General features: G+C 72.8%; 165 protein-coding genes and 1 pseudogene. 82 read left to right on the top strand and 84 right to left on the bottom strand.

The genetic code is table 11. The features are described 5' to 3' along the window. Positions 1-244 (bottom strand): annotated as a pseudogene (locus tag AB0K18_RS32755) (hypothetical protein); the annotation flags it as partial. Positions 245-346: 102 nt separating this feature from the next. On the opposite strand from AB0K18_RS32755, the gene AB0K18_RS32750 reads away from it, so the two are divergent. The 8 genes from AB0K18_RS32750 (at position 347) to ptsP (ending at position 7,076) form a co-directional block, all read left to right on the top strand. Continuing rightward, positions 347-1,108, top strand: coding sequence for a DeoR/GlpR family DNA-binding transcription regulator (locus AB0K18_RS32750; protein WP_364922094.1), 762 nt, complete (start codon positions 347-349; stop codon positions 1,106-1,108). Next, a complete protein-coding gene (gene pfkB, locus AB0K18_RS32745) occupies positions 1,105-2,082 on the top strand; it encodes a 1-phosphofructokinase (protein ID WP_364922091.1) in 978 nt (325 codons plus the stop codon). Before AB0K18_RS32750 ends, pfkB begins: the two co-directional genes overlap by 4 nt. Positions 2,083-2,114: 32 nt before the next feature. Further along, positions 2,115-3,215, top strand: coding sequence for a PTS mannitol transporter subunit IICB (locus AB0K18_RS32740; RefSeq protein WP_364922088.1), 1,101 nt, complete (start codon positions 2,115-2,117; stop codon positions 3,213-3,215). A 3-nt stretch (positions 3,216-3,218) separates the two neighbouring features. Beyond that, positions 3,219-3,527 (top strand): PTS lactose transporter subunit IIB, encoded by a 309-nt coding sequence (locus AB0K18_RS32735; protein WP_364922085.1) that lies wholly within the window; start codon positions 3,219-3,221, stop codon positions 3,525-3,527. Then, positions 3,520-3,945, top strand: a complete 426-nt coding sequence (locus AB0K18_RS32730; RefSeq protein WP_364922083.1) for a PTS sugar transporter subunit IIA — start codon at positions 3,520-3,522, stop codon at positions 3,943-3,945. Before AB0K18_RS32735 ends, AB0K18_RS32730 begins: the two co-directional genes overlap by 8 nt. Then, positions 3,942-4,946 carry a zinc-dependent dehydrogenase gene (locus tag AB0K18_RS32725; protein ID WP_364922080.1) on the top strand — a complete coding sequence of 335 codons (1,005 nt, stop codon included), beginning with the start codon at positions 3,942-3,944 and terminating at the stop codon, positions 4,944-4,946. Before AB0K18_RS32730 ends, AB0K18_RS32725 begins: the two co-directional genes overlap by 4 nt. A gap of 11 nt (positions 4,947-4,957) precedes the next feature. After that, positions 4,958-5,239, top strand: coding sequence for an HPr family phosphocarrier protein (locus AB0K18_RS32720; protein ID WP_364922077.1), 282 nt, complete (start codon positions 4,958-4,960; stop codon positions 5,237-5,239). Positions 5,240-5,468: 229 nt separating this feature from the next. Continuing rightward, the gene (ptsP, locus tag AB0K18_RS32715; protein ID WP_364922075.1) at positions 5,469-7,076 is read left to right on the top strand and encodes a phosphoenolpyruvate--protein phosphotransferase; all 1,608 of its coding nucleotides are present in this window, start codon (positions 5,469-5,471) and stop codon (positions 7,074-7,076) included. Positions 7,077-7,170: 94 nt separating this feature from the next. On the opposite strand, the gene AB0K18_RS32710 is transcribed toward ptsP, so the two are convergent. The 3 genes from AB0K18_RS32710 to AB0K18_RS32700 form a co-directional block, all read right to left on the bottom strand. Further along, entirely contained in the window at positions 7,171-7,497 is a 327-nt protein-coding gene (locus AB0K18_RS32710; protein WP_364922072.1) for a hypothetical protein, read from the bottom strand. Beyond that, complete coding sequence (locus AB0K18_RS32705) at positions 7,494-7,925, bottom strand: type II toxin-antitoxin system PemK/MazF family toxin (protein ID WP_364922069.1); 432 nt, start codon at positions 7,923-7,925, stop codon at positions 7,494-7,496. Before AB0K18_RS32705 ends, AB0K18_RS32710 begins: the two co-directional genes overlap by 4 nt. 122 nt (positions 7,926-8,047) lie before the next feature. Next, a complete protein-coding gene (locus tag AB0K18_RS32700) occupies positions 8,048-8,854 on the bottom strand; it encodes an AraC family transcriptional regulator (RefSeq protein ID WP_364922066.1) in 807 nt (268 codons plus the stop codon). 348 nt (positions 8,855-9,202) lie between these two features. Between AB0K18_RS32700 and AB0K18_RS32695 the strand changes: the two genes are divergently transcribed. Continuing rightward, on the top strand, positions 9,203-9,556 hold the full coding sequence (locus tag AB0K18_RS32695) for a VOC family protein (RefSeq protein WP_364922063.1): 354 nt from the start codon (positions 9,203-9,205) through the stop codon (positions 9,554-9,556). Here the strand turns inward: AB0K18_RS32695 and AB0K18_RS32690 are convergent. Further along, positions 9,553-10,638 carry an epoxide hydrolase family protein gene (locus tag AB0K18_RS32690; RefSeq protein ID WP_364922060.1) on the bottom strand — a complete coding sequence of 362 codons (1,086 nt, stop codon included), beginning with the start codon at positions 10,636-10,638 and terminating at the stop codon, positions 9,553-9,555. The genes AB0K18_RS32695 and AB0K18_RS32690 overlap by 4 nt on opposite strands. Before the next feature lie 137 nt (positions 10,639-10,775). Here AB0K18_RS32690 and AB0K18_RS32685 point away from each other — a divergent pair, with 137 nt between their 5' ends. Then, entirely contained in the window at positions 10,776-11,576 is an 801-nt protein-coding gene (locus AB0K18_RS32685; RefSeq protein ID WP_364922057.1) for an acyl-CoA thioesterase domain-containing protein, read from the top strand. Between the two features lie 202 nt (positions 11,577-11,778). On the opposite strand, the gene gndA is transcribed toward AB0K18_RS32685, so the two are convergent. Both gndA and AB0K18_RS32675 read right to left on the bottom strand, forming a co-directional pair. After that, positions 11,779-13,203 (bottom strand): NADP-dependent phosphogluconate dehydrogenase, encoded by a 1,425-nt coding sequence (gndA, locus tag AB0K18_RS32680; protein WP_345403296.1) that lies wholly within the window; start codon positions 13,201-13,203, stop codon positions 11,779-11,781. 62 nt (positions 13,204-13,265) lie between these two features. Next, a complete protein-coding gene (locus tag AB0K18_RS32675; protein WP_364922054.1) occupies positions 13,266-13,958 on the bottom strand; it encodes an HAD family hydrolase in 693 nt (230 codons plus the stop codon). 23 nt (positions 13,959-13,981) lie between these two features. On the opposite strand from AB0K18_RS32675, the gene AB0K18_RS32670 reads away from it, so the two are divergent. Continuing rightward, a complete protein-coding gene (locus AB0K18_RS32670; RefSeq protein WP_364922051.1) occupies positions 13,982-14,623 on the top strand; it encodes an SDR family oxidoreductase in 642 nt (213 codons plus the stop codon). An 8-nt stretch (positions 14,624-14,631) separates the two neighbouring features. Here the strand turns inward: AB0K18_RS32670 and AB0K18_RS32665 are convergent, their stop codons facing one another. Together AB0K18_RS32665 and AB0K18_RS32660 are read right to left on the bottom strand one after the other, a co-directional pair. Next, positions 14,632-15,972, bottom strand: coding sequence for a 6-phospho-beta-glucosidase (locus AB0K18_RS32665; protein ID WP_364922048.1), 1,341 nt, complete (start codon positions 15,970-15,972; stop codon positions 14,632-14,634). A gap of 10 nt (positions 15,973-15,982) precedes the next feature. Beyond that, the gene (locus AB0K18_RS32660; RefSeq protein ID WP_345403288.1) at positions 15,983-16,741 is read right to left on the bottom strand and encodes a DeoR/GlpR family DNA-binding transcription regulator; all 759 of its coding nucleotides are present in this window, start codon (positions 16,739-16,741) and stop codon (positions 15,983-15,985) included. 131 nt (positions 16,742-16,872) lie between these two features. On the opposite strand from AB0K18_RS32660, the gene AB0K18_RS32655 reads away from it, so the two are divergent. The 10 genes from AB0K18_RS32655 (at position 16,873) to AB0K18_RS32610 (ending at position 29,600) form a co-directional block, all read left to right on the top strand. Continuing rightward, positions 16,873-18,099, top strand: coding sequence for a PfkB family carbohydrate kinase (locus AB0K18_RS32655; protein ID WP_364922044.1), 1,227 nt, complete (start codon positions 16,873-16,875; stop codon positions 18,097-18,099). Between the two features lie 3 nt (positions 18,100-18,102). Next, positions 18,103-19,500, top strand: a complete 1,398-nt coding sequence (locus AB0K18_RS32650; protein ID WP_364922041.1) for an extracellular solute-binding protein — start codon at positions 18,103-18,105, stop codon at positions 19,498-19,500. Then, complete coding sequence (locus AB0K18_RS32645) at positions 19,497-20,375, top strand: sugar ABC transporter permease (RefSeq protein ID WP_364922038.1); 879 nt, start codon at positions 19,497-19,499, stop codon at positions 20,373-20,375. Before AB0K18_RS32650 ends, AB0K18_RS32645 begins: the two co-directional genes overlap by 4 nt. Continuing rightward, positions 20,372-21,172 (top strand): carbohydrate ABC transporter permease, encoded by an 801-nt coding sequence (locus tag AB0K18_RS32640; RefSeq protein ID WP_364383660.1) that lies wholly within the window; start codon positions 20,372-20,374, stop codon positions 21,170-21,172. Before AB0K18_RS32645 ends, AB0K18_RS32640 begins: the two co-directional genes overlap by 4 nt. A 15-nt stretch (positions 21,173-21,187) precedes the next feature. After that, positions 21,188-23,914: a sugar-binding protein gene (locus AB0K18_RS32635; protein WP_364922034.1), complete on the top strand. Its 2,727-nt coding sequence runs from the start codon at positions 21,188-21,190 to the stop codon at positions 23,912-23,914. Positions 23,915-24,041: 127 nt separating this feature from the next. Next, entirely contained in the window at positions 24,042-24,968 is a 927-nt protein-coding gene (locus tag AB0K18_RS32630; RefSeq protein ID WP_364922031.1) for a zinc metalloprotease, read from the top strand. 99 nt (positions 24,969-25,067) lie between these two features. Then, the gene (locus AB0K18_RS32625) at positions 25,068-26,324 is read left to right on the top strand and encodes an FAD-dependent oxidoreductase (protein WP_364922028.1); all 1,257 of its coding nucleotides are present in this window, start codon (positions 25,068-25,070) and stop codon (positions 26,322-26,324) included. Between the two features lie 102 nt (positions 26,325-26,426). Next, a complete protein-coding gene (locus AB0K18_RS32620; protein WP_364922025.1) occupies positions 26,427-27,131 on the top strand; it encodes a DUF3152 domain-containing protein in 705 nt (234 codons plus the stop codon). Positions 27,132-27,468: 337 nt separating this feature from the next. Further along, a complete protein-coding gene (locus tag AB0K18_RS32615) occupies positions 27,469-28,590 on the top strand; it encodes an MBL fold metallo-hydrolase (protein ID WP_364922022.1) in 1,122 nt (373 codons plus the stop codon). A 38-nt stretch (positions 28,591-28,628) separates the two neighbouring features. After that, the gene (locus AB0K18_RS32610; protein WP_364922019.1) at positions 28,629-29,600 is read left to right on the top strand and encodes a pirin family protein; all 972 of its coding nucleotides are present in this window, start codon (positions 28,629-28,631) and stop codon (positions 29,598-29,600) included. Positions 29,601-29,622: 22 nt separating this feature from the next. On the opposite strand, the gene AB0K18_RS32605 is transcribed toward AB0K18_RS32610, so the two are convergent. The 5 genes from AB0K18_RS32605 to AB0K18_RS32585 form a co-directional block, all read right to left on the bottom strand. Beyond that, positions 29,623-30,576 (bottom strand): ABC transporter permease, encoded by a 954-nt coding sequence (locus AB0K18_RS32605; protein ID WP_364922016.1) that lies wholly within the window; start codon positions 30,574-30,576, stop codon positions 29,623-29,625. Next, positions 30,573-31,544, bottom strand: coding sequence for an ABC transporter permease (locus AB0K18_RS32600; protein ID WP_364922014.1), 972 nt, complete (start codon positions 31,542-31,544; stop codon positions 30,573-30,575). The genes AB0K18_RS32605 and AB0K18_RS32600 overlap by 4 nt, the downstream gene beginning before the upstream one ends. After that, complete coding sequence (locus AB0K18_RS32595; protein WP_364922012.1) at positions 31,537-33,057, bottom strand: sugar ABC transporter ATP-binding protein; 1,521 nt, start codon at positions 33,055-33,057, stop codon at positions 31,537-31,539. The genes AB0K18_RS32600 and AB0K18_RS32595 overlap by 8 nt, the downstream gene beginning before the upstream one ends. Position 33,058: 1 nt before the next feature. Further along, a complete protein-coding gene (locus AB0K18_RS32590) occupies positions 33,059-34,126 on the bottom strand; it encodes an ABC transporter substrate-binding protein (protein WP_364922009.1) in 1,068 nt (355 codons plus the stop codon). 95 nt (positions 34,127-34,221) lie between these two features. Beyond that, positions 34,222-36,747 carry a PA14 domain-containing protein gene (locus AB0K18_RS32585; protein WP_364922006.1) on the bottom strand — a complete coding sequence of 842 codons (2,526 nt, stop codon included), beginning with the start codon at positions 36,745-36,747 and terminating at the stop codon, positions 34,222-34,224. Between the two features lie 165 nt (positions 36,748-36,912). Between AB0K18_RS32585 and AB0K18_RS32580 the strand changes: the two genes are divergently transcribed. Together AB0K18_RS32580 and AB0K18_RS32575 are read left to right on the top strand one after the other, a co-directional pair. Then, on the top strand, positions 36,913-37,713 hold the full coding sequence (locus AB0K18_RS32580) for a DeoR/GlpR family DNA-binding transcription regulator (protein ID WP_345403237.1): 801 nt from the start codon (positions 36,913-36,915) through the stop codon (positions 37,711-37,713). A gap of 77 nt (positions 37,714-37,790) precedes the next feature. After that, positions 37,791-39,281 carry a sugar ABC transporter ATP-binding protein gene (locus AB0K18_RS32575; protein WP_364922004.1) on the top strand — a complete coding sequence of 497 codons (1,491 nt, stop codon included), beginning with the start codon at positions 37,791-37,793 and terminating at the stop codon, positions 39,279-39,281. A gap of 26 nt (positions 39,282-39,307) precedes the next feature. Here AB0K18_RS32575 and AB0K18_RS32570 read toward each other — a convergent pair whose 3' ends face one another. The 6 genes from AB0K18_RS32570 to AB0K18_RS32545 form a co-directional block, all read right to left on the bottom strand. Next, positions 39,308-40,297 carry a hypothetical protein gene (locus AB0K18_RS32570; RefSeq protein WP_364922002.1) on the bottom strand — a complete coding sequence of 330 codons (990 nt, stop codon included), beginning with the start codon at positions 40,295-40,297 and terminating at the stop codon, positions 39,308-39,310. A 112-nt stretch (positions 40,298-40,409) separates the two neighbouring features. After that, positions 40,410-42,077: a serine/threonine-protein kinase gene (locus tag AB0K18_RS32565; protein ID WP_364921999.1), complete on the bottom strand. Its 1,668-nt coding sequence runs from the start codon at positions 42,075-42,077 to the stop codon at positions 40,410-40,412. Positions 42,078-42,341: 264 nt separating this feature from the next. Further along, a complete protein-coding gene (locus AB0K18_RS32560) occupies positions 42,342-43,733 on the bottom strand; it encodes a DJ-1/PfpI family protein (RefSeq protein WP_364921996.1) in 1,392 nt (463 codons plus the stop codon). A gap of 111 nt (positions 43,734-43,844) precedes the next feature. Continuing rightward, a complete protein-coding gene (locus tag AB0K18_RS32555; RefSeq protein ID WP_364921994.1) occupies positions 43,845-44,927 on the bottom strand; it encodes an FAD-dependent oxidoreductase in 1,083 nt (360 codons plus the stop codon). 408 nt (positions 44,928-45,335) lie between these two features. Next, complete coding sequence (locus AB0K18_RS32550; RefSeq protein WP_364921991.1) at positions 45,336-46,358, bottom strand: substrate-binding domain-containing protein; 1,023 nt, start codon at positions 46,356-46,358, stop codon at positions 45,336-45,338. Next, the gene (locus tag AB0K18_RS32545; protein ID WP_364921988.1) at positions 46,342-48,789 is read right to left on the bottom strand and encodes a glycoside hydrolase family 3 N-terminal domain-containing protein; all 2,448 of its coding nucleotides are present in this window, start codon (positions 48,787-48,789) and stop codon (positions 46,342-46,344) included. Before AB0K18_RS32545 ends, AB0K18_RS32550 begins: the two co-directional genes overlap by 17 nt. Positions 48,790-49,200: 411 nt before the next feature. On the opposite strand from AB0K18_RS32545, the gene AB0K18_RS32540 reads away from it, so the two are divergent. From AB0K18_RS32540 to AB0K18_RS32530, 3 genes are read left to right on the top strand one after another with little or no spacing between them, the layout of a single operon-like run. Then, complete coding sequence (locus tag AB0K18_RS32540; protein ID WP_364921985.1) at positions 49,201-50,523, top strand: extracellular solute-binding protein; 1,323 nt, start codon at positions 49,201-49,203, stop codon at positions 50,521-50,523. Between the two features lie 8 nt (positions 50,524-50,531). Then, positions 50,532-51,431, top strand: coding sequence for a sugar ABC transporter permease (locus AB0K18_RS32535; RefSeq protein WP_355423005.1), 900 nt, complete (start codon positions 50,532-50,534; stop codon positions 51,429-51,431). 3 nt (positions 51,432-51,434) lie between these two features. Continuing rightward, a complete protein-coding gene (locus tag AB0K18_RS32530; protein ID WP_364384855.1) occupies positions 51,435-52,334 on the top strand; it encodes a carbohydrate ABC transporter permease in 900 nt (299 codons plus the stop codon). On the opposite strand, the gene AB0K18_RS32525 is transcribed toward AB0K18_RS32530, so the two are convergent. Next, a complete protein-coding gene (locus tag AB0K18_RS32525; RefSeq protein WP_364921982.1) occupies positions 52,312-53,088 on the bottom strand; it encodes an aminoglycoside phosphotransferase family protein in 777 nt (258 codons plus the stop codon). The two genes, AB0K18_RS32530 and AB0K18_RS32525, sit on opposite strands and share 23 nt — an antisense overlap. 81 nt (positions 53,089-53,169) lie before the next feature. Here AB0K18_RS32525 and AB0K18_RS32520 point away from each other — a divergent pair, with 81 nt between their 5' ends. Next, complete coding sequence (locus AB0K18_RS32520) at positions 53,170-53,883, top strand: response regulator transcription factor (RefSeq protein ID WP_364921980.1); 714 nt, start codon at positions 53,170-53,172, stop codon at positions 53,881-53,883. A gap of 59 nt (positions 53,884-53,942) precedes the next feature. Next, on the top strand, positions 53,943-55,502 hold the full coding sequence (locus tag AB0K18_RS32515) for an ATP-binding protein (RefSeq protein ID WP_364921977.1): 1,560 nt from the start codon (positions 53,943-53,945) through the stop codon (positions 55,500-55,502). On the opposite strand, the gene AB0K18_RS32510 is transcribed toward AB0K18_RS32515, so the two are convergent. Further along, positions 55,457-56,095 carry a DNA alkylation repair protein gene (locus tag AB0K18_RS32510; RefSeq protein WP_364922102.1) on the bottom strand — a complete coding sequence of 213 codons (639 nt, stop codon included), beginning with the start codon at positions 56,093-56,095 and terminating at the stop codon, positions 55,457-55,459. The genes AB0K18_RS32515 and AB0K18_RS32510 overlap by 46 nt on opposite strands. A gap of 145 nt (positions 56,096-56,240) precedes the next feature. On the opposite strand from AB0K18_RS32510, the gene AB0K18_RS32505 reads away from it, so the two are divergent. From AB0K18_RS32505 to AB0K18_RS32495, 3 genes are read left to right on the top strand one after another with little or no spacing between them, the layout of a single operon-like run. Continuing rightward, positions 56,241-57,137, top strand: a complete 897-nt coding sequence (locus tag AB0K18_RS32505) for a polyphosphate polymerase domain-containing protein (RefSeq protein WP_364921975.1) — start codon at positions 56,241-56,243, stop codon at positions 57,135-57,137. A gap of 6 nt (positions 57,138-57,143) precedes the next feature. Then, complete coding sequence (locus AB0K18_RS32500; RefSeq protein WP_355423023.1) at positions 57,144-57,821, top strand: DUF4956 domain-containing protein; 678 nt, start codon at positions 57,144-57,146, stop codon at positions 57,819-57,821. Positions 57,822-57,831: 10 nt separating this feature from the next. After that, positions 57,832-59,409, top strand: coding sequence for a CotH kinase family protein (locus AB0K18_RS32495; protein WP_364921972.1), 1,578 nt, complete (start codon positions 57,832-57,834; stop codon positions 59,407-59,409). A 74-nt stretch (positions 59,410-59,483) separates the two neighbouring features. Here AB0K18_RS32495 and AB0K18_RS32490 read toward each other — a convergent pair whose 3' ends face one another. Both AB0K18_RS32490 and AB0K18_RS32485 read right to left on the bottom strand, forming a co-directional pair. Next, complete coding sequence (locus AB0K18_RS32490; RefSeq protein ID WP_364921969.1) at positions 59,484-60,314, bottom strand: hypothetical protein; 831 nt, start codon at positions 60,312-60,314, stop codon at positions 59,484-59,486. A gap of 2 nt (positions 60,315-60,316) precedes the next feature. Beyond that, the gene (locus AB0K18_RS32485; RefSeq protein WP_364921967.1) at positions 60,317-61,081 is read right to left on the bottom strand and encodes a hypothetical protein; all 765 of its coding nucleotides are present in this window, start codon (positions 61,079-61,081) and stop codon (positions 60,317-60,319) included. Positions 61,082-61,775: 694 nt separating this feature from the next. Here AB0K18_RS32485 and AB0K18_RS32480 point away from each other — a divergent pair. After that, on the top strand, positions 61,776-62,120 hold the full coding sequence (locus AB0K18_RS32480) for a hypothetical protein (RefSeq protein ID WP_364921965.1): 345 nt from the start codon (positions 61,776-61,778) through the stop codon (positions 62,118-62,120). A gap of 61 nt (positions 62,121-62,181) precedes the next feature. Here the strand turns inward: AB0K18_RS32480 and AB0K18_RS32475 are convergent, their stop codons facing one another. Further along, positions 62,182-62,820, bottom strand: a complete 639-nt coding sequence (locus AB0K18_RS32475; RefSeq protein ID WP_364922099.1) for an Lrp/AsnC family transcriptional regulator — start codon at positions 62,818-62,820, stop codon at positions 62,182-62,184. A gap of 110 nt (positions 62,821-62,930) precedes the next feature. Here AB0K18_RS32475 and AB0K18_RS32470 point away from each other — a divergent pair, with 110 nt between their 5' ends. The 10 genes from AB0K18_RS32470 (at position 62,931) to menC (ending at position 73,923) form a co-directional block, all read left to right on the top strand. Beyond that, positions 62,931-64,514 (top strand): ABC transporter substrate-binding protein, encoded by a 1,584-nt coding sequence (locus AB0K18_RS32470; RefSeq protein WP_364921962.1) that lies wholly within the window; start codon positions 62,931-62,933, stop codon positions 64,512-64,514. A 12-nt stretch (positions 64,515-64,526) separates the two neighbouring features. Then, positions 64,527-65,627 carry an ABC transporter permease gene (locus tag AB0K18_RS32465; protein WP_364921959.1) on the top strand — a complete coding sequence of 367 codons (1,101 nt, stop codon included), beginning with the start codon at positions 64,527-64,529 and terminating at the stop codon, positions 65,625-65,627. After that, entirely contained in the window at positions 65,624-66,502 is an 879-nt protein-coding gene (locus tag AB0K18_RS32460) for an ABC transporter permease (protein ID WP_355423046.1), read from the top strand. The genes AB0K18_RS32465 and AB0K18_RS32460 overlap by 4 nt, the downstream gene beginning before the upstream one ends. Then, complete coding sequence (locus AB0K18_RS32455; RefSeq protein WP_364921956.1) at positions 66,499-67,272, top strand: ABC transporter ATP-binding protein; 774 nt, start codon at positions 66,499-66,501, stop codon at positions 67,270-67,272. The genes AB0K18_RS32460 and AB0K18_RS32455 overlap by 4 nt, the downstream gene beginning before the upstream one ends. 2 nt (positions 67,273-67,274) lie before the next feature. Beyond that, a complete protein-coding gene (locus tag AB0K18_RS32450; RefSeq protein WP_364921953.1) occupies positions 67,275-68,177 on the top strand; it encodes an ABC transporter ATP-binding protein in 903 nt (300 codons plus the stop codon). 95 nt (positions 68,178-68,272) lie between these two features. Next, complete coding sequence (locus tag AB0K18_RS32445) at positions 68,273-69,307, top strand: M24 family metallopeptidase (protein ID WP_364921950.1); 1,035 nt, start codon at positions 68,273-68,275, stop codon at positions 69,305-69,307. 392 nt (positions 69,308-69,699) lie between these two features. Next, complete coding sequence (locus tag AB0K18_RS32440; protein ID WP_364921947.1) at positions 69,700-71,283, top strand: Na+/H+ antiporter; 1,584 nt, start codon at positions 69,700-69,702, stop codon at positions 71,281-71,283. A 53-nt stretch (positions 71,284-71,336) separates the two neighbouring features. Beyond that, positions 71,337-71,918, top strand: coding sequence for an acyclic terpene utilization AtuA family protein (locus AB0K18_RS32435; protein WP_364921945.1), 582 nt, complete (start codon positions 71,337-71,339; stop codon positions 71,916-71,918). Between the two features lie 122 nt (positions 71,919-72,040). Continuing rightward, positions 72,041-72,826, top strand: coding sequence for a GNAT family N-acetyltransferase (locus tag AB0K18_RS32430; protein WP_364921943.1), 786 nt, complete (start codon positions 72,041-72,043; stop codon positions 72,824-72,826). Further along, complete coding sequence (gene menC / locus AB0K18_RS32425) at positions 72,823-73,923, top strand: o-succinylbenzoate synthase (protein ID WP_364921940.1); 1,101 nt, start codon at positions 72,823-72,825, stop codon at positions 73,921-73,923. The genes AB0K18_RS32430 and menC overlap by 4 nt, the downstream gene beginning before the upstream one ends. Here menC and AB0K18_RS32420 read toward each other — a convergent pair. The 7 genes from AB0K18_RS32420 to AB0K18_RS32390 form a co-directional block, all read right to left on the bottom strand. After that, entirely contained in the window at positions 73,913-74,578 is a 666-nt protein-coding gene (locus AB0K18_RS32420) for an ATP-binding cassette domain-containing protein (protein WP_364921937.1), read from the bottom strand. The genes menC and AB0K18_RS32420 overlap by 11 nt on opposite strands. After that, positions 74,575-76,401, bottom strand: a complete 1,827-nt coding sequence (locus tag AB0K18_RS32415; RefSeq protein ID WP_364921934.1) for a dipeptide/oligopeptide/nickel ABC transporter permease/ATP-binding protein — start codon at positions 76,399-76,401, stop codon at positions 74,575-74,577. The genes AB0K18_RS32420 and AB0K18_RS32415 overlap by 4 nt, the downstream gene beginning before the upstream one ends. Then, positions 76,398-77,339: an ABC transporter permease gene (locus AB0K18_RS32410; protein ID WP_364921931.1), complete on the bottom strand. Its 942-nt coding sequence runs from the start codon at positions 77,337-77,339 to the stop codon at positions 76,398-76,400. The genes AB0K18_RS32415 and AB0K18_RS32410 overlap by 4 nt, the downstream gene beginning before the upstream one ends. After that, positions 77,339-78,910 (bottom strand): ABC transporter substrate-binding protein, encoded by a 1,572-nt coding sequence (locus AB0K18_RS32405; protein ID WP_364921928.1) that lies wholly within the window; start codon positions 78,908-78,910, stop codon positions 77,339-77,341. The genes AB0K18_RS32410 and AB0K18_RS32405 overlap by 1 nt, the downstream gene beginning before the upstream one ends. Before the next feature lie 91 nt (positions 78,911-79,001). Then, complete coding sequence (locus AB0K18_RS32400) at positions 79,002-80,627, bottom strand: helix-turn-helix domain-containing protein (RefSeq protein WP_364921925.1); 1,626 nt, start codon at positions 80,625-80,627, stop codon at positions 79,002-79,004. 14 nt (positions 80,628-80,641) lie between these two features. Continuing rightward, entirely contained in the window at positions 80,642-81,970 is a 1,329-nt protein-coding gene (locus AB0K18_RS32395) for a serine hydrolase domain-containing protein (protein ID WP_364921922.1), read from the bottom strand. Continuing rightward, positions 81,931-83,811 carry a S9 family peptidase gene (locus AB0K18_RS32390; RefSeq protein ID WP_364921920.1) on the bottom strand — a complete coding sequence of 627 codons (1,881 nt, stop codon included), beginning with the start codon at positions 83,809-83,811 and terminating at the stop codon, positions 81,931-81,933. Before AB0K18_RS32390 ends, AB0K18_RS32395 begins: the two co-directional genes overlap by 40 nt. Positions 83,812-84,019: 208 nt before the next feature. Here AB0K18_RS32390 and AB0K18_RS32385 point away from each other — a divergent pair, with 208 nt between their 5' ends. Next, positions 84,020-85,315 carry a UDP-glucose/GDP-mannose dehydrogenase family protein gene (locus tag AB0K18_RS32385; protein ID WP_364921917.1) on the top strand — a complete coding sequence of 432 codons (1,296 nt, stop codon included), beginning with the start codon at positions 84,020-84,022 and terminating at the stop codon, positions 85,313-85,315. A 230-nt stretch (positions 85,316-85,545) separates the two neighbouring features. Further along, positions 85,546-86,715: an elongation factor Tu gene (tuf, locus tag AB0K18_RS32380; protein ID WP_364921915.1), complete on the top strand. Its 1,170-nt coding sequence runs from the start codon at positions 85,546-85,548 to the stop codon at positions 86,713-86,715. 152 nt (positions 86,716-86,867) lie between these two features. Here tuf and AB0K18_RS32375 read toward each other — a convergent pair whose 3' ends face one another. The 6 genes from AB0K18_RS32375 to AB0K18_RS32350 form a co-directional block, all read right to left on the bottom strand. Beyond that, positions 86,868-89,666, bottom strand: coding sequence for a glycoside hydrolase family 2 TIM barrel-domain containing protein (locus AB0K18_RS32375; protein ID WP_364921912.1), 2,799 nt, complete (start codon positions 89,664-89,666; stop codon positions 86,868-86,870). 71 nt (positions 89,667-89,737) lie between these two features. Then, the gene (locus AB0K18_RS32370; RefSeq protein ID WP_364921910.1) at positions 89,738-91,117 is read right to left on the bottom strand and encodes an amidohydrolase; all 1,380 of its coding nucleotides are present in this window, start codon (positions 91,115-91,117) and stop codon (positions 89,738-89,740) included. Positions 91,118-91,198: 81 nt separating this feature from the next. After that, positions 91,199-92,344, bottom strand: coding sequence for an amidohydrolase family protein (locus tag AB0K18_RS32365; protein WP_364921907.1), 1,146 nt, complete (start codon positions 92,342-92,344; stop codon positions 91,199-91,201). 117 nt (positions 92,345-92,461) lie between these two features. After that, positions 92,462-95,854: a phosphodiester glycosidase family protein gene (locus tag AB0K18_RS32360; RefSeq protein ID WP_364921904.1), complete on the bottom strand. Its 3,393-nt coding sequence runs from the start codon at positions 95,852-95,854 to the stop codon at positions 92,462-92,464. 63 nt (positions 95,855-95,917) lie between these two features. Continuing rightward, positions 95,918-98,014 carry a hypothetical protein gene (locus tag AB0K18_RS32355; RefSeq protein WP_364921901.1) on the bottom strand — a complete coding sequence of 699 codons (2,097 nt, stop codon included), beginning with the start codon at positions 98,012-98,014 and terminating at the stop codon, positions 95,918-95,920. Positions 98,015-98,081: 67 nt separating this feature from the next. Then, on the bottom strand, positions 98,082-100,475 hold the full coding sequence (locus tag AB0K18_RS32350; protein WP_364921898.1) for a hypothetical protein: 2,394 nt from the start codon (positions 100,473-100,475) through the stop codon (positions 98,082-98,084). A 173-nt stretch (positions 100,476-100,648) separates the two neighbouring features. On the opposite strand from AB0K18_RS32350, the gene pulA reads away from it, so the two are divergent. The 3 genes from pulA (at position 100,649) to AB0K18_RS32335 (ending at position 105,239) form a co-directional block, all read left to right on the top strand. Next, positions 100,649-103,291, top strand: a complete 2,643-nt coding sequence (gene pulA / locus AB0K18_RS32345; protein ID WP_364921896.1) for a pullulanase-type alpha-1,6-glucosidase — start codon at positions 100,649-100,651, stop codon at positions 103,289-103,291. Between the two features lie 202 nt (positions 103,292-103,493). Then, positions 103,494-104,081, top strand: a complete 588-nt coding sequence (locus AB0K18_RS32340; protein WP_364921893.1) for a hypothetical protein — start codon at positions 103,494-103,496, stop codon at positions 104,079-104,081. A 435-nt stretch (positions 104,082-104,516) separates the two neighbouring features. Beyond that, on the top strand, positions 104,517-105,239 hold the full coding sequence (locus tag AB0K18_RS32335) for a VIT1/CCC1 transporter family protein (RefSeq protein ID WP_364921890.1): 723 nt from the start codon (positions 104,517-104,519) through the stop codon (positions 105,237-105,239). 84 nt (positions 105,240-105,323) lie between these two features. On the opposite strand, the gene AB0K18_RS32330 is transcribed toward AB0K18_RS32335, so the two are convergent. From AB0K18_RS32330 to pgi, 4 genes are all read right to left on the bottom strand, one after another. After that, a complete protein-coding gene (locus tag AB0K18_RS32330; protein WP_364921887.1) occupies positions 105,324-105,929 on the bottom strand; it encodes a LysE family translocator in 606 nt (201 codons plus the stop codon). A gap of 422 nt (positions 105,930-106,351) precedes the next feature. After that, positions 106,352-106,711, bottom strand: a complete 360-nt coding sequence (locus tag AB0K18_RS32325) for a spore germination protein GerW family protein (RefSeq protein ID WP_364921885.1) — start codon at positions 106,709-106,711, stop codon at positions 106,352-106,354. 139 nt (positions 106,712-106,850) lie between these two features. Then, positions 106,851-108,296: a glucose-6-phosphate dehydrogenase gene (gene zwf / locus AB0K18_RS32320; RefSeq protein ID WP_364921883.1), complete on the bottom strand. Its 1,446-nt coding sequence runs from the start codon at positions 108,294-108,296 to the stop codon at positions 106,851-106,853. A 1-nt stretch (position 108,297) separates the two neighbouring features. Next, positions 108,298-109,929, bottom strand: a complete 1,632-nt coding sequence (gene pgi, locus AB0K18_RS32315) for a glucose-6-phosphate isomerase (protein ID WP_364921881.1) — start codon at positions 109,927-109,929, stop codon at positions 108,298-108,300. 182 nt (positions 109,930-110,111) lie between these two features. Here pgi and AB0K18_RS32310 point away from each other — a divergent pair, with 182 nt between their 5' ends. Together AB0K18_RS32310 and AB0K18_RS32305 are read left to right on the top strand one after the other, a co-directional pair. Then, positions 110,112-112,415, top strand: a complete 2,304-nt coding sequence (locus tag AB0K18_RS32310; RefSeq protein ID WP_364921879.1) for a phosphoketolase family protein — start codon at positions 110,112-110,114, stop codon at positions 112,413-112,415. After that, positions 112,391-113,599 (top strand): acetate kinase, encoded by a 1,209-nt coding sequence (locus AB0K18_RS32305; RefSeq protein ID WP_364921876.1) that lies wholly within the window; start codon positions 112,391-112,393, stop codon positions 113,597-113,599. Before AB0K18_RS32310 ends, AB0K18_RS32305 begins: the two co-directional genes overlap by 25 nt. Positions 113,600-113,734: 135 nt before the next feature. Here AB0K18_RS32305 and AB0K18_RS32300 read toward each other — a convergent pair whose 3' ends face one another. The 3 genes from AB0K18_RS32300 to AB0K18_RS32290 form a co-directional block, all read right to left on the bottom strand. Beyond that, positions 113,735-114,772, bottom strand: a complete 1,038-nt coding sequence (locus tag AB0K18_RS32300) for a PAS domain-containing protein (RefSeq protein ID WP_364921874.1) — start codon at positions 114,770-114,772, stop codon at positions 113,735-113,737. Between the two features lie 67 nt (positions 114,773-114,839). Then, a complete protein-coding gene (locus AB0K18_RS32295) occupies positions 114,840-115,373 on the bottom strand; it encodes an ATP-binding protein (RefSeq protein WP_364921871.1) in 534 nt (177 codons plus the stop codon). A gap of 94 nt (positions 115,374-115,467) precedes the next feature. Continuing rightward, positions 115,468-116,112: a response regulator transcription factor gene (locus tag AB0K18_RS32290; RefSeq protein WP_364921868.1), complete on the bottom strand. Its 645-nt coding sequence runs from the start codon at positions 116,110-116,112 to the stop codon at positions 115,468-115,470. Between the two features lie 226 nt (positions 116,113-116,338). Between AB0K18_RS32290 and AB0K18_RS32285 the strand changes: the two genes are divergently transcribed. The 4 genes from AB0K18_RS32285 to AB0K18_RS32270 are packed head-to-tail and all read left to right on the top strand — an operon-like array spanning position 116,339 to position 120,479. Continuing rightward, the gene (locus AB0K18_RS32285; protein WP_345403049.1) at positions 116,339-116,821 is read left to right on the top strand and encodes a cation:proton antiporter regulatory subunit; all 483 of its coding nucleotides are present in this window, start codon (positions 116,339-116,341) and stop codon (positions 116,819-116,821) included. Positions 116,822-116,829: 8 nt separating this feature from the next. Then, the gene (locus AB0K18_RS32280; RefSeq protein WP_355427468.1) at positions 116,830-117,993 is read left to right on the top strand and encodes a cation:proton antiporter; all 1,164 of its coding nucleotides are present in this window, start codon (positions 116,830-116,832) and stop codon (positions 117,991-117,993) included. A gap of 28 nt (positions 117,994-118,021) precedes the next feature. Next, complete coding sequence (locus AB0K18_RS32275; protein ID WP_364921865.1) at positions 118,022-118,624, top strand: pentapeptide repeat-containing protein; 603 nt, start codon at positions 118,022-118,024, stop codon at positions 118,622-118,624. A 4-nt stretch (positions 118,625-118,628) separates the two neighbouring features. Beyond that, positions 118,629-120,479, top strand: coding sequence for a hypothetical protein (locus AB0K18_RS32270; protein ID WP_364921863.1), 1,851 nt, complete (start codon positions 118,629-118,631; stop codon positions 120,477-120,479). A 41-nt stretch (positions 120,480-120,520) separates the two neighbouring features. Here AB0K18_RS32270 and AB0K18_RS32265 read toward each other — a convergent pair whose 3' ends face one another. The 3 genes from AB0K18_RS32265 to AB0K18_RS32255 form a co-directional block, all read right to left on the bottom strand. Further along, on the bottom strand, positions 120,521-121,519 hold the full coding sequence (locus tag AB0K18_RS32265) for a hypothetical protein (RefSeq protein ID WP_364921861.1): 999 nt from the start codon (positions 121,517-121,519) through the stop codon (positions 120,521-120,523). Next, positions 121,509-122,168: a copper resistance protein CopC gene (locus tag AB0K18_RS32260; RefSeq protein WP_364921858.1), complete on the bottom strand. Its 660-nt coding sequence runs from the start codon at positions 122,166-122,168 to the stop codon at positions 121,509-121,511. Before AB0K18_RS32260 ends, AB0K18_RS32265 begins: the two co-directional genes overlap by 11 nt. 91 nt (positions 122,169-122,259) lie before the next feature. Continuing rightward, positions 122,260-122,811, bottom strand: coding sequence for an MFS transporter (locus tag AB0K18_RS32255; protein WP_364921855.1), 552 nt, complete (start codon positions 122,809-122,811; stop codon positions 122,260-122,262). A gap of 248 nt (positions 122,812-123,059) precedes the next feature. Here AB0K18_RS32255 and AB0K18_RS32250 point away from each other — a divergent pair, with 248 nt between their 5' ends. Then, entirely contained in the window at positions 123,060-123,386 is a 327-nt protein-coding gene (locus AB0K18_RS32250; RefSeq protein ID WP_364921852.1) for a hypothetical protein, read from the top strand. On the opposite strand, the gene AB0K18_RS32245 is transcribed toward AB0K18_RS32250, so the two are convergent. The 6 genes from AB0K18_RS32245 to AB0K18_RS32220 form a co-directional block, all read right to left on the bottom strand. Continuing rightward, entirely contained in the window at positions 123,376-124,413 is a 1,038-nt protein-coding gene (locus AB0K18_RS32245) for an acyl-CoA desaturase (RefSeq protein WP_364921849.1), read from the bottom strand. The genes AB0K18_RS32250 and AB0K18_RS32245 overlap by 11 nt on opposite strands. A 214-nt stretch (positions 124,414-124,627) precedes the next feature. Beyond that, positions 124,628-125,761 carry an FAD-dependent monooxygenase gene (locus AB0K18_RS32240; protein ID WP_364921847.1) on the bottom strand — a complete coding sequence of 378 codons (1,134 nt, stop codon included), beginning with the start codon at positions 125,759-125,761 and terminating at the stop codon, positions 124,628-124,630. Between the two features lie 27 nt (positions 125,762-125,788). After that, the gene (locus AB0K18_RS32235; RefSeq protein WP_364921844.1) at positions 125,789-127,396 is read right to left on the bottom strand and encodes an MFS transporter; all 1,608 of its coding nucleotides are present in this window, start codon (positions 127,394-127,396) and stop codon (positions 125,789-125,791) included. Positions 127,397-127,535: 139 nt separating this feature from the next. Next, positions 127,536-128,936 (bottom strand): FAD-binding oxidoreductase, encoded by a 1,401-nt coding sequence (locus AB0K18_RS32230; RefSeq protein ID WP_364921841.1) that lies wholly within the window; start codon positions 128,934-128,936, stop codon positions 127,536-127,538. A gap of 66 nt (positions 128,937-129,002) precedes the next feature. Next, positions 129,003-129,290: a hypothetical protein gene (locus AB0K18_RS32225; protein ID WP_364921838.1), complete on the bottom strand. Its 288-nt coding sequence runs from the start codon at positions 129,288-129,290 to the stop codon at positions 129,003-129,005. Between the two features lie 69 nt (positions 129,291-129,359). After that, positions 129,360-130,256, bottom strand: coding sequence for a hypothetical protein (locus AB0K18_RS32220; protein ID WP_364921836.1), 897 nt, complete (start codon positions 130,254-130,256; stop codon positions 129,360-129,362). Positions 130,257-130,499: 243 nt separating this feature from the next. On the opposite strand from AB0K18_RS32220, the gene AB0K18_RS32215 reads away from it, so the two are divergent. Continuing rightward, positions 130,500-132,209, top strand: coding sequence for an exo-alpha-sialidase (locus AB0K18_RS32215; RefSeq protein ID WP_364921833.1), 1,710 nt, complete (start codon positions 130,500-130,502; stop codon positions 132,207-132,209). Positions 132,210-132,299: 90 nt separating this feature from the next. Here the strand turns inward: AB0K18_RS32215 and AB0K18_RS32210 are convergent, their stop codons facing one another. The 3 genes from AB0K18_RS32210 to AB0K18_RS32200 form a co-directional block, all read right to left on the bottom strand. After that, positions 132,300-133,388, bottom strand: a complete 1,089-nt coding sequence (locus AB0K18_RS32210; protein WP_364921830.1) for a PRC and DUF2382 domain-containing protein — start codon at positions 133,386-133,388, stop codon at positions 132,300-132,302. A 120-nt stretch (positions 133,389-133,508) separates the two neighbouring features. Further along, complete coding sequence (locus tag AB0K18_RS32205; protein ID WP_364921827.1) at positions 133,509-134,132, bottom strand: hypothetical protein; 624 nt, start codon at positions 134,130-134,132, stop codon at positions 133,509-133,511. Between the two features lie 204 nt (positions 134,133-134,336). Then, positions 134,337-134,888, bottom strand: a complete 552-nt coding sequence (locus tag AB0K18_RS32200) for a DUF4142 domain-containing protein (RefSeq protein WP_364921825.1) — start codon at positions 134,886-134,888, stop codon at positions 134,337-134,339. A 209-nt stretch (positions 134,889-135,097) separates the two neighbouring features. Between AB0K18_RS32200 and AB0K18_RS32195 the strand changes: the two genes are divergently transcribed. Then, positions 135,098-136,318, top strand: coding sequence for an alpha/beta fold hydrolase (locus AB0K18_RS32195; protein WP_364921822.1), 1,221 nt, complete (start codon positions 135,098-135,100; stop codon positions 136,316-136,318). 3 nt (positions 136,319-136,321) lie between these two features. Here AB0K18_RS32195 and AB0K18_RS32190 read toward each other — a convergent pair whose 3' ends face one another. After that, a complete protein-coding gene (locus AB0K18_RS32190; RefSeq protein ID WP_364921820.1) occupies positions 136,322-136,597 on the bottom strand; it encodes a hypothetical protein in 276 nt (91 codons plus the stop codon). Positions 136,598-136,712: 115 nt separating this feature from the next. Between AB0K18_RS32190 and AB0K18_RS32185 the strand changes: the two genes are divergently transcribed. Beyond that, positions 136,713-137,693 carry an acetylxylan esterase gene (locus tag AB0K18_RS32185; protein ID WP_364921818.1) on the top strand — a complete coding sequence of 327 codons (981 nt, stop codon included), beginning with the start codon at positions 136,713-136,715 and terminating at the stop codon, positions 137,691-137,693. A 57-nt stretch (positions 137,694-137,750) separates the two neighbouring features. Here the strand turns inward: AB0K18_RS32185 and AB0K18_RS32180 are convergent, their stop codons facing one another. Beyond that, entirely contained in the window at positions 137,751-138,038 is a 288-nt protein-coding gene (locus tag AB0K18_RS32180) for a Fe-S cluster assembly protein HesB (RefSeq protein WP_364377092.1), read from the bottom strand. Positions 138,039-138,157: 119 nt separating this feature from the next. On the opposite strand from AB0K18_RS32180, the gene AB0K18_RS32175 reads away from it, so the two are divergent. Next, on the top strand, positions 138,158-139,360 hold the full coding sequence (locus AB0K18_RS32175; protein WP_364921815.1) for a methyltransferase domain-containing protein: 1,203 nt from the start codon (positions 138,158-138,160) through the stop codon (positions 139,358-139,360). Between the two features lie 46 nt (positions 139,361-139,406). Here the strand turns inward: AB0K18_RS32175 and AB0K18_RS32170 are convergent, their stop codons facing one another. The 3 genes from AB0K18_RS32170 to AB0K18_RS32160 all read right to left on the bottom strand — a co-directional run bounded on the left by AB0K18_RS32170 (position 139,407) and on the right by AB0K18_RS32160 (position 145,166). Next, entirely contained in the window at positions 139,407-139,868 is a 462-nt protein-coding gene (locus tag AB0K18_RS32170) for a pyridoxamine 5'-phosphate oxidase family protein (RefSeq protein ID WP_364921812.1), read from the bottom strand. A gap of 53 nt (positions 139,869-139,921) precedes the next feature. Beyond that, positions 139,922-144,055: a hypothetical protein gene (locus AB0K18_RS32165; RefSeq protein WP_364921809.1), complete on the bottom strand. Its 4,134-nt coding sequence runs from the start codon at positions 144,053-144,055 to the stop codon at positions 139,922-139,924. A 79-nt stretch (positions 144,056-144,134) separates the two neighbouring features. Continuing rightward, a complete protein-coding gene (locus AB0K18_RS32160) occupies positions 144,135-145,166 on the bottom strand; it encodes an NAD(P)-dependent alcohol dehydrogenase (RefSeq protein ID WP_364922096.1) in 1,032 nt (343 codons plus the stop codon). An 80-nt stretch (positions 145,167-145,246) separates the two neighbouring features. Between AB0K18_RS32160 and AB0K18_RS32155 the strand changes: the two genes are divergently transcribed. Continuing rightward, entirely contained in the window at positions 145,247-145,897 is a 651-nt protein-coding gene (locus AB0K18_RS32155) for a helix-turn-helix domain-containing protein (protein WP_364921806.1), read from the top strand. Positions 145,898-145,982: 85 nt separating this feature from the next. Further along, the gene (locus AB0K18_RS32150; RefSeq protein ID WP_364921803.1) at positions 145,983-146,744 is read left to right on the top strand and encodes an SDR family oxidoreductase; all 762 of its coding nucleotides are present in this window, start codon (positions 145,983-145,985) and stop codon (positions 146,742-146,744) included. 61 nt (positions 146,745-146,805) lie between these two features. On the opposite strand, the gene AB0K18_RS32145 is transcribed toward AB0K18_RS32150, so the two are convergent. Genes AB0K18_RS32145 through AB0K18_RS32110 form a run of 8 tightly spaced genes read right to left on the bottom strand, consistent with a single transcriptional unit; the run spans position 146,806 to position 155,400 of the window. Further along, entirely contained in the window at positions 146,806-148,224 is a 1,419-nt protein-coding gene (locus tag AB0K18_RS32145; protein ID WP_364921801.1) for an aldehyde dehydrogenase family protein, read from the bottom strand. A gap of 28 nt (positions 148,225-148,252) precedes the next feature. Next, complete coding sequence (locus AB0K18_RS32140) at positions 148,253-149,251, bottom strand: P1 family peptidase (protein WP_364921798.1); 999 nt, start codon at positions 149,249-149,251, stop codon at positions 148,253-148,255. Beyond that, positions 149,251-150,435, bottom strand: coding sequence for a M20 family metallopeptidase (locus tag AB0K18_RS32135; RefSeq protein WP_364921795.1), 1,185 nt, complete (start codon positions 150,433-150,435; stop codon positions 149,251-149,253). Before AB0K18_RS32135 ends, AB0K18_RS32140 begins: the two co-directional genes overlap by 1 nt. Beyond that, positions 150,426-151,217, bottom strand: a complete 792-nt coding sequence (locus AB0K18_RS32130; protein ID WP_364921792.1) for an ATP-binding cassette domain-containing protein — start codon at positions 151,215-151,217, stop codon at positions 150,426-150,428. The genes AB0K18_RS32135 and AB0K18_RS32130 overlap by 10 nt, the downstream gene beginning before the upstream one ends. Before the next feature lie 11 nt (positions 151,218-151,228). Then, positions 151,229-152,146, bottom strand: coding sequence for an ABC transporter ATP-binding protein (locus AB0K18_RS32125; protein ID WP_364921789.1), 918 nt, complete (start codon positions 152,144-152,146; stop codon positions 151,229-151,231). Continuing rightward, on the bottom strand, positions 152,133-152,966 hold the full coding sequence (locus tag AB0K18_RS32120) for an ABC transporter permease (RefSeq protein ID WP_364921786.1): 834 nt from the start codon (positions 152,964-152,966) through the stop codon (positions 152,133-152,135). The genes AB0K18_RS32125 and AB0K18_RS32120 overlap by 14 nt, the downstream gene beginning before the upstream one ends. Beyond that, positions 152,963-153,901, bottom strand: a complete 939-nt coding sequence (locus tag AB0K18_RS32115) for an ABC transporter permease (RefSeq protein WP_364921783.1) — start codon at positions 153,899-153,901, stop codon at positions 152,963-152,965. Before AB0K18_RS32115 ends, AB0K18_RS32120 begins: the two co-directional genes overlap by 4 nt. After that, positions 153,898-155,400, bottom strand: coding sequence for an ABC transporter substrate-binding protein (locus AB0K18_RS32110; RefSeq protein WP_364921781.1), 1,503 nt, complete (start codon positions 155,398-155,400; stop codon positions 153,898-153,900). Before AB0K18_RS32110 ends, AB0K18_RS32115 begins: the two co-directional genes overlap by 4 nt. An 88-nt stretch (positions 155,401-155,488) precedes the next feature. Between AB0K18_RS32110 and AB0K18_RS32105 the strand changes: the two genes are divergently transcribed. The 8 genes from AB0K18_RS32105 (at position 155,489) to AB0K18_RS32070 (ending at position 162,995) form a co-directional block, all read left to right on the top strand. Beyond that, entirely contained in the window at positions 155,489-156,280 is a 792-nt protein-coding gene (locus AB0K18_RS32105; protein ID WP_364921778.1) for a FadR/GntR family transcriptional regulator, read from the top strand. A gap of 29 nt (positions 156,281-156,309) precedes the next feature. Next, a complete protein-coding gene (locus AB0K18_RS32100; protein ID WP_364921775.1) occupies positions 156,310-157,275 on the top strand; it encodes an adenylate/guanylate cyclase domain-containing protein in 966 nt (321 codons plus the stop codon). Positions 157,276-157,347: 72 nt separating this feature from the next. Continuing rightward, complete coding sequence (locus AB0K18_RS32095) at positions 157,348-157,830, top strand: SigE family RNA polymerase sigma factor (RefSeq protein ID WP_364921773.1); 483 nt, start codon at positions 157,348-157,350, stop codon at positions 157,828-157,830. Continuing rightward, on the top strand, positions 157,827-158,870 hold the full coding sequence (locus tag AB0K18_RS32090) for a hypothetical protein (RefSeq protein WP_364921770.1): 1,044 nt from the start codon (positions 157,827-157,829) through the stop codon (positions 158,868-158,870). The genes AB0K18_RS32095 and AB0K18_RS32090 overlap by 4 nt, the downstream gene beginning before the upstream one ends. A 49-nt stretch (positions 158,871-158,919) precedes the next feature. Further along, positions 158,920-159,675, top strand: coding sequence for an aminotransferase class IV (locus AB0K18_RS32085; protein ID WP_364921767.1), 756 nt, complete (start codon positions 158,920-158,922; stop codon positions 159,673-159,675). Between the two features lie 29 nt (positions 159,676-159,704). Then, positions 159,705-160,682, top strand: a complete 978-nt coding sequence (locus AB0K18_RS32080) for an LLM class flavin-dependent oxidoreductase (protein ID WP_364921764.1) — start codon at positions 159,705-159,707, stop codon at positions 160,680-160,682. Between the two features lie 44 nt (positions 160,683-160,726). Beyond that, positions 160,727-162,247, top strand: coding sequence for an acyl-CoA synthetase (locus AB0K18_RS32075; RefSeq protein WP_364921761.1), 1,521 nt, complete (start codon positions 160,727-160,729; stop codon positions 162,245-162,247). A 109-nt stretch (positions 162,248-162,356) separates the two neighbouring features. Next, positions 162,357-162,995, top strand: coding sequence for an SAM-dependent methyltransferase (locus AB0K18_RS32070; protein ID WP_364921758.1), 639 nt, complete (start codon positions 162,357-162,359; stop codon positions 162,993-162,995). Here AB0K18_RS32070 and AB0K18_RS32065 read toward each other — a convergent pair. The 5 genes from AB0K18_RS32065 to AB0K18_RS32045 all read right to left on the bottom strand — a co-directional run bounded on the left by AB0K18_RS32065 (position 162,992) and on the right by AB0K18_RS32045 (position 168,980). After that, positions 162,992-164,527, bottom strand: a complete 1,536-nt coding sequence (locus AB0K18_RS32065) for a benzoate-CoA ligase family protein (protein ID WP_364921755.1) — start codon at positions 164,525-164,527, stop codon at positions 162,992-162,994. The genes AB0K18_RS32070 and AB0K18_RS32065 overlap by 4 nt on opposite strands. A gap of 87 nt (positions 164,528-164,614) precedes the next feature. Further along, the gene (boxB, locus tag AB0K18_RS32060; RefSeq protein ID WP_364921752.1) at positions 164,615-166,024 is read right to left on the bottom strand and encodes a benzoyl-CoA 2,3-epoxidase subunit BoxB; all 1,410 of its coding nucleotides are present in this window, start codon (positions 166,022-166,024) and stop codon (positions 164,615-164,617) included. Between the two features lie 15 nt (positions 166,025-166,039). Beyond that, the gene (gene boxC, locus AB0K18_RS32055) at positions 166,040-167,605 is read right to left on the bottom strand and encodes a 2,3-epoxybenzoyl-CoA dihydrolase (protein WP_364921749.1); all 1,566 of its coding nucleotides are present in this window, start codon (positions 167,603-167,605) and stop codon (positions 166,040-166,042) included. 27 nt (positions 167,606-167,632) lie between these two features. Further along, a complete protein-coding gene (locus tag AB0K18_RS32050; protein ID WP_364921746.1) occupies positions 167,633-168,001 on the bottom strand; it encodes a hypothetical protein in 369 nt (122 codons plus the stop codon). Between the two features lie 37 nt (positions 168,002-168,038). Beyond that, on the bottom strand, positions 168,039-168,980 hold the full coding sequence (locus AB0K18_RS32045; protein ID WP_364921744.1) for a LysR substrate-binding domain-containing protein: 942 nt from the start codon (positions 168,978-168,980) through the stop codon (positions 168,039-168,041). A gap of 90 nt (positions 168,981-169,070) precedes the next feature. Between AB0K18_RS32045 and AB0K18_RS32040 the strand changes: the two genes are divergently transcribed. After that, entirely contained in the window at positions 169,071-170,300 is a 1,230-nt protein-coding gene (locus tag AB0K18_RS32040) for an MFS transporter (RefSeq protein WP_364921741.1), read from the top strand. Positions 170,301-170,618: 318 nt separating this feature from the next. Here the strand turns inward: AB0K18_RS32040 and AB0K18_RS32035 are convergent, their stop codons facing one another. The 6 genes from AB0K18_RS32035 to AB0K18_RS32010 form a co-directional block, all read right to left on the bottom strand. Further along, positions 170,619-171,407: an aldo/keto reductase gene (locus AB0K18_RS32035; RefSeq protein ID WP_364921739.1), complete on the bottom strand. Its 789-nt coding sequence runs from the start codon at positions 171,405-171,407 to the stop codon at positions 170,619-170,621. 64 nt (positions 171,408-171,471) lie between these two features. Further along, positions 171,472-172,116 (bottom strand): response regulator transcription factor, encoded by a 645-nt coding sequence (locus AB0K18_RS32030; protein ID WP_364921737.1) that lies wholly within the window; start codon positions 172,114-172,116, stop codon positions 171,472-171,474. Then, complete coding sequence (locus AB0K18_RS32025; protein ID WP_364921735.1) at positions 172,107-173,258, bottom strand: histidine kinase; 1,152 nt, start codon at positions 173,256-173,258, stop codon at positions 172,107-172,109. Before AB0K18_RS32025 ends, AB0K18_RS32030 begins: the two co-directional genes overlap by 10 nt. A 35-nt stretch (positions 173,259-173,293) precedes the next feature. Further along, a complete protein-coding gene (locus AB0K18_RS32020; protein ID WP_364921733.1) occupies positions 173,294-174,133 on the bottom strand; it encodes an ABC transporter permease in 840 nt (279 codons plus the stop codon). Further along, on the bottom strand, positions 174,130-175,035 hold the full coding sequence (locus tag AB0K18_RS32015; RefSeq protein ID WP_364921730.1) for an ATP-binding cassette domain-containing protein: 906 nt from the start codon (positions 175,033-175,035) through the stop codon (positions 174,130-174,132). Before AB0K18_RS32015 ends, AB0K18_RS32020 begins: the two co-directional genes overlap by 4 nt. 82 nt (positions 175,036-175,117) lie before the next feature. After that, positions 175,118-178,000 carry a response regulator gene (locus AB0K18_RS32010; RefSeq protein ID WP_364921727.1) on the bottom strand — a complete coding sequence of 961 codons (2,883 nt, stop codon included), beginning with the start codon at positions 177,998-178,000 and terminating at the stop codon, positions 175,118-175,120. 155 nt (positions 178,001-178,155) lie between these two features. Here AB0K18_RS32010 and AB0K18_RS32005 point away from each other — a divergent pair, with 155 nt between their 5' ends. From AB0K18_RS32005 to AB0K18_RS31975, 7 genes are all read left to right on the top strand, one after another. After that, positions 178,156-178,842, top strand: coding sequence for a response regulator (locus AB0K18_RS32005; RefSeq protein ID WP_364921725.1), 687 nt, complete (start codon positions 178,156-178,158; stop codon positions 178,840-178,842). 26 nt (positions 178,843-178,868) lie between these two features. Next, on the top strand, positions 178,869-179,669 hold the full coding sequence (locus AB0K18_RS32000; RefSeq protein ID WP_364921722.1) for a glutamate ABC transporter substrate-binding protein: 801 nt from the start codon (positions 178,869-178,871) through the stop codon (positions 179,667-179,669). A gap of 82 nt (positions 179,670-179,751) precedes the next feature. Further along, on the top strand, positions 179,752-180,495 hold the full coding sequence (locus tag AB0K18_RS31995) for an amino acid ABC transporter ATP-binding protein (RefSeq protein WP_364921720.1): 744 nt from the start codon (positions 179,752-179,754) through the stop codon (positions 180,493-180,495). Positions 180,496-180,504: 9 nt separating this feature from the next. Beyond that, positions 180,505-181,344, top strand: a complete 840-nt coding sequence (locus tag AB0K18_RS31990) for a glutamate ABC transporter substrate-binding protein (RefSeq protein ID WP_364921718.1) — start codon at positions 180,505-180,507, stop codon at positions 181,342-181,344. Positions 181,345-181,350: 6 nt separating this feature from the next. Continuing rightward, positions 181,351-182,019 carry an amino acid ABC transporter permease gene (locus AB0K18_RS31985; RefSeq protein WP_364572277.1) on the top strand — a complete coding sequence of 223 codons (669 nt, stop codon included), beginning with the start codon at positions 181,351-181,353 and terminating at the stop codon, positions 182,017-182,019. Beyond that, positions 182,016-182,825 carry an amino acid ABC transporter permease gene (locus AB0K18_RS31980; protein ID WP_364921715.1) on the top strand — a complete coding sequence of 270 codons (810 nt, stop codon included), beginning with the start codon at positions 182,016-182,018 and terminating at the stop codon, positions 182,823-182,825. The genes AB0K18_RS31985 and AB0K18_RS31980 overlap by 4 nt, the downstream gene beginning before the upstream one ends. A 70-nt stretch (positions 182,826-182,895) precedes the next feature. Beyond that, positions 182,896-184,257 carry an amidase gene (locus AB0K18_RS31975; protein WP_364921712.1) on the top strand — a complete coding sequence of 454 codons (1,362 nt, stop codon included), beginning with the start codon at positions 182,896-182,898 and terminating at the stop codon, positions 184,255-184,257. A gap of 11 nt (positions 184,258-184,268) precedes the next feature. On the opposite strand, the gene AB0K18_RS31970 is transcribed toward AB0K18_RS31975, so the two are convergent. Beyond that, positions 184,269-186,365 carry an AAA family ATPase gene (locus AB0K18_RS31970; protein WP_364921710.1) on the bottom strand — a complete coding sequence of 699 codons (2,097 nt, stop codon included), beginning with the start codon at positions 186,363-186,365 and terminating at the stop codon, positions 184,269-184,271. Between the two features lie 405 nt (positions 186,366-186,770). Between AB0K18_RS31970 and AB0K18_RS31965 the strand changes: the two genes are divergently transcribed. The 3 genes from AB0K18_RS31965 to AB0K18_RS31955 are packed head-to-tail and all read left to right on the top strand — an operon-like array spanning position 186,771 to position 189,945. Next, positions 186,771-187,847: a dihydrodipicolinate reductase gene (locus AB0K18_RS31965; protein ID WP_364921707.1), complete on the top strand. Its 1,077-nt coding sequence runs from the start codon at positions 186,771-186,773 to the stop codon at positions 187,845-187,847. Next, positions 187,844-188,362, top strand: a complete 519-nt coding sequence (locus AB0K18_RS31960; RefSeq protein ID WP_364921704.1) for a carboxymuconolactone decarboxylase family protein — start codon at positions 187,844-187,846, stop codon at positions 188,360-188,362. Before AB0K18_RS31965 ends, AB0K18_RS31960 begins: the two co-directional genes overlap by 4 nt. Then, positions 188,359-189,945 (top strand): GMC oxidoreductase, encoded by a 1,587-nt coding sequence (locus AB0K18_RS31955; RefSeq protein WP_364921701.1) that lies wholly within the window; start codon positions 188,359-188,361, stop codon positions 189,943-189,945. The genes AB0K18_RS31960 and AB0K18_RS31955 overlap by 4 nt, the downstream gene beginning before the upstream one ends. A gap of 8 nt (positions 189,946-189,953) precedes the next feature. Here AB0K18_RS31955 and AB0K18_RS31950 read toward each other — a convergent pair whose 3' ends face one another. Together AB0K18_RS31950 and AB0K18_RS31945 are read right to left on the bottom strand one after the other, a co-directional pair. Beyond that, positions 189,954-190,169: a hypothetical protein gene (locus AB0K18_RS31950; RefSeq protein WP_364921699.1), complete on the bottom strand. Its 216-nt coding sequence runs from the start codon at positions 190,167-190,169 to the stop codon at positions 189,954-189,956. A 225-nt stretch (positions 190,170-190,394) separates the two neighbouring features. After that, positions 190,395-190,736, bottom strand: coding sequence for an SDR family oxidoreductase (locus AB0K18_RS31945; RefSeq protein WP_364921696.1), 342 nt, complete (start codon positions 190,734-190,736; stop codon positions 190,395-190,397). A 242-nt stretch (positions 190,737-190,978) separates the two neighbouring features. Between AB0K18_RS31945 and AB0K18_RS31940 the strand changes: the two genes are divergently transcribed. From AB0K18_RS31940 to AB0K18_RS31930, 3 genes are all read left to right on the top strand, one after another. After that, on the top strand, positions 190,979-192,400 hold the full coding sequence (locus AB0K18_RS31940) for a tetratricopeptide repeat protein (protein ID WP_364921694.1): 1,422 nt from the start codon (positions 190,979-190,981) through the stop codon (positions 192,398-192,400). A gap of 10 nt (positions 192,401-192,410) precedes the next feature. Then, positions 192,411-193,235, top strand: a complete 825-nt coding sequence (locus AB0K18_RS31935) for a PIG-L family deacetylase (protein WP_364921692.1) — start codon at positions 192,411-192,413, stop codon at positions 193,233-193,235. 157 nt (positions 193,236-193,392) lie between these two features. After that, positions 193,393-194,814, top strand: a complete 1,422-nt coding sequence (locus AB0K18_RS31930; RefSeq protein WP_364921690.1) for a PQQ-dependent sugar dehydrogenase — start codon at positions 193,393-193,395, stop codon at positions 194,812-194,814. Positions 194,815-194,968: the final 154 nt, after the last annotated feature.

Below are 194,968 nucleotides of genomic sequence, written 5' to 3'. Positions count from 1 at the left end.
GGGCCCGGGTGAGCGCGCCCCCATGTTTGCTTTTCTTTTTTTCTTTCTTCGTGAGGGGGGCGGTGGGATTGTGGGTGGGCGCGTTGCGCACCGCGACGAACGTGCCGGCCTGGCGGTCGAAGACCACCCACGCGGCGGTCGTGCCCGCGGGCACGCGGGGTGCCGCGGCGGCCTGGGCGGGCGACGCGAGCGCCAGCGTGAGGCTGCCGGCGAGGAGCAGGGGTGCCAGGGGCTTGGTACGCATTCGCCTATAACTACCAGATTCCGGTGGTGGGCCCTTGACCCGCCAACGAAAGCGGGTATAAACACAGAGGAAACCAACTCGAAACGGCGGTGAATCAACATCATGTACGCCGAGGAGCGGCAGCAGGAGATCCTGCGACGTGCGCGGGCCGCGGGCCGCGTCGACGTGGTGACGCTGGCCGCCGAGCTCGACGTGACCACCGAGACGATCCGCCGCGACCTGACGTCGCTGGAGCGGGCCGGCGTGCTGCGCCGCGTGCACGGGGGCGCGATCCCCGTGGAGCGGCTCGGCTTCGAGCCCGCGCTCGCCACCCGCGACGAGGTCATGACGGCCGAGAAGGAACGCATCGCCAAGGCCGCGCTGGCCGAGCTGCCCGAGGACGGCTCGATCATCATCGACGCGGGCACCACCACGGGCCGCCTGGTGAAGGTGCTGCCCGCCGACCGGGAGCTGACGGTGGTGGTCAACTCACCGCCGCTGGCGACCGCGCTGGCCGCCCGCGCCAACCTGCACGTGATCATGCTGGGCGGCCGGTTGCGCGGCAAGACGCTGGCCACCGTGGACGACTGGGCGCTGACCCCGCTGGCCACGCTCAACGTGGACGTCGCGTTCATGGCGACCAACGGCTGCTCGCTGACCCGCGGGCTGACCACCCCCGACCCCGCGGAGGCCGCGATCAAGCGTGCGATGGTGAAGGCCGCGCAGCGCAGCGTGCTGCTCGCCGACCACACCAAGTTCGGCAACACCTACCTGGCCACGTTCGCCGACCTGAGCGAGATCGACGTGGTGATCACCGACACCGGGCTGGACGTGACGCAGGCCGCCGACGTGGCGGCCGCCGGTCCGGAGGTGATCAGGGCGTGATCCTCACCCTGACGCTCAACCCCAGCCTCGATCGCACGATCGAGATCTCCTCGCTCGACAGGGGCGCGGTCATCCGCGCCGCCGCGGCCCGCCTCGACCCCGGCGGCAAGGGGGTCAACGTCTCGCGCGCGCTGCTGGCCAACGCGGTGGCGAGCCGGGCGGTGGTGCCGTACGGCGGCGACGAGGGCAGGCAGCTCGTCCGCCTGCTGGCCGCCGAGGGCCTCGACATGGTGACCGTACCGGTGGCCGGCGCGACCAGGTCCAACGTCACGCTCGCCGAGCCCGACGGCACCGTCACCAAGGTCAACGAGCCGGGCACGGCGCTGTCGCCCGCCGAGCTCGACACGATCGCCGAGGCCGTGCTGGACGCCGCGCACTCCGGCGGCCAGGGCACCGACTGGGTGGTCGCCTCCGGCAGCCTGCCGCCCGAGGTGCCCGCCGACGTCTACGCGCTGCTGTGCCGGCGCTTCGCCGGGGCCGGCATCAACGTCGCGGTCGACACCAGCGGGCCCGCGCTGTCGTGCGCGCTGCCCGCCGCACCCACGCTGGTCAAGCCCAACCTGGAGGAGCTGTCGGCGGCCACCGGCCTGCCGATCAGGCGGCTCGGCGACGTGGTCGCGGCCGCGGGCGAGCTGCGTGCGGCGGGGGCCCGTACGGTGCTGGCCAGCCTCGGCGCCGACGGCGCCGTCCTCGTCGAGGAGTCCGGCGTCTGGTACGGCGAGGCGCCCGCCGCCGTGCCGCGCAGCTCGGTCGGCGCCGGCGACGCCATGCTCGCGGGCTTCCTCGCCGCGGGCGGCACCGGCCCCGACGCACTCACGCAGGCGCTGGCCTGGGGAGCCGCCGCCGTCCAGCAGCCCGGCAGCCGCATGCCGGGCCCCGCCCACATCGACCTCAGCGCCGTCACCGTGTGCCGGCCCGACCCCGACCGTCCGCTCTCCACCGCTGTCCCCGCGGCACTCCCGCAACCCGGCTGATCTCCTGCTCATCCTCCAAAGGAGCACGTCCCATGGCCGACACCTACACTCCCCCGGTCACCGGAACCGGGGTCAAGGCCACCATCCAGCGCATCGGCGGCCATCTGGCCGGCATGATCATGCCGAACATCGGCGCGTTCATCGCCTGGGGTCTGATCACCGCGCTCTTCATCCCCACGGGCTGGCTGCCGAACGAGTCGCTCGCGCAGATGGTCGACCCGATCATCCGCATCCTGCTCCCGGTCCTCATCGCCTACACCGGCGGCCGGATGGTGCACGGTCAACGCGGAGCCGTCGTCGGTGCGGTCGCGGTGATGGGCGTCGTGGTGGGCACGGAGTCGCCGATGTTCCTCGGCGCCATGATCATCGGGCCGCTCACCGCGCTGATCCTGAAATATGTGGACAAGTTCACGGAGCAGCGGACCAAGGCCGGCTTCGAGATGCTGGTCGACAACTTCTCCGCCGGCATCGTCGGCGGCGCGATGGCCATCGTCGGCTACTACGCCATCGGCCCGATCGTGCAGGCCGTCACCACCGGCGCCGGCAACGCCGTCGAGTGGCTGATCACCAACAACCTGCTGCCGATCGCCTCGGTGCTGATCGAGCCGGCCAAGGTGCTGTTCCTCAACAACGCCATCAACCACGGCGTGCTCAGCCCGCTCGGCGTCGCCGAGGCCGCGGAGAGCGGCAAGTCGATCCTGTTCATGCTGGAGTCGAACCCCGGCCCCGGCCTCGGCCTGCTGCTGGCCTTCCTGCTCTTCGGCCCGCGCGCCATGCGGCCCACCACCCCCGCCGCCATGATCATCCACTTCTTCGGCGGCATTCACGAGATCTACTTCCCGTACGTGCTCATGAAGCCCCGCCTCATCCTGGCCGTCATCGCGGGCGGCGCGGCCGGCGTGTTCACCTTCATGATCACCGGCGCCGGGCTGGTCGCCACCCCGTCGCCCGGCAGCATCTTCGCCTACCTCGCGGTCACCCCCAAGGGCGGCTGGCTCGCCTCCAGCCTGGGGATCCTCGTGGCGACCGGCGTCTCGTTCGCCATCGCCGCCATCCTGCTCGGCTTCGGCAGGGGCGAGAAGGCCCAGCCAGAAGAGGCCGAGACCGCGGAAACCACCCAGAAGGAGAGCTGAGCCATGGCCGGCATCGACAGCAAGGACATCCACAAGATCATCGTGGCCTGCGACGCGGGCATGGGCAGCAGCGTCATGCTCGCCTCCACGCTCAAGAAGCAGCTCAAGGACACGGGCGTGACCGTCGAGCACACCCCCGTCAACGACATCCCGGACGACGCCGACGTCATCGTCTGCCACTCCGGCCTGGCGGCCCGTGCCAAGGCCGCCGCCCCGGGTAAGGTGCTGATCCCGTTCCAGATCTTCCTCGGCGACCCGGCGGTGACCCGGCTGGTGAACACCATCAAGAACGGCGGCACGGTCGATGCGTGACGACCTGCTCGACCCCCGGGCCGTCCTGCTGCACGAGAGCGCCCCAGACCGCACCGCGGCCATCCGCCGGTGCGGGCGGGCGCTGGTCGAGGTGGGGGCCGTCGAGGAGCCGTACGTGGAGGCGATGCTCGAACGCGAGCGGACGATCTCCACCTACGTCGGCGAGGGCGTCGCCATCCCCCACGGCACCGCCGCATCCAAGGGCACCGTCAAGCGCGACGCCATCTGCGTGGTGCGCTTCCCGGACGGCGTCGACTGGGACGGCGAGCAGGTGACGCTCTGCGTGGGCATCGCGGCCAAGGACGACGGGCACGTGCCGCTGCTGGCGGCGCTGGCCGACATTCTGCTCGACCCGGAAAGGGCGCGGGCGTTGCGGGAGGCCACCGAGGTCTCCCAGGTATTGAAGGAGCTCACATGAAGGTCGCGCGTTTCCACGCGCCAGGTGACATCCGGATCGAGGAGGCGCCCGAGCCGGTCGCCGGTCCGGGCGAGCTGAAGATCCGGGTACGCAACTGCTCCACGTGCGGCACCGACAACAAGATCTTCAAGTTCGGCCACCACCACATCGTGCCGCCGCGCGTGATGGGCCACGAGATCGCCGGCGAGGTCGTCGGCACCGGCGCCCGCGTGCAGGTGATCGCCGCCATCCCGTGCGGCACCTGCGGCGAGTGCCGGCGCGGGCGGCTCACCGTGTGCCCCAACCAGGAGTCGATGGGCTACCACTACGACGGCGGCTTCGCCGAGTACATGATCGTGCCGGCCAAGGTGCTCGCCGTGGACGGCGTCAACGCCATCCCCGACGGGGTGGGGTTCGCCGAGGCGTCGGTGGCCGAGCCGCTCGCGTGCGTGCTGAACGGGCAGGAGCTGGCCCGCGTCGGGCCCGGCGACGACGTCGTCGTGATGGGCGCGGGTCCCATCGGCTGCCTGCATGTGCGCCTGGCGCGGGCGCGCGGCGCCTCCCGGGTGTTCCTGGTGGACGTCAACGCCGAGCGCCTCGCCATGGCGGCCGAGCTCGTACGCCCCGACGCCGCCATCGACACCGACCCCGTCGAGCAGGTGCTGAAGCTGACCGGCGGACGCGGCGCGGACGTCGTCATCACCGCCGCCGCCTCGGGCGCCGCCCAGGAGCAGGCGGTGCGGATGGCGGCCAGGCAGGGGCGCATCAGCTTCTTCGGCGGGCTGCCCAAGGACAACCCGATCATCTCCCTCGACTCCAACCTGGTCCACTACCGCGAGCTGACCATCGTCGGCGCCAACGGCTCCAGCCCCGCGCACAACGCCCAGGCGCTGCAGCTGGTCGCCGAGGGGTCGGTGGTGGTGTCCGACCTGATCACGCACCGGCTGCCGCTGCCGCGCGTGCTGGACGGCATCGACCTGGTCAGCAGGGGCGAGGCCATCAAGGTCACCATCGAGCCCTAGGAGGGTCTGCCATGGCACAACGTACGGTGGTCGTGGCCTCGGCCAGCGGCCTGCACGCCCGGCCCGCCAAGCTGTTCGTGCAGGCGGCGGTGAAGGCCGGGGTGCCGGTGACGATCCGCGCCGGGGACAAGGCCGTGCCGGCCAAGAGCATGCTGGGCGTGCTGTCGCTGGGGGCGGTCCAGGGCACGGAGGTCACGCTGGAGGCCGACGGGCCGGGGGCCGAGGAGGCGCTCGACGCGCTGGCGGCCCTGCTGTCCCGCGACCTCGACTCGGAAGAGGCCCTCGATGCCTGACACCCCACCGCTCCCCGGCTCCCCCACCACCGAACCGACCACCCCCGTCCCCGCCGGCGGATCGACGACCTCCGCATCCGCCGGCTCCGGCCCGGCCCCCTCCGGCCCGGCCCCCTCCGGACCCGCCCCCTCCGGACCCGCCACCTCCGGACCAGCGGCCGCTGAGCCGGCCGACGCCGGGCCGATGGGCGGTATGGGCGGTTCCTCCCCCGCCCCTGGGAACGGTCCGATGAACGGCGAGTCGTGGGAGGGGAGCGCGGGGCGGATCGCCGGGCTGGGGGTCAGTCAGGGGCGGGCGGCCGGGCCGGTGCTCCGGATGGCGGGACCGCCCGCGTTGCCCGCGCCACGGGCCGTCGGCGACCCCGGCGCGGAGGTGGCCGCGGTCGGCGAGGCGCTGGAGTCGGTGGCCGCGGACCTGAACAGGCGGGCGGCGGAGGCGGGCGGCGAGGCGGCCGGGATCCTGGAGGCCCTCGCCATGATCGCCGGCGACCCGATGCTGCGCGAGGACGCCGAGGCCAGGGCCGGGTTTGGCGTGGACGCCGCCCACGCCCTCGACGCCGCCTTCGCCCAGCACCGCGAGGCCCTGGCCGCGCTCGGCGGCTACCTCGCAGAACGCGCCGCCGACCTCGACGACCTCAAGCACCGGGCCATCGCGTCCGTGCTCGGGCTGCCCATGCCGGGCCTGCCCGACCCCGGCCACCCGTACGTGCTGGCCGCCGACGACCTCTCCCCCGCCGACACCGCCGGCCTGAGCGACGACGTGCTGGCCCTGGTCACCGAGCGCGGCGGCCCCACCAGCCACACCGCGATCCTGGCCCGCGCCCGCGGCCTGCCCGCCGTGGTGGCCTGCAAGGGCGTCATGGACCTGGACGACGGCACCGTCATCGGCGTCGACGGCACCACCGGCGAGATCGCCGTCGGCCTCACCGGCGCGCAGGCGGCCGCCGTCGCGGGGGAAGAGCGGGCGCGCAGGGCCAGGCTCGCCGCCGGCACCGGGCCGGGCAGGACCGCCGACGGCCACCCCGTCAAGCTGCTGCTCAACATCGGCTCCGCCGCCGACCTGCGGCCGGGCTCGGAGGGGGTCGGGCTGTTCAGGACGGAGTTCCTGTTCCTCGACCGCAAGCAGGCGCCGTCGTACGAGGAGCAGGTGGCGGCGTACGCCGACGTTTTCGCGCGGACGGGCAGCGTCATCGTGCGCACCCTCGACGCGGGCACCGACAAGCCGCTGCCCTTCCTCGGCCTCCCGCACGAGGAGAACCCGGCGCTCGGCGTACGCGGGCTGCGCGTGGACCGGCTGCTGCCCGACGTCCTCGGCACCCAGCTCGACGCCATCGCCGAGGCCGCCCGCCGCACCGGCACCGAGCCCTGGGTGATGGCGCCCATGGTCACCACCATGGCGGAGGCCAGCGCCTTCGCCCGCCAGGCCAAGGCCAAGGGCATCGCCAAGGTGGGCGTCATGATCGAGGTGCCGGCGGCGGCGCTGCGGGCGTCCCGGCTGCTGCAGGAGGTCGACTTCCTCAGCATCGGCACCAACGACCTCGCCCAGTACACCTTCGCCGCCGACCGCCAGCACTCCGCCCTCGCCGACCTCCTCGACCCGCGCCAGCCCGCCCTGCTGGAGCTGATCGGGATGTGCGCGAGGGCCGGCCGCGAAGCCGGCAAGCCGGTCGGGGTCTGCGGCGAGGCCGCCGGCGACCCCCTCCTCGCTCCCCTGCTGGTGGGCCTGGGGGTGACCAGCCTGTCGATGGCCCCCGTCTGCGTCCCCGCCGTCCGGGAAGCCCTGTCCGCCCTGACGCTGGCGGACTGCCGGGAACGTGCCGAAGCAGCCCTGGAGTAAGACGACGACCCAACGGCCCGACCCGGCTTCTCCAGGCCGGGCCGGGCCCACGGCCACGTCGTGAACTCCCGTGGGGGGAGTCCACAACTGGACCTCAGGCAGAGGGACGTTCGTGGTTCATCGGGAGGAACCGCTCGGTGGCGGCCATCCAGGCCGCGAACGCCACGCATCCGGTCTCGAACGCCACCAGCCGCCCGTCCCACGCATCGCCGGGACGCTCGGCCTTGGCCGCCGAACGCAGCAGGGCGAGCCCGCCGGCCAGATTCGCCAGCCCCCACACCAGGTTCACCCCGGGACCGGAACGCCGGCCGGCGAGCGGGGTGAGATGGCGGCGCCCGGTGACGGCCGTGGCCAGGTGGGGAGCGCTGTTGCTCACCAGCAGCCCGGCCACGAACGAACGGGCCCGGGGCGGGAACCTCACGATCCCACTTTCCAGCCGTGCAGCTTCATGAGCCGGGCCGCGACCCTGGCGAACCGCTCACCGTCCAGCACCGCGCCCTCCCGGCGGATGTCGTCCTCGTCGAGCTCGAACACCCGGTCAAGACGTACGTAGGACGCCCGGTCGTCGCGCCCCCACGTGCCCAGCTCCAGCCAGTCGGGCCCGTCGTCGCCCTTGCTGGACAGCATCATGCCGAGCAACCGCCGCCCGGTACGCCCCACGACCAGCAACGGCCGATCCTTACCCCGGGACGGGTCCTCCTCGTACGGCACCCACGCCCACACGATCTCCCCCGGATCGGCCAGGCCGTCGAGGTCGGGAGAGTAGGCCAGGGTGGCGGTCCCGCGCAGGGAGTGAATCTCACGTACGGCACCACGGGCGGGGCGGGGGTCCTCACCTAGATCACGCATTGAGGGAGCTTACGACCCACCCCCACAGAAAATCCACTCACCCCGGCCGGACGCCGTCGACGACGCCACACCGGACGGGTGACGAGCGGACACCCAAGACCGTTGAGGTGTGGCGGACGTCGTCAGGACGGGCGATGAGTGGTGAGGAGGTGGCGTAAGGCTGTCGGGGTGTGGCCGACGTGGTGGCGGATGGTCCTGGTGAGGTGGGCCTGGTCGGCGAAGCCCAGGTCCGCCGCCAGCGCGGCCAGGCTCGGAGCGCCTTCTTCCAGGCGGTCGAGGGCGCGGCCGACCCGCACGCGGTTGCGGTAGTGGGTCAGGGAGACGCCAAGTTCGCGGGTGAAGGCCCGGCTCAGCTGGTATGGGGACACGCCCAGGTGGGCGGCCAGCGAGGTGAGGGTGGCGGTTTCCGGGATGTCGGCGGAGAAGGCCTCGCGGGCGGCGTCGACGATGCCGGCCGTGTTGCTCTTCCGGGCCGTGTCGCGGGAGCCGGGCGGGGTGAGGGCGGTGCGGAGGAGGAGCGTCATGGTCTCGGGCAGCGCGAAGGCGGTGTCGCCGTCGTGGGCCGCCCGGAGGAGGCGGCGGTGGGCCAGGTCGAGGCGGGCGTCCACGTAGAACGCCGGCGCCGTCAGCGCCGTTGCCTTGGCGGTGGGCGTGGCGGAGCGGGTGTGGCGGCCGGTGCCGTCGTGGAGCGGCATCGCGGCGGTGAGCGTACGCCACAGGCCGGGTGAAAGTGACAGGGACGTGCACACGTCGCCGCCGGCCGGGTGGGCGAAGCGTTCCTCCTCGCCGGGCACCCCGATGTACGCCATCGTCGGGTCGCTGATGACGGCCCGCCCGCGCGTCATCCGCCGGAACACGCCTCGACGCACCAGCACCACGTGGTAACGGTCACTCACCTCCGGGGCCGACCAGCCCCGGTGGTCGGCCACGCAGGTAACGGCATCGAGCCGGAACCCGGGCCCGGAGGCCAGACACGCTGAGGAAAGCATGCGCGAAACGCTAGCCACCGCCTCCGACAATTCCCGCCGGACGTTCCCACGCCGGCACACCGCCGAGGGATCGTCCAGGACCGCACAACGACGGGTAGCCACGAAGCGGCGTGGTCCGTACGCGAGGGCCAGGCGACACACGGCACCCTAGGGGGTGAGGCGGGTGGCGCGATCGCCGGCCCTGCCAACGCGGGTGGTGCGTGGGTCGTGTTGAAGGTGGAAGCGAAGGGGTGGTGGGGCGCAAGGATGTTCAAGACCCCCGACGCGTCGACCGGCACGATGAATCCCATGACAGCGAATCTTTCTTCCATCGTGTTCGACTGCGCCGACCCGGTCGCCCTGGCGGGCTTCTACGCCAAGGCGACCGGCTGGACGCGGACGGACGGTGACGCGGACTTCGTGACGCTCGAGGGTGGGCCCGTGCCCGTGTCGTTCCAGCGGGTCGAGGGGTACCGGGGGCCGGGATGGCCGGACGGTGGCAAGCACGTGCATCTCGATCTCACCGTGCCCGACGTCGAGGCCGCCAAGAAGGAGCTGGCGGCGCTGGGCGCGGTCGTGCCGGAGTTCCAGCCGGGCGGTGACGGGTGGACGGTGCTGGTCGACCCCGAGGGGCACCCGTTCTGCGTCATGGCCGCCGGTTAGGACAGGGAGGCGAAGAACGCCCTAAGGTCGTCGGCCAGCAGGTCGGGGGCCTGGAGGGCGGCGTAGTGGCCGCCCCGGCCGAACTCCGACCAGTGCGCCACGTTGTGCACCTGCTCCGCGTAGCGCCGCACGGTCGTGTCGCCGGGGAAGACGGCGATGCCGGTCGGCGTCGGATCGGGCGCGGCGGGCGGCGCCCAGTCGGGCATGCTCTCCTTGTACAGGCGGCCGGCCGAGCCCGCCGTGCCGGTGAACCAGTAGAGGGCGACGTTGGTGAGGATGTCGTCGGGGTCGAGCCCGCCGGCGTCCTCACCCCATGAGGCGAACGCGTCCAGGTTCCAGGCGAGCAGCCCGGCGGGCGAGTCGGTGAGGGCGTAGGAGAGGGTCTGGGGCCTGGTGCCCTGGATGACGGCGTACCCGGAGACCTTCTCCCACTCCCGCACCCCGGCGGCGCGCTCCTGCTCGGCCTCCGTGAGGCCGGCGCCGTCGTCGGTGGGGAAGGCGGTCACGGACGCGTTGAGGTGCACGCCGACGACCCGGCCGGGGGCGGCGCGGCCGACGGCGGCGGAGATGAGCGAGCCGAAGTCGCCGCCCTGCACGCCGTACCGGTCGTAGCCGAGGCGGTCCATCAGCGTGACCCAGGCGGCGGCGACGCGGCGCACGCCCCAGCCGGGCTCGCGGGTGGGCCCGGAGAAGGTGAAGCCGGGGATGGACGGGATGACGAGGTGGAAGTCGCGGCTGAGCGGGCCGGCGAGGTGCGAGAAGTCGGCGAACGAGCTGGGCCAGCCGTGGGTGAGCAGCAGCGCGGGCGCGTCGGCCCGGTCGCTGCGCACGTGCACGAAGTGCACGCGCTGGCCGTCGATCTCGGTCGTGTACTGGGGCAGCTTGTTGAGCCTGGCCTCGTGGGCGCGCCAGGAGTAGCCGTCCTTCCAGTACGCGGCCAGCTCCCGCACCGCCTCGGGCGGCACGCCGTAGGTCCAGCCGGCCTCGTCGAGCGCGTCGGGCCAGCGGGTCCTGGCGAGCCGTTCGCGCAGGTCGTCTAGCTTGTCCTGGGACATGTCGATGACGTGGTCGTCGATGAGCATGGCTGGGACGGTAGGCGGCGCTCCGGTCAGTTCCCGGCCGCAATGGCGGCGCCGAGGGGCACGCACGCAACCCTGCTCTAGAATCTCATTCTGTGTCGTCAGAGTCAGCGTTTTTCACGCTTAAGCGGGACGAGTTCGTGCCCGCTCCGCACGCCCGTGGCCCCTGGTCCCCCGACATGCTGCACGGCCGCCTGCTCGGTGGCCTCGCCGCCCGCGCGCTCGAACAGCACCACGCCCAGCCCGGGCTGCGTTTCGCCCGACTGACCGTCGATCTGTTCCGCAACAGCCCGATGTTGCCGGTCACCGTGGAGACGTCCCTGATCAGGGACGGCCGCAGGATCCGCGTGGCGGACGCGACGATCTCCACCGTCCAGGGCGTCATCGCGCGGGCGAGCGCGGTGCTCCTGCGGGAGGGCGAGCAGCCCGACGGCGAGCGCTCGCTCGTCACGCCCGCCTGGGACGAGCCGCCGCCCTCGGGCCCGCCCGCCGAGGCGGGCGGACCCTGGACGCCGCCGTTCGACCTGTGGCGGGTGACGCCATGGGGCGCCCCCGGGCCGGGCCGGGTGTGGCTGCGCGAGAAGTTTCCGCTGGTGGACGACGAGCCGCTGACCCCGATCGTACGAGCCGCGCTGGCCGCCGACTTCGCCAGCCCGATCAGCAACGCCCAGGCCGACGGCCTGCGGTTCATCAACGCCGACTACACGCTGACGCTGGCCAGGCCGCCGGAGGGCGAGATCGTCGGCATGGAGGGCACCGGCCACCTCAGCGCCGACGGCGTCGCGACCGGCCAGGTGACCGTGCACGACACCGCGGGGCCGATCGGCTTCTGCGTGGTGACGGCCCTCGCCAACGGCTCCGCCATGGCGGCACAGGCCGCCCGCACCCGCACCACGGAGAGCACAAGGCCAGGAGCGCCGCCACGGCCCACCCAGGCATAGCACCAGGAACGCCGCCACGGCCCAGCCAGGCATAGCGCCAGGAACGCCGCCACGGCCCACCCAGGCATAGCGCCAGGAGCGTCGCAGAAAAGGCGCGGCGCCGGCGGCACGACACCGCCCCCGGCCTGCGCACCTGGCTCAAGCCAGGAAGAAAGGCCCTGGAGGCCGGCTTCAGTGCGGACCGGACGCGCGGGTCGGAGGGCTACGCCGGACGTTCCGTGCGGTCGCCGGACCAGTCGGTGTGGAAGGTGCCCTCCTTGTCCACCCGGTGGTAGGTGTGCGCGCCGAAGAAGTCGCGCAGTCCCTGCACCAGCGCCGCCGGGAGGCGGTCGCGGCGCAGCCCGTCGTAGTAGGCCAGGGCCGAGGAGAAGCCGGGCGTCGGCACGCCGATCTGCACGGCCGTGGTGACGACGCGCCGCCACGACTCCTGCGCCGCCTCCAGCGCCCCGGCGAACGTCGGGTCGGCCAGCAGCGTCGGCAGGTTCGGGTTCGCGTCGTACGCCGCCCTGATCCGGTCGAGGAACTTGGCCCTGATGATGCAGCCGCCCCGCCAGATGGTGGCCATGGCGCCGAGGTCGAGGTCCCAGCCGTACTCCTTGGAGGCCGCGGCCATCTGGTCGAAGCCCTGGGCGTAGGCGACGATCTTGGAGGCGTACAGGGCCTGGCGGACGTCCTCGATCAGCTCGCGCCCGCCGACGCCGGACAGGTTCGGCCCGTGCAGCGACCTGGCCGCGGCGCGCTGCTCGGGGTGGCCGGACAGGGCGCGGGCGAACGTCGCCTCCGCGATGCCCGTCACCGGCACGCCGAGGTCGAGCGCGCTCTGCACGGTCCAGCGGCCGGTGCCCTTCTGCTCGGCCTGGTCGACCACGACGTCCACGAACGGCTTGCCGGTCTCGGCGTCGACCTGGTCGAGCACCTCGGCGGTGATCTCGATCAGGTAGGAGTCGAGGTCGCCCCTGTTCCACTCCCTGAACACCTCGGCCAGCTCGGCCGGGGTGGCGCCCAGTGCCTGGCGCAGCAGGTCGTAGGACTCGGCGATGAGCTGCATGTCAGAGTATTCGATGCCGTTGTGCACCATCTTGACGAAGTGCCCGGCGCCGTCGGGGCCGACGTGCACCGAACACGGCACGCCGTCCACCTTGGCCGAGATGTCCTGCAGGATCGGGCCGAGCGCCTCCCACGACTCCTTCGACCCGCCCGGCATGATGCTCGGGCCGAGCAGCGCGCCCTCCTCGCCGCCGGAGATGCCGGTGCCGACGAAGTGCAGGCCGCGCTCGCGCAGCGCGGCCTCGCGGCGGCGGGTGTCCTCGAAGTGGGCGTTGCCGCCGTCGACGATCATGTCGCCCGGCTCCATCAGCTCGGCGAGCTGTTCGATCACCGCGTCGGTGCCGGCGCCCGCCTTCACCATGATGATCGCGCGCCGTGGCCGCTTCAGCGAGGCCACGAAATCGGCCATCTGCTCCGACGGCACGAACGTGCCCTCGGAGCCGAACTCCTTCACCAGCTGCTCGGTGCGGCTGTGGGACCGGTTGTGCACGGCCACGGTGTAGCCGTGCCTGGCCAGGTTCCTCGCCAGGTTGCGCCCCATGGTCGCCAGGCCGGTGACGCCGATGTCTGCCAAGTCCATTAGTCAGCTCCTCTGTGGGGAATACGCATGCTCCAGCTCGGAGGTTCGCGGGGATATTCCCATCAGTCACTCTGGCGTACGCCGAGCTCGTCGAGCCGGTCCAGCATGTCCGCCGGGTCGGCGTACACCCGGAAAGCCCCCGCGCGCTCCAGCTCGTCCCTGCCATACCCGCCGGACAGCACCCCGATGCCCAGCGCGCCGGCCCGGCGGGCGGCGAGCAGGTCCCAGACGCTGTCGCCCACCACCATGGCATGCGCGGGCTCGACGCGGGCCAGCGCCGCACCGGCGAGGAACAGGTCGGGGTCGGGCTTTGCGCGCCGCACCAGGTCACGGGTGACCATCGGCGTGTTCTCCGGCAGACCGAGCAGACCGAGCGCGAGCCGCGCCGTACGGGCGTAGCCGCTGGTGCAGATGGCCCACGGCACGCCCCGCGCGCTCAGCTCGGCCAGCAGCTCCGCCGAGCCGGGCAGCGGCCTGACGGAGTGGGCCTGCTGCTCGTACGCCTCGGCGTGGTGGGTCTGCAGCTCGTCGATCTGCTCCTTGGTCAGCCGGAGCCCGGTCTCGCGCAGCAGCGCGCTGACGAACAACCCGCCGCTCATGCCGATGCGGCGGTGGATCCGCCACACCGACAGGTCGATGCCCATGCCGGACAGCGCCTGCCGCCAGGCCACCACGTGCTGGTAGACGCTGTCGATCAGGGTGCCGTCGAGGTCGAAGAGGAACGCCGGCGTGGGCGCCTGCGGGAAGTCACGCATGCGTCCATGACACCATGGCCGACATGCGGATCATCATCGCGGGTGGACACGGGAAGATCGCGTTGCGGCTGGCGGAGCGGCTGAAGTCGGGGGCCGTCGGGCTGGTGCGCAACCCGGCGCACGTCGCCGACGTCGAGGCGACCGGCGCGCAGGCCGTCGTGTGCGACCTGGAGCGGGCGAGCGCCGACGAGGTCACCCGGATCGTGGAGGGGGCCGACGCCGTGGTGTTCGCGGCGGGGGCGGGCCCCGGCAGTGGCGCGGCGCGCAAGGACACCGTGGACCGGGCCGCCTCCGTGCTGCTCGCCGACGCGGCCGAGCGGGCCGGGGTGCGGCGGTTCATCCAGATCTCCAGCATGGGGGCGGGTAAGCCGCCCGCGCCTGGGCGTGACGAGGTGTGGGCCGCGTACATCACGGCCAAGACGGAGGCGGAGGAGGACCTGCGCCGCCGCGACCTCGACTGGACGATCCTGCGGCCCGGCCGCCTCACCGACGAGCCCGGCACGGGCCTGGTCCGGCTGGAGCCCGAGGTGCCGCCCGGCGCGGTGCCGCGCGACGACGTGGCCGCCGTCATCGTCGCCCTGCTGGCCAACCCGGGCACCGCCCGCCAGACCCTCGAACTCGTCTCGGGTGACACCCCGATCATCGACTTCGTCGCGACGGAATGAGACAGCGGTCAGCCGGGGAAGACGGCGGCGAGTTCGGGGATGCGGGCGCGGTAGCCGTCGAGCAGGCGGTGCGCGGTCGGTACGGAGTCGACCAGCGGATGCAGGGCGAACGCCGCCACCGCGAGGCGTGACGATCCCGTCATGGCGGCCTCGATGGCGGTCTGCTCCACCTCCTTGACCTGCTGCATCAGCCCGAGGAACCGCCCGGGCAGCGGCCGGGTGGCGAGCGGCCGGACGCCGGAGCCGTCGACCGCGCAGGGGATCTCGACGACGGCGTCATCGGGCAGCCCGGGCACGGCGGCGCCGTTGCGCACGTTGAGGATCATGGTGGCGGGCTCGCCCCTGGCGATGGCGGCCATGAGGGCGAGCGCGATGCCCTCGTAACCACCGGCCTCCAGGTCCTCGGCGGAGCGCTCGCCGGCGTCGGTGGCCTCGCGCGCCTCCGCCATGTACGACTCGTCCCGCTCCTTGCGGGCCCGCCGCCAGGCGTCGAACGCGTCGCCGGGCCGCTCGCGCACGGCGGCGTAGAAGCGGCCCTGCTGCTCCAGCAGCGCCTCTCCCCTGGTGGTCCCGGCGCCGGCGGCGACGGCCTGCCGCGCGAAGTAGTAGTAGTACAGGTATTCGTTGGGCAGCGCGCCCAGCACCCGGACCCAGTCGGCGCCGAGCAGCCTGGCCTCCTCGACCTGGTGCAGCGCGGCGTCGTCGGCCAGCAGCGAGGGCAGCACGTCGCGGCCGTCGTGCACGAGGCCGCGCAGCCAGCCGAGGTGGTTGAGCCCCACGTAGTCGGGCGAGACGCGGGCGGGGTCGAGCCCGAGCGCGGCGGCGGCCCGCCTGATGAGCCCGATGGGCGAGTCGCAGATGCCGATGACGCGGTCGCCGAGCACGCTGCGCATGGCCTCGGTGATCATGCCGGCGGGGTTGGTGAAGTTGATGACCCAGGCGCGGGGCGCGCGGGCGGCGACGCGTTCGGCCACGCGGACGGCGACGGGCACGGTGCGCAGCCCGTACGCGATGCCGCCTGGCCCGGTGGTCTCCTGGCCGACGAGCCCCAGCTCCAGCGCCACCCGCTCGTCGGCGGTGCGCCCGGCCAGGCCGCCCACGCGGATGGCGGAGAAGACGAAGCCGGCTCCGGTGAGCGCGTCGTCGAGGTCGGTGGTGACGCGCACCACGGGCGGGTCGTCGTGGCCCGCGGCCATGCCGCGCAGCACGTGGGAGATGGCCTCGAGCCGTTCGGGCGAGACGTCGTAGAGCACCACCTCCTCCACCCGGGGTTTGGCGGTGTCGCGCAGGAGCGCGCCGTAGACGAGGGGGACGCGGAAGCCCCCGCCGCCGAGTACGGCCAGTCTCATCCTCAGCCTCTCACGTGAGCAGCACTTCGGCGCCGGCGGCGGCGCAGGCGCGCAGCGTCGCCTCGTCGGCGCCTTCGTTCGTGACCAGCACGTCGACGTCCTCGGGACCGCACACGCGCAGCGCGCCGGTGCCGGGGAACTTGTGCCGGTCGGCCAGCAGCACCACCTGCCCGGCCGCGGCGATCATGGCCCGTTTCAGCGGCACCTCGGCGAGCGTGGTGTCGACGAGCTGCCCGTCGGGGCGTACACCGCTGGCTCCGAGGAACACCCGGTCGGCGACGACCTGGGCGAGCGCCGCCTCGGTCAGCACGCCGACGAGCGAGTGGTAAGGCCGCCGCACCATGCCGCCGAGCAGCAGCAGCTCCACGGCGGAGTCGGTGCGCAGCGCGTCGAGCACGGCCAGGCTGGAGGTCACCACGGTGACGCGGCGGCCGCGCAGCCTGCGGGCCAGCCGCATGGTGGTGGTGCCGATGTCGAGCAGGACGACGTCGCCGTCGCCGACCAGCTCGGCCGCGCGGGCGGCCACGGCCTCCTTGTCCTGCTCGTCGGTGGCCGCGACCTCGGAGAACGGCCGGTCGGCGTCGGCGTCTACAGTGGCCAGGGCGCCGCCCCTGACGCGCCGCAGGGTGCCGTCGCGGTCGAGCACCTCGAGGTCCCTGCGGATGGTGGACGGGCTCACACCGAGCTGACTGGCGAGATCACGCACGCTCGTGGCGCCCGAGCTGCGGACGCGGCGCATGATCTCGGCATGCCGGAGGCGCTGGAGCACGGCCGGAGTCTAACATTCAAATTCGCGCACGAGTAAGCAACTTGCGCCAAACAATTGCGCAAGCACTTGCAGAGCGCGAGCAAACGTGCAAGATTGCGCAGAACCTGGTGTGTCGAGGAGGACTTATTCCCGTGTCTGTCCAGGCGTACGACCCTCTCGCCGGCGAGCGGACCCCCGAAGGCCCGCAGTTCGATGTCTTCCTGGCCGGCACCGTCTTCCTCGACATCATCTTCACCGGCCTGCCCGCCATGCCGGCCGCCGGCACGGAGATCTGGGCCGAGGGCATGGGCTCCTGCCCCGGCGGCATCGCCAACCTGGCCATCGCGACGAGCCGGCTCGGGCTGCGCACGTCACTGGCGGCGGCGTTCGGCGACGACGACTACGGCGACTTCTGCTGGCGCACGCTGGAGGAGCAGGAGTCGGTCGACCTGTCGCGCTCGCGGCGTTTCGAGCACTGGCACTCGCCGGTGACGGTGTCGATGGCGGTGCACCGCGACCGCAGCATGGTGACCCACGGCCATCCCTCGCCGATGCCGGCCAACGAGATGATCGGCAAGCCGCCGCGCTCGCGCGCGGTGATCGCCACGCTCTCCCCCGACGAACCGCTCGGCTCGCCCGACGCCGCCTGCAACTGGGCCGATCTGGCCTCCCGCGAGGGCGCGCTGATCTTCGCCGACGTGGGCTGGGACCCGTCGGGCGCGTGGTCGCGCTCGCTGCTCGACCAGCTCGAGTTCTGCCACGCGTTCATGCCGAACGCGACCGAGGCGATGGCCTACACCGGCACCGAGACCCCGCGCGACGCCCTCTACGTGCTCGCCGACAAGGTGCCGCTGGCCGTGGTGACCGACGGCGCCAACGGGGCGATGGCGATCGACTCCTCGACGGGTGAGGAGGCGTTCGTGCCGGCGCCCCGGGTGACGGCGCTCGACCCGACGGGCGCGGGCGACGTGTTCGGCGCCGCGCTCGTGCTGGGCACGCTGTGCCGCTGGCCGCTGAACGACCGGCTGGCGTTCTCGGGGCTGTGCGCGGGGCTCGCGGTGCAGCAGTTCGGCGGCTCGCTGGCGGCGCCGGGCTGGGGCGACATCGCCGACTGGTGGCACGAGGTGCGCGAGACGGCCCCGTACGGCGGCGCGTACGGCAGCTCGCTGGCCCGCCGCTACGCCTTCCTCGACCGGCTGGTGCCCACCGACCCGGTGGGCGCGGTGCGCCGGGCTGCTGCGACCATCGCCAGGTACGCCGACGTGGGCATGACACCCGGCATGGCACCCCCCGCTTCCGGGCAGCGGCCGGAAGCGCCGCAATCCCCGCCCGAGGATGACGCCCCGGACACTCCTCGCGCACCTGTTCATAAGGAGTAACGCATGACCGCCCCGACGCGACGACCGCGCGGCCCGAGAGCATTCGCCCTGCTCGCCGCCGGCGCCCTGACCCTCACCGGGGTCCTGACCGGGTGCGCGCCCGGCTCCTCCGCCCCGCCCTCCTCCCCCTCGGCCCAGCCGTCCGCCTCGGCGGTGCGCACCGATGCCGCCTCGCTCGGCGAGGTCACGCTGACCGTGTGGGACCAGGAGGTCCGCGGCGGCCAGGCGGCCCAGATGGAGCAGCTCAACAAGGCGTTCCAGGCGAAATACCCCAACATCAAGCTCAACCGGGTCTCCCGCTCGTTCGACGACCTCAACACCACGCTGCGCCTGGCGCTGAGCGGCAACGAGCCGCCCGACGTGGTGGAGGCCAACAACGGCCGCTCGTCGATGGGCGCGTTCGTCAAGGCGGGGCAGCTGCTGCCGCTCGACGCGTACGCCGAGGCGTACGGGTGGAAGCAGCGCTACCCGGAGTCGGTGCTGAAGTACTCGCGCTACAGCGCCGACGGCAAGGTGTTCGGCGAGGGCAACCTGTACGGCCTGCCGCAGGTCGGCGAGGTCGTCGGCATCTTCTACAACAAGGCCAAGCTCGACAAGCTGGGCGTCGAGCCGCCGGCGACGTGGGCCGACTTCGAGTCGGCGCTGGCCGCGGCGAAGGCGGGCGGCGAGGTGCCGCTGCAGTTCGGCAACCTCGACAAGTGGCCCGCCGTGCACGTGTTCGGCACCGTGCAGGGCCGCGAGGTGCCGAAGGACCAGATCGGCACGCTGGCGTTCGGCAAGAAGGGCGCGTCCTGGACCTCGCCGGAGAACGTCAAGGCCGCCGAGCACCTGGTGAGCTGGGTGGACAAGGGCTACTTCGCCAAGGGCTTCAACGGGCAGGGCTACGACGCGTCCTGGCAGGCGTTCGGCAAGGGCCAGGGCGTGTTCCTGATCGCCGGCACCTGGCTGCTCGCCGACCTGGACAAGGCGCTCGGCTCCGACCTGGGCTTCATGCTGCCGCCCGGCGCGGCGGCGGACGCGGCCCCGGTGGCGACGGGCGGCACGGGGCTGCCCTTCGCGGTGACCGCGAAGAGCCCGCACCCCGACGCGGCGGCGGCGTACATCGACTTCATCACCAACGCCGACGCCATGAAGGTGCTCACCGAGACCGGTAACCTGCCGGTCGCCGACACCTCCGCGCAGAGCGTGAAGGAGGGGCCGCAGAAGGACGTCTTCACCGCGTTCGGCACGGCCACCGAGAAGGACGGGCTGGTGCCGTACCTCGACTACGCCACCCCCACCTTCGCCGACACGCTGGGCGCGGCGCTGCAGGACCTGCTCGCGAAGAAGGCCACGCCGCAGGAGTTCCTGCAGACGCTGGAGAAGGACTACACGGCGTTCACCGAGAGCAACGGAGGATGACCAGTCCGCCCGGAGAGCCCCGCCGCGTCGCCTACCTTTACATCCTGCCCGCCTTCGCGGTCTATGCGGCGTTCCTGCTCTGGCCGATCGGGCGGGCCGTGCAGTTCTCCCTCTACGACTGGGACGGGCTGAGCGTCGGCACGTGGGCGGGGCCGGACAACTACCTCGCGATCGTGGCCGACGAGGGGCTGCGCGGGGCGTTCGGGCACGCGCTGGTGCTCATCGTCTTCTACTCGGTGTTCCCGCTGGTCATCGGGCTGGCGCTGGCCGCGATCCTCAACCACGCCAAGGTGCGCGGGCTCGCTTTCTTCCGCACGGTGGTGTTCCTGCCGCAGGTCATCGCGATGGTCGTGGTGGCGGTGGCCTGGCGGCGGGTGTACGCCCCCGACGGCTCGCTCAACTCCCTGCTGAGCGCGCTCGGGCTGGACGGGCTGACCCGCGGCTGGCTGGGCGACTACACCTTCGCGCTGCCGGCCGTCGGCGTGGTGGGCACCTGGTTCGAGACGGGCCTGGTGACGGTGCTGCTGCTGGCCGGGATGAGCCGGGTGCCCGCCGACCTGTACGAGGCGGCCCGCCTCGACGGCGCGGGCGCGGTGCGCGAGTTCTTCTCCGTCACGCTGCCGTCGGTGCGCGCGGAGATCGCGGTCGCACTGACGCTGACGATGATCGCCGCGCTGCGCACGTTCGACCTGGTGTACGTCACCACCCGCGGCGGCCCAGGCGAGTCCACCTCGGTGCCGTCGTACGAGGTCTACCACCGGGCCTTCGGCCTGGGCCAGGTCGGGTCGGCGGCGGCCATCGGGGTCACGCTGACCGTGCTGATCTTCATCGTGTCGTTCGGCGTGAACCGGTTCGCGGACAGGAGGCTGACGTGATCTCGCGCGGTGAACGGGTGGCGAACTACGTCATCCTGTCGGTGTTCGCCGCGTTCGCGCTCTACCCGATCGTGGTGATCCTGTCGGCCGCGCTCGGCCCCGCCGACAGCGGCGACACCTCCGGCCTGGCGAACTTCGCGGCGGCCTGGGACATCGGCCACTTCGGCTCGTACCTGCGCACCAGCCTCGCGGTGTCGGCGTTCACGGTGGTGGTGAGCGTGGTCCTGTCGATCATGAGCGGCTACGCCTTCGGCACCATGCGCTTCCGCGGCAGGACGGCGCTGTTCTACCTGTTCATGCTGGGCATCATGATGCCGAGCGAGGCGGTGGCGGTGCCGCTCTACTTCGACCTGCGCTCGCTGGGGCTCATCGACACGTTCTGGTCGATCACGCTGCCGCAGGTCGCGATGTCGGTGGCGTTCGGGACGTTCTGGATGCGGGCCTACTTCCTGGCCTCCAACCGGGCGATCGTCGAGGCCGCGCGCATCGACGGGGCGTCGAGCTGGCGGGTGCTGTGGCAGGTGCTGCTGCCGCCCGCCAGGCCCGCGATCGTCACGCTGACGCTGCTGGTGTTCATGTGGACGTGGAACGAGTTCCTCATCCCGCTGATCATGGTGACCAGCGAGTCGCTGCGTACGGCGCCGCTCGGGCTGGCCTTCTTCCAGGGGCAGTACACCTCCGGCTTCACGCTGCTCGCGGCCGGGTCGGTCATCGTCGCGACGCCCGTCGTCATCTTCTACCTGTTCCTCCAGCGCCACTTCGTCCGCGGGCTGCTTCAGGGGGCGGTCCGCGAGTAACCCCCCGGAGGTTCGATGCCCATCAACGTATCCGCCGCGCGGCGGAGCGCGGCTCCGCTGGCCGCCGCCGCGCTCGTCCTCGGTCTTCTTCCCGCCCTGCCGGCGAGTGCCCTGCCGGCAAGCGCGCTGCCGGCGAGCGCCGCGCCGGCTCCCGTCGATCTCGACGCGCTGTTCGTCGGCGCGCATCCCGACGACGAGTCGGGCACGCTGTCCACGCTCGGCCAGTGGAACGAGGACCACGGCGTGCGCGCCGGCGTGGTGACCGTGACCAGGGGCGAGGGCGGCGGCAACGCCGTCGGCCCCGAGGAGGGGCCCGCGCTCGGCCTGCTGCGCGAGTCGGAGGAGCGCGCGGCCGTCGGCAAGGCGGGCGTGCGCGAGGTGTTCAACCTCGACGACGTCGACTTCTACTACACGGTGAGCGCGCCGCTGACCGACCAGGTGTGGGGCGGCGACACGCTGGAGAAGGTGGTCAGGGTCGTCCGCCAGACCCGGCCGGAGATCATCCTCACCATGGATCCAGCTCCGACGCCGGGCAACCACGGCAACCACCAGGAGGCGGCCAGGCTGGCGATCGCGGCGTTCTACGCGGCGGCCGACCCGAAGGCGTTCCCCGACCAGATCAAGAAGGAGGGGCTGCGGCCGTTCGCACCCGCGCGGCTGTTCACCAGCGGGGCGCGCGGCACCGGGCAGGCCGGGCCGTCGTGCTCCTCGACGTACAAGCCGAACAATCCCGCGCAGAACGTGTTCGGCGTCTGGAGCGGGCGCACCTCGCCCAGCAGGGGCAGGACGTGGGCCGCCGTCGAGCGTGAGGCGCAGCGTACGTACGCCTCGCAGGGCTGGGCCGGCTTCCCCGACGTGCCGTCCGACCCCGCGCAGCTCGGCTGCGACTTCTTCACCCAGGTGGACGCGCGGGTGCCGTTCCCCGAGCCGGGCAGCCCGGCCGCCGCCGCGCCCACCAACATCCTCGACGGCGCGCTGACCAGGGCCGAGGGCGGCGTGCCGCTCGGCACGCGGTTCGCCCTGCGCACGGGTGAGTTCGACGTGCGGCCGGGGGCGGCGTTCACGGTGGAGGCCGAGGTGAGCGCGCCGCCGAAGGAGGAGCTCGGCCGCTCCAAGGTGGCGCTGCGGGTGCCCGACGGCTGGCAGGTGAGCGGCTCCGGCGACCTCGGCAGGCTGCGGGCCGGACGCTCCGGCAAGGCCGCGTTCAAGGTGACGCCTCCCGCGCAGGCCGCGCCAGGCCGGGTGCGCCTGGCCGCCGCCCTCACCACCGAGCGCGGCGGCGGCTACACCGACCGGCAGGTCGAGGTGAGCCCGCCGGTACGCGCGGCGCAGCAACCGCTCCCCCAGGTCGCCCAGTACGAGAAGTGGACGGCCGAGGTGGGCGTGCCGCAGCTCGGCGGCATCGTCCCGTCCGTGCTCACGCTCCCGTCCGGCGGCGGCCGCGAGGTGGGCGTGGTCGTCACCAACGTGAGCGGGGAGACGCGCTCCGGCACCGTACGGCTCGACCTGCCCGACGGGTTCACCGCCGAGCAGACCGAGGCGCCCTTCGAGGATCTCGCCGCGGGCGAGTCGACGACGGTGCCGTTCAAGGTGACCAACTCCGACCCGTCGCTGAAGACGTCCAACGAGGGCGGCGACTACGCGTACACGATCACCACGACCATCGACGGCGGCGGCTCCACCACTGCCAGGCCCGCGCTCGAACTCGTGCCCGCCACCACGGTGCCGCAGGCCGAGACCGCGCCGGCGGTGGACGGCGCCGAGGGCGACGGCGAGTACACCGGCGACCCGATCGACATCTCCCGCCTGTGGGAGGGCAGCGCGTGCACGTCGGCGGCCGACTGCTCTGGCACGGCCCGGGTCGCCTGGCACGGCGACACGCTCTACCTGCTGGTGCACGTGAAGGACGACGTGCTCGGCACCCCGCTCGCCGCCTCCGACTGCAAGCGGCACTGGCGTACCGACGCGGTGGAGGTCACCCTCGACCCGCGCGGCACGTCCGAGAACACCTCCACCACCTTCAAGACCGCGGTCCTGCCGGTCACCGCCGAGGGGCCGCCGTGCTTCCTGCGCGACGCCGACAACCGCCAGGGCCCCGGTGAGGAGACCGCGCCCGGCATGAAGGTGGCGTCCACGACGGGCGACGGCGAGTACACGGTGGAGCTGTCCATCCCGATGGAGGTGCTGCCGGGCGCGGTCGATCCCGGGCACCTGGGGCTGAACATCCTCGTGTACGACTCCGACACCCAGGACAAGACCGGCCAGACCCGGATCGGCTGGTCCACGTGGGGTGGGGTGCAGGGTGACCCGTACCGGTGGGGCGTGGCCACGCTGCCCGGCTACCAGCCGCCCGCTGACCGGCCCACGACGCCGCCGGACCCGGTGATCCCCGACACGGCGCTGTCCTCCCTGGACTCGCCGCAGACGCTGGAGCAGGCGGTGCGCGTGCACGTGCCGCCCGCGGGCGCGCCGGCCGCCTCCCCGGCCGCGCGGGTGCTGACCGCCTCTGCCGGGCGCGACGCCGTACGGGTGCGGCTGCAGGCCGGCGGGCCCGGCAAGGCGCACCTGTTCGTCCGTGACGCCGAGGGCACGGCCGGCAGCAAGGTCGTGACCGTCTCCCGCAAGGGCGTCACCACCGTCACCGTGCCGGTGACCCGCGCCCCGGGCAAGGGCGCGAACGTCCTGGCCGGATGGGAGGACCGCGGCGGCGGCACGGCCGCCTCGTCGGTCACGGTGCGCTGAGCGCAAGGGGGACGAAAGGCTCCTGTCATCACTCAGAGTGATTGTTCGACTACATTCTGGGTAGATGTGCAGGAGCCAACCGTCCCCCCGCGCGGCTCTGCGCCGCGCGCACCGAAAGGGAACCCCCGTGCCCGACACCGACCGTTGCGCCACCATGCCCGTCCATCGCCGCCTGCTCGCCTCCTCGCCCCGCTACGCGCTGGCGCTGGCCGCGATCGAGAACGAGACGTTCGCCAGGAAGACCGCCAGGGCCGCCGGCCGGGACGAGGTCGTCACCATCCCCGTGGTGGTGCACGTCGTCCACCGCACCCCCGAGCAGGACATCGGCCAGGAGCAGATCGACAGCCAGCTCAAGGTGCTGAACGCCGACTTCCGCAAGGCCAACCCCGACGTGAGCAAGGTGCCGCAGGTGTGGCGCAACGTCGTGGCCGACGCCCGGCTGGAGTTCCGGCTGGCCTCGACCGGGCCCGACGGCGAGCCCACCTCCGGCGTCGTCCGCGTCTCCACCGACACCGCCGGGTTCAGCACCGACGACAGGGTCAAGTTCAGCGCGCAGGGCGGCTCCGACGCCTGGCCCGCCGACCGCTACCTGAATGTCTGGGTGTGCGAGCTGACCGACGCGCTCGGGTACGCCGCCTTCCCCGGCGGGCCGCCCGAGCTCGACGGGGTGGTCATCCGGCACAGCGCGTTCGGCACCACCGGGACGGCGGCCGCCCCGTACGACGGGGGCAGGACCGCCACCCACGAGGTCGGCCACTGGCTGAACCTGCGCCACATCTGGGGCGACGACGGCGACGGCTGCTCGGGCAGCGACTTCGTCGACGACACCCCCAACCAGGCGGGCCCCAACCGCGGCTCCCCCTCCTTCCCGGCCGTGAGCTGCGGCAACGCGCCGAACGGCGACATGTTCATGAACTACATGGACTACGTCGAGGACGCCGCCATGTACATGTTCACCCTCGGCCAGGCCGAGCGCATGGACGCAGCCCTGGCCGGCCCCCGCTCATCGTTCCTGACGCCACAACTGCGGCAGAGCATGCGCGCCCCCGTATAGACCCCGGCGTGGTCCCCGGCGTGGTCCCCAGCCTGGACACCGGCCTGGACACCGGCCCGGTCATCGGCCCTGCTCACCCCGGCTGCGAACATGGGGAGCATGCGTGTTGTGGTGATCGGAAGCGGCATCGTGGGGGCCGGTGCGGCCTACCACCTGAGCCGCAGGGGCGCGGCCGTGACCGTCGTGGACGGCGGCTACCCGGGCGAGGCGACGCAGGCGGGGGCCGGCATCGTCTGCCCGTGGGTGGACCACCCCGAGGACGACGACTGGTACCGCCTGACCCGCGAGGGCGCCCGCCACTACCCCGGCCTGGTGGAGGAGCTCGGTGAGGACATCGGCTACGCCAAGGTGGGCGCGCTGCTGGTGGCCGAGGACCCGGTGGACCTGGAGCCGGTGCGGGCGCTGCTGCGCCGCCGCTACGCCGGTGCCCCCGAGATGGGCGAGGTCGTGGACGTGGCGACCCCCGCCGAGCTGTTCCCGCCGCTGTCCGACACGCTGAGCGCGCTGCTGGTGCCGGGCGCGGCCCGGGTGGACGGCCGTTCGGTGCGCGACGCCCTGCTCGGGGCGGCGGTGGCGAGAGGCGCCGAAGTCCGTACGGGCACCGCCACCCTCACGCAGGACGGCCACGTCCTCCTCCATCCCGCCGGCCACCCGGAGACCTCGGCGTCCACCCCTCCCCCGCCCGCCCCCGCCCTCTCCGGAACGACCCCCGCCGGGACCGGCTCCTCCGCAGCGGCCCCGGCCGGGGAGGCGTCGTGGCGGCAGGCGGCGCCGCTGCACCCTGGAGCGACGGCGATGCCCGGCATCCAGCAAGAACCCATGGGTGAGGGGCTGCCGCTCGAGGCGGACGCGGTGATCGTGGCGGCCGGGGCGTGGACGGGTGAGGTGTGCCGGCCGCTGGGCGTCGAACTGCCGGTCTTCCCCCGCCGGGGCCAGATCCTGCACGCCACGCTGGAGGGCGTGGACACCGCGTGGTGGCCGATCATCCTGCCCCGCCTGGGGCCGTACCTGCTGGGCTTCCCCGACTCGCGGGTGGTGGTCGGCGCGACCGTCGAGGACGTCGGGTTCGCGCCGCGCGTGACCGTGGGCGGGCTCGACGAGGTGATCGAGGCGGGGCTGCGGGTGGCGCCGGGGCTGGCCAGCGCGACGGTCTCGGAGACGCGGGTCGGCCTGCGCCCGGTCTACGCTCCGGGCTCCGCCCTCATCGGGCCGGTGACGGATCGCGTGGTGGTGGCGACGGGGCTCAGCGCGTACGGGCTGACGGCGGGCCCGTTCACCGGCGAGCTCGCCGCCGCGCTGGCACTCGGGGAGCGGCCGCCCATCGACCTCACCCCGTACCGGCCGCCCACCGGCTGAATTCGGGCACCGAGCGCGATAAGCCACCCTGGCCGTCAAGTGCGACAAGCGGCAACGTAAGATCGGATACCTCCCCACCGGTGACGTCGTGGGGAGGCCGCCTTGCCGCTGCTCGCACTGCTCCTGCTGCTGCTCGTGGCACTGACCGGCTGCGCGGATCCGGAGGCCACCGCGCCCCCCTCCCCCTCGATCACACCTCCGCCCCCGCCTGCCCCCAAGCCGCTGGCGCCCCGCCACCGCGAGGACGCGCCCGAGCAGGAGGAGGTACGGGTCCCGGACGCCGCCTCGGGCCGCTACGCGATCGTCCCAGGCTCGGCCCCCGCCAGGCCCGGCCGTGGCGCGGCGGTGCGGTACCTGGTGGAGGTGGAGCGCGGACTGCCGTTCGAGCCGCGCGCGTTCGCCGCCGAGGTGCACAGGACGCTCAACGACGTACGCGGCTGGGCCCGCTTCCGCCGTGTGGACCACGGCCCCGTACGGGTGCGCGTCGCGCTGTCCAGCCCGCGCACGACCGTCCGCCAGTGCCTGCCGCTGCGCACCGGCGGCGAACTGTCCTGCTGGAACGGCCGCCGCTCGGTCATCAACGCCCTGCGCTGGGCGAAGGGCGTCCCGCAGTACGACGGCGACCTGGTGTCGTACCGGCACTACCTGATCAACCACGAGGTCGGCCACGCCCTCGGGCACGACCACCGCCACTGTCCATCCCCCGGCCGCCTGGCCCCCGTCATGGTCCAGCAGTCGAAGTCCCTCGGCCGCTGCCGTCCGAACCCGTGGCCCCACCCTCACCGAGGCCGCGACCAACGCCGCTGACGCGCACGAGACCCACACGGACCTACACGGACCCGCACGGACCCACACGGACCCACGCGGACCCACGCGGACCCACGCGGTGGGGGTGGCCTTCCGGGGGTCCGGGGCGACCGATAGGTTTCCTTCAACCGGACGAGGTCGCCGCTTCGGTGACGGGGCCCGGCATCGCCGCGCACGCCGCCCCACGCGGGCGCGCCCGGCGGTGGCCGGATCCGGTCAACGCCGGGCGAGCGATCACGCCCGTCTGACCTATCGCGATATATCGTAGAAGTGGAACACCGGGGAGTCCCGTTCGCACCGATCGGGACGTGAAAGATCTTCCAGGGGAGTGTGAGCGATGGCAGGGATGCGGACGGCACGGCGGATCCTCGCGGGCGGCGCGGTCCTGGCCGCGGCTGGTTGGGCGCTGCGCGAGGTTCCCGCCGAGCTGGGCATGCGGCCGCTGCGGTCGGGGCCCGACCGGGTGGCGCGGATCAGGCGCTCGGCGCAGTTCAGGGACGGCGCGTTCGTCAACCCGATGCCCGAGGCGGCGACCGTGCCGTCAGGACCGCCCGTCAGCATGCTCGGCGAGTTCGCCCAGGACCGCGAGCAGCGGCACCCGGCAGGTCCCATCCCGCTGCGCGTCCCGCCGGCCGACGCGCCGCCCGCCGGCGGCGTGCGCGCGGTCTGGTACGGCCACGCCTCCACGCTGGTGGAGATCGAGGGCAGGCGGGTGCTGTTCGACCCGGTGTGGAGCCGCCGGGTCTCCCCCACGCGGTTCGTCGGCCCCAAGCGGCACCACCCGGTGCCGGTGGAGCTGAACGAGCTGCCCGAGGTGGACGCGATCGCCATCTCCCACGACCACTACGACCACCTCGACATGGCGACCGTGCTCAGGCTCAACAGGACGCAGAAGGCGCCGTTCATCGTGCCGCTGGGCATCGGGGCGCACCTGGAGCGGTGGGGCGTGGCGGCGTACCGGATCATCGAGCTGGACTGGGACGAGGAGGCCGAGGTGGCGGGGCTGCGCTTCGTCGCCACGGCGGCCCGCCACTTCTCCGGCCGCACCCTGAGCCGCAACGACACGCTGTGGGGCTCCTGGGTGGTGGCCGGGCCCACCAAGCGGGTGTTCTACGCGGGTGACTCCGGCTACTTCGAGGGCTACCGGGGCATCGGGAGCAAGCACGGCCCGTTCGACCTGACGCTGATGCCGGTCGGCGCCTACAGCCCGGCCTGGCCGGACATCCACATGAACCCGGAAGAGGCCGTCAACGCCCACCTCGACCTGGGCGGAAAGCTGCTGCTGCCGGTGCACTGGGCCACGTTCACGCTCGCCCTGCACCCCTGGGCGGAGCCGGTGGACCGGCTGTGGCGCGAGGCCAAGGCCCGCGACGTCCGCATCGCGGTCCCGCGTCCCGGCGAGGCCGTGGACGCCTCCGCCGCCCCCACGGTCGAGGGCTGGTGGGAGATGCTCACCTGAGTGGCCGCCCGCCGAGCGCCACGACGTAGAGTTCGGGCGTGAGCAACCTGGAACGGGACCCCCGCGAGATCCGCTGCACCGCCGGCCCGGCCGGCGGGCCCGGCGCCGAGGCAGAACGTGCGGCGGCCGTCCCTGCGCCTGACGCGCCGGATGAGCGGGAGGTCCTGCCCGGGCGGGAGGTGCCGCTGGGCGGGCCCCGGGCGATGACGGTCAGCAGGACCCTGCCGGGCGTGCACCGCCGCATGATCGGCGCGTGGTGCTTCGTCGACGCCTACGGGCCGCAGCTCGCCACCATGCGGGTGCCGCCCCACCCGCACACCGGCCTGCAGACCGTGAGCTGGCTGGTCGAGGGCGAGGTGCTGCACCGCGACAGCCTGGGCACGCTGCAGGAGGTCCGGCCGGGACAGCTCAACCTCATGACGGCCGGTCGCGGCATCTCCCACTCGGAGGAGTCGCCGCAGACCGTGCTGCACGGCGTCCAGCTGTGGGTGGCGCTGCCCGGCGAGCACCGCCACACCGCGCCCGCCTTCGAGCACCACCCCGAGCTGCCCGTGCTGGACGGCACCGGTCACCGGGCCCGCGTCCTCATGGGCACGCTCGGCGGGGTGACCTCGCCCGCCACCGCCTACACCCCGCTCGTGGGGGCCGAGCTGGCGATCGACGGCGCCGCCGAGGTGCCGCTTGAGCCGGGCTTCGAGCACGGGCTGCTGCTGCTCGACGGCGAGGTGGCCGAGGTGGAGCGGGGCCCGCTGGTGTACGTGCCGCCGGGTCGCACGTCCATCCGCCTGTCGGGCCGCGGCCGGGTGCTGCTCATCGGCGGCGAGCCGTTCGGCGAGGAGATCGTCATGTGGTGGAACTTCGTCGGCCGCTCCCACGAGGAGGTGGCCGCGTACCGCAAGGAGTGGATGGACGGCGGGGGCTTCGGCGCCGTCGAGGGCTTCGACGGCGCGCCCCTGCCCGCGCCGGTCCTCCCCGGCACCCGGCTCAAGCCCCGCGGCCGCGTCCGCTGACCGCCCCCGACCAGGTGAGGGGTCAGGTGAGGCGCTGGGCCTTGCTGAGCAGGCGCTGGGCCACCACCACCAGAGCCAGGAAGAGGCCGCTGACCACCTGCTGGAACGCCGACGTCAGGTTCCCCACCTGGTTGATGAGGCTCTGGATGACGCCCAGCAGCAGCACCCCTGCCACGGAGCCGGTGATGCCGCCGGCGCCGCCGGTCAGCAGGGTGCCGCCGATCACGACTGCCGCGATGGCGTCGAGTTCGAGGCCGATGCCGAGGATGGTGACGCCGGAGGAGAGCCGGGCGGCGTTGAGCGCGCCGGCCAGCCCGGCCAGCAGGCCGGACATGACGTACACGTACACCTTCGTCCGCACGACCGGCACGCCCATCAGGGCCGCCGCCTGCTCGTTGCCGCCGATGGCGTAGACGTTCTGGCCGAAGCCGGTGCGCTGCAGCAGCACCATGGCGAGCAGCGCGAGGGCGGCGGTGAGGTAGACGGGGTAGGACAGGCCGAGGAGCTCGCCCTGCCCGAGCGTGGCGAAGGCGCGGTCCTTGACCAGGTACGTGGTGGCGCCCTCGTCGGAGATGGCCAGCATCAGCCCGCGCACGCCGAGCAGCCCGGCGAGCGTCACGATGAACGGCGCCATCCCGGTACGCGCGATGACCAGCCCCTGCAGCAGCCCGACGACCCCGCACACGGCGAGCGGCAGCAGCAGCGCCACGATCAGGCCGTACTGGGAGCCGTAGGCGGCCAGCACGCCGCCGAGGACGAACAGCGACCCGACGGACAGGTCGATGCCGCCGCTGATGATCACGAACGTCATCCCGACGGCGATGATCGCGAGGAACGACGAGGAGACGACCACGCTGGCGGCGTTGGCGGTGGTGGCGAAGGAGTCGAAGGCCAGGCTGCCCACGACGACCAGCAGGCCGAGCACCATGACGGCGCCGTGCTGCTGGAGCAGCCTGCTCACCTGTTCGCGGTTCATCGGGTCCCCCGCTTCCTGGTGGCGTAGACGGCGGCCAGGATGATGACCGCCTGGACCATCTGGGTCCATGACTGCGGGAGGTTGTGCTTGATCAGCGTGGCGGCCAGGAGCTGCATGAGCAGCGCGCCCATGACCGTGCTGAGCACCCTGATCCGGCCGCCGGTCAGCGGCGTGCCGCCGACGACGACGGCGGTGATCGCCGACAGCTCGATGAACAGGCCGAGCGAGGTGGGGTCGCTGGCCTGCAGCCGGGCCGTGGCCAGCACGCCGGCCAGGGCGGCGAGCAGGCCGGAGATCACGTACACGATCAGCAGCACCCGCTTGACGGGCAGGCCGGACAGCTCGCTGGCCGAGCGGTTGCCGCCGATGGCGACGACCTGCCGGCCGAACGTGGTGCGCCGCACCACGAACAGCACGATCACGGTGAGCGCCGCCGCGATGAGCACGATGACCGGGATGCCGGCCACGGAGCTGCTGCCGAGCGCGATGAGGTCGGGGTTGCGGAACTCGACGAGCTGCGGCACCAGCACGTTGGCCAGGCCCCGCACGCCGACCAGCAGCGCGAGCGTGGCGACGATGGGCTGCACGCCGACGTACGCGACCAGCGCCCCGCCCGCCGCGCCCACGACGGCGCCGCCGATGACGGCCACGATGACCGCGGGCAGCCAGCCGTAGCCGAGGTAGAGCACGGTCAGCGCGGCGGCCAGCGCCATCACGGACCCGACCGACAGGTCGATGCCCTGGGTGCCGATGACCAGCGCCATGCCGAGCGAGACGATCACGATGGGGGTGACCTGGACGAGCTGGGTGCGGAAGTTGGAGGCGTCGAGGAAGTGCGGGGTGAACAGCACGTTGAACAGCAGCAGCACGAGGACGGCCGCGTACACGCCGTAGTCCTGCACCCACGCGTACACCTGGGGTTTGAGCACGGCGACCCGGGCGCTCCCCCTGGAGGTCAGCTCAGCCATCGGCCTGCTCCGCGATCGTCGCCATGATCCTCTCCTCGGTCACCTCGTCGCCGGACAGCTCGCCCACGACCGTGCCCTCGCGCAGCACGAGGATCCGGTCGGCGCCCTCGACGAGCTCCTCCAGGTCGGAGGAGATGAGCAGCACGCCGAGCCCTTCCCGGGCCAGCTCGTCGATCAGCGCCTGCACCTCGGCCTTGGCGCCGACGTCGATGCCGCGGGTGGGCTCGTCCAGCAGCAGCACCTTGGGCCGGACGGCGAGCCAGCGGGCCAGCAGCACCTTCTGCTGGTTGCCGCCGGACAGCTCGGAGACGAGCTGGTGCTGCGAGGCGGCCTTGATCCTCAGCCTCCGCATGAAGATCTCGACCACCCGGTCGATCTTCGCCTCGGACACCACGCCGGCCCGGCCGAGCGCGGGCAGGGCGGCCAGGGCGATGTTCTCGCGGACGGACAGCGTCGGGATGATGCCCTCGGCCTTGCGGTCCTCGGGCAGCAGGCTGACGCCGGCCTTGATGGCGGCGGCGGTGGAGCCGACGCGCAGCGGCGCCCCGGCCACGAGCACCTGACCGCCGTCGAGCGGCAGCGCGCCGACGATGGCCTTGGCGGTCTCGGTACGTCCCGCGCCGAGCAGGCCGCCGAGCCCGACGACCTCGCCGGGCTCGACGCTGACGTTCACCCCGTCGAGCACGTGCCTGCGGGTCAGGCCGCGGGCCTCGACCACGGGCGCGTCCGCGCCGGAGCCGTGCCGGTCGCGGCTGAAGCGGGTCATGCCCTGGGCGCGGACCTCGTCGAGGTCGCGGCCCAGCATGAGGGAGATGAGCTTCAGCCGGTCGAGCGCGGCCAGCGGCCCGGTGTGCGCGATCCGGCCGTCGCGCAGCACGGTGACCTGGTCGCACACCTGGTAGAGCTCGTCGAGGCGGTGGCTGACGTACATGACGGCGATGCCGCTGTCGCGCAGCCGCCTGATCACGCCGAACAGCGTCTCGACCTCGCGCGGCTCCAGGGAGGAGGTGGGCTCGTCCATGATGACGACGCGGGCGTCCACGGAGACGGCGCGGGCCAGGGCCACCATCTGCTGGGCGCCGACGCCGAGCGTGCGCAGCGGGCGGCGGACGTCGGTCTCGACGCCGTAGCCGGCCAGCACGCGCTCGGCCTCGCCGTACATGGCGGCGGCGTCGATGACGCCGAACCTGCCGCGCGGCTCGCGGCCCAGCAGCAGGTTGCGGGCCACCGACATCATGGGGACGAGGTTGACCTCCTGGTAGATGGTGGAGATGCCGGCCCGCTGCGCCTCCATGGGGCTGCCGAAGGCGGCGGGGCCGCCCTGGTAGCGCAGCTCACCCTCGTCGGGGCGGTAGACGCCGGTGAACACCTTGATCAACGTGGACTTACCGGCGCCGTTCTCGCCGACGAGGGCGTGCACCTCGCCAGGACGCAGGGCGAGGGACACGCCGTCGAGCGCGAGGACGCCGGGGAAGCGTTTGCTGACGGCGCGGGCCTCGAGAACCGCTTCCAACTCAGTACGCCTCTCCGAGGGAGTCCTCGGCGTTGGTGGTGTCGTAGTCACGATCGGAGATGATCACCTTGTCGGGGATGGCCTCGCCGTCGAGGAACTTCTGCGCGGTCTCGAAGGCCAGCGGCCCGAAGCGCGGGTTGGACTCGATGACCGCGTGCAGCCAGCCGTCCACGATGCCCTGGACGGCGCTGCGGGTGCCGTCGACCGAGACGATCTTGATGTCGCCCGGCTCCTTGCCCGCGCCCTTGAGCGCGGTGACCGCGCCGAGCGCCATCTCGTCGTTCTCGGCGTAGATACCGTTGATGTCGGGGTTTGACTGGATGAGCTGCTCGGTGACCTGCTGGCCCTTCTCGCGGGCGAACTCGCCGGTCTGCTCGAACGAGATCGTGATGTCCGGCGCCTTCTCCTTGACGCGGTCCTTGAAGCCGTTGGTGCGCTCGGTGGTGACGTTGTTGCCGGGGGCGCCGAGCAGGATGGCGACCTTGCCCTTGCCGCCGAGCGCGTCGATCATCCGGTCGGCGGCGCGCTTGCCCTGCTCGTAGAAGTCGGAGCCGATGAAGGTCAGGTAGTCGCTGCACGGCTTGGCGTTGATCTTGCGGTCGACCGTGATGATGGGGATCTTCTTGGCCGCGGCCTGCTGGAGCACCGGCTCCCAGCCGTCGGAGTTGAGCGGCGCGATGACCAGAAGCTGCACGCCCTGGGCGATGAGCTGCTGCACGTCGGTGATCTGCTTGGAGAACTGCGACTGGGCGTTGGTCACCTTGAGGTCGCCGATGCCCAGCTCGGCCGCCTCGTCCCTGATCGACTTGGTCTCCGCGATGCGGAACGGGTTGGCCTCCTTCTCCGACTGGGAGAAGCCCACCGTGGCCGTCTTGAGGTCGAACGTCGTGCCGCCGAACTGCTCCAGCGTGCAGGTCGGGCCGGCCGTGCCCGCAGGCGTCTGGACGACCTGCCGCCCAGCGGTACCGGTGGGGGCGGGCGCGCCCTGCGGCTCCTCCGCCTTGGCGCAGGCCGTCGCGGTGAGGAGGACGGCCAGGGTCAGGGCGGCCGTCCGGAGATGGGGGGTCATCGCGGTTCCCTTCTTATCAGGTCCTGCCGGTGCGCGCCCCGGCCCTCGCGAGCTCTCGCGGGCCCTCGCCGGCAGGGCCGGGGCGCGGCGGTGGTTCAGTCGCAGGTGGGGTTGATCGCGCTCGTCAGGGCCTTGTGGGCGTCGTGGAGGCGCTTGACGTCGGGCTTGGTGATCGCCCTGTCGTACGTCATGAGGCCGTTGATCTCGGTCTCGACGTCCGTCGTCTGGGTGTAGACGGCGGCGCTGAGCTGCTCGCAGGCGTGCAGCCGCGCCAGCTCCTCGACCATTCCCACGTAGCGGTTCGTGAGGGCCTCGGGGTCGGGCTCGACCGCGTAGCCCCAGCCGCCGCCCGACCAGGTGTGGCCGACGAGCGGCAGGGCCAGGCCGCCGTACTCGCCGATCACGGTGGCGCGGACGCCCTCGGGCTTGCCGGGGTTGCCGGGGCCCGGGTAGATGTGGAAGTCCTTGACGTCGCCGTTGCCGCCGTCCACGGCGCCGCAGCAGTTGACGCCGCTCATGTTGTTCACCAGGCGGGTCGGGTCCCAGCTCTTGACCAGGTCGGCGATGCGGGCCTGGTCGTACTGGCCCCAGCCCTCGTTGAACGGCACCCACATGACGATCGACGGGCTGCTCCTGTGCTGGTCGATCATGGCGCGCAGCTCGGTCTCGAACTGCTGCCTGTCGTCGGTCTTGAAGGCCGACGGCATGTCCTGCCAGACCAGCAGGCCGAGCTTGTCGGCGTAGTGGTACCAGCGGTCGGGCTCGACCTTGACGTGCTTGCGCACCGCATTGAAGCCGAGCGCCTTGGTCTGCTCCAGGTCGTACCGCAGGGCCTGGTCGGTGGGCGCGGTGTAGATGCCGTCCGGCCAGAAGCCCTGGTCGAGCGGGCCGATCTGGAAGACCGGCTCGCCGTTGAGCAGCATCCGGTTGCCGGACAGGGTGATCTCGCGCATCCCGAAGTACGACTCGACCTTGTCGCCCTTGAGCCTGACCTCCAGGTCGTACAGGTGCGGGCTCTCCGGCGACCAGAGCTTGGGCCTGCGCACGGGGACGCGCAGCTTCTTGCCGGTCTTGCCGTGGGCGGTGCCGATGACACGGCGGCCGTCCCTGACGATCACGGTGGCGGCGCCCGGGGTGCCGTGCACGGTCACGTCCACGGCCTGGCCGCGCACGTCGGGGGTGGTGTCGACGCGGTCGATGCGGTCCCTGCCGACCGGCTCGATCCAGACGGTCTGCCAGATGCCGGACACCGGGGTGTACCAGATGTTGCCGGCTTCGAGCCGCTGCTTGCCGACGGGCTGCGCGCCGCGGTCGGTCGGGTCGTACACGCCGACGACGAGCTCCTGCGGCCCCTTGCGCTTGAGCGCGCCGGTGACGTCCACGCTGATGCGGTCGTAGCCGCCCTTGTGGGTGGTGACGCGCTCGCCGTTGACGTAGACGGCGGCGTCCCAGTCGACGGCGTCGAGGTGCAGCATCAGCCGCTCGCCGCTCCAGGAGCGCGGCACCTCGAACGTGCGCCGGTACCACATGCGCTCCTCGTGCCGGCCGATGCCGGACAGCTGCGACTCGACCGGGTACGGCACGGTGATCCGCTCGGGCAGGGTGCGGCCGATCGGCGCGGCCTCGCCCTCCTTGGCCGTGGCGAACTGCCAGACGCCGTTGAGGCTGCGCCAGCGGTCGCGGACGAGCTGCGGCCTCGGGTACTCGGGCAGCGGGTGGTTCCTGTCGACCTCGTCGGTCCAGCGGGTCTTGAGCACGTACGTGGACAGGTTGACCACGCTCGCGAACGGATAGGCGGCCAGCGGGGTGCCGTCGGCGTAGGTGATGCCGCCGCTGCCGTCGTAGGAGGTGCGCACGGTGCCGCCGGCCTTGGCCGGGACCGGGTACTTGAGCGTGAGCTCCAAGGTCTGCGGGCTCTTCTGCTCGACCGAGGTGACGGGCCAGGCGGCGGCGCCGACGGTCAGCGCGAGCTTCTCCGCCGCGCCGGCGGGCAGCGGGGCGAGGGGCCGCGGGTAGGTGAGCGTCACGACGTCGCCGGTGGTGTTGAGCCGGGCGTCGTACGGGCCGTCCGGCTGGAAGTCGGCCGGGACGGTGAGCGCCTCGGTGGGCACGATGGCCTTCGGCTGGCTCGGGCTCTGCCAGCGCAGGCGCAGGTTGGCGCCGCCGTAGTGCTCGAAGTACTCGACCTTGATGTCGTACTCGCGGCCGGCTTCGAGGGCGATCGGGGTGCCGGTCTGCTCGATGTCCCAGTCGTCCACCCAGTGATCGATGATCACCTGACCGTCCACCCAGAGGCGGAACCCGTTGTCACCGATGATCGAGAAGGTGTAGGTCTCGGAGAACTCCGGGGTGATCTGGCCGGTCCAGCGGACCGAGACGTCGTCCTCCCTGCCGGTCAGCAGCTGGAAGACGGGGTTGAGGTCCGTCAGCTCCAGCTTCGGGTCGATGATGCTCGCCTTGAGCTCGGCGAAGTCGAACGTCCCCGCCCCTGAGGCGAGGTAGTAGTCGCCGCGCAGCCCGTTCCGCTCGGGAAGGGCCGCCGTTCCGGCGGAGGCGGGTGCCGGCAGCTGCCATAACACGGACATCAGTACGGCCAGCAGCAACGCGAGGCGCTTACGCACGGGGAGTGTCCTTTCGGAAGGCGCCGATCAGGTTCGGACAGCTTTTGACCCTGACACGCTCCAAAGTAAGCACCGCCGGACCGAGGCGGTCAAGATTTCCGATCAAATTCGTTCTCGTTCGGTCAGAGGTGAACTCATGTTGGCCTGTCGACTATGATCGGCCCCGTGAGCGACACGCAGAGCGACGGGCGCAGACCTGTGTTCGCCGCTGAACGCCGGCAGCGCATCCTCGAGCTGGTGCGTGCCAACGGCGCCGTGTCGCTGCGCGAGCTGGCCCAGGCCGTCCACTCCTCCGAGGTCACCGTCCGCCGCGACCTGCGCGCGCTCGAGTCCGAGGGCCTGCTCAACCGCCACCACGGCGGCGCCACGCTGCCCGGCGAGCTGTCCCGCGAGGCCGGCTACGCGCACAAGGTGTCACTGGAGTCGGCCGAGAAGGCCGCCATCGCCGACCTCGCCGCCGCGCTCGTCGAGGACGGCGACGCCATCGTGGTCGGGCCGGGCACCACCACGCAGGAGTTCGCCCGCCGCCTGACCAGGCACTCCGAGCTGGCCGTGGTGACCAGTTCACTGCTGGTCGCGCAGGTGCTGGCCGGCTCGCCGCGCGTCGAGGTGATGCTGACCGGCGGCACCCTGCGCGGCTCCATCCTGGCCCTGGTCGGCAGCGCGGCCGAGCACTCGCTGGCCGGGCTGCGGGTGCGCAGGGCGTTCATCTCGGGCAACGGCCTGACCGCCGAGCGCGGGCTGTCCACGCCCAACATGCAGGTCGCGGGCGTCGACCGGGCCCTGGCCGCCGCCGCCGAGGAGGTCGTGGTGCTGGCCGACCACACGAAGGTCGGCGTCGACACCATGGTGCAGACCGTCCCGCCCGATCGCATCGACCACCTGGTCACCGACGACTCCGCACCCCGCGACGTGCTCGACGAGCTGAGCGCGCGCGGCGTCCGGCTGCACGTCGCCCAGTTCTGATCGGCGCACTGATCGAATGTGACAAGCCCGTTACTATATTGTTTCCTTCCTCGACCACCATCGAGGCGGAGGCAACCGTGCTGCAGGTGGCTGGCGTTCTCAAGGCGTTCCAGGGTGTCACCGCCCTCGACCACGTCACCCTGTCCGTACGCGCCGGCGAGGTGCACGCCCTCATCGGCGGCAACGGCGCGGGCAAGTCCACCCTGGTGAAAGTGCTCTCCGGCGTCTACCCGCCCGACGCGGGCGAGCTGCGCTTCCTCGGCGAGCCGGTGCGCTTCACCGGGCCCGCCGACGCCAGGAAGGCCGGCATCGCCACCGTCCACCAGGAGACCAACCTCGTCCCCACCATGAGCGTGGCCCGCAACCTGCTGCTCGGCAGGGAGCCGCGCGGGCGGCTCGGGCTGATCGACTCCGCCGCCGTGCACGCCAGGGCCGCGGAGGTGCTGGCGGCGTACGGGCTGGAGGTGGACGTCCGCCGCCCGCTCGGCTCGCTCGGCGAGGGCGCGCGGCAGATCGTCGCGCTCGCGCGGGCCGCCTCCGCCGACGCCCGCCTGGTCATCATGGACGAGCCCACCACCGCGCTCGACCACGGCGAGCTGGAGGTGCTGTTCGGCGCGGTGACCCGGCTGCGCGAGCAGGGCCGCTCGGTCATCTACGTCACCCACCGCCTCGAGGAGCTCTACGGCATCTGCGACCGGGTCACCGTGCTGCGCGACGGCCGGGTCGTGCACACCGGGCCGCTGGCCGGGCTCGACCGGCTGCGGCTGGTCTCGCTCATGCTGGGCCGCCCCTTCCACCCCGCCGCGCCGCCCCTGCCCGCCGGCGAGCCCGACCCGCCCGGTGACGCGCCCGTCCTGGAGGCCAAGGGCCTGACCAGGCACCACATGCTCGACGGGGTGTCGCTCGCCATGCGGGCCGGCGAGGTCGTCGGGCTCGGCGGGCTGCTCGGCGCCGGACGCAGCGAGACGGCCCGCGCCATCGCCGGAGTGCTGCCGGTGGACGCCGGTCAGCTCACCGTCGCGGGCGCGCCGGTGCGCAAGTGGTCGATCAGGAGCGCCGTACGCGCCGGGATCGGCCTGGTGCCGGAGAACCGCAGGACCGAGGGCATCGTGCCCACCCTGTCGGTGCGCGACAACATCGCTCTGGCCGCGCTCCCCCGCCTGTCGCGGGCCGGCATCGTGTCCGACGCGCAGGTGGACAACATCGTCGCGACCTTCATGCGGCGGCTCGGCATCAAGGCCGTCTCCCCCCGCCAGCCGGCCGGCGAGCTGTCCGGCGGCAACCAGCAGAAGGTGCTGCTGGCCAGGTGGCTGGCCATGCACCCCAAGGTGCTGCTGCTCGACGAGCCCACCAGGGGCGTCGACGTCGCCACCAAGGTCGAGATGCAGGCCCTGCTGGACGAGCTGGCCGTGGACGGCCTGGCCATCCTGCTCATCTCCTCCGATGTGAGCGAGCTGGTGGAGAACTGCGACAGCGTCGTCGTGCTGCGCGACGGGGCCATCACCGAGCAGCTCAACGGGCCCGAGGTCACCGAGGACCGCCTGCTCGCCGCCCTCGCCAAGGACTAGTAGGCCGGAGACCAGTAGGCCAGGGACTAGTAGACCGAGACGTGCGGGTGGTCGTAGTGGTTGGCCGTCGTGCCGCCGCGGTCCGACATCACCCGCCACGCGCCCGTCCTGGCGTGCCAGATGCGCTGGCGGTAGATGACGTACATGATGCCGAGCCGCTTCGCGTTCTTGATCACCCAGGCGGCGATCTCGTCGCCGCGCTTCAGCTCCTCCCCTGACGGCATCGCGCCGCCGCGGCTCAGCATGAAGTCGCAGGCCCGCCCGAGCGGATGCTCGCCGCCGTCCCGGATCGGCCGGTAACACCCGATCCCGTACGGCACCTCGAACCGCTCCTGGATGAGCTGCCTGACCAGCCGCATCCTGGGCGTGATGTTGTCGGGTCCGTCCGGCAGCTGCGGCACCCACGTGCCGTCGGGACGCCGCACCCCCGGCGCCGTGTAGAGCAGGTCGATCCTGTCCTTGACCTTCTCGATCTGCTTCTCGGCCTTCTTCTTGCGCCGCTCCAGCGCGCCGACCGTGCGCTTCAGCTCCTCGGCCCTGGCCGCCGCCTCCTCCTCGGCCCGCGCGCGATCGTCCCTGACCTGGGCGTGGCCGCGCAGCCTGGCGTCCTGGCCGTCGATGAGGTGCTGGGAGAGCGCCATCCTGTTCAGCAGCCGCGCGGGGTCGCCGCCGCTCTGCCCGCTGACGAGGATGGCGAGCGGTCCCGGCGTGCCGCCCATGTACTCCGCCGTCGCGATGGCCCGCAGCTCCGTCGAGTGGCGGTCGTAGGTCTCCTGCGCCTCGGCCAGCCGCTCGCCCGCCTTCTTCGCCTCCTTGTCCGCCTTCTGCTGGGCGAGGCGGGAGGCGTAGTAGTCGGTGATGAGCTTGTCGGCGTCCTTCTGCATCGTGGCCAGCTCCTTCTTGAGCTGCTTGGCCGTCGGCTTGGGCGCCGCGTGCGCGGGGGCCGCGGTGACCAGCAGCAGCTGGGCGAGGACGATGCAGAGCACGGACGTACGGACGGGGGAGGCTTCCGCCACGCTTCTCCTTACCCCTGGCCACAGGGCAGGTTCCGGGCATGAGCTGTTCAGGCCGGGGGTCGCCCTCCATTCGACGCACGATAGTAGAGGATCAAGCCTCCCCACCCGCAAGTCACGAAATTTCGTGATCACGGCCTTTTCGTACTCTGCGCAGCACGATGTGCCGTCCGAGCAGCACCGAGCCCGGCACCACCACGAACCCCAGCAGGCCGGTGCCCAGCCCGAGCCCGATGTCGGCGTCCACGAGCCGGTCGCCGCCGCTGAGCACCGGCAGGCCGAGCGAGACGCTCACCGAGACCGACAGCAGCGGCTCCCGTTCGCGGGGCGGGTCCGGCTGGTTCGTCGCGGGCGGCGGCTCCTGGTCGCCCGGCGGGTCGGGCGGGTCATCCGCCGGAGGCGGCGGGGTCGGCCGGACGGTGGTCGGCGCCGCGGTCGTCGTGGGCCTCCTGGTGGGGCCGCTCGTCACGGTCGGCCTGCGGGCTGGCTCCCTGGTGGGCCTCGTGGTCGTGGGACGCTGCGTGGGCCTGGAAGCCGTACTGGTCGGCTGGGCGGTCGGCCTGCTCGCCCGGGGAGGGGCGCTCTCCGCCGGGCGGCCCGCGAACGTGACCGGCGGCGTCACCACGGCGGGCGGGCTGGAGGCGGGCGTCGGCTCCGTGGTCGGCCCCGTCGTCGGGGTCGTCGTCGGGGTGGCGGCCGGCTCCGGCGGCTCAGGCGAGGAGGGGGCGGGCGTGACCGGCGGGGCCACGCTGGGCGGCGGCACGGCGACGCTGCGCGGCTCGGGCGCGTCGCCCAGGATCGCGAACGCCGACACCACCGCGGCGGCCGTCGCCACCACCAGGCCACCGGTCATGGCGAGCTTCCCGGCCGGCGACAGCGCGTTGTGGAACAGGCTCGTGCCCGTGCCGGGCTCGGGGGCGGGCGGCGAGTTCGGCAGCAGCCCGGCCAGCGGCACGGCCAGTAACGCCAGGGTCGCGCGGCCACGGGCCTCCCAGTCGTCCCCGTACGCGGTGCGCGCCGTCTCCTCCAGCTCCTCCAGGAACGACAGCGCCGACTCCGGCCGCCGCGCCGGCTCCTTGGCCAGGCCGTGCTCGATCAGCGGGCGCAGCGGCGCCTCGATGTCGTCGATCGGCGGCGGCAGGTGCTGGTGCTGGTAGGCGAGGGCGGCGATGTTCTCGCCGTGGAAGGCGCGGTGGCCGGTCAGGCACTCATAGAAGACGAGGGTGGCGGCGTAGACGTCGGTGGCGGGCCCGGCCGGGGCCTCGTCCCACTGCTCGGGCGCCATGTACGACGGCGTGCCCGCCGGCGCGGCCGTCTCCCCGACCTTGGCCGCCACGCCGAAGTCGACGAGCTTGCTGTCGCCGTCCTCGGTGATCATCACGTTCTCGGGCTTGAAGTCACGATGCACGACGCCGCGCCGGTGCGCCTCCGCCAGGCCGAGCAGCGAGCCCTTCAGCACCGTCAGCGCCGCCTGCGGGCCCGTCGCGCCCTCGCCGGCCAGCAGCCGCCGCAGCGTGAGACCGTCGACCAGCTCCATCACGATGGCCGCGTCGTCGTCGCCCTCGACGTAGTCGAGCACGCGCGCGGTGTGCGGGCTGTCGATCTCCTGGATGAGCAGCGCCTCTTCCCTGAACCGCGCCACGAACGCCGCATCGTCGCGCAGCGGCTCGGCGAGGTGTTTGATCGCGACCTGTACGCCGTCGGAGTCTCGGACGGCGAGCATCACGCGGCCGGTCCCGCCGTGGCCCAGTTCCCGGATCTCCGTGTAGCCGGGAACCTCCATGGAGCCCTCCTGACCGGATAAAGATCCTTATAGGGGGACGCTAACCTGACGTCACCGGACGTGTCGACCCCCTTCGCCACAGTGATCGGATCGGTATGGACACTATGCCGCGTAGTAGCCAGCGGACCCCTCGGCGGACGGCACCGGACCCCTCGCGCGCCGAACCTTCTGTGCGCCGGGCCCCCTTGCGCGCCGGCTCTCCTGCGGCTCGGCGAACACCCTCGCGTAGTAGGTCGTGATCGCGCAGGAGTGCATGCGGACGCTTCAGGTGCGCAGGCGGCGGACCACCGCGCCCGTGCCCGAAGCGAGGGCCGCCCCCAGCAGGACGAGGAGGGCGAAGACCAGCGTCTCGCGCCACGGCCAGGCGCCGCCGCGCAGCTCGACGTCCATCACCGGGTACTCCAGCGTCTTGGCGGCGAAGCGGGCGGTCGGCACGTCGTAGGTGCGCGCGATGTCCCGGATCACCGCGTCGAAGGCGAACTCGTCGGTCGTGTGGACGTACTCCGCCCTTCCCGTGCCGGCGGCCTGGGTGCGGGCGGCCTCGTGACCCGGGACGAGGAGCCGGTCGAGGTCGCCGGACGCGGCGGCGAGGGTCCTGCGGGGGACGAAGGTCAGGCCGTGCTCGGAGCGGATGGGGCCGTCGCCGACCGCGATCGTGTGCCCGACCACGGACTGCTCGGTGTAGGAGTTGAACACCGACGCCAGCTCCAGCTCCCCGGCGCCCTCGACGAGCTGGACGCCGATGGCCGACGGGCGGGTCTGGTAGGAGGAGTTGAGCGGGGCCACCAGGTCCGCCAGGTCCAGCCCCTGGACGGGCATGCGCGCGGGCGCTCCCGGCGAGTAGTGCCGCCAGTGCACGGCGCCGGCCGCCTGGCGGGCCGTGTCCATGCCGGCCAGGCGTTCGACGATGCGCAGGGCGCCGTCGATGGCCGACAGCACGCCCGCCGCGGTGATCACGTCGCCGTCGTCCACGTACCGCACGCCGCTCTGCCACTTCACCGCCGGGAAGTCCGCACGCAGGCCGCGCATGCGCAGCCAGTGCGAGGTGGCGGGGCGGCCGTCCAGCAGGCCGCTGCGGGCCAGCGCGCGGGCGCCGTTGCAGACGCTGACGGTCAGCGCGCCGGCCGCCGACTGCTGCCTGAGCCAGGCGTTGACGGCGGCGAGCTCGGCGGGGTCCGGCTTCTCCATGGCGGGGACGAGCACGGCGTCGAGCGTGTCGCCGCGCCCGGTGAGGAGCTGCCGTAGCTCCTCGAACGTCAGGTCGGGGACGAGGTCCAGCCCGCCGGTCAGGTTGATCAGCCGGGGGCCCGCGGAGACGACGTAGGTGTTGAAGCGGCCGGTGCTCGCCAGCACCTCGTACGGGCCGAGCAGGTCGGCGGCGTTGGTGCCGTTGCCGCCGGTGAGGAAGGCGACGGTGGGCTTGGCCGGGTCGTGGGGCTTGGCGGCGGGCTCGGCGGAGACGGCGTCGGGGCGTGCGCGGTAGATGTCGCCGAACCTGCCGATCGTGCTGGCCGCCGACACCCCGCCCGGCACCAGCAGCGCGACCAGGACGACGGCCGCCGTTCTGACCCATGTGCCCCGGACGGTGAACCGGCGCCTACGGACGTTCTCGTCGCGCCGCCCGCCGCGCGTGTCCCTCGGCGCATTCCCACGCATGCTCGCCCCTCTTCCCGGCGCATATGAGCCTCACCGGGATGGTGTTCGACCAGCGCTTCGGGGACAAGGACATGAACCGGTCATCCAGCGGACATCTCCGCTGGCACGGCCTCATGCAGCCGGAAGCGCGGAGGAGGCGGCGGGGGTGGTGGTGAGGAGGCGGTGGACTTCGCGGGCGGCCATGCGGCCCGCGCGGTTGGCGCCGATCGTGCTGGCCGAGGGGCCGTAGCCGGCCAGCTGCACCCTGGGGTCGCGGACGACCCGCGTGCCGTCGACGCGGATGCCGCCGCCCGGCTCCCGCAGGCGCAGGGGTGCGAGGTGGTCGAGCGCCGAGCGGAACCCGGTGGCCCAGACGATGGTGTCGCAGGCCAGGAACGTGCCGTCGTCCCACTCCACGCCGTTCTCCGTGATACGGCGGAACATCGGCCGCCGGTGCAGAGCCCCCTTGGCCAGCGCCTCACGGACGATCGTGCTGTAGGTGAGCCCGGTCACGGCGACGACGCTCTGCGGCGGCAGCCCGGCGCGTACGCGGTCCTCCACCATGGCGACGGCCTCGCGCCTGGCGTCCTCGCCGAAGCCGTCGTCACGGAAGACGGGTGGCCGCCGCGTCACCCACGCGGTCGCGGCGGCCACCCCCGCGATCTCCGACAGCACGTGCGCCGCCGACGTCCCGCCGCCCACCACGACCACCTGCCGCCCCGCGAACTCCGCCGGCCCCCGATAGTCGGCGTAGTGCAGCCGGCGGCCGGCGAACGTGGCGGCCCCCGGGTAGTACGGCCAGTAGGGACGGGTCCACGTACCGGTCGCGTTGACCAGCGCGGCGCCGGACCACTCCCCCGCGTCCGTCGCGACGAGCAACCGCCCCTTGGCGCCCTCGCGCACGGACGTGACCCGCACAGGACGCACGACGTGCAGCCCGGCCGCCCGCTCGTAGGCGTCGAAGTACGCGGGCACGACCTCGGCGGCGGGCCGCACCTCGCCGCCGTCCGCGGGCTTGGGGTGGCCCGGCAGGTCGAAGATGCCGTGCACCTTGTCCATCGTCAGCGACGGCGACCGGTGCCGCCACGCCCCGCCGGGCCCGTCCTCGGCGTCGAGCACGACGGCCTCGACCCCGAACCGCCGCAGGAAGTACGCACTGGACAGGCCGGCCTGTCCAGCCCCGATGACGACGACCGCACTCTCCTCCACGCTCACCCTCAACCACCCCCGCTCCGCCCCTCTTCCCGCCGCTCGCGAAATCCCGAAACGCTTTCGCCAGGCACGCCCTGGCCGCGAACCCACGAACGGTGTGGCCAGGGCAAGAGCCACCAGGTCAGAAGACCCGAGGCGGGGTAGGAGGAAGCCCCGAAGGACCGAAACTTTTCGGCAGAAGAGTCAGAGGTGCCTCTGCCAGGAAAGCCAGGGGCGGTCTCGTCAAGGAGCGGAGGCGAACCACCGCCGCCCGGCACCCGCCGAGATCGGCGTCTGGTAGCGGGAGGCAATCCGGGACAAACTCCCACAACCCCACCTCTGGCCCGCCGAAAACCGGGGAGAGGATCCGGGACGAACATCCGCCGCCCCGCCTCTCCCCGACGAAAAGCCGGGGAGAGGTGGGGCGGTGGGTCAGGAGCGGTGGGGGACGGGGGCGGTGGAGCCGCGGACCACGAGCTCGGTGGCCAGCTCCACGTGGTGGGAGTCCACGCGTTCGCCTTCCGCCAGCCGCAGGGCCGTACGGAGGGCCGCCTGGCCCATCTCGCGCAGCGGCTGCCGGATGGTGGTCAGCGGCGGCGAGGTGACCTTGGCGATCTGGGTGTCGTCGAAACCGACGATGCTCAGATCCTCCGGGATGCGCAGCCCGCGCTCCCGCGCCGCCTCCATGATGCCGACGGCCATCTCGTCGCTGCCGGCGAAGATGGCGGTCGGCGCGTGGGGCAGGTCGAGCACGGCGGCTCCGCCCTCGACGCCGTCCTGGTAGTGGAAGTGGCTGGAGCGCACGTAGCCGGGCAGCACGGGCGCCCCCTCAGCCTCCATGGCGGCCCGGTAGCCGTGCAGCCGCGCCTGGTTGCACGCGGCGGTGGCGGGCCCGCCGACGTAGGCGATGCGCCGGTGGCCGAGCGAGAGCAGGTGCTGGGTGGCGGCCAGCCCGCCGGCGAAGTTGGTGGAGCCGATGCTGGTCACCCGGGTGCGCGGCAGGTTGAGCGGGTCGATGAGGACGAGCGGCAGCCGCGCCCGGTTGAGCGCGGCGGGCTGCCCGGCGGTCAGCTCGCTGGTGACGGCGATCAGCGCGCGCCGCCCCGCGGCGACGAGGCCGCGCGCCCAGGCGGTGGTGCGGGCCTGGCCGCCCCTGATGCTGACCACGATGCCGACCCCTGCCTCGGCCCCGGCCTCGACGGCGCCCTGGATGATCTCCGTGGAGTAGGCGTTGAGGTCGGTGTCGAACTGCACCTCGACGGTGCCGAGCCCGGCCTGCTCGCGGCGCGGCGCCGGGGCGACGTAGTCATGCTGCTGCAGCAGCGACTGCACGAGCGAGCGGGTGGCCGGGGAGACGTCGCTGCGGCCGTTGAGCACCTTGGAGACGGTCGCGACCGACACCCCTGCGGACGCCGCGACCGTCGCGAGCGTGGCACGTCTAGGACTGGGCGGCATCTGCACCCCCTTGCCGGGGCTGCCCGGCGGCCGCGCCGGCGCTCACCTCCGCGGGTGTGACGAGCCGGCGGTCGTGGCCGACGTGGCGGGCCCGGCCGGTCAATCGTACGACGGCGCGGCACGGCAGGTCGGCGGCCGACGTGCCGGCGAGCACCTCGATGTCGCCTGGTTCGACGACGCGGCGCAGGTCGCGCCCGGTGAAGGCGGTGCGGTCGGCGTGTATGCGGAAGGTGACGTCGGCGCTTTCGCCGGGTTCGAGCGGCACTCTGGCGTAGCCGGTGAGCTGCAGGACGGGTCTGGTGACCTGGGCGACGAGGTCGTTGAGGTAGAGCTGGACGACCTCCTCGCCGGCCCGCCCGCCGGTGTTGCGCACGGTGACGGTGGCGGTGAACTCGCCGTCGGTGGGCACCTCGGTGGCGCTGAGCCGCAGGCCGGACACCTCGAAGGTGGTGTAGGAGGCGCCGTGGCCGAAGGGGAACAGCGGGGCCGGGTCGAGGTTGCTGATGCCGTGGCTGTCGGTGCCGAGCGGCGGCTGAAGGTAGGTGCCGGGCTGGCCGCCCGGTACGCGCGGGATCTGCACGGGCAGCCGCCCGGTGGGCTGGACGCGTCCTGACAGCACGCCGGCGATGGCGGCGCCGCCCTCCTCGCCGGGCATGAACGCCTGGACGAGCGCGGCGGCGCCGTCGCGGATCTCGCCCAGCGCGTACGGCCGTCCGGAGACCACGACGACGATCACGGGCGTGCCGGTGGCGGCCAGCTCGGCGAGCAGGTCGGCCTGTACGCCGGGCAGCCGCAGGTCCTCGGCGTCGCAGCCCTCGCCGGAGGTGCCCTGCCCGAACAGCCCGGCCAGGTCGCCGACCACGGCCACGCACACGTCGGCGTCGCGGGCGGCTTCGACGGCGGCGGCGAAGCCGGAGCGGTCGTCGCCGCGCACCTCGCAGCCCTTCTCGTAGCGCAGCTCGGCGCCGGGCAGCTCGGCGGTGAGCGCGTCGAGCACGCTGGGCGCCTCGATGCCGAGCCCGAGCCCGGGGTGCCGGGGCAGCACGTGGTTGGGGAAGGCGTAGCAGCCCATGAACGTGCGGGGGTCGTGGGCGGCGGGCCCGACGACGGCGACGCGGCGCGGCGCGGCGCGGCCCTCACCGAGCAGCGGCAGCGCGGTGCCGGCGTCGAGCAGGATGATCGAGCGCTCGGCCAGCTCTCTGGCGAGTGCGCGGTTGGCGGGCGAATCGAGGTCGACGTCCGCGGCGCCGGCGACGGACTGCTCGGGCGTCCACCCGGGGTCGAGCAGCCCGAGCTCGACCTTCTGGGTGAGCAGGCGGCGCACGGCCCGGTCGATGAGCTCCTCGTCCAGCTCGCCGCGGCGTACCCGGCCGGCGAGGTCCTGGCCGAAGCCGAGGGTGTCGGGCAGCTCGACGTCGATGCCGGCGGTGAGCGCCTGCACGCCGGCCTCGCCGGTGTCGGCGGCGACGCGGTGCATGGTGGTCAGGAACGGGACCGCCCAGTAGTCGGAGACGACGGTGCCGGTGAAGCCCCAGTCGTCGCGCAGCACCTCGGTGAGCAGCCACGGGTCGGCGCCGGCGGGGACGCCGTCGACGTCGGAGTAGGAGTTCATCACCGAGCGGGCGCCGCCGAGCGCGATCGCGGTCTCGAAGGTCGGCAGGATCATGTCGAGCAGCTCGCGCCTGCCCATCGGCACGGGCCCGTGGTTGCGCGCGGCGCGGGAGGCGGAGTAGCCGGCGAAGTGTTTGAGCGTGGCGATGATCCCGGCGTTCTCCAGCCCGCGTACGTAGGCGGCGCCGAGCGTCGCGACCAGGTACGGGTCCTCGCCCATGGTCTCCTCGACCCGCCCCCACCGGTAGTCGCGCACGACGTCGAGCACCGGCGAGAGCCCCTGGTGCACGCCGACGGCCCGCATGTCGCGGCCGATGGCGGCGGCCATGCGCTCGACCAGGCCGGGGTCGAACGTGGCGGCCCAGGCGATGGCGGCCGGATAGACGGTGGCGCCGTAGGCGGTGAAGCCGGTCAGGCACTCCTCGTGGACGATGGCGGGGATGCCGAGCCGGGAGCGTCCGATCACGATCCGCTGCTGGCGGACGACCTCGGCCGCGCCTTCTTCCGGCGTGACGGGGACGCTGCCGTGGACGCGGGTCAGGTGGCCGAGCCCGTGGCGGGCGGCCTCCTCCAGCGGGATGGTGCCGGAGGCGGCGAAGACGTCCTGCATGGGGGCCACGTTGAGCGGCTCCGCGCCCGGCTCCGGCTCCTCGGCCTGGCTCATGTCGTTGCCGACCCACCTGCTGCCGAGCTGGCCTATCTTCTCCTCCAGGGTCAGCTCGGCAAGGAGGGCTTCGACTCGGTCGGCCACGGCGAGCGCCGGGTCCTGCCACGGGCGCAGCGCCCGGTTCGCCGTGGGGGTCCGATCTAGAGCCGTCATGTACTGCGCTCCTTAAAGAGGTGCGGTCTTTTCGTAACTTTTCGAAGACGTTTCGCCAGCGGTGCCGACCTCGGCGCGTGACCGTCGCTGTCCCAGACCTCCAGCTAAGAGCACGCGCGGTAGTACCTTACACGCGCCTCATCAGAACGCCAGATGTTTGTCTGATCGACAACCTCTTGACACCACTATTCCCGAAACCTAGATTGGCGACCCCCGCGGTCATGTCGAAAATGTTTCGATGAGCTGACACTAGGAGGAGTGGAAGAGTGGCACTAGGGTGCCAATCCACGACCGCCGGCCATCGCATCCGATGATCAACGAGCCGCGACCCCCAGCCCGCGGCACTCACGTACGGAGATCAGCGTGGAGTCCAGGACTACCTCTCGCCGCAACTTTCTCAGCCTCGTCTCCATGGGCGTCCCCCTAGGAGCAGCACTTGCCGCCTGCGGCGGCACGGGTCCCACCCAGACGGGTGCCGGTGGCGCACCCGGTGAGTCCGCCGCCACCGGTGGTGGCGGCGCCAACAGCGCCACGTACTGGTACCTGTCGACGCAGCCGCAGGAGGGAGTGCGCACCAGGACGATCGAACGGCACAACAAGGCCAACGCCAACGGGACGATCACCGGCACGACGTTCCAGAACGACGCCTTCAAGACCAAGATCAAGACGGCCATCGGCGCCGGTCAGGCCCCCACCCTCATCTGGGGCTGGGGTGGCGGCACCCTGCGCAGCTACGTGCAGGCCGGCCAGGTGGACGACCTGACCGACTGGTTCGAGCAGAACCCGGCCGTCAAGGACAAGTTGTTCCCGTCCTCCTTCGGTGCCGCGACCATCGACGGCAAGATCTACGCGATGCCGTGCGAGACCCTCCAGCCGATCGTCCTCTACTACGACAAGCGGGCCTTCGACAAGATCGGCGCGCAGCCGCCCCAGACCTGGGGCGACATCCTCGACCTGGTGCCCAAGTTCAACGCCAAGGGCATCGCGCCGTTCTCGCTGGGCGGCCAGTCCCGCTGGACGAACATGATGTGGCTGGAGTTCCTCTTCGACCGCATCGGCGGCCCCGAGGTCTTCCAGGCCGTGTTCGACGGCGAGAAGGACGCCTGGTCCAACCCGGTCGCCATCCAGGCGCTGGGCGAGATGCAGAAGCTGATCAAGGCCGACGGCTTCGTCAAGGGCTTCTCCTCCATCACCGCCGACTCCAACGCCGACCAGGCCCTGCTCTACACCGGCAAGGCCGCCATGATGCTGCACGGCGGCTGGACGTACGGCAGCATGAAGGCCGACGGCGGCGACTTCGTCTCCGGCGGCAACCTGGGCTACATGAACTTCCCGCCGGTCGACGGCGGCAAGGGCGACCCCGGCAACACCGTGGGCAACCCCGGCCAGTACATCTCCATCTCCTCCAAGGCCACGCCCGAGCAGAAGGAGATCGCCAAGAAGTTCTTCGCCGGTGCGCTGATCGACGACACCGCGGTCAAGGAGTGGGTCGGCACGGGCGCCGTCCCGATCATCAAGGGCGCGGACAAGGAGTTCGCGAACTCCGAGGACAAGGACTTCCTGGGCTTCGTCTACAACATCGCGGTCAACGCCAAGACCTTCGGCCAGTCCTGGGACCAGGCGCTCAGCCCGACGGCCGCCGAGGTGCTGCTGGACAACATCGCCAAGCTGTTCCAGATGTCCATCTCGCCCGAGCAGTTCGCCACGAACATGAACGCGGTCATCGGCAAGTGAGCGCCGTCATGACCACCGCCAGGCCCGCCCGCAGGGCGGGCCGTGGCGGCTCCATCAAATGGATGACCATTCCGGCGCTGGTGTTCTTCGTCGGGTTCGCCCTCATCCCGCTGGTAGGGGTGCTCGCCCTCAGCTTCGCGCAGTGGGACGGGCTCGGAGAGATCGGTATCGCCGGGTTCAGTAACTGGAGCGCCATCCTCGCCGATCCCGGCCTGCCGCACGCGCTGTGGATCACCTTCCTCGTCATGGCCGTCTCGTGGGCGGTGCAGACGCCCGCGAGCATCCTGATGGGGGCCTTCCTGGCCGGGCAGCAGAAGTACCGCGCGGTCCTGTCGGTGGTGTTCTTCATCCCGCTGCTGCTCAGCTCCGCCGCGCTGGCGATCACCTACAAGGCGCTGCTCGACCCGAACTTCGGTCTCGGCGCCGGGCTGAACATCCCGTTCCTGGTCCAGGACTGGCTGGGTGAGCCGGTGCTGGCCTTCGGCGTGGTGATCTTCGTGGTGTCGTGGCAGTACATCCCGTTCCACTCGCTGATCTACCAGGGCGGCATCCGGCAGATCCCGCGCTCGATGTACGAGGCCGCCGAGCTCGACGGCGCGGGCCGGGTGCGCAGGTTCTTCAGCATCACGCTGCCGCAGCTCAAGTACACGATCATCACGTCGTCCACGCTGATGGTCGTCGGGTCGCTGACCCTCTTCGACCTGATCTTCGTGCTGACCGCCGGCGGCCCCGGCGACGCCACCCGGGTGCTCGCGCTCGACATGTACAAGCGCGGTTTCCAGGCCAACCTCATGGGTCCGGCCAGCGTGATCGCGGTCATCCTCGTCCTCGTCGGCCTCGGCCTGTCGCTGCTCCTGCGCCGGCTCGGCGGCCGAGACCAAAGCCACAGCCAGCTTGAAGGGGCCTGACGCATGACGACCGCCCCCACCAGGGCTCCCCAGCGCGACACCATCTCCGCCGGCCCTTCGCACCGCCGCAAGGTCGGCCGCAGCCAGGAGCGCCCCAACTGGATGGCCGGCGTGACCAGCGTCATCTGGCTGGTCATCGTCGCCGTGCCGATCTACTGGATCGTCATCACCAGCTTCAAGTCGCAGTCGAACTACTACCAGGAGAACCCGTTCGCCCCGCCGGGAGAGCCGACGCTGGCGAACTACCGCCTGGTCATCGAGTCCGACTTCATCCAGTACTTCATCAACAGCGTGATCGCGACCCTCGGCGCCGTGGTGCCGGCCGTGCTGGTCAGCTTCATGGCGGCGTACGCCATCGTGCGCGGCGGCAGGAGCAGGTCGCTGCGCTGGACGAACTCGCTGTTCCTGATGGGCCTCGCGATCCCGCTGCAGGCCGTGGTGATCCCGATCTACCTGATCATCATCCAGCTCGGCCTGTACGACTCGCTGATGGCGCTGATCCTGCCGTCGATCGCGTTCGCGATCCCGCTGTCGGTGCTCGTCCTGTCGAACTTCATCAGGGACGTGCCCAAGGAGTTGTTCGACTCCATGCGGATCGACGGCGCCTCCGAGACCGAGATGCTCTGGAAGCTGGCCTTCCCGCTCACCCGCCCCGCCGTGGTGACGGTGACGATCTACAACGCGCTGCAGATCTGGAACGGCTTCCTGCTGCCTCTGGTGCTCACCCAGAGCCCCGACAAGCGCACGCTGCCGCTGGCGCTCTGGTCGTTCCAGGGCCAGTACAGCATCAACGTGCCCGCGGTGCTCGCCTCCGTCGTGCTCACCACGCTGCCCATCCTGGTGCTGTACGTGGTGGGCCGCCGCCAGCTCCTTGCCGGTCTCACCGCGGGGTTCGGCAAGTGAGCCGGCCGGCGTGCCGCCTCAGGTGCGCCATGTCCGTCTCGTAGAAGCGGTCGTCCCCGCGGGCGACGTGGCCGGCGAAGGCCGCGTCGCCCGCGGCGGCCCGCTCCCGCATGAACCGCACCAGGTGCTCCAGCCTGGTCACCGCCGTGCCGGGCAGCGCCGCTAGGTCGTCGCCGCCGAACCCGTACGCGGCCGCGAACAGCCCGAGCCGCCGCGCCTGCTCCGCCACCGGCAGCCCTTCGGTGTGCCGCGGGTCGTTCAGCGGCACGAACCGGTAGGCGGCGTAGGCGACGTCCCACAGGCGCGGCCCCGGGTGCGCGGTGTCGAAGTCGATGAACGCGACCGGCGCGCCGTCCCTGAACACACAGTTGTACGTGGCCACGTCGCCGTGGCAGATCACCTCGGCCGGCTCGACCGGCGGGAGGTACCAGGTGGCGCCGGGCGGCGGCACGAAGCCGGCGGTGGCGTCGTGGTAGCGGCGCAGCAGCCGGGCCGCGCCGGCCAGCGCCTCGTCCGTACGCGCCCACGGCGGCAGCGGGTAGCCGGCCGTCTCCCCCGGCACGAAGCCGAGCACCTCGCGCCCCTGCTCGTCCACGCCATGGACTCTCGGCGCGCCGGTGAAGCCGCGTGCGGCGAGGTGGCGCAGCAGCGCGTGTACGGCCGGGGTCCACGGGCCGGTGGGGCGGCGTACGGTCCCGGCCACCTTCACCACGTGGTTGACGCCCCCGCCTGTCAAGATCTCCTCGTCCGGCACCCCTCCCTTCTACCGGTCGGGCCGCTCACCGCACCACTCGTTTTATGACCGGCTTCTCGGCGGCGCGATAGAACAAAGCGCATGGACCCGGCACCGGTGGTACTCGTCGTGGACGACGAGCGCAACATCCGCGAGCTGCTGCTCGACGCCCTGGAGCTCAACGGCTTCCGTGTCCGCACGGCCGCGTCGGGCTCCCAGGCGCTGCGGAGCGTCGGCAGGGAGCGGCCCGACCTCATCCTGCTCGACGTGATGCTGCCCGATCTCGACGGCTTCGCGGTGGCGCAGCGGCTGCGGCCGGACGGCGGCGGGCCGCCGGTGCTGTTCCTGACCGCGCGCGACACGGTCGCCGACCGCATCGCGGGGCTGACGGCGGGCGGCGACGACTACGTGACGAAGCCGTTCAGCCTTGAGGAGGTGGTGCTGCGCATCCGCGCCATCCTGCGCCGTACGGGCGCGCGCGAGACGCCCTGCGACGACGGCCTGCTCCGCTACGCCGACCTGGAGCTGGACGAGGAGACCCACGCCGTACGCCGCTCCGGCCGGCACGTCCACCTGTCGCCGACGGAGTTCGCGCTGCTGCGTTACCTGATGATCAACGCCGAGCGGGTGGTGAGCAAGTCGCAGATCCTCGACCGCGTGTGGTGCCACGGCTTCGGCACCGACAGCCGCATCGTGGAGTCGTACATCAGCTACCTCCGCCGCAAGATCGACGCCGAGGGGCGGCCGCTGATCCACACGCTGCGCGGTGTGGGCTACTCCCTGCGCGACCAGACCCTGCTGGACCGCGCCCGATGACGCGGCGGAAACCCGGCAGACCGACGGCCCCAACCCTCTCAGGAGAGCGACCGGGCCCGATGACGGGTCGTTCCCTTCCCCGTGCGCGGGCGTGGCCGCTGCGGCACCGGTTGCTCGCGGCGCTGCTCGCGTTGTCGGCGGCGGCGCTGGCGGTGTTCGCGGCGGCCGGGGTGCTGCTGCTCGACCGCTCGCTGCTGGCGCGCGTGGACACCCAGCTCACCGGGTTCGCCGCGACGTTCCGCCAGGGTCCGCCGCCGCCGGGCGCTCCCGTGCCACCGCCCCGGCCGCGGGGCGAGGTGGAGCTGCCCACCCTGTTCCGGGTCACCGTGTTCACCGGGTCGGGCGCGGTCGTACGGCGGCTGCCCGGCGACGGCGACGGCCCCGACGTGTCGGCCGCCCTGCTCGCCCACCCGCCGCGCGGCCCCTTCACCGTGCCCGACATGGCGGGCGGCGCCGAATGGCGGACCATGTTCGTGCGCCTGCCCGACGGCAACAGGGCCGCCGTCTCGCTCTCCCTGGAGTCCAACCGCAGCACCGTACGCCAGCTCCTGCTCATCGAGGCGGCGGCAGGCGTCCTCGTGCTGGTGCTGCTGGGCGCGGTGGCGCTGGTCGTGGTCCGCCTCGGCCTGCGCCCGCTCACCCGCATGGAACGCACGGCCACCGCCATCGCGGCGGGCGAGCTGGACCGGCGGGTCTCCGACAGCGACCCGCGCACCGAGACGGGCCGCCTGGGCCGGGCGCTGAACGTCATGCTGGGCCGCCTGGGCGAGGCCCTGCACCAGCGCGAACACTCGGAGCAGCGCCTGCGCCGCTTCCTCGCCGACGCCTCGCACGAGCTGCGCACCCCCCTCACCTCCATCAGGGGGTACGCCGAGCTGTACCGGCACGGCCGGCCCGGCCCCGATCCCGTCGTGGCCCGCATCCTCGGCCGCATCGAGGCGGAGGCCGAGCGGATGGGCGTCCTGGTGGAGGACCTGCTGCTGCTCGCCCGCCTGGACGAGGAGCGCGCCCTGGACCTGACGGAGGTGGACCTGCACGTCATCGCGGCCGACGTGGTGCACGGGGCGCGGGCCCGCGACCCCGGCCGTGCGGTGGAGCTGGTCCTGGGCGACCACCCGGTACGGGTGACCGGCGACGAGCACCGCCTGCACCGCGTCCTCGCCAACCTGGTCGGCAACGCCCTCACCCACACCCCGGAGGGCACCACCGTCCAGGTCCTGCTCGGCAACCGGGATCCCGGCGACCACGGCCGCGACGACGTGCAGGGGCCGGACGCCGGCGATCGCCCTGGGGCGGCGGTCACCTGGGCGGGGGCCGGGGAGGTGCGGGGGCCGGTGGTCGTGGTCGAGGTGCGCGACGACGGGCCGGGGATCGACCCCGGCCACCTGCCGCACGTCTTCGACCGCTTCTACCGCGCCGACTCCGCCCGCTCCCGCGAGAGCGGCAGCACCGGCCTGGGGCTCGCCATCGCGGCGGCGCTGGTGGCCGCGCACGACGGCCGCATCGAGGCGCGCAGCGCGCCGGACCACGGCACCGCGTTCCGCGTCCTGCTGCCCGTGGAGGGCCCGCCGGGTCAGCCCGAGCGGCGCACCATCTCCTCGATCCAGACGGGCGCGTAAGGGGACGTGCAGCCCGGCGAGGTCGGGTAGTCCTTCAGCACCTCCAGGCGCTCCCCGATGGCGACGGCGCGGGCGCGGTGCCCGGGGTGGTCGATGCCGATCTGGGCCAGGCAGTGGTTCATCGCCCACTGGAGGCGTTCGTGGGCGTCCTTCATCTCCGCCTCGATGACGTCCAGCAGCCCCGCCAGGTCGAGACCCTCGGGCTTCCTGGACACCCGTTCGACGGTCAGCGCCCAGCCCGCGCTCGCCACCACCGGGTCGGGGTCGGCGAACCACGTCACCCGCAGCCCCTCGGCGTGCGAGCTCTTCTTCACCACGTAGTTGACCAGCCAGTCCTGCACCTTGGGCGTGCGGGACTCGCGCAGCATGCGGTCCAGCTCGTCCGCCTCGAACGCCTTCGGCCGGCAGACCAGCAGCGCCAGCAGCCGCGCCGCGCTGTCACCCGTCTCCCACAGCGCGCGGGCGAGGTCCTGCCGCGTCTTGAGCCGCTTGGCGATCGCGCGCAGCTTGCCCAGGTTCACGGCGTGGTCGTCGCCGTGCCGCTCGTTCACCTCGCGGATCTTCGGGTCCGCGAGTGCGGCCAGCTCGGCCATCACCTCTGCCAGCTCGCCGGCCAGTGTCCCGGTCGTCGCCGTCTCGGCCACGTCCACCTCCCTGTCGGACTTCAGCGTAAGCGGGAGTTCACACACTATTCCCAGCTTGTTGCGGTCACATATGGACGGACACGAAAGGAGAGACATGCTGCGCAGATTCCGCAGGCGTACCATCTCCGCAGGTCAGCCCGCCGCCCCACACTCTCCCCCAGGCGAGGCGGGGCACGCCCTGCGCGCTCCCAGCAGGCTGCACGCGTTCAACCGGTACGAGATCAAGTACCTGGTCGACGCCGCCACGGCCGGCGAGCTGCGGGCCGAGATGGAGCGCCTGCTCGACCGCGACGAGCACAGCGGCGAGAACGGCTACGGCATCTGGAGCGTCTACTACGACACCCGGGGCCTGCGCTTCTACTGGGAGAAGATCGAGGGCCTGAAGTTCCGCAGGAAGCTGCGGATCCGCCACTACGGCGACCGGTTCCAGGTCACCGGCGACACCCCGGTCTTCGTGGAGATCAAGCAGCGGGTCAACCGGGTCACGCAGAAGCGGCGGGTGCGGCTGCCGTACCGGGACGCCGTCGCGCTGTGCGACGGGCGCGCGATGGTCGCGCACGAGCCGTCCGAGCGGGCCTTCCTGGACGAGGTGCTCGACCTGGTCTGCCGCCTCGACCTGCGGGCGACCGCGATGACCGGCTACCAGCGGCACGCGTACGTCGGCCGCGGCGCCGACGTGGGCCTGCGGGTGACGTTCGACCAGCGGGTACGCGGGCGTGACAGGGACTTCCACCTGGGCGCCGACGCCGAGAACCGGTTCATCGTCCCGCCCGGCAAAGTGATCATGGAGGTCAAGGCCGACGAGCGGGTGCCGTACTGGCTGACCGACCTCACGGCCGAGCGGAACCTCCAGGTGGTCCGGGTCTCCAAGTACTGCCAGAGCGTGGAGGCGTACGGACGGGCGCCCCGCTCCCTGTTCCACATCCCCGGCCACGACCTGGACCCCTTCAACGGCCGCCCGCCGGCCATGACCGCCGCCAAGGAGGCGTGACCCCCCGTGGACTTCTCATTTCAGGACCTGTCGGGCACGTTCAGCGTCGCCGACATCGCGATCGCGATGTCCCTGTCGTTCGTGCTCAGCGCCATGATCGGCTGGGTCTACCGGGCGACCCACCGCAACGTCTCCTACAGCCAGTCGTACGTGCAGACGCTGGTCATCCTCGGCATGCTGATCTCGCTCATCATGCTCGTCGTCGGCTCGAACATCGCCCGCGCCTTCGCCCTGGTCGGCGCGCTGTCGGTGGTGCGGTTCCGCAACGCGATCAAGGAGACCAGGGACGTCGGGTTCATCTTCCTGGTGATGGGCGTCGGGATGGCCGTCGGCACCCGGTTCTACCTGCTGGCCGTGGTCGCCGCCGTGGCGATCTCGCTGATCATCATGATCATGCACCGGTTCAACTGGTTCCAGCTGAACGTGCGGCGGCAGGTCGTCAAGGTGCAGGTGCCGTCCGACGACGACTACACGCACGCGATCCAGGACGTGCTGGTCCGGCACACCGACGAGTTCGAGCTGGTCAGCATGGAGTCGATCAGGGCCGGGGCGCTCATGGAGCTGATGTACACAGTCAAGATCAAGAAGGGCAGCGAGCCCGCGGACGTGATCGCCGCGCTGCGCGAGCGCAACCACGGCCAGAACGTCACGGTCCTGACCGGGTACGACCAGACCGACCTGTGAGGGCCCCGTCATGGCACTCAAGCACCGCATCCCCGTCAAACTCCGGCAGAACTGGAAGCTGGTCGCGTTGTGCGCGGTGTTCCTGGTGGCGTGCTGGGGGGTGTTCGGCAGCGGGACCATCCGCCCGTACGTCACCACCTCCGGCACCGCCCAGGCCGACACCGTCGTCCAGAACCTCACCGGCACCCGCGAGCTGTTCGACGCGGCCACGCCGCACGAGGTGACGCTCACGTTCCGGGACGAGGGCTACCAGGACATGCTGACCGAGTACTTCAAGGACGGCGACAAGAAGTACGTCGAGGCGGATCTCACCATCGACGGGACCCGCATCCCGAGCGTGGGGATCCGGCTCAAGGGCAACTCGACCCTGCAGGGGTTCACCTGGAAGGGACAGTCCAGGCCGCGCGTCAGGCCGGGCGGCGGCGGACCGCCGGAGGGCTTCCAGCCCCCGGCCGACGGCCGGCCTCCGGGGAACGCGCAGCCCCCGGAGAACGGACAGCGACCCGGCGACGGGCAGCCGCCCGCGGTGGGACAGCGACCCGGCGACGGGCAGCCGCCCGGGGTGGGACGGCCGCCGGGCGGCGGGCGGGCCGGTTTCGGGCAGCTCAAGGCCGAGGAGCCGGAGAACCTGCCGTGGCTGATCAGCTTCGACGAGTTCGTGGCGGGCCGCCGCTACCAGGGCCACAGCCAGATCGCCGTACGCCCGGCCGCGCAGCAGTCCTCGACCCTGCTCAACGAGGCGCTGGCCATCGCCATGGTGGGGGCGGCCGGGGAGCCGACCCAGCGCTCGGCCTACTCCTCCTTCTCCGTCAACGGCCGCGCGTCCAAGCCGCGGCTGCTCGTCGAGTACCTGGACGAGGGGTACGCCGAGCGGCTCGGTGACGGCGTGCTGTACAAGTCGCTGGCCTCCAGCAGCTTCGCCTACCAGGGCGAGGACCAGACCGCGTACGTCGACGACTTCAAGCAGGTGAACCTGAAGGGCGAGCGGGACCTGCAGCCGGTCATCGGCTTCATCAAGTGGGTGGAGGAGGCGTCGGACGAGGAGTTCGCGAAGGGCCTGGCCGAGCGGCTGGACGTCGAGTCGTTCGCCCGCTACGCCGCGCTGCAGAACCTGCTGCTGAACTTCGACGACATGTCCGGGCCCGGCCGCAACTACTACCTCTGGTACGACCTCGGCACCCGAAAGTTCCGCGTGATCAGCTGGGACCTCAACTTCGCGTTCAGCGGCGACGCCACGGCCGGCCCGGAGGAGACGATCAGCCGGGGCTTCGGCGCCCGCCCGCAACGAGCGGCCCAGGGCGATCAGCAGGCCCAGCCGCCCGCCGGTGGCGGGCCACGGATGATGGGACACGCGCTGAAGGACCGCTTCCTGAAGGACGCCGGCTTCAAGAAGCTCTATGAGCGCGAGTACGCCGCCCTGTACCGGGAGCTCCTGGCCGGCGGCACCGCCACGAAGCTGCTGGACGAGGCGCTGGCGGCGTACGGACGGAATGCCGGAGCCGACACCGCGAAGGCGGCCGAGGAGGCGACCGCCCTCCGCGAAACCCTCCAGACCCGCACCAAGGCCCTGAGCTCCCTGGCGTCCTGAACCCGGCCGCCTGAACCCGGCCACCTGAACCCGGCCGCCGTCCACCGGCCGGAACCGGTGGACGGCGGGCGCGGTCAGCGGCGGGCGCGGAAGGCGACGGCGGTGGTCGAGGTGATCGCCGTCACCAGGACGACGGTGAGCAGGACGGTGCTCAACGGGTTGCGCCGCCGCTCCGCCGGCTCGGCCCGGATGACGTGCGACCGCGGGGACGGCGTCGGGGACGGCGTGGGAGTGGGCGTGAGCGTCGGGGTGGGCGGCAGGACCACCTCAGCCGGTACGAGCGGCGGCACGCCCCGCTGCACCTGCCGGGGCCGCCCGCGCGGGCACTCCCCCAGCTGGACGTCGCCCGCACACAGCCCGTCCGGGTAAACGGTCACCTGAGGCACCGTCACCTTGGGCGCGGCATGCCGCTTCGCGTCCGGCATCGCGATCGACACCCTGGGCCGAGGCGAGCTCTGCACCCACACCCGCGGCACCCGCACGTCCCGCCCGACTCTGACCCGCTTGGGCGGCGCCGGCGGCCGCACGGACACCTTGGGCACGGGCCGCGGCCTGGGCACCGCACGAGGCTTGGGCACCGCGCCGGGCTTGGGCACCGGCCGCTGCTTGACGACCGGCCGAGCCGGCTTACGAGGCGGCGGCACCCGCCCCGGCTCCGTCACACGAGCCGCCATCCGCGCCCGCCGCGAGGCCACCCGCACCACCCCCCGCTTCCCCTCCGCCGCCATCGGCACATACCGCGGGAGCGGTGCCGTGCCCGGAGCGTGCGCCTGGTGCGCGGCTCGGTCGGCTGCGGTCAGCGCGCCACGTTGCGGGGGAGGGCCGAGGTCGGTGGTGGCGGGGCCGGTGAACGTGGCGGTGATCAGGGCGGTGGCCAGCAGGAGCGGGCCGCGCCTTGCTCCCACGGTCACACCTTTCCGGTGATCCGGGCGAACTCGTCCAGGGCTCCCCTGAACGCCTCCGGCCCCACGGCCAGGGGCCCGTCGAAGGCGCGGGAGATGTCCCACGTCAGGTACGTGCCGAACCCGATGAGCGCCGCGGTCGCCACCAGCGGCAGGATCGCGAGCCCGCGCGGCCTGGCACCGGCGAGGAACGGGAAGATGACGACCAGCACCCCGGTGAGGACGGTCAGGAAGAGCAGGCCGTCCGGAGGCCGGGCGGCGGCGTCGGCGGTGCGCTGGGCGCGGGCGGTGGAGATGGCGCGGAGATGTTCGAGCACCTGCGCCTTGGCGTCCTCCTCGTCGTCGTTGGCCACCGGCAGCGCGGTGACGCGGGCGCGGAGGTCGTCCATGCGCTCGGCCCCGACGGGGTGCATGCGGCCCTCCCTCATCAGCGGCCACTCGTCCCTGACCACGAACGCCACATATTCCCGCAGCGACCTGCGCACCTCTTCGGAGGCGCTGCCGGGCAACTCGGCGGCGGCCCAGTAGGCGTCGACGGCGGCCTGGCTCTCGGCGTGGGTGTTGAGCCTCGCGGCGTCGGCCGTCGTCCAGGGGACGATGATCGCTATGGCGAACACGAGCAGGAACATCGCCGACAGCATCGCCCCGGCGTGCGCGGCGGACGGGCCGCTCGGATCACGGTCCTCGCCTGCTCTCTTGACCCGTCTGAACACCAGCGCGGTGAGCGCCACCGCGCCCACCGCCGCCAAGATCGAGAGCGTGTACGCCATGAAGATCTCCCGGACCTCTTTCGGATACGCAGTGTCACATTACTATCACACAGTGCAATGATGGCGTCAGGCGCTCAAAGGTAAAGTCCCGGGCAAGCCCATACCTCCGGCGAGCCGCCGCGAAGATCACTACGTTAAGGGACCCAGAGCCCTACCCCGGGGTAATCCCTGGGCCGGACCCTGAGGCGCAATCGTACGAAAAATCGCACTATGTGAGCGTCCCTGTGGGAGGGGCGCGGGTGAGGACGTCCAGGCCGTTCGCGGAGGGACGGCCGGTGTCCTCGCCGGCGCAGGGGATGGTGCCCGCAGGACCCCGTGGAGCAGCTGCCACGCCGCACTGCCGGCCCTCGCCAGACCGGCGCCGGGTCCCCGCGGTCACGCCGGTGCGGTCGCCGCACGTAGCCATGCCGCCACCGCCCCGGACCCACACCGCCTCCCATGTCCCCCGCCCGAAGGGCAGCCGAAGGCGCAGGCGCCTCACACCGCCTCACGACACCCCACCGCCCGAAGGGGTGCCGGAGGTGTGGGGGCCGCGTGCCGCCTTCCGTGGTGCGCCTTCGTCTGCGGGTGGGTGGACTAGCCGTGTGGCGGCGCCGTGGAGAGGCGGTGGCGGACTGGACGGATTGCCGGGAAGTTGACGTGATGTCTCACAAGATGTCCAGCCGAATGATGAAATTTCGGGATTGTCGGGACCATGGACCGCGTGAATCTCAACGGTCGTAAATTCGTCATGGTCAGCTCGACGGCGAGCAAGGTCAACCCCGATGGTCCCACACGGTTCGAGTACTGGGAGGACGACGGGCTCGTGTGGGGCAGCTACACCGGCGACACCGTGACCCAGGGCCGCTTCGTGGGGACGCGCGACGGCGCCGAGGTGACGATCTCCTACGTGCACGCCCTGGTGACCGGCGGCAAGGCGGCCGGGACGGGCACCAGCCGCATCGAGACCGGCGACGACGGACGCCTGCGGCTCGTGGAGGAGTTCACCTTCGAGGGCGACGACACCCCGCACGTCAGCGTCTGCGCCGAACTCCCCTGACCACCCCGAAGCCGGGGTGACCTCCCCGGAAGGGGCGGCTCACCCCGGCGGGCGAGCGAGGTCAGGTGTCCTTGCGGAGGGCGGCGCGGCCCTCCGCCGCGCCGACGAAGCGCATCTTGCCCAGGGGCACGTCGCCCTGGGTCTCAGGGGCGGGGCGGCGCTGGGCGCGGGCGGCCTGGTCGCGGTCGCTGGGCAGCACGTACGGCCGCTTGAGCACCTCGTCCAGGATGAACACCGTCTCGGTGGCCTTGACGGCCGGGATGTTGGCGAGCCGGTCGGTCACCATGGTGTGCACGGCGGCCACGTCGGAGACCCGCACCTGGATCATCGCGTCGTGCTGCCCGGTGGTGATCGCGCAGTACTCGACCTCGGGCATCCGCGCCAGCTCGGCCCTGAACTGCTTCCACATCTGCTGCCGTACGGTGACGAAGATGAGCGCGGTGATGCCGAGCCCGGTCCTGACGTGGTCGATCTCGGCGGTGAAGCGCTTGATGGCGCCGTCGGCGCGCAGCGCCTCGAAGCGGGTGTAGGCGTTGGCGCGGGAGATGCCGACGCGTTCGGCGAGGGCGGCGACGGAGATGCGGCCGTTCTCCCTGAGCACCTCGAGGATCTTCATATGGATCTCGTCCAGCTCGAGACCGATTCCGATCCGTCCAGGCTGACCGCCCCCCGTGGCACCATTTCTGGAAATTTCACTCATCATTACCTCACCGCTCTTTATATCCGTCTTGCCGACCGCACGGAGCCTGGACGTTCTGCCGCACAATCCTCGACATCCTTCTGCCGAACGTCCAACCTTGGAGGACCTACATGGCGACCCGCTCGCAGACGGCGGCTGTGCTGCTCGCCGGTGCACTCGCCCTCGCCGCCTGCGGAAGCGGCGGCACCACTCCCACCTCCGGGGCATCGGGTGCCGCCGGGGGCAAGACCCTCGTCATCGACACCTCCTTCGACCTGAAGACCGCTGACCCCGGCCGCACGTACGAGCCGACGGGACTCATCGTGGGCAAGGCGATCTACGAGACGCTGCTGACGTTCGACGGGGCCGACGTGACCAAGCCGGTGCCGGCGCTGGCCGAGTCGTACGAGCTGTCGGAGGACGGCAAGACGCTGACGCTCAAGCTGAAGCAGGGGGCCACGTTCGCCGACGGGTCTCCGCTGACGGCCGACGACGTGGTGTTCTCGCTCACGCGGGTGCGTGACATGAAGGGTACGCCGTCGTTCCTGCTGGACGGCGTCGAGGTGGCCAAGGAGGGCGACTCGACGATCACGCTGACGTCGAAGACGCCGAACCCGGCGCTGCCGTACATCCTGCCGAACCCGGCGCTCGGCATCATCAACAGCAAGGTCGCCAAGGAGCACGGCGCGACCACGGACCCGCAGGACAAGGCCGAGCAGTACCTCAACTCGACGTCGGCCGGGTCGGGCCCGTACGAGATCGAGTCGTTCAACGTCAGCAGCCAGGTCACGCTGAAGGCGAACCCCAAGTACTACGGCGCCAAGCCCGCCTACGACAAGGTCGTCATCCGCAACGTCGAGGCCGCCACCCAGAAGCTGAACGTGCAGCGCGGCGACAGCCAGGTGGCGCTCAACCTGTCGGGCGACCAGGTCACCGGCATGCCGCCGACGCTGCAGGTGAAGAAGACGCCCTCGGCGAACGTGCTCTTCCTGCTCGCCAACCAGGACTCCGCGGTCAGCAAGACCACCACGAACCCGAAGTTCGTCGAGGCCGTTCGCAAGGGCGTGGACTACGCGGGCCTGCTCGAGCTGGCCGGCGAGGGCTCGACGCAGGCGCCGGGCATCATCCCGTCGCAGCTGCTCGGCGCGCTGCCGGCCGACCAGGGCGCGAAGCGGGACGTCGAGGGCGCCAAGGCGGCGCTGGCCGAGAGCGGGCTGTCGAACCCGGCCGTGAAGCTGGAGTACCCGAGCGAGCTGACCGTGAACGGCCTGTCGTTCCAGCCGCTGGCCGAGCGCATCCAGGCCAACCTCAAGGAGGTCGGCATCACGGTCGACCTGCAGCCGGCGCCGGTCACGACGGCGCTGGACAACTACCGCAACGGCAAAGAGGAGATGGGGCTGTGGTACTGGGGCCCCGACTACCCCGACCCGAGCGACTACCTGGCGTTCCTGCCCGGCAAGACCGTGGGGCTGCGGGCCGGCTGGAAGGAGGGGGCGTCGAAGGAGCTGGAGTCCGCCGGTGAGCAGGCCGCCGCGGCCATCGGCGACGACGCCCGCAAGGCCGCGTACGTGGACGTCCAGACGAAGCTGAACGCCTCGGGGCCGTTCGTGCCGCTGATCCAGCCGAGCCAGAACATCGTGACGGCCGCGTCGGTGACCGGGCTCGAGTACCACCCGGTGTGGACGGTGGACGTCGCCGACCTCGGCGTGAAGTAGGGGACGTCCCAAGTGTCGGAGACCCAGGAACCGGCGGCGGGCCCGCCCGCCGCCCCCGTCCCGGCCCAGAAGAAGGCGGGGCGGCGGGGCGGGCATCCGCTGGTACGGTTCCTCGTGCGGCGCGTGTTGCTGGCCGTGCTCATGGCGTGGGGCATCACGCTGGTGACGTTCGTGCTGACGAACCTCGTCCCCGGCGACCCCGTGGCCGCGAACCTCGGCCAGCGGGCGCTCGGCGACCCCGCCATCGTGGCGCAGTGGCGGGCCGAGCACGGGCTGGACAAGCCGCTGTGGCAGCAGTACCTGATCCACCTGCAGGGCCTGGTCCAGGGCGACCTGGGCACGAGCCAGCAGAGCCACCGCCCGGTGGCGCAGGACCTGGCGGAGTTCGTGCCGGCGACGCTGGAGCTGGCCGGCGCGGCGATCCTGGTCTCGCTGGTGCTGGGCGTGGCGTTCGGGGTGGTGGCGGCGCTGCGCAGGGACCGGCTGCCGGACCACGCGCTGCGGGTGCTGAGCCTGATCGGCATCTCGGTGCCGACGTTCTGGCTGGCGCTGGTGGCGTTCTACGTCTTCTTCTACCGGCTGCAGATCACGCCGGGCAGCGGCCGGGTGGACGCCGCGCTCGGCTCGGCGCCGCCGGTGACGGGCCTGCAGACGGTGGACGCGCTGCTGGCCGGTCGCTGGGACATCTTCACCTCCGCCGTCGGCCACCTGGTCACGCCGGCGCTGGTGCTGGCGCTCTACACGATCGGGCTGCTGACCCGCTTCACCCGCTCGGCGGTGCTGGAGGTGCTGGGCCAGGACTACGTGCGCGCGGCCAGGGCGAAGGGCCTGCCCGGGCGGACGATCCTGTTCCGTTACGTGCTGCGCTCCGCCCTCGTGCCCGTCATCACGGTCGCGGGCCTGGCGTTCGGCAGCCTGCTGTCCGGCACGGTGCTGGTGGAGGCCATCTTCGCCTGGCCGGGCGTCGGCCAGTACGCCTACAAGAGCGCCACCACCCTCGACCTGCCCGCCGTGATGGGCGTCGGCCTGGTCGTCGGCGTGGTGTACCTGGTCATCAACCTGATCGTGGACGTCCTGTACGGCGTCATCGATCCCCGAGTGAGGCTGCAATGAGACGGCGGGACCCCCTGGCCCGCAGGGGGCTGCTGCGGCGGCTGCCCGAGGCGTGGCGGCAGCCGCTGGCCGTGGTCGGCGCGGTGCTGGCGGTGGCCTGGCTGGTGATCGCGCTGGCGGCGCCCGCGCTGGCGCCGCACGACCCGCTGGCGCAGGAGCTGCCGCGGCTGGCCGCCCCCGGGCCCGGCCACTGGTTCGGCACCGACCAGCTCGGCCGCGACATCCTGAGCCGGGTCATGTACGGGGCGCGCGTGTCGATCCCGCTGACGCTGCTGCTGGTGGTGCTGTCGGTGCTGATCGGCGGGCTGCTGGGCGCGTGCGCCGGCTACTTCGGCCGCTGGGTGGACGAGACGATCATGCGGGTGGCGGACCTGGTGTTCGCGTTCCCGACGGTGATCCTGGCCATGGTGGTGGCCGCGGCGCTGGGCGCGAGCCTGACGAACGCGGTGCTGGCCGTGCTGGTCGTGGCCTGGCCGGCGTACGCGCGGGTGACGCGCGGGCTGGTGCTGGGCGTGCGGGAGCGGGAGTTCGTGCTGAGCGGGCGGCTGCTGGGCTTCTCGGTGTGGCGTTCGCTGCGGGTGGACGTGCTGCCGAACGTGACCGGCCCCGTCCTGGTGCTCGCCACCCTCGACATCGGCACGGCGCTGCTGCTGCTCTCGGGCCTGTCGTTCCTCGGCCTGGGCGCCAAGCCGCCCTCGCCCGAGTGGGGGGCGATGGTGGCGTCGGGCGTGGAGGTGTTCGACAGCTGGTGGGTGGCGACGTTCCCCGGCCTGGCGATCCTGACCGTGGTGCTGGCGTTCAACTTCCTCGGTGACACGCTGCGCGACGCCCTCGACCCCCGTACGGCCCGCGCGATCAAGGAGCGTGCCCTGTGACGCTGGACATCGCGGACCTGAAGGTGACGATCGGCGGTAAGGACGTCCTGCGCGGCGTGGACCTGCGGCTGGAGGCCGGCAAGGTGCACGGGCTGGCCGGCGAGAGCGGCTCGGGCAAGACGATGACCGGGCTCGCCGTGCTCGGCCTGCTGCCGCACGGCGCCAAGGCGTCGGGGTCCGTCACGCTCGGCGAGCGCGACCTGCTGCGGCTGCCGCCCAAGGAGCTGAACCGGGTGCGCGGCGGCGAGGTCGCCATGGTCTTCCAGGACCCGGCGACCAGCCTGCACCCGATGCTGACCATCGGCACACAGCTCACCGAGCACATGCGGCACCACCTGCGGCTGGGCAAGGCCGAGGCGAAGGAGCGGGCGGTCGAGCTGCTCGGCAAGGTCCGCATCCCCGGGCCCGCGGAGGCGTACGGGCGTTTCCCGCACCAGTTCTCCGGCGGGATGCGGCAGCGCATCGCGATCGCCATCGCGCTGGCCTGCTCCCCCAAGGTGCTGATCGCCGACGAGCCGACCACGGCGCTGGACGTCACCGTCCAGGCCGGCGTGCTGCGGCTGCTGCGCGGGCTCTGCGACGAGCTGGGGCTCGCCGTGCTGCTGGTGACGCACGACCTGGGCGTCATGTCGGCGGTGGCCGACGAGGTGAGCGTGATGAAGGACGGGCTGGTGGTGGAGTCGGGCCCGCGCGGGCGCGTGCTGCGCGAGCCCGAGCACGCCTACACGCGCTCGCTGCTGGACTCGCTGCCCGACACGGAGGTGCGCTGAGCATGCTGACCATCGACGACCTGGTGGTGGAGCACCGCTCACCCGGGCGTCCCGTGGTGCGGGCCGTCGCGGGGGCCAGTTTGGAGGTGCGGCCCGGCGAGGTGGTCGGGCTCGTCGGGGAGTCCGGCTGCGGCAAGTCGACGCTGGCCCGCGCGGTCTGCGGGCTGAACCCGGTGACGGCCGGGTCCATCGCGTTCGAGGGCGAGCCGGTGACGCCGCTCGGGCTGCGGCGCAGGAAGCTGACCGGCATCCAGATGGTGTTCCAGGATCCGTACGCGTCCCTGAACCCCCGGCGCCGGGTGGGCGACCAGATCGCCGACGGGCTGCGTACCTCGGGGGACACCTCCACTACGCCCGCCGATCTGCTCGAACGCGTCGGGCTGCCGCGCGACTTCGCCGGGCGGCATCCGCACGAGTTCTCCGGCGGGCAGCGGCAGCGCATCGCCATCGCCAGGGCGCTGGCCGCACGGCCCCGGCTGCTCATCGGGGACGAGCCGATCTCCGCGCTGGACGCCTCCGCTCAGGCGCAGGTGGCCCGGCTCATGCGGGACCTCGCCGTGTCGTCGGGGGCCGGGCTGCTGTTCATCAGCCACGACCTGTCGGTGGTGCGGCTGATCGCGGACCGGATCGCGGTCATGTACCTCGGCAAGATCGTCGAGGTGGGCGACACGGCCGAGGTGTGGGCGCGGCCGCGGCATCCGTACACGGAGGCGCTGCTGGGCGCTATCCCCAAGCCGGACGGCCTCGGTGTCCTGCCCGCCGAGCTGCCCGGCGACGTCCCTGACCCGGCCTTCCCGCCGTCGGGCTGCCGCTTCAACCCGCGCTGCCCCTCGGTGATGGACGTGTGCCGCGAGAAGGAGCCGGCCTTCGGCCCGGTCGCCTGCTGGCTCCACGAGCCCGCGTGACCCCGCCACCTGACGCGCCAGGCGAACGGCCCGCCTCCGATCAGGAGCCCGGGCTCGGCCGCGGACCAGGCGGCGGGCCCGCGGCCGGGTCAGCGGTGGGACCGCTGGACGCGGCGGAGGCCGGCTCGCCAGGTGCGTTCGCGGCTGAGCCGGTCGTGGGGCTGGTGGCCGGGCGGATCGCGGCGGTGCGGGAGGGGATGGTCGCGGCCGGGGTGGATGCGCTGGTGTTGCGGCCCTCTCCCGACTACCGGTTTCTGGGTGGACGCGAAGGGGCGTTCCTCGTGGTGACGGCCGAGGTGGTGGCCGAGACGGACGATCCCGCCTCGGTGGTGCCCTCAGGGGCGCGGCGCGTCGGGGTGGACGCCGAGATGCGGGTGCGGGAGCTGTTCGGGCTGGCGATCGAGGCGGAGTTCGTACCGGCCTCGGCGGTGCTGGCGCCGCTGCGGCTGTGCAAGGAGCCGGGCGAGGTGGCGGCCATCAGGCGGGCCGTCGCTGCGGCGGAGGGCGTGCTGGCGGGGGTGCGGGAGCTGTCCTGGTTCGGGGTGACCGAGCGGGAGATGGCAAGGCGGCTGGGGCTGCTGCTGGTCGAGTCGGGGTGCGAACACGTGGCGGCGCTGCGGGTCGCGGCGGGAGAGCACACGGCCAGGCCCTCGCACGTGCCCGGCGACCGGGTCATCAACCCCGGGGACGCGGTGACCGTGTCGGTGTGCGGGCGGTGGGGCGGTTACTGCGCGGAGGCGGCCCGGGTGTTCGTGGTGGCCGAGCCTCCGGAGGACTTCGACGCGATGTACTCGGTGGTGCCGGCGGCGTACCGGGCGGGGCTGGCCGCCGTACGTCCCGGCGTTCCGATGTCGGAGGTGGCCACGGCGGTCGCGGAGGTGATCGACGGCAGCGGGTACGGCCGCTACGCCTCCCCGCACGTCGCACACGGCATCGGCCTCGGCCCCGACGAGGGCCCCCGTCCCGGCGAGGACACCGTCCTGTCCGCGGGCATGACGTTCTGCCTGGAGCCGGCGATCCACGTACCGGACCTGTTCGGCGCCCGCCTGGCCGACGTCATCGCCTGCACGGAGTCAGGCGCCCTCCCCCTGGGCTCCCTCCCCCACACCCTCCACACCCTCGACCACTGACCCCATCACCCCACGAGCCGTCTCCTCCCCACCCCAAAGGACGCGAGCCCGAGAGGCGGGAGATCCTCAGAAGGACGCAAGCCACCCGAAAGGGTGCGGCCCCCGCCCCCACCCCCAAGGACACAAGCCCGCCCGACGGGAGGGCCCCCGAAGGGCGCAAGCACCCGAAAGGGTGGGGTCCCCACCCACCCCCAGGACGCGAGCCCGCCCGACGGGAGGGCCCCCGAAGGGCGTAAGCACCCGAAAGGGTGGGGTTCCCACCCCACCCCCAAGGACGCGAGCCCGCCCGACGGGAGGGTCTTCGAAGGGGGTGAGCGGCAGAAAGGTGGGAGTTCTCGGGGTGGGCGAATACGCTGGACTAGGCTGGTCCGGGCGATCAGTTGGGGGCGTTCGTGGACCAGTTCGTGCTGCTCATGCTGGTGCTCCTGGGGGCGCTGATCATGGTGCCGCTGGGTGACCGCCTGGGCCTGCCGCCGCCGGTGCTCATGACGTTGCTGGGCATCGTGATGGCCGTCCTGCCCTTCGTCCCGAACGTGGACGTACCGCCCGGCATCGTGCTGCCCCTCCTGCTGCCCCCGCTCCTGTACGCGGCCGTCCAGCGCACCTCGTGGCGCCAGTTCGCGGCCAACTGGCAGCCGATCTTCCTGCTCGCGGTGGCGCTGGTGTTCGTGACGACGGCGGCCGTGGCTGGGGTGGCGCACGCGCTGGTGCCGGGGTTGCCGCTGGCCGCGGCGATCGCGCTGGGCGCGCTGGTGGCCCCGCCTGACCCGGTGGCGGCGACGGCGGTGGCGGGCCGGCTGGGGCTGCCCAGGCGCATGGTGTCGCTGCTGGAGGGCGAGGGCCTGTTCAACGACGTGACGGCGATCGTGCTGTACCACGTGGCGATCGCGGCGGTGGTGACGGGCACGTTCTCGTGGCCGGGGGCGCTGACCGAGTTCGTGCTGTCGGCGGTGGTGGCCGTCATCGTGGGGCTGGCGCTGGGCTGGCTGGGCGGGCGGCTGATGGCGTGGCTGGGCGACGCGACGTTGCAGGTGGGGGTGTCGCTGCTGGTGCCGTTCGTGTCGTACGCGCTGGCCGACCAGCTGCACGGCTCGGGCGTGCTGGCCGTGCTGACGACGTCGTTCTACCTGAGCGAACGCATGTCGGACGCCGACGACGTGCTGGGCAGGTTCGCCTCGACGACGTTCTGGCAGGTCGTGGACACGCTGGTGACCGGGGTGGCGTTCGGGCTGATCGGGCTGGAGCTGCACGCGGTGCTCGGCACGGTGCACGGGCGGCTGGGCGAGTTGCTGTGGTGGAGCGCCGCCGTGGTGGGCGTGGTGGTCCTCGTACGGCTGGTGTGGCTGCTGCCGGCGGCCTGGCTGGCGAAGAAGGCGCGCGGTCCTGGCCACGAGGACACCGAGATCCCGCTGAGCTGGCGGGAGACGGTGGTGATGTGGTGGGCGGGCATGCGGGGGGTGGCGTCGGTGGCGCTGGCGCTGGCCATCCCGCTGGAGACGGAGGACGGCGCGTTCCCGCAGCGTCCCGTCATCGTGTTCATCGCGTTCGCGGTCATCCTGACGACGCTGATCGTGCAGGGCCTGTCGCTGCCGTGGCTGGTGGGCAAGCTGGGCGTGAAGGCGGACACGGCGGCGGAGCGGGAGCTGGAGAAGCGGCTGGCGGTGGCGGCGGCGAAGGCGGCCAAGCGGCGGCTGCGCGAGATCGACGAGGCCGAGGACCTGCCGGAGGAGGTGATGGAGGTGCTGAACCGCCGGCTGCTGGACATGGGGGTGCGGCTCAGCCCCGAGGCCGCCGACGAGGAGCGGCGCGAGGCGTACGAGCAGCGGGTCCGCCGGGTCAGGCTGATGCGCCGGGTGCAGGGCGAGATGATGTCGGCGGCCCGCCAGGTCGTGCTGGACGCCCGCCGTGACCCCGCGGCGGACCCGGCGATCGTCTCCCGCATCCTGCGCCGGCTCGACGCCCGCAGCCTGCGCTGATCACCACGACATGACGGTGTGTTACGGTTCGCGGCGAAGGGTAGTCATGGAGCATGCTGCGCATCGGCACGTGGAAGCCCGCTGTGTCGCCCATCCCCCCGGCCGGTGCGCCGGCTGACGTCGTGGTCTGCGGGTGGCACGACAGCGGGCCGCCGCCCTGTGCCACCGGAGTGAAGATCATTTACACGCTCGACGGGCCGGTGCCCGAATTCCCCGGGTTGCGGGTGGGGCGGCCGGTCGCGCGGGGGGCCGAGGAGATCGCCGAGCTGCTGCTGCAGGGGGCCGACGTGGTGCTCACCGCGCCGGGCGGGTGCCCTGCGGCGCCGGTCGTGGCGGCGGGCATCTGGCACTACGGCTGGACCAGGGACGACGCGGGGCCGCTCGCCGGGGCGACGGTGGCCGGGCTGGCGCTGGCGGCGCAGCCGGGGCCGTGCTCGGCGGAGATCAGGCGCGACGGGCGCAGCTCGCTCGACGGCGGCGTGTCGGCGGCGGCCATCCGGGCGCGGCTGGCCGACCGGTTCTCCGGCGGCCGCTACCGTACGCCGGAGGTGACGGTGCCGCTGGAGTCCGTACGGCTGAGCCAGGAGGCCCCGAGCAGGATCGGCATCGCCTTGCACGCCGAAGCGGCCTCCTGAGACCGCGCTGAGACCGTGCTGAGACCGCCCTGAGGTTCCGCTACGAAAGACCCCCGCCCTCTTGGTGGTAGCGGACGAATCCCGGGCGCCCCTCCATGGCATAACGTCGCCATGGAACCTCAGTGAGGGGAAAGGGTGAGACGTTGATCGAGGTCAGGGAGCTCCACGAGATGCCGGAGTTGGAGGGCGTCTACACGCTGTTCGACGACATCTGGGATTTCGGCTCCAGTGACCCGCCCATCACGATGGAGCTGATGCGCGCGCTGTCGCACGCGGGCGGCTACGTCGCCGGCGCCTTCGACGGCGGGCGCCTGGTCGGCGGCTCCGTGGGGTTCCTGGCCGCCGGCAACGCCCTGCACTCCCACGTCACCGGCTCGGTCGCGGGCCGGGGCATCGGGTTCGAGCTGAAGCAGCACCAGCGCCGCTGGGCGCTCGAACGCGGCCTGACCCACATCACCTGGACCTACGACCCGCTCGTACGCCGCAACGCGCACTTCAACCTGGCCAAGCTGGGCGCGCGCCCGGTGGAGTACCTGCCGTACTTCTACGGCGTCATGGAGGACGCGATCAACCAGGGCGACGAGTCCGACCGGCTGCTGGCCTCATGGCCGCTGACCGCGCCGCACGTCGAGGCGCTGGCCAGGCGGGAGCCCGGTGACACGCCGGCGCCGGAGGGCGCGGTGGTGGCGCTGGCCGACGAGGGCGGCCGGCCGGCTCCCGGCCCGGTGGACGCGCCGGTGGTACTGGTCGCGGTGCCGCCCGACATCGAGGCGCTGCGCAGGGCCGACAAGGGGGCGGGCAAGGCGTGGCGGCACGCCGTCCGTGATGTGCTGAGTGGGCTGATGGCGGAGGGCCGCAAGGTGACGGGGTTCGCCGCGAAGTCGTACTACGTAGTGGAGAGCATGTGAAGATCACCGGAGTGGAGCTGCGCAGGATCGCGATGCCGCTGGTGTCGCCGTTCCGCACCTCGTTCGGCACCGAGACCGCGCGTGACGTGCTGCTGGTCAGGGTGGTGACGCCCGATTCCGAGGGCTGGGGCGAATGCGTGGCGATGAGCGAGCCGCTCTACTCCTCCGAGTACGTCGACGGCGCCGCCGAGGTGATCCGCCGCTTCCTGCTGCCCGCGCTGCCCGCCGGCCTCGACGCGAACCAGGTGGCCGGCGCCCTCGAGCCGATCAAGGGCCACCGGATGGCCAAGGCGGCGGTGGAGACGGCGGTGCTGGACGCGCAGCTGCGGGCGGCGGGCGAGTCGTTCGGCCGGTTCCTGGGGGCGGCGAGGACGCGGGTGCCGTGCGGGGTGTCGGTCGGCATCATGGACTCGATCCCGCAGCTGCTCGACGCGGTGGCGGGCTATGTCGACGAGGGGTACGTCCGGGTCAAGCTGAAGATCCAGCCGGGCTGGGACGTCGAGCCGGTCAGGGCGGTGCGCGAGCGGTTCGGCGACGACCTGCTGCTCCAGGTGGACGCGAACGCCGCGTACGCGCTGTCCGACGCGCCCAGGCTGGCCCGGCTCGACGCGTTCGACCTGCTGCTGATCGAGCAGCCGCTGGCGAACGACGACCTGGTGCAGCACGCGAAGCTGGCTCAGCGGCTGCGTACGCCGATCTGCCTGGACGAGTCGATCGAGTCGGCCGAGCACGCCGCCGCGGCGATCGCGCTCGGCTCGTGCTCGATCGTCAACATCAAGCCGGGCCGCGTCGGCGGCTACCTTGAGGCGCGGCGCATCCACGACCTGTGCCGGGCCAACGGCATCGCGGTGTGGTGCGGCGGCATGCTGGAGACCGGCCTCGGCCGGGCGGCGAACGTGGCGCTGGCCGCGCTGCCCGGCTTCACGCTGCCGGGCGACACCTCCGGCTCGCGCCGCTACTTCGCGACCGACGTCACCGAGCCGTTCGAGCTGGTGGACGGCCACCTGGAGGTGCCCACGGGCCCGGGTCTCGGGGTCGAGCCGATCCCGGGCGTGCTGGAGGAGGTCACCACCGCCACGGAGTGGATCACTCTCTGAGCCGCGGCACCGCGGCCAGCAGGGCGCGGGTGTAGTCGTGCGCGGGCTCGCCGACGACCTGCTCGGCGGGCCCGACCTCGACCAGCCGGCCGCGGTGCATGACGGCCACCACGTCGGCGACGTACCGCACGACGGCCAGGTTGTGCGAGATGAACAGCATCGACAGTCCCAGCTCGTCGCGCAGGCCGCGTACCAGATTGAGCACCGCTCCCTGCACCGACACGTCGAGCGAGCTGGTGATCTCGTCGGCCACCAGCAGCTCTGGGTCGCCGCCGAGCGCGCGGGCGATGGCGACGCGCTGCCGCTGCCCGCCGGACAGCTCTCGCGGGTAGCGGCCGGCCACCTCGGCGGGCAGCCGGACGAGGCCGAGCAACCGCTCCACCTCGCCGGGGCCGCAGCCCTCCGCGATGGTGCGGCCGACGGTCATGCGGGGGTTCAGGGACGCGTACGGGTCCTGGAAGACCATCTGCACCCGCCGCGCCCCCTCCACGCTGCCGGTGTGCGGCACGAGCCCGCACACGGCCCTGCCGAGGGTGGACTTGCCCGACCCCGACTCGCCGACGAGCCCGACCACCTTGCCGTCGGGGATCTCCAGCGTGACGTCGTCCACGGCGGTGAAGGCGCCGAAACGCACGCTCAGGTTCTTGACGATCACTTGACCTCCCAGCAGGCGGCCCGCCGGCCGGGGCCGAGGGTGAGGAGTTCGGGACGCTCGCTCGCGCAGCGGGCGGTGGCCAGCTCGCAGCGCGGCGCGAACGCGCAGCCGGGGCCGACGTCCGCGGGTGCGGGCTGGGTGCCGGGGATGCCGGCCAGCGGCGTGTCGCGGTCGGTGTCGAGGTCGGGCAGGGAGGCGATGAGCGCCTTCGTGTACGGGTGCGCGGCCCCGTCCGCGAGCCGGTCGGCGGGCAGCTCCTCGACGACGCGGCCGGCGTACATGACGACGACCCGGTCGCACAGCTCGCCCACGACGGCGATGTCGTGCGAGATGAACAGCGTGGCCGCGCCGGTCTCCTCGACGACCTCGCGCAGCAGCTTGAGTATCTGCCGCTGCACGGTCACGTCGAGCGCGGTGGTGGGCTCGTCGGCGATGACGAGGCGGGGCGCGCCCATGAGGCCCATCGCGATGACGGCGCGCTGCCGCATGCCGCCGGACAGCTCGTGCGGGTGCTGCCCGGCGCGCCGCTCGGGCTCGGGCAGGTGGACCTGGCCGAGCCGGTCCACGGCGCGGCGGCGGGCGTCGGCGCGGCCGGCGCCCTCGTGCACGACCGCCACCTCGGCGAGCTGGCCGCCCACCTTGAGCGCGGGGTTGAGCGCGGCCAGCGGGTCCTGGAAGACCATGGCGAGCGCGGTGCCGAGCTCCTTGCCCGACAGGGTGGCGACGTCCTTGCCGCCGAGCCGCAGCGCCGCGTACGTGACGGCGCCCGGATAGGGCACGAGGCCGCCGATCGCGGCGGCGGTCAAGCTCTTGCCGCTGCCGGACTCCCCCACCAGGCCGACGATCTCGCCGGGCGCGACGGTGAGCGACAGGTTCCGTACGGGGGACGCGCCGCCGGGGAACGAGACGGTCAGGTCGCGCACCTCCAGCACGGCCTGCGGGTCGGGCTCCGGCGGCTCACCGGGCGGCGCGGCGGGCACGGCCCGGCCGCGCGGCACGGTGGTGCGCGCCGCGGCCTTGGCCAGGGCGTCGCCCAGCAGGTTGAAGCCGATGCCGGCCAGCGCGATGGCGGCGGCGGGCCCGAGCGCCACCTCGGGGGTGACGTAGATGCGCGGGAACCCGTCGAACAGCAGCCGCCCCCAGTCGAAGTCCGGCGGCTGCACGCCGAGCCCCAGGAACGACAGCCCGGCGAGGCCCAGCAGCGCGCCGCCGAGCGCCTGGGTGAGGTGCAGGATGAGCGGCTCGGCGATGTTCGGCAGCACGTGCCTGGTCAGGATGCGGCGGCGCGGCACGCCGAGCATGCGGGCGGCGGAGACGTAGTCGGCGCCGGCCACGGTGGCGGCCAGCGTCTGGGTGAGCCGGGCGAAGCCGGGGGCGATGGCCGCGCCGATGCCGAGCACCGCGCCGCGCGCCCCGAGCCCGCTGACGACGGCCGTGAACATGGCCAGCAGCAGCCCTGGGAAGGCCACCAGCGCGTTGACGGTGCCGGTGGCCAGGCGGGCGCCGCGCCTGGGCAGGATCGAGGGCAGCGTGCCCAGCACGACGCCGGCGAACGCGCCGATCAGGGTGGCGGCCAGGGCCAGCAGCAGCGAGTAGCGGCCCGCCACCAGCACCCTGGCCAGCAGGTCGCGGCCGAGGTTGTCGGTGCCGAGCGGATGTCCTGGGGAGGAGCCCTGGAGGATGGCGGCGGCGTCGATGCGGTCGGCCTCGGCGCCCCAGATGATGGGCCCGAGCACGGCCAGCAGGGCCATGGCCGCCACGATGACGGCCCCGGCCACGCCTGGCGCGTTCCGGCGCAGCCGCCCCAGCAGCGGGGTCATCATGCCTCCTTGATCGCGGACGTCGGGTCGAGCGTGCCGAGCACCAGGTCGACGCCCAGGTTCACGACCAGCACGATCGCCCCGTAGACGAGCACCACGCCCTGGGCCACCGGGTAGTCCTTCTGGGTGACCGACTCGACGATCTTGAGCCCGAGTCCCGGCCAGGCGAAGACGTACTCGACCAGCACCCCGCCCGCGATGAGCGAGGTCAGCAGCAGGCCGCCGACGGTGAGGGTGGCGGTGAGCGTGTTGGGCAGCACGTGCCGCACGTGCAGCCGGGCGGCGGGCAGGCGCTTGGCGCGGGCCAGCCGCACGTAGTCCTTGCCCAGCTCGCGCAGCGTCTCGACGCGGGAGATGCGGGCGATCATGGCGGCCGGGCCGATCGCGAGCGCGGCGACCGGCAGCACGTACGTGATCGCCCCCGCCTTGCCCGCGGGCGGGAACCAGCCGAGCCCGATGGCGAAGACGGCCACCAGCGCGATCGAGTACAGGAACTCCGGCACCGCCACCGCCGCACCCGTGCCGGCACTGAAGGTCAGCTCGGTGCCGCGGTTGCGGCCGTTCTCGGTGCGGATGGCCGCCCACATGCCGAGCGGCACGGCGACCAGCAGCGCCACGAGGGTGGCGAGCAGGGCCAGGCTCAGCGTGTTGGGCAGGCGGGCCAGGATGACCTCGCCGACCGGCTCACCGGTGACGAACGAGGTCCCGAAGTCGCCGGAGAAGACGCCGGTCACGTAGGTGACGAGCTGCTCGGGCAGCGGCCGGTCCAGGCCGAGCGCCGCCCGGCGCGCCTCCACCAGCTCGACCGGCGCGGCCGGGCCGAGGGCGGCGCGCACGGGATCGCCGGGGATGAGGTGGATTATCGCGAACGTCGCCACCACGAGCACGGCCAGGGACACCAGGAAGCGCACCAGCCGCCGTACGCCGACACGACGGCTCATCAGCCCCCCTGCGTGAGGCGGATGGAGGTGGTCGTGAACATCCCGGCGAGCATCTCGTACGTGGCGCCCTTCGACGCCTCCAGGACGTTCGTCTCGACCACCGGCACCAGGTCGGCGGCCTCGAACAGCGCCGACTCGGCCTGCAGCCACTTGTCGCAGCCCTCGGCCGCGGGCACCTTCGACGCCTCGGCGACGAGCGACTGGTAGCGCTTGTTCGCCAGGTGCGCGAAGTTCGCGCCCTTGGGCGCGCCGGGGCCGGACAGGAAGCCGACGAGCTGGCTGGGCAGGGTGACGCCGATGGGCAGCCAGACGACGTCCCAGTCCTGGGTGGCGTTGAGCGACTCCGACAGCTTGGTGTCGATGGCGCCGTTCAGCTTCACCTCGGCGCCGATCTTGCCCCAGGCGGTGGCGAGGTACTCGGCGGCGGCCTGGACGCCGGCGCCGCGCGTGGTGGCGTACAGGTGGCGCAGGGTGAGCCGCTTGCCGTCCTTGACGCGCACGCCGTCGGCGCCGGCCTTCCAGCCGGCCGCGTCGAGCGCCGCGGCGGCGGCCGCCGGGTCGTGCGCGGGCACGTGTCCCGTGACGGTGTCGCCCTGGCAGGGGCGCGGGTTCAGGACGAGCCCGGTGGGCGGCTTGCCGGTGCCGCTGGAGGCGATGCCGGCCAGCTCCTTCAGGTCGATGGCCTGGGTGAGCGCCTTGCGCACGGCGGGGTCGCGGGTGGGCCTGTCGTCGCCCTGGTGGTAGAAGAACTGGCCGTTGGCGACCGGCGTGACCGCCTTGGTGACGCCTGGCGCGGCCTCCACGCGGGCGCGGTCGGGGCCGTAGAGGGTGATGCCGTTGAGCGAGCCGGCGACGAGGAGGTTGGCGGCGGTCTGCTCGTTCGGGACGATCTTCAGCACGACGGTCTCCGGCGCCTCCTTGATGGAGCTGCCGGGCCTGCCCCAGGCGTACTCCCTGCGCACCTTGAACGTGTAGTGGTCGCCGGGCACCGCCTCGGTGAGCTGGTAGGCGCCGCTGCCCGAGGTGGAGCGGGCCAGCAGCGAGCGGTCCTTGGCGCCCTTGCCGCAGACCACGAAGACGGCGCGGCCCGTCTCCAGGATGAAGCTGAACGGCTCCGGCATGGACAGCGTCACGGTGCCGGCCGCGTCGTCGGCCTCCGCCTTCATGCCGGTGGGGATCAGCACGCCGTAGATGGACGACTTGGTGGCGGGGTCGGTGATGTGGTTGACGCTGGCGGCCACGTCGGAAGGGGTGACGGGCGAGCCGTCGGAGCAGACGGCGTCCTTGCGCATAGTGAAGGTGACCTTGTCGGGCTCGACGTCCCACTTCTGCGCCAGCGCGGGGACGATCTCGCCCTCGGCGTCCACGCCGACCAGCGTGTCGTAGGCGAGCGAGAGCGTGGTGTTGGTGACGTTGAGCACGCCCATGGCGGGGTCGAGCACGCCCGGGTCGGCGGGCAGCGCGTACGTGAACGTGCCGCCCCCGGCCGGCCCGCCTTCCGCCCCCGTCCCTCCGCAGCCGGCCGCGAGCAGGGCGAGCGCGGCGAGGCCCGCCGCGAATGGTGTTCTCATGGGTACTCCAGACGAGCGTGGGGGTGAGGTCCACCTTCGCGGCTGCGCCGTGGCGCGTTCTTCGGTGCCGGCCACGAAAAAGCTCGGCCGTCTAGTGCTGGCGTCCGAAGATCCGCATCTGGAGTTGCACGGTGAGCCGGGCGTCGGGGTCGCTCAGGTCGAGCCCGCCGATCTCGGTGAGCCGCTTGAGCCGGTAGCGGAAGGTGTTGGGGTGCACGTGGACGCGGGCGGCGGCCAGGTTGACGTCGCCGAACGCGTCGAGGTACGCCCCCAGCGTGGCGGCCAGCTCGGTGCCGTGCTCGGCGTCGTGCTCCAGCAGCCGCTGGTAGGGGCCGGTGGGCGCCTGTTCCTCTGCGGCGGCCACGTCGGCGACCTGGAGCAGCAGCGACTCGAAGTGCACGGCGGTGTAGCCGGCGGCCTGCCCGCTGGCGCCCCGGGTGCGCAGCACGCGCAGGGCCCGGTCGGCGTCGGCGCGGGAGCGGGCGACCTGGGCGAGGTTGAGCGCGAGGCGGCCGACGCCGACGTTGGCGGCGTGGCGGGGGCCGACCCTGGCGAGGAAGCTCTCGGCCACGCGGACGGCCCGCTCCTCCTCGCCGCCGCCGGGGGTGAGGGGCAGCACGGCGTAGGCGACGGAGCCGGCGAGCGCGGCGGCGGCCTTGGGGTGGATGGCGGCGACGTGCAGGGCGAGCGCGTCGCAGAAGCGCTGCCGCTCGCTCTCGCTGCGCGCGTGGTCGGCCGCGTAGTCGGCGGCGTGCCCCGAGGCGGTGTCGCCTGGGGCGCCGGTCAGTTCGGCGGCCAGCACGCACAGCCGGGCGGTCGCGATGCCCAGCCGGCCGGCCGCCTCGGCGGCGTCGGCGCCGCCCGCGAGCACGGTGGACAGCAGGTCGGCGCGCAGCCGCCGCTGGGTGTCGGCGCCGGCCCGCTCGTGCAGCAGCCGCAGCGCGACGACCTTGGCGGCGTCGGCGAGCGCGCGCTGCCGCTGCCCGGTGAGCGGCTCGTGCACGGCCGCCCAGATGGAGCCGAGGATCTCGTCGCCGGCCCGTACCGCCACGGCGACCCGGTTGATCACGCTGCCGTCGTGCAGCTCGATGTAGACGGGCTCGCGGCTCTGGTAGAGCCGCTTGAAGGCACCCTGCTCGTCGAGCAGCCGCAGGTAGCGCTCGGGCACCTGGCGGCCCAGCACGGTCTCGACGCGGCCCTGGTCGGCCTCCTCCTGCCGGCCGGAGAACGCCAGCACCCGCGACGACCTGTCCTCGATCGTGACGGGCGCGTCGAGCAGCGCGCACACGGCGTTGGCCAGCGCGAACAGGTCGCCGTGCGCCCCCTCGCCGGGCTCGGCCAGGTCGCCCTCGGCGAGCAGCGAGCGCACCAGCGCCGCCACCTGCGCCCAGGAGGCGGCCCTGGTCAGGCCGAGCACGGCGACGCCGGTCTCCAGCACGGCGGCGCGCACGCGTTCGTCCACGTCGACGGGCAGCTTGACGACGACGCCGGCCGCGTGGGGTACGCGGGCCAGCAGCGCGCAGACGTCGGCGGCGCCCTGCACCCCGACCGCGAGCACCATCGCGCCCTCGGGCACGATCAGCTCGTCGAGGGGGTCGTAGATGTGCACGCCCGTGACCTCGGCGTCGAGGTCGCCCGGGGAGGCGGCGACGTCGAGCACCGTGGTGCCGAGGTCGTCGAGGATCCGCCCGAGGCTGGCGCGCGGGCGGATTCTCATGGGGTCACGATAGTTCACCCCGTCTTGGGCGTGGCGCGGGCGCCCATGTGCACGTACGGGGAGCCGTCGGCCAGCTCGTAGAAGACGACCGCGAGCCAGTCGGGGGCGTCGGGCTCCTTGCAGGCGAACAGCGGCCGCTCGCCGCCCTCCACGGCGACGAGCCTGCGCTCCACCGGCTCCGGCTCCAGCTCGGCCAGCGCGCCGGTGGCCTCCATCGTCAGCCACGGCCCGTCGTCCTTGACCGACACCGTGATGCGGGCGCCGGCCCGCTCGTAGACGCCGGCGTACGGGCCGGCGTCCACCTCGATCGGGGTCTCCGGCGGGGCGGGCATCTGCGGCACGGCGAGGCCGTCCAGCTCGGCGAACAGCTCGGTCGCGACGGCGCGGGTGAAGGCGCCGGAGTGGCCGCCGTTGGCGGTGACGCAGGCGACGGTCCCGGTGCCCGGCACGGCCCAGAGCATGGCGTGCTGGCCGATCGTGTTGCCGCCGTGGGACAGCACGCGCTGCCCGCTCCATTCGTCCAGGATCCAGCCGACGCCCCACTGGCGGCCGAGCCCGTGCGGGTTGGGCACGTCCACCTGCGGCTCCCACATGGCCTGCGGGTCGTCGAGCAGTCCGCCCTCCAGGTGGGCCCGCGCGAAGGCGACCACGTCGGCCGGGCGGGCGCAGATGAGCCCGGCCGGGCCCGCGCTGCGCATCAGCCCCCACACCGGGGCCGGCGCGCCGCCGTCCACGTGGCCCATCGCGGCGCGGAAGCGCAGCACGTCCTCGGGCAGCGTCCAGGTGTGGGTCAGGCCGAGGGGCTCGGCGATCTCCTCGCGCAGCAGGGCGTCCCAGGTCTTGCCGCTCAGCTTCTCCAGGACGCGGCCGGCGATGACGAAGCCGGAGTTGCAGTAGGACTGGGTGACCCCGATGGGGTGGTTCTGGGCCAGGTCGGCGCAGGCCTCGACGTACTTGGCCACGCAGTCGTCGCCGCGGCCCGTGTCGAGGAACAGGTCGCCGTCGATGCCGCTGGTGTGGGAGAGCAGGTGCCGCATGGTGACGGTCTTGCTGACCTCGGGGTCGGCCACCCTGAACTCGGGCAGCACCTCGGCGACCGGGGTGCCCAGCGTCAGCCTGCCGCGCTCGACCTGCTGCATGAGCAGGGTGGCCGTCCAGACCTTGGTGATCGAGCCGATCTGGTAGAGCGCGTCGGGGGTGGCCTCGACGCCGGTGGCGGTGTTGAGCGTGCCCGCGGCGACCTCGGTCAGCTCCCCCTCGTGCAGGTACGCCAGCGCCGCTCCTGGCACCTCGTACCGGGCGATCAGCTCGGCGAGCCGCTGCTGACCCATTGCTCCAGCCACGCGATGATCCTTTCGTTGTAGTCGTACCGGTGTGAGGGCCGGCCGTTCAGGATGAACAGGTGGGAGGCCCCGGGGTAGCGCACGAGCCGGACCGGCACGCGGCGCTCGCGCAGCGCGGCGAACCACTGCTCGGCCTGGCCGATCGGGCAGCGGTCGTCGTTCTCGCCGTGCAGCAGCAGGGTGGGTGCGGTGACCTCGCCGACGCGGGTGATCGGCGACTGGGCGGCCAGGTCGCCGTGATACTCGTACGTCTTGAGCAGGTGGCCCAGGTCGGAGGTGCCCGAGATGCTGCTCAGGTCGGTGACCGCGCCGCCCGCGACGGCGGCCTTGAACCTGCCGGTCACGCCGGTCAGCCAGCACGTCATGTAGCCGCCGTAGCTGTAGCCGGTGACGGCCAGCCGTTCGGGGTCGGCGACGCCGTCGGCGACGAGGGCGTCCACGGCGGCCAGGAAGTCCTGGGTGTCGGCCAGGCCCCAGGCGCCCGCGGTCGCCTTGTAGAAGGCCTCGCCGTAGCCGTCGCTCGCGCGCGGGTTGAGGGTGAGCACCGTCCAGCCTCGCGCGGCGAGCGCCTGGTGGTAGAGGTGGAAGCCGTCGAGGACGGGCGCCCAGGCGTTGTGCGGGCCGCCGTGCACGTCGAGCAGCAGCGGGCCGGGCCCGGTGCGGCTCTCTTCGAGGCTCTCGTCGCGCAGCACGAACCCTTCGACCTCGGTGCCGTCGGGGGCGGTGAAGGTGCGGCTGACCGGCTCGTACGGGTCGATGTCCGCCGGGGTGTGCCGGGTGAGCCGCTCGGGGGTCGTACCGGCGAGGTCCAGGAGGAAGACCTCGCCGGGGCTGCGGGGCGTGGCGGCGACGTAGGCCACCTTGCCGGCGGCCACGCTCGCACCCGCCACGCTGACGTCGCCGGGCACCAGCCTGTGCGCGGGGGCGCGGTAGAGGCGGGTCAGGCCGCGGTCGCGGGCGCAGAACAGCAGGTCGTCGCCGTACGCGGCGGGGACGGCGCCGGGGTAGCCTGGGTGGCCGACCATGACGTTGCGGTCGAGCCCGGTCTCCACCTCGGCGGCGCCGTCCTTGCCGAGTTCGAACAGCCGGACGTGGCCCACCGGCTCGCCCTTCTGCGCGGCCACCACCAGCCGGTCGCCGAGCCACCAGGCGCCGGCGCAGAGCAGCTCGGGGTCGGTCAGCCGCTCGGGCTTCCCGCCGGTCGCGGGCACCGCGTACACGCCGGCGTCGAGCTCCAGGTCGGGGTCGGGCTCCAGGGCCGCGGTGAACGCCAGCCTGGCGCCGTCCGGCGACCACGACGGCTCGCCCGCGTGCAGGTCGCCCTCGGTGAGCCGGGTGGACTCTCCTGAGGCGACGTCCACCACGAAGAGGTGCGTGGTGATCCCGCGCAGCAGGCCCGCGCCGTCGGCCTTGTGGTCGAGCCGGTCGGCCACCACGGGCGCGTGCGGGTCGGGCGGCCCGCCGTCGCCAGGGCCGACCGGGCCCGCGTAGGCGATCTTCGTGCCGTCGGGCGACCACACGGCAGGGCCCGCGCCGAGCGGCGCCTTCGTGAGCGGCGCGGGCTCGCCGCCGTCCATGGGCAGCAGGTGCAGCTGGGGGGCGCCGTCCACCGGGCGCAGGAACGCGAGCGTGCGCCCGTCCGGCGACCAGCGCGGCGCGCCGCCCTCCGCCAGCCGGCGCGGCCGCGCGCCGGGGACGGCCAGCCACACCTCGGTGCGGTTCTCGTCGGCCGCGCGGTCGACGCTGGTCAGCGTGTACGCCACCGCGCCGCCGTCGGGACGCAGGGCCGGATCGGAGGGGACGGCGAAGCCGTACAGGTCGTCCAGGGTGAGACGTCGCATATGCGAACCGTAGGCCACCGGCATCGGCCCTGCTTCGGCCTCCCGGACGAACGCCCGGCCCCTGGTTGTGCCCCGCTACAACCGGCCGGGGAACCAGGTGGTCCCGCCGGTCGGGGAGAATGACGGGGCGAACGTTAAGGTTAAGATCCCCCGCCGGTCCCCGGCACCTGATTTCCCCCGAGTTTTCCCGAGAATGGATGGTTCAAGCATGGTACGCACGCCGGAACGGCAGGTGGCCGTGTTCGGTGCCGGTTACATCGGTCTGGTGACCGGCGCCTGCCTCGCGGAGCTGGGTCACCGGGTCGTGGTCCGCGACATCGATCCCGGCAAGGTCGCCCTGCTGCGCTCCGGCGACGTGCCGATCTACGAGCCCGACCTCGGCGACATGATCGCCAGGAACAAGGAGCGCCTGTCCTTCACCACCGACCTCGGTGAGACGCTCGACGGCGCCGAGATCGCGTACGTGTGCGTCGACACCCCGCCGTCCGCCTCGGGCGACGCCGACCTGTCGCGCGTGTGGTCGGTCGTGCGCTCCCTCGAAGGCGCCGAGCACCTGCGGGCGGTCGTGATGAAGTCCACCGTGCCCGTCGGCACCGGCACCCGCGTGCGCGCCGCGCTCGACGAGGCCGGCCTGTCCCACGTCGGCTACGCCGCCAACCCCGAGTTCACCGCCGAGGGCAGCGCCGTACGCGACTTCATGCGGCCCGACCGCATCGTCATCGGCTCGGCCGACGACGCCACCGCCACGCTGGTCGCCGAGCTGCACAAGGGCATCGAGGGCCCGGTCGTCGTCATGGACGTGCGCTCGGCCGAGATGGTCAAGCTGGCCTCCAACGCGCTGCTCGCCACGAAGATCAGCTTCATCAACGAGATCGCCACGCTGTGCGAGAAGACCGGCGCCGACGTCGAGGAGGTCGCCCGCGCGGTCGGCCTCGACCACCGGCTCGGCCCCCACTTCCTGCGGCCCGGCATCGGCTGGGGCGGCTCCTGCTTCCCGAAGGACTCCGAGGCGCTGCGCCAGCTCGCCTCCAACACCGGCTACCACCTGCAGCTCCTGTCGGCCGTCATCGAGGTCAACAACCTGCAGAAGCGCCGCGCGATCCAGAAGCTGAAGGACGAGCTGGGCACGCTCACCGGCATGCGGGTGGCGCTGCTCGGGCTGACGTTCAAGCCGGGCACCGACGACATGCGCGAGGCCACCAGCACCGTGCTGGCCGGGCGGCTGCTGGCCGAGGGCGCCGAGGTGCGCTGCTGGGACCCGATGGCGCGGCCCGCCGAGGTCGAGCCGTGGACCTCCACCACCCGCCTGGCCACCCCCGAGCTGGCCGTCGAGGGCGCCGACGCGGCCATCGTGGTCACCGAGTGGCCGCAGCTGAAGGAGGCCGACTGGGCGGGCATGGCGGCGGCCATGCGGCGTCCCGTGCTGTACGACGGGCGCAACCTGCTCGATCCGAAGGAGATGCGCGGCCTCGGCTACACCTACATGGGGGTCGGCCGCCCCTGACCCACGCGGCGGAATAATCCGTTGCGGTTCGTTGCTGACGACCGCACTATGAACATCATGTTCCCGCTCGCCCACCTCGCGACGCCCGCACTGCCGGGCGCGTCCGGGCGTGCCTGCGACGGCCTGGAGCGCCGACCTCTTCCCGTAAGTCCCTGAAGTGACCCGGCGGGGGGAGGTCGAACCGGCCCACACGGGTCACTCACTCCGCAGGTTTCAGGGAAAGGGAACCGATGGCCAAGCAGGCCTACGTACGCAACAAGCCGCATCTCAACATCGGCACGATGGGTCACGTCGACCACGGCAAGACGACGCTGACCGCCGCCATCACGAAGGTGCTGGCGCAGCGTGGGCAGGCGACGTACACGCCGTTCGAGCGGATCGACCGCACCCCGGAGGAGGCCTCCAGGGGCATCACGATCAACATCTCGCACGTCGAGTACGAGACCGACACCCGCCACTACGCCCACGTCGACATGCCGGGCCACGCCGACTACGTGAAGAACATGATCACGGGGGCGGCGCAGCTCGACGGCGCGATCCTCGTCGTGTCCGCGCACGACGGCATCATGCCGCAGACCAAGGAGCACGTGCTGCTCGCCAAGCGGGTCGGCGTCGAGCACCTGGTCGTCGCCGTCAACAAGGCCGACGGCGCCGACCCCGAGCTCGTCGATCTGGTCGAGCTGGAGCTGCAGGAGCTGCTCGCCGAGCACGGCTACCGGGACGTGCCGATGGTGCGGGTGTCCGGGCTGCGGGCGCTGGAGGGCGACCCGGTCTGGACGGCCTCCGTCGAGGAGCTGCTGCGGGTGGTGGACGAGCACATCCCCGTGCCCGTGCGGTACGTGGACGCGCCGTTCCTCATGCCGGTCGAGAACGTGCTCACGGTCACCGGCCGGGGCACGGTCGTCACCGGCGCCATCGAGCGGGGCACCGTCCGCGTCGGCGACACCGTCGAGGTGGTCGGGTTCGGCGAGGGGTTCACCGCCGTCGTCACCGGCGTCGAGACGTTCGGCAAGACGATGGAGCAGGGCGAGGCCGGCGACAACGCGGCCGTGCTGCTGCGCGGCATCCGCCGCGAGCAGGTGCGGCGCGGGATGGTGCTGGCCGCGCCGGGCAGCCAGCGGGCGCTCGGGGCGTTCACCGCCCGGGTCTACCTGCTGACCCCGGAGGAGGGCGGCCGGCGCAAGCCGATCGCCTCCGGCTACCGGCCGCAGTTCTACCTGCGCACGACCGACGTGCCGGGTGAGCTGACCCTGCCGGACGGCGTCGAGAGCGCCGCCCCCGGCGAGACGGTGGAGGTGACGGTGAGGCTGGGCAAGGCGGTCGCGCTGGAGGCGGGGCTCGGCTTCGCCATCCGTGAGGGCGGCCTCACGGTCGGCGCGGGCACCGTCCTGACCGCCTGACCTCCTGAACGGCCGTCCCGGTCATCACGACCGGGACGGCCGTTCTCGTGCGCCCGCGCACGATGCGGAGTCCCTCGCCCCGGCACGCTACCCGTCTCTCGGAGCGAGGCCCTTCACACCGGGCCAGGCCCTCTCACCCCGGGCGGGGCCGCCTACGCCGGGGTGAAGCTGAGGCGCAGGGTGGCCGGGTGCGGCAGCAGGTCGTACACGGGGAGCGGGCCCGGGCCGCAGGTGGCGGTGCCGATGCCCTGGTGGGCGAGGTCGAGGTGGAGGTGCAGGCGGTCGCCCGGCACCAGGTCGGGGCGGTGCCGGGCGGCGGTCAGCTCGGCGTTGCTCCACCTCCGTGCCGTCAGCCCGAACACGGGCTCGCCCGACACGCGGATCCCGCCGAGCGTCGCCCAGCGGACGTCCGCGCGGTGGCCGTTCTCCTGCGGGTACACGTACGACGTCTGGAGCTCCTCCACCGTGGCCGACCAGCGGCCGACGCGGGCGGCCATCCCGGTGTCCGGGTACGACTCCCCCGGCCCGCGGCCGAACCAGGTCACCCGGTCCACGGCGGCGCCCGGCAGCGTCATGTCGACGCCGAGCCGCGGGATCGGCCCAGGCCACTCGCCCTCCGGCTCGACCTCCAGGGCCAGCCGCAGCCCGCCGTCGTACGTCCACCTGTAGGTCGCCCGCATCCCGAGGTCGGTGGCGGCCGCCGCGACCCGCGTCCGTACGACGAGCTCGTCGCCCACGCTGACCTCGTCCACGCGGTGCGTGAGCCGGTGCAGGCCGAGCGCCCGCCAGCGGCCCTCGAGCCCGCCGTAGCGGTCGTTGTCGGTGGGCGCCCGCCACAGGCCGAGCCTGGGCCCCTCGACCTCCAGCCCGAACAGCCGCACCAGCCGCCCCGACGCGTCGAACGCGCAGTCGCCGGCGGTGATCAGCCCGTCCCTGGTGAACGCGGTCGTGCGGGACGCGGGCGTGGGAGTGGGCGTGGGCGTGGGTGTGGGAATGGCCGCCGAAAGGCGGGTCTGGCCCCAGGCGACCTCGTGCCCGGCCGGCGCCCACGGCTGGTCCCCGGCCAGCTCGGCCCGTACGGTGAGCCATCGCTCGCCCTCGGGCCCGCCGTCCGCGCCGGGCAGCGCGACCTCGCCGCCGTCCGCCGGCACGCCGAGCACGTGCTCGGCCACCGTCTCGCCCGCCACCTGCACGGTCGCGGTGAACCGCAGGTGGGACAGGTCGCGGAAGCCGTACCCGTTGACGACCCGGACGACGGCGTCGCCGTCGAACGTGAAGCGGACCGGCTCGAACACCTTCTTCAGGTCGATCAGGCCGGGCGACGGCGTCCTGTCGGGGAAGACGAGGCCGTCGATGACGAAGTTCGAGTCGTGGACGGGCTCGCCGTAGTCGCCGCCGTAGGCGTACTCGTGGACCGGGTGGGCGATGCCGTGGTCGATCCACTCCCAGATGAACCCGCCGGCCAGCCGGGGGTGGCGCTCGAACAGCTCCTGGTACTCGGCCAGGCCGCCGGGCCCGTTGCCCATGGCGTGGGCGTACTCGCACTGCAGGAACGGCAGCGTGCGCCGGCGCGCGTCCAGCTCGGGGTCGTCGAGCGGGTCCTCCTCCCGCCTGCCGATGAGCTCGACCTCGGCGTGGGAGGCGTACATGCGGGAGTAGACGTCGGTGTGGGCACAGGAGCGGTCGCCCTCGTAGTGCAGCGGCCTGGACGGGTCGCGCTCGCGCGTCCAGTCGGCCATGACGGCGAGGTTGCGGCCCACGCCCGCCTCGTTGCCGAGCGACCACATGATGACGCTGGGGTGGTTCTTGTCGCGTTCGACCATGCGGCGCATGCGGTCGAGCAGCGCGTCGGCGTAGCGGGGGTCGTCGGTGGGGTTGGCGCGCCAGCCGACCTCCCAGAAGCCGTGCGTCTCCAGGTCGCACTCGTCGATCACCCACAGGCCGAGCTCGTCGCACAGGTCGAGGAAGCGCGGGTGGGGCGGGTAGTGGCTGGTCCTGACCGCGTTGACGTTGTGCCGCTTCATCAGCAGCACGTCCTCGCGCATGGTCTCGTACGGCACCGCCCGGCCGTGCTCCGGATGGAACTCGTGCCGGTTGACGCCCTTGAGCAGCAGCGGCCTGCCGTTGGCGAGCAGCACGCCGTCCTCGATGGAGATCGTCCTGAACCCGACCCGCAGCCGCACGGTCTCCCCGTCGCCGGTGACGACGGCCTCGTACAGGCGGGGGGTCTCGGCCGTCCACGGCTCGGCCTCGACGGTGATCTCGCCGCCAGGCTCCAGGCCGGCCACGCCCAGCTCGGGGACGCTCAGCGGGCCGGGACCTTCGAGGTAGGCGAGCACGCCGTGCCCGTCGCGGTAGTCGGCGCGGACGTACACGTCGGCGGTGGAGCGGGTGAGTGTGACGTCGCGGAAGATGCCGGGCAGCCACCACATGTCCTGGTCCTCCAGGTACGTGGCGGCCGACCACTGGTGCACCCGCACGGCCAGCAGGTTGCGGCCGGGCCGCAGGTAGGGGGCGGCGTCGTACTCGACGGGCAGCCGGCTGCCGGTCGAGAAGCCCAGCTCGTGGCCGTTGAGCCAGACGCGGGCGAGCGACTCGGCCCCCTCGAACCGCAGCCGCCCGCCCTGCCAGCCGTCCGGCAGCTCGAACGCGCGGCGGTAGTCGCCGGTCGGGTTCTCGCCGGGGACGTGCGGCGGGTCGATCGGGATGGGGAAGGAGACGTTGGTGTAGGCGGGGGCGCCGTGGCCGTGCAGGTTCCAGTGGGACGGGACGGGGAGGTCGTCCCAGCCGGAGTCGTCGTAGCCGGGGGCGGTGAAGTCCTCGGGGACGTCGGCGGCCGGCGACAGGCGGAAGCGCCACGTGCCGTTGAGGCTGATGGCGGGGGCGTCGGAGTGGAGGGCCGCGCGGGGGGCGAGCCGGCCCGAGCCGGGGGTGAATGTTTCGAGATCCATCGCCGCCGAGCCTAGAGGCTTGGGGAGTTTTCGTCAGCGATGGGGTCCTTCGTCCGGACTGTACGGGGGGGTCACGGGCTGGAGGCGGCCAGGTAACCCGCGAGCAGGGCCTCGGCCACCGCCCCGACCGCCTCGTCGTCCGGCAGGAACCGGGGGCTGTGCAGCCCGGCCACCGTGTCCACGCCCACGAACATCATCAGCGACGACGCCACCGCGCCGTACCTGGCGAAGTCGTCGGCCCCGCACGAACGCAGCTCGTCCGACACCGTCCAGCCCTCATGCCGCAGCCGCTCCCCCGCCCGCAGGGCGAGATCGTGGTCGTTGACGAGGATCGGCTCGCCGGGCAGGATCTCGACGTCGGCCGTGCAGCCGTACGCGCGGGCGGTGTCCCTGATCACCTGCCTGAACCTGACGTGCAGCTCCTCGCGCCAGCTCTCCGACATCGTGCGCAGGGTGCCGGTGGCCAGCGCCTCGCCGGGCACGGCGTTGGGAGTGGTGCCCGCCGTGACCGTCCCGAACGTCACCACCGTCGGCACCATCGGGTCGGCGGCCCGGCTGACGAGCTGCTGCGCGGCCACGATCACCTGCGCCATCGCGAGCACGGGATCGCGGGTCAGATGCGGGTACGCCGCGTGCCCCTCGGCCCCCGTGACCCGCACCCTGAACTCGTCGGACGACGCGTTGACCGGCCCCGGCGTGCAGGCGATCGTCCCCTCCTCCAGCACCGGCTGCACGTGCGCCCCGACCATCGCCCGCAGCTCGTGCCGGTCCAGCGCGCCGGACCGCACGACGTCCTGCGCCCCCGACGGGTACGTCTCCTCGCGCGGCTGCAGCACCACCAGCAACGGCATCGGCTCCGCCCCACGCACGACCTCGGCGACCGCCTCGGCCGCGCCTTCCATGGCGGCCTCGGCGACCTCCTCCACCACCCCGGTGGCGGCGGGGCGTGCGGAGGATCCACCGGCGGGGTCCGCGTCCGTGACCGCTTCCGCGGCGCCCTGGGCGGCGGCTTCCGTCATGACCTCCGGGGCCGCCTCCGCCGGGCCGCCGGCGGCGACCGTGGCGACGGCGCGGGCCAGGGCGACCACGGCGGCCAGGTGCACGTCGTGGCCGCAGGCGTGCATGGCGCCGTTGGTGGCGGCCCACGGCACGCCCGTACGTTCGACGATCGGTAGCGCGTCCAGCTCGCCCCGCACCCCCACGGCGGCGCCGGGGCCGCCGACGCGCAGCACGGCTCCGGTGCCCGCCACGTGCTCGACGAGGCCGTCGGGCAGCGCGTCGAGCACCTGCTTGAGCGTCGGCCCCTCCTGCCCGGACACGCGGGGCGCCGCGTGCAGCTCGCGGCGCAGGGCGACGGCCGCCGGCAGCTCCCGCCGCAGGGCGGCCCGCAGCGCCACCTCCAGCCCCGCCGCTCGATGTCCGTTCCCGGCCGCTCGTGCTGCCCCCGTCACCGTCTCTCCTCTCCCCTGAAACTGTGCAATGTCCGCATACGTGCCCTTATGGCCGTCCCATACCCGTCCCCGAAGGAACCGTCAGCCGCCCAGGCCGTAGACGCGGCGCGCGTTCTCCGCGCCGATCATGGTCGCGACGTGCACCGCCTGCGCCACCGACCACTCCTCCTCCAGCACGAACCCCCCGAGCACCCGCGCCATCCCCCTCCGCCACAGCAACGCGCCGAGATGGTGCAGCTCGGCGGGCCCCCACGCGTCGGACGAGTAGAGGATCTTCGCGAACGGCGCCACCTCCAGGCTCTCGGCCAGCAGCGCGGAACCGCGGGCCCCGACGTGGGTGAGCGCCAGCCCCACGTCGAAGAACACCGCCGGGTACGCCTGCGCCAGGTACCCGGCGTGCCGCTGGAAGGGGTAGCAGTGCAGCAGCAGCAACGGCACCCCGGTGGGCTCGGCCAGCTCGATCAGCCCGCGCAGCAGCAGCGGGTCGGACCGCTTGAGGTCGATGTCGGGGTCGCCGTACCCGATGTGGAACTGCAGCGGCAGGCCCCGTTCGAGCCCCGTCCAGATGAGGTGACACACGAGCACCGGGTCGCGCAGCCGCCCGCCCTCCGCGAGCCACCGCCCGGCCGCCGCGGCCACCTCGTCGGCGGACGGCGGCGCCGGGTCGAAGTCGAGCCCGCACCGGTAGGCGGCGACGGTCTTGAGCCCGCGGGCGCCCCCGGTCCGCTCCCACAGCGCCTCGGCGAACCGCCGCCCGAACTCCCCCGCCCCGCACCCGGCGGCGGCGAGCTGCTCGGCCACGCTCTCCAGCCGCACCACCTCGTCGGCGGGCGCCCCGCTCGCCTCGGCCATCCCGGAGGGGCCGAGCAGCTCCTCGGCGCGGTAGCCGGTCTCGACCAGGAAGTGACCGACGCCGGACGCGCCGAGCAGCAGCCGGTTGGCCTCGTGCGCGCCGATCCTGGCCCGCCTGGCGAGATACTCCTCCGGCGCGCAGAACGGCTCGAGGCCGAGCACGGGAGCGCAGTGGCGCAGCACGGCGAATCCGAGCTGGGAGTCGAAGCGCGTCATCCAGTCGGGCACCGGCCGGTCGGACTCGCCGAGCAGCTCCTCGAACGCGGTGCGCGACAGGTCGTGCGAGGTGGCCCCGTGCACGTGGTGGTCCACCAGCGGCAGCTCCTCCAGCACGCGGGCCAGCCCGGCGGGCACGACTTCGAGCTCCATCGACATCGCCGGTCCTCCCGATCAGACGGCGCTGATTCGATCTCGTACCCGCCCGCCGAGGCCCCCAACACAGGGGCGGGCCCCCGGGAGACGTTCCCAGGGGCCCGCTGCAAAGGGGGAAGGTCAGGCGGCGGCCCTGGCGGTCAGGGCGACCGTCGCCTGGCGGGTGACGCCGTTGACGGTGACGGCGACGGTGACCTGGCCGGGCCGGAGCGCGGTGAGCGTGCCGGTGGCCGGGTCGAGGACGGCGACGTGCCGGGGCTTGGCCGAGGCGCGGCCGCCGACGTGCAGGTTGGGCGAGCCCGACCAGGTGACCGACACCGGGTAGGCGGCGGGCACCGTCCGGCCGTCCTGGACGACGGACGCGCTGACGGCGGCGGGCCTGCCGACCGCGACGCTCGCGGGCGCGGTGAGCGTCAGCTCGTCCACGTGCGGGCGCACCTGCGTGCCGATCCAGGTGGGCGCGTCGGTGAACCAGCTCCGCCTGACCAGCTCGGCCTCGGCCTTGCTGACCGGGTCGACGCCCCAGAGGGACCAGCCGGTGAAGCCGCCGTCGTCGGGCGCGGTGGCCGGGTTCTTGCCGGAGTTGCCGTTGATGAAGTACGGCACCGCGTCCACGTGCTCGGCGTGGAACGTCCCGACGTGCCCGCCGATGAACGCGGCCCCCTTGCCGGTCTCGCGCTGGAAGGCGGCCAGCCAGTCCTCGACCAGCGCGGCCTCCTTGCGGTCGCCGAGCTGGCTGCCCTTGCCCGGCGTGGGGTCGCGCGGCGGCACGTGGAACAGCACCGCGACCGACCCGATCGAGGAGTCCTTCGCCGCCTTGTCGAGCTGGTCGCGCAGCATCGCCACCTGGTCGAAGCCGCCGCCCCTGAGGGTCAGGCGCGAGGTGTCCAGCGTGATGAAGCGGGTGCCCTTGTGGTCGAAGGTCCGGTACGTGTCGCCGAAGACGGCCTTGAAGTTGTCGATCTGGCCGCCCATCACCTCGTGGTTACCCGGGATGTAGTGATATTTCACCGTCCCGCCCAGTTCCTCGTCCAGGATCTTCTTCGCCAGCGCGAAGTCCTCCGGCGACGCCTCGTCCACCAGGTCACCGTTGATGAGAAGGAAGTCAGGCTCGGCGGCCTTGATCTCGCGCAGCGTGCGCCGCGCGTTCTTCACCAGGTCGCTGTCGGGGTCCCTGGCCACGAACTGCGCGTCCGACATGACCGCGAAGCGCCACGGCATGTCCGCCACGTCCGCCTTGACCACGGGGTCGGCGACCTTGGGCGCGGCCGGGCTCTCCACCGACGGCGGCACCTTGGCCACCAGCCCGTCGATCATGATCTCGTTGGTGTACGAGGCGTCGGCCTTGGTCTCGGCGACGTAGAAGCGGCGCAGCTTGAGCGGGTGGTTGACGCCCGGCGGCACCGGGAACTCGACGTAGCGCCAGCCGGTCCACGTCATGTACGGCCCGCGCAGGATCTGCGACTGCCCGAGCCCGTCGTAGAACTCCAGGCTGGGCCATTCGCCCTTGCCGGTGGAGTTGATCCACAACCCGAACGCCTGCGGCTGCCCCTCGACGACCAGCTGCCCGGGCGGGCTGGCGTAGGCGGCCCTGGTGGCGGTGGAGGTGGTGAAGTCGTAGGAGAGCTTCAGCCCGCCGCCGTCGTGGCCGGGCGCGGCCGACAGGGAGCCGGTGGCGCGGGCGGCGGCGAACGTCCACTTCGCGGCGTCCTCGAAGTCGGCCACCTGCTTGTCCTCGAACCCGACGGTCACCGGCACGGCGGTGCTGAGCTTGCCGACCTTGGCGGTGATCAGCCCGGAGCCGGTGGCCTGGCGCGCCTTGACGGTGAAGTAGCCGTGCTCGGCGGCGGTGACCTCGAAGAGGTTCTTGTCGTAGGAGAGCTTGAGGTCAGCGGGCTCGATGGGCGCGGAGTTGCCGTTGCGGTCGTAGCCGACGACGCCGAAGGCGGCCGTGCCGTCCTGGCCGGCGATGCCGACGCGGTCGGCGGTGGCGCCGAGCCGCTCCAGCGGCTGCAGCACGGTCAGCTCGATCTCGCCCTTGGCCTTGCCGCGGGCGGCGGTGACCGTGGTCTGCCCCGGCAGCAGGGCGTGGAAGCGGCCGTCGCGGACGACGCCGTGCACGGCCGGCTTCGCGCGCCAGGACGGGGCGCCCGCGGCGGGGCCGTACGTCTCGTCGTAGCCGGCCGCGGTCAGCCGCCTGGTCAGGCCGGGGAAGACGCGGTCGGGACGGCCGCCGCCGACGGGGGCGGCGCCGGGCGCCTTGGCCGGGTCGGAGGCGGTCTCCACCCAGAAGCCCTTGAGCTTGCCGCTGCCCTCGGGCGCGTAGAGTGCCAGGCCGTTGGGCACGTGGCGCTCGCCGCCGTCGGACGGGCTGTTCTCCACCTGCACGTCGGCGGAGCCGGGCTCGCGGGCCAGCATCGTGGAGGAGCCGCCGCCGTCGAGGTTGAGCGCGTCGGCCGCGCCGAGCTCCTTCATCATGGCGGCCAGCTCGTTCAGGGTGACGCCGCGGCTGTCGGTCTGGCGGCCGTCCACGGTGAGCAGGTACATCTTCCCGCCGTCGGCGGAGAAGCCGACCGCGGTGCGGGGGTGCGCGGCGGTGTCGGTGGAGTTCTGCACCACGCCGTCCTTGAGCAGCACCCAGTTGCCGCCGACGGCCGCCTTGACGGACTTACCGTCGGATGGCTTGGGCCGGTACTTCACGTCCACCTTGTCGCCGGGCCTGAGCGCGGCCACGGCGGCGGCGCCCGCGTCGCGGCCGAGCAGGATCGTGCTGCCGGCCGGGATGGGGCCGCTGCCCGCGGCGTCGCGTACCTCGGAGACCACGCCGTCCACCAGCACGGCCTCGGCGACGGCGGTGGCGCCCTCGACGGCGCGGGCCCGCGTGTACGAGCCCCACAGCGGCGTGAACAGCCCGACGCCGTCGCGCTGAACGATCTGGTTGAACTGGGTCAGCGCGATCGGCGTGCCGCCGGCCGGGGTGGCGGTGCCCTCGAAGTACATCGCGAGCACCCGGCCGACGCCGTCGCCGGAGATCGCGACGGCCTTCTCGTGGCCGGCGATCGGCGACTGGACGAGCGTGCCGTTCTGCACGCCGACGCCCTGGGCGGCGCCGGAGTTGTTGATGTCGAAGAAGTCGCCGTTGACGGCCGCGACCGCGCGCGAGCGCCTGGCGGGGCCGGACAGCGGCTCGGTCTTCGACACCTCGCCGGAGAAGACGTAGTCGGCCTTGACGCTGCCGAGGTCGGCGGTGACGGCGTCGGCGCGCAGCCAGCCCAGCTCGTCGAAGGAGTCGAAGGAGGTCAGGGAGATGCCGGGCGCGACCGGCCGGGTGGTCTTGGCGGTCTCCAGCCGCCGGCCTTCAGCGGTCTTGGCGAGCAGTGTGGAGGAGGCGGGGTAGGACGACGCCTGGGACGCGTCCTCTGCGGGAGAGACGGGATCGGCCTGCGCGGGCGCGCTGATGGCCACAGGGGCTAACACGAGCGCGGCGGCGGCCAGCAATCGGAGGGTCTGCACGCCCCGAATGCAATCGCTCGTGGTTATAACTTTCAAGGCTTTGGCATGAACTAAAAGAAAATTTCAGATCTTGGTTGCGACGCGCTCCCCCACGGCGTCCCCCGGAGGCTCCTCCTCCTGCCCCGCCAGCTCCGGCAGCCGGACGCCCGCGTGCAGCACCAGCGGCACCGCCAGCGCCACCACCATGGACAGCACCGCCGTCCCCGAGTCGTTGACCAGCATGCCGACGACGCCGCTGGCCAGCGCCCCGAGTAGTCCGGCACGCAGCATCGGCAGCCGCTCGAACGCCAGCGGCACCACGCCCGCGCTCACCTTGCCGGGCCGCAGCACGGCGAAGACCAGGAAGATCAGCCCGGCCATGACGATCGGCATGAGGTTGGGCGAGAGCAGGGTGTTGAGCATGGCGCCCAGCTTGCGCGCGATCATCGGCAGGAACGTGCCGTCGAGCACCATCCCCACGAACCTGCCGAGGTGCGTCTGCGCGGCCGGCGGGCGCAGGTGGTCGAGGACGGCGATGACCGACACGGCCACCCCGCCGAGCACGCAGAACCCGGCCAGCTTCAGCAGCGACACCTTGCGGCCCGCGACCAGCAGCGCGGTCACCGCGATGCCCGGCACGAACGCGATCACGCCGCCGAAGTCGCTGCCCACGCCGGGCCAGCCCGCCAGCAGCATCGCCACCACGCCGGGCACCACCACCCCCGCCACGGCCGCGCGCCGCCGCCCGGCGCGTAGGAGGTGCTGGGCGGCGATCGCCGAGCACATGAGCACGGAGGTGACGAGCAGCGCGAACGGGATGTTCGCCAGGCCGTAGAAGCGCCCGCCGACCACGGCGGTGTAGCCCATGAGGCTGTTGAACTGCAGCGTCGTGCCGGTCAGCAGGTCGGCCACGAGCACGGCCGCGGTGATCGCGGTGACCGCGGCGGGCGGGCCGAGCGGGTCGCGCCGCCACGGGCCGAGCAGCGCCACGGCGGCGATCGTGGCCGTCATGGCCAGCACCGCGCCGATCAGCGTCGCCACCGGGTAGGGGCTGCGGTCCCACGGCAGCACGTTCACCGCGTACGTCGCGACGGGCACGCAGGCCGGCACGACCGCGACGGCCCCCACCAGGGCGAGCCTGCGGCGCTTCGACAGCAGGAGGTACGCCCCCACGTAGAAGGCCACCTGGAGGATCGCGTAGGCGGTGAAGAACCAGCCGGTCATGCCGCGTACGGAGGTCCCCGCCACGTCGGCCCTGACCAGGTCGGCGGGCGTGACGGGGTCGCCGAGCCGCCACGGCACCCCGACGACGCCGGACGGCGGCGTGATGCCGGCGGCGCCCAGGAGGGTGGGCGTGATGTCGGGCAGCACCACGAGGTCGTCGCGCATGGTCGAGCCCGCCCCGATGGACGGCCCGGCCTCGCCGGTGACCGCGTCGGTGCCCGCCCGCCGCCACAGCACGGCGCGCAGGTGCGGCACCGAGCCGTGGTCGCCGATGCCGGCCAGCACGACCTCGGTGTCCGCGGGCAGCCGGTCGAGCGCCGCGCCGACCTCGGCGTCGGCCTGGCGGGCCAGCTCGCGGCGCTGCTCGGGCGAGATCACCTCGGGCTCCTGCGGCAGCCTGCCGTCCTCGAGGTAGGGCTGCACGAGCGCGGCGACGTCGACGGCCAGCACCCGGCAGCGCGACCAGTCGGAGAGCCCGGCGGGCTCTGAGGCGTAGAGGTCGACCCTGCCCTGCTGGTCGGCCAGCGCCACCGCGGCGCCCCTGCCGACGGCGGCCGTGCAGTGGCCCGCGGCGTGCACGGCGCCGCCGAGCGCGCCGGCGTACATGCCGTTGGTGGTGGCGCGCAGCTCGGGCACCTCGGGCACGACGGCGCCCGCGCCCTGCGCGATCGGCTCCGGCGGCAGGCCGCAGCGGCGGCCGACGGCCTGGCGCACGCCCGCCGACACGCTCAGCCACCCGTCGTAGGGGCAGGTGACGGTGCCGACGGCCTTGACCGAGAGCGACCCGAGCGCGCTCTGCCCGGCCAGCTCCCACATGCGCGGGGTGTCACGCGGGTCGAGGTCGTCCCAGAGCAGCCCCGGCACGCCGATGAAGGCGACCCTGCCGCCCTCCGGGGCGGCATCGGCAGCGGGAGGCGTGACCCATAACCCCGCGAACAGCACCACAAGGAAGAGCACCCACCGCACCGTCAGCCCCCATGGCTCACCGACTCCGGACCGCGGGACACCCTACAGTGCGGGACCGTCAGACGGCGCGCTCGACGGTGATGAGCCTGGTCAGGGCCTCGTCGTAGAGCGGGTCCAGCCAGTACGCGGTGTGCCGGCGGGTCTCGGGCAGCGGCTCGCCGGGGCCGGGCCTGCGCGGGTCCCAGCAGAACCGGTCGACGGCGTCCTGCTCACCACCCGCCAGGGGATCGACGCGGCGGAAGGCGGGGCCGCCGATGGGGTCGCTCAGGCGGTAGAGGTTGCACCACGTCACCGCCTCGCGTACCGCCGTCAGTCCCCTGCCGCCGAAGTAGGCGGGGAAGTAGGCGGCGTACAGGCGGCGCAGCGGCGAACCGTGCGTGAGCAGCCGCACGCGCCGCCGGGTCTCCGGATCGAGCTGCAGCACCACGGCGGCGGCGATGACGCTGCCCTGGCTGTGTCCCGACAGCACGACCTGGTCGCCGTCCTTCGCGGCCAGCCTGCAGACCCTGGCGACCAGCTCGGGCACGACCCGCTCGGTGTAGCAGGGCGGCGCGAGGGGGTGGATGGCGCGCGGCCAGAACGTGGCGATGTCCCACAGGATGCCGATCGTCCTGCGCAGCCGGGCGTCGCTGTACGTACGCCGCCCGACCAGCACCAGCGTCACCACGGCCGCCACCATGACCCAGCCGCCCGCCGAGGCGAGCAGGCCCGAGACGCCGCCTCCTGGGGTGAAAGGACCGAGCCGGTGCAGCACGGTCACCACCGCCGATCCGGCCGCGCCGAGCGCGGTGAGCACGCCCAGCACCAGCCCGGCCCGGTCGGTGAGCGCGGCCAGCGCCCACGCGCTCGCGACCGTCTCCGCGTCGTCGCGCTCGCCGTAGTAGGGCTTCAGCGCGGGCGCCAGCCGGGCCGCCGCCGCCTTCCTGATCAGCCAGAGCACGCCCGCCAGCGCGAGGAGGCCGAACGCGAGCAGCGGCACCAGGGCCGCCGTCCACCAGGCGGAGTCGTCGATCAGCAGCGCCCGCTCCAGCGGGCCCGGCTCGGCGGCGGTGCCGGGGACGCCGAAGAACGCGGCGGTCCAGAACAGCAGGCCGAGCGCCAGCACGTTCGCGGTGCCCACGGCCACCATGAGCACGAACCAGGCCGCCATCCCGGCCATCGCCCGCGGCCCGCCCTCCTCGTCCTCGGCGGCGCGGGCCAGGGCGAAGGTGGTGACCAGGAGGAACAGCCCGAGGCCGACGGTGAGCGCGTACTGGAACGCTCCAATGCCGGCACCGGGGAGTTGCCAGGCGAGCGTGCCACCCTCCCCCGGCTCCAGACCCGCCAGCGCGGCGCCGGCGGTGGCGACGAACACCACCGGCGCCGCCGCCCGCAACGCCCGGCACGAGGCGTCGAGCAGCACCGGCGTACGCCGCCCCGCCTGCGGATCGACCCGGCGGGCGATGCACGGCAACGTCACCAGCACGGCGGCGGCGAGCAGGATCGCGGCGTTGGCGACGGTCAGCACGAGCCCCACGGCCGTACCGGAGAACGGCGCCGCCACCGCCACCCCGATGGAGGCGACGGCGAAGGCCACATGCACCACCCGCAGCCGCCACACCGGCGCCCCGCCATGCCACAGCCTTGGCCTCCCCAACAGCACCCCGCCGCCGGACCGCACACCACCACCCGGCCGCTCCCCCGCACCCGGCTGCGCGCCGCCGCCCGGCCGCTCCCCCACCCGCTCACCGCCCGGCTGCTCTCCCGCGGCCGGTGCGGGAGGTGGGGTGTCGTCCGTCTGGGTGCGGGGGGCGGGGACGCCGGCCGCAGGCGGGGTGGCGGGTCCGTCCGGTGGGCGGGTGTTCTCGTCGCGGCGCCACGTGCGCCGGGCGAGCCACCACAGCAGGACCACGATCGTCAGCGGCAGCAGCGACGTGACCGCCAGCCGCCGGGACGGCTCGTCGCCCCAGAGGACGGCGAGCCACCGCACCCAGACGGGCGCGGTGTCGGCGGCGCAGGCCCGGCCGGAGGCGGTGCACTGCCAGCCGATGAGATCGACGCCGACCCGGGTGACCGCGCCGACCAGCGTGCCGGTGAGCAGCAGCGCGAACAGCCGCTGCCCCGCCTCGGTCACGTGCCGCAGCCGCCTGGCCCCGGCGGGTCTGGGGAGCATGAAGTAGGCCAGGTTGGCGAGCGAGAAGGGCAGCAGGAGCAGCCACAGCGCGATGGCCCGCCCGCCGGAGGTGAGGTTGCCCCAGGCGTAGGCCTCGCGGTGACGCACACCGGGCACGTCGGCGTGCTCTCCGGTCGGCGGCCCGCCCTCCCACCAGCGGCGATAGAACCCGGTGGTGCCGTCGCCGGCGACGAGCCTGGGGTGGGGATGGGCGAGGATGCCGGACGGCGGCGTGCCCGAGACGCCGTGCACGCGCAGCTCGGTCACACCGTCGCAGGTCTCGTCGAGAAAACCGTCCACCAACCCAGCATCTAATCACTTACTGTGATTGGTCAAATACTGGTCGTGTTCGCGGTCATGGTCACGCTGCGGCAAACATGGCAAAGAGGAGTATTCCGGGGCGCTTCGCTTCACCGCCGCTCAGGTGGGAACGAGGACGCTGTGGCGTCCGTACGGGGGTGCGGGGGTGCCCGATGGGCGAGGGGGCGGAGAGCCTGAGAGACATCATTCGCAGACGCGACGACAGGGAAGCGCCGCAGGAGCGCCCTGCCGAGGGGAACGACGAGCGCCTCAGTGAGGCCAGGGCGCACTGGATCGACCGCGACACCGTGGTCTGGCCGGGCGAGCCGGCCTGCCAGGAGGGGGCGTTCCTGGTCTTCCACCCCGGCGACGTGCCGTGGGGCCACGGCGAGCAGGACTGCGGGGCCTGCCTGATCCGGCTGATGCCGGGCAGGCTCACCGGGCAGCAGCGCGTCAGGTGGCCGCACCTGGCCGGGCATCCGGCGTACAAGGTGGATCCGCAGGACGCCGACCTCGTCCCTGAGGCGCTGCGCGGCCAGGTGGTGGCCGTGCGGCGCGATCCCGAGGGCCGGGTCGAGGCCGTGACCGGCGTGCAGCTGCCCGGCGTCCTCGACGACCTGTACGCGGCCGCCGCCGGCGCCGTGCTGGGGCCGTCGGGGAAGATGTTCCCGAAGCTGGCGGTGTGGGCGCCGACCGCGCGGAAGGTCGAGCTGGCCCTGTACGGCCCCACGGGGCGACGGGTGCACCGCATGCGGCGCGACGACGAGACCGGCGTGTGGACGGTGCACGGGCCGCCCGCCTGGTGGGGGCTGGAGTACACCTACCTGGTGACCGTCCACTCGCCCGACGCGGGGGCGGTGGTGACGAACGAGGTCACCGACCCGTACGGCGTGGACGTCACCGCCGACGGCCGGCGCAGCAGGATCATCTGCCTGACCAGGGCGGCGCTCAAACCGCCCGGCTGGGACCGGCACGCCGCGCCGCCGCCGGTGCCGCAGCACCGGGCGGTGGTCTACGAGCTGCACGTCCGCGACTTCTCCGCCGCCGACCCGACCGTGCCGGAGGAGCTGCGCGGCACGTACGCGGCCTTCGCCCTCGACTCCGACGGGACGCGCGAGCTGCGCGCCCTGGCCGCCGACGGGGTCACGCACGTGCACCTGCTGCCGGTGTTCGACGTGGCGACCATCCCCGAGCGGCGCGAGGACCGTACCGAGCCTCCCGCCGGCGAGCTGGCCGCGCTGCCGCCCGACTCCGAGCGGCAGCAGGAGATCGTGGCCCGCACCGCCGGCACCGACTCCTACAACTGGGGCTACGACCCGCTGCACTACACGGTGCCGGAGGGTTCGTACGCGACCGACCCGGACGCCCGCGTCCGCGAGTTCCGCGCCATGGTGGCCGCGCTGCACGATGCGGGGCTGCGCGTCGTCATGGACGTCGTCTACAACCACACCCACTCCACCGCCGTGCTCGACCCCATCGTGCCCGGCTACTACCACCGGCTGCTCGACGACGGCTCGCTCGCCACCTCCACCTGCTGCGCCAACACCGCCCCCGAGCACCTCATGATGGGCAAGCTCGTCGTCGACTCCGTCGTCACCTGGGCCCGCCACTACCGCGTCGACGGCTTCCGCTTCGACCTCATGGGCCACCACCCGAAGTCCAACCTGCTCGCCGTCCGCCGCGCGCTCGACGCGCTCACGCCCGCCGCCGACGGGGTCGACGGGAAGTCGATCATCCTGTACGGGGAGGGGTGGAGCTTCGGCGAGGTGGCCGGTGACGCCAGGTTCGTGCAGGCCGCTCAGGCCAACCTGGCGGGCACCGGCATCGCGACGTTCAACGACCGGCTGCGCGACGCGGTGCGTGGCGGCGCCCCCTTCGACGCCGACCCGCGCGTGCAGGGGTTCGGCTCGGGGCTGGCCGGCGCACCGAACGGCGCCCCCGTCAACGGCGGCCCCGACCAGCAGCGCGAGCGGCTGGCCCGCTACTGCGAGCTCATCAAGGTCGGGCTCACCGGCGCCCTGGCCGGTTACGTGCTGCCGTCCGGGCGGGCGGGCTCGGAGATCTGGTACAACGGCATGCCCGCCGGATACACCGCCGCGCCGGGCGAGGCGGTCGCGTACGTGGACGCGCACGACAACGAGACCCTGTACGACGCGCTGGCGTACAAGCTGCCGCAGGGCACGCCGATGGCCGACCGGGTGCGCATGCAGGTGCTGTCGCTGGCCGTGGTGCTGCTGGCGCAGGGCATGGCGTTCCTGCACGCGGGCAGCGAGCGGCTGCGCTCGAAGTCGCTCGACCGCAACTCCTACGACTCCGGCGACTGGTTCAACCGGCTGCTGTGGGACTGCGCGCAGGGCAACGGCTTCGGCGCGGGGCTGCCGCCGCGGCGCGACAACGAGGCCCGCTGGCCGTACGCCCGCCCGCTGCTCGCCGACCCCTCCCTGCGGCCCGGTCCCGCCGACATCAGGGCCGCCCGCGCCATGGTCGGCGAGCTGCTGCGGATCCGGTCCTCGACGCCGGCCTTCGCGCTCGGGACGGCCGAGGAGGTGCGGCGGCGGCTGACGTTCCCGGAGTCCGCCGAGGGAGTGATCACGATGCGCATCGACACCTCGGGCCTGGACGAGCGGTGGCGGTCGGTCACGGTGGTCTTCAACGCCACGCCGTCACCTCAGGCCCAGGCCGCCGGTTCGCACGTCACGCTCCATCCCGTCCAGGCGGAGTCGGCCGATCCGGTCGTACGGTCGTCGTCGTACGACCCGCACAGCGGCACGCTGACCATTCCGGCCCGCACGGTCGCCGTCTTCGTGGAGCCGTAAAGGGTGGTTCATCCGCGTTGGAGTGTGGCCGTACGGGGTAGAGGGAACGTTCATCGCATCACTGGCATTGAGCCGCACGACGGCGCAGACTGGATAGACGGCGATCGCGTGGAGCAGTGGAGCACCCGTGGACAATCACCTTGATCACCTGCCGGTCCTTTCCCGAGGCAGGCATCGCAACCCGAAACGCGGTGCCTGCTTCATGGAACTCGCCTCCTACCTGGCCGGCGAGCGCTGGAGCGACCACCCGGCCTGCACACATCCGCTGCTGGCCGCGCTCGCCAGGCTCGTCAACGACAACACCGACGACGAGAACCGGGCCAAGCTCGTCCATCTCGTACCGTCCATCATCGGCCTGAACAGCGACGACCTGCGCGTGGACGCGCAGATCGCGCTGCGCTGCGCCACCACCGCCCTGCCGGTCGCCGCCGCCGAACGCCAGCTCGCGCTGGCCGTCTCGGTGCTCGCGGCCGAGGAGATGCTCGCCCGCCTCGACGGGGCGCCGTCCGGACGGATGAGCGAGCGCAGCCGCCGCGCGATGGCCGAGGTCCCGCACGCGGCCGAACAGGCCCGCCGCTTCAGCCGCGCCGCCCGCATCACGGAGAAGGGCTTCCGCCGCTACGCCGCTCCGAACGCGGTGCAGCTGGCGGTGGTGGGCATCGTCCAGGCCTGCATCCAGGACCCGGACGCCCTGCTCCGCAGGCTGCTGGAGGAGACCATCGAGGAATGCGCCACCCTCATCCACCCCGCCACGACTGAAGCCCCGGCCCCGACCCCGGCCCACGCCTGACACCTCAGGTCCGCAGCCTCCTTCTTCGGGTGCGGGCCTGACACGTCAGGTCCGCAGCCTCGTTCTTCGGGTGCGGGGGCGTCACCCGTACCCGGCACCTGGCGGCCGCGGCCGCACGTCGAAATCGGGCATTCACCAGCCGCGCGCCGTGACCCCTTCGCAGGGCCGTCCGGCACCGTCCGAGGGCCGCCGATGGACGGTTGAAGCGGTCACCGATGGACAGTCGAACCGACCACCGATGACCCCGATGTAGGGGGGACGGTTGGAGCGGTCACTGATGGGCGGTTGGAGCGATGTCACCCTCCATGACCGGGCGAGCACGGAACACCGAAAAGCCCGTCAACACCGCAGGTCAGGCAAGGCTCGCCTTCGTTGCGGATCTTGTGGAGCATATGCCACATTTTTCATGAGAGATCCGAAATCGGAGGAAAACGTATGACGATCGAGCTCGCTCGTCCGCACTCTCCCGAGCAGCACCACACCCACCGGGACGTGACCGGTGGATGGCTGCGGCCGGCGGTGTTCGGGGCGATGGATGGGCTCGTGTCCAACTTCGCGCTGATCGCCGGAGTGGTCGGCGCGGCGGGGGCCGGGCAGGGGGCGGTGCTGGCCGGGTTCGCGGGGCTGTTCGCCGGTGCGTGCTCGATGGCGGCCGGCGAGTACACGTCCGTGAAGTCCCAGACCGAGCTGATGCGGGCGGAGATCGCGGTCGAGCGCCGCGAGCTGGCCCGCAACCCGGTCGGCGAGCGCGCCGAGTTGGTGGCGCTCTACCGCTCACGGGGCCTCGACGCCGAGCTGGCCGAACGGGTGGCCGACGGCCTGTCCGCGGACCCCGAGCAGGCGCTGCGGGTGCACGTCCGCGAGGAACTCGGCGTGGACCCCGACGACCTGCCGTCCCCGTACGTGGCCGCCGGCTCGTCGTTCTGCGCCTTCGCCGCCGGGGCACTGGTGCCACTGGCACCGTTCCTGTTCGGGGCGTCCGGGCTGATGGTGGCGCTGCTGGTGAGTGTGATCGCCCTGTTCGGCTTCGGCGCGGTCGTAGCGGTCCTGACGGCCCGGCCATGGTGGCTGGGCGGCCTACGCCAACTCGCCCTGGGCGTAGGCGCCGCCATGGTCACCTTCGGCCTGGGCCACCTCCTAGGCGTCGCCATCGCCTGACGCACAAGCCGTACGGGCTGGGCGAACGACACAGCCCCGCATGACGCGAACGCGCGCACCACACCGCGCGTTCGCGTTGCGCGGTCAGGGGCGGGTGGAAGTGGCGAGTTTGATACCAAGGCCCACCAGGGCCACGCCGGTCAGGGCGTCCACCGCGCGGCGTACGTTCGGCCGGGCGAACAGTTCGCGCAGGGCTCCCACCACGTTGGCCACCACCAGGAACCAGGCGACCGTGCCGACCAGCGCCACCACCGAGAGCGCCGCCACCGGCGCCCCGGCTCCGATGAACTGCGGCACCAGCGCCACGAAGAACAGGGCGGCCTTCGGGTTGAGCACGTTGGTCAGGAAGCCCTCCATGAACGCGGCCCCCGGCCCCCGCCTGCCCGTGTCCGGGACGTCCAGCCGCAGGGTGCCGCCACCGCGCCAGGCCGCGACCAGCGACCGTACGCCGAGATAGAGCAGGTAGGCCGCGCCGACCACCTTGACGACGGTGAAGGCGGCGGCGGACGCCGCGAGCAGCGCGGCCACCCCGGTGGCTGCGGCGACCACCCAGGCGAAGACACCCACCGCGATTCCAGAAGCGGCGGCCATCCCGTGCACGCGCCCGGAAACGGCCGAACGCCGCACGACCACGGCGAAGTCGGGCCCAGGCGACATCGCCCCGAGCACCACCACACCACCAAAAGCCACAACCTGCCCCAAAGCCGTCACCCGCCCACCCTACGACCTCCCCTCCAACCACCCCACCCGCTGCCCAGCCTCATTCACCCACCTCGGGCCAACGAAGCCAGCCGGTCCGACTCCGATAAGGCAAGCCGGCAGCACACCGCCGGAAGGCGACAGGACCCACCTCACCGAGCCCCGAACAACGAAACCGACCTCGCCAACCCTCGGAAAGCAACCGGCACCGCCGGCCTTGAAGCGGGAGGCAGGGTGGTCTCGCCGGTCTTCGGCCCGAGGGGTGGGCCTGTTCGGCTGAGGTGCGGAGTGGAGGCGTGGGGGTCGGAGGTTGCTCTTGAGAGCGGGGTCCGGTTTCGGCCGGGTCTCGGTGGGAGTGCAGGTCTGTCACCGTGGACCCGGCGTTCTGAGGGGTTGGCGGCGGGGGTGTCGGGTCAGCGCTTGCGGCGGCGGCGTTTCAGGATGGAGCGCAGGGTCCAGAGCAGGACTACTGCGACGAACTGGCCGCCGATGACGATGCGGTTGACGTCGATCGCGGGGCGCCACAGGGCCTCGCCGTCCTTCAGGACGAAGACACCGGCAGGGGTGGCGCTGTAGCCGAAGCCGCCGCCGCTGCCGCCGCCGCCGCCTTCGTCGCCTTTCTCGCCCGTGCCCTGGCCCTGCCCTCCGCCGCCGCCCTGAGCGACCCTGGCGACCGGGATGACGACGATGTCGCCGTGCCGGACGGGCTCGCCGAAGACCCGGCTGACCGTCGCGGCGTCCTTCGACTTCTCGACCAGTTCGATGAGGTCCATGACCCCATCGTCACCCCCGGACGTCGCCCCGTCGAGCGCGGCACGGACGGCCCCCATGCGGACCGCCCTCACGAGGACGGTCCTCGCAAGGGTGTGCCCGTGCGCGCTGCGCCCGTCGTGGTTCGGTCGACGTCGTGGGTCAGTCGAAGGTGGTGGAGATTTTGTGCCAGCCGCCCGGGGCGATGTCCGCCGCCGGCGCGGGGCCCCAGGTGCCGGGGTCGTACGGCAAGGGTGGCTCCGGCAGGTCGAGGAGGGGCTGGACGATGCGCCAGGACTCCTCCACCAGGTCGAACCTGGCGAACCTGCGGGGGTCGCCGCTGACCGCGTCGGCGAGGATGCGTTCGTAGGCGGCGTCCATCGGACCGAGCTCTTTGGTGAAGTCGACGCTGACCGGCACCGGGCGGGTGTGTTGCTTGCCGGGCTCCTTGGCCAGGAGGTCGAAGGTGACGCCGGCGTCGGGTTGCAGGCGGAAGCGGATGAGGTTGGGGCTGCCGGGTGCGTGGGCGTCGCTGAACATGGTGACCGGCGGGCGGCGCAGCTCGGCGACGACCTCGAGGTCGGTGGTGGGCAGCGCCTTGCCGGAACGGATGCACCAGGGCACGCCGGCCCAGCGCCAGTTGTCGATGTGGGCGCGCAGGGCGACGTAGGTCTCGGTGGTGGAGCCGGGGCGCACGCCGTCGGTGTCGAGGTAGCCGGTGTATTGGCCGCGTACGACGTCGGCCGGGTCGATGGTCTGCACGGCTCGCAGCACCCGCCACTTCTCGTCGAGCGTGGCCCGGGCGTCGGTGGACGGCGGCGGGTCCATCGCGAGCAGGGCGAGGAGCTGCAGCAGGTGGTTTTGCACGACGTCGCGGACGGTGCCGTTGGCGTCGTAGAAGGCGCCCCGGTCGCGTACGTCGAAGTCTTCGGCCATGGTGATCTGGATGCTGCGGATGTAGGAGCGGTTCCAGATGGGCTCCAGCAGCATGTTGGCGAACCTGAAGACCAGGAGGTCCTCGACCGGCTCCTTGCCGAGGAAGTGGTCGACCCGGCGCAGGTGGTCTTCGTCGAAGTGCTGGAGCAGCTGGTCGTTGAGCGCGCGGGCGGAGCCGAGGTCGTGGCCGAACGGTTTCTCCACGATGAGCCGCGCGTCGTGGTTGAGGCCCGCCCCGGCCAGCCCCTCGGCGACGGGGGCGAACAGGGCGGGCGGCACCGCGAGGTAGTGGACGAGAAAGCCCTTGCCCCGGACCTCGTCGGCCAGCCGGGCGAAGGTGCCGGGGTCGCGGTAGTCGCCCGCGACGAGCCGCAGGTTGCCGGCCAGCCGGTCGAACGCGGCGTCGCGCGGCCCCCCGCACGCCTCGCGGGCGTGCTCGCGCAGCCCGTCGAGGTCGAGGTCGGTCCTGGCGACGCCGATGATCGGCAGGTCGAGCCGGCCGCCGGCGGTCAGGCGGTAGAGGGCCGGCAGCAGCATCTTGCGGGCGAGGTCGCCGGTGATGCCGAACAGCACCAGCGCCCCCGCCGCACCGGACTCCTTGCCTGGCGCCGCACCCGCCGCGGCGGGCGGGACGGATGTGGCCGGTGTCGCGGACTCCCCCGTGGCGTTCATGTCAGACGCGCCTTCCCCGCAGCGCGCGGTAGCGGCGGATGAGTTGTTCGGTGGAGGGGTCGGGGAAGGAGGTGGGCGGGGCGTCGGAGATCAGCGCGGGCGCGAGGTCGAGCGCCATCTTCTTGCCCAGCTCGACCCCCCACTGGTCGAAGGAGTCGATGCCCCAGATGGTGCCCTCGACGAACACGATGTGCTCGTAGAGGGCGACGAGCTGGCCGAGCGTGGACGGGGTGAGCTTGGGCGCGAGGATCGTGGAGGTGGGCCGGTTGCCCGGCATCACCTTGTGGGGCACGATCTCGGGCGCGGTGCCCTCGGCCGCGATCTCGTCGGCGGTCTTGCCGAAGGCCAGCGCGGAGGTCTGGGCCAGCAGGTTGGCGGTGAGCTGGTCGTGCATGCCCTCGCGGTCTTCGTGGGGCTCGGCGAAGCCGATGAAGTCGGCGGGCACGAGCCGGGTGCCCTGGTGGAGCAGCTGGTAGAAGGCGTGCTGGCCGTTGGTGCCCGGCTCGCCCCAGAAGATCTCGCCGGTGGTGGCGGTGACGGGGGTGCCGTCGGCGCGTACGGACTTGCCGTTGGACTCCATCGTGAGCTGCTGGAGGTAGGCGGGGAAGCGGTGCAGCCGCTGGCTGTAGGGCAGCACGGCGCGGGTCTCGGCGCCGAAGAAGTCGGTGTACCAGATGCCGAGCAGGGCCATCAGCACCGGCATGTTCGCCTTGAACGGCGCGGTGCGGAAGTGCTCGTCGATGGTGTGGAAGCCGTCGAGCATCTCGCGGAAGCGCTCGGGCCCGATGGCGATCATCAGGGACAGGCCGATGGCGCCGTCGTAGGAGTAGCGGCCGCCCACCCAGTCCCAGAAGCCGAACATGTTGGCGGTGTCGATGCCGAACTCCTCGACCTTCGCCGCGTTGGTGGAGACGGCCACGAAGTGCTTGGCGACGGCCTCCTCGCCGAGCGCCTCGACCAGCCAGCGGCGCGCGACCCTGGCGTTGGTGAGGGTCTCGAGCGTGGTGAAGGTCTTGGAGCTGACCACGAACAGCGTGGTGGCAGGGTCGAGGCCGGCGAGGTTGCCGGTGATGTCGGCCGGGTCGATGTTGGAGACGAAGCGGGCGGTGATGCCGGCGTCGGCGAAGTCGCGCAGCGCCTCGTAGGCCATCGCGGGGCCGAGGTCGGAGCCGCCGATGCCGATGTTGACGACGGTCTCGATGGGCCTGCCGGTGGCGCCCTTCCACTCCTTGGACCTGACCCGGTCGGCGAAGTCGCTCATCTTGTCGAGCACGGCGTGCACGTCGGCCACGACGTCCTGCCCGTCGACGACGAGCTCGGCGCCGCGCGGCAGGCGCAGCGCGACGTGGAGGACCGCGCGGTCCTCGCTGACGTTGATGTGGTCGCCGCGGAACATGGCGTCGATGCGCTCGCGCAGCCCGGCCCGCTCGGCCAGCGCCGTGAGCAGGTCGAACGTCTCCTGCGTCGCGCGGTGCTTGGCGTAGTCGAGATAGAGGTCGCCGGCGGTCACCGTCATGCGCCCGGCCCGGCCCGGGTCGTCCGCGAACAGCTCGCGCAGGTGCCTGCCCGCCAGCTCTTCGTGGTGCTTGCCCAGGGCCGCCCACTCCTGGCTCTGGGTGATGTCGCCGTTCACGCTTTGCCTCCTCGTGTCGCCAAACCTCGTGGCGCCAAGCCGATCATGCCTGGTCCCATCGTCCCGTAACCGTGTACCCCGCGCGGTTGATTCCGCGCATGGCGCAGCGGAGTCTTTAGCAGCTCAGTGGAATTCGCCTTCCGGGGGGATTGCGGCAATCCTGTGGTGGAAGCAGCAGGAGCATGGACCATATCGACGCGTACTGGCGGGCGGCGAACTACCTGTCCGTCGGGCAGATCTATCTGCTGGACAATCCGCTGCTCACCGAGCCGCTGCGGCCGGAGCACATCAAGCCGCGGCTGCTCGGCCACTGGGGGACGACGCCGGGGCTGAACTTCTGCTTCGCCCACCTCAACCGGGTGATCCGCGAGCGGGACCAGGACATGATCTACATCGCGGGGCCGGGTCACGGCGGTCCCGCCGCGGTGGCGCACGCCTGGCTGGAGGGGTCGTACTCCGAGCGTTATCCCGACGTGTCGCAGGACGTCACGGGCATGCGCCGGCTGTTCAGGCAGTTCTCCTTCCCGGGCGGGATCCCGAGCCACGTCGCGCCGGAGACGCCGGGCTCGATCCACGAGGGCGGCGAGCTGGGGTACGCGCTGGCGCACGCGTACGGCGCCGCCTTCGACAACCCCGACCTGGTCGTGGCCTGCATCATCGGCGACGGCGAGGCCGAGACGGGCCCGCTGGCCGGGAGCTGGCACTCCAACAAGTTCCTCGACCGCCGCCGCGACGGGACGGTGCTGCCCATCCTGCACCTGAACGGCTACAAGATCGCCAACCCGACGGTCCTCGCCCGCATCCCGACGGACGAGCTGATCAAACTCATGGAGGGGTACGGCTACCGCCCCCACCTGGTGGGCCCCGACCACGAGGAGATGGCGGGGACGCTGGACACCGCGTTCGACGAGCTGGCCGCGTACAAGGCGGGCGACGCCGGCCGGCTGCCGATGATCATCCTGCGCACGCCGAAGGGCTGGACGGGACCGCGCGAGGTCGACGGGCTGCCGGTCGAGGGCACATGGCGGTCGCACCAGGTGCCGCTGGCCAAGGTCCGCGAGAACGCCACGCACCTGGCACTCCTGGAGGAGTGGATGCGGTCGTACCGGCCGGAGGAGCTGTTCGGCGCGGACGGAAAGCCGGTCGAGGCGATCCTGGAGACGGTGCCGCGCGGCGAGCGCAGGATGAGCGCCAACCCGCACACCAACGGCGGCGAGCTGCTCGAGCCACTGCGGCTGCCCGACTTCCGCCGCCTCGCGGTCGAGGTCAAGGCGCCGGCCACGCAGTCGAGCGAGCCGACGCGGGTGCTCGGCGGGCTGCTGCGCGACGTGATCGCGGCCAACCCGAAGACGTTCCGGCTCATGGGGCCGGACGAGACGGCGTCGAACCGGCTGTCGTCGGTGTTCGAGGTGACCGACCGGGCGTGGAACGCCGAGACGCTGCCCACCGACGAGAACCTCTGCGCCGGCGGCCGCGTCATGGAGGTGCTGAGCGAGCACCTGTGCCAGGGCTGGCTGGAGGGCTACCTGCTGACCGGCAGGCACGGGCTGTTCAACTGCTACGAGGCGTTCATCCACATCGTGGACGCCATGTTCAACCAGCACGCCAAGTGGCTGGAGTCGTCGCAGAAGATCCCGTGGCGGCGGCCGGTGGCGTCGCTGACGTACCTGCTGTCGTCGCACGTGTGGCGGCAGGACCACAACGGGTTCAGCCACCAGGACCCGGGCTTCCTCGACGTCGTCATCAACAAGAAGGCGTCGGTGGTGCGGGTCTACCTGCCGCCGGACGCCAACACGCTGCTGTCGGTCGGCGACCACTGCCTGCGCTCGCGCGACTACGTCAACGTGATCGTGGCGGGCAAGCAGCCGGTGCTCGACCTGTTCACGATGGACGAGGCCATCGCGCACAACACGCGCGGCCTGGGCATCCTGCCGTGGGCCTCCAGCGACGTGGGCAGCGAGCCCGACGTCGTGCTGGCCTGCGCGGGCGACGTACCGACCCTGGAGACGCTGGCCGCGGCCGCGCTGCTGCGCGAGCACCTGCCCGAGCTGAAGGTCCGCGTCGTCAACGTGGTGGACCTGATGCGCCTGCAGCCGGAGTCCGAGCATCCGCACGGCATGCCGGACGCCGAGTTCGACACGCTGTTCACCGTGGACCGGCCGGTGATCTTCAACTTCCACGGCTACCCGTCGCTGATCCACCAGCTCACCTACCGCCGCCACGGGCACGACAACATCCACGTGCGCGGCTACAAGGAGGAAGGTACGACGACGACGCCGTTCGACATGTGCATGCTCAACGACATCGACCGCTTCCACCTGGTCATGGACGTCGTCGACCGGGTGCCCGGCCTCGGCAGCAAGGCCGCCCACCTGCGCCAGCTGATGAGCGACGAGCGGCTGCGGGCCCGCGCGTACACGCGGGAGCACGGCGAGGATCCGGCGGAGATCAGGTCGTGGACATGGCCGGACACATTCTCGTCCTGAACACCGGCTCCTCGTCCATCAAGTACGAGCTGGTGGACGTGGCCAGCCGGGAGCGCCCCGCCAGGGGGCTGGTGGAACGCATCGGCGAGGAGCGCGGCCGGCTCGTCCACCATCACGGCGACGGTCCCCCGTACGTGCGGGAGCGGCCCTTTCCGGGTCACGACGAGGGGCTGACGGCGATGATGGAGGCGTTCGCGGCCGCCGGTCCCGCGCTCGATCCCGTCGCGGTCGGGCACCGGGTGGTGCACGGCGGCGCCCGGTTCGACCGGGCCGTCCTGGTGGACGACGGGGTGATCGCGGCCGTCGAGGAGCTGGCGCCGCTCGCGCCGCTGCACAATCCGGTCAACCTGGCTGGGATCAGGGTGGCGCGGGCGGCGTTCCCTTCTGTGCCGCAGGTGGCGGTGTTCGACACGGCGTTCCAGCTGACGCTGCCGCCCGAGGCGTACACGTACGCGGTGCCGCGCGAGTGGCGGGAGCGGCTCGGGGTGCGGCGGTTCGGCTTCCACGGCACCTCCTGCGCGTACGTCTCCCGCCGCGCCGCCGCCTTCCTCGGCCGCGACCTGTCCGATCTGAACCTGATCGTGCTGCATCTGGGGAACGGCGCCAGCGCCACGGCCCTCTCGGGCGGGCGCAGCCTCGACACCTCGATGGGCCTGACGCCGCTGGAAGGGCTGGTGATGGGCACCCGCTCAGGCGACGTGGACCCGGCGCTGCCCGGCTACCTGGCGCGGGTGGACGGCATGGACGCCGAGAGCGCCGAGAACGCGCTCGGCCACGCGGGCGGCCTGCTCGCCCTGACCGGGTCGAGCGACATGCGGGAGGTACGCGCCCGCGCCAGGTCCGGCGCCGAGGACGCGCTCCTGGCCCTCGCCGTCTACACCCGCCGCATCCGCAAGTACGTCGGCGCGTACTACGCGCTGCTCGGCCGCGTGGACGCCGTCGTCTTCACCGGCGGCGTCGGCGAGAACGACCCCGCCACCCGCGCCGAATCCCTGACCGGCCTCGCCCGCCTCGGCATCGCTGTGGACCGGGAGCGCAACGAAGCCCCCTCGGGCGCCGAACGCGCCGTCTCGGGTGAAGGGGCGGAGGTCGCCGTCCTGGTGATCCCGACGGACGAGGAATGGGAGATCGCCCGCCAGGCGAACGCCCTCATCAACGGCGGCGAGAACCCCGCTCAGCCCTGATCGGGGGCAGCGGCGGGGGTCCGGAACGGCGGCTCTGATCGAGGGCGACCGCGGGTCCGGTACAGCGGATCCGGTCTGAGGCGACGGCGGGTCCGGGACGGCGGATCCGGTCTGAGGCGGCAGGGATGCGGGAGGTCAGGTGTGGCGGGCCGGTGGTGGGGTGGGGATCCAGAACTCGACCGTCGTGCCCGCCCCCGGCGGGCCGAGGATCGTCCACCAGCCGCCGGCGGTCTCGGCGCGTTCGCGCATCTCGATCAGCCCGAAGTGGCCGGGCTCGGTGGCGGCCGGGGACAGGCCGGCGCCGTCGTCGCGGACGCGTACGTGCACGCCCGCGCCCAGCGAGCGCAGCGTGACGGTGACGTGCCGGGCGGCGGCGTGCCTGCGGACGTTGGTCAGCGCCTCCTGGCAGATGCGGTAGACGGCGAGCACGGTCTCGCCGGGCGGCTCGGCGTCGAGGTCGTGGCGCAGCTCGTAGGTGAGGCCCGCGGCGGGCATGGCCCGCTCGAGGTAGCCGGCCAGGCTGTCCACCAGGCCCTCGGCGGGTGGGCGCAGGGCGAAGGCGAGGTCGCGCAGGCGCAGCACGGCGGCGTTGACGTCGTCGTCGAGCGCCCGAACGGTGGCCGCCTGCTCGGCCGGCAGGCTCGCACCCCACGACCGCAGCCGCATCCCGACGGCCACCATGGACTGGATGGTGTCGTCGTGCACCCCGGAGGCTATCCGCCGCCGCTCCCGCTCCTGCGCCTGCGCCAGCCGCGCCCCCAGCACCTCGCGCTCGCCGGGCGGCCCAGTGGGGGTGCGGTGGGTGGTCAGGTCGTGGGTCACCTCGCCGAAGCCGCGCAAGGCGCCCGCCGCGTCGCGCAAGGCGGTGATGGCGACGCCGGCCCAGAAGCGGGTGCCGTCCTTGCGGACCCGCCAGCACTCCTCCTCCCAGCGGCCCCCGGAGGCGGCCGCCGCCAGAGCGCGGGCGGGGTCGCCTGCCGCGACCCCGGCGGGCGGGTACGACAGGGAGAAGTGGGCGCCGACGGCCTCGCCCGCGGTGTAGCCGGTGATGCGCTCGGCGCCGGCGTTCCAGCTGAGGACCACGCCGTGCGGGTCGAGCATGAGGATGGCGGGATCGCGGATGCTCTGGACGAGCTGGCTCATGACTTCCGGCGACGGGTCATGCTCGGGCATACCGCACCTTCTCACGCGCCGCGCGCGACGCCAAAGCCGATCATGCCCTGCTGGTCATGCTCCGCCGTCATGCCTCTGAGGTGCGCGCCCGGACGTCGGCGAGACCCGCGACGAGCTCGCACCACACGACCTTCCCGCCGCTGAGACCACCACTGAGACCACCGCTGAGACCACCACTTACACCCTCCACTGGACCGCCCCCGTGACCGCCCACAGGACCGCCGGCCCCTGGCGGGCCACCCAGGTGATCGGGGTCCGCGGGTGAGATGCCCCACCCGGCCGACAGCAGCCGTACGACGTGCAGCCCCCACCCGCTGGCCGGCCCGGGTTCGCGTGTCCGCGGCACCCCGGCACCGGCGTCGCCGACCTCGATCCGCACCCGGTCGGCGCTCCCCCGCACCCGCAGCACGGGCGAGCCGTCGCCGTGCACGAGCGCGTTGGTCACCAGTTCGGACACCACCAGCAGGACGTCCTCGTGCCGCCCCTGGAAGCCGCACGTCACCAGGGCCTCGCGGGCCAGCCTGCGCGCCTCCGTGATGCTGGCCATCTCCTCCGGCAAAGGGGTGTCCACCTGGTATGTCTCGGCCTCCGAACGTTCCACGCCTCTACTTTCGTGGAGCGCGGCGGCCGGTCACGAGACGCAGGCACCCCAGGCCGCCTGGTACGTATGTGGGACGTGACCTAGTGCAGCCGCATCAGTCGAGCAGCCCGTCCCGCCGCGCGAACGCCACCGCCTCCAGCTTGGACCGCGCCCCCAGCTTCTCCAGCACGTGCTGGACGTGGTTGCGCGCGGTGTTGCGGGCGACCCCCAGCCGGCCGCTCAGCTCGTCGGTGCTGACGCCCTCGGCGAGCAGCAGCAACGTCTCCCGCTCGCGCGCGGTCAGCGCCGCCCCGACGTGACCCGCGCGCCCGGTCAGCCGGTCGAACACGCCGGGCAGCAACCCCGGCGCGAACACCACCCCGCCCGCGGCCACCTCGCGCACCGCCGACTCCAGCTCGCCGAGCCGGGACGACTTCACCACCAGCCCGGCGCCACCGGCGGCCACCACGCGGGCCGCCACGGCGGCGCTCGCCTCGCCGGTCAGCACGAGCACGCGGGCCTTGGGCGCGAGCGCGGTCAGCCGGCCGATGGCCGCGATGCCGTCGCCGTCGGGCAGCCGCCGGTCGAGCACGACGACGTCGGGGCGGCACCTGCCGGTCTCGGCGAGCGCCTGCGCGACGGTGCCGGCCTGGGCCACCACCTCGATGTCGGGCGCGCGGCCGAGGGCGAGACCGATGGCCTCCGCGACCATCGCGTGGTCTTCCACGAGAACCAGCCGGATCGGAGGAGGGGGCGGCATGGTGAGGTCCCTTGTGGCGTGGCGTGCTGCCGGGTCGGCACGGGCTGGGGCGCCTGGTCCGCGACGCCTTGAGCCAGTCTCCCATGCTCTGCGGAGCACCGGCTTTCCCCCAGGTCCTTGCCCGCATGAAGGATCCCAGGTCAAGGGTGCGTGAAGGCCTGGCAAGGGTGGGTCACACCATTGGTAGGGTTGTCCGAAAATATGCGGATCTATACGGGTGGGACAGGTGGAGGTCGAACAAACAGCGCTGCCGGGCATCGGGCTACGGCACGATTTCACCACTCGCAAGGGACAGCGGGTGGGTGTCGTCTCTCATCGCACCGGCCGCCGGGATCTGGTCATCTACGACAAGAACGATCCCGACGCGGTCTGCCAGACGGTGAAGCTCAACGACGAGGAGGCCGACGCTCTCGCCGAGCTCCTCGGCGCGCCTCGCATCGTGCAGCGGCTCAACCAGCTGCACCAGCAGGTCGAGGGCCTGATGAGCGTGCAGCTGCCGATTCCGGCCGGCTCCCCCTACGCGGGGCGTCCGATGGGTGACGCCCGCGTGCGCACCCGTACCAGCGCGTCCATCGTCGCCGTCGTCAGAGGCGGGCAGGTGTTCGCGAGCCCGGGACCCGGCTTCGTCTTCGCCGTCGGTGACGTCGTGGTCGTGGTGGGCAGCGAGGACAGCACGTCCGACGTGGCCGGCATCCTGGCGAACGGGTAGGGCCGCGGGTGCACGAAACCGCGGTCATCTTCCTGGAGTTCGGCGCCGTCCTGCTCGGCCTGGGGATCCTTGGCGCGCTCGCGTTGCGCGGCGGCATCTCTCCCATCCCTCTGTACCTGATCGCCGGACTGGCGTTCGGTACCGGCGGGGTGCTGCCGCTGGCGACGAGCGAGGCGTTCATCTCCACCGGCGCCGAGATGGGCGTGGTCCTGCTGCTCCTCACGCTCGGCCTCGAATACAACGCGGACGAGCTGGTCACCAGCATGACCAGCAACTTCCGCGCGGGCATCGTCGACCTGGTGCTCAACGCCGCGCCAGGGGCCATCATCGCCCTGCTGCTCGGCTGGGGACCGGTCGCGGCCATCGCCATGGCGGGCGTCACCTACGCCACCTCGTCGGGCATCACCGCCAAGGTGCTGTCCGACCTGGGGTGGATCGGTAACCGGGAGACGCCCACCGTGCTGTCGCTGCTGGTCTTCGAAGACCTGACGATGGCGATCTACCTGCCGGTCCTGACGACCATGCTGGCCGGGCTGAGCCTGCTCAGCGGGGCCATCTCGGTCGGCATCGCGCTGCTCACCGTGAGCATCGTCCTCGTCGTGGCGCTGAAGTTCGGACGCTACATCGAGGCGTTCGTGCGCAGCCCCAACAACGAGGTGATGCTGCTCAAGGTGGTCGGCCTGGCCCTGCTGGTCGCGGGCCTCGCCCAGCAGCTGCAGGTATCGGCGGCGGTCGGCGCCTTCCTGGTCGGCATCGCCCTGTCGGGGCAGCTCGCCGAGGACGCGCACGCGCTGCTGGCGCCGTTGCGCGACCTGTTCGCGGCGGTGTTCTTCGTCTTCTTCGGCTTCCAGACCGACCCGGCGAAGATCCTGCCGGTGGCGGGCCTCGCGGCGCTGCTCGCCCTGGTCAGCATGATCACCAAGCTGCTGACCGGTGCGTACGCGGCCAGGCGGGCGGGCATCGCCAAGGCCGGTCAGGCACGGGCCGGCATCGCCCTGATCCCGCGCGGTGAGTTCAACATCGTCATCGCCGGTCTGGCGGTGGGCGCCGGCGTGCACCCCGACCTGGGCGCCCTTGCCGCCGCGTACGTGCTCATCCTCGCGGCGTTCGGCCCGCTGGCGGCCAAGCTGGTACAGCCGCTGATCACCGCCATCGCGCAACGGGCGGCGTAGCGTCGCCCGCATCCGATACCGTGTTCGGATGACAGAACGACAGGGCTCCATGGAGCGGACGGTCAGGTCCGCCGACTGGGACGGCCGGGAGATCTCCGGCGAGCGCCATCACCGGGTGCTGTTCCAGGAGGTGGACATGACCGAGCTGACCGACCAGGGCTGCTCGTTCGAGGAGTGCCGGTTCGAGAACGTCCGCTTCAACGTCTCGGTCCACCAGGACGCGAGCTTCGCCGGCTGCGTCTTCACGCACTGCTCGTTCTTCGACGCCACGTTCACCGGCTGCAAGCTGACCGGCGCCGTCTTCGCCGACTGCACGTTCGGGCTGCTCAAGGCGACGGGCGGCGACTGGTCCTACACCTCGCTCTACGGCGCCGACCTGCGCGGCAGCACCTTCGACGGCGTACGCCTGCGCGAGGCCGACCTGTCGGAGGCCCGGCTGGAGAAGGCGTCCCTGCGCTCGTGCGACCTGTCGGGCGCGCTGCTGCGCGGCGCCGATCTCACCCGGTGCGACCTGCGGGGCAGCGATCTGCTCACGCTGGAGCCCGGAGAGGTCACGCTGAAGGAGACCCGCATCGACCCGGCCCAGGCCGCCATCGTGGCCGCCGGCCTGGGCTTCGACGTACGCGGGTGACGCCGTGCGCGAGCTGACCCCGGCAGAGCAGGCCGTCGCCGAGGCGATCCCGCGCGGCGCGAAGGTCGACACCGGCCCCCTCGGGCCGGTGCGCGCGGAGGTGCTGGCGGAGCTGCTGCTCGCCGAGCGCACGGAGCCGGGCGCCAAGCCCGCGCTGCGGCTGTCGGGCGCCCAGGTCACGGGCCGGCTGCACCTGGCGTTCGCCGAGCTCGACCTGCCGATCCTGCTGCACGACTGCGTCTTCGACGAGGTGCCCGACCTCTACCAGGCCCGCACCCGCTTCATCAGCCTGACCGGCTCCACGCTGCCCGGCCTGATCGCCTCCAACGCGCAGGTCGAGGGCAACCTGCGGCTCAACGGCTGCCACGTCACCGGCGAGCTGCGCCTGCCCGGCGCCCGCATCAACGGCACGCTCTCGCTCAACGGCGCGCGGCTCGACCATCCGGGCGGCGCCGCGATCAACGCCGAGCACCTCGACGTCGGCAGCAGCCTGCGCGGGCAGGACGGCTTCGTCTGCGACGGCGAGATCGTGCTGACCGCCGCCAGGGTGGGCGCGGCGGTGAACTTCGACGGCGCCAGGTTACGCGCGCCGGGCGGGCTGGCGTTCGGCGGCTCCAACCTCGACGTGCAGGTGGGGCTGTTCGCCCGGGGCATGGTGGTCGAGGGCGAGGTCAGCCTGCGGTTCGCGCGCGTCGGCGGGCCGCTCACGCTGCGCGGCTCGAAGCTGCGCAACCCCGGCGGCCTGGCCGTGCACGGCGGCGGGCTCAAGGCCGAGAGCGGCCTGTTCCTCGCACACACCGAGACCGAGGGCGCCGTGTGGCTGCGGGCCGCCGCCGTCGGCCGCACGCTCAGCCTCGACGGCGCACACCTGGTCAACCCCGCAGGGCAGGCGCTGGCCGGCGACGGCCTGACCGTCGACGGCGCCCTGGTGGGCCGGCACGGCCTGGTCGCCGAGGGCGAGATCAGCCTGCTCGACGCCTCCGTCAGCGGGCCCGCCCACTTCGAGGGCGCGCGGCTGGTCAACCCCGGCGGCGCGGCCCTGTCGGCCAACGGCATCACCGTCGGCAAGGTGCTCAACCTGTGCGACGGTTTCACCGCCGAGGGCCGGGTCCGCCTGACCAACGCCCAGATCGGCAGCCGCCTGTGCCTCGACGACGCCACCCTCGCCGCGCCCGGCGACGTGGCGCTCAAGGGCTGGCGGCTGGAGACCCGCGAGCTGGCGATGCGCACCGCCGCGCCGGTGCGCGGCCGGGTCGAGCTGGGCCACGCGCGCATCGGCGTCCTCCGCGACGACCCCGCGGTCTGGCCGGGCGAGCTGCGCATGGACGGCGCGTCGTACGAGGTGCTCGACCCCATGCTGCCGGCCGCCGACCGCATCGCCTGGCTGCGCCGCGACCCCGAGGGTTACCGTCCCAACGCCTACGAGCAGCTCGCCGCGATGTACCGGCGGCTGGGCGGCGACGCCGACGCCCGCGCGACCATGCTGGCCGGGCAGCAGCAGCGCCGCGCCACCCTGCCCTGGTACGCCCGCGCCTGGGGCCACCTGCAGGACGTCACCGTCGGCTACGGCTTCCGCCCGCTGCGCGCGGCCGGGTGGCTCCTGGCGCTGCTCGCCGTCGGGACGGCGGTGTTCTGGCTCGACCGGCCGCCGCCGCTCAAGCGCGGCGAGGCGCCCGAGTTCAACCCGCTGGTCTACACGCTCGACCTGCTGCTGCCGATCATCGACTTCGGGCAGGAGAAAGCGTTCAACCCCGGGGGCGGGGCGCAGTGGCTGGCGTACGGGCTGATCGCCGCCGGGTGGGTGCTGGCGACGACGATCGCGACCGGCCTGACCCGCACCCTGCGCCGCGCCTGAGCCCTGCCGGTGCACGCCGGTGCACGCCGGTGCACGCCGGATCAGAAGAGCGTGGTGGCGGTCTGCCAGAGGCCGGGCAGGGCGGCCAGCACCCGATCGGCGCGCCGGCGGCGGTCGGCCCGCGTCGCCACGCCGAGGTCGGCGAGCAGCTCTTCGAAGCCGTCCTCGAAGCCCCGCTCCCCCGCCAGCGCCCGCTTGTCCAGGCACCGCGCGTACGTCGCCACCAGCCAGAACACCGCCTCCCTGTGCCGGCCGGCGGCGATCAACTCGCGGGAACCGTCGATGGCGGCGGGGCGGGCGACCGCGCTGAGGTCACTGTCGAACCGGTAGGCGGGCACCCGCAGCGACGCGGTGGCGTCGAACACCTTCTCCAGCATCGCGAGGTGCCCCTCCACCTGGGCCCGGCTCAGGTGGGCGCAGCCGAGCAGGTCGAGCAGGCTCTCGTGGTATTCGAGCCGCCCGTGCTCGGCGAGCAGGTCGCGGACGGCGGCGTAGCGGCGGCGTACGGTCGGGTTGCGCAGCCCGGCCACCAGCAGCACGTGAGTGGTGACGCCGGTGCCGAACAACCACGAGGTGACCTGGGCGGGCAGCGAGGCGGACTCGTCGATGCCGTTGATCCAGCCGCGTACGCGGTCCATGGCGTCGGTGCAGCGGGCGAGAACCCAGGGACGCTCGGCGAAGTCGCGGGCCACGACGCGGTGGATCTCGCTCAGCCGCCCTGTCGGGTCGGCGAGCACGCCGGGCAGGTGGAGGCTGCCGGCCAGGTGGTAGTCGCTGAGCACGTCGTGGACGGAGCGGGGCGCCACCATGGAGGAGACCTCCAGCAGCACCCCTTCGTAGCGGAACTTCCCGATGTGCCCGATGTGAGCGGCGGGGTCGGCGACGACCATGACGTCCACGTCGGAGGACACGGCCAGCTCGTCGCCGGGGTCGGCCCACAGGACCGACCCGGTCAGGAACGCCCCGCCGAACCCCGGCAGCTTCGCGCCCTCCTCGAGCACCCACTGCCGGGCGACCTGCCTCGCCTGCTCAATCCGCATCCAGCTCCTCCCGATCGGGGCCGCGGCGCGATGTCTTCAACCAGACGAGCACGCCCAGCACGACGAGCACCGCCAGCACGCCCCAGATCCAGGCGGGCACACCCGCCGGCGCCTCGTCGGTGGTCGTGGCGCCGGCCGCTGTGTCCGCACCGGGGTTCCCCTGCTCGGACGGTCCGGCCGTGGCTCCGGTCGCCGGCGCCGCGGCCGTCTCGCCGGTCACCGTGGGCGAGGCGGACGGAGATGTAGATCCTTTCACGTTGAACGGGATTTCGCCCTCAATGGGATGTCCGTCGGAGGACACGACCCGCCATCCGATCGTGTACGAACCGGGCGCCAGGGGCTGCGTGACGCCGGTGGTGACGAGCGGGCCGTCAAGCTCGGGCTCGCCGAGCTGGAGCTGCTTGCCGGACGCGTCGTGCAGCACCACGAACGGGAACTTGACGCTCGCGGTGAACTCGAGCTCGATCTCCTCCAGCGCCGTTACCTCGGCGTCCTTCGCGGGCGAGCTGCGCTTGAGCGTGTCGTGGGCCAGCGCGGGCGATGCCATGAGGCCCGTTACGAAGGCGGCGGCGAACAGAGCGGCGAACAGGGTGGCGAACAGGGTGGCGAGGCGAGAGCGCAGCCCAGCGAGGTGGGGCGAGAATGCCATGTCAGGTCTCCAGAATGATCTTCCGGACGACCGCGCGCCCGTGGCGCCGGACGTCCGGACACAGGCCAAGGGTGAAAGGTGCCGTGGGGCGTCAGTGACGCCCCACGGCGGGCGGTCCTCGCCTGCTGATCGTGCGGGAGATGAGACGGCCCAGAAGGGGCGCGGTCTCGGGGGTGGCCGGGCGCCAGGCGGGCGGCCGGGCATCGGGCACGGCGACTGCGGTGACGAGCAGCCGGACGGCCGGGAACGGGGTGCCGTACAGGCGGAGGATCAGCCACAGCGCGCTCTCGCCGCGGTGCAGCCACCAGGCGCTCAGCACCGCGACCGTGAGGTGGACCAGCAGCATGCCGGCACCCGGATGACCGTGGACGTGCCCGGCCGCCTCGCCGGGCGCCAGGCGGTCGAAGAGCTGGTGGAGCAGCATCTGCGTGCCGACGGTCGCCGCGAGCACCGCGCCGGGGCCGCGCTCCCGCCCGTCGGCGAGGTACGCCAGCCCGAGCGTCGCCAGCACCGCGGCCAGATAGACCGGGAACGGCACCGCCCCTCCCCCGGCCAGCGCATGCCCGCCCACCGACACGGCACCGCAGACCGTCGCGAACACGACGGCCCGCGCCAGCCGCAACACCACACCGGCCCTCGGCACACCGGCCGACCGCACACCGGCCGACCGCGCACCCATCGCCGGTGCGCCGTCAGCCGGGCCTAGGATCCGGGCCGCTGGGCGGCCCGGCTGCAGGACCGGCTCCAGGGCCGGCTGCAGGACCGGCTGCAGGACCGGCTGTGGGGCCGGTTGTGGGGCCGGGGATGTCGCGGGGGACACAGGCGACATCCTTCCACAGACTTCTCGCGGTCCCGAGGTTCGGAGCGCGCGGGTGAGGGCAGCGGATCCGGATGGACACCCACAGGGATGTCGGCACGAGTGTCGCCCCTACCGCCGCCACGGCCGCCGGCCAGGACCTCGAACGCGTGGTCCGGCAGGAGCTGACGGAGGCGGGCTTCAGCGTCGAGCCGTCGCTGCTGGCAGCCGACGGCGGGCTCGGGGTCTGGCACGACCCCGCCCGCGGGGTCGTGGTGACCTGGGGCAGCTCGGCGGAGCAGCTGGTCCGGTACTCCACCATCAGGGACGCGGTGCAGCTCGCGCTGCGCACGGTGCTGGTGGAGGCCGGTCACCAGGTCAAGGAGGATTTCGACGGCCTGGAGCTGATCGTCACGTCCTGACCCGGCGCAGCGGCCGGCCGACGTCGTGCAGGTGCCGCAGCGCCTGCCCCCACGACTCCAGCAGCCCGCATTCGACGTAGTCGATGCCGAGCGAGGCGCAGTGGTCGCGGACGATGGGACGTGCCTTGCGCAGATTCGCGGTGGGCATGCTGGGGAACAGGTGGTGCTCGATCTGGTAGTTCAGCCCGCCGAGCGCGGTGGTGACGAGATGCCCGCCGCGGACGTTGCGGGAGGTCAGCACCTGCTTGCGAAGGAAGTCCAGCTCGTCCGCCGAGGTGAGCACGGGCATGCCCTTGTGGTTGGGGGCGAAGGTGCAGCCGAGGTAGACGCCGTAGCAGGCCTGGTGCACGGCGAGGAAGAGCAGCGCCTTGGGCAGCGGCAGCACCAGCAGCAGCGCCCCCAGGTACGCCAGCACGTGCCCGCCGAGCAGCGCCCCTTCGAGTGCGCGGTTCTTGAGCGTGGGCCTGCGCAGCGCGCGGAAGCTCGACACCTTGAGGTTGACGCCTTCGAGGGTGAGCAGCGGGAAGAACAGCCACGCCTGGTAGCGCCCGATGAACCGGGGCAGCCCCTTGCTGGCCTCGGCCTGCCGCTCCGACCACAGGAGGAAGTCGGGCGAGACGTCGGGGTCGTGGTCCTCGTGGTTGGGGTTGGCGTGGTGGCGGGTGTGCTTGTCCATCCACCAGCCGTAGCTGAGCCCGACGGCGAGGTTGCCGACGATCAGCCCGGCGTTCCTGCTGGTGCGCCGGGACCGGAAGATCTGCCCGTGCGCCAGGTCGTGGGCCAGCAGCGTGACCTGCCCGAAGGCCGCCGCGAGCAGCACCGCGACGGCGAGCTGCCACCACGAGTCGCCGAGCGCGGCGAACAGCGCCCACGTGCCCGCGAACAGCGCGGCCACCAGGGTGATCCTGGCCGCGTAGTAGCCGGGCCGCCGGTCGAGCAGCCCAGCCTGGGCGATACGCCGCGACAGCCGCGCGTAGTCGCTGCCCCGCTGCCCCGAACCGGGGCGGGAGGTCTCCGTCACAGTCACATGCGTCTCCGGGATGCCGAGGGGAAAATGTGATCTCTTCCCAGCATTCCGGTCGATAGGCGTCCTGCGAACCCCGGCAGTCACCCGATTTGATGGTAGGGCTGGCCCTACCGTAAGGGGCGCCCCCGCCACCTGGGTATCGGGCTGCCACCGCACTCAGCGCGGCACTGGACGACCTCACCAGGTGGGGAACGGCGGGCGGCGGGGGCGCGGCTCAGACGAGCTGCGGCGCATCGGGCACGGCACACGCCTCTCCGTGGATGTGCAGCTCGGGGCGGAAGGCCGCGAGGTAGGACGCCCGGTCACGGAAGGTCGCGGCCAGCGCGTCGCCGTAGTCGATGAGCTGGCGGTGGGCGTGCCTGCGCGGCTCGTAGCGGGCGTACAGCAGCCGGTCGAGCAGCTCGGCGTCGCCGCCGGCGGCGCAGATGACGTCGGCGAGGATCTCGGCGTCGCGCAGCGTGTAGCTCATGCCCATGCCGGTCATCGGGTGGCAGGCGAAGGCGGCCGAGCCGAGCAGCGCGGCGTTGCCCCGGTGGTACGCCTCCACGCGCAGCGACGACACCTTGATGCGCTGCCAGGTCGCCGCCTGCAGGTGGTTGAAGGTGTCGGAGCTGTCGGTGACGAACTTCTTCAGCTCGTCGAGCAGCGCGGGGATGCCGTCCTGGAAGATCTCCTTGTCGTCCTCGGGGGGCAGGCCGACGAAGACGCGCGCCTCGTCCCTGCTGATCGGGTAGAAGTAGGTGAACCAGCCGTCGGAGCTGAAGTACAGCCGGTTGAGCTGCGCGACGCTGGCGCTGAGCGGCACGGTCGCCACCCGCATGAGCACCCGCTCGTACGGCATCGTGCACTGCTCGATGGCGAGCGCCTGCCGGACGGCGGATCTGGTGCCGTCGGCGCCGATGACCACGCCCGCGTGTAACCGCCGCCCGTCGTGGAGGGTCAGCTCGGCCGGGCGCCCCTCGCCGATGGCGAGGTCATCGATGCCGGCGTCGAACCAGAACTCCACGCCCGCCATCGCGCACGAGGTGTAGATGAGCTCGACCAGCTCGCGGTAGGGGCGGATGAGGAAGCCGCCGTCGGGGAAACGGATCTCCTGGATGGGGTCGCCATCGTGGTAGTAGCGGATGGTGTCGCGCCGCAGGCCGTTACGGCCGACGAGGTCGGCCAGGCCGTGCCGGGCGAGCACCCGCAGTCCCGGGGGCTTGAGGAAGTCGGCGCCCGCGCTCGGGACCGAGGGTCCCTGCTCGATGACGACGACGCGCTGCCCGCGGCGGCCCAGCAGCAAGGCCAGGAAGCAGCCGCCGAGCCCGGCGCCGACGATCGCTACGTCGCACGATGTGGTAGCCATGACGAGAGCCCTTCTGAATGGGTGGAACTAGTTCGTATGTCCGCGGGTCCCGGCGAGCGGCCCCGGTTCGGCCGCACGCGGCCGCGGGACATGATCCGTGTGCGGGGCGGCTGAGAGGTTCGCGGACGGAGGTGCGGAGGGAGCGCGGGTCTCGACCGGCAGCAGCGCGTCGGCCTCCGCCGCCACTGTGGCGAGGGTCATGCGCAGTTCGAGCAGCATCCGGCGGGGCACCTTCACCATCACGTCGCCCGGGTCGGGCCGCTGCCTGGTGATCTTGGTCAGCGCCAGCGCGCCGATCAGCACCGAGATCGCCACGCACAGGGCGAGCGCGCCGGCCAGGCCCGCGAAGGGTCCGGTCATGAACGGGTGGTCGATCACGACCGACACGACGGCGACGCCGACGGCCCCGCCCACCATGCGCGCCATGGTGGCCGCGCCGACCGCGGAGGCGTACTGGTGGGGGCGGGCTGCCAGGGTGGTGGCGACGGAGGTGCCCGGCGCGAGCGCGCCGACGCCCATGCCGACCACGACGCTGGCGATCAGGCCCCACACGGTGGGCCCGGCCTGCGTCAGCACGAGCACGCAGGCGCCGCCGCAGAGCAGCGACCCGGCATAGATGAGCCCGTACGCGCCGACCCGCTTGACCAGCTTTCCGGCCAGGAAGCTCGTCACGACCACGGCCACCGACGTCGGAGTCAGCCACATGGCCACCTCCAGCATCGGGTAGCCGAGGTGCAGCAGGTAGAGCGGCTGCACGGTGAGCAGCCCGTACGACAGGGCGCCGAAGCCCCAGGTGGCCAGCCAGCCCCAGACGAACCTGGGCCGTCGCCACAGCGCCAGGTCGATGGCGGGCAGGCGGTGGTGCCTGGCCTGGGCGAGCGCGCCGCCGATGAGGGCGAGGGCGGCCAGCCCCAGCCACAGCACGTCCGTCCCCCAGGCCATGGCCTTGGAGATGGCGAGCACGATGACGGCGATGCCGGCGGCCAGCAGCCACGCGCCGAGGACGTCCGGCACGCCCTTGGTGTTGCCGCGCTTGCCGGCCGGCAGCCCGACGCAGGCGATCAGCAGGAGCACGCCGATCACCACGTTGGGGAGGAACAGGGCGCGCCAGCCGACGGTCGCGGCCAGCCAGCCGCCGCCGGCCTGCATGAGCAGGCAGCCGAGCCCTGATGCCGAGCTCCACAGCGCGATCGCTCCCCTGCGCTGCGACTCGGGCAGCTCGCCGAGCAGCAGCCCGAGGCTGGCCGGGATCATCGCCGCGGCGCCCGCGCCCTGGACGGCCCGTGCGGCCAGCACGTACGACCAGGGTTCCACGGCGACGGTGGCGATGCCGCCCAGCACGAACACCACGAGCCCGACCGCAAGCACGCGCCGCCGGCCGAACAGGTCGGCCCAGCGGCCGGCGGTGGCCAGCAGCGCCGCGATCGGGATGAACGCCGCGCTGGTCAGCCAGACCAAATCACCGAGCGGCATGCCGGCGCCTGCGGGCGTGTACTTCAGTACTCCCACCGCCAGGGTGGTGGCCGTGGTGTCGGCCATCACCGTCAACATGACACCCGCACCGACGAGGCGCAGCATCACGCCGTGACGCCGGCTCGTGGTGGTGGGCCTGACGGCCGCTGGTGACGAACGCACGTGGGTCCTCCTTGGATTGCGTCGAGCCGTTCTCCCGCCCCGATGCGCTCCGGCCGCGCGCCGGGGCGGCGCGATCTGCGAGGGTCAGCCTGTGAGGGTCAGGCTGTGAGGGTCAGGCTGTGAGGCCGGGCTGGGGGCGTCAGGCGCCGTACCGGCCGGGCGACAGCAGGCCGTCCGGGTCGAGCGCCGTCTTGAGCCGGTGCAGCATGCCGAGGCCGGCGGTGCTGGTCTCGGACCAGACGTCGGCGGCGGCGTGGTCGATGTCGGAGCGGTAGATGGCGCAGCCGTTGCCGCGCAGCACGCAGTTGCCGTCGTTGCGGAGCTGGTGCGCGCGGTGGGCCGCGCCGGGGGCGCCGCGGTCGAAGAAGATCTGCATGACGCCGTTGCCGATGTGCGGGCTGACCAGGTTCCACTCGATCATGAGAGCGGTGGTGTGCGCGTCCACGGCGCTCTGCAGGGCGCCGACGAGGTGCTCGGTCCTGCGTGCCTGCAGCGGCATGAGCGGCAGCAGCGCGAGGAAGCCCATCGGGCCGTCGTCGATCTGGTCGCAGGACGTCACGCCGAGCGCGTTGTGCACGCCGAGGCAGGTGGGGGTGCCCAGCGACATGAGCGCCCTGGCGTAGAGGGGGTCGTGCGGACCGACTTCCGCGGCGTCCACGACGCGCAGCGCCTCGGCTCCCTCGACCTCGATGAGCGACTTGCGCAGCAGCTCCTCGGCCAGCTCCACGGTGGCGTCGCCGCCCATGAGCGGCCCGAGCACGGTGAACAGGCTCGGGTCGACGCCGTCGGGCAGCGTCCAGTCGCCGCGGGAGGGGACGAGCGCCAGCTCGCGGACGCGCATCAGGCCGTCGGCGGGGTTCCCGCGGCGCAGGAAGCCGGCGACCGCCTCGATCGCCACCCCCGCCTGGTGGGCCGGCATGCGGCCGTGCACGAGCGCGATGGTCTCGGGGCGCGGCACCAGCGAGACGGCCATCGCCGTGACGATGCCGAGGTTGTGCTGGACGAACGCCTGCGTCAGGTCGGGTCCCGCGACCCTGCCGTGGTAGCGGCCGGCGGGGTCGAGCCCGCCGGTGGTGACCACGCTGCCGTCGGCGAGCACGGCCTCGATCCCGGCCACGTCGTGGACGCGGGAGCGGATGCAGCCGTCGCCGCGGTCGAGCGCGTTGCCGATCACCGAGGTGTCGGCGCACGAGGCGGTGACGTTCAGCATCCACGGGGTGCCACGCAGCACCTCGGCGAGCTGGCGCTGGGTGACGCCTGGCTCGATGACGGCGTAGCCGGCCTCGAGGTCGAGACCGCGGATACGGTTCATCGCGCCGAGGTCGACGACCAGGTTGTCGTCGGTGACGGGCATGGCCGAGCCCATGCCCCAGTTCCTGCCGGTGCTGATCGGGTAGAGACGGCGGCGGTCCGCCGTGGCCTGCCTGACGAGGGTGCGTACCTCGTCCAGGGTGCGTGGCGTCTCGACGCCCGCCACGGTACGCGGCTGGTGGCCCCCGACGTCACGCGACCGCAGCTCCGGGCGCGAAAGGTCCTGCATGACTCTCCTCAAGTGGTGCGGTTTCGCTCTTCCGGCTCCCTGCGTCGGGGGCCGCTGGGGCACGACTCAGACGGTGTGCTGAAGCAGGTCGTCGATGGAGCCGATGGCCTGGTTGGACATCTCCCTGATCCCGAGCAGCCGCTGCTCGACGAACTCGTCCGCCTCGGGAGGCGGGGACGCGTCGAACGGGGTGCTGAAGCGGCCGGGTGGGTAGTCGGCGGGGAAGTCCGCGGGGAAGTCGATCGTGCCGTGCGGCGCGGCTTGCGCGGGCATGTCCGGCCCGTACGGGTGGCGCCTGGCCCGGTCGGTACGGTCATGCCTGGATCGGGCGGGCAGGTGCGGGGGGGTTCGCATGACGGGAGCTCTCCTACCGGATTCGGGTGGGTTTTTCCGGGCGACCACTCGCCGTTGAGCGGTTCGGGATCAGCGGGCGCCCTCCTCGAGGTCGGCGTGTGCGACCCCTGGAGTGACGGCGGCGGGGGTCACCCGCGGCACGCCGTGGTTGATGACGCTCGCGGCGATGCGGCGCTCGGCCAGGCCCATGTGCGGCCGGCCCGCGCCCGCGGGGATCGGCCGTGCGGTGGCCGTCCCCCTGATCATGGAGCTGGCGTGCACCCAGCGGCGCGACTCCGCCAGCACGTCGCGCCGCGCACGGGCCGGGTCCCCGTGCCGCGCGTGGTGTTCGCAGACGGCCCGCGCCAGCACCCGTGCCATGACGAGGTGCTCTTCGCAGGCCGCCGCGACCTTCGCCTCCAGGCCGGCGACCTGGGCGAGGAGCAGTTGCAGGTGCGGCAGGCCCGAGCTGCGCTCGAAGCCGTCCAGCTCCGCCAGCCGCTCCGGCCAGCGCAGCCGCCGCTCGATGGCGGCGCACACCTCCTCCACCAGCCGCGTGGCCGGCGCGTCGCCGGGGTCGCGGCCGTCGAGCTGCACGGCCCGCTGGGCGGTGTGCTCGAAGTCGGCGAGCCTGCGCAGCCCGCTCTGCAGCAGGCGTACGCGATTGTGCAGGCACGCGGCGCTCCAGCCCAGAACCAGCAGCCGGTCGGCGTCGGCCTCGCAGTGCCAGCCGACCAGCGCCACTTCGCGGGCCATCCGGTGATACAGCACCCACGACTCCTGCTCGGCGACCGGCACCGGGGTGTCGATCCACACCTGCAGTCCGCCGGGGGGTAGTTCGGCGACGCCGACGTCCACGCCGGCGGGCGCGACCCTGGCGCAGATCCGTTCGACGACCCGCTGTTGCGCGGCCGTCTCCGGCGCCATGGGCGCCGGGCTGGGCAGCACGCGCTCGGGGGCTACTCTCGCCCTCGGCTCGATGCTCATTGAGGGCCACCTCCTGACCCGACCTACGTAAATTGACACTTAATAGTGCCGTCCCGATCGTCGTCAGGAGCCGGTTCTCTGTCAACTGTCACTTTACGCATCTGGTATGTCTGGCCACGCCCGAAGGTGGGTAGCGCCGTGAACCGCCGACTTCCCGCAGGTGAATGCCGGGTTACGCGCTGTCGATGATCTAAAGTTCGCTGTGGTGCCGACGGTCGTGGAGGAGAACCGGGGAGCGAGCGCGTGCGGGTGCCAAGATCCATGGTCGTGGGCCTGTCGGTGGGCATGTCGGCGGCCCTCGTACCAGCCGGGTGGCCCGTCAAGGCGGACGGCGGCCCCGGTTACTGCGTGCTACCGGAACACTCCCTCCAGTCCGGGGCTTACCTCATCGATACTGCTTCCTCACTGGGCTGGATCCATCCGCATCCCGCGCCCCTCGCGCCAGAGCCCACGAACACCGAGCGGCTCGACTTCGCCGGGTTCCCCAACGTGTCGGCGCTCGACGTCACGGGACCGCGCGGCCGGCCCGCCCGCAAGGTCATCACCACGTTCACCACGAACGTGGACCGGGTGGTCGTCCTCACCAGCTCGGCGGCCGTCTCCGACGACGACGGGCGCACGTTCGGCCCGGCCGGCCCCACGCCGCTGCGCGAGTCGCCGGTCGAGCTGCTCGACGGCCGGTTCTTCGCCACCGAGTACTATCCGCACCGCACCGGGCCGCACACCGCGCGGCTCGGCGTGCTCACCTCGTCGGTCCTCTCCGACGGCGAGAGCTGGCTGCGCTCGGAGTCGACGCTGGTCACGCCGGGCGACCTGCTGCCCGGCGGGGCCGCGCACGGCACGCCGCTGCAGCTCGCCGACGGCACGATCCTCATCACCGTGTACGCCCGCTACGACCCGGTGGACGCCTACCAGGCCGAGGTGTACGCCAGCGGCGACGGCGGCCGCACCTTCGTCAGGCGCGGGGTCATCGCCGAGCCGGGCGGCGGCTTCCAGTTCACCGAGGCCGCCATCGCGCAGGCCGTGGACGGGAGCCTGGTGGCGGTGCTGCGGCGCGACGGCGGGCCGTACGCGACGCTGTGGCAGAGCCGCTCGACCGACGGCGGCCACACCTGGACGCCCGCCCGCGAGCTGCGCTTCGCCGGGCTCGACTGCGTGGTGCGCGGCGTGGCGCCGCGGCTGCTGCTGATGCCCGGCGGGACGCTCGTGCTCAGCGCGGGGCGGCCGGACAACTGGCTCGCGGTCTCGCCCGACGGGCTCGGCGAGACGTGGCGGGAGCCGCGGGTGACCTACCACAACCGCGACGGCATCTGGGCCGCGCACGGCTCGTCCGGCTACACCGGGCTCGCCGCCGTGGGGCCGCACCGGCTGATCCAGGTGTTCGACAACTGCAAGCTGCCCGGGGTACGGCCCAGCGGGCTGCTCGACGAGACCGCCTGCCCGGCGCACGGGCGGTTCGAGCACGGCGGCTGGTACGCGATCAAGCGGCTGCTCTTCGACGTCGCCGTCCCCGGCAGCCGGATCGACCTGGCCGACCTGCGGCGGCGGGGCGAGCTGCGGATCTCCACCACCATGCGGTGGACGAGCCCGTACCGGCCGCGCAGCGGCTCAGGCGGAGCCTTCGACGGCAGCACCGGCTACTGGTCGAGCGCGATCGCCGCCGGGCCCGGCCGGTACGTCCTGCGCTTCTCCCGGCCCCAGACCATCAGCCGCGTCGGGCTCAGCCTCCGGCCTGGACGTCCTGCCTCGGCCCGCGTCCACGTCTCACAGGACGGCCGGACGTGGGGCCCGCCGGTGGTCACCGTCAAGGATCGGACCGACTACGCGCTCCGGTACGCGACGGTCGGGCGGACCGCCCGATACGTCAAGGTCGTCCTACCGGCCGCGTCCGGATGCGACGCGGAGATCGGCTCCGAATGCAGCATGCTCAATGAGATCGAGCTCTATTCCTGAGCTTTTCCCGGCCCTTTTCCCGGCCCTTTCCCGTCCTTGCCCGAGCCGTTTTTGGAAACGCCGGGCGGCGGCCGCCCGGCGCATTCCCTTTCACCGCCGCGGCGGGAACCCGTCTCCGCGGCCGTAGCCTCCGTCGTCCCTGGTCGGGCCCTCCTCGTCGATCTCCAGGCGCTCTCTGCGGATCTGCCCCTCGACGATCTCCTCGCCCTGGACGTCCTGCTTGTGCACGTGAATGCGCTCGACCGGGACGGTCTCCTTGCCGACCACCGGGCGTTCCTCGTGCAGGATCATCTCGCGATCCTCTGCGCCTATCTCGTACGACCCCGACAATCCGGCGTCGCGAATGTCCTCGCGCTCTATGACGACTTCCTCGTGCGAGAGCGGGACCGATTCCTGGACGTTCTCCGTTTCCACGTACTTGTGCAGGCGTACGCGGCCCGACTCCCTGCTCTCCTTGCCGATGTGGAGCTGCTCCTCCGAACGCGTCATGTCGATGTCGCGGTCCTCGGCGAAGCCGCCGGTCTCGCCGGCGAAGCCTCTGGGCTCATCTGTGAAGCCTCTGGGCTGGTCGTCTCTCATGCCCATGGTTCTGCCGCCGGGCATCAGGCCGGGCTCGTCGGTCGTGCCGGGCGTGTCGCCGATGAGGCGGTTGGACTCGTCGAGACCGTCGGACCTATCCATGTCGGACATGCCGGACCCCATGTCCAGCCCTGCGCCCGTCCCCGCGCCGACTCCTGTGCCGGTTCCTGTGCCGCCGGGCTCGTCCATGAGGCCGGGGCTGCCGGGGGCCAGGCCCTCGCGGTTCTCCGTGGCGAAGCCCTGCCGCTCGCCGGTGTCGCCGAAGTCGGCAGGCCGCTGGCGCGGGACGTCCGTCGGCTGCATGCCGTAGTAGCGGTAGAGGTCGGTCTCCTCGTCGAGGGACAGGCGGCCGTCCACGTCGATGTTCGGCGCCCCCTTGATCATCTCCTTGTCGAAGGGGACCCGGATCTCCTCGCCCGAGCGGCGGGCGTCCTGGAGCGGCACGAAGGTCTGCTTCATGCCGAAGAATCCCGTGCGTACGGTCACCCACTCGGGCTCGCCGGTGCGGTCGTTGAGGTAGACCTGGCCCACCTTCCCGATCGACTGTCCGTCCGACCCCACGACATGGCAGTCGAGCAGGTTGCGGATCTCTGTGTTCATAGCCACGACGATCCCCCTGATGTGTTCGTCCTGGTTCAAGAGGGACAAATACCCCAGATCACCGCAAAGCCGTACAGGGGTTGGGCACGTTTCGTTCTATTTCACGGAACGGCTCTCGGGTCATTCCCCGCCGCCGCCCAGCTTCGCGCCCCTGCCCCGCCTCGACCCCGCGTACGCGGCGCCGCGCAGCACCTGGAGGCGGCTCGCCGGACGCAGGTGAGGGACGCTGTTGACGAGCGGGTCGAAGGTCAGGTCCGTGTCCGGCAGAGCGGTGTGGATGCACAGCCTCCCCAGGTACCACACCCCCGCCCACAGGTGGAACACCAGGTCGCGGCGCTCCAGGACGCCCGGCAGCTCCGCCGGATCGACCGGCACCCGCCGTCCGCCCTCCGGCCTGGCCACGATCCGGCACCGCCGCTGCCCGCAGTAGTAGGAGGCCAGCGTGGAGTAGGGGCCCGAGGTGAAGCCACGCCTCGGCACCGGGACGAACCCGTACCCGGTGGACAGCAGCAGGTCCACGCCGTTGGGCAGGCGTACGGCGAGACCCAGCACGTCGGGCAGCCGGCCCGGCAGCGACGCACCCTTGGACAGGCGTACCGGCACCTCGTGCTCGCCATGCTCCCCCAGCAGTTCCGACTCCACGGTGAGCGTCCCCCGCAGCAGCAGGCCACGCGGATGCAACGCCCGCCCCCGCCGCACCACCGCCACCCACCGCGTCACCTGCCGCGCCACCACTGCGGCCACGACCCCGAGCCTTCGCGCGACCTCATCCGCCCCGCCACTCGACTCCTTACGCACTACACCGCCCGCTTCCCCGCTCGGAGTCCCGGCGGATGCGGCACCCGTTCCTTGCTCGTGGCGTTGCCCGTTGTGCTGTCCGTCCCCCTGTCCGTCCCCCTGTCCGTCCTGCTCATCGCTCATCGCCTCCTTGCGGTTCGTCGTGCTCGGTCAGCCGCCGCCCTGAGCCTTGCGCAGGGCCTTGAGATGCTGCTCCAGGGACGGGGCCGCCGTCTTGGCCAGCGCCACCACCGCCGGTGCGGAGCCCTTGGAGATCTCGGTCTTCGTGGCGTTCAACGCCTCGCGGTGCGCCTTGATCATCCCGGACAGGAAGTCCTGGTCGAAGTCCTGCCCGCTGACCTCCCTGATGCGGTTCAGCAGCTCGTGCTGCTCCGGCGACGGCGAGGTGGGCAGGTCGATGGCGAGCTGCTCGGCCGTCCGGGTGACCTTGGTGTCGAGCTTGGTGTGGTCCTTGACGAGCATCTGGCCGACCTGCTTGATCGGCTTGGTGGTGGCCTTGCCCTGAGCCAGCCGTCCCGCCTGGACCTCCGTCAGGTTGGCCTGGTGGATGGCCCGCATCCAGGTCTTGTCCTGCTCGGACGGCTGCTCGCCGGTGGGCCCTGGCACGGCGGCGGCGCTCTGCGGCGGCGGCTGCTGACCGGAGCAGCCGGTCAGGACGGCGAGGGCCACGGCGGCGAGTGGAAGGGTCAGACGTGTGCGCATGAGGTTTCCTATGACGGAGTGATACATCTCGCGCACAAAGCGTAATCGCCGCTCACGGCCCCTCGCAGCACCCCCGCATCCCCAGGCGCGCCTCACGCTGTCGCGTGCTCCGCACCTCCTGATCATCCGGACCGCCTGCCCGGCCCGACCAGCGCGAAACCTGCGCCTTTTCGCCCATCTTTGGGGTGGATTGCACTAACGTCCCCTGCGTGGTTTCAGTCGCCAGGCTGGCAGGGCGGGTGGTGGCGGGCGCCGGGGTGCTGGCGCTCTCGCCGGTGCTGGGGCTGGCCGGACTGGCCGGGACCGCGATGGTGGGGGCGCGGCCGGTGGTGTTCGCGGTGGCGGGGCTGGCGGTGTTCGCGTGGGTGTTCTTCCTCGGGCTGCTGCTGTGCGTACCCAGGCCGAGGGCGGTATGGGCGCGCTGGGTGCGGGCGGTGGCGCTGCTCGCCGTGGAGGCGCTGGTGGTCTGGCAGGCCGCCGCGGCCACGCTCGGGCCGCCGCCGCCGTCGCCGGCCGCGCCCGCCAAGGTGGCCGGGCAGCGGGAGTGGCGGTTGCCGACGGGGTCGCGGCTGGCGTACGTGCGTACCGCGCAGAAGCGGGTCACGCGGGCGGAGCCGGTGGTGTTCCTGCACGGCGGCCCTGGAGTGGGCGATCTGGAGCGGGACGCGGCGTTCTACGGGCGGCTGGCGTCCGAGGGTTTCGAGGTGTACGTCTATGACCAGCTCGGCGCCGGACGCTCCGCCCGGCTCGACGACCCGCGCGGCTACGGCCTCGACCGCGACGTCGCCGACCTGGAGGCCGTCCGCCGCCTCATCGGCGCCGAGCGCCTCAATCTGGTCGCCCGCGACCACGGGGCCCAGCTCGCCGCCGCCTATCTCGTACGCCATCCAGGCCGGGTCGCCAGGGCGGCCCTGTACTCCCCCGACGGGCTCACCCCGTCCGGCCCCGCCACCTCGGCCCTGCTCAGCCCCGGGGCTCTGCCCGGCCCCCGTACGCTCGCCGTCGCCACGCTCCTCCAGGTGGACCCGGTCGCCGCGCACGCCTTCGCCGGCGACCCGGGCCTGTCGGCGCACCTCGCCCGCGTACGCGCGGCCGCCGCGACGCCCTGCCCCTCACCCGCCGAGGAGGATGCCGCCGGAGGTTACGTCGCCCTGGCCGGGCGGCCGGCGCCCGCGTCGCTGCGCGCGGACCTGGGGGCGGTGAACGTGCCCGTACTGATCGTCAAGGGCGCCTGCGACACGGAGGGCTGGTCGGCTGCGGCCGCGTACCGGGAGGCGCTGCCCGACGTCCGCCTCGCCTACCTCGGCGAGGCCGCGGGACGTGACCGCAACACCGCTCACCTGCGGCTCCTGAGAGCCTTCCTCACCGACCGTCCACTCACCGCCTACGAGGGCGACGCCCCTCCCCCGGGCTACAAGGGTCCCGCCTAGAGGTCAGGGGAGGGAGTCGCCGAGGCGGAGGTGCAGGCGGGGACCGTGGCGGGCGGTCTCGCGGATGGTCCACACGCGCTCGTCGATCACCGTCCCGTTCGCCGTCATGTATCCGCCCATCCGCAGCACCGGCCGTCCCGTGTGATCGTGGAGCAGCTGGGCGCGGGACTCGGAGTCGTCGCCGAAGAGGACGAGGAAGTCCTGCGTGTCCGCGGGCGCGTCGAGCACCAAACCGGGGTGAAGGTGAGAGTAGGGCACCTGGATAACATGTTCCGTCACGCGTCAGCGTCTACCCAGATATGACACCTTCAGTGGAAAAAGCACGCGGGATAGCGCTTTCCTCCGCTTTGGGGTGAAATATCAGGAACCTCTCTACACAGCTGGAGTCACCAACGTGCCACTGTTCGACCTGCCGCTCGAGCAACTTCGTTCCTACCTCCCCGACCGTGACGAGCCCGCCGACTTCGACGCGTTCTGGACGGCGACCCTCGCCGAGGCCGGGGAGCACGACCTGGCCGCCGAATACGTTCCGTACGACCTGCCCCTGGCGGGCGTGGACGTGTTCGACGTGTCGTTCGCCGGCTGGGGCGGGCACCGCGTCAACGGCTGGTTCCTGCTGCCGAGCGGCGCGCAGGGCCCGCTGCCCTGCGTGATGCACTACATCGGCTACAGCGGAGGACGCGGCTTCCCGAAGGACCACCTGCTGTGGCCGGCCGCCGGGTACGCGGTGTTCGTGATGGAGACGCGCGGCCACGGCGGCGCCAACGTCAACAGCCCCGGCGTCACCGGCGACCCGCACGGCTCGGCGGGCGCGCAGGCGCCGGGCATGATGACGCGCGGCATCCTCGACCCCGCCGACTACTACTACCGGCGGGTGTTCACCGACGCCGTGCGGGCGGTGGACGCGGCGGCCGGGCATCCCGCGGTGGACGCGAGCAGGATCGTGGTGGCGGGCGGCAGCCAGGGCGGCGCCATCGCGCAGGCCACGGCCGCGCTGCACCAGGGCGTCAAGGCGGCGCTCATCGACGTGCCGTTCCTGTCGCACTTCCGGCGGGCGGTGGAGATCACGCCGCGCGACCCGTACCAGGAGCTGGTGCGCTACCTCGCCACCCGCAGGGACGCGGCCGACCAGGTGTTCCGCACGCTGGCGTACTTCGACGGGATGAACTTCGCCGCCCGCGCCCAGGTGCCCGCGCTGTACTCGGTGGCGCTCATGGACGACATCTGCCCGCCGTCCACGGTGTTCGCCGCCTACAACCACTGGCAGGGCCCGAAGGAGATCAACGTCTATCCGTGGAACAACCACGAGGGTGGGAGCGGCTACCAGTCGGAGGAGCAGGTGCGCTACCTGCACAAGCTGCTGTCCGACGGCTGATCGGATCGGGAGGGGACCCCGCCGCGCCCGAGTCGCCTCGGGCGCGGCAGGGCCGCCTCAAGCGGGCTGCTCGGTGACCAGGAACGACACGCTCCCCTGGTCATCGGCTCCGGCGTCCAGGGACTTGTCCTCCAGCACGGTCGCCGCCACAGGGTCGAGGTAGACTCGCGCGCCCTCCGACTCGACCACCGCGTCCGCCGGTTCGGGGGCGGTGGCCAGGGTAAGGGTGAGCGAGCTGGCGCCCTCTCCCTGAGACGAGATGCGGATCCCGCTCTGGGAAGGCTCGGGCGCCGCCGCGGTCAGATCGCGGATCGCCTGGGCTGCGTTGGCTGTCAGGGTGAGCACTACGGCTCCTCCTCACGTTCGACGTTCAGGAATTGCCTGCCCTTCCCTCCGCACCGCGCCTCAACCCTCCCTGACGGGTTTCTTTACCCGGAATCCGGGTCGCGGTGGACAATGAGCCCATGGATCTCACCGACCTGCGGGAGAGCATGGTGACGCGGCTCACAGAGCGGCAGGAGGTCGGCGAGCGGGTCGCGGCGGCCATGCGCGCGGTGCCGCGCCACCTGTTCCTGCCGCACATTCCGCCCGAGGACGCCTACCGGGACGAACCCATCGTGACCAGGCGCGACGCGGACGGGCGGCCGACCAGCTCCTCGTCCCAGCCCGCCATCATGGCCGCCATGCTCGACCAGCTAGCCGTACGGCCCGGAGACCGGGTGCTGGAGGTCGGGGCGGGCACCGGCTACAACGCGGCGCTCCTGGGCGCGCTCGCCGGTCCTGAGGGGCGGGTGGTGTGCATCGACATCGACGCCGACGTGGCCGCCGAGGCGCGGGCCCATCTGGACGCGGCCGGGCTGCCCTGGGTCGAGGTGCTGTGCGGGGACGGCGCCGAGGGGCACGCCGAGCCGGCCCCCTACGACCGCCTGATCGCCACCGTCGGCGTCTGGGATCTCGCTCCCGCCTGGACGGCCCAGCTCGCCCCCGGCGGGCGTCTGGTGGTGCCGCTGGACCTGAACGGCATGCAGGTGTCGGTCGCGATGGAACGCGACGGCGACCACTGGACGAGCCTGTCGGTGGTGCCGTGCGGCTTCATGCGCATGCGCGGCCCGTCGGCGGGCCCCGAGGTGCTGGCCGTCCTCCATCAGAACCCGGACCTGCTGCTGACTCTCCCGGCACCCCGTGAGCTGGGCGACGTGTCGGCGGCACTGGCCACCGAACCCACCGAACTCCTCCTGACGGCCGTGCTGGACGAACCCGCCAGACCACCGCAGGACCCGGCGCGTGAGGGCCGGGCAGAGGCCCCGGCACGTGAAGGCCCGGTGTGGGAGGCCGCCGTCGCGTTCCGTACCGGGGTGCCGATGTGGCTGGCGCTGCACGAGCCGCGCTGGTGCACGCTCATGGGCGGCGGCCACGGCTTCTGCGCCGGGCTCGTGGAGCCGGGCGGCATCGCGCTCCTCCCCCTGGACGGCGACCCCGTCGTCCGCGGCCACGGGCGCGACGGGGACCGGCTGGCGGAGGAGCTGGCCGCGCATGTGCACGCCTGGACGGCCGCAGGCCGCCCGCGACCGACGGACCTGCGCATAGACGCCCACCCTGCCGGTGCGGCCGTCTCGGGCCCGCTCATCCTCCGCAAGCGCCACACCACCCTGGCCCTCTCGTATTGAGGCGATCACATGGGGGTGAGCGGGAGGGCCCGGTCAGGCCCGGTGCTCAGGAGGTGACGGTCCAGGTGCCGTCGCGGAGCAGGGTGCGGCCGGCGAGTTCGTTGGCTTCGCGCCACGCCTGGAGGCGGCGAGGCGTGATGTGGAAGTAGTAGTACGACTCGGGCTCCTTGCGGGGGTCGAAGCCGGCCTTGGCGGCGAACGCGTCGCCGACGTCGGCGGGCAACTCGCCGGCCGGCGTGGCACGGGCGGTGCCCTCCACCAGCACCACGTCGCGCACCAGGCCGATGCCCACCCGCGCCCTGCCGTTGGCGAGCAGGTTGCGGGCGGTGGGGCTGGCGCCGGTGGTGGCGACGATGATCGACTCGCCGTCCCAGAGGAACGACAGCGGCACCATGTACGGCGTCCCGTCCGCACTGGCGGTGGCCACCCAGGCGTCCACGTCGTGTTCGAGACGGTGCAGGGTGTCCTGCTTGCGCTGTTCCTGGGTGCGTGGGGCGGGCATCGACATGCGTACCTCTCCTGTCGGACTGCGAAGATCTAAGCCGACATTATGGACGAGACCTATCGGTCGGCCGTCCGGGAGGCGGGCCGGTCAGAGCCGCAGGAGCCGGCGTCGAGCCCGGCCACCTTCCACTCCGCCCCGGGGAACGGGCTCATGAAGTGCGTCAGCAGGTCCACCGCGTAGTCGGGCACCTGACCGCCGGGATCCAGCAGCGACACCATCTGGGGCCCGTCGGCGCCGCGCAGCGTGATCGTGTTCGCGGCGCTGCCCCCGGCGGCGAAGCCGGGTTTGGCGTCCACGCTCACGCAGGCCAGGCTGATGCCGGCGGCCTTGACCTCCTGCTTGTGCCCGACGGGCCGCATGCGCTGGTCGTAGCGGCGCAGGGCGAGCGAAGTGGCGCGGCCGATGCGGACGGACTCGCGGAAGACGTCGGCGCCGACCTTGCGGCTCAGCTTGATGTCCAGTTTGACGTCCGGCCGCAGGTCGACGCCCTTGGCGGCGATCTTGAGAGTGCCGTACGACCCCTCGAAGCCGGGGGCGACGTACCCGAGCGCGGCCGGCGCCTTGAGCCCGAACGGGATCCTGCCGGGCCGCAGCCGCAGCCACGACATGCGGGAGATGCTCAGCGTGACCTGCTCGACGGAGCTCTTGCGCACCCCGAACCGCCCGCCGACGTGGTACGTCAGGAACCCGCCCGTGGACGGCACCTCCTTGTGCACGGCGAGCTTCTGCGCGGGCACGGCGTCGACGCGCAGCCCGCCGCGCACGCTGATGCGCCCGGTGGGCACCGGCTTGGAGACGAGGTCGACCGACTGGTCGGGGTTGAGCCTGACGGTGGTGTCGGCGGCCAGGTCGCGGACGGCGAAGGCGACGTCGCCGAGCCGCCCCGACGGGTCGATCAGGCCGCCTTCGACGCTGAGCCGGCCGTCGAGCGTGTTGACGTTCCCGATCGCCTTGTAGGTGACGGCCGGCACGCTGAGCCCGGCGGCCGAGGCGTCGGCGTCCACGCCGAAGACGGCGGGCACGTCGGAGAAGCGCAGCTCGCCGGTGCCCTTGCCGGGCAGCGTGACCTTGGCGCTGAGGTGCTTGACGGGCGCGGAGTTGGTGACCCTGATGCGGGTCTTGGCGCCGTACGTGCCCTGGAAGGCGACGGAGGCGGGCACGGGGTCGATGGCGAGGTGGCCGCGCAGCCCGGCGGCCTCGGCCCGCACGTCCAGCTTGCCGAGCGTGGCGGCGGGCTCGATCCGGTACGCGGCCTGCACGGCGTTGCCCTGCGCCACCGTGATGGGCCCGAGCGACATGCCGGTGATCTTCTCCGGCAGCCCGGTCAGCCTGGCCCTGGCCTTGACGGGCACCGGCGACAGCACGTTGCTGGCGAGGTAGACGTCCAGGGTGCGGTTCTTGGGCCGGAACCCGGAGAAGCCGAACGTCTTGCCGGCGAGGTCCACCGAGACCTGCTCGGGCAGGCCGCTGACGTCGATGTAGCCCTGCAGGCCGAAGCAGCCGCGCTGGGCCACGCAGAAGGCTCCCTGCGAGCAGCCGGGACGTCCGGGGACGCAGGCCCCGTCCACCAGCGACACGCCGCCGGTCACGGCGGGGGCGGCCCGCATGCGGTCGAGCGCGGCGGTCTTGCCGAGCCAGGCGCGGGCGCGGACGTCGAGGCGGGAGCCGGTGTAGGTGAGCCTGCCTCCCTCGGAGGCGACGGCGAGCCTGCCGGGCACGGGTCCGACGGTGCCGATGAGGCCGAACCGGTCGTCGCCCCGCTTGATGTCGGCGTCCACGGTCATGGTGCGGCCTCCGGCGTCCAGGCCGGCGGTGAAGCCCTGCGCGGCCGGGGTCAGCTCGACCTGCTTCAGCCTGGTGACGCGGACGCTGGCGTCGAGGTCGCCGGTGGCCTGGTCGTAGTGGGCGGCGAGGTGCGGGCCCGTGGGGGACATGGCGCGGTCGTGGTTGGTGAAGGCCACCTCGGCCGACCCGACGGGGCCCGACACGCCGCGGAAGCGGTAGGAGCCGCCGTCCCAGGAGGCGTCGAACTTGGCGGGGACGCCGGTGACCTGGGCGGCGGCCCTGGCGTACCGGTTGCCGAGCTTGACCCTGGCCAGCGCGGTCACCTTGGTCACCGGTCCGTCGGAGTCCCAGGTGAGGGTGTGGGCCTTGGTGTCGGCGACGAGCTCGGCGCGCTTGCGCACGCCTTCGACGACGGCGCGGACGTCCTCGCCGGACGGCGTCGTCACGTGCGCTTTATTGGCATAAATCCGTACGGACCGCACCTTGCCGGAGCTCTCCACCTTGACCGTCGAGCGCTCGCCGAGCGCCCACGACGCCTGCACGTCGTCCCGCACGCCGAGCACGGTGCCGTCCACGGTGGGCCCCGACTTGAGGTTCGCGTACGCGGCCCGCAGCGTGCCGATGACTCCCCCGGCCCGGTAGACCGCCTTGCGGGCGGCGGGGTCGAGGGTCACGTCCACGGTGGCGGGCGTGTTGGACAGTTCGAGCCGGGCCACGTGGGTGCGGTCGATGCTGGCGGCGCCCACGAAGGGCCCGCCGCCCGACGCGGCGTCGAGGTGGGCGTGCGGCGTGGCCCCGTACGTGACGTCGAACCCGCGCAGCCCCGACAGCCGTCCCGACACTCCGACGGCGGCGCCGTCCTTGATCATCGTGACGTGGCTGCCGCGCGGGGTGGAGATCGCGCCGCCGCCGCGCTGCAGCACCAGGCCGAGATCGCGGATGGGGGCGCTGGAGGTGTGCGTGACGCGGTGCGCCGTCATGTCGTTGACCACGCGGACCTTGGCGGGCAGCGCGCTCAGCTCGGCCTTGATCACGGTCTGACCGGCGGCGCGGTCGTAGAAGACCAGGCTGGCCGGGCCCGAGGCGCCCTTCGCCGTGGCGGTGGAGAGCGTCTGCTTGTTCTTCGCCGAGCGGTACTGGGCGGTGAAGGCGGGCGGCAGCCGGTCCATCTCGGCGCGGATGACGCGTGACAGGCGGCCGTCGCGGTAGACGAGGTCGTCCAGCACGGCCCGGCCCACCGTGGTCGGGCTGGTGAAGCTGACCTTGCCGCCGGACACGCGCACCGCGGCGCGGGTGCCCATGCGGTCGAGCACGGCGTGCGTGAGGCGGCGGCCGTTCACGGCGAGCGCCTCGAGCCTGGCGGGGGCGGAGGCGGCGACGTCGAGTGAGGGTTCGCCGAGGGTGGCGTTCACGGTCAGCTCGGGGGTGGCCGGGGTCTGGCGCAGGCTCACGGAGGCGCGGCCGGTCAGCCCGGCGACGAGCGCGGCGGACGCGCCGGGCTCCTTGCGCTTGACGACGGCCTTGACCCGCTTGCCCGCCAGGTCCACGGTGAACGTGCCCTTGTCGGACGCCGACAGCGACGACCCGCGGCGCAGGCCGTCGAAGCCGACCGAGACCTTGCCGTCGTACTCGGCCCAGACCTGCGCCTTGAGGCTCTGCCCCGCGAGGCGCTTGACGGCGAACGTGACGCCGACCGAGCCCTGCCCCGGGTTGGCGACGGGCACCAGCCCGGCGACGAGGTCGGGCTTGTCGTCGCCGGTGACGTCGGCGGCCACGGGCACGCCGACGGGCTGCCTGATCGAGCAGGACACCGGCACCTCGGCGCTCTCCACGCACAGCCGGTAGGTCACCCCCGACACCGCTTTCGACGCCGTCTTCGAGGTCTGGGGCAGCACCTTGGTCGTGGCCTTGCCCAGCAGCGCGCCGAGCCCGTCGAAGCCCTTGGTCACCGACTCCAGCGGCTTGGCCAGGCCCAGCGGCTTGGCCTGCGAGGTGTCGGGGAGCACGTCGCCCGCGTCGGGCGCCCCCTTGCCGAACCCCTGCTGCTCCTGCACGGCGGCGGCGCCGGAGGTGACCTGGCCGACCAGTCCGGGGCCCGCGGGCGTGGTCACCTCGGGCGCGGCGGGTCCCACCCGCTGCTCGCCGGCCGGTCGCAGCGCCAGCGAGGGCTGCTTCTGGACGTTGACGACGGCCGCCGGCGGCTCTTCGACCGCCGGTACGGGCTTGGCACCGGCGGACAGTGCCTTCTGGAGCGGGGCCTTCTGGAGCGGGGCCTGCTGGAGCGGGGCCTTCTGGAGTGGGGCCTGCTGAAGCGGGACCTGTGCCTGGGCCGGCTGTGGCACGGCGGTCAGGACCGTGCCTGCGATCGTCGTCGAAGCGAGCACGCGCAGGAGGGCGTGCGGCATTGAGCGTTTCCCCCGACCTATCTCGGTTCATCCCATCAGAAACATTGGTCACGAGATGACCACATTTCCTCACAGCCCGTCAAACCCCGCCCCACGTGGGGCTCCAATTTTTCTCCGAGGGTGGGTTTCGCCGCTGGTCAGGGGCCGGAACAGGGTTCTGGACGACGCTGACGACGATCTTGCCGCGCACGCCGCCCGCCTCCAGAGCCCGGTGCGCGGCGGCGGCCTCCTCCAGCGGGAAGACCCGGTCCACGGCCGGCCGCAGCTCGCCCTTCGCCACGTGCCCGGCCAGGTCGGTGAGGAGCCTGGTCGTGGGCCGGCCGCTGAAGGCGCGCACGCGGGCGCGGCCGTGGCGGGCGGATGCGGCGATGTAGGCCAGCGACGGGACGACGCGGCCCAGGTCGAACGCGATCGCCACCATGCGCCCGCCGGGTGCGAGCAGCCCGCGGTAAGCCGGGTGCTCGGTGCCGACGGTGTCCAGGACCACGTCGAAGCGGCCCAGCTCGGACGGGGTCGTGGTGGCGTAGTCGTACGCCTCGTGCGCGCCGAGGTCGCGGACGAAGTCCAGCGTGCGGGCCCCGGCGAGGGCGGTGACGTGCGCCCCGTACGCCCTGCCGAGCTGCACGGCGACGTGGCCCACGCCGCCACTGCCGCCGCGCACCAGCAGCCGCTCCCCGGGGCGGAGCCCGGCCTTGTCGCGCAGGGCGGTGATGGCGACCGCGCCCACGGGCATGGCCGCCGCCTCTACGAGGCCGATCCCCTGCGGTACCAGGGCGATCTGGCGAGGACGGACGACGACGTACTCGGCGAGGCTGCCGAACGTCCTGCCGAGCGCGCCCCACACCCGGTCGCCCGCCCTCGGACCGGTGGCGCCTGGGCCGAGCGCGGCGACCTCGCCGGCGAAGTCCAGCCCCATGCGCTTCGGGAAGCCCCGGCCCATCAGGTCCGTGACCAGCCGCAGCTCGCCCGCCCTGCCGTGCAGCTCGCCGCCGTTGACGCTGACCGCGTGCACCCGCACCAGGACCTCCCCTCGGCCGGGGACCGGCTTGGGCAGCGTGCCCGCGTACAGGACCTCGGGCGGGCCGTATCGGTCGAACAGGACCGCGCGCATCGTCTCGCTCACAATGTTCACGTTCGCGACGCTAGCCCGCGAAACGGACGGCGCTCTCCACTTCGGCTAATGTGAGAAACATGCCTGGTCATCCCTCTCAAATCGCCGAGCGTGCGCAGCTGCGCGCCGACGCCGAGCACAACCGCGAGCGCATACTCGACGCGGCGCGGGAGGCGTTCTCCACACGCGGGCTCGACGTGCCGATGGCGGCCATCGCGCGGCGGGCCGGGGTCGGCGTCGCCACGCTCTACCGGCGCTTCCCCTCCCGCGAGTCGCTGATCACCGAGGTGTTCTCCGACCAGCTCGCGACGTGCGCCTCGGCGGTCGAGGAGGCGCTGGCCGACCCCGACCCGTGGCACGCCTTCCAGAGCGCGGTCGAGAGGGTGTGCGCGATGCAGGTGGCCGACCACGGGTTCACCGGGGCGTTCCTGACCGCGTTCCCGCAGGCGGCCGACTTCGAGTGGGCGCGGCGGCGGGCCGAGCAGGGGTTCGACGAGATCATCCGCCGGGCCAAGGCCGCCGGGCGGCTGCGCGCCGACTTCGTCTTCGCCGATTTTCTCCTGCTGCTGCAGGCCAACTGCGCCGTGACCGACGGCGCCGGTGACCGGGCGCAGGCCGCGTCGCGGCGGCTGGTGGCGTACCTGCTGCAGGCGTTCCGCGCCGAGAACGCCGCGCCGCTGCCGCCCGCGCCGCCGCTGGCACTCGACCACGTCATCCCCTCCCTGTCCTGAGCCCTGTCCTGAGCCCTGTCCTGAGTGGGGCCGCGGTGGCACCTGCCGAGCGGGCGCGCGGCAGGCTGGGGGCTAAGGTCGGCGTATGAAATATGACACGTTGTTCCGCTTGGACGGTTTGCGGGCCGTGGTGATCGGGGCGGGGAGCGGCATCGGCAGGGAGTCCGCGCTGGCGCTGGCCGCCCACGGCGCCCACGTGGTGTGCGCCGACCGCGACCTCGCCACCGCCACCGAGACCGCCGACGGGTGCGGCGGCAGCGCCCGGCTGCTCGACGTGCTGGACGGCGACGCGGTGCGGGCGCTGGCCGCCGAGGAGCCGGCCGACGTGCTGGTGTTCACCGCGGCGACGAACGTGCGCAAGCGGCTGCTCGACTACTCCGGCGCGGAGTTCGACCGCGTGGTGGGGCTCAACCTGCGGGCCTCCTTCGACGTCGTACGCGCCTTCGGTGCGGGCATGGTGGAGCGGGGCCGCGGGTCGATCATCGGGTTCGCCTCCATCCGCGCCTCCGTCACCGAGCCCGGCCAGGGCGTCTACTCGGCCACGAAGGCAGGGCTGGTGCAGCTGCTGCGGACGGCGGCGGCCGAGTTCGGGCCGAGCGGGGTGCGGGTCAACGCCATCGCGCCCGGCGTCGTGGAGACGCCGCTGACCCGCCAGATCAAGGACGACCCGGCCTGGTACGACGCGTACGCCGCCAAGAGCGCGCTCGGCCGCTGGGCCGCCCCCGAGGAGCTGGCCGGCGCGGTGGTCTACCTGGCGAGCGGCGCGTCCAGCTTCGTCACCGGCTCCGTCCTGTACGTGGACGGCGGCTGGACGGCCGTGGACGGCCGCTTCGACCCACCCAACTGACGCGCCTGAAGAGAGAACCGGGCCCGCCCTCACGGCCGGGGGCGGGCCCTTCTGGGGTGGGTCAGGGGCGGATGATGGCCATGCGGGTGACGGTCAGCTCCTCGATGGCGAAGCGGGGGCCCTCGCGGCCCGCTCCCGAGTCCTTGACGCCCCCGTACGGCATGTTGTCCGCCCGGAACCCGGGCACCTCGTTGACCACCACTCCTCCGGCCTCGATGCGCTCGATGGCGGCGAACGCCGTGGCCAGGGAGCGGGTGTAGACGGCGGCGTGCAGGCCGTACCGCGAGGCGTTGACGGCGTCGAACGCCGCGTCCAGCGAGGGCATGGGGCGCACGCACACGACGGGCCCGAAGATCTCCTCGTCCCAGGCGGCGGCCCCGTCGGGCACCCCTGAGAGCACCGTCGGCGCGATGGACCTGCCCTCGCGGTGCCCGCCGGTGACCACCTCGGCCCCGGAGGCGGCGATCCAGCCGAGGACGCGGTCGGTGGCGGCCGGGTCGATGAGCGGCGCCACGCGCGTGCCCGGCAGGCGCGGGTCGCCGACCTCCACGCCCTTGACCCGCTCGGCCACCAGCGCGGTGAACGCCTCCGCCGCCTCCGCCTCCACCAGCACCCGCTGCACGGAGATGCACGCCTGGCCCGAGGCGTAGTAGCCGCCCCTGACGACCGCGTCGGCGGCGGCCTCGAGGTCGGCGTCCGCGGCCACCACGAGCGCCGCGTTCGAGCCCAGCTCCAGCAGGACCTTGGTGGGGGCGGCGGCGCGGGCGATGGCGTGGCCGGCGGCGGCCGAGCCGGTGAAGGAGACGGCGCCGATCCGCCGGTCCGCCACCAGCCGCCTGCCCACCTCGACGTCGCCGGTGACGAGCTGGACGGCCTCGGGCGGCAGACCGGACTCGCGCAGCAGGTGCACCAGCCAGAGCGTGGCGAGCGGGGTGGCGGGGGCCGGCTTGACGATCACCGGGCAGCCCGCCGCGACCGCCGGGGCGATCTTGTGGGCGGCGAGGAGGAGCGGGTAGTTGAAGCCGGTGATGCCGACGACGACGCCGATGGGGCGGCGCGTCCAGAACCCGATCAGGCCCTCGCCCGAGGGCAGCAGGTCGAGCGGGACGGTCTCGCCGTGCAGCCGGGCGACCTCCTCGGCGGCGCTCTCCAGCGTCACGAGCGTCCTGTCCACCTCGACCCGGCAGTCCACCAGCGGTTTCCCGGTCTCCAGCACCAGCAGCCGCTCGAACTCCTCCCGCCTGTCCCGCAGCGCGTCGCGGGCGCCGGTCAGGGCGGCGCGGCGGGCGTGCGACGGCAGCGCCGCCATCGCCGGCGCGACGCCGAGCGCGGCGTCCAGGGCCCGCGCGGCGAGTTCCGGCGTGCCCAGCGGCGCGGCGGCCACCTCGCTGCCGTCGTAGGGGAAGATCACCGGACTGGTGTCCGCGGTCTCCGCCCAGCCGCCACCGATGGGCAGCCCGCCGGGCCACTCCTGCTTCATGACCGCCTCCTCAGGCTTCGGGATCTCGTCAGACATGGGCGCTCGGGAAGACGTCGAGGTAGGCGGGGGCGCCGTCGCGGCCGGTGGCCGACAGGACGGCGTGGGCCACCGCGCGGCTGAACGCGTCGGCGGCCGCCGCGAGGATGTCCTGGAAGGCGTCGTGGCCGGGCGCGGGGGCGGCGCAGGTGGCCAGGCCGAAGACGGTGTCGCCGTCGGTCATGGTGTGGGCCGGCCTGATCGCCCTGGCCAGCCCGTCGTGGGCGACCCCGGCGAGCTTGCCGCACTGGGCCTTGGTGAGCGTGCGGTCGGTGGCGACGACGCCGATCGTCGTGTTGAACGACGGCGCCCGCTCGGGAGCCCACGCGGCCACCTCGCCCGGATCAGGCGCTCTGAGGTGGGCGAACTCGCCGGGCAGGCCGTACCTGACGCCGGCGAGCGTGCCGTCGAGCGGGTCGAGTACGGATCCGGCGGCGTTGACCACGCCGAGCGCGGCCACGGTCGTGCCGTCGTCCAGGACGGCGCTCGCCATGCCGACCCCGCCGGCCAGCCCGCCCGCCACGGCCCCGGTGCCCGCGCCCACGCTCCCCTGGCCGGGAACGTTCCCGTCCAGGGCGGCGTCGTAGGCGGCGGCGCCGAAGGAGGCATCGGGGGTGGCACGGAAGGCGCCGCCCCTGCCGAGGTCGAAGATGACCGCCGCGGGCACGATCGGCACCACGCCGCCCGCCACCGGGTAGCCCACCCCGGCGTCGGCCAGCCGGTCCACCACTCCGCAGGCCGCCGCCAGCCCGTACGCGCTGCCGCCGGTCAGCACCACGGCGTGCACCCGCTCGACCAGGTTGCGCGGATCGAGCAGCTCGGTCTCACGTGTGCCCGGCGCGGCCCCGCGCACGTCCACCCCCGCCACGGCCCCCTCGTCCGCGCACAGGACGACGGTGGTGCCGGTGCGGTGGCCGTCGTCGGTCCGCGTGGCGTGCCCGGCCCGCAGCCCGGCCACGTCCGCCAGGCCGTTGGCGGGCCCCGGCCGCATCAGTGGTCCCCGGTGAGGAAGCGCCTGGCGGCCTCCGCGAAGACGCGGGTGCCGCGCACGATGTCGTCGACCTCGACGTACTCGTCGGCCTGGTGGGCGATCCACTTGCCGCCGGGGCCGTACACGACGGACGGCACGCCGCCCCAGTGGGTGAGCACGGTGCCGTCGGTGGTGCCGGGCACGCCGCCGTAGACGGGCTCCTCACCCGTCACCGTACGGTGGGCGGCGGCCAGCGCGGCGACCACCGGGTCGGTCACGGGCACGTCCACCGGCGGCCGGTCCACCAGCACGCTCACCTCGGCGGTGATGCCGTCGGCGGCGGCGAGCGCGGCGACCCGGTCGGCGACGTCCTTGTGCTCGACGCCGGGGACCGTCCGCACGTCCACGAAGACCGAGGCGACCGCGGGGATGACGTTGACCTGCTCCTGGGAGCCGGCCTGGAGCACGGTCGGGGTGACGTACACCGCGCCGAGGTGTTCATGGGCGGGGTGCGCGGCCTGCAGCTCGTCCTGGAGCGCGCGCAGCCCGACGAGCAGCGGCCCGGCGGCCTGGATGGGGTTGCGGCCGTGCTGCGGCATCGCGCCGTGCGCCATCTTGCCGGTGAGGTCCACCCGCAGCCGCAGCGCGCCCTTGGCGACGGCGCAGATCTCGCCCGCCTCGGGCTCGGCGACGATGGCGCCGTCCACGTCGGCGGCGAGACCCTCGGAGACGAAGTGGTGCGCGCCGATCATCAGGCCCTCCTCGTCGGCCAGCGCGCACACCTTGATCCGGCCCGGGAACGGTCCCGCGAGCTGGAGCGCGCGGGTGGCGTAGAGGGTGGCGGCCAGGCCGGACTTCATGTCGGCGCTGCCCCGGCCCCACAGCCTCCCGTCGCGGATCTCGCCGCCGAACGGGTCGACGGTCCACGCGGACAGGTCGCCCTCGGTGACGACGTCGGTGTGCCCCTCGAACATCAGCGTCGGCCCAGGACCGCCGCCGCCCTCGACGACGGCGACCACGTTGGGGCGGCCGGGCGCGGCCTCGTACACGACGGGGTCCCAGCCCCACTCGCGCATCTTGGCCGCGACCAGGTCGGCGGCGGGCTGCTCCGAGCGGCCCTTCGCCGGGTCGTTGGTGCTGGGGACGCGCACCAGCGCCTGCGTGAACGCCACCACTCCGTCGGCGTCGACCTCGATCATGTCCATCCCTCCAGGGTCGGTACGGCCTCCAGCAGCGCCCGCGTGTACGGGTGGGCGGGCGCGGCCCAGACGTCGTCCACGGGCCCGGTCTCGACGATCTCGCCCCTGCTCATCACGGCCACGCTCGCGCACACGTGCCGCACCACGGACAGGTCGTGGGAGACGAACACGAGCGTGAGCCCCAGCTCGTCGGCGAGGTCGGCGAGCAGGTTGAGTATCTGCCCGCGCACGGACACGTCCAGCGCGCTGACCGGCTCGTCGGCGACGAGCACCGCGGGCCGTGGCGCGAGCGCGCGGGCGATCGCGATGCGCTGCCGCTGCCCGCCGGAGAACTGGTGCGGGTAGCGCTCGGCCGCGTCGGCGCTCAGCCCGACGGCCTCGAGCAGCTCGCTCACCCGGTCGCCGGCGGGCAGGCCGAGCGCGACGAGCGGCTCGGCGACGAGGTCGCGGACGCGCATGCGCGGGTCGAGCGAGCTGAGCGGGTCCTGGAAGACGATCTGCAGGTTCTCGCGCAGGAAGCGCAGCCGCCGCTCGGGCAGGCCGGTGATCTCCCGGCCGTCGAAGCGGATGCTGCCCGCCGTGGGCCTGTCGAGCCCGCACAGCAGCCTGAGCAGGGTGGACTTGCCGGAGCCCGACTCGCCGACGATGCCGAAGCGCTCGCCGCGGTGCACGGTCAGGGAGACGTCGCGCAGGGCGCGCACCTCGGCGCCCGGCTTGGTGAGCGAGGTGCGGGGGCGGCGGTACACGCGGGTGAGGCCGGTGGCCTCGATGAGCGGGGTGCCTGACATGTCGTTCTCCGTCAATCGTCCGCGGGGTGCCAGCACGCGTACGCGTGGCCGTCGCCCGTGAGCTCGGGCACCGTCTCGCAGGTGGCGGTGGCGTGCGGGCAGCGGTTCCTGAACACGCAGCCGGCCGGGAAGCGCCCGGCGGCGGGCACGCTGCCCGCGATGGTGGGCAGGCGGGTGCCGCGCGGGGTGAGCCTGGAGGCGGCCAGCAGGCCCTGCGTGTAGCGGTGGCGGGGGCGGGCGAAGACCTCGCGCAGCGGGCCCGACTCGACGACGCGGCCGCCGTACATGACGATGACGCGGTCGCAGACCGAGGCGACGACGGCGAGGTCGTGGGTGATGAACAGCAGAGCCGGCGCGACCTCGGCGATCAGCTCCAGCATCTGCTTCTGCACGGTGACGTCGAGCGCGGTGGTGGGCTCGTCGCAGATGAGCAGCCCGGGGTCGTTGGCCAGGGCGATGGCGAGCATGACGCGCTGGCGCTGACCGCCGGAGAGCTGGTGCGGGAACGCGCGGGCGATCTGGGCGGGCTCGGGCAGGCGTACCCGGCCGAGCAGGTCGAGCGCCCGCGTGCGGGCCTCCTCGCGGGAGCGGCCGTGCAGCGTCATGACCTCGGCGACCTGGGCGCCGATCCGCATGAGCGGGTTGAGCGCGGTCATCGGCTCCTGGAAGACCATGGACAGCTCGCGCCCGCGCAGCCGCTTGAGCCGGCTCTCCGGCACGCCCACCAGGTCGTGCTCGCCGAGCCTCGCCGTGCCCGCGGCGGTGACGCCCTCGGGCAGCAGGCCCATGAGCGACAGCGCGGTCAGCGACTTGCCCGACCCCGACTCGCCGATCAGCCCCACCCGCTCGCCCGGCGCGATGCCGAACGACACGTCGTGGACGAGCTCGACGTCGCCGGCGGAGACGGTGAGCCCCTCAACGCTCAGCACTGATCCTCCTGAGCTTGGGGTCGAGGAAGTCGCGCAGGCCGTCGCCGAGCAGGTTGAAGCCGAGCACGGCGACCGCGATGGCGAGGCCGGGCCACAGGGCCAGGCGCGGGGTGGAGAACAGCAGCTCCTGCGACTCCTGCAGCATGCGCCCCCAGGACGGGGTGGGCGGCCGGGTCCCGAAGCCGAGGAACGACAGCGCCGCCTCGGCGAGGATCGCGATCGCGAACGACACCGACGCCTGCACGATGAGCATGGAGCCGATGTTGGGCAGCACGTGGCGGACGGCGATCGCGGGCCTGCGGCGGCCCGCGGCCCTGGCGGCCAGCACGTAGTCGGTCACCATGACCTGGAGCGTGGCGGCGCGGGCCACCCGGGCGAACGCCGGCACGGTCGCCACCCCGATCGCGATCATCGCGGTCAGCGTGCCCGGCCCGTAGACGGCGCCCAGCATGACGGCCAGCAGCAGCGCGGGGAAGGCGAAGACGAGGTCGTTGAGCCGCATGATCAGCTCCGACAGCCAGCCGCGCGGCGTCATCCCGGCGATCACGCCGAGCGGGGTGCCGAGGACGGCGGCGATGCCGACCGCGACGATGCCGACGTAGAGGGTGGTGCGGGCGCCCACCATGAGCTGGCTGAAGGTGTCGCGGCCGAACTTGTCGGCGCCGAGCAGGTAGCCGCCGCCCGGCTCGCGCAGCTTGCCGGCGGCGTCCACGAGAGTCGGGTCGTGCGGGGTCCAGACGAACGACACCAGCGCGGCGAGCGTGACGAGCCCGACGAGCGTGCCGCCGACCAGCAGCCCGGCGTTCAGGCGGCCTCTCATCGCAGCCTCGGGTCGAGCAGGTGGTAGGCGACGTCCACCACGAAGTTGATCAGCAGTACGGCGGCCACCAGCACCATCACCACGCCTTGGACGAGCAGCAGGTCGCGCCCCGCGACGCCGTTGAGCAGCAGGTCGCCGAGCCCGGGGATGACGAAGACGCGCTCGACGACGACCGCGCCGATGAGCAGCGTGGCCAGTTGCAGGCCGAGCACGGTGACGACGGGGATGGAGGCGTTGCGCAGGCCGTGCCGCCACAACGCGCCGGTGGCGCCGCGGCCCTTGGCCCTGGCGGTGCGCAGGTAGTCCTCGCGCATGACGTCGAGGACGGCGCTGCGCACGTACCGGGTGAGCACGGCGCCCTGGACGAGGCCGAGCGACAGCCACGGCAGCAGCAGGCTGCGCAGCCACTCCCCCGGGTTCTCGGCGATCGGCACGTAACCGCCGGACGGCAGCGCCTGCGCCTGCACCGCGAACACGAACACCAGCAGGATGCCCGCGAGGAACGCCGGGACGGCGATGCCGAGCTGGCTGAGCGCGCTGAGTGCGGCGCCGAGCGGGTTGCGGTGGTGCACGGCGGCGAACGTGCCCGCGGGCACCGCCAGCACCAGCGCCACCAGCATGCCGCCGAGCACGAGCACGGCGGTGACGCCGAGCCGGTCGGAGATCTGCGGGCCGATGGGCGAGCTGGTCACGTAGGAGGTGCCGAAGTCGCCCTGGAGCAGGCCGCCGGCCCACTCGAAGAACTGCACGAGGGGCGGGCGGTCGGTGCCGTACTGGCGGCGCAGCTCGGCGACCGCCTCGGGGGTGGCGTTGACGCCCAGCGCGATCTCGGCGGGGTCGCCGGGCAGCAGCGCCATGAACGCGAACACCACGACGGCGGCCACGGCGGTGCTGGCCACCAGCACCGCCAGGCGTTTGAGCAGGTAAAGCGTCACGGTTGCCGGGAGAGCGCGGTGAAGTCGAAGGATTCGGAGATACCGTTCTTCGGCAGCCCTGTGACGCCCTTCTTCGCCACGATCAGGTTCGGGAAGAGGAAGAGGAAGTCGGCCGCGGCGTCGTCGGACAGCAGCTTGGCGGCCTTCTTGAGATCGTCGGTCTGCTGCTGCTCGGTGCCCTCGTCGGCGGAGGCGAGCAGCTTGCCGAACTCGGGGTTGTCGTAGCGGAAGTAGTACGACTTGTCGGCGAAGATGCCCATGTCGCGGGGCTCGACGTGGTTGATGATGGACAAGTCGTAGTCGCCCTTGGTGAACACCTGGTCCAGCCAGCGGGCGGGGAACTCCAGCGGCTCGATGTCGGCCGTGATGCCGACCTGCGCGAGCTGCGACTTGACGACCTGCGCGCTGCTCACCGCGTACGGCAGGTTGGGGATGCGCATCTTCACGTCGTACGTCTTGCCGCCCAGCAGCTGCTTGGCCTTGGCCGGGTCGTACGGGTAGTCGCCGGTGCGGTCCTCGTACCAGGGGTCGGTGGGCGGCACCATCGAGCCGATGAGCTGCCCGCGCCCGGCCCAGGCGGTGTCGAGCAGCGCCTTGTGGTCGATGGCGTGCCGGACGGCCTGCCTGACCTTCTTGTCGTCGAACGGCGGCCGGCCGTTGTTCATCGACAGCACCACCTCGCCGTTGGTGGTGCCCTCGACCGTCTCGAACCTGTTGGGGTCGGCGAACTGCTGCAGCGACTCGGGCGCCTGCACGCTGGAGATGACGTCGATGCCGCCGGTCAGCAGCGCGTTGTTCATCGCCGTGGCGTCCTTGAAGTACTTCAGCGTGACCGACGAGACCGGCGGCTCGGTGCCCCAGTAGGAGGGGTTGGCGTCGAGCCTGATGGAGTCGCCGCGCCGCCAGGCGCCCAGCACGTACGGGCCGGTGCCGACGGGCTTGTTGGCCAGGTCGGCGACGCCGGTGCGGCTGAACATGGCGCCGAGCCTGGTGGCCATGGCGTAGAGGAAGCCGTTGCTCGGCCGCTTGAGCGTGACGACCGCGGTGGTGTCGTCCTTCTTCTCGACGTCGTCGATCACGTCGAGCTGCGACTTGATCTTGAGCTTCCAGTCGCTCTTGACGCGGTCGAGCGAGAACACCACGTCGTCGGCCGTGAACGGCGCGCCGCTGGAGAACTTCACGTCCTTGCGCAGGGTGAAGGTATAGGTCCTGCGGTCGTCGGAGACGTCCCACTTCTCGGCCAGCAGCGGCACGATCTCGCCGTTCTGGTCGAGCTTGACCAGGCCCTCGTAGACGTTGACGAGCAGCGCCTGCGGGATCGCGGCGCCCTCGGTCGAGGTGAAGTCGAGGTTGGCCGGTTCGGCCACGAACCCGACCGACAACGACTGGGCCTTGGAGCCGCCGCCTGCCCCGCCTGTGTCACCACTACCGCCGCCGCCGCACGCGGCGGTGGCCAGCAGGAGGCCGCCCGCGGCGAGCCAGATCCCGATTCGCCTCATGTCTTACAGCCTCCTGGCTAGTGCACTGGTCTGACCAGTAGGCTACGCACATTGCCAGTCGGCGACGGCTCGGGTCAAGGGGGCTTGCATGGGTGATGCGCGCTTCGAGCCCGTACGCGCGGTGCGCGCCTACGAGCGGGTCGTCGAGCAGATCGAAGAGGCCATCGAGAGCGGCGCACTGACACCCGGCCAGCGGCTGCCGAGCGAGCGCGAGCTGATGGTGCAGCTGTCGGTCGGCCGCTCCACCGTGCGCGAGGCGCTGCGCGTGCTGCAGGCCCGCGGCCTGGTGCGCTCGCGGCCCGGCGACCCCAACGGCGCCGAGGTGCTGCCGTTCTCACCCGCCGCGCTGCACAAGTCGATGACCACGCTGGCCCGGGTCGAGGAGCTGTCGCTGGGCGAGCTGGTGCAGTTCAGGATGGTGCTCGACTCCGCGGCGATCCTGCTGGCCGCGCGGCTGCGCACCGACGAGCAGCTCGCCGGCATGGCCGAGGCGGTGGCGTCGATGCGGGCCGCGGCCGGCACCGGGTCCGGCACCGAGTCGGGCACCGGTTCGGGTGCGGTGGACACCGAGGCGTTCGGCCGGGCCGACGTGGCCTTCCACGACGCGGTGGTGGCGGCGAGCGGCAACAAGCTCATCCAGATCTGCACCGACGTGGTGCGGCAGATCGTGCTGCGGCAGATCGCCGCCCGCATCGACGCCGCCGACGACCGGCAGGCCCTGATGCGGCGCAGCATCCGGCACCACGAGGAGGTCATCGCCGCGATCAGGGCGGGCGACGGCCCGCTGGCCGCCCAATTGTCGAGAAAAGCGATGTACGACTACTACGCGCCTTATGTGGCGGAAAGCGAGACAAGCGCCTTGCGGGCGCTGCTGGAGTGATCTGGCCCACAGGGTGTTATCTTGCCCAGGTGGCGCGCGTGGACCGGGACGGGGTTGCAGATGCTTTTCTGCGCGAGCCGCGCCGATACACCAGTCGTCAGGTCGCCGAGATGGCGGGCGTGCCGGTCTATCGCGCGCGGCGCTTCTGGCGTGCCCTCGGCTTCCCCAACGTGCCCGACGACGCGGTCGAGTTCACCGACTCCGACGTCGAGGCGCTCAAGACCCTGCTCGGCATGGTCACCTCCGGCATCTACGACGAGGAGCACGTGCTGCTGACGGCCCGCGCGCTGGGCCAGGCCACGGCGCGGCTCGCCGAATCGCAGGCCGAGCTGGGCGCCGAGGTGCTCGACCAGGCCGGGGTGCCGCTGGCCGAACGGCCGCGGGCCTGGCGGCGGCGGGCCGAGCGGGTGGTGCCCGACCTCGCCAAGCTGCTCGTCTACGCCTGGCAGCGCCAGCTCGCCGCCGCGGCAGGGCGCCTGGCCGACCAGGACATGAGCGCCGTACGCCTGGCCGTCGGCTTCGCCGACCTGGTCGCCTTCACCCGGCTGAGCAGGCAGATCACCGCCGCCGAGCTGGCCAGGCTGATCGACAGGTTCGAGGGGCGCTCGGCCGACATCGTGACCTCGTCCGGCGGGCGGGTGGTCAAGACGCTGGGCGACTCCGTGCTGTTCATCTCCGACAAGGCGCACGTGGCGGCCGAGATCGCGCTGCGGCTGGTGGAGACGCACGCACGCGGCCGTGACATGCCCGAGCTGCGGGTGGGGCTGGCCTCTGGGCCGGTCATCTGGCGCATGGGCGACGTGTTCGGCACCACCGTCAACCTGGCCAGCCGGCTGACCGCATTGTCCCTGCCCGGCAGCGTCCTGGCCGACCCGCAGCTCGCCGAGGAGCTGGAGGGCGACCGCGCCTTCCGGCTGCTCGAGGTGAACCGGCTGTCGGTACGCGGGCTGGGCGAGCTGGCCCCCTTCACCGTGCAGCGCGCGGAAACCCCCTAGGCCGGGAGGCAACCCGGCGGGGCGGACGATGCGTCAGTACCGGCGACCGGCAAGGGCGGCGGAAGGCGCGACGTGGCAGACAGAGCGATGTTCGATGACTTCGTGGTGTCGCGGGCGGATCGGCTGTTACGCACCGCGTACCTGCTGACCAGGGACTGGGGTGTCGCGGAGGACCTGCTGCAGGAGTCGCTGGCCAAGGCGTGGTTCGCGTGGCCGGGCATCGAGGAGCCTGAGGCGTACGTGCGCCGGGTGCTGGTGACCACGTACACGTCCTGGTGGCGGCGCCGCTGGCGCAGGGAGCTGCCCAGCGACGACCTGCCGGAGCGTCCGGTGCACGACGAGGGGCGTCCCGGGCGTGAGGAGGTGTGGCGGGCGGTGGGCCGCCTGCCGGCCCGGCAGCGCGCGGTGATCGTGCTGCGCTTCTACGAGGACCTGCCGGTGAGCGAGGTGGCCACGCTGCTGGGCTGCCAGGAGGGCACGGTCAAGAGCCAGACCGCCAAGGCGCTGGCCAAGCTGCGCGTGGACGAGTCGATCGTGAGGGAGTCGCACCGATGAGCGTGGAAGAGCTGCGTGACGTCCTGCGGGAGCGAGCGGAGGGCCCTGCGCCGGCGAACCCGTACCGGCACGAGCAGGTCAGGGAGCGGGTGCGGCGGGTCAGGCGGCGGCGGACCACGGCCACGGCGGCGCTCGCGGGGGCCGCGGCGGTGGCGACGGTGCTGGCGACGGGCGCGATCACCGGCGCGGTCAGGGAAACGCCCCGGCCTGGCTCCCTGACCGGCACGGTCAGCCGCACCCCGGAGGTGGAGCTGCCCGCCTGGCACACCTCCCCCGACGGCACCTCCTACCGGCGGCTGGCGGCCGGCACGGTCGATGCGCGAGGCGCGAAGACGACGCTCACGGTCCCGCGCACCGGCCGTCCGCTGGAGGCGGCGGTCCTGTGCGACGGCGGTGATCCGGCGGGCGGCGAGCCCGCGACCGGCGCCGGTGGCGGGCGTGCCGCCGCCGGGCCTGAGGTGTTCGTGGACGGACGGCGGGCAGGGCCGCCGGCGTTCGGGTGCGCGGGCTCGGGGATGCGGTTGCGTCCTCTGGAGGTGCCCGCCGGGACCGGTCAGGTCGCGGTCACGTTCGACACGACGGGCGCCACGTGCGTGCTCAGGACGGCGGACGGGCCATGCACGCCGCAGCGGCCCGGCGCGGCTCACTGGCGGGTGGCCGTCTACGAGTGGACGCCGCCCGCCCGCCCCGTCATCCCGGAGCCGGCCACCCTGCCCGACCGGGTGGACGGCGCCAAGCAGGTCGCCCTGTCCACCGGCACGTGGCCGGCCGACGGGTCCTACGAGGCCACGGTGGTCGCCCCCGGCCGCTACACCCTGCAGCAGAACTGCTCGGGCGACCTGCGCGACCGGCTGTGGTTCAAGTACTGGATCGACGGCGCCGAGTCGCGCACCTCGCTCGGGTGCGGCACGCGGACGGGCGGGGCCGCCGCGTTCACGGTGCGGAAGGGGCAGCGGGTCGAGGTCAAGGTGCGGATGGGACTGTGGGGCGCGAGCACCAACCGGCCGGTGGACTGGGCGGTGGCGCTCTACCGGAGGTGAGGGGCCTAGCCTGGGGCGCCGTACCGTGATCGAAGGAGAGGGGCGGCCGATGGCAGGACGGATCGCGATGGACGGCGAGCGGCTCGGCGAGGAGGCGCTGCTGGGGATGGAGGCCCGCTACGGCCACTTCACCGCCATGCAGGTCGCCGCTCGCCGGGTGCGCGGTCTCGAGCTGCACGTCGAGCGGCTGGAGCGGGCCGGCGCCGAGCTGTTCGGCGCCGGGCCCGACCGGTCGGTGGTGCTGGATTCCATCAGGGCGGCGCTGGGCGACGAGCGCGACGCGAGCGTCCGGGTCTATCACGTGGAGGTGGCGGGCCGGCCGCGGGTCATCGCGACGGCGGCCGCGCCGCATCCGCCGCTGCCCGGCCCGCTGCGCGTCACGCCGGTCGTCTACCAGCGCTACCTGGCGCACATCAAGCAGGCGTCGGGCTTCCAGCAGCCGCACATCCTGCGTACGGTGACCCGTGCCGGCTTCGACGAGGCCCTGCTGACCACGCAGGACGGCCTGATCAGCGAGGGCGCGATCACGAACCTGGGCGGCTTCGCCGGCGGCCGGCTGGTGTGGCCAGACGCGCCGATGCTGCACGGCGTCACCATGCGGCTGCTGGAGCGCATGGACGTGCCGCAGGAGCGCCGGCCGCTGCGGGTGCCCGACCTGGCGGAGTTCGACCTGGTGTTCCTCTGCAACTCGTGGGGGGTGATGCCGGTCGGCGAGGTGGACGGCACGAAGCTGCGCCGGGAGGCGGCGCTGGAGGAACGGCTGCTCGCCTTTTACGAGGGCGTCGCGGGCGACCCGGTGGATTGATCCGCCGCCCCGGGGCGTTGCACCCGTACATGACCGCGTACTCGATCCTCGACCGTTCGCTCGTCCGCAGGGGCTCGACCCCGGCCGAGGCGCTGCGCGCGACCGTGCGCTTCGCCGGGCAGGCCGAGGAGCTCGGCTACCACCGGTTCTGGGTGTCGGAGCACCACAGCGTGCCGGGCGTCGCGGGCTCGGCGCCGACCGTGCTGGCGGCGGCGGTGGCCGCGGCGACGTCGCGGATCCGGGTGGGCACCGGCGGCGTGATGCTGCCCAACCACCGGCCGCTGGTGGTGGCCGAGCAGTTCGGCGTGCTGGAGTCGCTGCACCCCGGCCGGATCGACATGGGGCTGGGGCGGTCCGTGGGGTTCACCGGCGGCATCCGCAAGGCGCTGGGGCACGGCAAGGACGACGCCGACCGGTTCGGCGAGCAGCTCGCCGAGTTGCTGGGCTTCTTCACCGGCGGGCAGTCCGCCTATCCCGGCGTGCACGCGCTGCCCGCCGAGGGGCTGCGGCCGCAGGTGTTCGTGCTGGCCATGGGGGCGGGCGCGGAGATCGCGGCCGGGCACGGGCTGCCCATGGTGATCGGGGCGGGCTCGCGCATGCTGGACGCGGTCGCCCGCTACCGTGCCGGGTTCCGTCCTTCGGCGTGGGCGGATCGGCCGTACGTGATGGTGGCGGCGAACGTGGCGGTCGGCGCGAGCACGGAGGAGGCGGCGCTGCTGCAGCTGCCCGAGGCGTGGGCGACGGCGCGCTCGCGCACCAGCGGGGCGTTCCCACCGCTGATCCCGGCTGGGGAGGTCGCGGCGATGGAGCTGGGCGAGCGGGAGCGGGCGTACCTGGAGCAGACGCTGAAGGGGCAGATCCACGGCACCGAGCGTGAGGTCGCGGTGGCGCTGGACTCGCTGGTGGCGGCGAGCGGCGCGGACGAGGTGCTGGTGACGATGAACACCTACGATCTCGGCCGGCGACTCGACTCCTACCGGCGGCTCTCGGCGCTGTTCAGGGGTTAGGATCTCCCGAACATCGTTCTGCGCGATTGAAGGGTGCCCCCCGTATGACCCGGCAGCACACCATCGGTGACCTCCTGCGGCGCTCGGCCGCCCGCCACCCCGCGAAGACCGCGATCGTGTTCGGCGATCTGCGCCAGAGTTACGCCGACCTCGACCTCGTGGTGAACAGGACGGCCAACGCGCTGGCCGCGCGCGGGGTGGGCAAGGGCGACAGGTTCGCCGTGTTCAGCCACAACAACCACGCGTTCGTGGTGGCGTACTTCGCGCTGGCGCGGCTGGGGGCGATCTCCGTGCCGGTCAACTTCATGCTGGGGGCCGAGGAGGTGGCGTACATCCTTGAGCATTCCGGGGCGACCGGGATGCTGGCCGAGGAGGCGCTGCTGCCGGTCGCGCAGGCGGCGGTGACCGAGCGGGTCGCCGTACGCGGGGTGATCGGCGACGGGCAGGACGGGTGGGAGCCGTTCAGCGCGTGGTCGGCGCACGACGACTCCTCGGAGCCCGAGGTGGAGATCGCCGACGACGAGCCGATCCAGCTCATGTACACCAGCGGCACCGAGGCCCGCCCCAAGGGCGCCATGCTGTCGAGCAGGAGCCTCATCTCCCAGTACGTCACCTGCATGGTCGACGGCGAGATGAGCCACGACGACGTCGAGGTGCACGCCCTGCCCCTCTACCACTGCGCGCAGCTGCACTGCTTCCTGACGCCCGGCGTCTACCTGGGCGCCACCAACATCGTGCTGCCCGGCCCGAGCCCGGCGGTGATCCTCGCGACGATCGAGGGCGAGCGCGCGACGAAGCTGTTCTGCCCGCCCACGGTGTGGATCTCGCTGCTGCGCCACCCCGACTTCGACCGCCGCGACCTGTCGTCGCTGCGCAAGGGCTACTACGGCGCCTCGATCATGCCGGTCGAGGTGCTGAAGGAGATCGCCGCCCGGCTGCCCGACGTGCGGCTGTTCAACTTCTACGGCCAGACGGAGATGGCGCCGGTGGCGACCATCCTCGGCCCCGACGAGCAGCTGACCCGGCTCGGCTCGGCCGGTCGGCCGGCGCTGAACGTCGAGACCAGGATCGTCGACGACCTCGACCAGCCGGTGCCGCCCGGCACGGTGGGCGAGATCGTGCACCGCAGCCCGCACGCGATGCTCGGCTACTGGAACGACCCCGACAAGACCGCCGAGGCGTTCCGCGGCGGCTGGTTCCACAGCGGCGACCTGGGCGTCATGGACGCCGACGGCTACCTGTCGGTGGTCGACAGGAAGAAGGACATGATCAAGTCGGGCGGCGAGAACGTCGCGAGCCGCGAGGTCGAGGAGGCGATCTACCAGCATCCGGCGGTGGCCGAGGCGGCGGTGTTCGGGGTGCGGGACGACAAGTGGATCGAGGCGGTGACGGCGGCGGTGGTGCTGCGGCAGGGCGCGGGGCTCACCGCCGACGAGCTGATCGTGTTCCTGCGGGGGCGGCTGGCGCCGTTCAAGACGCCGAAGCGGGTGGTGTTCGTGGACGCGCTGCCGAAGAACGCCTCGGGCAAGGTGCTCAAGCGGGAGCTGCGCGACTCCATGGGGTAGGGGCCGCGGGCAGGCGTCGGGCGCGCGGCTGACGGGAATCTCCATCCGGCGACGACTTCACCTCAAGTCCCGGGACCGACGATGGGGGTCCCCGACCGAGAGAGGCCGCATGCCGAGTCTGCCCGACCGCCTGCACCGCACGTTCTTCCGCACCCTGTCCCTGCTCTCGCCCAAGGGACAGGGCCTGCTCCTGCGCCGCTACTTCGACTGGTGGCACCGGAACCCCGACCCGTGGAAGCTGGCGACCGACGGCTACGAGCAGCAGAAGTACCAGGTGACGCTGAAGCAGCTGCCGCCCCGGCCGTACCGGCGCATCATCGAGATCGGCTGCGCCGAGGGGGTGTTCACCGGCGCGCTGGCCGCGGCCTACCCCGACGCGGAGATCACCGGGGTGGACGTCTCCGAGCGGGCCCTGGCCCGGGCCAGGGCCCGCGTGCCGGAGAACGGGCGGGTGCGCTTCGTCCACGCCGACTTCCTCACCCACCGCTGCGAGCCCCGCCACGACCTGGTGTTCTGCTCGGAGACCCTCTACTACCTGGGCCGTCACGAACGGCTGCGCCGCGCCTCGGCGCAGCTCAGCGACCTGCTGACGCCCGAGGGGGTGCTGGTGGCCGTGCATCCGTGGCCCGAGGCGGCCAGGCTGCACGGTTATCTCGACGCGCACGGCATGCTGGCCAGGATCAGCGACGAGGTGTACGAGATCCCGCCGCGCCCGTTCGCCGTCACCGTCTGGTCGCCGAAGAGCTAGCGCTTGCCCAGCAGGTCGGCGGCCAGCCGGCGCACCACGCCCCGCTGGAGCTTGCCGGTCGCCGTCTTGGGCAGCTCCTCCATCACCAGCACCTCGCGCGGCCGTTTGAACGAGGCCAGCCCGTCCCGGCAGAACCCGACCAGCTCGGCGGCGTCCACCGTGCGCCCCGGGGCGGGCACCACGCAGGCGACCGGCTTCTCCAGCCCCTCGCCGTCCACGTACGCCACCACCGCGCACTCCCCCACGGCCTCGTGCTGCAGCAGCCTGGCCTCGACCTCCATCGGCGAGACCCAGATGCCGCCCGCCTTGATCATGTCGTTGGAGCGGCCCAGGCAGCGGTAGCTCCCGTCGGGCTCGCGGACGTAGGTGTCGCCGGTGCGCAGCCACTCGCCCTGGAACACCTGCCGGGTGGTCGCCGTACGGCACCAGTAGCCGCTCGCGATCGAGTCGCCGCGCACGTACAGGTGGCCGGGCTCGCCGTCGGAGACCGGGGCGCCGTGCTCGTCGAGGAGCCTGGCCTCGTAGCCGGGCACGACCGTGCCCGAGGTCCCTGGACGTACCCGGCCGGGCCGGTTGGAGATGAAGATGTGCAGCGCCTCGGTGGAGCCGAGCCCGTCGATGATCTCCACGCCGAAGCGGGCCAGGAAGCGGCGGTGGATCTCGGCGGGCAGCGCCTCGCCGGCCGAGACGCCGAGCCGGACCGAGTCGAAGGCGCCGGCGTCATCGGGGGTGGCGAGCAGCGCGGAGTAGAAGGTAGGACCGGCGAAGAACAGCGTCGGCCGCTCGGCCCGCACCCGTTCGAGCACCCCTGCCGGGGTGGGGCGGGCCGGGTCGAGTATCGCGGTGGCGCCCGCGGCGAGCGGGAAGAACACCGAGTTGCCGATCCCGTACGCGAAGAACAGCCGCGCCACCGACAGGCACCGGTCGTCGGCGCGGATGCCGAGCACCCGGCGGCCGTAGGTCTCGTAGACGTCCCTGATCGCGCCGTGCCGGTGCATGGCGGCCTTGGGCGCGCCGGTGGTGCCGGAGGTGTAGAGCCACAGGGCGGGCGAGTCGCGCCAGGTGTCGTACGCGGGCCCGGCCGGCCGCCCCGACGCCGGCAGCTCGGCCCACGACCCGCCGGGCCCGGTCGTGATCAGCGTCTCCGCCTCGGGCGCGGTGGCCAGCGCCGCCCTGGCGACGGGCTCGTACTCGGGGGTCGCCACGATCACCCTGGCCCGCGCGTCACGGATGAGCTCGCCCAGCTCGGCGGCATGGTACATGGTGGACACCGGCACCGCGACCGCGCCCATCCGCATGACGGCCAGGATCGTGACCACGGTCTCCGGCCGGTCGGACATGACGAGCAGCACCCGCTCCTCCGGCATGACGCCGAGGCGGCGCAGCCCGGTGGCGAGGTCGGCGACCTGGGCGGCCAGCTCGGCGTAGGTGAGGGTACCCGCCGGGCCGGTGACCGCGACGTGGCCGCCCCGACCCGCCGCGACCTGGCGCTCGGTGAGATAGACGCTGGCGTTGAACGACTCGGCCGTCATGGGCGTCCCCATCCGCAGGCTGGCGATCGTGACTGAATCTTCTACACAGGAACGCGGCTCCGTCAATGTCGTGTAGTACGGCAGCGGTCAGAGGTGCACGTACTCGTAGTCGAGCGGCCTGCCGTTGATGCCCGAGCGTGGCGGCGCCAGCCAGGCGGCGATCCTGCCGGGCTCGTAGACGGGCCTCATCAACGAGCGTACGTGCTCCTTGTCGGCCGGTGTGGGCAGCCACCGGTCGCGGTGCGCGGCCCACTCCGCCTCGTCCATCACCCGGCCGTCCGGCGCGAGACGGTGCCCGGCGAACACGCCCACCTGGCGGTTGAAGCCGACGTGCGGCAGGTGGAGGACGGGGTCCAGGCCGTGGCCGGTGAGGATGCGGTTCCAGCGGTTCAGGCCGGTCACGCAGTCGGCGACGTACTCGCCGCGCAGGTCCGCGTTGAGCGCCGTCAGCGCGGGCAGCCGTTCCTCCACCACCCGGCCGCCGGACACCCGCGGCACCGTCGCGTACGCGTCGGTGAGCAGGTGGTCGTCCTGGCGCCGCTCCTCCTGCCAGCGGCCCTTGAGCCCGGCGGTGAAGTAGTTGGCCACGTTCGTCGAGGTCTCGCCGCCGAACAGGTCGAGGCTGACGCTGTAGTGGAAGTTGACGTACTTCTGGACCACGTCGAGCGGGATGCCGCCGTACGCCGCCACGTCGTCGGTGTCGTGCTCGCGCATGAGCTGCGCCGTGCGCTCCACCACCCGGTCCACGCCCGTCGTGCCGACGAACATGTGGTGGGCCTCCTCCTTCAGCATGAACTCGCAGGTCCTGCTGAGCGGGTCGAACGCCGACTCCTTGAGCGTGCCGAGCTGGTACTTGCCGTCGCGGTCGGTGAAGTAGGTGAACATGAAGAACGACAGCCAGTCGGGCGTCTCCTCGTTGAAGGCGCCGAGGATGCGCGGGGAGTCCTCGCTGCCGGAGTTGCGCATCAGCAGCGCCTCGGCCTCGTCGCGGCCCGCCCGGCCGAAGTAGGCGTGCAGCAGGTAGACCATCGCCCACAGGTGGCGGCCCTCCTCCACGTTCACCTGGAAGAGGTTGCGCAGGTCGTACAGGGAGGGGGCGGTCAGGCCGAGCCTGCGCTGCTGCTCGACGCTGGCCGGCTCGGTGTCGCCCTGGATGACGATGAGGCGCTGCAACTCCGCGCGGTACTCGCCGGGCACCTGCTGCCAGACCGGCTGTCCCTTGTCCTGGCCGAAGGCGATGCGGCGGTCGGTGTCGCGCTCGGCCAGGAAGACGCCCCAGCGGTAGTCGGGCAGCGCGACGTGGTCGAAGTGCGCCCAGCCGGCCCGGCCGACGGCGACGGCGGTGCGCAGGTAGACGTCCTGGGTGGGCAGGGCGGGGCCCATCTCCGACCACCACTGCAGGAAGCGCGGCTGCCAGGACTCCAGGGCGCGGCGCAGCCTGCGGTCGCCGGCCAGGTCGACGTTGTTGGGGATGCGCTCGGAGTAGTCGATCGACATGTCGCTCTCCCGGCTTCAGGTTCGTTCGCGGTCGTAGACGGGACGGCGGCCGGTGCCGTAGCGGCGCAGGGCGCCTTCGGGGCCGGAGGCGTTCGGGCGGGTGAAGATCCAGTTCTGCCAGGCGGCCAGCCTGCCGAAGATCTTGGTCTCCATGGTCTCGGGGCCCGCGAAGCGGTGGCTGGCCTCCATGCCGGTCAGCGCGTCGGGGCTCAGCGCGGCGCGCTCCTCCAGCGCCAGGCGTACCTCGTCGTCCCAGTCGAGGTCGTCCGGCGCGAACGTGACGAGCCCCAGCTCCAGCGCCTCGGCCGGACCGATGCGGCGGCCCGCCTCCTTCTCCAGCAGGGCCACCTTGGCGGGGTCGGCGAGGAAGCGGGAGGCCAGCCTGGACAGGCCGTTGGCCATGGGGTAGGCGCCGAAGTTGGCGGGCGAGAGCCGCACGGCGGGGGGTTCTTCGGGGTCGTCGAGCATGTACTGACGGTCGCAGGCCAGCGCCAGCTCCAGCAGCGGGCCCGCGAAGCAGCTGCCCGGCTCGATGAGCGCGATCAGGCTGCGGCTGGTGACGTCGAGGCGCTTGAGCGTGCGCTTGAGGTAGTGCCTGATCTCGCCGTACGGCCACGCGTCGCCCGCCGGTTCGGCGGCGAGCACCGCGTCGATGTCGCCCTCCGTCCTGATCACCCAGGTGCCCCGGGCGGGCTCGTCGGTGCGCAGGCGCAGGATCAGGTCGTCGAGTTCCCTGGTCATGCGCAGCAGCCAGCCCTCGTCGCCTTCCTCAGGGCCGCGTACGGTGATCGTCACCCGGTCCCCTTCCGGCTCCGCCGTCACCGTCTCGTACGCGTACCCGTCGGGGTCGAGCGGCGGCAGCGGCACCGGGGCGGCGCCGGCCGGGCGGTCGGAGCGGGCGGCGGCCTCCAGGGCGCGGCGGCGTACGGTCTCCTCGAACCTGCTGGGCGGCGCCACCTCGTCCACCAGCCCCCACGCCACCGCCGTCGCCCCGCGAACGCCCTCGCTGCGGGTGGCGAACACGTCGGCCAGGTCCTTGCGCACGCCCCGCTTGTCGGTCAGCCGGGTCAGCCCGCCGGTGCCGGGCAGCACGCCGAGCAGCGGCACCTCCGGCAGGGACACCGCGGTCGACCCGTCGTCGACCAGGATGATCCGGTCGCAGGCCAGGGCCAGCTCGTATCCGCCGCCGGCCGCGGTGCCGTTGACCGCCGCCAGGTAGGTCTGTCCCGAGTGGAGGGTGGCGTCCTCGATGGCGTTGCGCGTCTCGTTGGTGAACTTGCAGAAGTTCACCTTCCAGGCGTGGGAGGACTGGGCGAGCATGCGGATGTTGGCGCCCGCGCAGAACACCCGGTCGAGGCCGCCCGTGAGGACGACCGCGCGCACCTCGGGGTGCTCGAAGCGCAGGCGCTGGACGGCGTCGTACAGCTCGATGTCCACGCCGAGGTCGTAGGAGTTGAGCTTGAGGTCATACCCCGGGACGAGCCCGCCGGCCTCGTCGACCGCCAGCACGATCCTGGCCAGCGGCGCGTCGATCTCCAGGCGGAGGTGACGGTAGCGGCCTGGGCCGGTGTCGAAGGACACCTGGGGCTGTCCTATCATACCTCAAGTTCAACAATCCGAGCGCTCCCCGTCAAGGTTCTGTAGAACGTCGCGCCGGTCGAGCGCCTGCACCCACTTCACCGCGACCGCCGCCACCTGGATCAGCTCGCCGCGCAGCCGCTGCGGGTCATGCTCGGCGAACGCCTCCATCACCTCCTCGGCCAGGATGTGCCGCCACGTGAGCGCGCCTTCGCGCGCCGCCGCGTCGGTCTCCTCGCGCGCCTCGTCGGCCGCCGCGACCGCGTCGTGGCCGCCGGTGCCGTCGGGCAGCGCCTGCATCCCGAACCGTTCGTCCTGCGCGGCCCGCTCGTCCCGCACCTGCGCGAGCACCCGCGCCAGCGACCCCGGCACCCCCGCGTCCCCATCCTGCTGTCCCATGCGCCTCAGTCTGGCGCAGGTCCATGGGTGGGGCGGTTCATGGGCGGGGTGGGCGGAAGCCGGGGGTGTGGGGTGGGAGGGCGGTCAGGGCGTGGTCGCGGAAGGCGCGGGCGGCCGGGGTGAGGCGGTCGCCGGCCCGCCAGCTCATGCCGATCGTCCTGAACAGCGCGGGCGACAGCGGGATCTCGGTGACGCCGCCCGCGGGCGGCTGCTCGGAACGGGGCAGCACGGCGACGCCGAGCCCGGCCGCGACGAGCCCGCGCACGGTCTCCGACTCCTGCCCCTCGAACGCGATCCGCGGCTCGAACCCGGCCGCCGCGCACAGGTCGTCGGTGATCTGGCGCAGCCCGTAGCCGGGTTCGAGCGTCACCAGCTCCTCCCCCGCCAGCTCGGCGGCCCGCACCCGCCTGCGCGCGGCCAGGCGGTGCGCGGGCGGCACGGACAGCACCAGCTCCTGGTCGGCGATGGGACGGGTGACGAGGTCGGGATCGTTCAGCGGCATCGGGGCGACGAACACGAGGTCGATCTCGCCGTCGCGGAGCGCCCGCAGCATGTCCTGGCGGGAGCCCTGCGCCAGGCTGAAGCGCACGCCGGGGTTGCGCTCGCGGAAGGCGCCGATGAGCGAGGGTACGAGGGTGCGACCGAGCAGGTGCAGGAAGCCGAGCACGATGCGGCCGGTGCCGGGGTCGATCTCCTCGCGCACCTCGCGGGCGGCGGCGGTCACGGCGGTCAGCGCGCGGCTGGAGGCGGCGGCCAGGGTGCGGCCCGCGCGGGTGAGGCGGATGCCGCGGCCCGCCGGCAGTGTGAGCGGGGCTCCGACCAGGTCGGCGAGCGCGGCCAGGCGGCGGCTGGCGGTGGGCTGGGGGATGCCGAGGAGTTCGGCGGCCCTGGTCACGTGGCCGGTCTCGGCGACGGCGGCGAGCAGCGCGAGCGTCGGGGCGAGGCGGGCGGCCAGCCGGTCATCCGATTCATGCGTCACAGTATGAATTCTCGCTCATATCCGTATTAGACGTATCTATCGAGGTTGCCTAGCGTGCAGAGCGTGGCGGTTCTTGAAGCTTCCCCCTCCGTGAACACCCGTCGGGTCAGTACGGCCGTGGCCGCGGCCGGCCTGTCCTCCTTCGCCCTGCTCTACTCGCCGCAGCCGGTGCTGCCGCAGCTCGCGGCGGCGTACGGGCTGGATCCGGGCAGCGCGTCGCTGGCGATCGGGGTGGCCACCGGGTCGCTCGCGGTCGCGGTGCTGCCGCTGGCCTGGCTGGCGGGGAAGGTCGGACGGCGCCGGGTCATCCTGTGGTCGGTGCTGGTGCCCGCGCTGCTCGGCCTGCTGCTGCCGCTGGCGCCGTCGTTCCCCGTGCTGCTGGTGCTGCGGGCCGCTCAGGGGGTGGCGATCGCCGGGTTCGCCGGAGTCGCGGCGGCGTACCTGGCCGACCAGCTCGGCACGGGACGGCTCGCCGGGGCCGTGGGCGCGATGATCGCGGGCAACTCGGTGGGCGGCATGCTGGGCCGGCTCGGCGCCGGGTTCGCGGCCGGCCCGCTGGGCTGGCAGGGGTCCCAGTTCGCCGTCGCGGCGGTGGCCCTGGTGTGCGCGCTCTTCGCCGCCGCCACCCTGCCCGCCACCCTGCCCGCCACGCAGCCCATCACCCTGTCCGCCACTCTGCCCGCCACGCAGTCCATCACCCTGCCCGCCGCCGCCCGTCCCGCCTCCGCCGCCGCTCCTCCTGGACGGGTGCCGGGGCGTACGTGGGTGGTGCTGGGAGTGCCGGTGGCGGTGGGCGCGCTGGGGATGGGGGCGTTCGTGGCCGTCTACAACGCGGCGGGCTTCCGGCTCTCCGCCCCGCCGCTGTCGCTCAGCCCGGCCGCCGCGTCGCTGGTGTTCCTGTCGTACGCGATGGGCACGATGTCCTCGGCCACCGCGGGCCGGCTCGCGTCCCGGCTGGGCCGCACACCCGCGCTGGTGACCGCGCTGGCCGTGACGGTCGCGGGCTCGGCGCTGACCGCCCACTCGTCCCTGGTCGTCATCGCCCTCGGCTTCGCCGTCCTGACCGCCGGCTTCTTCGCCGCCCACGCCATCGCGAACGCCTGGGTCACCGCCGAGGCGCCCCCGCACGCCCGCGGCCGCGCCGCCGGCGTCTACACGCTCTGTTACTACCTGGGCAGCGGCGCGGGCGGCACGACGGGCGCCGTCGTGTACGGCCACGCGGGCTGGCCCTGGCTGATCGCCCTGACCTCGGCCTGGCTCCTCCTGGCCGCGGCGGCCGTCCTCGCCACGCACCGCCTCCACCGCCCGACCGCCGCCTGACCGCCGCCTGACCGCCGCCTGACCTCGACCGGCCGTCCTCAGCGGTGGAAGCGGATGGTCCGCACGGGCACGCCGGTGAACCTGGCCAGCTCGCCGATGCCGAGCGTCTCCTCCCATGAAGGCACTTGAACCTCCACCTGCACCAGGACGCCGGACGGGCCGAGGTGGGAGCGCTCCGGCGCGGACGCCGACGTGGTGCTGTCGGGCCCGGTGGCCGAATGCCTGCTGGTGCCGGCCAGGCGCGTGCAGCCCGCCCGGGTGCACGGCGACCGGGCGCTGCTGCGGCACTGGCTGGATCACACCGTGTTCTGAGTGGGGTCAGAGTTCGACGTGGGTGACGGGGTCGCCGCCGATGCGGCCGCCCGGTAGCGCGTCGAGCCTGGCCATCTCGTCAGGGGTCAGGCTGAAGTCGAACACCTCGAAGTTCTGCCGCATGCGGTCGGTGTCGGCCGACTTGGGGATGGGCACGGCGCCGAGCTGGAGGTGCCAGCGCAGCACCACCTGGGCGGGCGTACGGCCGTGCGCGGTGGCCAGCTCGGTGACCACCGGGTCGTCGAGGAGCTTGAGCCCGAGGCCGAGCGGGCTCCACGACTCGGTGACGATGCCGTGGCCGGCGTGCCAGGCCCGCAGCTCGGTCTGGGTGAAGCCGGGGTGCAGCTCGATCTGGTTGAGCACCGGCCAGACGCCGGTCTCGCCGGCGATCCGCTCGATCTGCGCGGGCGTGAAGTTGGACACGCCGATCGAGCGGGCCAGGCCCTCCTCGCGCAGGCGGACGAAGGCGCGCCAGGTGTCGGCGTACAGGTCGCGGTCGGGCAGCGGCCAGTGGATCAGGTAGAGGTCGACGTAGTCGAGGCCGAGCCGGTCCAGGCTGGCCTCGCAGCCGCGCAGCGCGGCGTCGTAGCCGTGGTCGGCGCCGCGCAGCTTGGTGGTGACGAACACGTCCTCCCGGGGCACGGCCGCCTCGTTCACGGCGGCGCCGACGCCGCGCTCGTTGCCGTAGGCGGCGGCGGTGTCGACCAGCCGGTAGCCCAGCGAGAGCGCGTGCGTCACGGCCTGGCGGGCCTCCTCGTCGTCCATGGGCCAGGTGCCGAGGCCGAGTCGCGGCATGGGACGTCCGTCAGTGAGCATGACAGTCATGGCGGTGTCCCTTCCCCAGGGGCGGGCCGGCCAATCAGCCCTCCAGATAGCGCAGGATCGCCAGCACGCGGCGGCTGTAGCCCGGGTCGCGGGGCAGGTCGAGCTTGTCGGTGATGGCGTTGACGTGCTTCTCCACCGTGCTGAGCGAGACGTGCAGGCGTTCGGCGACGGCGGCGTTGACGAAGCCTTGGGCGAGCAGCCGCAGCACCTCGGTCTCGCGCGGGCTGAGCGTGCTCAGCGGGTCGGTACGGGTGGCGCGGGCCATCAGGCGGCGCACCACCTCGGGGTCGAGCACGGTGCCGCCGGCGCGGACGCGTTCGAGCGAGCCGAGGAACTCGGCCACCTCCGACACCCGGTCCTTCAGGAGGTAGCCGAGCCCTTCCGTGGCGCCGGCCAGGAGGCGGGCGGCGTAGTGCTGCTCGACGTACTGGGACAGGACGAGCACGCCGACGTCCGGCAGGCGTTCGCGGATCTCCAGGGCCGCGCGCAGGCCGTCGTCCTTGTGCCCCGGCGGCATGCGGACGTCGATGACCGCCACGTCGGGCCGGTGGCGCTCGACCGCGTCGAGCAGCGCGGGCGCGTCGCCGACGGCGGCCACCACCTCGTGGCCCGCGTCGGCGAGCAGCCGGGTCAGGCCCTCGCGCAGCAGCACGGAGTCGTCGGCGAGTATCAGGCGCACGGCGGCGCCTTCGGCAGGGTGGCGGTGACGCGGGTGGGGCCGCCGGGCGGGCTGTCGACGGTGAACGTGCCGTCGAGGGCCAGGATCCGCCGGGCCAGCCCGGACAGCCCGCCGCCCGAGGGGTCGGCGCCGCCCCTGCCGTCGTCGGAGATCGCCACGCGCACCGCCTGCTCGTCCTCGTCCAGGACCACCAGGATGTCACGGGCGGCGGCGTGCTTGACGGCGTTGGTGATCGCCTCCCGCGCCACGAAGTAGAGGGCGGTCTCGATGCGGGTGGCGGGGCGGCCGGACAGCCCGTAGTGGACGGTGACCGGCACGCCGGCCCGCTCGGCGGCGCCTTCGAGCGCGGCGCGCAGGCCCAGCTCGTCCAGCGCGGTCGGGTAGACGCGCCAGGCGACGCTGCGCAGCTCGTCGAGGAGGCGGCGCGACTCGGCGTAGGCCTGTTCGACCAGCTCGGCCGTGCGCTCGTGGGCGGGGGTGTGCCGGGCGCGGCCGAGCAGCATGGCGAGGGAGACGCCGCGCTGCTGGACGCCGTCGTGCAGGTCGCGCTCGATCCTGCGGCGCTCGTCGTCCACCGCCTCGACGATGCCGGAGCGGGTGGCGGTCAGCTCGGCGATGCGGGCCCGCATCCGCTCCTGGGCGCTCGGGCCCAGGAAGTACGTGGCCAGCCGCCGTTCGAGCGCGGCCACGCCCAGGATCAGCAGGGCGGACACCGCCAGCAGCACCACCCCGCTGCTCACGCCGAGCATCCCGCTGTCGGTGACCAGGCGGACGCCGGGCAGCTCCAGCGGCACCGGGTCGGACTCGCCCGTGATGAGGGTCCACGTGCCGCCGCCCAGCAGCAGGCAGGTCAGGAACAGCGCGGACGCGGCGGCGTACCCGCCGACGAGGCCGAGGACGGCACGGGCGGTCAGGAACGCGGCCCCGCCCGCGCGCGGCGGCGCGGTCTCGTGCCCGAGCCACCGGGACAGGCGTCCGCGTTCGACCGCGACCAGCCGCGCCACCCCGCGCGCCGCGGCGGGCCGCAGCGCGGGCACGAACCGGGCCGGGACGGCGAGCGCGAGGACGGCCAGCTCGGCCACCCCGAGCGGCACCCCCATGAGAACCCCGGCGAACGCGCGCGCGATCCGGCTGCCTGACACGGGCGTGAAGTCTATGCCGCCGCCCGTGGAACCGGTCATGCGTCGCGGTGGCGCAGGACGGCCCAGCCGGTCGCGAGGGCCGCCGCCGTCCAGGCCAGCAGCCAGGCCAGGCCCTCCCCCGCCGGGTACGGGATGGGTGCGCCGGTCAGGTTGTCGGTGCTGTCCATGAACGCCAGCCCGGCGAACATCGGCATCCGCAGCGAGACGTCCACCGCGACCTGGCTCCCGGTCATGATGAGCAGCAGGGGCAGGCCCATGAGCAGCATGAACACCGCGGAGAGCGTGCCCGCGGCGCTGCGCATCGCGGCGGCGGCGCCGACCGTCATGACGCCGATGAGCGCGTAGTAGCCGCCCATGGCCAGCAGGTCCCAGGCGACCTCGCCGGGCGGCAGCACGACGAGCCCGCCGAACACGTCGATCGACAGCAGGGCGTGGACGGCCGCCGTGGCGACCACCCCCGTCAGGATGCCCGCGAGGACCATAACCGGCGCCACCACCAGCGCCTTGGCGGCCAGCACCATGCCGCGCACGGGCGTGGCCTGGAGGGTGACGCGGATGCCGCCGGAGGCGTACTCGGAGGTGACGGTCAGCATGGCCAGGGCGACCAGCGCGAACTGCGCGAACGACGTGGCCGAGACCACGGCCTCGCTGGCCGTGATGCGCGTGTCCACGCCCTCACGAACGGCCTCGGTCGCGTTCGCCGCGCCCAGCGTCGCGGCGCCGAGCACGGTCAGCACGAACGCGCAGGCCAAACACCACCACGTGCTCCTGACCGACCACACCCTCACCCACTCGGCCGCGACGCTCTGCCCCAGGCCCCGGGGCAGGGCCCGCGGCGACCGGCTCTTCGGCGCGGTCCGGGGAGCGGGGGTCATGCGGCGGCTCCGTATTCGACGCTGCCGGAGGTGAGCTCCTGGTAGACCTGCTCCAGGGACGCCTGTCTGGTGCGGAGTCCGTGCAGCCGGGCGCCCGCCTCGTGCGCCAGGTCGCCGACCTGTTCGATGGTGGCGCCGGTGACCTCCAGCTCGTTCTCGGCGAGCCGGTCCACGGTGAGGCCGGCGGCGCGGAGGCGGCCGGCGAGGTCGGCGGCGTGCGGGGTGCGGACGACCACGGCGGTCATCGAGCTGCTCGCGATGACGTCGGCGAGCGGGGCGTCCACGAGCAGCCGGCCCTTGCCGATCACCACGAGGTGGTCGGCGGTGAGCTGCATCTCGCTCATCAGGTGGCTGGAGACGAACACGGTGCGCCCCTCGGCGGCCAGGGAGCGCATGAGGCCGCGTACCCAGCGCACGCCGTCGGGGTCGAGGCCGTTCACCGGCTCGTCGAACATCAAAACCTCCGGCTCCCCGAGCAGCGCGGCGGCGATGCCGAGGCGCTGGCTCATGCCGAGCGACAGCGCGCCGGCCCTCCTGCGGGCGGCGCCGGTCATGCCGACGGCCTCCAGCACCTCGCCCACCCGCCGCCCGGGGATGCCGTTGCTGCGGGCCAGCGCCGTCAGGTGGGCCTGCCCGCTGCGGCCCGGGTGCACGGCCCGCGCGTCGAGCAGCGCGCCGACCGTGCGCAGGGGGTTCTCGATGCGGTGGTACGGCACGCCGCCGACGAGCGCGGTGCCCGCGGTGGGCCGGTCGAGGCCCAGCACCAGGCGCATGGTGGTGGACTTGCCCGCCCCGTTCGGCCCCAGGAACCCGGTCACCTTCCCGGGCCGCAACTCCAGCGTCAGATCGTCCACGGCGAGCCGATCACCGTAGCGCTTGGTCAAACCCTTGAGACTGATCACGACGCTTCACGCTAGGAGCGCGGCCGGCCCGCGACCATGGGGGCGACCCGCCGACCTCAATGGCGGAAAACCGTAACGGCGGTCAGGTGGTGCGGACGGTGCCCATCCAGTCGGGGGCCTGGCTGAGGAGGGTCTCCAGTTCTTCCAGCAGCGCCTCGCCCACGACGCCGCCCGCTCTGGAGATCTCCTCGGCGCGGCGGCACAGCTCGGCCTCTCTGGCGGCGCCGACCGTGGCGCAGGCGCCCTTCAGGCGGTGGGCGAGGGCGGCCGCCTGGGGCCGGTCGCCGTCGCGGACGGCCTGGCGGAGCTCCTCGAACGTGCGGGACGCGGTCGCCAGGTACGCCCGCGCCACGTCGGCGAGCGCCTCGGCGGACAGCCCGGCCAGCTCGGGAGGCAGCCCGGCGGAGGCGGCCCACTCGGGGATCCTGGCCAGCACGCGCGCCCAGTCCACCGGCTTGGCGAGGTGGTCGTCCATGCCGGCCTCCAGGCAGCGGATGCGGTCGTCCGGCATGGCGGCGGCGGTCATGGCGATGATCGGGGTGTGGACCTCCTCGCGGCTCCTGATCTCCTCGGTGGCGGCGAGCCCGTCGAGCACGGGCAGCTGGCAGTCCATGAAGACCAGGTCGTAGCCGCCGGCGAGGACGGCGCGTACGGCCTGCTCGCCGTCGTCCACCGTCTCGACCGCGTGCCCGGCCTGGCTGAGGACGAGCATCGCCACCTGCCGGCTGACCTCGTCGTCCTCGGCCACCAGGATCCGCGCGCCCCCGGTGGGCCCGCCGGGGGCGACGGCGGGAGCACCACCAGCCGCGCCGTTGGGACAGTCAGCGGTGCCCAGCGCGTTCTCCACGGCGGCGAGCAGCCGGCGGCGGCTCAGCGGGCGGGTGATCGACTGGACGGCGCGTTCCCCGGCAGGGGCGGGCCAGGCGACGCCGGAGCGGCCTGGCGTGACGACCACGATGACGCTGGTGGCCTGGAGCAGCGGGTCGACGAGGATGGCGTGGGCGAGCGAGCGCGGCGTGCCGGGATCGGCGGGGTCGGCGTAGTCCTGCCCCGCGCTCAGGTCGAGGGCGACGACGGCCAGCTCGTACGGCTCCCCGCCCCGCGCCGCGGCCCGCAGCAGCCCCAGGGCGGATTCGACGTCCCTGGTCTCCTCCACGTCGGCCCCCGCCTGGGCGAGGAAACGCGCGGCCAGCGCGCGGTCCTCGGGCCGCTGGTCGGCGATGAGCGCGCGCAGCCCTTCGAGCGCCGCGGCGCCCGGCTCCGACCAGTCGAGGACGTCGACCGGCAGGGTGGCCCAGAACCGGCTGCCGACGCCCTCCACGCTGTCCAGCCCGATGCTGCCGCCCATCAGCTCGACGAGCTGCCTGCTGATGGCCAGGCCGAGCCCGCTGCCGCCGGTCCTGCGCGTGATCGGGGTGTCCACCTGGCGGAAGACGCCGAACACCTTCTCGCGGTCCTGCGGCCCGACGCCGATGCCGGTGTCGGCCACGGCGAACCTGAGCACCACCCGGTCCTGGCCGGGCTCGCCCTCGGAGATCGTGACGTGCAGGTCCACGCCGCCCTGGACGGTGAACTTGAGCGCGTTGCCGACGAGGTTGGTCAGCACCTGGCGCAGCCTGGCGGGGTCGCCGCACACCTGCCTGGGCACGTTCTCGTCGATCCTGAGCGTGAGCCAGAGCCCCTGCTCGTAGGCGTGCGGCGCGAACGGCGCCACTACCTCGTCGCACAGGCGCGGCAGGTCGAACGGCGCGGCCTCGACCTGGAGGTGGCCTGCCTCGATCCTGGACAGGTCGAGGAAGTCGTCGAGCAGGCGCAGCACGTTCTGGGCGGCCTCCTGGGCGGTGGTGGCGTAGTAGCGCTGCTCGTCGTCCAGGCGGGTGTTCATGAGCAGGGAGTTCATGCCGAGCACGCCGTTGATCGGGGTGCGGATCTCGTGGCTGATCTTGGCGACGAACTCAGACTTGGCGCTGGAGGCGCTGAGCGCCTCGTCACGGGCGCCGGCCAGTTCGGCGGCGTACTTGGCGAGGGTGGCCTGGGCGCGGCGGCGGCCCCTGGTGCTGTGGATCTGCAGGCCGAGCCCGATGAGGATGAGCAGGGCGAGCAGGGCGGCGACGGTGAGCACGTTCGTGCGCAGCCGCTCGGCGGAGGCCAGCGCCTCGGCGGCGACCACCTCGGCGGTGACGGTCCAGCCGATGCCGGGGATGGGCTCGGACGCCGACAGCACGACGCCGTCGATGCCGCGGTACTCGCCGCTCCACGCCTGCCCGTTGAGCGCGTCGTCGACGCGGGGGTCCTCGCGCAGGGAGGTCAGGGCGTTCAGCTTCTTGCTGGGGTCGTCGGCGACGAGCACGCCGGCCTTGTCGGTGATGAGCAGCCGGATGTCCTGGGCGTCGGCGGCCTTCTCGGCGAACTGCTGGATGGCGTCGAGGCTGTAGACGACGGCGAGCATGCCGACCATGCCCACCCCGTCGGCCGAGGGGATGGGCGCGGCCACGGCGACCGCTCTGGACACGTCGCGCATGGTCGGCGTGTACGCCTGCGAGACGTAGGCGACGCGCTGGTCGCGTACGGCGCGGTACCAGTCGGTGCTGCTGATGTCCTGGGGCAGCACGACGGGCGGTTCGACGCCGAGCATCTTGCCCTCGGGCGAGATCATGACGAGGCCGCTGACGCCGTCGCGCATGCCCTGCAGCTCGGTGAGCCAGCCGCCGAGGGTGCCGGGAGCGGTCTTCTTGACGGCCTCGCGGACCTGGGGCCGCTGGGCGAAGGCGGTGACGAGCTGCTTGAGCGAGTCCATCTGCTGTTCGACCACGACCCGGCTGACCGAGGCGGTGGTCTTGACGCGGTCGCTGACCTCGCCTCTGACGGCCTGCTCCGACAGGGAGATGCTGGAGGAGGTGAGCAGCGCCAGGGGCAGCAGACCGAGCAGCGTCCACAAGGCGGTCACCGCGAGCAGCCATCGCACGGGCGTCCGTCCCTCCCCCCACTCTTTGGGGTAAAGACTAGGAGGGATCCGGCGTTCGCGCCGGTTCCAGCTGAGCAGAACGAGCAAAAGTCGATCTTTTCTGATAAAACCCGCCTAAGCTGCAGTGATCGACCAGATTGACGAGGAGCGTGGCGATGCCTGAGCTCAGGGACATCACCGTTCTCATCGTGGACGACGATCCCGTCGTCACTGCCGCGCTGCACGCCCAGGTGAACAGGGTGCTCGGGTTCAGGGTCGTGGGCATCGCCCACACCGGCCACGCCGCCCTGGCCGCCGCCGCCCGCTTCGCGCCGCGGCTCGTCCTGCTCGATCTGCACCTTCCGGATATGCCCGGCTTAGAGGTGGCGCATCGCCTGCGCCGGCCCGAGCAGCCGCCCGCCGACGTCATCGTCGTCTCGGGCCGCAAGGAGTCGGCCACCGTACGCGCGGCGATCCAGCGCGGCGCCCTCTACTACCTGGTCAAACCCACCAGGGCGGGCACCCTGGAGCAGACCCTGCTGCGCTACGCCGCCACCGTCGAGCAGCTGGAGTCGGGCGGCCGCTTCGCCGAGCAGCAGGAGATCGACCGCGTCTTCCGCTCGATGCACCTCGACCCGGCCTCCCGCCCGAAGAGCATCTCGGCGGCGACCGAGCAGGCGGTGCTGGACGCGCTGTCGGAGGTCGAGGAGGACGCCTCCGCGCACGAGCTGGCCGGCATGATCGGGGTCAGCAGGGCCACCGCCCGCCGCTACCTGGAACACCTGGCCGACCGCGGGCTGGTCGAGGGCCGGCCGCGCTACGGCCCGACGGGACGGCCGCAGCACCGGTACCGCGTCCGATGAGAGGACTGCGCGCCTTACTCGCGGCGATGCTCCTCTGCGTGGCGACGGCGGGCTGCGGCGAGCCCGGCCCGTTCCCCGAGGACTCGACGATGGCGCGCATCAGGGAGCGCGGCGTGCTCACCGTGGGCACCAAGTTCGACCAGCCGATGTTCGGCTACAAGGACCCGGTCAGCGGGCGCATCACCGGGTTCGACGCGGAGATCGCCCGGCTCATCGCCAAGGACCTGACGGGCAGCGAGCGCAACATCCGGTTCGTGGAGACCGTCTCACGCGAGCGGGAGAACTTCATCACCCAGGGCCTGGTGGACCTGGTGGTGGCGACGTACTCGATCACGCCGGCGCGGGCGACGCTGGTGTCGTTCACCGACCCGTACTACTACGCCGGGCAGGACCTGCTGGTCAGGGCCGGCGACATGACGATCAACCAGGTCTCCGACCTGAAGGGCAAGACCGTCTGCACGGCCAAGGGCTCGACGTCGGTCGACCGGCTGCGCTCCACCGTGCCGGAGGCGGACCTGGAGATCGTGGACGCGTACAGCATCTGCGTGCCCGCCCTGGTGTCGGGGCGGGTGGACGCGATCAGCACCGACGACACGATCCTGCTCGGGCTGCTGGCCCAGCATCCCGACACGCTGCGGATGGTCGGCAAGCCGTTCGGGCGCGAGCCGTACGGGATCGGCATCCGCAAGCAGGACGCGGCCTTCCGCGACTACCTGAACGGGCTGATCGCGCGCTGGCTGCGCGACGGGCAGTGGGACCGCGCCTTCATGGCCACGATCGGGGTCACCGGCACGACCTCGGCGTCGTCCCGACCGGCGAACCGTTGAACTAAACGATCATAAGCCGCTTCGCGGCACGTCCCGCTCCTTACGGTTACGCCAACGCTGACCGAGACAAGGAGCGTGACGCATGAGCCACGCGGACCTGATCGTGTTGGACCGGGTCAACAAACGCTTCGGCGACCACCACGTGCTCAGGGACGTCGACCTGACCGTGCAGCAGGGCGAGGTCGTGGTGGTCATCGGCCCGTCAGGGGCGGGCAAGTCGACCCTGTGCCGGGCGATCAACCGGCTGGAGACCATCGACTCCGGCACGATCACCCTCGACGGCACCCCGCTGCCCGCCGAGGGCAAGGCGCTGGCCAGGCTGCGGGCCGAGGTCGGCATGGTGTTCCAGTCGTTCAACCTCTTCGCGCACAAGACCGTCCTGGACAACGTCGTCCTCGGTCAGGTGCACGTGCTGAAGCGGCCGAAGGCGGAGGCCGTGCGCAAGGCCCGCGAGCTGCTCGACCGGGTCGGCATCGGCTCCCAGGCGGACAAGTACCCGGCGCAGCTGTCCGGCGGGCAGCAGCAGCGGGTCGCGATCGCCCGGGCGCTGGCCATGGATCCGAAGGCGATCCTGTTCGACGAGCCCACCTCGGCGCTCGACCCGGAGATGGTCAACGAGGTGCTGGAGGTCATGACGGCGCTGGCCCGCGAGGGCATGACCATGGTCGTCGTCACCCACGAGATGGGCTTCGCCCGCCGCGCCGCCGACCGGGTCGTGTTCATGGCGGACGGCCAGATCGTCGAGCAGGACTCCCCCGCCGCCTTCTTCGGCGCGCCCAGCAGCGACCGCGCCCAGTCCTTCCTCGCCAAGATCCTCACCCACTAAGGAGTCGTCATGTTCGGCAGATCCCTTCTCACGGTGTTCGTCCCGGTGGTCGCCGTCGTCGCCGCCGCCTCCGGGTGCGGTGGCGGCTCCGAGACCTACGCCTCCGTCGTGGACAAGGCCAAGAACGACAAGAAGCTGGTCATCGGCGTGAAGGCGGACCAGCCCGGGCTCGGGCTGCGCACCCCCGACGGCGCCTTCACCGGCTTCGACATCGAGGTCGCCAAGTACGTCGCCAGGCAGCTCGGCGTCGAGGAGAAGGACATCACGTTCAAGGAGACCGTCTCGGCCAACCGGGAGGCCTTCCTGGAGCAGGGCCAGGTCGACATGGTCGTGGCCACGTACTCGATCACCGACGCCCGCAAGCAGAAGGTCTCCTTCGCCGGGCCGTACTTCGTGGCCGGGCAGGACCTGCTGGTCAGGTCCGACGAGGGCGCGCTGACCGGGCCTGAGACGCTCAACGGCAAGAAGCTCTGCTCGGTCGCCGGCTCGACCCCGGCGCAGAAGGTCAAGGAGGAGTACGCCAAGGAGGTGCAGCTGCAGGAGGAGCGCACGTACTCGGCGTGCGTGGACCGGGTGCTCGGCGGCCAGCTCGACGCGATCACCACCGACAACGTCATCCTGGCCGGCTACGCCGCGCAGCACACCGGCAAGCTCAAGGTCGTCGGCAAGCCGTTCAGCACCGAGAAGTACGGCATCGGCCTGAAGAAGGACGACACCGCGGGCCGCAAGGCGGTCAACGACGCGCTGGAGAAGATGTTCTCCGACGGCAGCTGGACCCAGGCGCTGCAGGCCAGCGTGGGCGCCTCCGGGTTCGCCGTGCCGCAGGCCCCGCAGCTCGAGCGGTACTGAGGCCCGATGGACGCGTTGCTGACCGAGGGCGGCACGATCGTCGCCGCCTTCTGGATGACGGTGCGGCTGACGGCGGTCAGCGCGCTCGGCTCGCTGGTGCTGGGCACGCTGCTGGCCGCCATGCGGGTGGCGCCGCTCGGCTCGCTGCGCGCCGCCGCCACCGCGTACGTGACCGTGGCCCGCAACACCCCGCTCACCCTCGTGCTGCTCTTCACCGGCCTCGGGGTGGGCGCGAACCTGGGCCTTGAGCTGTCCGACGACATCGCCACCAACAACTTCTGGCTCGCCGTCATCGGGCTGACAGCCTACACCTCGGCGTTCGTCTGCGAGGCGCTGCGCTCCGGGCTCAACACGGTGCCGGTCGGCCAGGCGGAGGCGGCCCGCTCGCTGGGGCTCGGCTTCGTCAGGACACTGGCGCTGATCACGCTGCCGCAGGCGTTCCGCGCGGTGGTGGCGCCGCTCGGCAGCATCCTCATCGCGCTCACCAAGAACACCACGATCGCGCTGGTGGTGGGCGTCGCCGAGGCGTCGGTGCGGATGCGCGAGCTGATCGAGACGTACGGGGACCAGGTGATCGAGATCTTCCTCGGCTTCGCGGCCGGGTTCGTGCTGCTCTGCCTGCCGATGGGGTTGTTGTTCGGCTGGTTGTCGCGGCGGCTGGCGGTGGCCCGATGAGCGCGTACACCACGCTCTACGAGACTCCCGGCCCGCGCGGCGTGCGGCGCAACCGGATGCTGACCGGTGTCGTCGCGCTGGCGCTGCTGGCCGTGGCCGCCTTCGTGTACGTCCGGTTCGACGCCAAGGACCAGTGGGCCGCCGAGAAGTGGACGCCGCTGCTGCGCGCCGACGTGTGGGCCACGTTCATCCTGCCGGGGCTGGCCGGCACGCTGTCGGCGGCGGTCGTCGGCGTGGTGCTGGCCGGGCTGTTCGGGCTGGTCTTCGCCACCGCGCGGCTGTCGGAGCACACGTGGGTGCGGGTGCCGGCGGCGGTGGTGGTGGAGTTCTTCAGGTCCGTGCCGCTGCTGCTGCTGATCTTCTTCGCGTTCTTCGGCTCGTACGTGCTCATCGGCGTCAACATCTCGGCCTTCGCCGCCGTCGTGTTCGGCCTCACCCTCTACAACGGCTCGGTGATCGCCGAGATCGTCCGCGCCGGGGTGCTGAGCCTGCCCAAGGGGCAGCGGGAGGCGGCGTACGCGGTGGGCATGCGCAAGGGGCAGGTGATGCGGCTCGTGCTGCTGCCCCAGGCGCTCAAGGCCATGATGCCCGCGCTGGTCAGCCAGTTCGTGGTGCTGCTGAAGGACTCGGCGCTGGGGCTGATCGTGGGCTACGACGAGCTGGTGGACCGGGGCCTGAACGGCATCGCGGCGAACTTCTCCAACGTGATCCCGGCGGCCATCCTCATCGCGGCCATCTTCATCGTCATCAACATGGCGCTTGACCGGCTGGCGCAGCGGCTCGGCGCACGCGCCAGGACCGCCTGACCGGGGGCCACGGGGGCGAGGCCCGTGGGGAGGGTCGATGGGGACGGCATGAAATGTGTAGAAAGATGCCATGCCTATTCCCCCCGGCCCGTTCACCGGGCGCACCCTCGCCCAGCTCGCCCAGGACCTGCGCGACCGCCGTACCACCTCGACCGACCTCACCGAGCAGGCGCTCGGCGCCGCCGCCGCGCTCGATCCCGGGCTGAACGCGTTCGTCACCGTGGACGGGACCGGCGCCCTGGAGGCGGCCAAGGCGGCGGACGCCGAGCTGGCGGCGGGGCTCGACCGGGGGCCGCTGCACGGCGTACCGGTGGGGGTCAAGGACCTCATCGAGGTGGCCGGGCTGCCCGCGACCATGGGCTCGCGGCACTTCGCCGGGTACGTCCCCTCCCGGGACGCCGCCTGCGTGGCGCGGCTGCGGGAGGCCGGGGCGGTGATCGTGGGCAAGACGACCACCCACGAGTTCGCGTACGGGCCGACCGGCGACCGCTCCGCCAACGGGGCCTCGCGCAACCCGCACGACCCCTCGCGCATGTCGGGCGGCTCCAGCGGCGGCAGCGGCGCCGCCGTCGGCGCGGGCCTCGTGCCCTTGGCTCTGGGCACCGACACGGGCGGGTCCGTCCGCATCCCGGCCGCTCTGTGCGGGGTCGCCGGGTTCAAGCCCGCGTACGACGCCATCCCGGCGGACGGGGTCTTCCCGCTGTCGCGCTCCCTCGACCACGTGGGCGTGCTGGCCGGCGACCCGGAGAGCTGCCTGATCGCCTACCTCGCCCTGACCGGCGCCGACGCGCCCGCTCCGGTGGCGCCGGCCCGGGTGGCGTGGCTGGACGCGAGCGACCTGTTCGAGGGCGATCCCGAGGTGGTGGCGGCGGTCCGCGCGGCGGCGCGGGCAGTGGCACAGGCGGAGGCCGGAGCGGCGGAAACGGCGGCGGGTGAGCCGGCCGAGGTGCGGCTTCCTGGCGGGTTCGCCGAGGAGGTGCTGCGGACGTACCGGGCGATCCAGTCGTGCGAGGCGGTCGCCGTGCACGCGGACCGGATGGAGACGGCGCCCGAGCTGTTCGGCGAGGAGGTGCTGGAACGGCTGCGCGGCGCCGCGCAGGTGCCCGGATGGAGCTACGTGCGGGCCCTGGAGTCCAGGGAACGGCTGGCGGCGGCCGCGGACGGGCTGTTCGCGCGGCACGACGTGCTCGCGCTGCCCACGGCGGCGGTCACCGCCCCGCTCGTCGACGAGCGCGAGGTGACGCCGGCGGGGCGGCCCGTGCCCGTCGGGGTCGCGCTGCTCTCCCTGACCTGCCCGTGGAACGTGCTTGGCCTGCCCGCCCTGACCGTCCCGGCCGGCACGGTCGCCGGCCTCCCGGTCGGCCTCCAGCTCCTCTGCCGCCCCGGCGACGAGCCCCTGCTCTTCGCGACGGCGAGCCGCCTGCGGGCCTGACCGCGAGGGGGTCAGCGGTGGGCGGTGCCGGAGTCGATGGCCTGGACGATGCCGGTGTCGAGGCCGGTGTCGTAGCCCGTGCGGAACGCCGTCCCGTACGCCTGGTCGCCGATCGCCGCGCGGGCCTGCCGCTCGCAGCGCGTACGGGCCTCCACCCACTCGTGGATGCCGATCTGGGCCCGCCCGATCGTGTCCCACACCTGCTGGGCGAGACCCAGCAGGCGGGCGGCCGGCTCACCCTGCCCTGACGCGGCCGCGGCGCAGGCCAGCACGTCGAGCGCGAGCGCGATGCCGATGCTGTCGTGCAGCCGGTGCTTCAGCTCCAGGGACGCGCGGGCGTACCGCTGGGCCGGCTCGTAGCGGCCGAGGGTCAGCTCGGCCTGGGCGCGGAAGAGGTCCGCGTAGGCGCGCATCCAGCGTTCGCCGTGCTCGTCGCACTCGGCGCACAGCTCCTCCAGCGCCCTGATCGCGTCCTCGATGCGGCCCTGCGCGGTGTGCACGTGGCACTGCCCGAGCCTGGCCAGCATCGTCGGCAGGTCCAGCCCCTGCTCCGGCCGGTGCACCGCCACGAGGCTGTCGGCCAGCGCGAGGGCGAGCGGGAGGTCGCCCCTGATGGTGGCCGCGGCCATCACCATGGCCTGCGCGGCGAGCGCGGCCGGGGCGTCGCCGAGCTCCTCGGCGACCCCGGCGCACTCGGTGGCCCACGCCATGCCGGCGTCGGCGTCGCCCTGCACGATGAGGGTCAGGGCGCACACCCACAGGGCGCGGCTGCGTACGGCGCTCGGCTCGGTGTCGAGCTCCAGCGCGCGCTCCAGGTAGTGCTGGCCCTCGCGCAGGAAACCGCACGGGTACCAGAAGAACCACAGGGCGGCGGCCAGCTCCAGCGCGCCGTGGTCGCCGGGGGTGGACAGGCTGAAGTCGAGGGCGATGCGCAGGTTCTCGTGCTCGGCGGTCGTGCGGTCGTTCCAGGAGACCTGGTCGGGGCCGAACCAGGCGGCGTCGCCCTGGCGGGCCATCGCCAGGTAGTGGTCGCGGTGGCGGCGGCGCAGCTCGTCCTGCTCGCCGAGGGCGCGCAGCCAGCCGGCGCCGTACTCGCGGATCGTGTCCAGCATCCGGTAGCGCTCGCCGCCGCCCGTGGGGGCCCAGATGAGGATCGACTTGTCCACCAGGCCCGCCAGCAGGCAGGGGATGGCGTCGGCGGGCAGCAGCCGGTCCGCGCACACCTCGATCACCGCCCGGTCGTCGAAGCTGCCCGCGAACACCGAGGCCCGCGCCCACAGCAGCCGCTCCCCCGGGTCGCACAGCTGGTGGCTCCACCCGATCGCGGTGCGCAGCGCCCGGTGCCAGGGCGGGTCGGCTCCCGGCAGATCGTCGTCGGCGTCGCCCAGCAGCGCGAAGCGGTCGTCGAGCCGCTCGCACAGCTCGGCGACGCCCAGCCTGGGGAGCCGGGCCGCGGCCAGCTCGATCGCCAGGGGCAGGCCCTCCAGGTGGCGGCAGATGCGTACGAGCCGGTGGCGGTTGCCGTCCGTCACCTCGAAGCCGGGGACGACGGCGGCGGCCCGCTCGGCGAGCAGCTTCACCGCCTCCTGCGGGCCTTCGCCGCGCGCGTCGGGCACGGGCAGCGGCTCGATGATGAGCGCCTGCTCGTCGGGGACGTCCAGCGGGCGGCGGCTGGTGGCGAGGATCGTCAGCCGGGGCGCGGCGTCCAGCAGCGCGCGTGCGGTCCGCGCGCAGTCGTCGATGAGATGCTCGCAGGTGTCGAGGACCAGGAGGAGGTGGCGGTCGGCGAGATACTCGCTGAGCACCTCCATCATCGGCCGTGTCGTCCGGTCCGCCAGGGGCAGCGCCTCCGCGATCGTGTACGGCAGCAGCGCGCCCTGGTCGAGCGCCGACAGCGGGATGTACCAGGCGCCGTCCGCGTACCCCGGCCGCATGCGGGCGGCGGCCCTGAGCGCCAGCCTGGTCTTGCCGACGCCCGCGGCGCCGGTCAGCGTCACCATGCGGAACTCACGGCACAGCCGTCGGATCCTGGCCAGCTCGCCGCGCCGGCCCACCAGGCTGGTCATCTCCGGCGGCAGATTGCCGGCCGGCCGCCCACCCATCGTCATCAACCTCACCCGTCCGGCTCGCTCCGCCGCATTCGGTGACAGCAGCTTGCCGGACCCGCAGTGCATCCGCCACGAAAAGTGAGAAAGTGACTACCCACCAGCTCCACCACCGCCACCCCCGCAAACCCCCACCACTCCCCCACTCAACCAAGGACAAGAACCCCAGCCCTCCCCCTTCGCACAACCCGGACACCCGTCCAACCGCACGCGCCACCCCTCAGCCCTTCCTCGCAGAGCGCCGGACGGTGGGCGGGGCTCACTCCCGGCGGCGTCCCTCAGCGCCAGTGCCGCCGCACACAGCACTGCCGCAACGCCTCATAAGCGGGGCTGATCGGGGTGGGTTTCGGTCAGGGGGTGCGAGGGTGGGAGCTATACACGCAACCAAGCGCTTGCTACGCTCCGCCCATGGTGTCCACGATCGTCTGGGGTACCGGCAACATCGGGCGCGCCGCCATTCGCGCCGTCGCCGCTCATCCCGCGCTCACGCTGGCCGCCGTCCTCGTTCACGATCCGGGCAAGGCCGGGCGGGACGCGGGCGAGCTGGCCGGGCTCGGCCGCCGCCTCGGCGTCGCGGCCACCACCGACGTCGACGCGGTGCTCGGCGCGGCCCCCCGGGCCGTCGTGTACGCCGCCTCCGGCGACCTGCGTCCGAATGAGGCCCTGGAGGACGTGGTCAAGGCGGTCAGGGCGGGCGCCGTGGTCGTGACCCCGTCCCTGTACGCCCTCTACGACCACCGCAACGCCCCGCCCGAGGTCCGCGAGCCCCTGCTGAAGGCGGTGGCCGAGGGCGGCGGGTCGCTGTTCGCCTCGGGCGTGGATCCCGGCTGGGCCAACGACGTGCTGCCGCTGCTGGTCAGCGGCCTGGCCGCGACCGTGGAGACCGTACGCTGCCAGGAGATCTTCGACTACTCCACCTATGACCAGCCGGACTCGGTCCGCTACCTGGTCGGCATGGGCCAGCCGATGGACTACGAGCCCCCGATGCTGGCGCAAGGCGTCCCGTCGATGGTGTGGGGCGGCCAGATCAGGCTGATGGCCCGCGCGCTGGGCGCCGAGCTCGACGAACTCCGCGAGCACGTCGAACGCCGCCCGCTCGACGAGACGATCACGACGGCCACGATGGGCACGTTCGAGAAGGGCACGCAGGGCGCGGCCAGATTCGAGGTGCAGGGCGTGGTCGGCGGCGCGCCACGCATCGTGATCGAGCACGTCACCCGCATCCACCCGGCGTGCGCCCCCGACTGGCCGGTCCCGCCGGGCGGCGTGGGCGCGCACCGCGTGATCGTCGAGGGCCGCCCGCGCATCGAGGTCACGCTGGAGGCCACCGACGAGGACGGCAACCAGTCGGCGGGCGGCAACGCGACCGCCGTGGGCCGCCTGGTGGGCGCCATCGACTGGCTCGTGGCCGCCGCCCCCGGCCTGTACGACGCGCTCGACGTCCCGCTACGCCCGGTCCCCGGCAAGCTCGGAGGTACGCGATGAGGATCGACATCCCGGCGGGCAAGGACGCCATCGAGTACGTCTGGGGCGAGATGATCCCCGGCATCGGCCCCGCCGCCGCCCGCTTCTCGCTGGCCGTCTACGCCCACACCACGCTCGGCCTGCGCGAGTTCGAGGCGGCCAGGCTGCGGGTCGCCCAGATCAACGGCTGCGCGTTCTGCCTGGACTGGCGGACCGAGCGGGACGGCGAGAAGGTCGAGGACGACTTCGCCGACGCGGTGACGAACTGGCGCACCACCACGGCCTTCGACGAGCGCACCCGCCTGGCCGCCGAGTACGCCGAGCGCTACGCCCTCGACCCCCACGGCCTGGACGAGGAGTTCTGGGCCAGGATGACGGCGAGCTACGGCCAGGCGGAGATCGTCGAGCTGAGCATGTGCCTCGGCTCCTGGCTGGCGTTCGGCCGGCTCAACCACGTTCTGGGCCTGGACACCGTCTGCCGGCTGCCCGGCGGCGCGTCGCCCGCCCACCGGCCGGAAGCGAGGCAGGCACCATGAGCATCACCCGTCGCGGCTTCATCGCCGGCACCGGCTCCCTGGTCGGAGCCGCCGCACTCGGCGTCCACGCCTCGCCGGCCCGCGCGATCCCCTCCGGCGCGCGGGTCCAGGTCCTGGTCATCGGCACCGGCTATGGTGGCTCGGTGGCCGCGCTGCGCCTGGCCCAGGCGGGCGTGGACGTCCACATGGTGGAGATGGGCATGGCCTGGGACACGCCGGGCACCGACGGCAAGATCTTCTGCAACACGCGGGAGCCGGACTACCGCTCGTACTGGCTGCGCACGCGCACCAAGGCCCCGCTCAACTACTTCCTCGGCTTCCCGCTCGACCGCGCCATCCCGAAGCACACCGGCGTGCTGGACGCCGAGGAGTTCGCCGGCATCACCGTCTACCAGGGCCGCGGCGTCGGCGGCGGCTCGCTGGTGAACGGCGGCATGGCGGTCACCCCCAGGCGCGAGAACTTCGCCTCTGTGCTGCCCACGGTGAACGCCGGCGAGATGTACTCCGTCTACTACCCGCGCGCCAACGCCGCGCTCGGCGTGGGCACGATCGACCCGGCCTGGTTCGACACCACGCCCGCCTACCAGTACGGCCGGGTGGGCCGCAAGCACGCCCAGCGCTCCGGCTTCCCGTTCGTGTTCGTGCCGGACGTCTACGACTGGGACTACATGAAGCAGGAGGAGGCGGGCACGGTGCCGAAGTCGGCGCTGGCCGGCGAGATCCTCTACGGCAACAACCACGGCAAGAAGTCGCTGCAGCGCACGTACCTGGCGCAGGCCAAGGCCACGGGACGGGTCACGGTGTCGCCGCTGCACCAGGTCACCTCGGTCGCCCCGGCGCCCGGCGGCGGCTACACGGTGCTCATCGACCAGCTCGACACGAGCGGGAACGTGGTGGCGGCCAAGACCGTGACCGCCACCCGGGTGTTCTTCGCGGCCGGCAGCGTCGGCACGAGCAAGCTGCTGGTCAGGCTGAAGGCGACCGGCGCGCTGCCGGCCCTGAACGGCGAGGTCGGCAAGGGCTGGGGCGACAACGGCAACGTCATGTGCGGCCGGGCCAACCACTTGTGGGACCCGACCGGCAGCCTGCAGTCGGCGATCCCGTGCTGCGGCATCGACAACTGGTCGGCCGGGGGCGCGTTCGCCGAGGTCGCGCCGCTGCCGACCGGCATCGAGACGTGGGCCTCCTTCTACCTGTCGATCACGAACAACCCGCATCGGGCGCAGTTCACCTGGAACGCGGCGGCCGGGAAGGTCGAGCTGAGCTGGCAGGCCGCCTGGAAGCAGCCGTCCATCGACATGGCGAAGACGATCTTCGACAAGATCAACGCCAAGGAGGGCACGATCTACCGGACGGACCTGTTCGGCGTCTACAAGATCTGGGGCGACCACCTCACGTACCACCCGCTGGGCGGCGCCGTGCTCGGCCGCGCCACCGACAACTACGGCCGCCTGACCGCCTACCCCGGCCTGTACGTCATCGACGGCGCGCTCATCCCCGGCAACACGACGGTCAACCCGTTCGTCACCATCACGGCCCTCGCCGAACGCAACATCGAGCACATCATCGCCACCGACCTCTGATCCACACGTCAGCTCGACCAGTCCACGATGCGGGCGTCGGCGCGGAAGCGGAGCGCCGGATCGGCGTAGCGGGCCTCGCGGACGGCGTACAGGGCGGCGTACAGGGCGTCCACGCCGGCCCGCTGCAGGTCGTAACCGGCGGCCATCGCCGAACGCAGCAGGTCGCGCAGCCGGCGCAGGTCGGCCTCGCGCCCGGCGCCCGGCCGGTGTGATCGCCCCGCCATGCCTGCGGACGTTACGGACGGCCCGTTTCCGTGCCATTCCCGAACCGTTTCCGGCGCGTAACCCGCGACGCGACAGGCCGCCGCTCCCATACCGCCTCCCCTTCCCGCTGTCTTGCGGCAGGACGGTAGGAAGGGGGTGTTGCGCGGCCATGACCACCGGACTCACCACCCCATGCGCCCGCCTACGCGGCCGAGCCGGACCCGCCGGTGCCAGCGGGCAGGTCCTCACCTCGGGTAGGCGCCGCCGTCCACGCTGATCACCTGGTCGGTGAGGTAGCCGTTGCGGAGGACGGCCATGGCGAGGTCGGCCACCTCCTCAGGCCGCCCGAAGCGGCCCACCGGCAACCGGCCAGGCTCGGCGCCGGCCGGGAGCATGGCGGTGTCCGCGATCAGGGCGGGCGCCACCGCGTTCACCGTCACCCCGTCCGCGGCCACCCGCGGCGCCAGGAAGTGCACCAGCCCGTGCAGCCCCGCCTTGGACGCCGCGTAGTGCGGCCCCACGATCCCGCCGGTGAACCCGGCCACCGACGACACGAACAGCACCCGCCCGAACCCCCGCGCCGCCATCCCCGGCGGCGACCGACTCCGCGACGAGTTGCCCCGCCTCGGCGGCGCGGCCTCCGTACGCGAAGACCGTGCGCACCCCCGCGGCGATCAGCCGGCGCCCGAGCGCCTGCCCGATGCCGCCGGACGCCCCCGTCAGCAGCGCCACCCGCCCGTCGAGCTCATCCATGATCCCTCCTCACTCCCTCCGTGATACCCCGCCACAGGTCCGTGCCCGTACGGAGTTCGCTGGTTACAGTGAGGCGGTGAGCCACGATCGGCACGGCCTGGCCATGACGGGCGCCAGCGCGGCGGCGGTACGCCACTACGACCGCGCGATCGACGAGCTGCTGCACTTCAGGGCCGAGGTCGACGCCGAGGCCGGCGCCGCCGTGGCCGAGTCACCCGGCTTCCCGATGGGGAACGTCCTGGTGGCCTACCTCGGGCTGCTGACCACCGAGGTGGAGGACGCGCGGACGGCGCGGGCCAGGTTCGGGGCGTTCCTGCGCAGGACCGAGGGCGCCGACCTGCTGCCCAGGGAGCGCGCGCACGTGGCGGCGGTGCTGGCGCTGCTCGACGGCGACTTCCTGGCCTGCGGCTCGCTGCTCGCCGAGCTGACCGCCGAGCATCCGCGTGACGCGCTGGCCCTCGCGGTCGGCCACCAGATCGACTTCTTCACCGGCGACGCCCGCATGCTGCGCGACCGCGTCGGCGGCGCGCTCAACGCCTGGCCGCGGGACGACCCGCACTTCGGTCACCTGCTCGGCATGTACGCCTTCGGGCTGGAGGAGTGCGGGCACCACGACAGGTCGGAGGAGGCAGGGCTGCGGGCGGTCGAGCTGAACCCGCGCGACGTGTGGGGCATCCACGCGGTGGTGCACACGTACGAGGAGCAGGGCAGGTTCGGCACGGGCCTGCGTTACCTCGACGCGCGGCTGCCCGACTGGTCCAGGGGGACGTTCTTCAACGTGCACACCTGGTGGCACTACTGCCTGTACGCGCTGGAGAGCGGCGACCTGCCGCGCGTGCTGTCGATCTACGACGCGGTGCTCGCCGACGGTCAGTCGTGCCTGGAGCTGCTCGACGCCGCCGCGCTGCTGTGGCGGCTCCACCTGGAGGGCTCCGACCAGCACGAACGCTGGCAGGCGCTGGCCGACCGGTGGCCGGCGCGGGTGGCCGAGCCGTTCTACGCGTTCAACGACATGCACGCGGTCATGTCGTACGTCGGCGCGGGGCGGATCGGCGAGGCGGACAAGCTGCTGGCCGAGCGCGAGGCGTACGTGACCAGGCCACGGCCAGGGGTCACCAACCACGGCATGACGTTGCGGGTGGGGCTGCCGGTGTGCCGGGCGATCGTGGCGTTCGGGCGCGGTGATCATGACGCGGTCGTGGACCTGCTGTGGCCGATCAGGCACCGGATCGCCGAGTTCGGCGGCAGCCACGCGCAGCGCGACGCCGTGCAGCGCACGCTGCTGGAGTCGGCCCTGCGCGCGGGGCGGCGCGACCTGGCCAGGGTGCTGGTGAGCGAGCGGATCAGCCTGCGGCCGTGCAGCCCGTACAACTGGCTCAAGCAGGCGGCGCTGGCCGACGCGGTCGGCGACGGCGCGGCGGCGGCCGTGGCGCGGGTGCGCGCGGCCGACCTGGCCCGCACCGGCGGAGCCGCCGGAACTGTCGGGCCCGTCGAGTAGGTTTCAAGTCATGGAACGCCAACTCACCCTGATGGTCGTGCACGCCCACCCCGACGACGAGTGTCTCAGCACCGGCGGCATCCTCGCCCGCTACTCGGAGGAGGGCATCCGCACGGTCCTCGTCACCTGCACCAACGGCGAGCAGGGCGACGGCGCGGGCGGCGTCAAGCCGGGCGACCCCGGCCACGACGACGCGGCGGTGGCCGTCCAGCGGCTCGGCGAGCTGCGCGAGTCGGTCGCCCACCTCGGCGTCGAGCACCTGGAGCTGCTGGGTTACCGCGACTCCGGCATGGAGGGGTGGGAGGCCAACGCCCATCCCGAGGCGTTCGCCAACGTGCCGCTGGAGACGTCCGCCGGGCGGCTGGCCGAGCTGATGGAGCACTACCGGCCGCAGGTCGTGGTGACCTACGACGAGACGGGCGGCGGTGGCTACGGCCATCCCGACCACGTGCGGGCCCACGACATCACGGTGGCCGCCGTCGAGCGCACCGGCATTCCCGACAAGCTCTATCACACGGCCATCCCCCGGGCCGCGATCAAGCGCATGTTCGAGCTGATGCGCGCCAACGGCGTCGACTTCGGCGACGAGCTGCCGTCCGACGACTTCGGCACCCCCGACGAGAAGGTGACCACCGTCGTCGACGTCACCGCCTACGCCGAGCGCAAGCTGAAGGCGCTGCGGGCGCACGAGAGCCAGGGGGAGAACATCTTCTTCCTGCGCATGCCGGAGGAGGCCCAGCAGCAGGCGTTCTCCCACGAGGCGTTCGAACGCGTCCTGTCCAAGGTCGACGCTCCGGCCCACGAAGACGACCTGTTCGCCGGGCTCCGTCCCTGACGGTTCCTGGCGGGTGGTGAAAGTTTCACCGATCTCCGGGGGTCGTCGCAGTTCGCCGGGCGGGGGCGGGCGTGGTGATGGTGATCGGGCTCTGGGCCGCCTACAGTGCTGACGAGTGCTGACAGACCCACCCGGACATCCGGTCAAGGAGCCCGTCATGCGAGCCCGCCTCATCCCGGTCCTGGTTCTCGCCCTGCTCGCCCTCGGCCTCGGGGCCCCGGCTTCGGCCGGTGCGCAGGAGTCCTCCGGCGCTCCGGCCGCCGGTGCGCGGGTTGCGGCGCAGGCAGGGTTCGACTTCTCGCGGGCGGAGGTGTCGGTCACGGGGCTGCAGGTGCCGTGGGCGATCGCGTTCCTGCCCGACGGCAGCGCGCTGGTGTCCGAGCGCGACACGGGCCGCATCATGCAGGTACGCCCTGGGCAGGCGCCATCGCCGGTGGCGACGATCAGCGGGGTGCGCGCGTCGGGTGAGAGCGGCCTGCTGGGCATCGCCGTCTCGCCGTCGTACGCGCAGGACGGCTGGGTCTACGCGTACTTCACCAGCACCGCCGGCGACAACCGCCTGGTCAGGCTGCGGCTGACGGCCCCGCAGACGCAGGAGGTGCTCTTCGCGGGGGTGCCGAGCGCGACGATCCACGACGGCGGCCGCATCGCGTTCGGCCCCGACGGCATGCTGTACGTCGCCACCGGCGACGCCGGCACCACCTCCAACGCCCAAAACCTGAACAGCCCGGCCGGCAAGATCCTGCGCATGACGCCGGAGGGCGGGGTGCCCTCCGGCAACCCGTTCCCCGGCTCGCGGGTGTGGAGCTACGGCCACCGCAACGTGCAGGGCCTGGCGTGGGACGAGGCGGGCCGGATGTACGCCTCCGAGTTCGGCCAGAACACCTGGGACGAGATCAACCGGATCGTCGCGGGCGGCAACTACGGCTGGCCGGTGTGCGAGGGCACCTGCGGCAACGGCTCCTACCGCGACCCGATCGTCACGTGGTCCACCGCCGAGTCGTCGCCCAGCGGCCTGGCGTACGCCGACGGCGCGCTCTACGCGGCGGCGCTGCGCGGCCAGCGGCTCTGGGCGATCCCGCTGACCGACGGCACGCCGGGCACCCCGGTGGCGCAGCTCCGCTCCTACGGCCGGCTGCGCGCGGTGGCGGCGGGCCCGGACGGTCACCTCTGGGTGTCGACCAGCAACCGCGACGGCCGCGGCACCCCGGTGGCCCAGGACGACCGCATCATCCGCGTCCCGCAGGCCACGGACGAGGGCGGCGGCCCCTCCGGCGCCTGCACGGCCACGGCCACCACCCAGACCCAGTGGAGCACCGGCTACGTCATCCAGCCGGTGACGGTCACCAACGGCAGCACGGCACCCCAGACCTCCTGGACCGTGACCTTCACCCTGCCGCCCGGCCACACGGTGACCGGCTCATGGAACGCGGCCCTGACCGTCTCCGGCCGGACCGTCACGGCCAGGAACACCACCCACAACGGCGCCCTGGCGGCGGGCCAGAGCACCACGTTCGGCTTCCAGGCCACCCGCCCGAGCGGCGACACCGGCCTCCCCACCGCCTACCAGTGCTCGTAACCCACCCGACGCGGCCCTGACCTGAGGCCCAGGGCCCAGGTCCGGACCACGCGGCGCGGGGGCGGGGCCCGGGCGCGGAGGGGCGGGCGCGGAGGTCCAGGCGCGGAGGGGCGGGCGCGGAGGTCCAGGCGCGGAGGGGCGGGCGCGGAGGTCC

This window comes from Nonomuraea sp. NPDC049421 (assembly GCF_040677005.1).
Classification (GTDB): domain Bacteria; phylum Actinomycetota; class Actinomycetes; order Streptosporangiales; family Streptosporangiaceae; genus Nonomuraea; species Nonomuraea salmonea.
This window is presented reverse-complemented; position numbering and strand designations above follow the sequence as displayed.

What these genes read in the sequence shown, in the direction of transcription:
- AB0K18_RS32750 (WP_364922094.1), top strand. Translation starts at nt 347, where the DNA reads ATGTACGCCGAGGAGCGGCAGCAGGAGATCCTGCGACGTGCGCGGGCC.
- AB0K18_RS32740 (WP_364922088.1), top strand. Translation starts at nt 2,115, where the DNA reads ATGGCCGACACCTACACTCCCCCGGTCACCGGAACCGGGGTCAAGGCC.
- AB0K18_RS32735 (WP_364922085.1), top strand. Translation starts at nt 3,219, where the DNA reads ATGGCCGGCATCGACAGCAAGGACATCCACAAGATCATCGTGGCCTGC.
- AB0K18_RS32730 (WP_364922083.1), top strand. Translation starts at nt 3,520, where the DNA reads ATGCGTGACGACCTGCTCGACCCCCGGGCCGTCCTGCTGCACGAGAGC.
- AB0K18_RS32725 (WP_364922080.1), top strand. Translation starts at nt 3,942, where the DNA reads ATGAAGGTCGCGCGTTTCCACGCGCCAGGTGACATCCGGATCGAGGAG.
- AB0K18_RS32720 (WP_364922077.1), top strand. Translation starts at nt 4,958, where the DNA reads ATGGCACAACGTACGGTGGTCGTGGCCTCGGCCAGCGGCCTGCACGCC.
- ptsP (WP_364922075.1), top strand. Translation starts at nt 5,469, where the DNA reads ATGAACGGCGAGTCGTGGGAGGGGAGCGCGGGGCGGATCGCCGGGCTG.
- AB0K18_RS32705 (WP_364922069.1), bottom strand. Translation starts at nt 7,925, where the DNA reads ATGCGTGATCTAGGTGAGGACCCCCGCCCCGCCCGTGGTGCCGTACGT.
- AB0K18_RS32695 (WP_364922063.1), top strand. Translation starts at nt 9,203, where the DNA reads ATGACAGCGAATCTTTCTTCCATCGTGTTCGACTGCGCCGACCCGGTC.
- AB0K18_RS32690 (WP_364922060.1), bottom strand. Translation starts at nt 10,638, where the DNA reads ATGCTCATCGACGACCACGTCATCGACATGTCCCAGGACAAGCTAGAC.
- gndA (WP_345403296.1), bottom strand. Translation starts at nt 13,203, where the DNA reads ATGGACTTGGCAGACATCGGCGTCACCGGCCTGGCGACCATGGGGCGC.
- AB0K18_RS32675 (WP_364922054.1), bottom strand. Translation starts at nt 13,958, where the DNA reads ATGCGTGACTTCCCGCAGGCGCCCACGCCGGCGTTCCTCTTCGACCTC.
- AB0K18_RS32670 (WP_364922051.1), top strand. Translation starts at nt 13,982, where the DNA reads ATGCGGATCATCATCGCGGGTGGACACGGGAAGATCGCGTTGCGGCTG.
- AB0K18_RS32665 (WP_364922048.1), bottom strand. Translation starts at nt 15,972, where the DNA reads ATGAGACTGGCCGTACTCGGCGGCGGGGGCTTCCGCGTCCCCCTCGTC.
- AB0K18_RS32650 (WP_364922041.1), top strand. Translation starts at nt 18,103, where the DNA reads ATGACCGCCCCGACGCGACGACCGCGCGGCCCGAGAGCATTCGCCCTG.
- AB0K18_RS32645 (WP_364922038.1), top strand. Translation starts at nt 19,497, where the DNA reads ATGACCAGTCCGCCCGGAGAGCCCCGCCGCGTCGCCTACCTTTACATC.
- AB0K18_RS32635 (WP_364922034.1), top strand. Translation starts at nt 21,188, where the DNA reads ATGCCCATCAACGTATCCGCCGCGCGGCGGAGCGCGGCTCCGCTGGCC.
- AB0K18_RS32625 (WP_364922028.1), top strand. Translation starts at nt 25,068, where the DNA reads ATGCGTGTTGTGGTGATCGGAAGCGGCATCGTGGGGGCCGGTGCGGCC.
- AB0K18_RS32615 (WP_364922022.1), top strand. Translation starts at nt 27,469, where the DNA reads ATGGCAGGGATGCGGACGGCACGGCGGATCCTCGCGGGCGGCGCGGTC.
- AB0K18_RS32605 (WP_364922016.1), bottom strand. Translation starts at nt 30,576, where the DNA reads ATGAACCGCGAACAGGTGAGCAGGCTGCTCCAGCAGCACGGCGCCGTC.
- AB0K18_RS32600 (WP_364922014.1), bottom strand. Translation starts at nt 31,544, where the DNA reads ATGGCTGAGCTGACCTCCAGGGGGAGCGCCCGGGTCGCCGTGCTCAAA.
- AB0K18_RS32590 (WP_364922009.1), bottom strand. Translation starts at nt 34,126, where the DNA reads ATGACCCCCCATCTCCGGACGGCCGCCCTGACCCTGGCCGTCCTCCTC.
- AB0K18_RS32565 (WP_364921999.1), bottom strand. Translation starts at nt 42,077, where the DNA reads ATGGAGGTTCCCGGCTACACGGAGATCCGGGAACTGGGCCACGGCGGG.
- AB0K18_RS32560 (WP_364921996.1), bottom strand. Translation starts at nt 43,733, where the DNA reads ATGCGTGGGAATGCGCCGAGGGACACGCGCGGCGGGCGGCGCGACGAG.
- AB0K18_RS32550 (WP_364921991.1), bottom strand. Translation starts at nt 46,358, where the DNA reads ATGCCGCCCAGTCCTAGACGTGCCACGCTCGCGACGGTCGCGGCGTCC.
- AB0K18_RS32545 (WP_364921988.1), bottom strand. Translation starts at nt 48,789, where the DNA reads ATGACGGCTCTAGATCGGACCCCCACGGCGAACCGGGCGCTGCGCCCG.
- AB0K18_RS32540 (WP_364921985.1), top strand. Translation starts at nt 49,201, where the DNA reads ATGGGCGTCCCCCTAGGAGCAGCACTTGCCGCCTGCGGCGGCACGGGT.
- AB0K18_RS32535 (WP_355423005.1), top strand. Translation starts at nt 50,532, where the DNA reads ATGACCACCGCCAGGCCCGCCCGCAGGGCGGGCCGTGGCGGCTCCATC.
- AB0K18_RS32530 (WP_364384855.1), top strand. Translation starts at nt 51,435, where the DNA reads ATGACGACCGCCCCCACCAGGGCTCCCCAGCGCGACACCATCTCCGCC.
- AB0K18_RS32520 (WP_364921980.1), top strand. Translation starts at nt 53,170, where the DNA reads ATGGACCCGGCACCGGTGGTACTCGTCGTGGACGACGAGCGCAACATC.
- AB0K18_RS32515 (WP_364921977.1), top strand. Translation starts at nt 53,943, where the DNA reads ATGACGGGTCGTTCCCTTCCCCGTGCGCGGGCGTGGCCGCTGCGGCAC.
- AB0K18_RS32510 (WP_364922102.1), bottom strand. Translation starts at nt 56,095, where the DNA reads ATGGCCGAGCTGGCCGCACTCGCGGACCCGAAGATCCGCGAGGTGAAC.
- AB0K18_RS32505 (WP_364921975.1), top strand. Translation starts at nt 56,241, where the DNA reads ATGCTGCGCAGATTCCGCAGGCGTACCATCTCCGCAGGTCAGCCCGCC.
- AB0K18_RS32495 (WP_364921972.1), top strand. Translation starts at nt 57,832, where the DNA reads ATGGCACTCAAGCACCGCATCCCCGTCAAACTCCGGCAGAACTGGAAG.
- AB0K18_RS32485 (WP_364921967.1), bottom strand. Translation starts at nt 61,081, where the DNA reads ATGGCGTACACGCTCTCGATCTTGGCGGCGGTGGGCGCGGTGGCGCTC.
- AB0K18_RS32480 (WP_364921965.1), top strand. Translation starts at nt 61,776, where the DNA reads ATGGACCGCGTGAATCTCAACGGTCGTAAATTCGTCATGGTCAGCTCG.
- AB0K18_RS32475 (WP_364922099.1), bottom strand. Translation starts at nt 62,820, where the DNA reads ATGAGTGAAATTTCCAGAAATGGTGCCACGGGGGGCGGTCAGCCTGGA.
- AB0K18_RS32470 (WP_364921962.1), top strand. Translation starts at nt 62,931, where the DNA reads ATGGCGACCCGCTCGCAGACGGCGGCTGTGCTGCTCGCCGGTGCACTC.
- AB0K18_RS32460 (WP_355423046.1), top strand. Translation starts at nt 65,624, where the DNA reads ATGAGACGGCGGGACCCCCTGGCCCGCAGGGGGCTGCTGCGGCGGCTG.
- AB0K18_RS32450 (WP_364921953.1), top strand. Translation starts at nt 67,275, where the DNA reads ATGCTGACCATCGACGACCTGGTGGTGGAGCACCGCTCACCCGGGCGT.
- AB0K18_RS32435 (WP_364921945.1), top strand. Translation starts at nt 71,337, where the DNA reads ATGCTGCGCATCGGCACGTGGAAGCCCGCTGTGTCGCCCATCCCCCCG.
- AB0K18_RS32415 (WP_364921934.1), bottom strand. Translation starts at nt 76,401, where the DNA reads ATGATGACCCCGCTGCTGGGGCGGCTGCGCCGGAACGCGCCAGGCGTG.
- AB0K18_RS32410 (WP_364921931.1), bottom strand. Translation starts at nt 77,339, where the DNA reads ATGAGCCGTCGTGTCGGCGTACGGCGGCTGGTGCGCTTCCTGGTGTCC.
- AB0K18_RS32405 (WP_364921928.1), bottom strand. Translation starts at nt 78,910, where the DNA reads ATGAGAACACCATTCGCGGCGGGCCTCGCCGCGCTCGCCCTGCTCGCG.
- AB0K18_RS32400 (WP_364921925.1), bottom strand. Translation starts at nt 80,627, where the DNA reads ATGAGAATCCGCCCGCGCGCCAGCCTCGGGCGGATCCTCGACGACCTC.
- AB0K18_RS32390 (WP_364921920.1), bottom strand. Translation starts at nt 83,811, where the DNA reads ATGCGACGTCTCACCCTGGACGACCTGTACGGCTTCGCCGTCCCCTCC.
- AB0K18_RS32385 (WP_364921917.1), top strand. Translation starts at nt 84,020, where the DNA reads ATGGTACGCACGCCGGAACGGCAGGTGGCCGTGTTCGGTGCCGGTTAC.
- tuf (WP_364921915.1), top strand. Translation starts at nt 85,546, where the DNA reads ATGGCCAAGCAGGCCTACGTACGCAACAAGCCGCATCTCAACATCGGC.
- AB0K18_RS32375 (WP_364921912.1), bottom strand. Translation starts at nt 89,666, where the DNA reads ATGGATCTCGAAACATTCACCCCCGGCTCGGGCCGGCTCGCCCCCCGC.
- AB0K18_RS32365 (WP_364921907.1), bottom strand. Translation starts at nt 92,344, where the DNA reads ATGTCGATGGAGCTCGAAGTCGTGCCCGCCGGGCTGGCCCGCGTGCTG.
- pulA (WP_364921896.1), top strand. Translation starts at nt 100,649, where the DNA reads ATGGGCGAGGGGGCGGAGAGCCTGAGAGACATCATTCGCAGACGCGAC.
- AB0K18_RS32340 (WP_364921893.1), top strand. Translation starts at nt 103,494, where the DNA reads ATGGAACTCGCCTCCTACCTGGCCGGCGAGCGCTGGAGCGACCACCCG.
- AB0K18_RS32335 (WP_364921890.1), top strand. Translation starts at nt 104,517, where the DNA reads ATGACGATCGAGCTCGCTCGTCCGCACTCTCCCGAGCAGCACCACACC.
- AB0K18_RS32325 (WP_364921885.1), bottom strand. Translation starts at nt 106,711, where the DNA reads ATGGACCTCATCGAACTGGTCGAGAAGTCGAAGGACGCCGCGACGGTC.
- zwf (WP_364921883.1), bottom strand. Translation starts at nt 108,296, where the DNA reads ATGAACGCCACGGGGGAGTCCGCGACACCGGCCACATCCGTCCCGCCC.
- AB0K18_RS32310 (WP_364921879.1), top strand. Translation starts at nt 110,112, where the DNA reads ATGGACCATATCGACGCGTACTGGCGGGCGGCGAACTACCTGTCCGTC.
- AB0K18_RS32305 (WP_364921876.1), top strand. Translation starts at nt 112,391, where the DNA reads ATGGCCGGACACATTCTCGTCCTGAACACCGGCTCCTCGTCCATCAAG.
- AB0K18_RS32300 (WP_364921874.1), bottom strand. Translation starts at nt 114,772, where the DNA reads ATGCCCGAGCATGACCCGTCGCCGGAAGTCATGAGCCAGCTCGTCCAG.
- AB0K18_RS32290 (WP_364921868.1), bottom strand. Translation starts at nt 116,112, where the DNA reads ATGCCGCCCCCTCCTCCGATCCGGCTGGTTCTCGTGGAAGACCACGCG.
- AB0K18_RS32275 (WP_364921865.1), top strand. Translation starts at nt 118,022, where the DNA reads ATGACAGAACGACAGGGCTCCATGGAGCGGACGGTCAGGTCCGCCGAC.
- AB0K18_RS32265 (WP_364921861.1), bottom strand. Translation starts at nt 121,519, where the DNA reads ATGCGGATTGAGCAGGCGAGGCAGGTCGCCCGGCAGTGGGTGCTCGAG.
- AB0K18_RS32260 (WP_364921858.1), bottom strand. Translation starts at nt 122,168, where the DNA reads ATGGCATTCTCGCCCCACCTCGCTGGGCTGCGCTCTCGCCTCGCCACC.
- AB0K18_RS32250 (WP_364921852.1), top strand. Translation starts at nt 123,060, where the DNA reads ATGGACACCCACAGGGATGTCGGCACGAGTGTCGCCCCTACCGCCGCC.
- AB0K18_RS32240 (WP_364921847.1), bottom strand. Translation starts at nt 125,761, where the DNA reads ATGGCTACCACATCGTGCGACGTAGCGATCGTCGGCGCCGGGCTCGGC.
- AB0K18_RS32230 (WP_364921841.1), bottom strand. Translation starts at nt 128,936, where the DNA reads ATGCAGGACCTTTCGCGCCCGGAGCTGCGGTCGCGTGACGTCGGGGGC.
- AB0K18_RS32225 (WP_364921838.1), bottom strand. Translation starts at nt 129,290, where the DNA reads ATGCGAACCCCCCCGCACCTGCCCGCCCGATCCAGGCATGACCGTACC.
- AB0K18_RS32220 (WP_364921836.1), bottom strand. Translation starts at nt 130,256, where the DNA reads ATGAGCATCGAGCCGAGGGCGAGAGTAGCCCCCGAGCGCGTGCTGCCC.
- AB0K18_RS32210 (WP_364921830.1), bottom strand. Translation starts at nt 133,388, where the DNA reads ATGAACACAGAGATCCGCAACCTGCTCGACTGCCATGTCGTGGGGTCG.
- AB0K18_RS32200 (WP_364921825.1), bottom strand. Translation starts at nt 134,888, where the DNA reads ATGCGCACACGTCTGACCCTTCCACTCGCCGCCGTGGCCCTCGCCGTC.
- AB0K18_RS32175 (WP_364921815.1), top strand. Translation starts at nt 138,158, where the DNA reads ATGGATCTCACCGACCTGCGGGAGAGCATGGTGACGCGGCTCACAGAG.
- AB0K18_RS32170 (WP_364921812.1), bottom strand. Translation starts at nt 139,868, where the DNA reads ATGTCGATGCCCGCCCCACGCACCCAGGAACAGCGCAAGCAGGACACC.
- AB0K18_RS32165 (WP_364921809.1), bottom strand. Translation starts at nt 144,055, where the DNA reads ATGCCGCACGCCCTCCTGCGCGTGCTCGCTTCGACGACGATCGCAGGC.
- AB0K18_RS32160 (WP_364922096.1), bottom strand. Translation starts at nt 145,166, where the DNA reads ATGCGCGCGGTCCTGTTCGACCGATACGGCCCGCCCGAGGTCCTGTAC.
- AB0K18_RS32155 (WP_364921806.1), top strand. Translation starts at nt 145,247, where the DNA reads ATGCCTGGTCATCCCTCTCAAATCGCCGAGCGTGCGCAGCTGCGCGCC.
- AB0K18_RS32150 (WP_364921803.1), top strand. Translation starts at nt 145,983, where the DNA reads ATGAAATATGACACGTTGTTCCGCTTGGACGGTTTGCGGGCCGTGGTG.
- AB0K18_RS32145 (WP_364921801.1), bottom strand. Translation starts at nt 148,224, where the DNA reads ATGAAGCAGGAGTGGCCCGGCGGGCTGCCCATCGGTGGCGGCTGGGCG.
- AB0K18_RS32140 (WP_364921798.1), bottom strand. Translation starts at nt 149,251, where the DNA reads ATGCGGCCGGGGCCCGCCAACGGCCTGGCGGACGTGGCCGGGCTGCGG.
- AB0K18_RS32135 (WP_364921795.1), bottom strand. Translation starts at nt 150,435, where the DNA reads ATGGACATGATCGAGGTCGACGCCGACGGAGTGGTGGCGTTCACGCAG.
- AB0K18_RS32130 (WP_364921792.1), bottom strand. Translation starts at nt 151,217, where the DNA reads ATGTCAGGCACCCCGCTCATCGAGGCCACCGGCCTCACCCGCGTGTAC.
- AB0K18_RS32120 (WP_364921786.1), bottom strand. Translation starts at nt 152,966, where the DNA reads ATGAGAGGCCGCCTGAACGCCGGGCTGCTGGTCGGCGGCACGCTCGTC.
- AB0K18_RS32110 (WP_364921781.1), bottom strand. Translation starts at nt 155,400, where the DNA reads ATGAGGCGAATCGGGATCTGGCTCGCCGCGGGCGGCCTCCTGCTGGCC.
- AB0K18_RS32105 (WP_364921778.1), top strand. Translation starts at nt 155,489, where the DNA reads ATGGGTGATGCGCGCTTCGAGCCCGTACGCGCGGTGCGCGCCTACGAG.
- AB0K18_RS32090 (WP_364921770.1), top strand. Translation starts at nt 157,827, where the DNA reads ATGAGCGTGGAAGAGCTGCGTGACGTCCTGCGGGAGCGAGCGGAGGGC.
- AB0K18_RS32085 (WP_364921767.1), top strand. Translation starts at nt 158,920, where the DNA reads ATGGCAGGACGGATCGCGATGGACGGCGAGCGGCTCGGCGAGGAGGCG.
- AB0K18_RS32080 (WP_364921764.1), top strand. Translation starts at nt 159,705, where the DNA reads ATGACCGCGTACTCGATCCTCGACCGTTCGCTCGTCCGCAGGGGCTCG.
- AB0K18_RS32075 (WP_364921761.1), top strand. Translation starts at nt 160,727, where the DNA reads ATGACCCGGCAGCACACCATCGGTGACCTCCTGCGGCGCTCGGCCGCC.
- AB0K18_RS32070 (WP_364921758.1), top strand. Translation starts at nt 162,357, where the DNA reads ATGCCGAGTCTGCCCGACCGCCTGCACCGCACGTTCTTCCGCACCCTG.
- AB0K18_RS32065 (WP_364921755.1), bottom strand. Translation starts at nt 164,527, where the DNA reads ATGACGGCCGAGTCGTTCAACGCCAGCGTCTATCTCACCGAGCGCCAG.
- boxB (WP_364921752.1), bottom strand. Translation starts at nt 166,024, where the DNA reads ATGTCGATCGACTACTCCGAGCGCATCCCCAACAACGTCGACCTGGCC.
- AB0K18_RS32050 (WP_364921746.1), bottom strand. Translation starts at nt 168,001, where the DNA reads ATGGGACAGCAGGATGGGGACGCGGGGGTGCCGGGGTCGCTGGCGCGG.
- AB0K18_RS32035 (WP_364921739.1), bottom strand. Translation starts at nt 171,407, where the DNA reads ATGCCGCGACTCGGCCTCGGCACCTGGCCCATGGACGACGAGGAGGCC.
- AB0K18_RS32020 (WP_364921733.1), bottom strand. Translation starts at nt 174,133, where the DNA reads ATGACCCCCGCTCCCCGGACCGCGCCGAAGAGCCGGTCGCCGCGGGCC.
- AB0K18_RS32005 (WP_364921725.1), top strand. Translation starts at nt 178,156, where the DNA reads ATGCCTGAGCTCAGGGACATCACCGTTCTCATCGTGGACGACGATCCC.
- AB0K18_RS32000 (WP_364921722.1), top strand. Translation starts at nt 178,869, where the DNA reads ATGCTCCTCTGCGTGGCGACGGCGGGCTGCGGCGAGCCCGGCCCGTTC.
- AB0K18_RS31995 (WP_364921720.1), top strand. Translation starts at nt 179,752, where the DNA reads ATGAGCCACGCGGACCTGATCGTGTTGGACCGGGTCAACAAACGCTTC.
- AB0K18_RS31990 (WP_364921718.1), top strand. Translation starts at nt 180,505, where the DNA reads ATGTTCGGCAGATCCCTTCTCACGGTGTTCGTCCCGGTGGTCGCCGTC.
- AB0K18_RS31985 (WP_364572277.1), top strand. Translation starts at nt 181,351, where the DNA reads ATGGACGCGTTGCTGACCGAGGGCGGCACGATCGTCGCCGCCTTCTGG.
- AB0K18_RS31980 (WP_364921715.1), top strand. Translation starts at nt 182,016, where the DNA reads ATGAGCGCGTACACCACGCTCTACGAGACTCCCGGCCCGCGCGGCGTG.
- AB0K18_RS31975 (WP_364921712.1), top strand. Translation starts at nt 182,896, where the DNA reads ATGCCTATTCCCCCCGGCCCGTTCACCGGGCGCACCCTCGCCCAGCTC.
- AB0K18_RS31970 (WP_364921710.1), bottom strand. Translation starts at nt 186,365, where the DNA reads ATGACGATGGGTGGGCGGCCGGCCGGCAATCTGCCGCCGGAGATGACC.
- AB0K18_RS31965 (WP_364921707.1), top strand. Translation starts at nt 186,771, where the DNA reads ATGGTGTCCACGATCGTCTGGGGTACCGGCAACATCGGGCGCGCCGCC.
- AB0K18_RS31960 (WP_364921704.1), top strand. Translation starts at nt 187,844, where the DNA reads ATGAGGATCGACATCCCGGCGGGCAAGGACGCCATCGAGTACGTCTGG.
- AB0K18_RS31955 (WP_364921701.1), top strand. Translation starts at nt 188,359, where the DNA reads ATGAGCATCACCCGTCGCGGCTTCATCGCCGGCACCGGCTCCCTGGTC.
- AB0K18_RS31950 (WP_364921699.1), bottom strand. Translation starts at nt 190,169, where the DNA reads ATGGCGGGGCGATCACACCGGCCGGGCGCCGGGCGCGAGGCCGACCTG.
- AB0K18_RS31945 (WP_364921696.1), bottom strand. Translation starts at nt 190,736, where the DNA reads ATGGCGGCGCGGGGGTTCGGGCGGGTGCTGTTCGTGTCGTCGGTGGCC.
- AB0K18_RS31935 (WP_364921692.1), top strand. Translation starts at nt 192,411, where the DNA reads ATGGAACGCCAACTCACCCTGATGGTCGTGCACGCCCACCCCGACGAC.
- AB0K18_RS31930 (WP_364921690.1), top strand. Translation starts at nt 193,393, where the DNA reads ATGCGAGCCCGCCTCATCCCGGTCCTGGTTCTCGCCCTGCTCGCCCTC.